Annotated in this window: 161 protein-coding genes and 2 pseudogenes; 82 read left to right on the forward strand and 81 right to left on the reverse strand. The window is 66.2% G+C overall.

From position 1 onward, the window contains the following. Positions 1-212, forward strand: a 212-nt coding sequence (locus AC1DW9_RS19425; RefSeq protein ID WP_476855160.1) for an IS3 family transposase, incomplete at its 5' end; no start/stop codon positions are given. 226 nt (positions 213-438) lie between these two features. Then, entirely contained in the window at positions 439-900 is a 462-nt protein-coding gene (locus AC1DW9_RS19430; protein ID WP_441504739.1) for a translation initiation factor 2, read from the forward strand. Between the two features lie 35 nt (positions 901-935). Here the strand turns inward: AC1DW9_RS19430 and AC1DW9_RS19435 are convergent, their stop codons facing one another. From AC1DW9_RS19435 to AC1DW9_RS19460, 6 genes are all read right to left on the reverse strand, one after another. Further along, positions 936-1,514: a MerR family transcriptional regulator gene (locus tag AC1DW9_RS19435; protein WP_441488680.1), complete on the reverse strand. Its 579-nt coding sequence runs from the start codon at positions 1,512-1,514 to the stop codon at positions 936-938. Beyond that, a complete protein-coding gene (locus tag AC1DW9_RS19440) occupies positions 1,511-1,825 on the reverse strand; it encodes an integration host factor subunit alpha (protein WP_069876977.1) in 315 nt (104 codons plus the stop codon). Before AC1DW9_RS19440 ends, AC1DW9_RS19435 begins: the two co-directional genes overlap by 4 nt. Before the next feature lie 188 nt (positions 1,826-2,013). Beyond that, complete coding sequence (locus AC1DW9_RS19445; RefSeq protein WP_441504740.1) at positions 2,014-2,991, reverse strand: beta-ketoacyl-ACP synthase III; 978 nt, start codon at positions 2,989-2,991, stop codon at positions 2,014-2,016. Between the two features lie 11 nt (positions 2,992-3,002). Further along, a complete protein-coding gene (gene plsX / locus AC1DW9_RS19450; RefSeq protein WP_069876979.1) occupies positions 3,003-4,058 on the reverse strand; it encodes a phosphate acyltransferase PlsX in 1,056 nt (351 codons plus the stop codon). A 112-nt stretch (positions 4,059-4,170) separates the two neighbouring features. Then, the gene (locus AC1DW9_RS19455) at positions 4,171-4,731 is read right to left on the reverse strand and encodes a YceD family protein (RefSeq protein WP_441504741.1); all 561 of its coding nucleotides are present in this window, start codon (positions 4,729-4,731) and stop codon (positions 4,171-4,173) included. Further along, positions 4,724-5,269: a ubiquinol-cytochrome C chaperone family protein gene (locus AC1DW9_RS19460; protein WP_441504742.1), complete on the reverse strand. Its 546-nt coding sequence runs from the start codon at positions 5,267-5,269 to the stop codon at positions 4,724-4,726. Before AC1DW9_RS19460 ends, AC1DW9_RS19455 begins: the two co-directional genes overlap by 8 nt. Positions 5,270-5,393: 124 nt before the next feature. Here AC1DW9_RS19460 and AC1DW9_RS19465 point away from each other — a divergent pair, with 124 nt between their 5' ends. Next, positions 5,394-5,906 carry an outer membrane protein assembly factor BamE gene (locus AC1DW9_RS19465; RefSeq protein WP_441488685.1) on the forward strand — a complete coding sequence of 171 codons (513 nt, stop codon included), beginning with the start codon at positions 5,394-5,396 and terminating at the stop codon, positions 5,904-5,906. Positions 5,907-6,084: 178 nt separating this feature from the next. On the opposite strand, the pseudogene AC1DW9_RS19470 reads toward AC1DW9_RS19465, so the two are convergent. The 11 genes and pseudogenes from AC1DW9_RS19470 to glyA all read right to left on the reverse strand — a co-directional run. After that, positions 6,085-7,035, reverse strand: a pseudogene (locus AC1DW9_RS19470) (DMT family transporter); the annotation flags it as partial. Between the two features lie 226 nt (positions 7,036-7,261). Further along, entirely contained in the window at positions 7,262-9,418 is a 2,157-nt protein-coding gene (locus AC1DW9_RS19475) for a sodium-translocating pyrophosphatase (RefSeq protein WP_441504743.1), read from the reverse strand. A 251-nt stretch (positions 9,419-9,669) separates the two neighbouring features. Further along, positions 9,670-10,467, reverse strand: a complete 798-nt coding sequence (allE, locus tag AC1DW9_RS19480) for a (S)-ureidoglycine aminohydrolase (protein WP_441504744.1) — start codon at positions 10,465-10,467, stop codon at positions 9,670-9,672. 76 nt (positions 10,468-10,543) lie between these two features. Continuing rightward, positions 10,544-11,749, reverse strand: coding sequence for an MFS transporter (locus tag AC1DW9_RS19485; RefSeq protein ID WP_476776834.1), 1,206 nt, complete (start codon positions 11,747-11,749; stop codon positions 10,544-10,546). 46 nt (positions 11,750-11,795) lie between these two features. Continuing rightward, a complete protein-coding gene (gene thiL / locus AC1DW9_RS19490; protein WP_476855161.1) occupies positions 11,796-12,794 on the reverse strand; it encodes a thiamine-phosphate kinase in 999 nt (332 codons plus the stop codon). Positions 12,795-12,801: 7 nt separating this feature from the next. Further along, positions 12,802-13,269 carry a transcription antitermination factor NusB gene (nusB, locus tag AC1DW9_RS19495; RefSeq protein ID WP_441478347.1) on the reverse strand — a complete coding sequence of 156 codons (468 nt, stop codon included), beginning with the start codon at positions 13,267-13,269 and terminating at the stop codon, positions 12,802-12,804. Beyond that, a complete protein-coding gene (gene ribH / locus AC1DW9_RS19500; RefSeq protein ID WP_441504746.1) occupies positions 13,266-13,775 on the reverse strand; it encodes a 6,7-dimethyl-8-ribityllumazine synthase in 510 nt (169 codons plus the stop codon). Before ribH ends, nusB begins: the two co-directional genes overlap by 4 nt. 34 nt (positions 13,776-13,809) lie before the next feature. Beyond that, positions 13,810-14,457, reverse strand: coding sequence for a riboflavin synthase (locus tag AC1DW9_RS19505; protein WP_441504747.1), 648 nt, complete (start codon positions 14,455-14,457; stop codon positions 13,810-13,812). After that, complete coding sequence (gene ribD, locus AC1DW9_RS19510) at positions 14,457-15,587, reverse strand: bifunctional diaminohydroxyphosphoribosylaminopyrimidine deaminase/5-amino-6-(5-phosphoribosylamino)uracil reductase RibD (protein WP_476768162.1); 1,131 nt, start codon at positions 15,585-15,587, stop codon at positions 14,457-14,459. Before ribD ends, AC1DW9_RS19505 begins: the two co-directional genes overlap by 1 nt. Beyond that, positions 15,580-16,077, reverse strand: coding sequence for a transcriptional regulator NrdR (gene nrdR, locus AC1DW9_RS19515; RefSeq protein ID WP_441488694.1), 498 nt, complete (start codon positions 16,075-16,077; stop codon positions 15,580-15,582). Before nrdR ends, ribD begins: the two co-directional genes overlap by 8 nt. 39 nt (positions 16,078-16,116) lie before the next feature. Further along, on the reverse strand, positions 16,117-17,418 hold the full coding sequence (gene glyA, locus AC1DW9_RS19520; RefSeq protein WP_476855162.1) for a serine hydroxymethyltransferase: 1,302 nt from the start codon (positions 17,416-17,418) through the stop codon (positions 16,117-16,119). Positions 17,419-17,632: 214 nt separating this feature from the next. Between glyA and nhaA the strand changes: the two genes are divergently transcribed. Next, positions 17,633-18,841, forward strand: a complete 1,209-nt coding sequence (nhaA, locus tag AC1DW9_RS19525) for a Na+/H+ antiporter NhaA (protein WP_441504750.1) — start codon at positions 17,633-17,635, stop codon at positions 18,839-18,841. 32 nt (positions 18,842-18,873) lie between these two features. Here nhaA and AC1DW9_RS19530 read toward each other — a convergent pair whose 3' ends face one another. After that, a complete protein-coding gene (locus AC1DW9_RS19530; protein WP_441488697.1) occupies positions 18,874-19,533 on the reverse strand; it encodes a GntR family transcriptional regulator in 660 nt (219 codons plus the stop codon). Between the two features lie 175 nt (positions 19,534-19,708). Here AC1DW9_RS19530 and AC1DW9_RS19535 point away from each other — a divergent pair, with 175 nt between their 5' ends. Together AC1DW9_RS19535 and AC1DW9_RS19540 are read left to right on the forward strand one after the other, a co-directional pair. After that, positions 19,709-20,686 (forward strand): Bug family tripartite tricarboxylate transporter substrate binding protein, encoded by a 978-nt coding sequence (locus AC1DW9_RS19535; RefSeq protein ID WP_441504751.1) that lies wholly within the window; start codon positions 19,709-19,711, stop codon positions 20,684-20,686. A 72-nt stretch (positions 20,687-20,758) separates the two neighbouring features. After that, a complete protein-coding gene (locus AC1DW9_RS19540; RefSeq protein WP_476776836.1) occupies positions 20,759-21,868 on the forward strand; it encodes an isocitrate/isopropylmalate dehydrogenase family protein in 1,110 nt (369 codons plus the stop codon). A gap of 90 nt (positions 21,869-21,958) precedes the next feature. Here AC1DW9_RS19540 and AC1DW9_RS19545 read toward each other — a convergent pair whose 3' ends face one another. From AC1DW9_RS19545 to AC1DW9_RS19560, 4 genes are all read right to left on the reverse strand, one after another. Continuing rightward, on the reverse strand, positions 21,959-23,200 hold the full coding sequence (locus tag AC1DW9_RS19545; RefSeq protein ID WP_441488700.1) for a L,D-transpeptidase family protein: 1,242 nt from the start codon (positions 23,198-23,200) through the stop codon (positions 21,959-21,961). 318 nt (positions 23,201-23,518) lie between these two features. After that, a complete protein-coding gene (gene ldtR, locus AC1DW9_RS19550; RefSeq protein WP_441488701.1) occupies positions 23,519-24,031 on the reverse strand; it encodes a transcriptional regulator LdtR in 513 nt (170 codons plus the stop codon). Positions 24,032-24,340: 309 nt separating this feature from the next. Then, positions 24,341-24,799, reverse strand: coding sequence for a DUF6163 family protein (locus tag AC1DW9_RS19555; RefSeq protein ID WP_441488702.1), 459 nt, complete (start codon positions 24,797-24,799; stop codon positions 24,341-24,343). 3 nt (positions 24,800-24,802) lie between these two features. Then, complete coding sequence (locus AC1DW9_RS19560; protein WP_441504753.1) at positions 24,803-25,858, reverse strand: enoyl-CoA hydratase/isomerase family protein; 1,056 nt, start codon at positions 25,856-25,858, stop codon at positions 24,803-24,805. Between the two features lie 181 nt (positions 25,859-26,039). Between AC1DW9_RS19560 and hemB the strand changes: the two genes are divergently transcribed. The 8 genes from hemB to AC1DW9_RS19600 all read left to right on the forward strand — a co-directional run bounded on the left by hemB (position 26,040) and on the right by AC1DW9_RS19600 (position 33,555). Beyond that, positions 26,040-27,113 (forward strand): porphobilinogen synthase, encoded by a 1,074-nt coding sequence (gene hemB / locus AC1DW9_RS19565; RefSeq protein ID WP_441504754.1) that lies wholly within the window; start codon positions 26,040-26,042, stop codon positions 27,111-27,113. Positions 27,114-27,238: 125 nt separating this feature from the next. After that, complete coding sequence (locus AC1DW9_RS19570) at positions 27,239-28,570, forward strand: branched-chain amino acid ABC transporter permease (RefSeq protein ID WP_476776838.1); 1,332 nt, start codon at positions 27,239-27,241, stop codon at positions 28,568-28,570. A gap of 14 nt (positions 28,571-28,584) precedes the next feature. Further along, positions 28,585-29,829 (forward strand): threonine ammonia-lyase, encoded by a 1,245-nt coding sequence (locus AC1DW9_RS19575; protein ID WP_441504756.1) that lies wholly within the window; start codon positions 28,585-28,587, stop codon positions 29,827-29,829. Between the two features lie 69 nt (positions 29,830-29,898). Then, entirely contained in the window at positions 29,899-30,372 is a 474-nt protein-coding gene (locus AC1DW9_RS19580) for an RDD family protein (RefSeq protein ID WP_441488707.1), read from the forward strand. A 76-nt stretch (positions 30,373-30,448) separates the two neighbouring features. After that, the gene (locus AC1DW9_RS19585; RefSeq protein ID WP_441504757.1) at positions 30,449-31,204 is read left to right on the forward strand and encodes an arginyltransferase; all 756 of its coding nucleotides are present in this window, start codon (positions 30,449-30,451) and stop codon (positions 31,202-31,204) included. Between the two features lie 120 nt (positions 31,205-31,324). Beyond that, positions 31,325-31,975, forward strand: a complete 651-nt coding sequence (locus AC1DW9_RS19590) for an RraA family protein (protein ID WP_441488709.1) — start codon at positions 31,325-31,327, stop codon at positions 31,973-31,975. Positions 31,976-32,041: 66 nt separating this feature from the next. Continuing rightward, entirely contained in the window at positions 32,042-32,359 is a 318-nt protein-coding gene (locus AC1DW9_RS19595; protein ID WP_441488710.1) for a UxaA family hydrolase, read from the forward strand. Continuing rightward, the gene (locus AC1DW9_RS19600) at positions 32,356-33,555 is read left to right on the forward strand and encodes a UxaA family hydrolase (RefSeq protein ID WP_441488711.1); all 1,200 of its coding nucleotides are present in this window, start codon (positions 32,356-32,358) and stop codon (positions 33,553-33,555) included. Before AC1DW9_RS19595 ends, AC1DW9_RS19600 begins: the two co-directional genes overlap by 4 nt. Before the next feature lie 169 nt (positions 33,556-33,724). On the opposite strand, the gene AC1DW9_RS19605 is transcribed toward AC1DW9_RS19600, so the two are convergent. Beyond that, entirely contained in the window at positions 33,725-34,135 is a 411-nt protein-coding gene (locus AC1DW9_RS19605; protein ID WP_476776839.1) for a universal stress protein, read from the reverse strand. Between the two features lie 367 nt (positions 34,136-34,502). On the opposite strand from AC1DW9_RS19605, the gene AC1DW9_RS19610 reads away from it, so the two are divergent. The 5 genes from AC1DW9_RS19610 (at position 34,503) to AC1DW9_RS19630 (ending at position 38,551) form a co-directional block, all read left to right on the forward strand. Next, positions 34,503-34,718: a DUF2336 domain-containing protein gene (locus tag AC1DW9_RS19610; protein WP_441488843.1), complete on the forward strand. Its 216-nt coding sequence runs from the start codon at positions 34,503-34,505 to the stop codon at positions 34,716-34,718. Positions 34,719-34,788: 70 nt separating this feature from the next. Further along, a complete protein-coding gene (locus tag AC1DW9_RS19615; protein ID WP_476776840.1) occupies positions 34,789-35,172 on the forward strand; it encodes a hypothetical protein in 384 nt (127 codons plus the stop codon). A 33-nt stretch (positions 35,173-35,205) separates the two neighbouring features. Next, entirely contained in the window at positions 35,206-36,558 is a 1,353-nt protein-coding gene (locus tag AC1DW9_RS19620; protein WP_441488714.1) for a PepSY-associated TM helix domain-containing protein, read from the forward strand. A 191-nt stretch (positions 36,559-36,749) separates the two neighbouring features. Then, positions 36,750-37,742: a DUF2336 domain-containing protein gene (locus AC1DW9_RS19625; RefSeq protein WP_476776841.1), complete on the forward strand. Its 993-nt coding sequence runs from the start codon at positions 36,750-36,752 to the stop codon at positions 37,740-37,742. A 203-nt stretch (positions 37,743-37,945) separates the two neighbouring features. Next, positions 37,946-38,551 carry an outer membrane protein gene (locus AC1DW9_RS19630; protein ID WP_441488716.1) on the forward strand — a complete coding sequence of 202 codons (606 nt, stop codon included), beginning with the start codon at positions 37,946-37,948 and terminating at the stop codon, positions 38,549-38,551. A gap of 257 nt (positions 38,552-38,808) precedes the next feature. Here AC1DW9_RS19630 and parC read toward each other — a convergent pair whose 3' ends face one another. The 3 genes from parC to AC1DW9_RS19645 all read right to left on the reverse strand — a co-directional run bounded on the left by parC (position 38,809) and on the right by AC1DW9_RS19645 (position 42,411). Beyond that, positions 38,809-41,055 (reverse strand): DNA topoisomerase IV subunit A, encoded by a 2,247-nt coding sequence (parC, locus tag AC1DW9_RS19635; RefSeq protein ID WP_476776842.1) that lies wholly within the window; start codon positions 41,053-41,055, stop codon positions 38,809-38,811. Between the two features lie 122 nt (positions 41,056-41,177). Further along, a complete protein-coding gene (gene recO / locus AC1DW9_RS19640; protein ID WP_476776843.1) occupies positions 41,178-41,906 on the reverse strand; it encodes a DNA repair protein RecO in 729 nt (242 codons plus the stop codon). A gap of 124 nt (positions 41,907-42,030) precedes the next feature. Further along, complete coding sequence (locus AC1DW9_RS19645) at positions 42,031-42,411, reverse strand: tautomerase family protein (protein WP_441488719.1); 381 nt, start codon at positions 42,409-42,411, stop codon at positions 42,031-42,033. Between the two features lie 116 nt (positions 42,412-42,527). Between AC1DW9_RS19645 and AC1DW9_RS19650 the strand changes: the two genes are divergently transcribed. After that, complete coding sequence (locus AC1DW9_RS19650; RefSeq protein ID WP_476776844.1) at positions 42,528-43,427, forward strand: LysR family transcriptional regulator; 900 nt, start codon at positions 42,528-42,530, stop codon at positions 43,425-43,427. On the opposite strand, the gene era is transcribed toward AC1DW9_RS19650, so the two are convergent. The 3 genes from era to lepB are packed head-to-tail and all read right to left on the reverse strand — an operon-like array spanning position 43,391 to position 45,805. Continuing rightward, positions 43,391-44,302, reverse strand: a complete 912-nt coding sequence (era, locus tag AC1DW9_RS19655; protein WP_069877010.1) for a GTPase Era — start codon at positions 44,300-44,302, stop codon at positions 43,391-43,393. The genes AC1DW9_RS19650 and era overlap by 37 nt on opposite strands. Then, complete coding sequence (gene rnc / locus AC1DW9_RS19660; protein WP_441488721.1) at positions 44,295-45,026, reverse strand: ribonuclease III; 732 nt, start codon at positions 45,024-45,026, stop codon at positions 44,295-44,297. Before rnc ends, era begins: the two co-directional genes overlap by 8 nt. An 11-nt stretch (positions 45,027-45,037) precedes the next feature. Next, a complete protein-coding gene (gene lepB, locus AC1DW9_RS19665; protein WP_441488722.1) occupies positions 45,038-45,805 on the reverse strand; it encodes a signal peptidase I in 768 nt (255 codons plus the stop codon). Between the two features lie 335 nt (positions 45,806-46,140). Here lepB and aqpZ point away from each other — a divergent pair, with 335 nt between their 5' ends. Next, positions 46,141-46,839 carry an aquaporin Z gene (gene aqpZ / locus AC1DW9_RS19670; RefSeq protein WP_441488723.1) on the forward strand — a complete coding sequence of 233 codons (699 nt, stop codon included), beginning with the start codon at positions 46,141-46,143 and terminating at the stop codon, positions 46,837-46,839. Between the two features lie 203 nt (positions 46,840-47,042). Here aqpZ and AC1DW9_RS19675 read toward each other — a convergent pair whose 3' ends face one another. Genes AC1DW9_RS19675 through AC1DW9_RS19685 form a run of 3 tightly spaced genes read right to left on the reverse strand, consistent with a single transcriptional unit; the run spans position 47,043 to position 49,288 of the window. After that, positions 47,043-48,107, reverse strand: a complete 1,065-nt coding sequence (locus AC1DW9_RS19675; protein ID WP_441488724.1) for a DUF2332 domain-containing protein — start codon at positions 48,105-48,107, stop codon at positions 47,043-47,045. Positions 48,108-48,121: 14 nt separating this feature from the next. Next, on the reverse strand, positions 48,122-48,526 hold the full coding sequence (gene acpS / locus AC1DW9_RS19680) for a holo-ACP synthase (protein ID WP_113518170.1): 405 nt from the start codon (positions 48,524-48,526) through the stop codon (positions 48,122-48,124). A gap of 9 nt (positions 48,527-48,535) precedes the next feature. Next, complete coding sequence (locus AC1DW9_RS19685; protein WP_441478369.1) at positions 48,536-49,288, reverse strand: pyridoxine 5'-phosphate synthase; 753 nt, start codon at positions 49,286-49,288, stop codon at positions 48,536-48,538. A 193-nt stretch (positions 49,289-49,481) separates the two neighbouring features. On the opposite strand from AC1DW9_RS19685, the gene AC1DW9_RS19690 reads away from it, so the two are divergent. The 6 genes from AC1DW9_RS19690 (at position 49,482) to AC1DW9_RS19715 (ending at position 56,534) form a co-directional block, all read left to right on the forward strand. After that, the gene (locus AC1DW9_RS19690) at positions 49,482-51,233 is read left to right on the forward strand and encodes an ATP-binding protein (protein WP_476776845.1); all 1,752 of its coding nucleotides are present in this window, start codon (positions 49,482-49,484) and stop codon (positions 51,231-51,233) included. Positions 51,234-51,330: 97 nt separating this feature from the next. Then, complete coding sequence (gene rpoZ, locus AC1DW9_RS19695; RefSeq protein WP_069877018.1) at positions 51,331-51,723, forward strand: DNA-directed RNA polymerase subunit omega; 393 nt, start codon at positions 51,331-51,333, stop codon at positions 51,721-51,723. Positions 51,724-51,871: 148 nt separating this feature from the next. Beyond that, complete coding sequence (locus tag AC1DW9_RS19700; protein ID WP_476855166.1) at positions 51,872-54,079, forward strand: RelA/SpoT family protein; 2,208 nt, start codon at positions 51,872-51,874, stop codon at positions 54,077-54,079. A gap of 217 nt (positions 54,080-54,296) precedes the next feature. Continuing rightward, a complete protein-coding gene (pyrE, locus tag AC1DW9_RS19705) occupies positions 54,297-54,881 on the forward strand; it encodes an orotate phosphoribosyltransferase (protein WP_113518167.1) in 585 nt (194 codons plus the stop codon). A gap of 177 nt (positions 54,882-55,058) precedes the next feature. After that, complete coding sequence (locus AC1DW9_RS19710) at positions 55,059-55,679, forward strand: LabA-like NYN domain-containing protein (RefSeq protein ID WP_441488727.1); 621 nt, start codon at positions 55,059-55,061, stop codon at positions 55,677-55,679. 120 nt (positions 55,680-55,799) lie between these two features. Next, entirely contained in the window at positions 55,800-56,534 is a 735-nt protein-coding gene (locus AC1DW9_RS19715) for a superoxide dismutase (protein WP_476776846.1), read from the forward strand. Between the two features lie 95 nt (positions 56,535-56,629). On the opposite strand, the gene smpB is transcribed toward AC1DW9_RS19715, so the two are convergent. From smpB to dapA, 3 genes are read right to left on the reverse strand one after another with little or no spacing between them, the layout of a single operon-like run. Continuing rightward, positions 56,630-57,103, reverse strand: a complete 474-nt coding sequence (gene smpB, locus AC1DW9_RS19720; protein WP_441488729.1) for an SsrA-binding protein SmpB — start codon at positions 57,101-57,103, stop codon at positions 56,630-56,632. After that, complete coding sequence (locus AC1DW9_RS19725) at positions 57,100-57,417, reverse strand: FMN-binding negative transcriptional regulator (protein WP_476776847.1); 318 nt, start codon at positions 57,415-57,417, stop codon at positions 57,100-57,102. The genes smpB and AC1DW9_RS19725 overlap by 4 nt, the downstream gene beginning before the upstream one ends. Before the next feature lie 52 nt (positions 57,418-57,469). After that, a complete protein-coding gene (gene dapA, locus AC1DW9_RS19730; RefSeq protein ID WP_441488731.1) occupies positions 57,470-58,363 on the reverse strand; it encodes a 4-hydroxy-tetrahydrodipicolinate synthase in 894 nt (297 codons plus the stop codon). A 172-nt stretch (positions 58,364-58,535) separates the two neighbouring features. On the opposite strand from dapA, the gene AC1DW9_RS19735 reads away from it, so the two are divergent. Continuing rightward, the gene (locus AC1DW9_RS19735; RefSeq protein ID WP_476776849.1) at positions 58,536-60,617 is read left to right on the forward strand and encodes a transglycosylase SLT domain-containing protein; all 2,082 of its coding nucleotides are present in this window, start codon (positions 58,536-58,538) and stop codon (positions 60,615-60,617) included. Positions 60,618-60,751: 134 nt separating this feature from the next. Beyond that, on the forward strand, positions 60,752-61,645 hold the full coding sequence (locus AC1DW9_RS19740) for an alpha/beta fold hydrolase (RefSeq protein ID WP_441504775.1): 894 nt from the start codon (positions 60,752-60,754) through the stop codon (positions 61,643-61,645). A 60-nt stretch (positions 61,646-61,705) separates the two neighbouring features. Here the strand turns inward: AC1DW9_RS19740 and AC1DW9_RS19745 are convergent, their stop codons facing one another. The 6 genes from AC1DW9_RS19745 to AC1DW9_RS19770 form a co-directional block, all read right to left on the reverse strand. Then, positions 61,706-62,488, reverse strand: coding sequence for a hypothetical protein (locus tag AC1DW9_RS19745; RefSeq protein WP_476776850.1), 783 nt, complete (start codon positions 62,486-62,488; stop codon positions 61,706-61,708). A gap of 11 nt (positions 62,489-62,499) precedes the next feature. Then, a complete protein-coding gene (locus AC1DW9_RS19750; protein WP_476776851.1) occupies positions 62,500-64,845 on the reverse strand; it encodes an OmpA family protein in 2,346 nt (781 codons plus the stop codon). A 178-nt stretch (positions 64,846-65,023) separates the two neighbouring features. Next, positions 65,024-66,397, reverse strand: coding sequence for a porin (locus AC1DW9_RS19755; RefSeq protein WP_476855163.1), 1,374 nt, complete (start codon positions 66,395-66,397; stop codon positions 65,024-65,026). A 407-nt stretch (positions 66,398-66,804) separates the two neighbouring features. Continuing rightward, the gene (locus AC1DW9_RS19760) at positions 66,805-71,124 is read right to left on the reverse strand and encodes a translocation/assembly module TamB domain-containing protein (RefSeq protein WP_476776470.1); all 4,320 of its coding nucleotides are present in this window, start codon (positions 71,122-71,124) and stop codon (positions 66,805-66,807) included. Continuing rightward, on the reverse strand, positions 71,124-73,073 hold the full coding sequence (locus tag AC1DW9_RS19765) for an autotransporter assembly complex protein TamA (RefSeq protein ID WP_441504780.1): 1,950 nt from the start codon (positions 73,071-73,073) through the stop codon (positions 71,124-71,126). The genes AC1DW9_RS19760 and AC1DW9_RS19765 overlap by 1 nt, the downstream gene beginning before the upstream one ends. 252 nt (positions 73,074-73,325) lie before the next feature. Continuing rightward, positions 73,326-74,081, reverse strand: coding sequence for a fumarylacetoacetate hydrolase family protein (locus AC1DW9_RS19770; protein ID WP_441504781.1), 756 nt, complete (start codon positions 74,079-74,081; stop codon positions 73,326-73,328). 197 nt (positions 74,082-74,278) lie between these two features. Here AC1DW9_RS19770 and AC1DW9_RS19775 point away from each other — a divergent pair, with 197 nt between their 5' ends. Together AC1DW9_RS19775 and AC1DW9_RS19780 are read left to right on the forward strand one after the other, a co-directional pair. Continuing rightward, entirely contained in the window at positions 74,279-74,632 is a 354-nt protein-coding gene (locus tag AC1DW9_RS19775) for a VOC family protein (RefSeq protein ID WP_441504782.1), read from the forward strand. Between the two features lie 75 nt (positions 74,633-74,707). Continuing rightward, positions 74,708-74,842, forward strand: a complete 135-nt coding sequence (locus AC1DW9_RS19780) for a hypothetical protein (protein ID WP_441478378.1) — start codon at positions 74,708-74,710, stop codon at positions 74,840-74,842. A 47-nt stretch (positions 74,843-74,889) separates the two neighbouring features. Here the strand turns inward: AC1DW9_RS19780 and AC1DW9_RS19785 are convergent, their stop codons facing one another. From AC1DW9_RS19785 to AC1DW9_RS19805, 5 genes are all read right to left on the reverse strand, one after another. After that, on the reverse strand, positions 74,890-75,807 hold the full coding sequence (locus tag AC1DW9_RS19785; protein WP_441488741.1) for a dihydrodipicolinate synthase family protein: 918 nt from the start codon (positions 75,805-75,807) through the stop codon (positions 74,890-74,892). A 45-nt stretch (positions 75,808-75,852) separates the two neighbouring features. Further along, positions 75,853-77,364: a tripartite tricarboxylate transporter permease gene (locus AC1DW9_RS19790; RefSeq protein WP_441504783.1), complete on the reverse strand. Its 1,512-nt coding sequence runs from the start codon at positions 77,362-77,364 to the stop codon at positions 75,853-75,855. 30 nt (positions 77,365-77,394) lie between these two features. Then, positions 77,395-77,883, reverse strand: coding sequence for a tripartite tricarboxylate transporter TctB family protein (locus AC1DW9_RS19795; protein ID WP_441504784.1), 489 nt, complete (start codon positions 77,881-77,883; stop codon positions 77,395-77,397). A 137-nt stretch (positions 77,884-78,020) separates the two neighbouring features. Beyond that, positions 78,021-79,016, reverse strand: a complete 996-nt coding sequence (locus AC1DW9_RS19800) for a Bug family tripartite tricarboxylate transporter substrate binding protein (RefSeq protein WP_476776471.1) — start codon at positions 79,014-79,016, stop codon at positions 78,021-78,023. Positions 79,017-79,080: 64 nt separating this feature from the next. Further along, positions 79,081-80,109, reverse strand: a complete 1,029-nt coding sequence (locus AC1DW9_RS19805) for a 4-hydroxythreonine-4-phosphate dehydrogenase PdxA (RefSeq protein WP_441488745.1) — start codon at positions 80,107-80,109, stop codon at positions 79,081-79,083. A 180-nt stretch (positions 80,110-80,289) separates the two neighbouring features. Between AC1DW9_RS19805 and AC1DW9_RS19810 the strand changes: the two genes are divergently transcribed. From AC1DW9_RS19810 to AC1DW9_RS19820, 3 genes are all read left to right on the forward strand, one after another. Next, complete coding sequence (locus AC1DW9_RS19810; protein WP_441504785.1) at positions 80,290-81,708, forward strand: NAD(P)H-dependent oxidoreductase; 1,419 nt, start codon at positions 80,290-80,292, stop codon at positions 81,706-81,708. A 45-nt stretch (positions 81,709-81,753) separates the two neighbouring features. Further along, positions 81,754-82,440 (forward strand): GntR family transcriptional regulator, encoded by a 687-nt coding sequence (locus tag AC1DW9_RS19815; RefSeq protein ID WP_441504786.1) that lies wholly within the window; start codon positions 81,754-81,756, stop codon positions 82,438-82,440. Positions 82,441-82,513: 73 nt separating this feature from the next. Then, on the forward strand, positions 82,514-83,011 hold the full coding sequence (locus tag AC1DW9_RS19820; protein WP_441504787.1) for a DUF4142 domain-containing protein: 498 nt from the start codon (positions 82,514-82,516) through the stop codon (positions 83,009-83,011). A gap of 103 nt (positions 83,012-83,114) precedes the next feature. Here AC1DW9_RS19820 and AC1DW9_RS19825 read toward each other — a convergent pair whose 3' ends face one another. Together AC1DW9_RS19825 and AC1DW9_RS19830 are read right to left on the reverse strand one after the other, a co-directional pair. After that, the gene (locus AC1DW9_RS19825) at positions 83,115-83,648 is read right to left on the reverse strand and encodes a putative immunity protein (RefSeq protein WP_441504788.1); all 534 of its coding nucleotides are present in this window, start codon (positions 83,646-83,648) and stop codon (positions 83,115-83,117) included. Positions 83,649-83,720: 72 nt separating this feature from the next. Next, positions 83,721-84,173, reverse strand: coding sequence for a GNAT family N-acetyltransferase (locus AC1DW9_RS19830; protein ID WP_441504789.1), 453 nt, complete (start codon positions 84,171-84,173; stop codon positions 83,721-83,723). A 53-nt stretch (positions 84,174-84,226) separates the two neighbouring features. Between AC1DW9_RS19830 and AC1DW9_RS19835 the strand changes: the two are divergent. From AC1DW9_RS19835 to AC1DW9_RS19875, 9 genes and pseudogenes are all read left to right on the forward strand, one after another. Then, positions 84,227-85,151 (forward strand): annotated as a pseudogene (locus AC1DW9_RS19835) (LysR family transcriptional regulator). A gap of 101 nt (positions 85,152-85,252) precedes the next feature. Beyond that, positions 85,253-85,477: a hypothetical protein gene (locus AC1DW9_RS19840; RefSeq protein WP_441504791.1), complete on the forward strand. Its 225-nt coding sequence runs from the start codon at positions 85,253-85,255 to the stop codon at positions 85,475-85,477. A gap of 57 nt (positions 85,478-85,534) precedes the next feature. After that, complete coding sequence (locus tag AC1DW9_RS19845) at positions 85,535-86,671, forward strand: ABC transporter substrate-binding protein (RefSeq protein WP_441488753.1); 1,137 nt, start codon at positions 85,535-85,537, stop codon at positions 86,669-86,671. A gap of 185 nt (positions 86,672-86,856) precedes the next feature. Beyond that, entirely contained in the window at positions 86,857-87,735 is an 879-nt protein-coding gene (locus tag AC1DW9_RS19850) for a branched-chain amino acid ABC transporter permease (protein WP_441488754.1), read from the forward strand. Next, positions 87,732-88,790, forward strand: coding sequence for a branched-chain amino acid ABC transporter permease (locus AC1DW9_RS19855; RefSeq protein WP_441504792.1), 1,059 nt, complete (start codon positions 87,732-87,734; stop codon positions 88,788-88,790). Before AC1DW9_RS19850 ends, AC1DW9_RS19855 begins: the two co-directional genes overlap by 4 nt. Next, a complete protein-coding gene (locus tag AC1DW9_RS19860) occupies positions 88,787-89,530 on the forward strand; it encodes an ABC transporter ATP-binding protein (RefSeq protein ID WP_441488756.1) in 744 nt (247 codons plus the stop codon). The genes AC1DW9_RS19855 and AC1DW9_RS19860 overlap by 4 nt, the downstream gene beginning before the upstream one ends. Positions 89,531-89,542: 12 nt before the next feature. Then, a complete protein-coding gene (locus tag AC1DW9_RS19865) occupies positions 89,543-90,280 on the forward strand; it encodes an ABC transporter ATP-binding protein (RefSeq protein ID WP_476776472.1) in 738 nt (245 codons plus the stop codon). After that, the gene (locus AC1DW9_RS19870; protein ID WP_476776473.1) at positions 90,277-91,347 is read left to right on the forward strand and encodes a Gfo/Idh/MocA family protein; all 1,071 of its coding nucleotides are present in this window, start codon (positions 90,277-90,279) and stop codon (positions 91,345-91,347) included. The genes AC1DW9_RS19865 and AC1DW9_RS19870 overlap by 4 nt, the downstream gene beginning before the upstream one ends. Continuing rightward, a complete protein-coding gene (locus AC1DW9_RS19875) occupies positions 91,344-93,218 on the forward strand; it encodes a bifunctional sugar phosphate isomerase/epimerase/4-hydroxyphenylpyruvate dioxygenase family protein (protein WP_441504795.1) in 1,875 nt (624 codons plus the stop codon). The genes AC1DW9_RS19870 and AC1DW9_RS19875 overlap by 4 nt, the downstream gene beginning before the upstream one ends. Positions 93,219-93,325: 107 nt before the next feature. Here AC1DW9_RS19875 and AC1DW9_RS19880 read toward each other — a convergent pair whose 3' ends face one another. Next, positions 93,326-94,324, reverse strand: a complete 999-nt coding sequence (locus AC1DW9_RS19880; RefSeq protein ID WP_441504796.1) for an MBL fold metallo-hydrolase — start codon at positions 94,322-94,324, stop codon at positions 93,326-93,328. Between the two features lie 366 nt (positions 94,325-94,690). Here AC1DW9_RS19880 and AC1DW9_RS19885 point away from each other — a divergent pair, with 366 nt between their 5' ends. After that, positions 94,691-95,653 (forward strand): LysR family transcriptional regulator, encoded by a 963-nt coding sequence (locus AC1DW9_RS19885; protein ID WP_441504797.1) that lies wholly within the window; start codon positions 94,691-94,693, stop codon positions 95,651-95,653. 82 nt (positions 95,654-95,735) lie between these two features. Then, positions 95,736-96,860: a zinc-dependent alcohol dehydrogenase family protein gene (locus AC1DW9_RS19890; protein WP_441504798.1), complete on the forward strand. Its 1,125-nt coding sequence runs from the start codon at positions 95,736-95,738 to the stop codon at positions 96,858-96,860. 467 nt (positions 96,861-97,327) lie between these two features. Here AC1DW9_RS19890 and AC1DW9_RS19895 read toward each other — a convergent pair whose 3' ends face one another. The 6 genes from AC1DW9_RS19895 to AC1DW9_RS19920 all read right to left on the reverse strand — a co-directional run bounded on the left by AC1DW9_RS19895 (position 97,328) and on the right by AC1DW9_RS19920 (position 103,563). After that, positions 97,328-98,761 carry an aldehyde dehydrogenase family protein gene (locus tag AC1DW9_RS19895; protein WP_476776474.1) on the reverse strand — a complete coding sequence of 478 codons (1,434 nt, stop codon included), beginning with the start codon at positions 98,759-98,761 and terminating at the stop codon, positions 97,328-97,330. 17 nt (positions 98,762-98,778) lie between these two features. Next, positions 98,779-99,480: an ABC transporter ATP-binding protein gene (locus AC1DW9_RS19900; RefSeq protein WP_441504800.1), complete on the reverse strand. Its 702-nt coding sequence runs from the start codon at positions 99,478-99,480 to the stop codon at positions 98,779-98,781. A 2-nt stretch (positions 99,481-99,482) separates the two neighbouring features. Beyond that, positions 99,483-100,232: an ABC transporter ATP-binding protein gene (locus tag AC1DW9_RS19905; RefSeq protein ID WP_441488765.1), complete on the reverse strand. Its 750-nt coding sequence runs from the start codon at positions 100,230-100,232 to the stop codon at positions 99,483-99,485. After that, positions 100,229-101,170, reverse strand: coding sequence for a branched-chain amino acid ABC transporter permease (locus AC1DW9_RS19910; protein ID WP_113510798.1), 942 nt, complete (start codon positions 101,168-101,170; stop codon positions 100,229-100,231). Before AC1DW9_RS19910 ends, AC1DW9_RS19905 begins: the two co-directional genes overlap by 4 nt. Continuing rightward, complete coding sequence (locus AC1DW9_RS19915) at positions 101,170-102,075, reverse strand: branched-chain amino acid ABC transporter permease (RefSeq protein WP_441504802.1); 906 nt, start codon at positions 102,073-102,075, stop codon at positions 101,170-101,172. Before AC1DW9_RS19915 ends, AC1DW9_RS19910 begins: the two co-directional genes overlap by 1 nt. 186 nt (positions 102,076-102,261) lie before the next feature. Further along, complete coding sequence (locus AC1DW9_RS19920; RefSeq protein ID WP_476776475.1) at positions 102,262-103,563, reverse strand: ABC transporter substrate-binding protein; 1,302 nt, start codon at positions 103,561-103,563, stop codon at positions 102,262-102,264. Between the two features lie 248 nt (positions 103,564-103,811). Between AC1DW9_RS19920 and AC1DW9_RS19925 the strand changes: the two genes are divergently transcribed. Genes AC1DW9_RS19925 through AC1DW9_RS19935 form a run of 3 tightly spaced genes read left to right on the forward strand, consistent with a single transcriptional unit; the run spans position 103,812 to position 106,976 of the window. After that, positions 103,812-104,957, forward strand: a complete 1,146-nt coding sequence (locus AC1DW9_RS19925) for a CaiB/BaiF CoA transferase family protein (protein WP_441504804.1) — start codon at positions 103,812-103,814, stop codon at positions 104,955-104,957. Positions 104,958-104,968: 11 nt separating this feature from the next. After that, positions 104,969-106,123, forward strand: a complete 1,155-nt coding sequence (locus AC1DW9_RS19930) for an acyl-CoA dehydrogenase family protein (protein ID WP_441504805.1) — start codon at positions 104,969-104,971, stop codon at positions 106,121-106,123. A 1-nt stretch (position 106,124) separates the two neighbouring features. Then, a complete protein-coding gene (locus tag AC1DW9_RS19935; protein WP_476776476.1) occupies positions 106,125-106,976 on the forward strand; it encodes an HTD2 family dehydratase in 852 nt (283 codons plus the stop codon). Between the two features lie 3 nt (positions 106,977-106,979). On the opposite strand, the gene AC1DW9_RS19940 is transcribed toward AC1DW9_RS19935, so the two are convergent. Beyond that, positions 106,980-107,606, reverse strand: a complete 627-nt coding sequence (locus AC1DW9_RS19940; protein WP_476776477.1) for a glutathione S-transferase family protein — start codon at positions 107,604-107,606, stop codon at positions 106,980-106,982. 264 nt (positions 107,607-107,870) lie between these two features. On the opposite strand from AC1DW9_RS19940, the gene AC1DW9_RS19945 reads away from it, so the two are divergent. The 4 genes from AC1DW9_RS19945 to AC1DW9_RS19960 all read left to right on the forward strand — a co-directional run bounded on the left by AC1DW9_RS19945 (position 107,871) and on the right by AC1DW9_RS19960 (position 113,783). Further along, positions 107,871-109,823, forward strand: coding sequence for a bifunctional 2',3'-cyclic-nucleotide 2'-phosphodiesterase/3'-nucleotidase (locus tag AC1DW9_RS19945; protein WP_476776478.1), 1,953 nt, complete (start codon positions 107,871-107,873; stop codon positions 109,821-109,823). Between the two features lie 200 nt (positions 109,824-110,023). Beyond that, on the forward strand, positions 110,024-111,055 hold the full coding sequence (locus AC1DW9_RS19950) for an iron ABC transporter substrate-binding protein (protein ID WP_441504808.1): 1,032 nt from the start codon (positions 110,024-110,026) through the stop codon (positions 111,053-111,055). A gap of 56 nt (positions 111,056-111,111) precedes the next feature. Continuing rightward, complete coding sequence (locus AC1DW9_RS19955; protein WP_476776479.1) at positions 111,112-112,701, forward strand: ABC transporter permease; 1,590 nt, start codon at positions 111,112-111,114, stop codon at positions 112,699-112,701. Then, the gene (locus AC1DW9_RS19960; RefSeq protein ID WP_476776480.1) at positions 112,698-113,783 is read left to right on the forward strand and encodes an ABC transporter ATP-binding protein; all 1,086 of its coding nucleotides are present in this window, start codon (positions 112,698-112,700) and stop codon (positions 113,781-113,783) included. The genes AC1DW9_RS19955 and AC1DW9_RS19960 overlap by 4 nt, the downstream gene beginning before the upstream one ends. Before the next feature lie 83 nt (positions 113,784-113,866). Here the strand turns inward: AC1DW9_RS19960 and AC1DW9_RS19965 are convergent, their stop codons facing one another. Continuing rightward, entirely contained in the window at positions 113,867-115,543 is a 1,677-nt protein-coding gene (locus AC1DW9_RS19965) for an acyl-CoA dehydrogenase family protein (protein ID WP_476776481.1), read from the reverse strand. A 79-nt stretch (positions 115,544-115,622) separates the two neighbouring features. Further along, positions 115,623-116,507 carry a DMT family transporter gene (locus AC1DW9_RS19970; protein WP_441478411.1) on the reverse strand — a complete coding sequence of 295 codons (885 nt, stop codon included), beginning with the start codon at positions 116,505-116,507 and terminating at the stop codon, positions 115,623-115,625. Between the two features lie 204 nt (positions 116,508-116,711). On the opposite strand from AC1DW9_RS19970, the gene AC1DW9_RS19975 reads away from it, so the two are divergent. From AC1DW9_RS19975 to aac(6'), 3 genes are all read left to right on the forward strand, one after another. After that, a complete protein-coding gene (locus AC1DW9_RS19975) occupies positions 116,712-117,569 on the forward strand; it encodes a YihY/virulence factor BrkB family protein (protein ID WP_476776482.1) in 858 nt (285 codons plus the stop codon). Positions 117,570-117,619: 50 nt separating this feature from the next. Beyond that, positions 117,620-118,132, forward strand: a complete 513-nt coding sequence (locus AC1DW9_RS19980; RefSeq protein WP_476776483.1) for a GNAT family N-acetyltransferase — start codon at positions 117,620-117,622, stop codon at positions 118,130-118,132. 62 nt (positions 118,133-118,194) lie between these two features. After that, entirely contained in the window at positions 118,195-118,641 is a 447-nt protein-coding gene (gene aac(6') / locus AC1DW9_RS19985; RefSeq protein WP_476776511.1) for an aminoglycoside 6'-N-acetyltransferase, read from the forward strand. A 57-nt stretch (positions 118,642-118,698) separates the two neighbouring features. On the opposite strand, the gene AC1DW9_RS19990 is transcribed toward aac(6'), so the two are convergent. After that, entirely contained in the window at positions 118,699-119,628 is a 930-nt protein-coding gene (locus AC1DW9_RS19990; RefSeq protein ID WP_476776484.1) for an acetamidase/formamidase family protein, read from the reverse strand. A 232-nt stretch (positions 119,629-119,860) separates the two neighbouring features. Next, positions 119,861-121,135, reverse strand: a complete 1,275-nt coding sequence (ccrA, locus tag AC1DW9_RS19995; protein ID WP_441504814.1) for a crotonyl-CoA carboxylase/reductase — start codon at positions 121,133-121,135, stop codon at positions 119,861-119,863. Between the two features lie 381 nt (positions 121,136-121,516). Here ccrA and AC1DW9_RS20000 point away from each other — a divergent pair, with 381 nt between their 5' ends. Both AC1DW9_RS20000 and AC1DW9_RS20005 read left to right on the forward strand, forming a co-directional pair. Continuing rightward, positions 121,517-121,825: a hypothetical protein gene (locus AC1DW9_RS20000; protein WP_441504815.1), complete on the forward strand. Its 309-nt coding sequence runs from the start codon at positions 121,517-121,519 to the stop codon at positions 121,823-121,825. Between the two features lie 42 nt (positions 121,826-121,867). Then, complete coding sequence (locus AC1DW9_RS20005) at positions 121,868-122,239, forward strand: DUF4180 domain-containing protein (protein WP_441488782.1); 372 nt, start codon at positions 121,868-121,870, stop codon at positions 122,237-122,239. Between the two features lie 12 nt (positions 122,240-122,251). Here the strand turns inward: AC1DW9_RS20005 and ubiG are convergent, their stop codons facing one another. Then, entirely contained in the window at positions 122,252-123,007 is a 756-nt protein-coding gene (ubiG, locus tag AC1DW9_RS20010; RefSeq protein WP_476769602.1) for a bifunctional 2-polyprenyl-6-hydroxyphenol methylase/3-demethylubiquinol 3-O-methyltransferase UbiG, read from the reverse strand. A gap of 148 nt (positions 123,008-123,155) precedes the next feature. Between ubiG and AC1DW9_RS20015 the strand changes: the two genes are divergently transcribed. Next, entirely contained in the window at positions 123,156-124,394 is a 1,239-nt protein-coding gene (locus AC1DW9_RS20015) for an aspartate kinase (protein WP_441488784.1), read from the forward strand. A 77-nt stretch (positions 124,395-124,471) separates the two neighbouring features. Here AC1DW9_RS20015 and ftrA read toward each other — a convergent pair whose 3' ends face one another. Next, entirely contained in the window at positions 124,472-125,452 is a 981-nt protein-coding gene (ftrA, locus tag AC1DW9_RS20020; RefSeq protein ID WP_476776485.1) for a transcriptional regulator FtrA, read from the reverse strand. A gap of 134 nt (positions 125,453-125,586) precedes the next feature. Between ftrA and AC1DW9_RS20025 the strand changes: the two genes are divergently transcribed. Continuing rightward, positions 125,587-126,450, forward strand: coding sequence for a DMT family transporter (locus tag AC1DW9_RS20025; RefSeq protein WP_476832693.1), 864 nt, complete (start codon positions 125,587-125,589; stop codon positions 126,448-126,450). A 24-nt stretch (positions 126,451-126,474) separates the two neighbouring features. On the opposite strand, the gene gcvA is transcribed toward AC1DW9_RS20025, so the two are convergent. Beyond that, positions 126,475-127,377 (reverse strand): transcriptional regulator GcvA, encoded by a 903-nt coding sequence (gene gcvA / locus AC1DW9_RS20030; RefSeq protein ID WP_476776487.1) that lies wholly within the window; start codon positions 127,375-127,377, stop codon positions 126,475-126,477. Between the two features lie 169 nt (positions 127,378-127,546). On the opposite strand from gcvA, the gene AC1DW9_RS20035 reads away from it, so the two are divergent. The 5 genes from AC1DW9_RS20035 (at position 127,547) to AC1DW9_RS20055 (ending at position 133,424) form a co-directional block, all read left to right on the forward strand. Next, positions 127,547-128,950: an amidase gene (locus AC1DW9_RS20035; protein ID WP_476776488.1), complete on the forward strand. Its 1,404-nt coding sequence runs from the start codon at positions 127,547-127,549 to the stop codon at positions 128,948-128,950. Positions 128,951-128,961: 11 nt separating this feature from the next. Beyond that, a complete protein-coding gene (locus tag AC1DW9_RS20040) occupies positions 128,962-130,203 on the forward strand; it encodes an MFS transporter (RefSeq protein ID WP_476776489.1) in 1,242 nt (413 codons plus the stop codon). Positions 130,204-130,234: 31 nt separating this feature from the next. Then, a complete protein-coding gene (locus AC1DW9_RS20045) occupies positions 130,235-131,275 on the forward strand; it encodes a phosphotransferase family protein (RefSeq protein WP_441488790.1) in 1,041 nt (346 codons plus the stop codon). 12 nt (positions 131,276-131,287) lie between these two features. Then, positions 131,288-132,559 (forward strand): acyl-CoA dehydrogenase family protein, encoded by a 1,272-nt coding sequence (locus AC1DW9_RS20050; RefSeq protein ID WP_476855164.1) that lies wholly within the window; start codon positions 131,288-131,290, stop codon positions 132,557-132,559. A 127-nt stretch (positions 132,560-132,686) separates the two neighbouring features. Further along, positions 132,687-133,424, forward strand: a complete 738-nt coding sequence (locus AC1DW9_RS20055; RefSeq protein WP_476776491.1) for a 2OG-Fe(II) oxygenase — start codon at positions 132,687-132,689, stop codon at positions 133,422-133,424. 38 nt (positions 133,425-133,462) lie between these two features. Here the strand turns inward: AC1DW9_RS20055 and AC1DW9_RS20060 are convergent, their stop codons facing one another. From AC1DW9_RS20060 to AC1DW9_RS20070, 3 genes are all read right to left on the reverse strand, one after another. Beyond that, positions 133,463-134,143 carry a transglutaminase-like domain-containing protein gene (locus AC1DW9_RS20060; RefSeq protein WP_441504824.1) on the reverse strand — a complete coding sequence of 227 codons (681 nt, stop codon included), beginning with the start codon at positions 134,141-134,143 and terminating at the stop codon, positions 133,463-133,465. A gap of 114 nt (positions 134,144-134,257) precedes the next feature. Continuing rightward, positions 134,258-135,049, reverse strand: a complete 792-nt coding sequence (locus AC1DW9_RS20065) for an enoyl-CoA hydratase/isomerase family protein (protein ID WP_441504825.1) — start codon at positions 135,047-135,049, stop codon at positions 134,258-134,260. A gap of 160 nt (positions 135,050-135,209) precedes the next feature. After that, positions 135,210-136,409, reverse strand: a complete 1,200-nt coding sequence (locus AC1DW9_RS20070) for a pyridoxal-phosphate-dependent aminotransferase family protein (RefSeq protein WP_476776492.1) — start codon at positions 136,407-136,409, stop codon at positions 135,210-135,212. A gap of 159 nt (positions 136,410-136,568) precedes the next feature. On the opposite strand from AC1DW9_RS20070, the gene AC1DW9_RS20075 reads away from it, so the two are divergent. From AC1DW9_RS20075 to AC1DW9_RS20110, 8 genes are all read left to right on the forward strand, one after another. Next, positions 136,569-137,306 (forward strand): GntR family transcriptional regulator, encoded by a 738-nt coding sequence (locus AC1DW9_RS20075; protein WP_441504827.1) that lies wholly within the window; start codon positions 136,569-136,571, stop codon positions 137,304-137,306. A 164-nt stretch (positions 137,307-137,470) separates the two neighbouring features. Next, complete coding sequence (locus AC1DW9_RS20080; protein WP_441504828.1) at positions 137,471-138,454, forward strand: Bug family tripartite tricarboxylate transporter substrate binding protein; 984 nt, start codon at positions 137,471-137,473, stop codon at positions 138,452-138,454. Between the two features lie 164 nt (positions 138,455-138,618). Continuing rightward, complete coding sequence (locus tag AC1DW9_RS20085) at positions 138,619-139,116, forward strand: tripartite tricarboxylate transporter TctB family protein (RefSeq protein ID WP_441504829.1); 498 nt, start codon at positions 138,619-138,621, stop codon at positions 139,114-139,116. A gap of 10 nt (positions 139,117-139,126) precedes the next feature. Continuing rightward, on the forward strand, positions 139,127-140,656 hold the full coding sequence (locus tag AC1DW9_RS20090) for a tripartite tricarboxylate transporter permease (RefSeq protein WP_441488799.1): 1,530 nt from the start codon (positions 139,127-139,129) through the stop codon (positions 140,654-140,656). Positions 140,657-140,744: 88 nt separating this feature from the next. Beyond that, positions 140,745-143,666: an FAD-binding and (Fe-S)-binding domain-containing protein gene (locus AC1DW9_RS20095; protein ID WP_476776493.1), complete on the forward strand. Its 2,922-nt coding sequence runs from the start codon at positions 140,745-140,747 to the stop codon at positions 143,664-143,666. Positions 143,667-143,741: 75 nt separating this feature from the next. Then, positions 143,742-145,085: a YncE family protein gene (locus AC1DW9_RS20100; protein WP_441504831.1), complete on the forward strand. Its 1,344-nt coding sequence runs from the start codon at positions 143,742-143,744 to the stop codon at positions 145,083-145,085. 159 nt (positions 145,086-145,244) lie between these two features. Further along, positions 145,245-146,201 carry an AEC family transporter gene (locus AC1DW9_RS20105; RefSeq protein WP_441488802.1) on the forward strand — a complete coding sequence of 319 codons (957 nt, stop codon included), beginning with the start codon at positions 145,245-145,247 and terminating at the stop codon, positions 146,199-146,201. Positions 146,202-146,326: 125 nt separating this feature from the next. Beyond that, the gene (locus tag AC1DW9_RS20110) at positions 146,327-147,421 is read left to right on the forward strand and encodes an NADH:flavin oxidoreductase/NADH oxidase (RefSeq protein WP_441488803.1); all 1,095 of its coding nucleotides are present in this window, start codon (positions 146,327-146,329) and stop codon (positions 147,419-147,421) included. A 22-nt stretch (positions 147,422-147,443) separates the two neighbouring features. Here AC1DW9_RS20110 and AC1DW9_RS20115 read toward each other — a convergent pair whose 3' ends face one another. Together AC1DW9_RS20115 and AC1DW9_RS20120 are read right to left on the reverse strand one after the other, a co-directional pair. Continuing rightward, on the reverse strand, positions 147,444-148,601 hold the full coding sequence (locus AC1DW9_RS20115) for a winged helix-turn-helix domain-containing protein (protein WP_476776494.1): 1,158 nt from the start codon (positions 148,599-148,601) through the stop codon (positions 147,444-147,446). Positions 148,602-148,646: 45 nt separating this feature from the next. Beyond that, positions 148,647-149,360 (reverse strand): spermidine synthase, encoded by a 714-nt coding sequence (locus AC1DW9_RS20120; RefSeq protein WP_441488805.1) that lies wholly within the window; start codon positions 149,358-149,360, stop codon positions 148,647-148,649. A 215-nt stretch (positions 149,361-149,575) separates the two neighbouring features. Between AC1DW9_RS20120 and AC1DW9_RS20125 the strand changes: the two genes are divergently transcribed. Further along, positions 149,576-151,456 carry a TRAP transporter large permease gene (locus AC1DW9_RS20125; protein ID WP_441504833.1) on the forward strand — a complete coding sequence of 627 codons (1,881 nt, stop codon included), beginning with the start codon at positions 149,576-149,578 and terminating at the stop codon, positions 151,454-151,456. A gap of 37 nt (positions 151,457-151,493) precedes the next feature. Here AC1DW9_RS20125 and AC1DW9_RS20130 read toward each other — a convergent pair whose 3' ends face one another. Beyond that, complete coding sequence (locus AC1DW9_RS20130) at positions 151,494-152,483, reverse strand: LysR family transcriptional regulator (RefSeq protein WP_441504834.1); 990 nt, start codon at positions 152,481-152,483, stop codon at positions 151,494-151,496. 97 nt (positions 152,484-152,580) lie between these two features. Between AC1DW9_RS20130 and argH the strand changes: the two genes are divergently transcribed. The 4 genes from argH to AC1DW9_RS20150 are packed head-to-tail and all read left to right on the forward strand — an operon-like array spanning position 152,581 to position 156,514. Continuing rightward, positions 152,581-153,996, forward strand: a complete 1,416-nt coding sequence (argH, locus tag AC1DW9_RS20135; RefSeq protein WP_476776495.1) for an argininosuccinate lyase — start codon at positions 152,581-152,583, stop codon at positions 153,994-153,996. Then, on the forward strand, positions 153,993-154,886 hold the full coding sequence (locus AC1DW9_RS20140) for an amino acid ABC transporter permease (protein ID WP_441504835.1): 894 nt from the start codon (positions 153,993-153,995) through the stop codon (positions 154,884-154,886). The genes argH and AC1DW9_RS20140 overlap by 4 nt, the downstream gene beginning before the upstream one ends. Continuing rightward, entirely contained in the window at positions 154,883-155,662 is a 780-nt protein-coding gene (locus tag AC1DW9_RS20145; protein WP_441504836.1) for an amino acid ABC transporter ATP-binding protein, read from the forward strand. Before AC1DW9_RS20140 ends, AC1DW9_RS20145 begins: the two co-directional genes overlap by 4 nt. A 21-nt stretch (positions 155,663-155,683) precedes the next feature. Beyond that, positions 155,684-156,514 carry an ABC transporter substrate-binding protein gene (locus AC1DW9_RS20150; protein WP_476776496.1) on the forward strand — a complete coding sequence of 277 codons (831 nt, stop codon included), beginning with the start codon at positions 155,684-155,686 and terminating at the stop codon, positions 156,512-156,514. 110 nt (positions 156,515-156,624) lie between these two features. Here AC1DW9_RS20150 and AC1DW9_RS20155 read toward each other — a convergent pair whose 3' ends face one another. Further along, the gene (locus tag AC1DW9_RS20155) at positions 156,625-157,182 is read right to left on the reverse strand and encodes a peptidylprolyl isomerase (protein WP_476776497.1); all 558 of its coding nucleotides are present in this window, start codon (positions 157,180-157,182) and stop codon (positions 156,625-156,627) included. 392 nt (positions 157,183-157,574) lie between these two features. Here AC1DW9_RS20155 and gspG point away from each other — a divergent pair, with 392 nt between their 5' ends. From gspG to AC1DW9_RS20175, 4 genes are read left to right on the forward strand one after another with little or no spacing between them, the layout of a single operon-like run. Next, complete coding sequence (gene gspG, locus AC1DW9_RS20160; RefSeq protein WP_476776498.1) at positions 157,575-158,234, forward strand: type II secretion system major pseudopilin GspG; 660 nt, start codon at positions 157,575-157,577, stop codon at positions 158,232-158,234. Beyond that, positions 158,231-159,328, forward strand: coding sequence for a PilN domain-containing protein (locus tag AC1DW9_RS20165; protein WP_476776499.1), 1,098 nt, complete (start codon positions 158,231-158,233; stop codon positions 159,326-159,328). Before gspG ends, AC1DW9_RS20165 begins: the two co-directional genes overlap by 4 nt. Position 159,329: 1 nt before the next feature. Then, the gene (gspM, locus tag AC1DW9_RS20170) at positions 159,330-159,890 is read left to right on the forward strand and encodes a type II secretion system protein GspM (protein ID WP_476776500.1); all 561 of its coding nucleotides are present in this window, start codon (positions 159,330-159,332) and stop codon (positions 159,888-159,890) included. Further along, a complete protein-coding gene (locus AC1DW9_RS20175; protein WP_476776501.1) occupies positions 159,875-160,426 on the forward strand; it encodes a hypothetical protein in 552 nt (183 codons plus the stop codon). Before gspM ends, AC1DW9_RS20175 begins: the two co-directional genes overlap by 16 nt. 56 nt (positions 160,427-160,482) lie before the next feature. Here the strand turns inward: AC1DW9_RS20175 and AC1DW9_RS20180 are convergent, their stop codons facing one another. The 10 genes from AC1DW9_RS20180 to gspD all read right to left on the reverse strand — a co-directional run bounded on the left by AC1DW9_RS20180 (position 160,483) and on the right by gspD (position 172,616). Further along, positions 160,483-161,004: a prepilin peptidase gene (locus AC1DW9_RS20180; protein WP_476776502.1), complete on the reverse strand. Its 522-nt coding sequence runs from the start codon at positions 161,002-161,004 to the stop codon at positions 160,483-160,485. 27 nt (positions 161,005-161,031) lie between these two features. Further along, positions 161,032-161,898 carry a hypothetical protein gene (locus tag AC1DW9_RS20185; RefSeq protein ID WP_476776503.1) on the reverse strand — a complete coding sequence of 289 codons (867 nt, stop codon included), beginning with the start codon at positions 161,896-161,898 and terminating at the stop codon, positions 161,032-161,034. Between the two features lie 192 nt (positions 161,899-162,090). Further along, complete coding sequence (locus AC1DW9_RS20190) at positions 162,091-163,062, reverse strand: SCO family protein (protein ID WP_476776504.1); 972 nt, start codon at positions 163,060-163,062, stop codon at positions 162,091-162,093. 67 nt (positions 163,063-163,129) lie between these two features. After that, positions 163,130-165,532 (reverse strand): multicopper oxidase domain-containing protein, encoded by a 2,403-nt coding sequence (locus tag AC1DW9_RS20195; RefSeq protein ID WP_476776505.1) that lies wholly within the window; start codon positions 165,530-165,532, stop codon positions 163,130-163,132. A gap of 291 nt (positions 165,533-165,823) precedes the next feature. Continuing rightward, positions 165,824-166,402 carry a hypothetical protein gene (locus AC1DW9_RS20200; protein WP_476776506.1) on the reverse strand — a complete coding sequence of 193 codons (579 nt, stop codon included), beginning with the start codon at positions 166,400-166,402 and terminating at the stop codon, positions 165,824-165,826. A gap of 50 nt (positions 166,403-166,452) precedes the next feature. Next, entirely contained in the window at positions 166,453-166,884 is a 432-nt protein-coding gene (locus tag AC1DW9_RS20205) for a prepilin-type N-terminal cleavage/methylation domain-containing protein (RefSeq protein WP_476776507.1), read from the reverse strand. After that, complete coding sequence (locus AC1DW9_RS20210) at positions 166,865-167,323, reverse strand: GspH/FimT family pseudopilin (RefSeq protein WP_476776508.1); 459 nt, start codon at positions 167,321-167,323, stop codon at positions 166,865-166,867. Before AC1DW9_RS20210 ends, AC1DW9_RS20205 begins: the two co-directional genes overlap by 20 nt. Next, a complete protein-coding gene (locus AC1DW9_RS20215; protein ID WP_441488823.1) occupies positions 167,320-168,540 on the reverse strand; it encodes a type II secretion system F family protein in 1,221 nt (406 codons plus the stop codon). Before AC1DW9_RS20215 ends, AC1DW9_RS20210 begins: the two co-directional genes overlap by 4 nt. Further along, positions 168,537-170,291 (reverse strand): GspE/PulE family protein, encoded by a 1,755-nt coding sequence (locus AC1DW9_RS20220; RefSeq protein ID WP_476776509.1) that lies wholly within the window; start codon positions 170,289-170,291, stop codon positions 168,537-168,539. The genes AC1DW9_RS20215 and AC1DW9_RS20220 overlap by 4 nt, the downstream gene beginning before the upstream one ends. 51 nt (positions 170,292-170,342) lie before the next feature. After that, on the reverse strand, positions 170,343-172,616 hold the full coding sequence (gene gspD / locus AC1DW9_RS20225) for a type II secretion system secretin GspD (RefSeq protein WP_441504846.1): 2,274 nt from the start codon (positions 172,614-172,616) through the stop codon (positions 170,343-170,345). A gap of 697 nt (positions 172,617-173,313) precedes the next feature. Here gspD and AC1DW9_RS20230 point away from each other — a divergent pair. Further along, the gene (locus AC1DW9_RS20230; protein ID WP_476776510.1) at positions 173,314-174,006 is read left to right on the forward strand and encodes a LuxR C-terminal-related transcriptional regulator; all 693 of its coding nucleotides are present in this window, start codon (positions 173,314-173,316) and stop codon (positions 174,004-174,006) included. 99 nt (positions 174,007-174,105) lie between these two features. On the opposite strand, the gene AC1DW9_RS20235 is transcribed toward AC1DW9_RS20230, so the two are convergent. Beyond that, the coding region (locus AC1DW9_RS20235; RefSeq protein ID WP_476855165.1) for a beta-barrel domain-containing protein at positions 174,106-174,453 on the reverse strand (348 nt) is incomplete at its 5' end.

Here is a 174,453-nt window from a genome sequence, read left to right on the forward strand (position 1 = left end):
TCAAGGAAGCGACCGTCAAGCGCTTCCACTATGACGATCATCGCCAGTTCGAGGCGCACCTCACAGACTTCGTTGTCGCCTACAATTTCGGCCGCCGGCTGAAGACCCTTAGGGGGCTCACACCCTACGAGTTCATCTGCAAATGCTGGACTTCAGAGCCAGAACGATTCAGGCTCGATCCAATCCATCAAATGCCGGGACTGAACAACTAGGCCGCGCCTCTGCCGGTTGGGAAGGAGCGCGCCACCGCTGACCTCTGCATGGCTCTCATGGCCAGCTCCTTCGCGGGAGCCCGACCGACATACCCCTACGTTAGTCTTGTGCATAAGGCTCGTGCCGCCCCCAGGAGTTCCGCCTGCGGCATGGCGCCCCGTTCGGGCGCTGACTACGGGCATTGCACCGGCATTGCCGGTGGGGGCAACAAGGGGCCAAGCAAAGATGAATCTGGGGAAATGGGTGGGCTTGATTGCGGTCGCCGCGGCGTTGGGCGGCTGCGCCACCGTCACACGGGGTACGACAAGCCAGGTTACGATCGACAGCATTCCGCCGGGCGCAGACGCACGCACCTCGACCGGGCATAGCTGCCCATCGACGCCCTGCACGATCGAGGTCAGCCGCAAGTCGGAGTTCACGGTCAGCTACAGCAAGCGCGGCTTCCACGACGCCCAGATTCCGGTCGCGACCCGGGTCGCCGGGGCCGGGGCCGCCGGTTTCGCTGGAAACGTCATCGTCGGAGGCATCGTCGGAATGGGCGTCGACGCCGCGACGGGCTCGACGCTGGAGCACTATCCCAATCCCGTCGTCGCCACGCTGGTGCCGACCTCGAGGATCGAAAGCCGCACGCGCAGCTCGCGCTTCAGCCGCCGCCTGCGCGCGGCACGGGCCACGCCGGTTTCCTGATCTCTGGGAAGACAGCCAATCGCGATGCGGGCCTCTCAGCCCGCGTCGCCGCCGAGCTCCGGCTGCAGCACGCCGCGCAGGACGCGCTGGCATTCCGTCATTTCGACGAGCGCGGCTCTCAGCAGGACAAGATCCTCGCCGAACTCGGCCCGGTGATCGGGCTCCTCCGGCTGCGCCGGCTCCATATCGAGCTGCCAGGGCAATTCATCGTCGGAGCCTTCCGGTGCGTTCGCCGGCGCGGGCCGACGCGGCGCCGGCACGGGTGCGGCAACCGCGGCGGGAGCCTGCCCGCCGATCGGCCCGCCCCGGCCAATGGCCTGGACATGGCGCGGCCCCTGATCCTTCAGGATCCGCTGCAAGCCCTTGATGGTATAGCCCTCGCCGTAAAGCAGCCGGCGAATGCCCTTCAGGAGGGCGACATCGTCCGGCCGGTAATAGCGCCGGCCGCCACCGCGCTTGAGTGGCTTGATCTGGGTAAAGCGCGTTTCCCAGAAACGCAGGACATGCTGGGGGATGTCGAGGTCGTCTGCGACCTCGCTGATTGTCCGGAAGGCATCTGGGCTCTTGGTGTCCAATTCGGCCTCTACGTTGCCGGTGTGGAACTCCAGACTCACTCCTCGTCGCCCTCGCCCGCCTGCCCGTTGATGCGCGCCTTCATCACATTCGAAGGCTTGAACACCATCACGCGACGCGGCTCGATGGGGACCTCAACGCCCGTTTTCGGATTACGCCCGATTCGCTCGCCTTTGTCTCGCACGACGAACGAGCCAAAGGACGATAATTTCACATTCTCGCCGCGCGCGACCGCATCGCAGATCTCGTCGAGCACCGCTTCGACAAGTTTCGACGACTCTGTCCGCGACAGACCGATCTTCTGATACACAGCCTCGCACAAATCGGCGCGAGTGACCGTTTGCCCCGCCATTCATAGCCTCCAAGGCGTTCATGGGCCGGTGACCTCGTCACCAGCCTTGCGCCATTACGGACGCCGGACGCTATGCGTCCCGGACGGTCCGGTCAATCCTCGAGCGCCGTTTAGTAGCGCCCTCGGTCGAAATGGCAAAAAAAGGGAAGAGAAACTGTCCTAAGTGCCAGCGTTCTCAGCTGAAATGCTCACCAGCGGATCAAGGCCGACCCCCAGGTGAAGCCGCCGCCCATCGCCTCGATCAGGACGAGCTGGCCGGGCTGGATTCGCCCGTCGTGATGGGCCTCCGCCAGAGCCAGCGGAATCGAGGCGGCCGAGGTGTTGCCGTGCCTGTCGACGGTCACCACGACGCGGTCATGCGCGATGCCGAGCTTGTCGGCGGTGGCATCGATGATGCGCCGGTTGGCCTGGTGCGGCACGAACCAGTCGATGTCGTTGCCGCTGAGCCCGGTCGCGGCGAAGGTGTGGCGGACGGTATCGGCGAGGTTCTGCACCGCATGGCGGAAGACCTCCTTGCCCTCCATGCGCAGGAAACCGACCGTCTTGGTCGAGCCTGCGCCGCCATCGACATAGAGCTTGTTCTTGTAGCGCCCGTCGGAGCGGATATGCGTTGTCAGGACACCGCGGTCGGCCAGCGTGCCCTCCCCCTGCTCCGCCTTGAGCACGACGGCACCGGCGCCATCGCCGAACAGGACGCAGGTGGTGCGGTCTTCCCAGTCGAGAATCCGGGAGAAGGTCTCGGCGCCGATCACGAGCGCGGCGCGGGCACTGCCCGTCTTGATGAAATTATCCGCGGTCGCGAGGCCGAAGACGAAGCCGGAGCAGACCGCCTGCAGGTCGAAGGCCGCGCCTTCGGTGATGCCCAGCGCCGCCTGGATCTGGGTCGCGGTTGCCGGAAAGGTATGGTCCGGCGTCGCGGTCGCGACGATGATCAGGTCGATCTCGGAGGCATCCATGCCGGCATCGGCCAGGGCCGCCTGCGCCGCCCTGAGGCCGACGACCGAGGTCGGCTCGTCATCGGCCGCAATATGGCGCTGGCGGATACCGGTGCGCTGGACGATCCACTCGTCGGTCGTGTCGACGCGCTCGGCAAGCTCGGCATTGGTGACGATGCGCTCCGGCAGATAGGAGCCGCATCCGCAAACCACAGATCGCAGAATGGACAAGTCAGAGATCCCTATTCGACGGCAGCGGCCTGAGGCGCCGTCTCCGGCTGCACCGAGGCAGCCACCATCTCGCGCAGCTTGGCCATCAGGTCATCGCGCGCCATCTCATAAGCCAGTTCGGTCGCGCTGGCGAAACCGATCGCGTCCGTCCCGCCATGGCTCTTGATGACGATGCCTTCGAGCCCGAGGAAGACGCCGCCATTGACCTTGCGCGGATCCATCTTGTCCTTCAACGCGGCAAATGCGCCACGTGCGAAGAGATAGCCGATCTTGGCCATCAGCGACCGGCTCATCGCGGCGCGCAGATACTCGCCGATCTGCCGGGCGGTGCCCTCGGCCGTCTTCAGGGCGATGTTGCCGGTGAAGCCCTCGGTCACCACGACGTCGACCGTGCCCTTGCCGAGGTCGTCGCCCTCGACGAAGCCGCGATAGTCGAGATGCGGCAGGTTGCCCTCGCGCAGGATGCGACCGGCCTCCTTGACGGCCTCGACGCCCTTGATCTCCTCGACTCCGACATTGAGCAGGCCGACGGTCGGCCGGTCGAGATCGAAGACGACGCGGGCCATGGCCGCGCCCATCACCGCGAGATCGACGAGATGGCGCGCATCGGCGCCGATCGTCGCGCCGACATCGAGCACCACGCTCTCGCCGCGCACCGTCGGCCAGAGCGCCGCGATCGCCGGGCGGTCGACCTGCGGCATCGACTTCAGGCAGAATTTCGACATCGCCATCAGCGCGCCGGTATTGCCGGCCGAGACCGTGACATCGGCCTCTCCGGTCTTGGTCGCGTCGATGGCACGCCACATCGAGGACTTGTAACGGCCATAGCGCAGGGCCTGGCTCGGCTTGTCGTCCATCTTCACCGACACTTCGGTGTGGTGGAAGGTCGTCACCGCCTTGAGCTTCGGGTGGGCCTCCAGAAGCGGCAGGACCTGGGCCTGATCGCCGAAGATGACGAAGCGCGCGTCGGGCCGCCGCTCGAGGGTCAGCGCCGCGCCTGGCACGACGACGGCAGGGCCATGGTCCCCGCCCATCGCATCGAGCGCGATTGTAACTGGTCGTTTCATTGGGTGCTGATTGTTCCCGAGGGGCTCGGCCGCTGTGGCGCAAAATAGGGCGGCGGCGGACAATAGCGACTTGGCGAGCCGCCGCAAGCCACTGCGCGTGCCGGTAAAGCCGTCATTCGCCGCGTTTCAGTTTGGCCAGGGCCGCAAAGGGCGATGCAAGCGCCGGGTCGTCGACCTGCGCTTCGAAATTCACTCCGGGCTTGCGCGGATAGGGATCGAGCCCGAGCGCCAGGAACTCGAGGGTGATCGCGCCAAGGTCGATCATGCCGTCGATGATCGGCTCCGGCGGGTCCTCCTCGTTGAGCATGACCTCGATGTCGATCTCGCCCTTCTTCTCGTCCTCCTCCTCGCGGCGGGCGGCGGCGAGAACCTCGGCCTCCGGCGCGAAATCGAGTTTCACGGGCAGCTTGATGCTGACCGGGAAGGCCTCGAGCGTGATGATGCAGGTCTGATGCAGCTGCGCCGCGATCTCGCCCTCCAGCTTCACGCGCTCGCCATTGCGGGCGAGTTCATAGCGCGCCTCGAGCGCTTCGATCGAAGGCAGGTCGAGCGCACGGGCGAGCCCGACGAGCGCAGAGCCCTCGGGCCTGACCACGATATGGGTGCCACGCGGCTTGATCGTCTCGACGCGGACGGGCTGGCTCAGCGGCAAGGCACGAGCGGAATCAGACACTGGGGGTACTTTCGTGAACCGGGAATGCAGGAAAGAGAGTCTCCTGCCCCAAAATTGCGTCAAGATCGAGCTGCGACAGACGTTCCAGCGCCTGGCCGACATAATCGGCCAGGGCTGTCGCCCCCTCGCCCGGGCTGACATTGCGGCGCAAGGCCTCGGCCAGCGCGCCCGGCTCAGGCGCAGCGAGCGCACTCTCATAGGCCTTGATGCGGCCGTAGAAGCTCTGCCCGATCTTCTTCATGCGCTTGGGCACGGCGATGTCGCTGATCCCGCCCTGGCGGAAGCCGAGCTCAAGATAGGCGAAGCAGGCATCGACGAAATCCTGCGCCAGATCGCTGGCCGGCGCCGGAAGTTCGCGCAGGCGCCGCAGAATCAGGAAGGCATGCAGCGTCAGCGATTCGAAGCGCCCTTCGAACGTGTCGGGGATGCCGCCGCCGATATAAAGACCGGGCTGGCGCGACGCGTCAGCCACGCGGGCCAGCAGCGCCTCGACCGGCGCGAGCCTTTTTGCGCGTTTTCCGAACAAGCCGAAGATCACCAGCGCATCTCCGCTCGCCGCCACTGCCTTGCCAAAGCCATTCTCGGGCGTTACGCCAACCTCTACCCGTTTGACAAGCGGCTTCGGATACCTCCTTGCCCACTCTGCTCCTGGATTCTCCCGCATGATCGACATGACCCGCCGCGCGGCCCTCTTCGGCCTTCTCGCGACCTCGTCACTCGCTCTAGCCGGATGCGGAGCAGATCGGGGCGGATTCGTCCTGCCGACATCGGCGGGGCTGAACGAACAATACACCCGCGGCTTCGTCATGGACGAGCGCCTGGTCGCGCAGATCAAGACCGGCATGGACGTGCAGCAGGTGCTGACCATACTGGGCACGCCCTCGACGACCTCGACCGTCGGGAACCGGACCTTCTACTATATCAGCCAGACGGTGCGCCGGCGCTTCCAGTTCCAGGAACCCAGCGTCATCGACCAGAAGGTGCTGGTGATCTATTTCAACAAGTCCTTCAAGGTCGAGCGCATCGCCCAGTACGGCCTCCAGGACGGCGTGATCTTCGACTTCATCAGCCGCACCACCGTCACCGGCGGCGAGGAGCAGAGCTTCCTGCGCAACCTCTTCCGCGGCGTCACCAAGTTCTCGCCGCTCGGCGGCCTGGGCGGGGCCAGCAACTGAGCCGACCCGACCGGAATGACCGAACACGAGAAACCCCTGCGGCCCACGCCGCAGGGGTTTTTCTTTGGGTTGCGGCATTCGCCAGAGCATCGGACCGAAAGGTGGAATCCGGTTTTCGGAAAAATCCGATGCTTGACCAAAGAGCTCGATCGCCGCTCCTGCGTCCGAATGGACGCACGGCGATCTGGGCCGGCTGCGCCAGCTTGCGCTCGGGCAGCGTCATCGCGATCACGCCCAGGATGACCAGGGTGAGCCCCACCCAGGCCGTCGGGCTCAGGCGCTCGCCGAGGAAGACGATGCCGATCGCGACGCCGACCGGCACGCGCAGATAGGACACCGCCGTGGTGCCGACGGGACCAAGCGTCCGGATCAGCCGGAAATAGATGGCGAAGGCGAGCGCGGTCGAGACCGCCGCCAGCGCCAGGAGCGCGATCAGCGAATCCTGCGAAGGGCTCAGCGTCCAGGGCCGGTCGACGACCAGCGCGACCGGCGTGAGCAGGGCTGCCCCGCAGATCAGCGAACCGGCGGCGGGGATGAGCGGATCGAAGCCGGTGAAGTTGCGGCCGAACAGGGCAGCGCAGGCATAGCAGACCGTGGCAAGTACGATGGCGATCTGCGCGGCCAGTTCGCTGCCGAACCCGCCCAGCGTCTGCATGCCGACCACCAGGGTGATGCCAGCAAGCCCGGCTGCGACGCCGAAGGCCTTGCGCAGGTCGACCTCCCGGCTCCGCGTCAGCGCCAGCGTGATCAGGAAGACGAAGACCGGGGTCGTCGCATTCAGGATCGCGGCAAGGCCGGCATCGACGCTGCGCTCGGCCCAGGCGATCAGGGTGAAGGGAACGGCGCTGTTCAGGCAGGCCTGGAACAGGAACTTGCGCCAGCTGTCGAGGTCGCGCGGCAGCCTCAGGCCGCAGCAGCGGATGACCGCCAACAGGATCACGCCTGCGATCAGGGTACGCCCGGCAATCAGGGTCAGCGGCGGAATCGTCTCCACGCCGATCTTGATGAAGATGTAGGAGCCGCCCCAGAGGGTGGCGAGCAGGACCAGCAGGGCAAGCTCGACGGCGTGCCCGGACTCGACCTCCCCGGACTTGACCTCGGCGGGTGCAGCAGCGGCCTGGATCGTCATGATGGCTCTCCTTCTGTTGGAGAGACCATGCCATCGCGGGCCGCCCGGAGCTTGCAGGAACGCTACGGTCCCGGCCGTAGCTTCAGATCCTGATTCAAGTGGTCGCCATCCTGATTCAAGACGGGCCGCCAAGCCGTTGCAACATCAAGGGAAAGCCCTTGAGCGATCAAAGAAGAACCCCGCGGATTGCTCCGCGGGGCAGTGTCTCCGTGCCGTGCCGACCGGCTCAGGAATGCGCCAGGATCGCCAGCAGCAGCAGCGCGATGATGTTGGTGATCTTGATCGCGGGGTTCACCGCCGGGCCGGCGGTATCCTTGTAGGGGTCGCCGACGGTGTCGCCGGTCACCGAGGCCTTGTGCGCCTCGGAGCCCTTCATGTGGCGCACGCCGTCCTTGTCGACGAAGCCGTCCTCGAAGCTCTTCTTGGCGTTGTCCCAGGCGCCGCCGCCCGAGGTCATCGAGATGGCGACGAAGATGCCGGTGACGATGACGCCCATCAGCATGGCACCGACCGAGGCGAAGGCCTGGTTGCGGCCGGCAATGGCGTTGATGGCGAAGAAGGTGACGATCGGCGCAAGGACCGGCAGCAGCGAGGGCACGATCATCTCCTTGATCGCGGCCTTGGTCAGCATGTCGACGGCGCGGCCGTAATCCGGCCTGTCCGTACCCAGCATGATGCCGGGCTTCTCCTTGAACTGGCGACGCACCTCCTCGACGACGGAGCCGGCGGCGCGGCCGACCGCGGTCATGCCCATGCCGCCGAAGAGGAAGGGGATGAGGCCGCCGAGCAGCAGGCCGACGACGACGAAGGGGTTGGACAGGCTGAAATCGACCGTGACGCCCTTGAAGTACTGGAAGCTGGTCGAGCCCGCCTTGTTGGCCTCGGCGATGAAGAAGTTCAGGTCCGAGGTGTAGGCTGCAAACAGCACCAGGGCGCCGAGACCGGCGGAGCCGATCGCATAGCCCTTGGTGACGGCCTTGGTGGTGTTGCCGACCGCATCGAGCGCATCGGTGGAGTGGCGCACCTCCTTGGGCAGGCCCGCCATCTCGGCGATGCCGCCGGCATTGTCGGTGACCGGGCCGAAGGCATCGAGCGCGACGACGACGCCGGCCAGCGCCAGCATGGCCGTGGTGGCGATTGCGATGCCGAACAGGCCGGCCAGCGTGTAGGAGACGATGATGCCGGCGATGATCACGATGGTCGGCGCCGCGGTCGATTCCAGCGAGACCGCGAGGCCCTGGATGACGTTGGTGCCATGGCCGGTGACCGAGGCCTGGGCGATCGAGACCACCGGGCGCTTGCCGGTGCCGGTGTAGTATTCGGTGATGACGACGATGAAGAGCGTCACCGCGAGGCCGACCAGCGCGCAGCCGAACAGGTTGGCGGAGGTGAAGCTGACGCCCTGCCCCGTCGTGAACGCGGTGGAGAAGCTGCCGAACATCAGCCAGTTGACGATGGCGATCGCGCCGACCGACAGCACGCCGGCGGCGATGAAGCCCTTGTAGAGCGCGCCCATGATCGACTGGTTGGCGCCGAGCTTGACGAAGAAGGTGCCGATGATCGAGGTTACGATGCAGGCCGCCCCGATCGCCATCGGATAGAGCATCATCGTGCCGAGCACCGGCTGGCCGGCGAAGAAGATCGCCGAGAGCACCATGGTGGCAACCAGCGTCACGGCATAGGTCTCGAACAGGTCGGCGGCCATGCCGGCGCAGTCGCCGACRTTGTCACCGACATTGTCGGCGATGGTCGCGGGGTTGCGCGGATCATCCTCGGGAATGCCGGCTTCGACCTTGCCGACGAGATCGGCGCCAACATCCGCGCCCTTGGTGAAGATACCGCCGCCGAGGCGGGCGAAAATCGAGATCAGCGAGGCACCGAAGCCCAGCGCCACGAGCGAGTCGATGACGGTGCGGCTCGATGGGGAGAAGCCGAGGAACGAGGTCAGGACGCCGTAATAGACGGCGACGCCGAGCAGGGCGAGGCCGGCGACCAGCATGCCGGTGACCGCGCCCGCCTTGAAGGCGACATCGAGCCCGTCACCGAGCGACTTCATCGCCGCCTGCGCGGTGCGGACATTGGCACGGACCGAGACGTTCATGCCGATGAAGCCGGCCGCGCCGGAGAGGACGGCGCCGATCAGGAAGCCGATGCCGACCCATTGGCCGAGCAGATAGGTCAGGACCACGAAAAGCACCGCGCCGACCATGGCAATCGTAACGTATTGACGCTTCAGATAGGCCTGCGCGCCCTCGGCAACCGCGCCGGAGATTTCCTGCATGCGCTGGTTGCCGGCGTCGCGCTTCATGACATCGCCATAGGCCCAGATGCCGTAGGCTATCGATAGCGCACTCAAAACTATGATGATGAGCAAGGCTGACATTCGGGATTCCTGACCTCGAGCTTCCGTCCAACGGGGCTTCAGACCCCGAATTCATTCGGTTTCTTGGGTCCGGAGACGAAGAATACGGGTCGAGGGAATCGCGCCCGCGTCGCGCATCGCCAGTACCGGCCAACTTTCTGCCAAGCTTTCGACAGAATCGCAAACGCGGAGGCTGACAATTTTACGCAGATGTCAGGGCGAGCCGGCCCGCTTCGAGGCGCGGCCGGCCGTTCGGGAGGTCTATGCGGGCGTCAGAGCGCCACATCCCGGTTGACGTTCTTGTAAAGCAGATAGGCCGCATCGGCAAAGCCGGTCGGGTAGAATTGCTGCGGGCAGTAGCCGCCCATCCAGATGAAATCGCCGGCCCAGATCTCGTGCCATTCGGTGCCGAGGAAATAGAGCCCCTGCCCTTCCAGCATATAGAGCCCGTGCTCCATGACATGGGTCTCGACATCGGGGAAATGCGCGCCGGGCTTGAACCACATCAGGTTCATCTCGAAATCGAAGCGCATGTCGCCCCAGGGCAGCAGGAACTGGAAGCCGCGCCCTTCCGCCCCGGTATGGTTGGTGACCGGGATCTCGTCGCGATGCGACAGGATCGGCTCGGGCGCTGGCAGGCCGATCGCCTCGAAGCGCTTGCGCAGCCCGAGCACGCGCAAGGGCTCGAAACCGGTATTGCTCAGCGTGAAGGCGGTGCCAGGCGGGACATAGGCGAAGTGGCCCGGCCGCAGGTCAAGCGCCGGAGCATCCGCCATGACGAACCGGCCCTGGCCGGAGAGCACATAATAGAAATGCTGGATGCCCTCCTCGCGAAAGGCCTCGGGCGTGCCGCCGCCGGGTGCGATCTCGAGCAGGTACTGCGCGAACTGGGCGCCCAGCACCGGCGCAGCCAGGATCCGCACGATCGTCCCGCTGAAATGCGGCAGCCGGCTGATCAGCACGCCTTCGGGCGGCATGAACGCATAGTTCGGCCGCACCACACCGCGATTATGGCCAATGGCGCCGGGCGGAAACCGGCCTGTCGTGACGGGCAACTGGTGCGGGCGCATCGTATCTCCTGCCGGGTCCTGGGGGATGAAGCTTGTTCTGCGGAGCCTTGCGACCGGCCACGCGCCGGGCCGGCCCTCAGGCCAGCTGGACGCGCTTCTGCGTGGCCTGCCAGGCGACCAGCGCCAGCGCGACGGCCACCGGCGGGAAGACCAGCCAGTTGACGCTCTGCCAGCCGCCGGTGTTCAGCAGCCCGCCAGCCGAGAAGGAGGCGATCGCGACCGAGCCGAAGACGAGGAAGTCGTTGGCGGCCTGGACCTTGACGCGCTCCTCCGGGCGATAGCAGTCGGTGACCAGCGCCGTCGCACCGATGAAGCCGAAATTCCAGCCGATGCCGAGCAGGACCAGCGCGATCCAGAAATGCGCGACGCTGAGCCCGTTCAGGCCGACGACGGCGGCGCAGGCCAGCAGCAACAGGCCGGACGCCGTGACCTTCTCCTTGCCGAAGCGGGCGATCAGCCGGCCGGTGAAGAAGCTCGGCCCGAACATCGAGAGCACGTGCCACTGAATGCCGAGCGCAGCATCGCCGATGCTGTGGCCGCAGCCGACCATGGCCAGCGGCGCAGCCGTCATCACGAAGCTCATCAGGCCATAGGAGACCAGTGCAGCCGTGACCGAGGCGATGAATTTGGGCTGGCGCATGATCTCGGAAAGCGGCCGGCCGCCGCTCGAACGCACGGCCGCAACCGGCGGGGCGCGCAGCATCATGACGACGCCGATCGCCAGCAGCGCGAGCAGCCCCTGCGCCATGAAGCTGGCGGCGAAGGGCGCGTCCGGCGTCAGGTCGCGGGTCCAGTAGACCGATTGCGGGCCGATGACGCCCGCGGCAAGCCCGCCGATCATGACCCAGGAGATGGCGCGCGGCTTGAAGCTCTCGCTCGCAGTGTCAGCCGCCGCGAAGCGGTAGCTCTGCACGAAGGCGCCATAGAGGCCGCACATGAAGGTGCCGAGGCAGAACAGCCAGAAGATCCGGCTCCCCGTGCCGGCGGCGGCGATGCTGGAGGCGATGACGCCGGTCAGCGCCCCGATGAGATAGCCGTTGCGGCGGCCGAGCCGGCGCATCAGCATCGCGGCGGGGATGACGCCGCAAGCGATGCCGAGCTGCATCAGGCTGACCGGTACGGTCGCGAAGGTCTTGTCGGTGACGAGCTGCGAGCCGACGATGCCGCCGAGCGAGACCACGATCGCCGGGTTCGCGCCGCCGAACGCCTGGGCGCAGGCGAGGACGAGGGCATTGCGCTTCGCCAGGGCATCGCCCTCGGCCACGGAAACATGCTGGTTCATCGCTGGGGCCGTCGTTCACATACCGGGCGGCCTGAGCGAGCGGCCCTCAGAAATGGGCGAAGGAGCCTTGCGCGAAGCTGCGCGCCCTGCCCCGTTCGAGATAACGCACCACGCCCAGCTCGGACGTGACCCGGCCGATGCAGGCGAGTCCAAGCCCCGTCGCCTCGGCCGCAGCAGCCATAGCAGGAAATTCCCTTTCTGAGGCCGTGCAGAGAATTTCGTAGTCGTCTCCGCCGGTCCAGGCCAGTTCCGCCAGAGCGGGGTCAGCCATGATCGCGGCGCGGGCCGGGGCCGAGAGCGGAACGGTATCGAGATCGATCTCGGCCCCGATACCGGACGCCGCAACCAGCTTGGCGAGGTCGCCGACGAGCCCGTCCGAGACATCCATGGCGGACGAGGCATGATCCTGCAGGGCAGCCGCCAGCGCCAGGCGCGGGCGCGGATGCAGGTAGYGGTCGGCGAGATAGGCGCGATCGGGCTCGCTAAGTCCGGCGACCCAGTCCGGCTTGGCCGGCGCATGGACCTTGAGGCCGAGCGCGCCGTCGCCGATCGTGCCGGAGACGAGGACAAGATCGCCTGGCTTGGCGCCCGAGCGCAGCACCATGCGCCCGGCCGGAACGCTGCCGAAGGCAGTGATCGAGAGCGTCAGCGGCCCCGGCGTCGAAACGGTATCGCCGCCGACGAGCGGACAGGCGCTCTCGGCCGCGATCTCCCCCAGCCCCTGGGCGAAGCCCGCGAGCCAGGGCTCGGTCCAGCCCTTGGGCAGGACCAGCGAGAGCACGAAGCCCAAGGGAGATGCCCCCTTGGCCGCCAGGTCCGACAGGTTGACCGCGAGCGCCTTGCGGGCGATCGAGGCTGGCGGATCGTCGGGCAGGAAATGCACGCCTGCGACCAGCGCATCCGTCGTGACCACAAGCTCGAAGCCGCGCGCCGGGCGCAGCAACCCGGCATCGTCGCGCAGGCCAAGGCCGCCCGCACCGGCGATCGGCGCGAAATAGCGCGCAATCAGTTCGAACTCGCCGGGTCGTTGGGGAGCGCCGGCCATCAGCGCGTCAGGCGGCCGGCGTGTCGAATTCGTCGGCGCGGAAGTCGCGGGCCATCTTGTCGAGCACGGCGTTGATCATGCCGATCTCCTCGCCTTCGTAGAAGGCACGGGCGACCGCGACATATTCGGAGATCACGGCGCGCGCCGGCACATCCTTGCGGAAGGCGAGTTCATAGGCGCCGCCGCGCAGGATGGCGCGCACCACGGCTTCGACGCGCTTGAGCGGCCAGCCCGCGGCGAGAACGTCATCGACCGAGCGGTCGATCAGGCGCTGTTCGCGGACGACGCCGCCGAGCAGGTCCCGGAAGAAGGCGATCTCAGCCTTGGGAAGCTCGATATCCTCGACCTCCTTGCCGATCCAGAACGCCTCGAACTCGGCCATCGCCTCGATGACGCCGCGTCCGCCGATCTCCATCTCATAGAGCGCCTGCACGACGGAGAGCCGTGCACCGCGACGCAGTTCCGCGCGGCTCATGAGGATTTGTCCGCGAGCGAGCGCTTGTAACGCAGGACGGCGAGCGCCGCTTCCGCCGCGCCGCCGCCCTTGTCCATGTCGGCACGATTGGCGCGGGCCCAGGCCTGGGCATCGTTCTCGACGGTCAGGATGCCGTTGCCGAGCGGCATGGCATAGGCCACCGAGACATCCATCAGCGCGCGCGAGCTTTCGCCGGCGACGATGTCGTAATGGCCGGTCTCGCCACGGATGACGGTGCCGAGCGCGACAACCGCCTCATAGGGGTCGATTGCCTCGTCGGCGGCCCGCAGGCCGATGACGATCGCGGTCGGGATTTCGAGCGCGCCGGGCACGGTCACGACGTCGACGCGGCACTCGGCCTTGTCGAGCACCGCGAGCGCGCCTTCGAGCAGCTCGTCAGCCAGCTTGTCATAGAAGCGCGCCTCGACGACGAGCACGCGTGCGCCGTCCAGGGGAGCGGCGGGAGTTGCGGCCTTATCGGCCGAGATCTGCCGGGGTCCGGCCATCGTTCTTATCCTTGTTGGATTTCAAGTCGGCTGGTTACCCCCCCGGGCTCGCCTCCGCAAGCCGCGCGGCATACCGCGCCATCAGATCGACCTCGACATGAATGCGGTCCCCCTGCTTGCGCTCGCCCCAGGTGGTGACGCTGAAGGAGTGCGGAATCAGCAGGACGGTGAAGACATCGTCCTCGACGCTGTTGACCGTGAGCGAGGTGCCATCGAGGCAAATCGAGCCCTTGGTCGCGATGAAACGCGGCAAACCCTGCGGCGCGCGGATATGGAAGCGCGCGGTTGCGCCCCAGGGCTCGTCGGGATCGGCCGCGATCGGCTCGATCTTCAGGATCGTGCCGACGCCGTCGACATGACCGGTCACCAGATGGCCGCCCAGCTCGTCGCCCATTTTCAGCGAGCGTTCGAGATTGACCTTCGTGCCCGCCTCCCACTCCCCGGCGAGGGTCTTGGACAAGGTCTCGGCAGCGGCCTCGACCTGGAAGATGCAGCCCCCCTCGCCATCTTCGCGGGGCTTCAGAGCCGTCACCGTCAGGCAGATGCCGGCGCAGCAGATCGATGCGCCGATCTCGATTCCCGCGGCCTCGTACGGGCTCGCAATCGCAAGCCGCTTCAGGCTCGGCCCCTTGTTCTGGGCCTCCACGATCGTGCCAATGGCGGTGACGATGCCGGTGAACATCAGGCAATCCTCTCATAACGCTCGAAACGGTCGTGGCCGATCAGGCCACTCTCCGCAAGCCGGTACAGATCGGGGTCGGCCAGCAATCCGGCAAGGGCCGGACGGACGGCGACGATTCCGGGCGAACCCAGCATACGCGGCGAGGTCGAAACGATGACCTCATCAGTCAGGCCCGCCAAAGCCAGTTTCTCGCCGATCGTCGGGCCGCCTTCGGAAAAGACCCGGTTGATGCCGCGCGCGCCGAGCAAATGCAGGGCCTCGCGGAGATCGAGATGACCGTCCGGTCCGGCTGAGACGCGCATGACCTCGACACCTGCCGCGACCAGCTCGGCCTCGTTCGCAACAGGGGCCGTTTCCGCCGCGATCACCCAGACCGGAACCTCGCCTGCCGACTGCACGAGCCGGGAGCCCGGCGGCAGCCGCAGATGCGAATCGAGGATGACCCTGATCGGCGAGCGATGCGCCATTCCCGGCAGGCGGACCGTCAGCATCGGATTATCGGCGAGCACCGAACCGACGCCGAGCATGATCGCGTCGTGATGCGCCCGCTGGAGATGGACCCAGCCATTCGCAGCCTGGCAGGACACCGCGATGGGGCCGCCTGCCGCGCTGCCCGCATAGCCGTCGGCCGTGCGCGCCACCTTGAAGGTCACCATCGGCCGCCCCTCGGTGATGCGCAGGACATAGCCGCGATGGGTGTGCCTGGCCTCGTCTTCGAGAACGCCGGTGGTGACGCTGATGCCAGCGCTGCGCAACAGCGCGAAGCCGAGCCCGCGAAAGCGCGGATTCGGATCGGCCATCGCCACCACGACCCGCTTCACGCCGGCCCGAATGGTGCGCTCGACGCAAGGCGTCGCGGCGCGGATGGTGCGGTGGGAGCAGGGTTCGAGCGTGACATAGAGCGTGCCGCCCGTCGCGGCAGCGCCTGCCCGGTCGAAGGCATGGGCCTCGCCATGGGGCCGGCCACCGATCTGGGTGTGGCCGCGTGCGATCACGACGGGGCCGTCCGGCATGTCCTGCGTGATCAGCGCGCCGACGCTAGGGTTCGTGCCGGTGGTGCCCAGCCCGCGCGCGCCATAGGCGAGGGTCTGCTGCATGAAGGCGCGGTCGAGCGCGCTCTGCTCAGTCATCGCCACGAATGGGCGGAACCACGCCGGCAGCCTCGATCTCGTCGCCGCTGAGCTGGCCGAGTAGCTCCTCGAAATCGCGGGCCTCGCGGAAATTCTTGTAGACCGATGCGAAGCGGACATAGGCGACATCGTCGAGGGATTTCAGCCCCTCCATCACCAGTTCGCCGATGGTGGAGCTCGAAACCTCGCCCTCGCCCGAACTCTCGAGCTGGCGGACGATGCCGTTGACCATGCGCTCGACGCGCTCCGGCGCGACCGGGCGCTTGCGCAAGGCGACCTCGATCGAGGTCTGCAGCTTGTCGCGGTCGAAGAGTGTGCGCCGGCCGGAGCGCTTCACCACGGTGAGCTCGCGCAGCTGCACGCGCTCGAAGGTGGTGAAGCGGCCGCCGCAGTCAGGGCAGACGCGGCGGCGGCGAATCGAGGCGTGATCGTCGGTGGGACGCGAGTCCTTCACCTGGGTCTCGAGGGAGCCGCAATAGGGACAGCGCATCGCGGCTCTTCTCCTTCAGGCGACGGGGTCGCCTTGTCTTCAATAGATCGGGAAACGTGCCGTCAGCTCGTGGGCCTTGGCCTTCACCGCCTGCTCGACGGCGTCATTGGCTTCCTCGCCATGCGCGGCGAGCCCGTCCAGCACCTCGGCGATCAGCTCGCCGACACGCTGGAACTCGGCGACGCCGAAGCCGCGCGAGGTCGCAGCCGGCGTGCCCAGGCGGATGCCGGAGGTGACCATCGGCTTCTCCGGATCGAAGGGAATGCCGTTCTTGTTGCAGGTGATATGGGCGCGACCAAGCGCTGCTTCCGCAGCCTTTCCGGTAATCTTCTTGGAGCGCAGGTCGACCAGCATGAGGTGGTTGTCGGTACCGCCGGTGACGAGGTCGAAGCCCTTGGTCTTCAGCGTCTCGGCCAGCGCCTTGGCGTTCTCGACGACGGCGCGGGCGTAGATCTTGAACTCCGGCTGCAGCGCCTCGTGGAACGAGACCGCCTTGGCGGCGATGACRTGCATCAGGGGGCCGCCCTGGAKGCCGGGGAAGATCGCCGAGTTGATCTTCTTCGCCAGCGCCTCGTCATTGGTCAGGATCATGCCGCCGCGCGGACCGCGCAGGGTCTTGTGCGTGGTGGTGGTGACGACATGGGCGTGCGGGAACGGCGAGGGATGCGCGCCGCCCGCCACCAGGCCGGCGAAATGCGCGATGTCGACCATGAAATAGGCGCCGACCTTGTCGGCGATCTCGCGGAAGCGGGCGAAATCCCAATGACGGGCATAGGCCGAGCCACCGGCGACGATGACCTTGGGCTTGTGCTCGACGGCGAGGCGCTCCATCGCATCATAATCGATGGTCTGGTCGACGACGCAGACGCCGTAGGGCACGACCTTGAACCACTTGCCGGACTGGTTGACCGGGGCGCCATGGGTGAGATGGCCGCCGGCAGCGAGATCGAGGCCCATGAAGGTGTCGCCGGGCTGCATCAGCGCCATGAACACGGCCTGATTGGCCTGGCTGCCGGAATTCGGCTGGACATTGGCGAACTGGCAGTCGAACAGGCGGCAGGCGCGCTCGATCGCCAGCTTCTCGGCGATATCGACGAACTGGCAGCCGCCGTAATAGCGGCGGCCCGGATAGCCTTCCGCGTATTTGTTGGTCATCACCGAGCCCTGCGCCTCGAGCACGGCGCGCGACACGATGTTCTCCGAGGCGATCAGCTCGATCTCGTCGCGCTGGCGACCGAGCTCGAGACCGATGGCACGCGAGATCTCCGGATCGGAATCGGCGAGCGAAGCGCCGAAGAATGAGTTCGAGAGATGCTTCTCGGCAGCGGCGTCACGACTCATGGGATGCTCCATCGGCGCTTCGGATTGCCGCAGGGGCCGGCAAGGGCCATGCGGCAGCCACGCAGTTCTGGCTGTTGCGGAATCTCGCGGCCGAGCCCGCTATCGCGCGCTCCGTAGCACGGTGGGGGCCGCCATTCCAAGGGCCGATGCGGGGTGACATGAGCGCGCGCCGCCTGCACAAAGGGCGGCGACAGCAGCCAGCAAGGAATTGAACGTGACGCAAGACATCGCCGGGAATGCTCCACCTGCCAGGCGCTCGCCATTGAAGGCCCTGCTGGCGAGCGAAGCGGCCGGCGGTCTCCTGCTCATGGGCGTGGCTGCGATAGCCCTGCTGATCGCCAATTCGCCGGCCGCGCCCGCCTATTTCAAGCTGCTCGGCAGCTATGTCGGCGGCCTCAGCGTGCTGCACTGGGTCAATGACGGGCTGATGGCGATCTTCTTCCTGCTCGTCGGGCTGGAGATCAAACGCGAATTCATCGAGGGGCAGCTCTCGACCTGGTCGCGACGCGCCCTGCCCGGCATTGCGGCGCTCGGCGGCATGATCGCGCCCGCCCTGATCTATCTTGCGCTGACGCGCGGAGACCCGGTCGCGATGCGCGGCTGGGCGATCCCGGCGGCAACCGATATCGCCTTCGCGCTCGGCGTGCTCGCCCTGCTCGGGCCCCGCGTGCCGGTCTCGCTCAAGGTCTTCCTGACCGCGCTCGCGATTCTCGACGATCTCGGCGCCGTCCTGATCATCGCCTTGTTCTATACCAGCGAGATCTCGCTGCCGATGCTCGGCATGGCGGGCTTGTGCCTTGCCGTCCTGATCGTTCTCAACCGGACGAACGTGACGCGAATCTGGCTCTATCTCGCCATCGGCGCGTTGCTCTGGTTCTTCCAGCTGAAATCGGGCGTGCACGCGACGCTGGCGGGCGTCATCCTGGCGCTGACGATCCCGATCGGCGACGGCAGCGGCAGCGACGAGCCCGAGCATTCCCCACTGCACATGCTCGAGCACAAGCTGCATCCCTGGGTGTCCTTCGTGATCGTGCCGATCTTCGGCTTCGCCAATGCAGGCGTGTCCTTTGCAGGCATGTCGCCGTCGAGCCTGCTCGCGCCGATTCCGCTCGGCATCGCGCTTGGCCTGTTCATCGGCAAGCAGATCGGCGTCTTCGGCTTCGCCTGGGTGGCGGTGAAGAGCGGACTCGGCACCATGCCGGCCAAGGCGAATTACCTGCAGCTCTACGGCGTCGCACTGCTTTGCGGCATCGGCTTCACGATGAGCCTGTTCATCGGAGCGCTGGCCTTCCCGGAAAATCCCGAACTCGGCGACGCCACCAAGATCGGCGTGCTGATGGGCTCGCTGCTCTCGGCGCTGGCTGGAGCGCTCGTGCTGAAGCTGGCTTCGGCAGGCCCGACCGGCGGCAAGCGCGGAGCCTGAACAGCGCTCCCCCAACTCCGGGGGGAGCGGCCCTAATCGCCGGTCACCAGCCGCCTCAGCCGTTCGCGCTGGGCCGAGCGGATATGGCTGCGCGCGGCTGCATCAGCTGCAACCGGGTCACGGCGCTCGACAGCCACGACCAGGGCCTCGTGTTCGGCATGGGCCTGCGCGGCGCGGACGGGGTCAAGCAGGGTCGAAGGGCCGAGCAGCGCGCGGGCGTCACGCAAAGCGTTCAGGGTCTTGAGCAGATAGCGATTATGCGCTGCGCCGTAGAGCGCGGAATGGAAGCGCTCGTTGTGGCGCGCCAGATCCTGCGGCTGCGCGAGCAACCCGGCCTCCAGCGTATGGAGATCGCGCAGCGCCTCGATTTCGACCTCTGCGGCATGGCGCGCGGCGAAGGCAGCCGCCGTGCCCTCGAGCACCTCGCGCATCGCATAGAGTTCCGACACCGCCTGATGATCGAGCGAGGCGACGACGAGACTGCGCGATTCGCGCGTGAAGAAGCCCTCCGCCTCGAGCCGGCGCACCGCCTCGCGCAGCGGCGTGCGGCTCATCTGCATATGCTTCGCCAGATCCTCCTCGCGCAGCCTGGCTCCGGGACGAAGCTCCCCACTGGCGATCGCGTCGCGCAAGCGCGCATAGGCCTGGCCTGCCAGCGAGGGCGCGGGCTGCATGTCGGCAAAATCACCCAAGACCATCTCCTCGCTTCGTCCGGCGCGCGCTCCGCCGGTCACGCGTGATCGCGTGAGCCAGCGCCGAAATCAACGCTTGCCTCGTATCAATTCATCTCAGTATAATTCGGTATACCGAAATTGAGAAACCGTCGGCGAGAGACCGACGGGCAACGATCGACGGGAGGAATTGACGATGCGGAGAGTTGCGGGACTGCGGCTGGGCGCGATGCTCGGAGCGATGCTGGGCATGTTCGGCGCCGCCCAGGCCCAGGACTGGCCGAGCCGGCCGATCACCATGGTGGTGCCCTATGCCGCGGGCGGCGGCACGGACGTGATCGCACGGGCCGTGGCCGAGAAGCTGCAGTCGCGCCTCGGCGTCGGCGTCGTGGTCGAGAACCGCGCCGGCGCGGGCGGCAATCTCGGCACGACGGCCGCGGCGCAGGCGCCGGCCGATGGCTATACCGTGCTGATCAGCAATATCGGCCCGATGGCCGTGAACCCGAGCCTGTTCAAGAATCTCAAATACGATCCGGCCGAGGTGCTCGAGCCCGTCACCCTGATCGCCAAGGCGCCGCTGCTCCTGCTGGTGCATCCGTCGGTCAAGGCCAACTCGGTCGCGGAGCTGATCGCGCTCTCGAAGGCGCAGCCGGAAGGCCTGACCTACGGCACGGCCGGCCACGGCTCGGCCAACCATATCGCGACCGCGCTGTTCGAGCTGATGGCGCAGACAAACCTGAAACATGCCGCCTATCGCGGCGCCGGCCCCGCCCTCAACGACCTGATCGGCGGCCATATCCCGATGATGTTCGCGACCCTGCCCTCGGCGATCGGCCATGTGCATGGCGGCACCTTGCGGGCGCTGGCCGTCACCACCGCGGAGCGCGCCCCTGCCCTGCCCACGGTGCCGACGCTCACTGAGGCCGGGGTGCCCGGCTACGAGGCCAGCGGCTGGTATGGCGTCTTCGTCCGCAAGGGCACGCCGCAGCCGATCATCGACCGGCTGCGCAGCGAGGTCGCGACCATCATCAACCTGCCCGAAGTGCGCCGGAACCTCGAACTGGAAGGCGCGCAGCCGATCGGCAACACGCCGCAGGAGTTCACGGCCTTCGTCAAGGCGGAGCGTGAGAAATGGGCGAAGGTAGTCGCGCAAGCGAACATCAAGGTCGAATAATCCCTGCTGCCCGGCCCGCGCGGCGGCGCGCCGGCCGGGCAGCTCCATCCCTGTTCCGGACGCAGCCCTGCAATGACCGATACATCACCGAAAAACGCCCCCTTGCAGCTTCTCGTCCTGGACGGAGACGGCATCGGCCCCGAGATCAGCGCCGCCACGATTCGCGTGCTCGACGAGGCCAGCCAGCTGTTCGGCTTCGCGCTCAGCTATGAGCATGCCGAGATCGGCTTTGCCGCGCTCGGCACGGTCGGCTCGACCTTCCCGGAGAGCGTCTTCGAGGCCGCGCGTCGGGCCGATGGCGTCATTCTGGGGCCCGTATCCCATAATGACTACCCGCCGGCCGAGAAGGGCGGACTCAATCCCTCCGGCCAGCTGCGCAAGCGGCTCGACCTCTACGCCAATATCCGCCCTGCCCGTTCGCGCGAGGGTTTTGAGCCGCGCTGCGGCAAGCCGCTCGACCTCGTCGTGGTGCGCGAGAACACCGAGGGCTTCTATTCCGACCGCTCGATGCATCTCGGTCCCGGCGAGATGATGCCGACGCCGGACCTGGCTCTCTCCTTCCGAAAGGTGACGCGACAGGCCTCGCTGCGCATCGCCGAGAGCGCCTTTGCCCTTGCCCGCCAGCGCCGGCGCAAGGTCACGGCCGTGCACAAGGCGAATGTGCTGCGGATCTCCGACGGGCTGTTCCTGGAATGCGTGCGTTCGGTCGCCGAACGCTATCCCGACGTCGCCTATGAGGAGAAGATCATCGACGCGATGGCGGCGCTGCTTGTCCGCGATGCCGGGGTGTTCGACGTCATCGTGACGACCAACATGTTCGGCGACATCCTCTCCGACCAGGCCTCGGAGATTTCGGGCAGCCTCGGGCTGGCCGCGTCGCTCAATGCGGGGCAGGACCATGCGGTGGCCCAGGCGCAGCATGGCTCGGCTCCCGACATCGCCGGCCGCGACCTCGCCAATCCCTGTTCGCTGATCGGCTCGGCCGCGATGCTGCTGAACTGGCTGGGGGAGCGCAGGCAGGACCCGGCGCTGCTGCGTGCCGGCCAGGCGATCGAGGCTGCGCTCGACCGCACGATCCGCCTGCCGGAGCAGCGCACGCGCGACCTCGGCGGAACGCTCGGGACCAGGGCCTTCACCGAGCGCGTCGTCGCCGTGCTGCGGGAAGTCGCGACGGCGGCCTGAGAGCAGCGCCCGACCACAGCCCATTGGACGCCAAATGAAAACGGCCCGCCAGAACCGGCGGGCCGTTTCAGGATGAGAGAGCGCTTGCTCTCAGATGTTCTGGTCTTCCTGCAGCGCCGCAACCGGCGCCGGGCCCAGGCCATCCTTGTTGTAGATGTCGTCGCGGAACTGCACGCCGCCATCGGGCGTCGCCCAGGCGGTGATATAGACCCAGTAGCACGGCACGGGATTGCTGATCCGGGCGTTGATGCGCTCGCCGGACTGGATCACCTCGTCGATCTTGGCGCGATCCCAGCCGGGCGTCTCCTTGAGCAGCCAGGCGATATAGTCGCGCACGTTCTGGACGCGGATGCAGCCCGAGGAGACGAAACGGAAATCGTCGCCGAAAATGCCCTTGGCCGGCGTGTCATGCATGTAGACGCCGTGCGGGCTCGGGATATTGATGCGCACGAAGCCAAGCGAATTGAACTCGCCGCCGGGATCCTGGCGGAAGGTGTAGCGGGTGGCCTCGTCCGAATTCCAGTTGACGCGATCGGGCGCGATCTCGCCGGCAGGGCCGATGATGCGGATCTTGTTCTCGGTGAGGTAGTTCGGCTCCTTGCGCATCTTCGGGATCAGATCCTTGCGGATGATCGAAGCCGGCACGGTCCAGGTCGGGTTGAAATTGACCTCGGGGATCTTGGTCTGCAGCAGCGGCGACTGCCGGTCGGCCTTGCCGACGCCGGCCGCATGGCGGGTCGCGACATGGCCATTCTCGACCGTCTCGACCGAGGCCGCCGGGATATTGGCGACGACATAGCGGTTGCCGAGATTGCCCGACCAGGAGCGCAGGCGCACCACATTGGTCTCGAGCTGGCGGATACGCCGCTCGATCGGCACGTTCAGGGCGGTCAGGGTGGCGCGATTGATGGCGCCGGTCGTCGAGAGCCCGACGCGCGACTGGAAGCGGCGCACTCCGGCTTCGACATAGGAGTCATAGATATTGCTGGTGCCGGCAGCAGAATCGAGATCGCCGGTGATGATCAGGCGCTGGCGCAGCGCGACCACGCCGGGGCCGCGCGAGCCGACGCCAAGCTTGTCAGTCAGCTGGATCGGGGTCCAGCCGCCGCGGGCGGCAAGGTCGCGATAGGCGACGATCGCTTGCTCCGTCGCCTGCAGCGTCTCGGAAGACAAGGTCGGGGTCGAGGACCGGGCAACAGCATTGCGAGCGCCTGAATCATAGCTCTGGCGCCACTCCGCCTGCTGAGCCCAGGCTGGCGCGGTCGCGGCCGTTGCTGCACCCGAAAGCAGTGCCAGCACGGTTTCGCGGCGGGTCAGGCTGAAATTCGACATCGTATCCCTCTTCCCTCGTCCTCAAGGAGCAAGACCGCGCCTTAGCGCCGCAAACAACAAGACCGGCTCCGCCATGGACGGCGGCCCGGTTGCGAGCGACGATCCAATACCACAGTTAACGTCTCGTGATGAGCGCGGCGTTTTTAGGGCATTGGCGACGAAGGGGAAGCAGGGAATGCAGCATGGGCGCCCTGCGTCGCGAAACTGCAACAGCAGCAGACCCGAGCAATAGCGGCCCGAAAGACTCCCGCAGCGAGGGCGGGAGTTTGCAAGTTCAGGTCAGGTCAGCGCCGATTGTCTGGCGGTTCAGGCCAGAAATCAGAGCTTGTAGCGGATCTGGTCGGTCCAGAAGCGCTCGAGACGCAGCAGCGCGTTGTTCATGCGCTCGAAGTCATCGGCCGCGATGCCACCGATCTGCTCGACCGTCTGGACATGCTTGTCGTAGACGCCCTTCACGAGATTGTGCACCTCGTGGCCCTTCTCGGTCAGGCTGATGCGGACCGAGCGGCGGTCGATGCGCGACCGGGCATGGTGCAGGTAGCCGAGCTCGACCAGCTTCTTGACGTTGTAGGACACGTTCGAGCCGAGATAGTAACCGCGCGTCCGGAGCTCGCTGGCGCTGAGCTCGGCATCGCCGATATTGTAGAGCAACAGCGCCTGGACGCTGTTGACGTCGTCACGGTTGCGGCGCTCGAATTCATCCTTGATGACATCGAGCAGGCGGCGATGCAGCCGCTCAACCAGGGTGAGGGACTCAAGGTAAAGGGGCTTCACCTTGAGTTGAACTTCTTCCGACTTCACAGGAGCCAAAGTCTTTACGCTCGTTGTCATGGTATATCCCGCCTGTTGCATGCCGGCCAGGATTTATCTCCCGGTCCGCTTCTGAAAACACCATAGGCCGGACCGATGAAAACGAGTTTAAATATCAGGATGAATCGGAGATTTACCCCTTTGGGTGAATCGTAAGTGAAGCCAGAAACGCTTAAGCTAAAGCGTTTGTTACCATGACTCGACGCAATCGACGCGCTTTCGGGCCAAACGGGGCTCTCCGCGCCAGGGCCCGGGGGCCCGCCTGAACAGCGCCATTGCCGGGGGCCCGGGCCGCGTGTCGCGCGCACGGCAAGCCCGCACCGGCCGGTCTCAGGTCTCCTCGTTTTCCGCCGCCCAGGTGGCCAGGAAATAGGCGGCCATCAACCCGACATAGGTCGCGATCAGATAGGGCGTCACCGGCAGCAGCCGCGGGAAGAAGAAGCCGAGCAGCAACTGGCTGACCGCGGCCAGGAGCCAGAGCACCCCGCCCCAGGTGCTGGTCAGCCAGAGCCCGACCGCGGCGACGAGATCGATCACCGCGAAATAGACCGTGATCGCCTGATAGCTCAGCAGCTGCGACTCGAACGGCGTCTGCCCCTCCATGCCGATGCCGAAGATCACGGCCCAGGCCATCAGCCCCTTGGCCATCCAGGCGAGCGACAGCAGGCGGAGCAGCCAGACCAGCACGCGCCGCCAGCGGGTCAGCTTGCTCTTCTTCTCCTCGAGGCCGGCCGAGCCGATGACGCGCTGCCCGCGCAGGGGCTCGGCATCTCCCCTCCCCATTCCCATCGCTCAATGCTCCAGGACGAGTTCGTTCGCGCCAAGCGAAGCGAAGTAGTGCGCGATCGCCTGCGGATCGACCTCATCGAGCGTGGCCGGCTGCCAGCGCGGGGCATGATCCTTGTCGATCACAACCGCCCGCACGCCTTCATAGAAGTCATGGCCCTCGGCAATGCGCGAGACGATGCGGTACTCGGTGCGCATCGCCTCGGCGAAATCGAGCCCCGCCCCGCGGCGCATCTGCTCGAAGGCGATGGCAATGCTGGTCGGGGATTTGACGGCAAGCGTCTGCAGGGTCTTGCCGGCGAAGGCATCGCCAGATTCGGCCTTCAGCTTCAACCGCGCCCTGATGCCGTCCAGTTCGGAGGCGCCAAAGCATTCGGTGATGGTCGCGCGCTCGGCAGCGAGCTTTTGCGGGCCGGGATCCTGGGTGTATCCGGCCAGGATCTCGTCGATGGCGCCGCGGCCGGTCAGGGCATCGGCGAGTTCCGCCATCCGGCTGCTCGGTACGGGATGGGTCGCAAGACCCAGCGCCAGGGCGTCCGCGGCCCCGACACGGTCGCCCGTCAGGGCGAGATAGATGCCGGCTGCGCCTTCCAGGCGCGGCAGTGCATAGGTCGCGCCGACATCCGGGAAGAAGCCGATGCCGACCTCGGGCATGGCGAAGAGGTAGCGGTCGCCGGCGATGCGATGGCTGCCATGGAGCGAAATGCCGACGCCGCCGCCCATGACGATGCCGTCGATCAGCGCGATATAGGGCTTGGGATAGTGCTTGATACGGTGATTGAGGATGTATTCCTCGCCCCAGAAGGCGAGCATCTCGCCCTGACGGCCGGCTCGGCCGAGATCATGCAGCGAACGGATGTCGCCGCCCGCGCAAAAGGCCTTCTCGCCAGCGCCCATCACCACGATGCGCGTCACCTGCGGGTCATGCTCCCAGGCATCGAGCGCGCGTGCCAGTTCGCGGACCATGACCAGGCTCAGCGCATTCAGCGCCTTGGGACGGTTGAGGATGACGACACCCGCCGCGCCCCGGATTTCGCAAATGATCTCTGGTTCCTGCGACATGCCGTGCTGATCCCTGATAACAGGGTCCGGTTCTGGGCCGGGGCTCGGGCGCTTGTCAACGCGCGGCGCTGCGTTGCCCTGAGCGCATGGTTGCGACCATCCACCTCTATTTTGGAACGGTTCCGATGTGCTAAGCATCCGGCAAAGGACAAGCCAACGCGCCCAGGCGGCGGAGGATTTTATGGCATCTCGGGTTGTAAGGCCGTTTCCGGCGCCCGTCGCGCGGCAGGATGATCTGCCGGCCACTGCTCTGCGCAGCAAGGATTCGCTCGACCTGACCCGCCGGATGCGGCGCAACCGCAAGGCCGAATGGTCGCGCCGGCTGGTGCGCGAGGCGGTCCTGACCACGAACGACCTGATCTGGCCGATCTTCCTGGTGGATTCGAGCGAGGCCCGCTCCGCTGTCGAGTGGATGCCGGGCGTCGACCGGCTGAATATCGAGGAGGCGGTGCGCCAGAGCGCCCATGCCGCCAGCCTCGGCATTCCGGCGATCGCGCCCTTTCCCTATGTCGAGAAGTCGTTGCGCGACGCGACGGCGTCCGAAGCGCTGAACACGCGCAACCTGATGTGCCGCGCCGTGCGCGCCATCAAGGCCGAGGTGCCCCAGATCGGCATCATCTGCGACGCCGCGCTCGATCCCTACACCTCGCATGGGCACGACGGCGTCATGGCGGGCGAGCGCGTCCTGAACGATGCGAGCGTGCGTATCCTGACACAGCAGGCGCTGGCGCTGGCCGATGCGGGCGCCGATGTCATCGCCCCCTCCGACATGATGGACGGCCGCGTCGGCGCCATCCGGGTCGAACTCGACGAGGCCGGCTTCGAGGACGTCCAGATCATGGCCTATGCGGCAAAATACGCATCGGCCTTCTACGGTCCGTTCCGCGATGCGATCGGTACCAATGCGACGCTGATCGGCGACAAGCGCACCTATCAGATGGACCCCGCCAATTCGGACGAGGCCATTGCAGAGGTGGCGCTCGATCTCGAAGAGGGCGCCGACATGGTGATGATCAAGCCCGGCATGCCCTATCTCGACGTGATCGCCCGCGTGAAGGACCATTTCCGGGTGCCGACCTTCGCCTATCAGGTATCCGGCGAGTACGCGATGATCCAGGCCGCCGCCCTGAATGGCTGGATCGATGGCGACAAGGCCATGATGGAGAGCCTGATCGCGTTCAAGCGCGCCGGCGCCGACGGGGTGCTGAGCTATTTCGCGCCGCGCGTCGCCGAGAAGCTGAAGGTTTGCGGCTGAAAGCGGCTGGCTGAAATGCGTGCGCCTCGGAGCGCACCGCCTCACGTCACGGGAGACCGGCAAAGCGCTGAATTGCGCGACGCATCGAGTATCAACGCGTCGCAACTGGCGCTAGCCTCCGCGCAATGCGCGCGCTCCTCCCGATTCTCATTGCCTTGCTGCTGACCGGCTGCAGCGAACGCTTCGATACGGACCAGACGCGGCTTTGCCGCCAGGCGATCCCGGCGCTCAACGCGCCGGACGCGCGGATCACCATCGACCGCGCGACCAATGGCCCGCGCGCCAATACCTTGCGCATCCTCTACCATGTCGAGACCGGCGGCGGCCCGGCGCGCCAGCGCATGATCGATTGCCTCTTCGCCGGCGAGGGCGCGGGTCTGCAGCGCGGCGCGTTGCTCGGTGTCGCGGTCGACGGACGGCCGATGAACGATGCCAGCTTCTACCTGCTCCGGCGCTTCTACCTCGAGAACCGCGAGGAACCGCCGGTCGATCCGGGCTCGGCCCGCATCGACGGCCTGCCGCAGCTCCCGCCCGGCCTCGCCTATGCCCTGCAGCAGGGCTTGAGCGCCCTGCCCTCGGCCGCGATCTACGCACTGCTCGCCTCGGCCTATGCGCTGATCTATGGCCTGACCGGGCGCATCATCCTGAGCTTTGGCGAATTCGCCGCGCTCGGCGCGCTCTCAGCCGTGATCGGCGTGGCGCTGTTCATCTCGACGGCGATCTCGACGCCGGTCTCGGGGCTGCTGGTCGCCTTCGTCGTGGCCATGCTGGTCGCGGCCTTTCACGGCTTCGCCATGGGGCGGTTCGTGCTGCGCCATCTCGAGCGCGCCAGCGGCCAGCAGATGCTGATCGCGACGATCGGGCTCGCGATTGCGCTGTCTGAATATCTGCGGCTGGCGCAGGGGCCCGATCTGCGCTGGCTGCCGCCGGTCTACAACGAGCCCTGGCCGCTGGCCCGCTCCGGCAGCTTCATCGTCACCGCAACCCCGGTCGGACTGGCGCTTGCGGCCGGCGGCCTCAGTGCCGCGCTCGGGCTCGTGCTGCTGATCCGCTATTCCGCCTTCGGCCGGGCCTGGCGCGCGGTCTCGGACGATTCCGGCACCGCGGCGCTTTTCGGCGTCAACGCGCGTGCCGTGCATGACCGGGCGCTGATCCTCGCCTGCGCGGCCTGCGGCGCGGCCGGCGTCATCGTCACCGCGATCTATGGCGGCATGGGCTTTGCCGGCGGCTTCACGCTCGGGCTGAAGGCGCTCGTCGCCGCGATCCTGGGCGGCATCGGCTCGGTCGCCGGCGCCTGCCTTGGCGGCCTCAGCATTGCGCTCTTCGAGGTCATATGGTCATCAACCATGCCTATCGAACAGCGCGACATCGCCGTCTATAGCTTGCTCGCCGTGGTGCTGATCCTGCGCCCCGGCGGTTTCTTCGGCGAGGGCGCGATTGCGCCTCGTCAGGTCTGAACGGAACTCCACGCATGAGCGAGCCTTTCTCGATCACTCCCGCCGATATCGAAGCGGCCGCACAGCGTATCGAGGGGCATGTGCTGCGCACGCCGCTGGTGCCGGCGCCGCGCCTGTCCGAGCTCACCGGCGCGACCGTGCTGGTCAAGCACGAGAACATGCAGGCGACGGCCTCCTTCAAGGAGCGCGGCGCGGTCAACAAGCTGCTTGGCCTGACGGAAGCCGAGAGGGCCCGCGGCGTCATCGCCATGTCCGCCGGCAACCATGCACAGGCCGTCGCCTATCACGCGCGCCGCTTCGGCATTCCGGCGACCATCGTGATGCCGGAGACGACGCCGCTGGTGAAGGTCGAGAACACAAGGGCCCATGGCGCCCGCGTCGTGCTCTATGGCGAAACGCTCTACGAATCGGCCGTGCGCGCCCGCGAGCTGGCGCAGGCCGAGACCCTGGTCTTCGTGCATCCCTATGACGATGCCGCCGTGATGGCGGGCCAGGGCACGATCGCGCGCGAAATGCTGGCCGATGCGCCCGATCTCGACGTGCTGATCATCCCGCTCGGCGGCGGCGGGCTGATGGCCGGCAACGCGATTGCGGCCAAGGCCCTGAAGCCGGAGATCGAGCTGATCGGCGTCGAGGCCGAGCTCTATCCCTCCTTCTACAACGCCGTGAATGCCGAGGACCGGCCGATCGGTGGCGCGACCCTGGCCGAAGGCATCGCAGTGAAGACGGTCGGCGAACTGACCTTGCCGATCGTCTCCAGCCTGGTCTCCGATATCGTCCTTGTCGGCGAGGACCTGATCGAGCGCGCGGTCAATGCCTATGCCAGCCTGCAGCATTCGCTGGCCGAGGGCGCCGGCGCCGCGGGGCTCGCCGCAATGCTGAAGGAGCCGGAGCGCTATCGCGGCAAAAAGGTCGGCCTCGTGCTCTGCGGCGGCAATATCGACACGAGGCTGCTCGCCGCGATCATGGTGCGCGAGCTGGAGCGCGAGGACCGCATCGCCGCCTTCCGCCTCACCGCCAGCGACCGGCCGGGCCTGCTCGGCAAGGTCGCGAGCCTGCTCGGCGACCACGGCGCCAACATCCTCGAGGTCAGCCATGGCAGGCTCTTCCTCGACGTGCCGGCCAAGGGCGTGACGCTCGACGTCACCGTCGAGACGCGCGGCGAGAGCCATACGCGCGCCATCGAGGAGGCGCTGCGGGCCAATGGCTTCCAGCCGCGCCGTATCTTTCCGCGTGGCCTTGCGGAACAAGACCGCTGATCAAACATTATGGCGGCGGAGCGCACCACCACCGGATGCGCCCCCCGGAACAAAGGATCTCGACCTTCGATGAGCGAACGCAGCTATCAGCAACCCGCGATCACGCCGATCGAGCAGCGCCCGCTGCAGAATGTCAGCGGCGTGCTGGGGTCGCGCCTGTTCGCCTGGATCGGCGACATCATCGCCCTGTTCATTCTGGGCTGGCTCGTGGTCGCGCTCCTGATCTTCCTCGGCCTCGTCACCTTCGGCGCGACCTGGCTGCTCCTGCCGATCGCGACGGTGGCGACTGCGCTCGGCTATGCGGCGCTGACCATCGGCGGCCGGAAACAGGCGACCTGGGGCATGCGCATGGCGGGCCTCAGGGTCGAGACCGTCAATGGCGGCCGTCCCGACGGGCTCGCAGCCGCCGTCCACGCCCTGCTGTTCTATGTCGCGGCAGGCACGGTCGCGCTCTGGGTGCTCGATATTCTCTGCGGTTTGGTGCGCGATGACCGCAGGCTCGGCCACGACATCCTGACGGGACTGGTCGTCGTTCGCGCCTGATCGTCATCGCAACTCTTGTTGCCGGCTGCGCTGCTGCTACACTCGTGGTTCAGGTCGTTTCCGGAGCGATACGAACGTGACGCGCCCGTTGCGGGATGCCCCGCAATTCTATCTGACGTCACCGACCTCCTGCCCGTATCTGCCCGGGCGGGAGGAACGCAAGGTGTTCACCCACCTTGTCGGCGGGCGAGCGCGCGACCTCAACGACGTGCTCTCGCAAGGCGGCTTCCGGCGCTCGCAGAGCATCGCCTATCGGCCCGCCTGCGAGACCTGCCGCTCCTGCGTCTCCGTCCGCGTCTGCGTCGACGACTTCCGGCCGTCGCGCGGTTTCCGGCGCGTGCTCGCGCGCAATTGCGACCTGATCGGCGAGGAGCTGCCGCCGGAGCCGCGCTCCGAGCACTACTCGCTGTTCCGCAGCTATCTCGACGAACGCCATCCCGATGGCGGCATGGCCTCGATGTCGGCCCTCGATTTCGCGATGATGATCGAGGACACGCATGTCGAGACCAACCTGATCGAGTACCGCCGGCGCGGCCCCGATAGCGGCTTCACCGGGCGCGGCGTCGGCGATCTTTTTGCCATGGCCCTGACCGACCGCCTGAATGACGGGCTTTCCATGGTCTATTCCGTGTTCGACCCGATGCTGGAGCAGCGCTCGCTCGGCACCTTCATGGTGCTCGACCATATCGAGCGGGCCCGCAAGCTCGGCCTGCCCTATGTCTATCTCGGCTATTGGGTCGATGGCTCGCCCAAGATGGCCTACAAGGCCCGCTTCCTGCCGCAGGAGCGCCTCTCGCCCCAGGGCTGGGAACGGGTCGACTCGAACACCTAAACCGTTTGAAACGCATCGTCGAGGCGCGAAAAACGCGCTTGCGGCCCCTGCTCCCGGCCGGCACCTTGGCCGCAATGGCAGCGCGTCCCGGCGCGACGAAGCCCTGATACGGAGGAAGCCTTGAGCGATCAACTGACCGAGCGGCTGGAACGCTGCTATACCGGCATCATCCACGATGTCATGCGCGCGATGGGGCTGAAGGAGTTCACGCTCCCGTCCGATCTGAGGCCCCTCCTGCCCGGCCAGAAGCTCGCCGGCCCGGCCTTCACCGTCGAGGGCAAGACCGATCCGGATTTCGACGCGCATGAGACCCTGCTCGGCTGGACCGGCCTGCTCTCGCGCGCCAAGCCCGGCCATGTCTGGGTCTGCCAGCCCAATACCGACGAGGTCGCGCTGATGGGCGAGCTTTCGGCCGAGACGCTCAAGAACAAGGGCGTGCGCGGCTGCGTCATCGACGGCCTGTCGCGCGATACCGAGTTCATGGTCGACATGGGCTTCCAGGCCTATTTCCGCGCCTATACGCCACGCGACATCGTCGGATTCTGGATGCCGAAGACGATCGACGAGCCGATCAAGATCGGCTCGGTCTGGATCCGGCCCGGCGACTACATCCTCGGCGACCGCGACGGCATCGTGCGCATTCCCGTCGAAGTGATCGAGGAGGTGCTCGAGAAGGCGGAGACGGCGATCTCGGCCGAGAACAAGGTCCGCACCGCGATCCTCGCCGGCACGGACCCGCAGGAAGCCTATCTCCAGTTCGGCAAGTTCTGATCGCTTGCGGCCTGCCTGCCCGGTCGCGCGGACTGACGCGGCCGGCTCCTCCAAGGAGTTAAGCCCATGGCTCAGCACGATCCCCGGCTCATCCTGCTCGATCCGCGCGACAACGTCTTTGTCGCGCGGATGCGGCTCGCCGCCGGCGAGACCGTGGAAACCGGCGCGGGCCCGGCCGTGCTCGACCGTGATATCGCGCTCGCCCACAAGGTCGCGCGAAAGCCGATCGTCACCGGCGAAAAAATCCTGAAATACGGGGCGCCGATCGGCGTGGCGACCGAAGCGATCGCGCCCGGCCAGCATGTCCATGTTCAGAACATGAAGAGCGACTACACCCCGACCTATCATCTCGAAGACGAGCGCAAGGCGGGAGCCGTCCCATGAACGACATGCGCGGCTATCTCCGGTCCGACGGGCGCAAGGGCATCCGCAACACAATCGCCGTCGCCTATCTCGTCGAATGCGCGCATCACGTCGCGCGCGAGATCGCCCTGCCCTGGCGCGAGAACGGCGTCCATGTCATCGGCTTTCCCGGCTGCTATCCCAATGGCTATGCCGAGAAGATGATGGAGCGGCTCTGCACCCACCCCAATGTCGGGGCCGTGCTGCTGATCTCGCTCGGCTGCGAGAGCTTCAACAAATATGCGCTCGAGCGGGTCGTGCGCGCCTCGGGCCGGCCGGTGAAGACCATCATCATCCAGGGCACCGGCGGCACGCGCAGCTCGATCAAGGAGGGCCGCGCCTGGGTCGAGGCCGAGCGTGCGCGTCTCGACGAGCAGGAGACCGTGCCGATGGCGCTCAGTGAGCTCGTCGTCGGCACCGTCTGCGGCGGCTCTGACGGCACCTCGGGCATCACCGGAAACCCTGCGGCCGGCCGCGCCTTCGACCTGCTGATTTCGGAGGGCGCCGCCTGCATCTTCGAGGAAACCGGCGAGCTGATCGGCTGCGAACACATCATGGCGGCGCGCGCCGTGACACCGGAACTCGGCGAGGAACTGGAGAAATCGGTCGCCAAGGCGGCCCGCTACTACGCGACGCTCGGCTATGGCTCCTTCGCCGCCGGCAATGCCGAGGGCGGATTGTCGACGATCGAGGAGAAGTCGATGGGCGCCTATGCCAAATCGGGGGCATCGCCGATCTCGGGCCTGATCAAGCCCGGCGACATCCCGCCCCATGGCGGGCTCTATCTGCTCGATGTCGTGCCCGATGGCGAGGTGCGCTTCGGCTTCCCGAACATCAACGACAATGCCGAGATCGCGGAGCTGATCGCCTGCGGCGCCCATTGCGTGCTCTTCGTCACGGGCCGCGGCTCGGTCGTCGGCTCGGCGATCTCGCCGGTGGTCAAGATCTGCGCGAATCCGGAAACCTATCGCCGGATGGCGGACGACATGGATGTCGATGCCGGGCGGATCCTCGAGGGCCGCGCCGGGCTCGACGAGGTCGGCCGCGAGATCCGCGACCTCGTCATCTCCTTGGCCAAGGGCGGGAGCACCAAATCGGAGGAGCTCGGCCACCAGGAGTTCATCCTGACCTATAAGAGCTTCGAACCGCTCGGGCCGGCCTGCCTGCCGGCGGCGTGACGAGGGAGCGTGGGCGGTTCGTGCCCGATGGGGCGCCATGGCACTGCCTAAGCTGCCGGCAGGGTTTAAACCGCTGATATAGTGTATGATTCTCAGCGTATACTGTTACACATCGACCCCGAAAGAGCTCCAAAACCGCCGGAAACGGGGCAACGTCAGGGAGGATCGACTACCGGATCACCAGAACAGGGATAGTCGTACTTGCCAGCACCTCCAACGTCTGGCTCCCGAGCACGACCCTCTGCACGCCACGCCGGGCATGAGTAGACATCACGACGAGATCACAGCCGTTGAGCTTGGCCAATCGCACGATTGCCGCAGCTGGAGAAACATCGGTCTCGTGTTCCAGATTTACCGTGACGCCCTGTTCGGAAGCGCTTTGCTCAATGGAGGCTATGCGTTCCTTCATGAACGCATCAATCTGCTGGCGGGCTGCGTGCGAGATCTCCGGCCGCAGAGGTTCTGAAACGGTCAGAACCGTGACTTTAGCTCCGAGCGGTTTGGCGAGCGCCAAGCCATGTTCAAGACCCTTGCGAGCAAGTTCGGAGTCGTCTGTGGCGATCAGAATGTGTTTGTACATTTGCCCTCTCCGGCAGGGATTGCGCCGGCATACTGGATGACATTGATCGGTAGGCAAGCGCTTCCCGACTGAACCATTGAGCGAGCCAGCGCGCATACTGATCGTCAACAGCTGTCTCTGGCCAAAGGCCGCTGGATAGCGGGGTCCCGGGCCGGCATGCATCCGCAGCATGCCGCACCGTCGGTCGCACCGAAGAAAATTCTTCCTTATCCGGAAAAATCCGCGACGGACTTGAGACTTGAGCCCTTGAAGGCGCATTAGGCGAGATCGCGCTGCGTTCGCTGCCGCATCTCGAGGACGAGGCGCGCAAGGCCTATGCCGGCCATGCCGCTGCGGTGCCCCGCCTCGGGCTGAAGCTCCCTCGGGGCTGACCGACACCGACCTCGCCACGATCCCAGTGAGCCCGTCGCAGCACCATCTCGCGGCGATCGCCGAGCGCACCCGTCTCTCGGAAAGCGTCACCGACATTCTCGTCCAGCGCGGCGACCGCACGGTGCTGCACATGGTCAGCGCCCATGAAGGCGCGCATTGCTCCGGCAAGAGCTTCGAACCGCTCGGCCCCGCCTGCCTGCCGGCGGCGTGACCACGGGGCGCAGGCGCTTCATTCCCTTGGGTTATTGACCGCCGGCCTGCCGCGCCGTAGCGCTGCAGGCATGGGCGCGACGGCGACAGGGGCGAGATGGGGGCGCGGCATCGTTGCCGTGCTCTGCGCCTATGCGCTGTTTCTCAACGCGGTCCTGATGTCGATCGGCGCGGGGCTCTCGGCCGCTCCCTCGCCCTTTCCGCGGCATGTCCTTTGTGCCCCCGGCGGATCGTCCGAACCGACGGCGCCCGCGAGCCCGGAGCAATCCAAGACCTGCTGCGCGCTCGGTTGCCTTGCGGGTAGCAGTGGCGCCCCTCCTGTCGCTGCCGCGGCGCTGCCGCTCCGCCGCAGCATCAGTGTCGCAAGAGACGTCACCTACCCGCCCGCACCGCGCATCGATTCCGGCCGCAGCGTCTACCCGCTTGGAGCGCGCGCGCCGCCTGCCCTGGCCTGAAACCAGACTTCCCCTTCAGGACAGGACACTCTCATGACCATCGTTTCATCGACGCAGGCAGCGCCTGCGCGCGCGGATACACGCGCCGCCTCCCTCTACCGCGCCGTCTGGCGCTGGCATTTCTATGCCGGGCTGTTGACGCTGCCCTTCCTCATCCTGCTCGCGGTCACCGGCGGGCTCTATCTCTTCCGAACCGAGATCGACGGCCTGGTTCATCGCGATCTCAAGCGGGTGGAGATGCGATCGACCGCCCCCGCCCCTGCGACAACACTGGTCGCCAACGCGCTTGCGGCCTTTCCCGGCAAGGCCGTGAAATTTGTACCCGCGGCAACAGCATCGTCAGCCGCGGAAGTCACCGTCCGGGACGCCACTGGCGCGCGCAAGGTCGTGCATGTCGCCCCCTATGACGGGCGTGTGCTTGGCGAGATTCCCGACAAGGGCACGGTGATGTGGGTCGTGCGACAGATCCACAGCCTCGCCTATTTCGGGCCGGTCGCGAATGGCGTGATCGAGATCGCCGGCGGCTGGTCGATCCTGCTGGTCGGGACCGGGCTCTATCTGTGGTGGCCGCGCGGCCGCAAGGGCGGCGTGGTCTCGCTGCGTGGCGATGCCGGCAAGCGCGTCTTCTGGCGCGACCTGCATGCCGTCACCGGCGCCTTCGCCGGCGTCTTCATCGTCTTCCTGGCGATCACCGGCATGCCCTGGTCCGTGCTCTGGGGCGACCAGGTCAATCGCTGGGCCAACGGGCATAATTTCGGCTATCCGGCCGGCATCCGCGTCAACCTGCCGATGTCGGATGAGCATCTGCACCATGCCGGGCCGACCTCATGGTCGCTGGAACAGGCGCGCGTGCCGAAATCGATCGCGACGGCGGCAGCGCCGATCAGCCTCGACACGGCCGTGGCGAGGTTCGACGCGCTTGGCCTGGCGCGCGGCTACGCCATCAACCTGCCGGCCGGTCCCAACGGCGTCTTCACCGGTTCTGTCTACCCAAACGACCTGTCGCAGCAGCGCGTCATCCATCTCGACCAGTATAGCGGCGCGCCACTGCTCGACATGTCCTTCGCGGATTACGGCCCGCTCGGGAAATGGCTGGAATGGGGCATCAACGTCCATATGGGTCAGGAATTCGGCCTGGCGAACCAGCTCTTCATGCTGGCCGTCTGCCTCGCGATCATCCTGCTTTCGGTCTCGGCCGGGGTGATGTGGTGGAAGCGGCGTCCGGCCGGGTCGCTCGGCGTGCCGCCCCTGCCGCCCGAGCGCCGGACGCTCTACGGCGTCTTCGCCATCCTGGCGGTCGGCGGGCTGGTCTTTCCGCTCGTCGGCGCGTCGCTGATCGTCATGCTGGTGGTCGACCGCTGCCTCTGGCCGAGGACCGCGCGATAGCGGCATCGCGGGCCGGCATGCATTCGCGGCGTGCCGGCCCGTTGAACACGCAGAAGAAAATCCTCGCTTCCCGCGAAAATCCGCGACGGATTTAAGACTAAATCAAACCGGACCGGCGCAGGTTGCGGATACTTGCCTGACGCGTATCTGGGGGGCCAATGCTGAGTTCTTTGACACGGATGCCCTCCGAGATGTCCTCGGAGGCACGCCGGCAGCTGCTCAATGCCGTCACGGACCTTTTTCTGCTCGACCAGGATCCGACCGAGCCCTCCAAGGCGCATTACGGCGAGATCGCACTGCGCTCGCTGCCGCATCTCGAGGACGAGGCGCGCAAGGCCTATGCCGGCCATGTCGCGGCGGTGCCGAGCCTGCCGCATGAGGTGGCGGTCACGCTTGCCGGCGACGCCGATTCCGAGGTCGCACGCCTCGTGCTGAAGCTCTCCCCGGTGCTGACCGACACCGACCTCGCTGCAATCGCGGTGAGCCAGTCGCAGCACCATCTCGCGGCGATTGCCGAACGCGCCCGCCTCTCGGAAAGCGTTACCGACATTCTCGTCCAGCGCGGCGACCGCACTGTGCTGCACACGGTCAGCGCCAATGAAGGCGCGCATTTCTCCGACAAGGGTTTTGACACGCTGCTGGAACGCGGCGGCAAGGATGCTGAGATCGGTGGCGCGCTGGCCAGGCGTTCCGACCTGACACCGAACCGGGCCAGCCGCGTCCTGGAGATCGTCGAGGGGCTCAGCGGCGGCTCCGGGCTGTGGTCCAAGCCCGCCGACGAGGCCGCGACGCTTGCCCGCCGTGCACGCCAGCAGCGGCTGGAGGTGAAGCTCCTGCTCGCCGATCTCGGCGCAGGCAAGCGCGAGCTCGACGAGATCGTGAGCATGCTGGCCGAGGAGGACCGGGCCTATCACCTTGCCGAGGTGATCGCGCAGGCCTCGGGCATCACCAACGAGCAGGCGCTTCGCGTCCTGCTGCAGCGCGATGACAGCGGCATCGCCGTGACCTGCCGCTCGCTGAATCTCGGCATTGCGGCCTTCAAATCCGTGCTGGAACTGCGCTCGCGGCGGCTGCTCTTCGGCGCGCGCGATGCCGAGGGCGACCTGAAGAACTATGCCGGCCTCGACATCGCCACCGCCGAGCGGACGCTGCGTTTCCTCAAGCTGAAGACGAAGATCGGCTGAAGCATCGGCCCGAAAGTGGATTGCGGTTTTCGGGGCAAAGCCGATGCAAAGATAGAAGGCTGCATCATCGGACCGGATACGATATCCGGTCCGACGATCCAGGGACGAGCGGCCTGGGGGCCGCTTCCGCCACAAATCCGCGACATTCACGCGACCTTCTGCTAGGCTTACGCATAGGGGTTTGCCGAGAGGATGCCTTCGACGTGAGACTACCGATCCTTTCCGGCGCGCTCTGCGCGCTTGCGCTCAGCTCTGGTGCCTCACAGGCGCAAGCCTATCTGCCCTTCACGGGCTTTGCCGCCGTGCCGTCCTTCGCCTGGTCGGAGCCGACGCTGGCGCCCGGCGGTGTCAAGTGGGAAGGCTCCTATGCCCGCATCTCCACGGGCTTCCAGGTGACCAGCGCCAAGGGACTGGGCACGTCGGCCGGCCCGACGATCGGGCTCGAAGGCGGCAAGATGTGGCGCGATGGCGACTTCCTCTACGGCGTCATCGGCGCACTCGAATACGCCCCTGCGATCGGCGGCTACGGCACGCCGAGCTTCAACACGGCGGCCTGGACGCGCGATGTCGTCGGCGCCTTCCAGCTCAAGGCCGGCGTGTTCGCAACCGAGAACGTGCTGCTCTACACCAAGGTCGGGCTCGCTGCCGGCAACGAGACCTGGCGCTATGGCGCGACGCCCTTCAGTTCGCCGTTCAACCGCAGCGAGATCGCGGTCAGGCCGGAGGCCCGTGCCGGAGTCGAATGGGCGGTGACCAACAACCTGACGCTCGGCCTCGAGGTCGGCGTGGTCGGCCAGGCGATCAGATAGGTCCCTCCTCCCGGCGCCCTGGCCGGGACTGCCCGCCTGGCTGAGAGATTGATTCACAGACCTGAGAAACTGATTCAACGCCCTGCCGCGTTGATTCAAGGCGCCTGGTCAACAGGTTGATAAAACGTTACTTTTTACAGCCGTGAAACACGGACAAGAGCGCAGGCGAACGCGCGCCTTTGCATGGCCTCGTCTGCATTTGCCGCCGCAGCCAAACGGGCAGATGCCCGGGCATCAAGCCCGGGCAAGGCACAGCTTCAGCCGCCGAACCTGTTGTTCTTCGGAAAGCCCTTGGGCGGCAGGCGGCCCGATTCCGCACGGTGGCCGAGCCACTCGAGCAACTCGGCCGCCCCGACCGTCCAGGTCCGGTTCGAGGTGTCGAGCCAGGTCAGGCCCTCGGCCAGCTTGAAGGTCTTGGCGTCGGAGACGCCGCCATCCTTGTAGCGCTGCAGGCGCACGCCCTTGCCGCGCCCCATCTCCGCGACCTCGGAGAGCGGGAAGCAGAGCAGCTTGCGGTTCTCGCCGATGATCGCGACATGGTCGCCCTCCGCCGGAACGGCGAGCAGCGCCTTGACCGGCTCGGTGACGTTGAGCACCTGGCGACCCTTGCGGGTATTGGCCACGACATCGTCGCTGGGGGCGACGAAGCCGCGCCCATCCGTCGTCACCATCAGGAGCTTGAGGCCCGGCCGGTAGGGGAAGGCGGAGACGATGTCGGCCGTCTCCTCCAGCTCGATCATCAGGCGGATGGGATCGCCGAAGCCGCGGCCGCCCGGCAGCTTGGAAGCCTCCAGCGTGAAGACCTTGCCGTTCGAAGCCAGCACCAGGAGCTTCGCCGTGGTCTCGGTGTGGAAGCCGAGCTGCAGCGCGTCATCACCCTTGAAGGACAGCGTCGAGAGGTCCTGGACATGGCCTTTCAGCGCCCTGATCCAGCCCTTCTTGGAGACGACGACCGTGATCGGCTCGCGCTCGACCATGGCCTGCGTCAGGTCGATATCGGTCGTCTCCGGCATATCCGCGAAATCGGTGCGGCGCTTGCCGATCGCGGTTTCCGGGCCGAAGAGCTTCTTCACCTCGCGGATGTCCCAGGAGATGGTCTTCCACTGCGTCGCCTCGGAGGCGAGCAGCCCCTCGATCTGGCCCTTCTCGGTGGTCAGTTCGTCGAGCTCGGTCTTGAGCTGCATCTCCTCGAGCTTGCGCAGGGCGCGCAGGCGCGTGTCGAGGATCGCATTGGCCTGGACCTCGCTGAGCTCGAAATAGCGCATCAGCTCGATCTTCGGCTCGTCCTCCTCGCGGATGATCTTGATGACGCGGTCGAGGTCGAGATAGACGATCAGCAGGCCGCGCAGGATCTCGAGCCGCTTCTCGATCTGGCCGAGGCGGAAGCGCGAGCGGCGCAGCAGCACCTCGCGGCGATGGTCGAGCCAGGCGCGCAGGGCCTCGTTGAGGCCGAGCACCCGCGGCACCAGCCCGCCGGTCAGCACGTTCATGTTCATCGAAATGCGCGATTCGAGCTCGGTGAGCTTGAACAGCGATTCCATCATCAGATTGGCGTCGACGGCGCGGCTGCGCGGCTCGATGACGACGCGGATGTCCTCGGCCGACTCGTCGCGCAGATCCCCGACGAGCGGCAGCTTCCGATCGTTCAGGAGCTCGGCGATCTTCTCGATCAGCCGGCCCTTCGAGACCATGTAGGGGATCTCGGTGACGACAGCGAGCCAGGTGCCACGGCCCTGGTCCTCGACATGCCAGCGCGCCCGGGTGCGGAAGGCGCCGCGCCCGGTGCGATAGGTCTCGGCCATCGAGGCCCGGGTCTCGACGATGATGCCGCCGGTCGGGAAATCCGGCCCGGGCACGAAGGTCATGAGCTGCTCGGAGGAGGTCTCCGGATGCTGGATCAGATAGAGCGCGGCATCGCAGAGTTCGGCGGCGTTGTGCGGCGGGATCGAGGTCGCCATACCGACCGCGATGCCCTGCGAGCCATTGGCCAGCAGGTTGGGGAACGCCGCCGGCAGGACGATCGGCTCCTCGTCCTCGCCATTATAGGTCTCGCGGAAATCGACCGCGTCCTCCTCGATCCCGTCGAGCAGGAGGCGCGCGACCTCGGTCATGCGCGCTTCGGTATAGCGGTAGGCAGCGGCGTTATCGCCGTCGATATTGCCAAAGTTGCCCTGGCCGTCGACGAGCGGGTAACGCTGGGCGAAATCCTGCGCGAGGCGCACCAGCGCGTCATAGACCGACTGGTCGCCATGCGGGTGGAACTTACCGATGACATCGCCGACGATGCGGGCGCATTTCTTGTGCACCTGGCCGGGGTCGAGGCGCAGCAGCCGCATCGCATGCAGGATGCGGCGATGGACGGGCTTAAGGCCGTCACGCGCATCCGGCAGGGCACGGTGCATGATGGTGGACAGCGCATAGGCGAGATAGCGCTCTTCGAGCGCCGATTTCAGATCGATGCGCTCGGTCTCGTCCTCCGGTGGCGGCTCGACCGGCTTTCCCATGTGTCACTCAACCTCGATCTACGTTGCAGCCGCCGGGAAACGCCGGCCGCGAATCACTTCCTATGACGATGCCGGCCCGATGCAAGCCGCGCAAAGCGTCATACCCGCAAACGCGCCAGAAATCAGTGAATTCGTGCGACCAGCTCCAGCAGCCGCGCGCGCTCCGGCGACTCGAGCAATCCGCGCGGCTCAAGCAGATGGCGGCGCAGGAAGAAGCCGGTCAGGGCAAAGCCCGCCGCGATATCGGCGGCCGAGGGTTGCCGCCCGCCCTGCCCTTCGCTGAGGAAGCGCGGCAGTGCCAGCAGACGATCCTGATAGGGCTCGGCCACCGTGCGGCTGACCGCCTTGCCCGATTTCGGCGAGACATGGGTGAGGTCGTCGGGCGAGCCGGTGACGGCGCAGCGCGTCAGATCAAGCCCGAAGCCGAGTTCGGCCAGCATCGCGACCTCGAACCGTACGACAAGGGCCGGCGCCAGGGTCAGCTCGTCGAGATGTTCGATCAGCACCGCCAGCCCCTCATGCAGGGCCGGATGCGGATCGCGCTCCGGCAGCAGCCGCAGCAGGGCGGAGATCACCCCCAGCCCATAGAGGGCGACGGGCGCCGCCATCAGTCGCGCCGCATGCGAGGTGATGAGCTCGACCTTGTATTCGCCGAGATGCTCGTCGAGCCTGGCCCGCCAGGTCAGTGAGACCGCATTGCCGGGCTGCAGCACCGGCTGCGCCCGGGCCGAGCGCCCTCCGCGCACGAGCCCGAGATGGCGGCCATGCAGACGCGTCAGCACCTCCAGGATCACGGCATTCTCGCCGTGCTGCCGGACGCCGATGATGGTGCCGTCGTCGCTCCACTCCATGACAAGGAGTTAGGCGGCGCATCCGGCCGGGTCAATTTCCGCAGGCGTCCCCTCCCGACAGCTCGCGTCAGCGGCGCCGGTCCGGGATGTGGAGAAGGCGGCAGCTGAGATGCGGCAGCCAACCTCAGACATACTGCGCGATGCCGCCGCCGAAGGACCAGTTCTCGCGCGCGGTCTCGATCAGGTTGATGAAGACGTCGTCGGGCCTCAGTCCCGGCTCCCGGCGCAGGTTCTCGGCGATCTTGGCAAACAGCGCCTTCTTCTGGGTGACGCCGCGGCTGTTGTTGCAGGTGATCTGGATGATGACGAGCCCCGCGCTGCGCTCGAAGCCGAAATAGCGGGCGTTGAAGATGAACTCGTCGGGGTCGTGCTGGTGGATCACGGCGAAGAGATCGTCCTCCGGCACCTCGAAGGTCTCGCGCATCGCCCGATAGACGCCGTCGACGATGGCGGCAGGCTCGGAGGCGGGACGGCCGCGCCTCATGGAAATGCGGATCAGGGGCATGGTGGATCTCCGGTTCGCGCGAGGGCGTTCGCCTCGCTGTCCAGGGCAAGCTAGCGCTCTCCGAACCATCGTTGTAGTGTATTATTGTAGATATCAATCATATGGATTATTGATTTATGATCGTCGCCACCCTCGATATCGATGCGGTCGCCGCCTTTCTCGGTGCGGCCGATCTGCGAAGCTTCACGCGCGCCGCCGAGGCGCTGGGCACGACCCAGTCGTTGGTCAGCACCCGGGTCAAGCGGCTCGAGGAGGTTCTCGGCCGGGCCCTCCTCCAGCGCCACCCACGTCTCGTCAGGCTCACCGCCGAGGGCGAGCGTTTCGTACCGGCGGCGCGCGAGCTGCTCGCCGCGCATGAACGGGCGCGTGCGGCCTTCACCGAGGTACCGGAACGTATCTCTGTCGGGATCAGCGAGCAGGCGGTCGGTGCCGATGCGCCGGCCTTGCTGGCGCGTCTGTTCGGCCATGACCCGACGCTGGTGATCAGCCTGCGGATCGAACGCTCCAGCCTGCTCGAGACGGCCTTCGAACGCGGCGAGCTCGATGTCGCCGTGATGCTGCGGATCGGACAGGGGCGAACGGGCGAGGTGCTGCGCTGCGACGCCTTTGGCTGGTTCGCCGCGCCAACGCTGACGCGCGATCCATCGCGGCCGCTGCCGCTCGTCAGCCTGATGACGGAATGCGCGCTCAGGCGTCACGCCATCGAGGCCGTTAGCGGCGCCGGGCTCAGCTGGCGGGAGGCCTTTGTCGGCGGCGGCATGGCCGCGGTGCTGGCCGCCGTGCAGGGCGGCCTCGGCGTCACGCCGCTCGCCGCACGCATCGCGCCTGCCGGCGCGGTCGATGTCGGCGAGGACTGGGGCCTGCCAGTGCTCGGCTCATCCGAGGTCGTGCTGCGCAGCAATGTCGCGACGCCGCGCGCCAACGCCTTCGTCAGGGAGCTGGCGGCGGCGTTTCGCGGGCCGGCTCAGCCCTTGTCGGCTCAGCCCTTGGGGAATTCCAGCCCCATCTCGCGATAGCGCTCCGGATCGTCGCTCCAGTTCTCGCGAACCTTGACGAAGAGGAAGAGATGGACCTTGGCCTCGGCCGCCTCGGCGATCTCGACGCGGGCCTTCTGGCCAATCGCCTTGATGGTCTGGCCGCCCTCGCCAAGCACGATCTTCCGCTGGCCCTCGCGCTCGACATAGATCGTCTGCTCGATGCGCACCGAGCCATCGGGCCGCTGCTGCCATTGTTCGGTCTCGACGGTCGAGCGATAGGGCAATTCGTCGTGCAGGCGCTCGAAGATCTTCTCCCGCGTGATCTCGGCGGCGAGGAAGCGCAGCGGCGCATCCGAGATCTGGTCCTCCGGGTAGAGCCAGGGGCCGAGCGGCAGGCGCGTCTCGAGCCAGTCGAGAATGTCCTTGACGCCATAACCGGTCAGCGCCGCGACCATGAACGTGGTCTCGAACTTGCCCCGCTCGTTCAGCTGCGTCGTGATGGCGAGCAGCTTCTCCTTCTCGATCGTGTCGATCTTGTTGAGGACCAGGAACTTGGGCTGCTTCAGCTCGGCGAGCTTTTCGAGCAGCCTCGTGTTCTCCTCATTGTCGAAGCGCTCGACATCGATCAGCACGCCGATCAGGTCGGCATCGGTCGCGCCGCCCCAAGCGCTCGTCACCATGGCGCGGTCGAGCCGGCGCTTGGGTGCGAAGATGCCGGGCGTGTCGACGAAGATGACCTGCGCCGCGCCGGCGAGCGCGATGCCGCGCACCTGGGTCCGCGTCGTCTGCACCTTGCGCGAGACGATCGAGATCTTGGCGCCGACGAGCTTGTTCAGCAGCGTCGACTTACCGGCATTGGGCGCGCCGATCAGCGCAACGAAGCCGCAGCGTGTGGGCTTGTCGGCCTCAGCCATTGTCATCTCCCATGGTTTCGTTCCAGAGCCCCTCGCGGCGCAGGAACGCCTCGGCAGCAGCTTGTTCGGCGAGGCGCTTGGAGCGCCCTTCGGCTTCGGCGTCGATCAATCCCGCGATCCGGGCCGCAACACGGAAGAGCGGGGCATGGTCCGGGCCCGAGCGGCCGCGCTCGGTATAGGTCGGCGTCTGGTAGCCCTTGCCCTGCGCCCATTCCTGCAACGCGGTCTTCGCATCGCGCAACGGGCGCACCGGCTTCAGCAGGCGCTCGCCAAAAGCGCGCTCGACCAGTCCTCTTGCTGCAGCATAACCGCCATCGATGAAGACCGCACCGATGATCGACTCGCAGGCATCGGCCAGGATCGCCTTGTTCTTGCGGGCGCCGCCCAGGATCTCGCCGTCGCCGAGCTTCAGGTAGCTGCCGAGATCCCAGCCCAGCGCGACTTCGGCGCAGGTCTCCTTGCGCACGAGATCGGCCAGGCGGCGCGACATGTCGCCCTCCTCGGCCTGCGGATAGCGCTCGAAGAGCATGTCGGCGACGCTCAATCCCAGGACGCGATCGCCCAGGAACTCGAGCCGCTGATAGCTGCCGAGCCGCGAGCTCTCGGCGCTCATATGGGTCAGGGCGGTTTCAAGCAGGGCGCGATTGGCGAAGACATGGCCAAGCTTCGCCTCGAGCCGAGCGAGGTCGGGCGTCTTACGCCCGCTGTCCCCCGGCTTCGTCACTTGCGGCTTCGTCACTTGATCGTGCTGAACAGGCGGTTCCAGCGCACGGTCCAGGGCCATTCCCAGACACGCCAGGCGGAGGCGCCGTCGTCGATGGAGAAGAAGATGATCTCGGCGCGGCCGACGAAGTTCTCGAAAGGCACGTAGCCGACGCTGCGGTCGCGCGAATCCAGCGAGTTGTCGCGGTTGTCGCCCATCATGAAGAAATGGCCTTCGGGCACGCGGAAGACCGGCGTGTTGTCGAAGGTGCCGGTGTCGCCCTCGCGCTCGATGATGTTGTGGCTGACGCCCTCGGGCAGCGTCTCGCGATACTGGATGACCTTGGTGCTGCGGCCCCAGTTGTCGGTGGTTTCGAAGTCGGCGATGCGCTCGCGCTTCACCGGCTGGTTGTTGATGTGGAGGATGCCGTCGATCATCTGGACGCGGTCGCCCGGCAGGCCGATGACGCGCTTGATGTAATCGGTGGAATTGTCGCTCGGCAGCTTGAAGACGGCGATGTCGCCGCGCTTCGGCTCGGCAGCCCAGACCCGCCCCTTGAACAGCGGCGGGCTGAACGGGATCGAGTGCTTGGAATAGCCGTAGGTGTATTTGGAGACGAAGAGATAGTCGCCGATCAGCAATGTCGGGATCAGCGAGCCCGACGGAATGTTGAAGGGCTGGAACAACAGCGTCCGGATGACAAGCGCGATGAGAAGCGCCTGGACGACGACCTTGATCGTCTCAAGGATGCCGCCCTCGTCCTTGGCCGTCTTGCTCTTGATTTCGGCGTCGTTGGCCACCCGGGGCGCTCCTTCATCAGTTCCGAGGCGCGGCATAGCGGAATGTACGGCCGGGGACAACGCGATATCCTCGCACAAGATGGCGCGAACAGGGCCGCCCGGCATCGCAACGCAACATTGGTTCTGTCATCGCGAATTTCCCCGGCTGCCCGCAGGTCCGGACCTGCCGCAATTGAGGCGACGCAATCGCGCCGCCCCGACATTGCCCCAGGCCAAGCAGCAGCCGGCGAAGATCGACCCCTGCCGCAGGTGAAGGGCGGCCCCGCAGTAGCGTAATTGACGCATTCCGAGCCCAGGTTCACTGATAGCTGGTCACAACCTCTGGGGGAATCAGTATGAGCTCGAAGAAATATGCGGCTGAAGCCATCGGCACATTCTGGCTAACCTTCGCCGGCTGCGGCAGCGCGGTCATCGCTGCAGGTTTCCCGCAGGTCGGTATCGGGCTGCTCGGCGTCTCACTTGCGTTCGGCCTGACGGTCGTCACCATGGCCTATGCCATCGGCCATATTTCGGGTTGCCATCTCAATCCGGCGGTCACCGTCGGGCTCGCGGCCGGCGGGCGTTTCCCCACCGGACAGGTCCTCCCCTATATCGTCGCGCAGGTGATCGGTGCGATCGCCGGCGCCTTCATTCTCTACATGATCGCCAAGGGCGCGCCTGGCTTCGATCTCGCCAAGGGCTTTGCCTCGAACGGCTATGGCGAACATTCGCCGGGCCAGTACAGCCTGTTCTCAGGCTTCCTGATGGAAGTCGTCATGACGATGATGTTCATCTTCATCATCATGGGCGCGACCCATGGCAAGGCGCCGGCAGGCTTCGCACCGCTCGCCATCGGGCTCGGCCTCGCTCTCATCCACCTGGTCAGCATTCCCGTGACGAATACTTCGGTCAATCCGGCGCGCAGCACCGGCCCTGCCCTGTTCGTCGGCGGCTGGGCGCTGCAGCAGCTCTGGCTGTTCTGGGTCGCTCCGCTGATCGGCGGCGCTCTTGGCGGCGTGCTCTATCGCTGGCTGAAGTCCGACACGGCCGAATAGCCGTCAAGATGGCGCCGGCTCGGTCCGGCGCCTCGCTTCCTATGGCTCGAACGGGTCGGGTGCGCGCAGCTCCGGCCCGTTTTGCGTTGTCGATCTAGACGGACAGGAAACCGCGTCCGGTCCGATGATCTAACCCTTTGTGTTTGCATCGGCTTTGTCCCGAAAACCGCAATCCACTTTTCGGGCCGACGCTCTAACCCGCCTCAGTGCCACTCGACCCAGCGGCCGTGATAATCGGCGCGCCCGAGTTCACGCTCCACTGCCCCCGGCCATTGCGTCAGGGCGACCGCGGCATGGCCAGGCTTGCCGTCCGGCTCCATGCGCAGCCAGGCCAGCGGGCGCTCGGCGGTCGCGGCAGCGCCCGCCGCAGCCATGGCCGCAACGATGCGCTGCTTGGTCGGCTCGGGCAGATATTGCCACATGATCGTGTGCATCAGCATGCGGGCGCTGCCCGGCGCGGCCGCCTCGGCCAGCCGCGCCTCGACCCAGGCGGCAGCATCGGCTCGCTCAACGCGCCACGAGGCAGCAGACGCCGCATCGAAGGCTGCTTCGGTCGTGTGCAGGCGGTCGGCCTGATCCGGCCAGATATAGGAGAGGACGCGGGCGCGATCGGCCGGTTGCGATGGGTCGAGCGGATTGAGGTCGCAGGCACGCCGCGCCGCAACGCGAAGCGCGGCATCGAGCGGAGGCAGCCTGCCGCGCCATTCGCTGCGGATGGTGACCGGCGCATCGTCGCGCCCCCAGCTGGCGGCACCAAATGCGTAGCGATAACGCTCGAAACCGAGATTGAGCCCGGCGCTCGCGCCGATCTCGATCAGATCAAGCGGCAAGCCGGTATCGCGGGCAACGATCAAGGCGCCCCCGAGCAGCACGGCGCAGCGCTTCACCTCATTAGTCTGCGGGGCGCTGTCGAGATAGGCGGCAAGATCCGCATCATGGGCGTCGATGGCTGCGGCAAGGCCGCTCCACAATGCGTCCGCGCGGGCAAGAGCCGGCGGGTAGAGCGCCTGCAATGACGGCATCGTTCCGGAGCGCGCCAAGGCGTTGAAGGCACCGGCTGCCCGCAAGGGCAGCGCGTCGGCAACGGGGTCGCCCGGCCAGCCAAGCGCGCGCCGGCCAAAACCACTGGTTTGATCGAGCCGCTCCGCCATCACCTCGCAGAACAGGGCCGTGAAGGGGGATCCAAGCCTGCGGCAGGCCTCGACCTGCCCTCTGAAGCTCGCGCGGGCACGCTCCTCGCGTTCCGCGTCGCCGACACCACCAGACATGCCCGTACTCCCTGTCAGGGAAGAAGCGGTCGCGCCTCGATCACGACGAAAGCCTGCGCCATTGGCGGATCATCGGTCAGCGAGACATGGACGAAGGCTTCATGCCCTGGCGGCAGCATCGCTGCGAGGCGCTCGGCGGCGCCGCCGGTCAACCGCATCGTCGGCTGGCCGCCGGGCAGGTTCACCACCTCCATATCGCGCCAGAACACGCCGCGACTCAGACCGGTGCCGAGCGCCTTGGAGCAGGCCTCCTTGGCGGCGAAGCGGCGGGCATAGGAGGCCGCCCGGGTGGCGCGGCGGTCCGACTTGGCCCGCTCGCCCTCGGTAAAGATGCGATGGGTGAAGCGCTCGCCGAACCGCTCCAGCGATTGCTCGATGCGGCGGATATCGCAGAGGTCGGAGCCGATGCCGAGGATCATGCAGCCGGTCTACTTGGCCGCGCGCCCTTCGTCCATGGCTGCACGCATCTGCACGATCGCCTGCTCCAAGCCGATGAAGAGCGCCTCGCCGACCAGGAAGTGGCCAATATTGAACTCGACGAAATCGGGAACGACCGCCAATTCGCGCGCGGTGTCGTAATCGAGCCCATGGCCAGCATGAACTTCGAGTCCAAGCGAGGCCGCAAGCGCAGCCCCTTCGGCAAGACGGCGGAACTCGGCATCGGCCTTGTCCCGCTTGCCGTCGATGACGGCATGGCACCAGGTTCCGGTATGCAGCTCGACCACCGGAGCGCCGAGCTTGGCCGCCATCCTGATCGGAGCAGCATCCGGCTCGATGAAGAGCGACACCCTGGAGCCCGCCGCGTTGAGCTGCGCGATCGCTGGCGCCAAAGCACGCTCCTGCCCGACGACATCGAGCCCGCCTTCGGTCGTGCGCTCCTCACGCTTCTCGGGCACGAGGCAGGCCGCATGCGGCTTCAGGCGCTCAGCCAGCGCGATCATCTCCGCCGTGGCTGCCATCTCGAAATTCAGGGGCACGGTGAGTTCGGCCATCAGCCGCTCGATGTCGGCATCGCGGATGTGGCGCCGGTCTTCGCGCAGATGCGCCGTGATGCCGTCGGCTCCGGCCTCGACAGCAAGATGCGCGGCGCGGATCGGATCGGGCAGGGCTCCGCCACGCGCATTGCGCACCGTAGCAACGTGATCGATGTTCACGCCCAGTCGCAACCGGCCATTTGTCATCACAAGTCCCCTCGCCCGTTGCCAGCGTGCATACCGCCTGGCCCGGTCCGGCTCAAGGCACGGAAATTGATCGGCAGGACCACGTTCGCTGATGGATATCGCGAGAGCTTTCCCGGGCTTCTTCGCGATTTGCTAACCGCGCCGGCAAGCTCCCGCAGTCTGGAAACCAATCTTAAGCGCGCACGCTCCTTTCATGCCTGACCCAGATCAGATCGAGGGACCCAGGGCCGTGCAGATTTCCGTCAATCAGGGCCAGTTCGAAAACGATATCATTCCGGACCGTCGCACCGCCGGCCAGGTGGCCGACCGGTCGATCGGCCGCGTTCTGTCATGCAATGGCGCGCGTGCGACGATCGGCACCATCATGCCACGCGCCGGCACGGCAACGCCGGAGGCCTGGACGATCGGGCGGATGATCTCGATCAATCTCGGCCGCAACCGGATCGTCGGCATGGTCTATGAGATCAAGGCCGTCAGGGAATTCTGGGACGAACAGGCCGACAATCCCGTCCATATCGAAGTGGAATTGCTCGGCGAGGTGCTGGAAGCCGAGGGCGGACGCACCTATTTCCAGACCGGCATCACCACCTATCCGCCGGTCGGCGCGATCGCGCACCGTATCCGGGCTCATGATCTTGCCCTGGTGCATGACCTCGGCGCCAGGGCCGGCGTCGCCATCGGACACCTGACGCAGGATGCCGCCATTCTGGCGACCGTCTGCATCGACGATCTGCTGTCGCGCCATTTCGCGCTGGTCGGCACGACCGGTGTCGGCAAGTCCAGCGCCGTCTCGCTGCTGCTGCGCAAGGCGATTGCCGAAAAGCCGCATCTGCGGGTGCTGATCCTCGATCCGCACAACGAATACGCCCACGCCTTTCCCGACAAGGCCGTGGTCACCGATGCGCAAAGCCTCGACCTGCCCTTCTGGATGTTCCGCCTCGAAGAATTTGCCGATGTCGTCTTTCGCGGCCGTCCCGATCTCGACGAGATCGACATCCTGCGCGAGGTCATCGCCGCGGCCCGCGCCCGCTATCGCAAGCCCGCAGCCCAGGATTTCGCACGCGACCTCGGCGCCTCGCTGCTGAAGCGGCCGCTCGATCCGACGGCGCGGCGGTCGGCGGCCGGGGGCGCAGCCTCCAGCGGCGACGCCCCCCTGCCCTACAGGATGGTCGACGCGCTCGCCGTCCTGGACGAGTTGATGGGGCTCCATGAGATCCGTTATCCGCGTGCCGCGCTGCGATCGCTGAAGGTCCGTCTCGAAGCCCTCTATGGCGACCCGAGCTACCAGTTCATGTTCGCACGCGCGAACATGGTCGAAGGCATGGGCCAGGTGATCGGCCAGATCTTCCGGATTCCGCAGCATGGCCGGCCGATCTGCGTGTTCCAGCTCGCCGGGCTGCCGGCCGATGTCGTCAACGCCGTCGCATCCGTGCTGGCGCGCATCGCCTTCGATCTCGCCATGTTCAGCCATGGCGGCTACGAGGTGCTGCTGCTCTGCGAGGAAGCCCATCGCTATGTGCCGGCGGATCAGTCGCTCGGCTTCGCACCGACCCGGCAAGCCATCGCCCGCATCGCCAAGGAAGGCCGCAAGTACGGCGCCTATCTCGGCGTCGTGACCCAGCGCCCGGGCGAGCTCGATCCCACGATCCTGTCGCAATGCTCGACCATTTTTGCGATGCGGCTCGCCAATGACCGCGACCAGCAGATCATCCGCTCGGCCATTGCCGACGCCTCGGCGAGCACAATCGGCTTCCTCTCGGCCATCGGCAATCGCGAGGCGATCGCCTTCGGCGAGGGCGTGGCGACGCCGATGCGCATGCGCTTTGCCGAGCTTGCGCCGCATGAGCTGCCGGCGATGGCGGGGGGATCGATCCTCGACGGCCTGGCCCATCGTGAGCCCAGGCTCGACGAGCTGGTCAGCCGGATGCAGGGCGAGAGCTGGTAAGCGCGCGCAGCAAAATCTTGCATCCGCCCGGCTTTGCCTGTATGGCCGGCTCACATCAATCTTTCCCTGCATCGCCAAGATCAGAAGGAGCCGTTCAATGGCTCGCGTTACCGTTGAGGACTGCATCGACAAGGTCGAGAACCGCTTCGAGCTGGTTCTGCTGGCCAGCCACCGCGCCCGCATGATCGCTTCGGGCACGCAGATTCTGGTTCCCCGCGACAACGACAAGAACCCCGTCGTGGCGCTGCGCGAAATCGCCGAAGAGAAGCTCACTCCCGAAGATTTGAAGGAAGAGCTGATCCACTCGCTACAGAAGCATGTCGAGGTCGACGAGCCTGAGGCCGAGACCGTGCCGCTCCTGACCAGCGGCCCGTCCAGCGCAGCGACGCCCGATTCGGAAGTCCAGTTCGATCGCATGAGCGAGGAAGATCTACTGCGCGGCCTCGACGGCCTCGTGCCGCCGACCGAGAGCGCCGACGACGAAGACTGATCAAAGCGTTCACCAGTCTACGCTAAAGCCCGGCATTGCCGGGCTTTTTCATGCCTACCCTGCATAGAATCGCCTTGCCCCGCCGGAACGCCGTGCCGATATTGAACCTTTGCAATTCTTGGCAGGCGTTACAGGGGCCCGCATGGGCATGATGCGGCAATACGAGCTCGTTGACCGGGTCAGGAGCTATAATCCGAATACCGACGAAGACCTGCTCAACCGAGCGTATGTCTATGCCATGCGCGCGCATGGCACACAGAAGCGCGCCTCGGGCGACCCCTTCTTCGCGCATCCCCTCGAAGTCGCGGCGATCCTGACCGATCTCAAGCTGGACGATGCGACGATCGTCGCCGCCGTCCTGCACGACACCGTCGAGGATACGGCAGCCACTCTCGAAGAGATCGAGAGCATGTTCGGGCCGGATATCCGCCGGCTCGTCGACGGCCTGACCAAGATCAAGAAACTCGACCTCGTCTCGAAGAAGGCGGCCCAGGGCGAGAATTTCCGCAAGCTGCTGCTGGCCATCGCCGAAGATGTCCGGGTGCTCCTGGTCAAGCTCGCCGACCGGCTGCACAACATGCGCACCCTGCATTTCGTCCCGCCCGAGAAGCGGCTGCGCGTCGCCGAGGAGACGGCCGAGATCTATGCCCCGCTCGCCGGGCGGATGGGCATGCAGGAACTGCGCGAGGAGCTGGAAGAACTGGCCTTCCGCCATATCAAGCCGGAAGCCCACTCCACCATCACCAAGCGCCTGGAAGAGGTGACCGAGCGCGAAGGCTCCGTGATCAGCGCGATCGAGATCGATCTCAAGGAGAAGCTGGCCGCGCGCGGCATCCAGGCGGAGGTCGCCGGACGACGCAAGCGCCCCTACTCGATCTGGCGCAAGATGGAGCGCAAGTCGGTCTCCTTCGAGCAGCTTTCGGATATTTTCGGCTTCCGGGTCATCGTCGACCAGCTGGAGGATTGCTACCGCGTGCTCGGGATCGTCCACACGACCTGGCCGATGGTTCCGGGGCGCTACAAGGACTACATCTCGACGCCAAAGCAGAACGACTATCGCTCGATCCACACCACGGTGGTCGGCCCGGGCCATAGCCGCGTCGAACTGCAGATCCGCACAGACAAGATGGACCGCATCGCCGAGTACGGCATCGCGGCCCATGCCCATTACAAGGACGGACGGACCACCGAGCTCTCCGGTGCGGCCGATGAAAGCCGGGCCTATCAGTGGCTGCGGCGCACCGTCGACCTGCTCGCAGAGGGCGACAATCCGGAAGAGTTCCTGGAGCACACCAAGCTCGAACTCTTCCACGACCAGGTCTTCTGCTTCACGCCCAAGGGCCGGCTGATCGCCCTGCCGCGCGGGGCGACCCCGATCGACTTCGCCTATGCGGTCCATACCGATGTCGGCAACACCGCGGTCGGTGCCAAGATCAATGGCCGCATCGCGCCGCTGCTCACCGAGCTGCAGAATGGCGACGAGGYCGAGATCACCCGCGCCGACGGGCAGGTGCCCCCCGCGGCCTGGGAATCGCTCGTCGTCACCGGCAAGGCGCGCGCCGCGATCCGAAGGGCGACGCGCGCGGCCGTGCGCAAGCAATATGCCGGCCTTGGCCGCCAGATCCTCGAACGCGCCTTCATGCGCGCCGAGCGTGTCTTCACCGACGAAAAGCTCAAAGCGGCGCTCAAGCGGCTGGCCCGCACCGCCGTCGACGACGTGTTCGCCGCTGTCGGGCGCGGCGAGATGTTCTCGGGCGACGTCGTCAAGGCGGTCTATCCCGATCTCGAGCCGGAGAAGCGGTCCACGCCCGAAGCCCGTGGCGAAAGCAACGGCAAGGGCTGGTTCGAGCTGCGCAAGGGCGACAATCTCAAGTTCAAGCTGCCCGGCGAGACGCCGGGCGACAATGCCATCCCGATCCGCGGCCTCGGCGGCGATCTGCCGGTGCGCTTCGCGCCGAATGGCGGTGCCGTGCCGGGCGATCGCATCGTCGGAATCCTGACGCCTGGCGAAGGCGTGACGATCTATCCGATCCAGTCGCCTTCGCTGGCGGCCTTCGACAACGAGCCCGATCGCTGGCTCGACGTGCGCTGGGACCTCGACGACAAGACGCCCCAGCGCTTTCCGGCGCGCATCGCCCTCAACTCGATCAACGAGCCCGGCTCGCTGGCGCAGATCACCACCACCATCGCCGAGCATGACGGCAATATCGATGCGGTGACGATGGTGCGGCCGACGCCGGACTTCACCGATGTCACCATCGATCTCACGGTCTGGGACCTGAAACATCTCAGCGCCATCATCAGCGAGCTGCGGGAGAAACGGGTGATCAGCCGGATCGAGCGCGTGGTCGGCTAAAGCATCGGCCCGAAAAACGGATTGCGGCTTTCGGGCAAGCCCATGCAATCGGAGGCGGTCAGATCATCGGACCGGATACGATATTCCGGCCGATGCGCTGGCGGCCTTCCACAGCTCCGCTCGGGCCCACGCTTGAAACGCAGGCCATTCCGGCGCAAAAGCACTCGCCTGTGCCCGTCGCAGGCAATGGGATCAACTCCATCTGCGAGGCGCACCGATGACCGACGACGAGGTCCTGGCCGAATTCCGCGATGCCGGCGCATTGCTTGAAGGTCATTTCATCCTGTCTTCCGGCCTGCGTAGCCCGGTCTTCCTGCAGAAGATGTTCATCTTCCAGGACCCGGTCCGCACCGAGCGGCTCTGCAAGGCGCTTGCCGCCAAGATCGAAGCCACATTCGGAAAGGTCGACTATGTCGTCTCGCCCGCGGTCGGCGGCATCGTGCCGGGCTACGAGACAGCACGGCACCTCAAGGCCAAGGCGGTGTTCGTCGAACGCGAGGACGGACAGTTCAAGCTGCGCCGCGGCTTCGCCATCCCCGCCGGTGCGCGCGTGGTGATGGTCGAGGACATCGTCACCACCGGCCTCTCCTCGCGCGAATGCCTGGCCTCGATCGCTGGTGAACCTGGCCAGATTCTCGGCGCCGCTTGCCTGGTCGACCGTTCCGCCGGCAAGGCCGATCTCGGCGTCAGACTGGTCAGCCTCGTCGCTCTCGATATCCCGGCTTATGCTCCTGACGCGCTGCCGCCCGAGCTCGCCGCCATCCCGGCGGTCAAGCCCGGCAGCCGGGGGCTCGCCAGCTGAAGGGCCCTGCGGGGCTCAAGGAAACTGACCAGCCTGAGCAAGCGCACTTGCAAGACTCCAGCAAGTGGCCACATAATTAGTGCTTGGCTGATCAGAATTCGCCGATCTTTCGACATTGCCTGACCGCTATCCTTTCGATCTGACGTATTTGATTCGATTTTTACTGGAGTCGTTCCCATGGCGGAGCCGCGCATCGCGCTTTTTATCGATGGGGCAAACCTCTATGCCACATCGAAGCAGCTTGGCTTCGACATGGATTACCGTCGCCTGTTGAAGGAATTCCAGGCACGAGGCAACCTCATCCGGGCCTTTTACTTCACTACGTTGGTCGAAAGCGAAGAGTACTCGTCGATCAGACCACTGGTCGACTGGCTCGACTATAACGGCTACCGGGTCATCACCAAGGCGGCCAAAGAATTCACCGATGCGACCGGTCGCCGCCGGGTCAAAGGCAATATGGACATCGAGCTCGCCATTGAAATGCTCGAACTAGCGCCGCATCTTGACCAGATCTACTTGTTCTCGGGCGATGGTGACTTTCGCCCACTGGTTGAAGCCGTGCAACGCAAGGGTGTAAAGGTCTCGGTGGTCTCGACCATCACGACCAATCCCCCCATGGTTTCAGATGAGTTGCGCCGCCAATGCGACGAGTTCCTCGACCTTTCGCATCTCATGGCGAAAATCGGGCGCGACCCCTCGGAGCGCGCGCCGCGCAGTGGCGCTGCGGGCACGCCCGGCCATCCCGGACTGGAACGCCGTTATGGCATCCGCCAGGGCGACGAACCGGTCGAAGGCTGATTTCGGCACGCCACTGACGTGTGGTCAGGGGCTGTGATACGACCGTTGGAGCGAGGCCCCAGGCCGCCATGTGATTCGGCCGGGCCGGCTATGGCAACAACGGGACTGGGAGGCCTCATCATGCATCGCCGTCATTTTCTCGCCGGGCTCGCGGGGAGCTCCACGGGCGTTTTCGTCATCGCCAAGCCCGCCCTCGTCCTGGCGCAGGCTACGCCTGCTCCCGCCGCACCGGCGGCTGCACCCGCCTTCACGTTGCCGCCGCTCGGCTATGCCTATGAGGCGCTGGAGCCCAATATCGACGCCGCCACCATGCGCATCCATCACACCGCCCATCATCAGGCCTATGTGAACAACGCCAACGCGCTGGCCAATCAATGGGCGGACCTGAGGACGACGCCAATCGAGACCGTGCTGGCCGATCTCAGCGCGGTTCCCGAGAACGTTCGCACCGGCGTCCGCAACAATGTGGGCGGCCACTGGAACCATACGTTCTTCTGGGAACTGATGACGCCGGGCGGCGCGGAGCAGCCCTCACCCGAACTCAAGAGCGCGGTCGAGGCCTCGCTCGGTTCGGTGAGCGATATGGCGACCAAGCTCAACGCCGCCGCCCTGGGCCGCTTCGGCTCCGGCTGGGCCTGGCTGGTCGTCGGCAAGGACAAGAAGCTCGCGATCGTCAGCACCGCCAATCAGGACACCCCGCTCGAACTCGGCGCCAAGGCGGTCGTCGGTGTCGATGTCTGGGAACACGCCTATTATCTCAAGCACCAGAGCCGCCGCGCCGACTATCTGGCGGCGTGGTGGAAGACGGTGAACTGGGACAAGGCCAACGCCAATTTCAAGAAGGCGATGATCTAACCTTCTGTTTTTGGATGGACGCCCTGAGAAGGAAAAAGGGCCGCTCGCGCGGCCCTTTTTCCGTGACGATCGCCCTTTCGGAAAGCCCTGTCGGTTCAGCCGCCGGTTTTCATGATCCGCGCCTTGTCGCGGTTCCAGTCGCGGGTCTTTTCGGTCTCGCGCTTGTCATGCAGCTTCTTGCCGCGGCCAAGCCCGAGTTCGACCTTCGCGCGGCCCTTGTCGTTGAAATAGACCTTGAGCGGGATCACCGTGAAGCCGTCGCGCTGGATCGCGCCCATCAGCTTGTTGATCTGACGACGATGCAGCAGCAGCTTCCGCGGCCGGCGGACATCATGGTTGAAGCGGTTGGCTTCGAGATATTCCGGGATATGGGCGTTGAACAGATAGAGTTCGGTCCCCATCGGCCCGGCATAGCTCTCCCCGATCGTCGCCTTGCCACCGCGCAGGGACTTGATCTCCGTGCCCTGCAACGCGATGCCGGCCTCGAGCGTCTCGATGATCTCGTAATTGTAACGCGCCTTGCGGTTATCGGCCGCGAGGCGATAGCGCTCGGGATCAGGCTTGCTCATGCCGGGTGACCAAATCCATAGGTCTTCACGAGACCCGCCATGGCCTGCGACACCGTTTCGGAGTCAGCACTCAGGCCGTTGAGAACTCCCAGCCTGTCGGCGTCCTGCCGGTTCTGGCTGAGTTTGAACTTGCCGATGATCGAGGCGATCTCGATTTCGATGCCGACAATGCCGCGGGCCTGCGCCGCAATGAACGGCTCGGGGTCGGCGAGAAGGCCGTCGGCGCCGGCCGCCACTATGGCGAGCGGATACGCGCGAATGACGCCGTGCAACGCGTCCCGGTCTTCAACCTTGAAATGGCTCGGTTCGTACATCAGCGGCTCCGGGGCGGTTCGCCGAGCACCCCGGGCGAACGCAACTCTCTATCTAGGCATTCAACAGCCCGGCGTGAACCATGGCCTCGCGGATAACCTTGCCGGTCGGGGGCGTCACCGGCATCAGCGGCAGGCGAACCTCCTCCTCGATCCGGCCGAGCAGCTTGAGCCCATGCTTGGCGCCGGCAAGGCCCGGCTCCTTGAACACCGCGTCGTGCAGCGGCACGAGCCGGTCCTGGACCTTCAGCGCACCAGCGAAATCGCCCTTGAGCGCGGCCACCATCAATTCGGAGCAGAGGCGCGGCGCAACATTGGCGACAACCGAGATGCAGCCATGGCCGCCGGCCGCCATATAGGCCAGCGCCGTCATGTCCTCGCCCGAGAGCTGGATGAACTCCGGCCCCATGGCGTGGCGCTGCTGCGAGACGCGGGCGAGATTGGCGGTCGCGTCCTTGACGCCCGCGATGTTCTTCAGCTCGTAGAGCCGCGCCATGGTCTCGACCGACATGTCGACCACCGAGCGCGGCGGGATGTTGTAGATGATGATCGGGATGCCGACCGCGTCGTTCACCGCCTTGAAGTGCTGGTACATGCCCTCCTGGGTCGGCTTGTTGTAATAGGGCGTGACCACCAGCAGCGCCGGCGCACCGGCCTTCTCGGCATGGATCGCGAGGTCGATCGCCTCGGCCGTGTTGTTCGAGCCGGCTCCGGCGATGACGGGAACGCGACCCTTTACCGCATCGAGGCAGATCTCGATGACCCGCTTGTGCTCGTCATGGCTGAGCGTCGGGCTCTCGCCGGTGGTGCCCACGGGCACGAAGCCATGGCTGCCGCTTTCAATCTGCCAGGCGATCAGCGCGCGCAGGCCATCCTCGTCGATCCTGCCGCCCTTGAACGGGGTCACCAAGGCTGTGAGCGAGCCGGTGATAGGCGCATGCTTGGTCATGATCGAGCCGTCCTAAGAACAAAATCCGTGTGTAGCGGGCGACAGACATACCGCCTCCCACCGCATGCGCAAAGGCGAAAGCCCGTCAAAAATCGCTTGCACGTTAGTTAACGGTCCATCAAGACCCTTCGCCGACCATCGAAGTCCAAGCGCCATCCCGGGGAAATCCACCATGGTACGGCTGCCTGCCTCTCGACGGCTCCTTTCATGGGCCGTGCCTGCACTCCTTGTGACTGCGAGTGCCCAAGCGACCAACGACGCCGACCACGTCCTGCAGAAGGACCGTGTTGCGGCCATTGCCGATCCTGCGACGACGGCGACGCTCCTGCGCTCGCCCGACGAGCAGTTGCGCGCCGACGCGCCAGCCGATCAGGGCGCTCTCAAGACTGCGGTCGAGGCCTATCGCCGTGGTGCGGTGACCGAGGGCGATGCCCTCGCCTCGGCCTTCGACGACCGCGCGACGCGCGCCATGCTCGAATGGGCCGCGATCCGCTTCGGTGGCAGCACGGTGGGCTTTGCCCGCATCAACGCCTTTCTCGAGACCTATCCGAACTATCCGGCAACGACATTGTTCCGCCGCCGCGCCGAGGCCGCGCTGATTGCCGAGAAGAAGAGCGTGGCCGTGATCCGGGCCTTCTTCCATGCGCAGCGCCCGATCAGCCCGGTCGGCCGCGTGGCGCTGGCCATGGCCCTGAAAGCTGACGGCAAGCCCGACGATGCGATGGCGCTGATCCGCGAGACCTGGCGGCGCGACCATCTCGGCGCGCCGCTGGAAGCGATCGTCCTGAACAGCTTCGGCGACCGGCTCACAGTGACCGACCATCGCCTGCGCACGGAACGCTATCTCTTTGAGGAGAACAATGCGGCGGCGCTGCGCAATGCCGCGCGCGTCTCCACCGATTATGTCCTGCTCGCCAAGGCGCGGCTCGCCAGCGCGCAGTCCAAGGGCACGATCGCGCCCGCACTGATAGCGGCCGTGCCGGCGTCGCTCCGCAACGATCTCTCCTTCACCTTTCTGCAGGTGCAGCAGGCCCGGCGCGCCAACAAGGCCGGCGAAGCCGCGCAGATTCTCGCCAAGGTGCCGCGCGACCCGGCCCTGCTCGGCGATGGCGACGAATGGTGGACGGAGCGGCGCCTGATCGCGCGCAAGCTTCTCGACGAGGGCGATGCCGCCAAGGCCTATGAGGTCGCAGCCGGTCATGGCGCCGAAGGCGCCGCCGAGCGCATCGACGCGGAATGGCACGCAGGCTGGATCGCGCTGCGGTTTCGGGATCAGCCCGGCCTGGCTCTCGCCCATTTCGACGAGGCAGCCAAATGGGCGGAAACGCCGGTCTCGGTCGCGCGCGTTGCCTATTGGCAAGGCCGCGCGGCCGAAGCGATCGGGCTGAACGAGCGCGCCCAGGAAGCCTATGAGCGCGCGGCGGCTCATTCCGTCGCCTATTACGGTCAGCTTGCCCGGGCCAAGCTCGGCCTGCCGGACCTGCCGATCCGCACGACGGAATCGGCGGCGCTCGAACATTTGCCCGGTCATCAGGGTGTGCGCCTCCTCTACCAGATCGGCGCGCGCGATCTTGCAGCCACCATGCTGGTCGATCTGTCGCAGCGCCTGCATACGACGACCGCGCTGGAAGCCGTGGCCGCGATCGCCAGCCGTGAAGGCGATGTCAGGACCCTGCTGACGATCGGCAAGACCGCCCTGCAGCGCGGCTTCCCGCTCGACACCGCCGCGTTCCCCACCTCCGGCGTGCCGGACTTCCCGGTGCTGGGCGACCCGATGGAGCGGGCGATCGTCCACGCCATCGCCCGGCAGGAAAGCGCCTTCGATCCCAATGCGGTCTCGCATGCCGGCGCACGCGGGCTGATGCAGATGATGCCGGCGACAGCCCGGGAAACGGCACGGCGCGCCAATATGCCGTTCGACCTTCCGCGGCTCGGCAGCGATGCGCTTTATTCGGCGCAGATGGGCGCCGCCCATCTCAACGACCTGATCCGGGAATGGCGCGGCTCCTATATCCTGAGCTTCGCGGCCTATAATGCCGGCTCCGGCAATGTGAAGCGCTGGATCGACGCCTATGGCGACCCTCGCAAGAGCGACGTCGATGCCGTCGACTGGGTCGAACGCATCTCGATCTACGAGACCCGCAACTACGTCCAGCGTGTGATGGAGAACCTGCAGGTCTACCGGCAGAGGCTGAACCAGCGTACCGCCTATCTGATCGATTACGACCTGAAGCGGACCTGGACGCGGGATTAGGCGGGATCTCCGGCCCTTCACGGCCGGAGCCCCCCTCGCCTGCTCCGTTCCGGCGGATTTTCTTGACTGGGACCAGTGCCCATTTCGCCTGAAGATGCTTTAGTCCAGCCTCTTGCAGCGCCGCCGGAGGGCGAATGGATTCTGATAGCGGTTTCCGCTCCTTCTTTATCAGTGCCCGCGACGGCCTGAAGCTCCACGCCCGCGATTACGGTCCCCTTGCCTCGCACGCCCTGCCGGTGGTCTGCCTGCCGGGGCTGGCGCGAACGGCTGCCGACTTCCACGAACTGGCGATGGCGCTGGCAGGGGACGAGGCCAAACCACGGCGCGTCCTGGCGCTCGATTACCGCGGGCGCGGGCGCTCCGCCTATGACAGGAACTGGGCCAATTACGATATTCGGGTCGAGCTCGACGACATGATGCAGCTGCTCACGGCGGCCGGCATCGAGGCCGCCGTGTTCGTCGGAACCTCGCGCGGCGGCCTGCTGACGATGGCGCTGGCGGCGGCGCGCCCGGCCATGATCAAGGGCGTCGTCCTGAACGATGTCGGCCCGGTAATCGATGCGCGCGGATTGCTGCGGATCCGCGGCTATGTCGGCAAGCTGCCGAGCCCGCGCAGCTTTGTCGAAGGCGCCGAAATCCTCAAGCGCCTGTCTGACCAGCAATTCCCGGCTTTCGGCGAACGGGAATGGGAGATAATGGCGCGTCGGACCTGGACCGAGCGCGATGGACATCTCGTCACCGATTACGACCCTAATCTGATGAAGATCCTGGAGGAACTCGACCTCGAGGCGCCGCTGCCCGTGCTCTGGACCTATTTCGCCGGGCTGAACGCCGTGCCGATTCTGGCGATCCGTGGCGCCAATTCCGATCTTCTCTCGGAGGAGACGCTGCGCGAGATGGGGGAGCGCCATCCCGATTGCGAGATCTTCGTCGCACCGGGACAGGGCCATGCGCCCCTGCTCGGATCGAAGGACATGGTGCGGCGCATCGGCAAGCTGATCGGCAAGGCGGAGAAGCGCGCCGCCTGAGTCTTGGGCCGGCCCACCCCCCGGCGGTCGCAACACGCCGGGCTCACTGAAATCGAGGATTTACCGCCGCTTGCCGTCGGCTCCGTCTTCGGGGACGCCGGCGACATTGCCCTGCCCCTGCGTACCATCGTCACGCGAGGCCTCGACCTCACCGGCGCGGGCCCGTGTCGAAAACGCGGTCTCGATGCCGGCTGCGAGCGAATGCGCCTGGGCGACCCAGTCCTCACGCTCGATCCGGCCGGGAAAGGCGAGATAATGGCCGACCCACTCGATGTTCTCGGGGGTCCAGGCGGCGATCTGCTCGAAATGCCAGATCCCGAGGCTGTGCAGCCTGCCTTCGTTCTGCTGGCCGATGCCCTTGATCAGTTTGAGATCGTCGGCCTTCCCGCTGCGCGCCGCGACAAGGCCGGACGGCCGCCTGCCGGAGATCAGGTCCTCGCCCTCGACCTTGTCCAGCAGCGGGGCCGATTGCACCAAGACCGGCTTCAACGCAGCGACAGCAGGCCCGGCCGGGGTCTCAGGGATCGAACCGGCATTGGCGCCGGCTATGGCGAGAACTGAATCGCGGTGAGCGAAGATCGTGCGGACAAAGCAGGCGAGACAACAGCCCGCCAGATAGGCCGCGACATAAAGGAGCGCGGTCTCCAGCCAGAGCGCGGCAACACCATTCACCACCTGCAGCCAGGTGAGCGCGGCGACCACGGCCCAGACGCCCACGAGCAGGGTGATCGGACTGGTCCAGAAACGGACCTTCCCTCCTGTGCAGGTGATCCAGCCCATGGCTAGGCCGATGCCGAAGGCCGCGAGCAGGAACCATGCGAACTGGGTGGCCAGGTAGAGCATGCCAGCGATCCCTACTTCTCGACCGTGAACTGGACGCGACGGTTCATGGCCTTCGCCTCCGGCTCGTCATGGGGAACGAGCGGTCGCTGCGCGCCAAAGCCCTTCGGCTCGAGCCGGGCAGCGCTGATGCCGCGTATGACCAACTCATCAAGCACGCGCCGAGCGCGCCGGTTCGAAAGATCGACATTGTCGAACCCGCGCCGCTCGCCATCGAGATTGGCATGCCCCTCGACCGTGACGCGCACATCCGGGCATTGCTTGAGGATCGCGGATGCTTCCGCCATGGCCCGTTCCGTGGTCGCATCGAGCACGACCACAGCTGTGCCCTGGCCGAACAGCACGGACTGGCGCTTGGTCAAGGCATCGAGGTCGTTCTGGCAGGTGTTGGGCGGTTCCGTGACGCAACCCGTCTGGCGCAAGCCGATCTCCGCCTGGCCTGAAAAGCCGGCAGGCAGCCCGCTCGCGGCGCTGGTCTCGACCTCGCCCTTGATCAGCTCGCGGCAGGTCAACCCCTGCAGCTCGACCTTGCCATCGACCAGGCGCGCGGTGCCGAGATCCAGCCTGAGCAGATCGGTCACGGCGACGCGAGCTGCGCCGCCGAAACCGGCAGGCGCTCCGGGCACGATGCGCGTCTCGTCCACGATCTTGCCCTGCAAGGGTGAGCCGTCCAGCAACGCCAGAAGCGCCGAGCGCGTCTGCTCATCAGGCAAATAGCCGGACAGGCCGACGCCCGAGCGATCCGCCGAAATCGTCAGACCGAAGGGGCGCAGGCCAAGGCCCGCCAGATCCGGCGCGCCCGTGAGGCCTCCCGGCAAAGGCTGCTGCCGGAGCGCGGCCTCGATTTCGCGCCAGGCCCCTTCGTCGGCAACGGCCCCCGAGAGCGAAGCCTGCGTGCCCTCGATGGAAACCACGCCGTTGCTCATCCTGCCGAGCAGATCCAGCAGGAAGCTGGTCGCCGTGCCGAAATCCGGAGCTTCACGCAGCTTCGGTTCACCCGTCATGCGATCAGCGATGCGACCCGCATCCGCCCCGCGGTCGGCCGATTGCAGCACGCCCTGTCTCGCCGCCTCGTCGGGAACGAGGCCGCTCAGCACGACGCCCTGCTCGGTCTTCTCCGCCCGCCATTGCAGCGGAACCGTGCGCTCGGGCACAGCGCGTACCGGGATGGGCGCCTTCGCCTCACCGGCACTGGCGTGGGAGCTGCCGGGCGATGGCACCTCACCGCGCTGAGGCGCAGGAGGTGTTGCAGGCTCCGAAGGCGCAGGAGGTTCGGCCGGAACAAAGAGCGGTGGAATCTCCGGCAGGGCTGGCATAGGAGGGGCCGCCGGCGGGCAGATGATGTTGGCCTGCGCAACCGAATCCGGCCCGTCCGTCTGCGCGATCAGCAGTTGCAAGGCCTGGCAGGATTCGAAATCCTCGGGCCCGTCGCCGGACAGCCTGTAGCTGCCGGCATCGAGCTCGGCCTTGCCGCGGCGGAGCCGGGCAAGATCGCCAATGGCGCGCGTGACCTTGACCAGGAAAGCGCCCGGCTCGCCAAGGGCCGGCTTGCTTTGATCGTCGATCCGAGTGGGCTCGGGAAAGCTGCGCCGCAGGGCCGCGGAAATCTGCTGCCTCGCCTCATCCGACGGGTAGAAGCCGGTGACGCTCAGCCCGCCATCCGCGCTCTTCTCCACAGACCAGCGATAAGGCGCGATCGTCGGCGGCTCGAGGCTGCACTCGACTGCGGTGAACCCACCCTGCCCCAGGGATGCAGTGCGCTCGCGCAACGCAAGGAAGCGCTCCGGCGTCGTCGCCTTGCCCTCGATGCAGAAGCGCGTGTCGTCCAGCGCCACCTTGCCGCTCGAGAGTCCGGCCAGCTCACCGAGCATTTTCTGCGTTACGGCGGCAAAACCGGCAGGCGCGCCAAAAGCGAGCATCTGGCGATCGTCGACGCGCAATCCCGGGACGGCCGCACTCGCCGCGGCAATGTTGGCGGTTGCCGTCGCCTCATCGGGAACGAAGCCGCTCAGCGTCACCGCATCGCGCTCGCGCGTCGCCGACCAGCTATAGGGTTTCTGCGCGACGACCTGGGACAGGCCCCCGAGCGCCCGGCGTATGCCGAATTCGCCGCGCAACTGCACCATGGCCTTGGCAGCGCCATCGGCCGAGAGCGCCTCGCCCACGATCAGCACATCGCGTCCGGCAACGAGCGCCATGACCGGCCTTGCGCCGGGCGCCTCGCCGGCGACCTGCGTCGCCACCGCGATGGCACGGCGACTGACATCGTCCTGAATCGCATCATCCAGATAGAGGTTGCTGGCGCTCCAGAGCAGCGCCAGCGGCACGAGCCCCCATAACCAGTTTGCCGGCTGCGCCATTCCCGCTCCCCGCGTCGGCACAGACTTGTCAGGCCCTTACCGATCACCGTCCCCAGGGCGCCAAGTCAGGACGGTTCGCCCGCCCCTGTCAAGTGAGTGAACAGGCCTAACCCTCGATATCCAAACGAAAAAAGCCCCGGGTTTCCCCGGGGCTTTCCGACTAGGATCGGAGAACCGATCAGAAGTCGCGCTGGATGCGCAGACGGCCGGTGAGGGCGTCGTCCGACTTGATCAGCAGGTTGTTGTTGCGAACGCCGAAGTTGTTGACCTGACCGATGCGGTTCTTCAGCTCAACCTTGGAGTAGAGAACTTCCACGCCGATATCCAGGCCCGAAACTGGGGTCCAGACGAGGTTGGTGCCGATGATGAACTCCTTCGGGTCAAGCTTGACCGGACCGCTCTGGAGCGTGCCGAGGCCGTTCTGGACCGCAGCGCCCATGTCGAGCTCGGAGTACGAACCATAGACTTCCGAACGGATGGTCGGGGTCCAGTAGTGCTTCAGGCCAGCAGTGATGGCGAAGCCCTTGGTCAGCTTCGAGCGACCGGTGGTCTGGTCGATGACGATGTCCGCAGCGGCGAGCGAGCCGAGGCGGCCGTAGCCATAGGTGCCGCCGTAGCCGAGGTAGGAGCCCATGCCCTCAGCGTAAGCTGCCTGCAACCACAGGACGTCGCCAGCGGCGAGCATCGGCAGGTTGAACTTCAGACCGCCCTGGATGGCCCAAGCGGTCTCGTCGCCGCCACGGATGATCGTGGTGTTGCCRATRGYRCCARSCGSGAAGCTGGCAACGTTACGCTGACCGATGGCACCCGACAGCTGAGCSGAGCCCCAGCCCTGGGTCACGTTCAACGCACCGACGAGGTCCGGATACTSGCTGCCCTCGAGGRYCRSAGCAGCGYYGTTGAAGRSRASSGCGYTGCGRRCGAYCGCRTTRCGGCCGGCCAGGCGRTCTTCGAGCGAGATCGTGGCCGAGAAGCCCGAGCCGAAGGTCGCGGTGTAGGCCAACAGGTTCGGGCTGTTGTCCGAGCCGCGGAGCGAGCTGAAGCCGAGGTCGTTGGCGTAGAAGTCGAAGAACGACTGCGCGCGACCAGCGGTGATCGGTCCGAACTGRATGAAGCCCTTRTCGAGGCTGATGCCAGTCGTGTTGCTGTTGGCGCCAGCMRSGCCGTTGGCGRMGATCGCGCCGCCGTTCAGCGCGCCGTAGCCGTACGGGCCGGTCGAAACCGTGACGTCATAACGGATGAAGGTGCGCAGGGTGCCGTAAGCGGTGGCGGTGCGCAGGTCGATGTTCAGACGACCACGAGCGCGGGTGCCGTACGAGTCCTGCAGGTCGCCCCAACGCTCGCCGAAGGTGTACTCAGCGCGGAGACGGCCGCCGATGCGCAGGCAGCTATCGGTGCCGGGGATGTAGAAGAAGCCGCTGCCATAGGCGGTGCAGACGCGAACGTATTCGACCGGAGCGGCCTTCCGCGAGGGAAGATCGGCGGCCTGAGCCCCGGCRACCGCGGCGAAGCCGGCGGCAGAACCGAGGAGGAGGCTCTTAACGAGCTTCATTGGTAACCTCCAAAAGAGTTTCGAGACCCTCGGGCTTCGGCGTGTTCTTGACGATCGGCCCCAGGAGACCAAACCGGCGAACCCGCCTATCCCGGTCTTTCGCCCACGTCCCTGAACCATTCAGAGGCGAAGACGAAAAACAGCGACCGGGAACGTCCCGACGCACCTTCACCATACGAATGCCGGGTGGCCGATCAACCGAGATCACGCCGCCGCGAGGTCCGAGGGGGTGCTTTGAAACCCGGTGTTGCAGGCGCGCCACGCTTTGAGGGTCGAAATTTACCCGCCGTTAACCGCGCGCGCCGGCTGGGCATGTCCTGCAGGCAAAAGGCGGCAGAATCACGGCCTGTTCGAATCGGGATGGGCGACTCAAGCCACAGCCATCCGGAACGGCGCGCTGGCGCCAGTCAGTATTCCCACTCGGCGCCGACGCCGACGGCAGCGCTGCCATCCGCGCCGGTTTCGGCCTGGATGCGAAGCCGCTTCGTTACATCGATGCCGATCGAGACGCCGCTATCCTCGGGCTTGGCGCCGGCCTTGATTCCGATCGAGACGTTGTCGCCGATATAGCGGGAGACACCGACGGTGGGTCCGCCGGCACCCATCTGGATGTCGAGATTGTCGACGCCGAGCGACTTGCGCAGCTTCTCGAAGGCATCGTCGCCACCGGTCCCCGCGAATTGCGCGGCCGTCTGCGCCAGCTGAAGGGCCTGGAAGGGCGAGAGCGAGCCGGAGGCACGGGCAAAGAGCAGACGCGACAGCACCTCGTCCTGCGGCAGCTCGGGCTGAGAGGTGAAGGCGAAGGCGGGCTGGTCCGCCGGCCCGGTGACGAGGATTCGCGCGGTCACGTCCGAGGCGCGGGTCTCGGCGACGAAATCGAGCTCCGGAATCACGCCACCCGTGAAGGTCAGGCGGCCGCGACTGAAATCGAGCCGCTGGCTCGCGACCGACAAGCGGCCGCGCCTGAGATCGAAGCCGCCATCGAGCACGGGGGCCGAAAGCGTGCCGCCGACGCGCAACTCGCCGCCAAGCTCAGCGTCGATCCCGCGTCCACGGATGAAGACGCGGTTCGGCGCAGAGATGGTGACGGCGAGTGCGGCATCGAAGGCAGGCGCCGCGCGTCCGCCTTTGCCGGCGCTGCGCGCCGCCTTGCGTTGCGCGGCAATCCGCACCGCCGCAGCGCCCTTCGCATTGACGTGACGAATTCCGTCGACGGGACGCAAGGAAGCCGGCAACCGATCCGGCACCGCGACGTCAAGCGAGATGATATCGACATGCCCATCGACGCGCGGGCGCTGCGCCAGGGGACCGCCGATCGCGAGATTGAGGTCGGCGACCGATGTCACGATGCCGTTCGAGACAAGCTGGGCACGGCGTCCCTCGATTTTGATCTCTCCCGGGAAACCGGCGGCGGGGTCGACGCGGACCTGGCCTGACGCCGACAACGTGCCGCCATTGGCCGCGCGGGCAACCGCGCGTTCAATCCGCAGATTGTCGCCATTGGCAGCAATGCGCGCCTCGATCCCGGTCAACCGCACGCCCTGGAGAGCGTCGGTGAAACTGCCATTGGCGAGGGTCGCAACGCCGTTCAGTTCGGGCGCTGCCGCCGTGCCACCGGCCCGCAGGTCGAGCGTCACTGTGCCGGTCAGCCGCTGCCCCTGCGCCGCGAGCAGCGCATTGGCGAGAGCAGCGTCGAGCTTGCCCTGAATGGTGAGAGCGAGCGCGCCGCTTGCGCTCAGGGGCGCCGTGCCGCGAACCGCGAGATTCGCGCCGCGGCCGGCCGTCAGCGTCGCTTCGACGCTGGTCTGCCGGCCGGAGAATTGACCGTTGCCGCTGATCTCGACCGGAGGCAGGCCGGCGCTCCGGGTTTCGGGAGTCACCAGCCGCGCGATCCGGATCTGCCAGGGACCGGCGAGATCATCCGGCTTGCCGGACATCTGCGCCTCGGCGTTCAAGGTGCCGGACAGATCGAGCTTCGGGGCCACCAGCTTGACCGCCGAAAGCGGGATGTCCTTCGCATTCACGCGCAGATCGAGCGTCTCGCCCGCCCGGCCATCAAGGCTGAGCCGGCCGGCGTCGATGGCGAGCACCAGCTTCGAGATCTCGACACCGCCAGTGGGGAAACTCAGCGAAGCGGGGTTAGCCAGCGTGATGCGTTTGCCCTCGCGCCGGGCATCGAAGGAGGCGATGTCGAGCCGCAGCGGATCGCCGGGAACAAGCTGGCCAGCGCCATTGAGCGTGAAGCCCCGGGCATTGGCGCTGAGGGTGAAGGCGCTCGCATCCGGCCCGCCCTTCGAATCGAAGCGGATCGCGTTGATCGCCTCGCCAGAGATCACCGCGCGATCGATGGCGATCGCAGCGTCGATCGCCGGGCGGCCATGGAGATCCGTGGCACCGACGCTGGCATCGAGCTTGTCGAGCGAAACCCCGGCGGCATTGATGCGCGTGCCCTTGGCTTTCAGGTCCAGGTTCTGCCGCCCCTCGACAAGAGCGAGCGTGAGGTCCGCATCGAGCTGTCCGCCGAGCCTGGTGAGGGCCAGAGCCGAGAGATCGTCGAGATTGCGCGCGGCGAGCGTCAGCCGACCGGCTGCGCGCCTGGCCTGGTCGAGCGTAACCGCGCCGGTCAGCTTCACCGAGCCGATGGCGAGATCGAGCTTCGACAGGTCCCAGGCATCATCGGGCAGGCGTGCAAATTGCAGCGTGCCGGTCGCGGGCTTGCCCTCGATCTCACCCGCGAGCGTCGCCCGCGTCTCGAGCGCGCCCTGCAGGTCGCGGATCACGGCATCGATCGACAGCCGCGGGATCGGACGACCGAGCGCGCTCGCATTCGTCACCGCGATCCGTGCCGAGGCATCGAGCTTGTCCTGCGGTCCGGTCAGTTGTGCCGTGACCTCGCCCTTGCCGGAGAGGCGTGGATCGGCCCGCTTCAGGTCAGGCAGGGTGATGGCAGCCCGCAGATCCGAGCGCTCGCGGCCGATGCCGCCATCGGCCGTGAGGGCGACATGCTGCCCGGCGAGACGAAGACCACTGACATTCACGCCGCCGTCAGCGAGTGTCCCGACGCGCCCGGCCAGCGTCAGATTGCCGGCGAGCAGCCGGTCGAGCGCCGCCTCCCCGGTCCCGATCTGATCGCCACGGCCATCGAGGCTCGCGGAATAGATGTTCTGGCGCGGCACCGCATCGAGATCGGCGCCGAGCTGTGCCTTGCCTGAAAGCTTGCGGCCGGCAAGCCCGCTGAGGCGCGAGAGATCGGGCAGGACTGCGCGAGCCTGCCCCAGGATGCGGGCCTTGCCGAGCTGCCCCTTGTAGTCGAGTTCCACGCCGGACATCGCGAGCCGCAACGTCTCGAAATCGGCACTCCCCTCGCCCCGCCCTGTCCCGCGCAGCGTGAAGACGATGCGGTCGCCGACGACGCGGGCGAACCTGGGATCGGCTAGCGCCACGCCCGTCGCCTCGCCGTCCGAGACTAGCGCGATGCGCGTGTCGGCATTGCCGATCGATCCGTTCGGCGTCGCGGTGAACTGCGCCACGAGCTTGCCAAGACGACCGGTCGGCAGGCGCAGATCCTGAGCGTCGAGCGAGGCGACGACGCGCGGCCCGTTCACCGGGCCATTGACGGTGGCATCCAGGGCGAGCTTGCCGATCTCGGTGCCGGCGGCAACAGTGCGGCCATTGGCATTGGGCACGGCTGCGGCCGTGACGCGAATATCGAGATTCTTGTCGGCCCCGTAGCGGCCGACGACATCGAGGCGCGCCAGCGCCGAAACGAGCGCGATGTTGCGCAGGTCGACGGCACCGTCATCGACGAAGCCGACCGTGCCGTCGAGACGGGTCGAGCCGGCAAAGACCGGTGCGGCCGGCGCCGGCATCAGCCCTTCGATACGGGCATCGAGGGCCAGGGCCAGGTCACGGCCAGTACCGACGCGCGAGAGATTGGCCGAGCCCTGCGCCCCAATGGTCGGGCCGGCCGTGAAGGTCAGGGTCGAGCGGAAGGCGTCGAGCGGGCCATCGCCATTGAGGTCGAGCTTGACCGGCGGCTGGTCCGGGAGATTGGCGACACGCGCGATCAGGCCGCCCTGCGGCTCGTCGACCTTGGCGGCGATCTGCAGGCGCGTAGTCTGCGGCACGAAACCGAGCCTGAGCGTGAACTCGCCCGGCGCGTCGAGCCGGCGCGCCTCGAGACGCAGCGAAAGCCCCTCGGATGGAGCGCCGAGCGATGCTGCGCCGGTCGCACCCAACCGGGCCGGCACGCCGACGATCGGGGCGCCCAGCGACAACTCGCCCAGCTGGAAGGCGGTGATGTTCACCTTGACCGGCAGCTCCGGAAGGAGCGGCTGGTCGCTGGTCGGCGCTGCGGCCGGATCGGCAATCGGCTTGCGCAAGATCTCGAGCTTGCCGATCTCGAGCCGGTCGACCTCGAGCCTGCCGAGCAGCAGGGCCGTGCGGGTCCAGATCAGCCGTACGCGGTCGACCCTCAGCCAGGCGCCGTCGCGATCGGAGAGAACCACATCACGGATCGTCGCGTCGGAGGACAGCGCGCCATCGACCGCCCCAATCGAGACCTGGCTGTTCGGTGTCGACAGGGCGCGCGAGATCAGGTCGGCCAGAACCCCGCGATCATTCTGCGCGTTCTGAGCGAAACCGCCGAAGCGGGCCGAGACGACCAGCCCCACCACCAGCAGCAGGGCCAGAAGCGCCAGGCGCGAAAGGGTGAGCCGGTTGCCCATCAGAAGGCCTGCCCGATGCTGATATAGACCGCGACCGGCTTGTCGCCCTTGCGCGGATTGAGCGGCGCAGCGACGTCGAAGCGGATCGGGCCGATCGGCGTATAATAGCGCAACCCGAGACCAGCCGACATCCGCAGCGTCTGATTGAAGGCCGGGAAACTCTCTTCGAAGGCCGTGCCGACATCGAAGAACGGCACGATGCCGATGGTGTTGGTGATCTTGATCCGCGCCTCGACCGAGGCTTCGAACAGGCTGCGTCCGCCGATCAGCTGGTTGTAGGGGCCAAGCGGTGACAGCGTGCGATAGGCGTAGCCGCGCACCGAACCGCCACCGCCGGCATAGAAGCGCCGCGTCGACGGGATCTCGTCGAGCGCTGCGCCGGCCACGGAGCCGAAGCCGATGCGCCCAGCCAGCACATAACGGGCCTCCTCATCGAGCGCGTAATAGCCGGAGATCGCGCCCTTGGTCTGGACGATGCCGACCGTCGATCCCATGAAGGTCGGATATGCCGCCACGGAGGCGGTGAGGCGGACACCGCGCGTCGGATCGAGCAGGCTGTCGGTCGTGTCGTATCGGACAGAAAGCGGGATTCCGACAAGGGTGTAGGTGATCTGACCCAGCACATCGCTGGTCTGGCCGCGCTCGACCTCCAGGCCGGCCTGGACCGAGAAGGTGTCGCTGAAACGCCGGCGAATGCTGCTGGTGACATTGGCGTAGCGGGCGGTATAGCCGCCATAGCGATTGGTGCCGACGCGCTCGCGCGTCGCGACGCCGTCGACCAGCAGGTCGTAACGGGTTCCGTTCAGCGCCGGCTTCATGAAGCTGAACGCAAAGCGCCCGCCAAGGTCGGACTGCTCGAAATCGCCAAATCTCTGGATCGTGGTGCCGTTGATCCGCGGTGCGAGAAAGAGATCGCCCTCGAGCCTGAGCCGCTCGGCACCGCCGAGCAGATTGCGGTGCTCCCAATAGGTCCTGACCGCCGGACCATCGATGGTGGAAAAGCGGCTGGAAAAGCCGATCAGCCGCTTCGGCCGCTCCGTGATGTCGACAAAGATCGGCAGGTTGCCATTGGCGTCGAGCCGGTCGGCCTCGCGGATACGGGCGGAGCCGATGGCCGGAATTGAGGTGATCGATTTGCGCGTGTCGGCCAGCGCCTTGGGCGAATAGGGGTCGCCCGGCTCCAGATAGATGAAGGAGCGAACGACATGCGGCGGGACATCGACCGTGCCCTCGATCCCGACATCGCCGAAACCGGCGACCGGCCCGGGCTCGACGACATAGGTCACATCCATGATCTTCGCCGCATGATCGACGACCGGGCGTAGCGCGACCACCCTGGCGAGCGGGCGCGACTGGTTGCGCAGGTGATCGACCAGAGATGACTGCGCCGAACGCAAGGCGGCCGAAGTCGCGGGGTCGCCCGATTTCAGGCGCGCGACCTTGTGGGGATCGGCAATGGCACCGCCCCCGCCCTTGCCCTGCTCGACGACCTCGACATTGCGCAGGCTGAAGAGCGGGCCGGTCACAACCCGCACGGTGACCGGCGCCGGGGCCCGGTTGCGATAGGCTTCAAGCGCGCGCACCAGCGCCGGGCCGGGCTCGTTGCCGAGGCGCAGACCGTTACCGTCGACCGCGATCGTCACATCCGCATTGAAATAGCCCTGCGACCAGAGGGCATCGATCAGCGGGTTGAGATCGGCGACCATGCGCCGGGCCAGGGTCTCGCCATCGGGCGGCGCATCCTGCCTGAGCCGGTAAAGCAGCGAGGCGTCGCGCAGCGTCAGCGTCAGGGCCTTGGCATCGGTGGCCCCGCTGACGTCGAACTCGAGCTGATAGGGCAGCGTCGTGCTGCTGACCGCAGGCGGCTTATCCGAGGAGCCGAACAAGCCGAATATGTCGAGCGAGGAGAGGTCGAAAGCCTCGGCGGGTACCGGCTGGATGGCAAGCATAGCGGCGAAAGCGTAACCGCCTCCGCCTGCAACCCCGCGCACCCTACGCCGCAAACCCCGCATCATTCCTCCAACGCAACACTATCAAGACCAATAGAATGAGATGATTTTGTGGTCATGCCTCGTCATGACCACAATTCTGCTCGTCAAAGCTGTCCGTGGCACGCCTGCAGCCCGCGATAATTGCCTCGGGCCGCGCGGCGAAAGCGGGCTCGATTGCAAGCTGCCTCGTCCTGCCCGGCGGTCCCGACGTCAGGCGAGCGCGAAAGAAATCGCGGCCAGCGGATCGAGCCTGACGATGACCGGGCCGAGATTGGGCGCCAGAACGCCGCCGCAAAGGCTGCCGGTGGTGATGATCTGGCCGGCCACGAGGCCGCCAAGCGCACTCTCGGTCTCACGATTGGCCCAGGCCAGCACCGGGGTCAGCGGGTCGCCATTGGCGTGGTGAGCAGGCTTGTCATAGAGCACGTCGCCGTCGAGTTCGACCGTGCAGGTGAGATCGGCGATCTCGTCGAAGACCTCGAAGGGAACGTCCTGGCCGATCAGATAGCCGCCATGGCCCATCGCATCGGCCAACCAGAGCGGGAATGGAACATGGGTCCAGTCGGCGATACGGCTTTCGATGATCTCGATGCCGACGAAGGCGCTGTGGCAATGCTCCAGAAGTTCGGCCCGGCTATAGGGTTTGCCAGGACGGCGCGGCATGTCGCGCCCGAGTCGGATCGCGAGCTCGACCTCGAGCCGCAGCTCGGCTCCGGGCACCGAGCGATAGGTATCGCCAGGCTTCAGGAACGGCCCGGGCATCAGTCCGACGAGCCCGCGCCCATCCGTGATCGAGACCTTCCAGCCGAGATGCGCATAGCCCATGTCGCTGCTGACATCGGCCTGCACGGCCAGAGCCGCTTCGAGATCGGCCGGAACGGGAAGCGTCTCGATGTCGACGAGGCTGCGGCTGCGGCGCGCCCGGACGAAGGCTTCACGCAAGGAGGTTTCGGTCGTCGTCGGCATGCGTCTCGCCCCTATCAGTCTGAGCCTGTGGATGTGCATGGTGCACAGGAGGCCCGGTGATTGCCAAGCTGCTACAGCAGCACGGCGCCCTTGAACAAGATGCGCCTCAGCAGCGCCCCTGATCCTTCACCTCCTGCCGGATCATGACCGGAGGCTGCTCCATCAGATCAGACGAACATGAATCGAAGGAGAACGTCATGAGCCCATCGTCCAATGACCGGCGCATCGACTATGTCGAGTTCGTCGTTTCCGATCTCGGCCGGGCGCGCGCCTTCTACGAGAAGGCCTTCGGCTGGACGATGACCGATTACGGGCCGGAATATTGCGCCTTCACTGACGGCCGTCTCGAAGGCGGGTTCACCACCCAGGGCACGCCGCAACCGGGCGGCCCACTGATCATCCTCTATGCCGATGATCTTCCCGCGTCACAGGCGCAGGTCGAAGCCGCAGGCGGACGCATCGTCAAGCCGGCCTTCGATTTCCCCGGCGGGCGGCGTTTTCACTTCGCCGATCCCGACGGCTACGAGCTCGCGGTCTGGACGAAGGCATAGGCGCCTTCGTCCAAAATCCCGGGCAAGACGCCGCGTTTCATGCTAGGGTTGCTCCTGCATATGTGGAGGCAACCCATGCGTGCCATCGAGCAGTTGCTGTCGGCCTATATCACCTGGCTGTCCCGGGCGTTCCAGGTGACGCCGGAATTCATCACGAGAGACCGTCGCGGCAACCTGCCGCCGCCGTCCGGCGGCATCGGGTCCTATTGACCCGACGCTGATCCTCTCCCGGCGGGCGCCAGCCGCGGCGCGCCGCCTCATTTCCCCCAGCGCAGCGCCAGCGGGTCGAGTTCGCGCGCCAACTCGATCAGGCCCTCGCGGGTCTTCGGGTGCAGCGGGGTCAGCGGGTGGCGGACGGCTTCGCTCCTGATCACGCCGCCCTCCTTCATCACCGCCTTGGCCGAGCGCAGGCCGCATTGGCGGTTCTCGTAATTGATGATCGGCAGCACGTCGCGATAGAGCGCCGCCGCCGTCTTGCGATCGCCCGAGGCATGCGCGGTCAGGATCGGCTTGATCAGGTCGGGGATCATGGCACTGGTCATCGTGCCGGTCGCGCCGGCATCGAGATCGGCCATCAGCGTGATCGCCTCCTCGCCATCGAACGGGCCGACGACGGCCTCGCCGCCCGCCTCGATCAGGGCCCGCAGCTTGTTCGCCGTGCCGGGAACCTCGATCTTGAAATAGCGGACGAGCGGGACCTCCTTCGCCAGCCGCACCATGAAGGGAACCGTCATGGTGACGCCGGAGAGCGGCGCGTCCTGCAGGATGACCGGAAGGCCGCAGGCATCGGTGACATGCTTGAAATGCTCGATCATGCCCTGCTCGTCGGCCTTGAGCAGCGCGCCGTGATAGGGCGGCATCATCATCAGCATCTTCGCGCCGGCATCCGCCGCGGCCTTGGCGCGCTGCGCCGCGATCCGGGTCGAGAAATGCGAGGTCGTGACGATCACCGGCACGCGGCCGGCGACCTGCTCGATCGAGAGGCGCATGACCTGGTCGCGCTCCTCGTCGGTGAGCAGGAACTGCTCGGAGAAATTGGCCAGGATACAGATACCGTCGACGCCCTGATCGACCATCAGGTCCATGACACGCCTGTTGCCCTCGATGTCGAGGTCGCCGTTGTCGTGGAAGATCGTCGGAGCGATCGGCAGAATGCCCTTATAGGGTTCGGTCATGGTCGGACTCTGTTTTCGCGGAGATACGGAGGATCGAGGCAACGGTCAGGCCGGGCGCGTGGCGCGGCCGCCCTTGAGACGACGCAGGCCTGAGCCGAGCAGCGGCATGACCAGGAGCAGGACACCGATCGACATCAGGGTCGAGACCAGCGGGTTCGACCAGAAGATCGAGAGCGACCCTTGCGAGAAGATCATCGATTGCCGGAAGGCATCCTCGGCCTTGTCGCCGATGACCATGGCGAGCACCAGCGGCGCGATCGGATAATCGAGCTTCTTGAAGAGGTAGCCGACGATCCCGAAGATCAGCGCCAGCCAGATGTCGAATTCCTTGCTGGCAACGGTGAAGGCACCGATGAAGCAGATGATCACGATCAGCGGCCCGACGATCGAGAACGGGATGCGCAGGATCGAGGCGAAGAGCGGCACGGTCGCCAGCACGACGATGACCGCGACGACATTGCCGAGATACATCGAGGCGATCAGGCCCCAGACGAAATCCGGGCGCTCGACGAAGAGCATCGGGCCGGGATTGAGCCCCCAGATCATCAAGCCGCCCATCATCACGGCGGCCGTCGCCGAGCCGGGAATGCCAAGCGCGAGCATTGGCAGCATCGCGGCCGAACCGGCCGCGTGGTCGGCGGTCTCGGGCGCGATCACGCCCTCGGGCTCGCCCTTGCCGAACTTCTCGGGATTGCGCGAGGAGCGCTTGGCCATGGCATAGCTCATGAAGGAGGCCGCGGTCGGGCCTCCAGGCGTGATCCCCATCCAGATGCCGATGACGCTGGAGCGCAGCAGCGCCAGCCAGTAGCGCGGCAGCTTGGCTGCGGTCTTCAGAACGTCGGTCATCCTGACCTTGGCGTGGACACCGTCGAACTTCAGCCCCTCCTCCATGGTCAGCAGCAATTCGCCGATGCCGAACAGCCCGATGACCGCGATGAGGAAGCTGACGCCGGCGAGCAGCACGTCGAGATCATAGGTCAACCGGACGCTGCCGGAGACCGAGTCCATACCGACCGAGGCGAGCGCAAAGCCGACACCCATCGAGACGATGGCCTTCAAGGGGGTGGCGCCACCAAGGCCGATGAAGCTCGCAAAGGTCATGAAATAGACCGCGAAATACTCGGGCGAGGAGAATTTCAGCGCGAATTTGGCAACCCAGCCGGAGAGCAGCGTGATCAGGATGACGCCCGCCATCGCGCCGAAGCCGGCGGAGAGGAACGCGAAGGACAAGGCTTCGGTCGCCCTGCCCTGCTTGGCCATCGGGTGACCGTCGAATGTGGTTGCGACGGAGGACGGTTCGCCCGGGATGTTGAACAGGATCGAGGTGGTCGAGCCACCGAAAAGCGCGCCCCAGTAGAGCGAGGTCAGCAGGATGATCGCGGAGACCGGATCCATCGAGAAGGTCAGCGGCAGCATCAGCGACACGCCGTTAGGCGCGCCGAGGCCGGGCAGGACACCAACCAGTATGCCGAGCAGGACGCCCGCCATCATCAGCAGGATGTGGTGAGTGGTGAGCGCGACCGAGAAGCCGTGCATCAGGGAGGCGACATTATCCATGAGGCGGCACCGATCCGGAAAGGGAGATGATCACAGGCCGAGGAAAGACTCGAGCGGCCCCTTGAGCAGGCCGATCTGGAAGAACTTTTCGAGCGCGAGATAGAACAGCACGGCCGTCACGAAGGCGGTGCCGAGCGAGGCGAACCAGCTGTAGCGACCCTGGAAGCGCATGGTGAAGACGAGATAGAGAATGGTCGCGACATACATGCCGAGCGTGACGCTCAGCACGGCGAAGGCCAGCATCGGCAGGAAGAAGGCGGCAACGCGCTTGCCCTGCTCGCGATCGAGAAAGACGTCCTGCAGATTGCCGCTTCCGGTAAAGCGCTTGCTCAGCGTCAGCACCAAGGTGCCGAGGCTCGCGGCGGCAACAAGCAGACCGGTATAGAAGGGGAAGGCGCCCGGCTGTGGCCCGGACGAATCCCAGCCGACGCCGAAGTCCAGTGCACCATAGACGATGCCGAGCCCGAAGATCATCGTGACCACGGCCATGGCGGATTCAGCCCAGAAGCGGGTGATCATCGCAGCCTCCTCCAGCGAACGGCTTCAGGCCGTCTCTTCACATTCAACGCGCCTGTCCCGGTCCTGTCGAAGGCGCCGGGTCAGGAAACGACCTGCCGCCGGCCGGCCCGTGGGCCGGCCGGCGGCAGGGAACCGTCTTACTTGACGACCCAGCCTTCGGCTTCGAAGGTCTTCTTGTTCGCGGCTTCGTCCTTGGCGACGAAATCGGCGAATTCCTTGCCCTTCATGAAGCGGCCGGTCTGCGAGGTGCGGGTGATGAATTCCTGCCACTCCGGCGTCTTGCTGACCTTTTCCATGATGTCGGCGTAGTAAGCGACCGCATCGGCGGGAACTTCGGCCGGCAGCCAGACGGTGCGCGGCATCTGGAATGTCTCGAGCGGGAGGCCAGCCTCCTTGCAGGTCGGGATATCGCCCCAGCCCTTGCCCTCGAAGACCGCCTCGCCCTTGGCGAGACGCACCGGGCTGAACACGCAGAGCGGCTTCACCTGGCCGGCCTTCCACTGGCCGATATTCTCGTTGGGGTTGTTGACGTTGGAGTCGATGTGACCACCGGCGAGCTGCACGGCGGCTGCGCTGCCGCCCTGGAACGGCACGTAGATCCACTTCACGCCAGCGGCTTCCTGGATCATCGAGGTCAGCGTCTGGTCGGTGTCCTTCGACTGGCTGCCGCCCATCTTGAGCGAGCCGGGCTTGGCCTTGACCGCATCGATATAGCTCTTGGCATCGGCATAGGGAGCCTGGCCGTTGACCCAGAGGATGAACTCGTCCAGCGCCAGCGCCGAGACCGGCGTCAGATCCGAGAGCTTGTAGCCGAGCTTGGCGACGTAAGGCAGCAGATAGGCGTTATTGGTGCCGAAGATGACGCGATGGGGGTCGCCCTTGCCGGCGCGGCCATGGAGGTAGCCTTCAGCGCCGCTGCCGCCACCCTTGTTCACCACCACGATCGGCTGGTCGAAGAGCTTGTGCTTGGTGATGATCGACTGGATGACGCGGGCAAAATTGTCGGTGCCGCCGCCGGCGCCCGAGGTGACCACGAATTCCACCGGCTTGGTGGGCTGCCAGGCCTGCGCGGCGGTTGCACCGGCCAGGCTGAACGCGACCGCAATACCAACCGCAATGCTCGTCTTTTTCATTCGTTTCTCCCTTCGTGATTAGATGCCGGGCGGCTCATGAAACGGCTGCCCGGCCGCGGTGAACTCAAGCCGCCTTGCGTGCGGCCCTTCCTTCATTCGCCATCTTGATGGCGAGGCTGAGCGCCGCACGGGTCGCGCCGAGATTGGCGATGCCCTTGCCTGCGATCTCATAGGCGGTGCCGTGCGCCGGCGTGCAGATCGGGAACGGGAAGCCGCCGATCAGCGTGACGCCACGGTCGAAGCCGATCAGCTTCATCGCGATCTGGCCCTGGTCGTGATACATCGTCAGCACGGCATCGAAATCACCGTTCCTGGCGCGCAGGAAGACGGTGTCGGAGGGGAAAGGCCCCTCGACGGTGAAGCCCCGGGCCTTGGCCTGCTTCACGGCAGGCTCGATCGTCTCGATCTCGTCACGGCCGAAATTGCCGCCATCGCCGGCATGCGGATTGATGCCGGCCACGGCAATGCGCGGCGGGTTGAAGCCGGCAGCGCGCAGATTGCCGTCGGCCAGCGTCAGCGCCTTGAGGATGCGCTCCTGGCTGATCGCAGCCGCGACCTCGGACAGCGGGATATGCGAGGTGACACGGGCGTTCCACAGCCCGTCGAGAATGTTGAACTCGCTGGCATCGCCCTCATAGCCGATGGCATCGCGCACGAAGCGGATCTCGTCGTCATAGCCCGGATAGGCGAAGCGCATCGCAGCCTTGTTGAAGGGCGTGAAGAACACGGCATCGGCCTTGCCTTCCCCAGCGAAGCGGAGCGCCCGACGGAAATTATCGGTCGCCGCCTGGCCGCCGGCGAGCGTCGCCTTGCCACGCTCGAGGGCGGCCGGATCGTGATTGGCGAGATCGATGAAGACCGGCTTCGCCGACTGTGCCGGAATCTCTTCGCCCTCGCGAATGACCAGCACGTCCGGATCGACCTTGGCGTCCGCAGCGCCGAGATCGAGCAGGCGCTTGTCGCCGAAGACGACATAGCGGGCAGACGAGCGCAGATCGGGCTCGAGCAGGATGCGCGCCAGCAATTCGGGGCTGATGCCGGACGGATCCCCCATCGCGACGGCTATCGTCGGCAGTGATCCGTTTGCGCGCATGTCCATCGCTCTCATTCTCCCACATGGCCGGATGTGATCAGGGCCAGACTTGGCCATCGACCTAGCATAGCCCTCTAAACGCTACAAGTATGCTGTATGCAGCATATCCATCTTGCTATAGGCTGAGCGCAAAGTGGCGGCCGGTTCAGAGTCGCGACGCGGCGCCCGGAGGATCTGCCCATGAACTTTCATTCGCTCTACAGCGGCATCAAGACCCCGATCGAGACCTGTCTGGTCGGCAGCGGCGGCTTCGGCCAGAGCTTCCTGGGCCAGGCAAGGCGGATCAGGCTGGTCAATGCGCGCATCGCGGTGGACATGACACCTGAGGGCGCAGCCCGTGCCATGGCGGCCGCCGGCATCCCCGCCTCCGAAATCGTCGCCTGCGAAACACCGGCGGAAGCCAAGGCGGCCTGGGAGGCCGGTCGCCATATTGCCGCCGGGCGTCTGGAGACCGTCATCGACCTGCCCTTCCACCTGCTGATCGAGGCGACCGGCAGCCCGGAAGCCGCAACCCGCCACAGCCTGGCGGCGATCGAGGCCGGGCGCCATGTCGCGCTCGTTTCCAAGGAAGCAGACAGCGTCGTCGGCCCCGGTCTCGCCCGCATGGCGCAGGACAAGGGCGTCGTCGTCACGCCGGTGGACGGCGACCAGCCGAGCCTGCTGATTGCCCTCGTCACCTGGGCCGAGGTGCTCGGGCTGGAGATCATCGCCGCCGGCAAGTCGAGCGAATATGATTTCGTTCTCGATGCCGCGACCGGTGCGGTGACCTGCAACGGGGTGACGCATTCGCTCCCTAAGTTGCGCGAGCATTGGCTGCCCGGTTCGCGTTCGACCGTCCGCAATGCCGCCGAGCGTGCCCGCATCCTGGGCAGCGCCTTCCCGCTCAGGGCCGTTCCTGATCTCTGCGAAATGACGCTTGTCGCCAATGCGACCGGGCTTGGCCCCGATACGCCCGGCTTCCATGCCCCGCCGGCCCGCATTCCCGAAATCGCCGACCTCTTCGCCGAACGCCGCCAGGGTGGCCTGAGCGCCGGCACACGCCGCGTCGATGTCTTCCATCATCTCCGTCTGGCGGAGGAAGCGAGCTTCGCCGGCGGCGTCTTCATCGTCGTGCGCTGCGAGGACGATGCCACCTGGGACATGCTTGCCGGCAAGGGCCATGTGGTCAGCCGCACTGCCAAGACCGCGATGCTTTACCTGCCGCGACACCTGCTCGGCATCGAGGCCGCGACCAGCATTCTCGATGCGGCCGGGCTCGGCCGGTCCGGCTATGGCGAGGATTATCGTCCGCGCTGGGACCTGGTTGCCGTTGCGGAGCGGGACCTGCCGGCCGGCACCGTGCTCACCATGGGCGGCCATCACCACAGCATCGACAGCGTCGGCGCCGAAATGCGTCCGGCCGCGGCGCTCGCCGATGACCGCCCTGCCCCGTTCTACCTGGTTGCCAACCGCAAGCTGGTTCGCCCCGTGGCGGCCGGAGCCGCGATCAAACTCGGCGATGTCGAGATCGATCAGGGCTCGGCCCTCCTCCAGACCCGGCGCAGGCAGGACGAGATCTTCGCCGAAAGCCCGGTGGAGCGCGCAGCTGCGGCGCGTTGACAGGCTGACGACCCCATGCCGTAACGATGAAAACGAGGGACGGCGATGACAAACGAAGCCGACATCACCCGGGCCGCGCCGGATATCTATCCGCGCATCACCCGGCGCACCTTGCATGACGAGGTCCTGGAGCGCCTGCGCGACATGATCATCGAAGGCCGGCTCGCGCCTGGCCAGCGGATCAACGAAGGGCAGGTCGGCGCCCAGCTCGGCGTCTCGCGCACTCCACTGCGCGAGGCGATCAAGACGCTGGCAAGCGAAGGTCTGGTCGAGATCCTGCCCGCCAAGGGCGCGATCGTGCGCCGCTTCACCGACAAGGATCTCGCCCAGATCCTGCAGGTGCTGAAGACGCTCGAGCAACTCGGAGGCCGGATGGCCTGTCAGCTGGCCAGCGACGAGACGATCGAGGCGATCCACGCACTGCACAGGCAGATGCTGGAGCTATATGAGACCAAGAACCGGCTCGAATATTTCAAGCTCAACCAGGCGATCCACAGCGCCATCGTGGCCGCTTCCGGCAATGCCGTGCTGATGGAGATGCACGAGACCCTGCAGGCGCGGATCAAACGGCTGCGCTTCATCGGCAATGAGGGCCCGGTGAAATGGGCCGGGGCCGTGGCGGAGCATGAGGAGATGATCGTCGCGCTGAAGAAGCGCGACGCGGACGCACTGGCGGACGTCATCGGCCGGCACATGGACTCGACACGGCTGCGTGTCAGCGACGTCCTCTAACCCCGATATCCGGAACCTCGGCGCGGATTGCAGGTTATCCCTCATTGGGGGGCCGCACAGCTGCGAGGAATTGATGAGAGCAGTCCTGCTTGCCCTGGTGGCACTGGCGTTTTGCGTTTCCCGTGCTCCTGCACAGGAAGCGCTCCAGGCCGATGAATTCGTCAGACGAGCCGCAGTCTCGAACATGATGGCCGTCGAGCTCGGCACGCTCGCCTTGCAGAAGAGTTCCTCGCCCGAGATCAAGGCCTTTGCGCATCAGGCCGTGAACGACCGCACGATCGCAGGCACCGGCTTGCGCCAGATCGTGGCGAAGCGCTCTGGCATCGCCCTGCCGGAACGGCCCGACCAGGCGCATCAGGACATCCTGCGCGAGCTCGGCGACAAGCAGGGGCCTGAGTTCGACCGCGCCTATGTCGGCGCGCAGAAGCAAGCCCAGGACGAGGCGATGGCGCTGTTTTCCGGCTACGCCCAGGCTGGCACGGATACCGAACTGAAGGGTTTTGCCAGCAAGACCTTGCCGCTCCTGCAAACCCAGGCCGAACTGACCCGAAAACTGCCGGGCGCAGACTGAAGCGCGCTCCCCGGCACGGCGTCGTCTCGAGCGCCCCGGCCCGGGTTCCGACCCCTGAAGACCGGGGTGCGACCCTTGCGCGAATTCGCAGAAGAGCCGGCCACTAGCCCCGAAGGCCGGTGTCGAGCTCACGGAGGAAATCTCCCATGCGGCTTCGACCGGCAGGCACGTTGGGCATGCGCCGCAAGACGTCGCGAACGGCCGGAGGCGCGTGTTTCAGAGCCCAGCGAAGCTGCTCTTCGCCGACGGTCTCGTCATCTCCCGCTGCGATTTCCAGGGCCTGTGCCTGATGAGCCGCTGCGCCGAGGATGTGCCTGACCTGGTGCGGAGTGGCCTTGGGGTGCAGATACGCGGCCGCGGCCGCGAGACTGGCGGCTCGGGCGGCATCAGTGGCGGCAGGATCCTGCGCCTCGCGAGCGGCGGCATGCGCCGCCCAGGCCTGCGAGCGTAACAGAGCGGTCCGCCTGCCTCCATGCCCGAACGCCTCCGCACCCTCGATCGCGTCTCGCGGACGATGATCGGCAGGGTATCTGGATTCGAAAAGCGGCAGCGCCTGCCTGGCACAGCTTGCGGCATAGAGCGCGATCGCGCGCAGTTCGTCCTCGCCGAGTTGCATCGCGGTCTCGTCGTCAGCCATCGTCGTCCCTGGCGAGGCACCGAAAGCCCGATTGCGGTGCCAGAGCGATAGCGCGAGTGACAGGCCCCAAGCCTAGAGCACGCAGGCATACATGACGAAGACGCCGCCCGATCCGAACGGCCGTTCGTAAAGCGCGCGCGCCGGCTCGTTGTCCAGCTCGGTTCCGACCCAGACCTCCTCGCAACCGAGTTCGCGGCCCCAGGCGAACATGTCGTCAAGCATCCGCCGCGCCAACCCCTGGCGCTGCAGCGCGGGGGCAACGGCGACCTCATCGATATAGAGTTCCGTCTTCTTGTCGGGATGGCGATGGATCACGGCAGCGACCTGCGCCACCACCACGTCCTGGCGAAGCCCGACAAGCATGAGATGGCCCGGCGAGGCGAGATAAGCGCTGAGCCTTGCCGGATCGACCGGCTCGTCGAAGACATCCTCGTCGACGCGGTCGAACAGGGCCATGTCCGCCGCGGTTACCCGCCTGATCTCGACTTCCACGATCTGCTCCCGTCCGGCCCGCTTGACAGTCATCCGGCCCTCGCCTCCGCTTGTCGCAAAACTGGATGGGGAAGGATACGCCGGTCATGCTGACCCTCCGCCAGATCGAGGTGATCCGCGCCATCATGATCACCGGCACGATTGCCGGGGCGGCCAAGCTGCTCAGCGTCTCGGCGCCGGGCATCAGCCGAGCGTACGCTGCGGCTGAAACTGTTCGAGCGCCGGCATGGGCGCTACATTCCAACCCCTGAGGCCAACGACATCTTCGAGCAGATCAACGGGGTCTACAAGAAGGTCGACGACCTGCATTACACGCTCGCCCGCATCGAGCGCGGCGGCGAGATCGAGCTCAAGCTCGGCTCCGTGCCGAGCATCTGCCATGTCATGGTGCCTCGTGCGATCGAGCGGCTGCGGCGCAAGCATCCGGACCTGCGCATCGACATCAACATCCTGAAGATCGAGGAGGCGCTCGACTATCTCCTGCTCGGCAAGGGCGAGATCGCGGCGATGAGCTACAAGCTCGACCATCCCGGTATCGATTTCGTCCCCCTGGCGGTGGGCGAACTGCTCTGCATCGTCCCCGACAGCCATGAGCTTGCCGGCCGCGCCTGCCTGTCGGCGCGCGAGATCGTGCAGCACGAACTGATCGGCATCGATCCCAACGATCCCTATGGCCGGGTCATGAGCGAGATCTTCAGCCGGCAGGGCCTGGCCTATGACATGCGGATCAAGGCCCGCTTCGGCACCACGGTCTGCTCGCTCGTGCGGGCCGGGCTCGGCATCGCCATCATCGACCAGTTCACCGTCGCGCATGGCTCGATGCAGGGCATCACCGCGATCCCGATCGAGGAGCCGACCCGCTTCCAGACCTATGTTGCGATCAAGAACGACAAGGCGCCCTCGCTCTATGCCGAAACCTTCGTCACCCTGCTGCGCGAGGAGATGAACGCGGTGGTCTCATCCCGCCTGCGCGCCCCAGTCAAGGCGGTGGAAAAGATAACATCAGGTTAGGTAATGCGATTGAATTGGTTATCGCGTTACTAGCCTAAATCGGTTTATCTGACGTATGGCAACGCCTGCGACCATGACGGGCGAGCCAAGAGGGATCGGACATGCCGGCAATCGCCGTCGCCAACAGGACCACGCGTGTGCTGCTCGGCTCGCCGATCGCGCATTCTGTGTCACTGGCGATGCACGCGGCGGCCGCACGGGCCGCCCGTTTCGAAGCGCGGTGCCACCTGATCGAGATCATCGGCGCAGAGCCTTCGGATAACGCGAAGGCCGAGGCCTTCGACAGGGTCATGGCGGCGCGCGCGACGATCGATCGCGCTGCCTGAGCGACGCCCCGGCGAGACCGGGCGGAGACAAGAAACCGGACAACTGGAGGAAACATCATGACATTCAAATGGATCATCGCCGCGGCCCTCGGCGCAGGGCTCGCGACGCCGGCGCTGGCGCAGGACAAGGTCAAGCTCGTCGACGTCGTCGAGCTCTCGGGTGCGGGCGCGACCGCCGGCACCAACTGGAAGAACGGCATCGATCTCGCCGTCGCCGACATCAATGCCAAGGGCGGCATCCTCGGCAAGCAGATCGAGATCGTCCATTACGACACGCAGACCAACCCGGGGAACACCCGCGCCGCGGTGCAGCGCGCCATCGACGAGGGCACCTATGCCGTGCTCGGCCCGGTCTTCTCCGGCCCGATCGGCGCCTCGATGCAGATTTCCCAGCGTGCAGAGATCGCCCAGTTCGTCGGCGGCGAGGCTGCCGGCCTGACCAAGCAGGGCAACCAGTACCTGTTCCGCACCTCGCTCAGCCAGGCGGCGGCGATGCCGAAGATCGCGAACTATCTGAAGAACACGGTCAAGGCGGGTTCGGTCGCCGTCGTCTGGGTCAATAACGACTTCGGCAAGGGCGGGCGCGACGCCATCCTGCCCGAACTCGAGAAGGCCGGCATCAAGGTGGCGGCCGATGTCGCGACCGAACAGGGCCAGGCCGATTTCGCCGCCGACGCCATCAAGATCAAGAACTCGAATGCCGACGCCATCTTCGTCTATCTCAACGAGGAAGAGAGCGCCCGCTTCCTGCGCGCCGCCAAGCAGCAGGGCATCAGCAAGCCAATGGTCGGCGAGACGACGCTGCTCGGCGCCAAGGTCATCGAGCTCGCGGGCGACGCTGCCAACGGCGTCAAGGGCCATGTCGGCCTCTCGATCGACGCGCCGATCCCGGCCTTCCAGGAATTCGGCAAGAAGTACCAGGCCAAGTACAACTATGCCTCCGACCATAACGGCCTGAAGGGCTACATGGCCGTCTACATGATCAAGTGGGCGACCGAGAAGCAGAACAAGTTCGACAAGAAGGGCCTCGCCGATACGCTGCGCGGCGCGACGATCAAGCCTTCGGACGAGCCGGGAATCCTGATGGAAACCACCATCGAGAGCAATGGCGACCTCGACCGCGAGAGCTTCCTCGCCGAGGTGATCAACGGCAAGCAGGTGATCAACGCGACCCTGCCCAAGATCAAGCCGTAAGACCCAGCCTCACGACGACGACACCTCGTCACGTCATCCCGGGCGACCGCACGGACGCCCGGGATCCAGAAGCGGACGCAACGCGCCGGAACTGGCTTGCGGCTCCATGCGGCCTGCGGCCGCCAGCGCCGGGGGGACGACGGCAGGTCGGAACACAGGCAGCGCCAACAGGACAAGGACGCGCCATGGCTGAATTCATCGCCTATCTCATCGCCGGCATCGCCACCGGCGCGATCTACGCGCTGGCCGCGATCGGCTTCACGCTGGTCTGGCAGACCTCTCAGACGATCAATTTCGCCCAGGGCGAGTTCGTCATGCTGCCGGCGGTGCTGGTCCTGCTCGCCATCAAGCTGTTCGGCGCGCCGATCTGGTTGGGCGCACTGATCGGCATCGCCGCCTTCATCCTGATCTTCGGCGTCGGGTTCAAGGTCGCGGTGGTCGATCCGATGATCCGGCACGGCGTCCTGCCGCTTGCCATCGCCACGATGGCGCTCTCGATCATCATGAAGGAAGGCGCCAAGGACGGCTTCTCGGCGGAGGCACAGAACTTCCCCTCGTTCGTGCCGACCCAGACGATCTCGGTCTTCGGCGCCTCGATCTCGCTGCAGCATGTCGCCATCATCGTCGTTGCATTCGCGGTGATCGGCCTGCTGCAATGGTTCGTCGGCGGCACGCGGCTTGGCCGACAGATGCAGGCCACGGCCCAGAACCCGACCGTCGCGCGCATTCTCGGCATCCCGGTCGAGCGCATGGTCCTGCTGACCTTCGTGATCAACGCCGCGCTCGCCGTCGTCGCCTCGGTGCTGATCTCACCGATCTATCTGGCAAAATTCTCGAACGGCGAGGTCATCGGCCTGTTCGCCTTCATCGCCGCCATCGTCGGAGGCTTCAACCAGGTGCGCGGCGCGCTGGTCGGCGGACTCGTGGTCGGCATCGTCGACAGCATGGCGGCGGCCTATATCTCATCCTCCTATCGCCTGGCCGTGCCGCTCGTTCTTCTCGTCGTCATCATCCTGCTCAAGCCGGAAGGCCTGATGGGCCGCAAAGAGGAGCGCCGCGTATGACCGCGCCCGCGACCGAGGCAAGCCTGCCGCAGCAGCGCGGCCGCCTTTCAAGAGTGCCGTCCCTTGCCGCCTTCGCCGACGGCACCCTGATCACGCTGATGCTCGGCGCCGTCATCCTCTGGTTCGCCCCGGCCGGCATGGGCCGCTATGGTACCTATGTGCTCTCGCTCTGGCTGGTGATGAGCATTGCCGTGATGGGCCTCAACCTGACGCTCGGCTATGCCGGCCTGAAGTCTTTGGCACAGGCCGCCTTCATGGGGCTCGGCGCCTATGCGACGGCGCTGCTGACCACCAAGGCCGGGCTGAACTGGTACGCCTCCTTTGCGATCTCGGGCCTGCTGACCTTCGCGGTCGGGCTAGTGCTCGGTTTCCCGGCGCTGCGGGTCAAGGCGCATTACCTCGCCTTCGTCACGCTCGCCTTCTCCACGCTGATCTGGCTGATCCTGCGCAACGAGCAATGGCTGACCGGCGGCGTCTTCGGGCTCTCGAACATCCCGCGCCCCAGCTTTTTCGGGCTCAAGCTCGACGGCGCGCTCGCCTTCCACCGTTTCGTCGTCATCGTCACCCTGATCCTGGCGATCGCGCTATGGTGGATGATCCGCTCGCCCTGGGGCCGCGCCTTCACGGCGCTGCGCGAGAACCCGATCCGGGCCGCCAGCCTCGGCATCGACACGCGCATGTACACGCTGCTCGCCTTCGCCATCGGCTCGGCCTATGCCGGCTTTGCCGGCGCGCTCTACGCTCCGCTGGTCGAATTCATCGACCCCTCGCCCTTCTCGCTGTCGCAGAGCTTCTTCTTGCTGCTGATGGTGGTCGCGGGCGGCGCCGGCTACCTGCTCGGCCCGTTCATCGGCGCGCTGCTCGGCGTGGTGCTGCCGGAATGGCTGCGCGTCGTCGGGTCGCTCTACCTGATCATCTTCGCGACCATCGTCATGCTGCTGCTGATCGCCTGCCCGCAGGGCGTGAGCGGCCTGCTCGAACGCGGCTGGGCGAAGCTCACCGGCAAGGGCAAGATCGGCAAGAGCGTGGCCGCCAACACCGGAGGCCGCTCATGAGCCCGGTCCTCGAAGTCTCGAACATCCACAAGGCCTTCGGCGGCATCAAGGCGGTGAACGGTGTCTCCTTCTCCGTCAAGGAGGGCGAGATCCTCGGCATCATCGGGCCGAATGGCTGCGGCAAGTCGACCCTGTTCAACTGCATCCTGGGCCAGCTCGACCCGACCGAGGGCACGGTGAAACTCGACGGCAAGGAGGTCACCGGCATGCGCCCCTCCGACCTCAACCGCCTCGGCGTCAGCCGCACATTCCAACTGCTCCAGGTCTTCCCCGAGCTCTCGGTGCGCGAGAACCTGATCCTCGCCGGCCAGGAACATGAGGGCACGATGCTCACGCGCTTCTTCGGGCGGCGCGATGCCGGGCTGACGGAGAAGGCCGACCGGATGATCGGTTTCTTCAAACTCGGCCATCTCGTCGACGCCAAGGCGGGCGGGCTCTCCTATGGCCAGCAGAAGCTGCTCGATGCCGCGATGGCCTTCATGGCGGGGCCCCGCCTCGTGTTGCTCGACGAGCCGGCAGGCGGCGTCAATCTGACCATGCTCGGCGACCTGAAGGAACGCCTGCGCGCCATCAATGCCGAGCAGGGCGCGACTTTCGTGGTGATCGAGCACAACATGGACTTCGTCATGTCGCTTTGCACCCGCGTGCTCGTGCTGGCGGAAGGCAAGGTCCTGGCCGAGGGAACGCCTGCCGAAGTCAGGGCCAATCCACAGGTCATCGAAGCCTATCTCGGCCATTGAGGAGCGACTGGAATGGACGCCCATATCCTCGAACTCGACGGCGTGGTCGGCGGCTATGGCGCCATGACCATCCTGAACGGCACGAGCTTCAAGGCCCGGCGCGCCGCCATCACCACGGTGATCGGCCCCAACGGCGCCGGCAAGTCGACCGTCTTCAAGGCGATCTTCGGCCTGCTCAAGGTCCGCGAGGGCCATATCCGGCTGGACGGCACCGAGATCACCCACTGGAACCAGCGCAAGCTCCTGGAGGCCGGCATCTGCTACGTGCCGCAGGGACGCAACATCTTCCCCGAGCTCTCCGTGCGCCATAATATCGAGCTCGGCGCAGTCGCGGCGGGCTCGCACATCACCGATATGCCCAAGCGCCTCGAAGCCGCGCTCGATCGCTTTCCGGCGCTGCGCCCCAAGGCCGACCAGCAGGCGTCCACCCTCTCGGGCGGCGAGCAGAAGCAGCTCGAGATCGTGCGCGGATTGCTGCTCGACCCCAAGCTCGTGCTGATCGACGAGCCCTCGATCGGGCTGTCGCCGATGATGGTGCAGGAGACTTTCGGCATCCTGCAGGACCTGCGCACGCGCGGTGTCACCATCCTGATGGTCGAGCAGAATGCCCGCTCGGCGCTGGAGATCTCCGATGAGGGGCTTGTGCTGGAGCTGGGCCAGACCAGGATGCAGGGACCGGCTGCCGATATCCTCGCCGATCCGCGCGTCGGCCAGCTTTTCCTCGGCGGCGCAATGACGGAGGCCGCATGAGCAAACCTCTCCAGATCGCGCTCGTCGGCGCCGGCCTGATCGGCCGCGCCCATCTCCTGCGCATCGAGGCCTCGCCGGATTGCGCACTGGCCGCCATCTGCGACCCGACCGAGGCGGCAAAGGCCATCGCGGCCGAGCGGAATCTGCGCTGGTTCCCGTCGCAGCAGGAGATGCTGGCAGCGATGAAGCCGGACGGCGCCATCATCGCGACGCCCAATGCGCTGCATGTCCCGGGCGCGATCGACTGCCTCGAGGCCGGCGTGCCGGTGCTGGTCGAGAAGCCGCTCGCCGAGAGCGTCGCTGCGGCGCAACAGCTCGTCGATGCCCAGGCGCGCACGGGCGTCGCCGTGCTTGCCGGCCATCACCGCCGCCACAACCCGATCGTCAAGGCGGCGCGAAGGATCGTCGGCGAAGGCGGCATCGGCCGACTGGTCGCGGTCAATGCGCTGTTCCTGATCAAGAAGCCGGACGACTATTTCGACGTCGCCTGGCGGCGCGAGCCGGGCGGCGGGCCAGTGCTGATCAACCTGATCCACGATATCGACAATCTCCGCTTCATCTGCGGCGAGATCGACAGCGTGCAGGCCATCACCTCCAACGCGACACGCGGCTTTGCCGTCGAGGACAGCGCCGCCCTGATCTTCCGCTTCAGCAATGGTGCACTCGGGACCGCGACCGTCTCGGACGTAACGCCCTCGCCCTGGAGCTGGGAGCTCAGTTCGGGCGAGAACAAGGCCTATCCGCAGCGCGAGGGCCATTGTTACCTGATCGCCGGCAGCGAAGGCTCGCTGGCCTTGCCGAAGCTCGATTTCTGGCACTACGGGGACAAGGCCGGCTGGTGGGAGCCGCTCCAGCACGAGAGCCGTGGCGTCGAGCCTGTCGAACCGCTGGCCGAACAACTCAGGCACTTCTGCGCCGTCATCCGCGGCAGCGAAGCGCCGCTGACCGGCGCAGCCGATGCCGCCCGCACGCTGGCGGTCGTCGAGGCCGTTGCAGAGGCAGCCCGAACCGGGGCAACCGTCAAGCCCGCTCCGCTGCGGGTCTTGTCCGGGACAGGTGCAGCATGAAACCGACCTCGATCGCCACCGTCTCGCTCAGCGGCGATCTTGCCGAGAAGCTGCAAGCCATCGCCGGCGCCGGGTTCGATGCGGTTGAGGTCTTCGAGAATGACTTCCTGACCTTCGACGGCAGCCCGCGCGATGTCGGCCGGATGATCGCCGATCTCGGCCTGGGCATCGCCGCCTTCCAGCCCTTCCGCGATTTCGAGGGCATGCCGGAGCCGCAGCGCGCCCGCGCCTTCGCCCGGGCCGAGCGCAAATTCGCGATCATGAACGAGCTCGGCGCCGAGCTGATGCTGATCTGCTCCAATGTCTCGCCGCCGGCCGAGGCCGGCATCGACCGTGCAGCGGCCGATCTGCGAGAGCTCGGAGCCCTGGCGGAGAAACATGGCGTCAAGGTCGGGTTCGAGGCGCTGGCCTGGGGCCGGCATATCAACGACTACCGCGACGCCTGGGAGATCGTGCGCCGGGCCGACCATCCGCGCATCGGCCTGATCCTCGACTCGTTCCACACGCTTGCGCGGCGCTCGCCCCTGGGGCCGATCACGACGATCCCCGGAGACCGCATCTTCCTCGTCCAGCTCGCCGATGCGCCCGCGCTGGACATGGATGTGCTGAGCTGGAGCCGGCATTTCCGCTGCTTCCCCGGACAGGGCGATCTGCCGGTGGCGAATTTCGTCAGGGCCGTCGAGGCGACGGGCTATTCCGGGCCGCTCTCACTCGAGGTCTTCAACGACCAGTTTCGCGCCGGCTCGGCCCGGCGGCTCGCGACCGACGGCGTGCGCTCGCTGATCCAGCTCGCCGACCAGGTCGCGCCGGAGCTGCCACCGCGCGCGCCCTGCCTTGCCGTCGAGTTCATCGAGTTCGCGCTCGACGAGGAGACGGCCCACAGCCTGGCGGAACTCTTCACCGCGCTCGGCTTCCGGCAGACCGGGCACCATGTCAGCAAAGCGGTAACGCGCTGGAGCCAGGGCGGCATCAATCTCGTGCTCAACACCGAGAAGGACGGCTTTGCCCAGTCGCATGCGATCATGCACGGGCCCGGCGTCTGTGCGATCGGCCTGCGGGTGGCGGATGTGGCGCAGGCCATGGCGCGGGCGAAGCAGCTCAAAATCGCAGCCTTCGAGCAGCCGATCGCGCCGGGCGAGATGCATATTCCGGCGATCCGTGGAGTCGGCGGCGCGCTGATCTACTTCACCGAGCCCAAGGGCGAGCTCGGCCATGTCTGGGAGAAGGAGTTCATCGCAACGGTAGATGAGCGCGCGCCCTCACCTGCCCTCCTGGACAGCGTCGACCATATCTCGCAGTCGATGGACTACGAGGAGATGCTGTCCTGGCTGCTGTTCTATACCTCGCTCTTCGAACTGGAGCGCATCCAGCAAACCGATGTCGCGGATCCCGCCGGACTGGTCGCGAGCCGGCCGATCATCAGCAGAGACGGTGCCGTCCGCTTCGTGCTCAACGGTTCGCAGGCGACACGGACGCTCTCCTCGCGCTTCGTCTCCGAGCATTTCGGCTCTGGCGTGCAACATATCGCCTTCAGCGCACCCGACATCTTTGCCGCCGTCACGGCGATGCGCGCGGCAGGGCTGTCCTTCCTCGACATCCCCGCGAACTATTACGACGACCTGGAGGCCCGGCACGGACTGGAGCCCGACGTCATCGACCGGCTGCGCGAGCACCACATCCTCTACGACCGCGACGGCGAGGCCGAGTTCCTGCAGGTCTACAGTCACGTCTTCGCCCAGCGCTTCTTCTTCGAGATCGTCGAGCGTCGCGGCGGCTATTCCGGTTTTGGCGCGGTCAATGCACCGATGCGCCTTGCCGCCCAGGCCCGCGAGGCACGCCCGGTGACGGTACCCCGCCCCCTGCGAGACTGAAAGGCCCGGCAAGGGAAGGCCGGAGCCTGCGCGAAGGCCGAAGCATTCGTGCAGACCCCGGCCCCGGTGAGGCGCCGCAGGGGGAGGAGCACCGCAGCGCAGCTCACTCACCCACGCAGCATGTCCATAGGTGCGGCAAAATAACGGTAGCCATCGCCCGCCTTGGCCAGATTACCGAAACCCGGCCAGGCAAAGTGATAGGACATTACGGGTGTCTTGTTGGCCGCCAGCATGCCGAGCAGCTTCACGCGCGACTGTGCGGCCTGTTTGGGGTCGCTGTCATAGGCGAATTCCATCAGCGGCTTCTCGAGCAGCAGCACCGCGTGGTGGGTCAGATCGCCAAGGAATGCGAAGGTCTTTCCGCCCGAGGACACCATGAAGATGTGATGGCCGGCGGTGTGGCCCGGCGCCGCGATCGCCTGGATGCCCGGCAGGAATTCCTGACCATCCCGGAAGAAGACGATGCGGTCGCGCACCGGCAGAAGATTGGCGCGCGCGTGTTCGACGAAGGCCTTGAGAGGCGAGCCGAGCTTGCTTTCATCCGTCCAGAAATCGAAATCGATCTGGCTGATATAGATCTGCGCATTGGGGAAATTGGCCTTGCCGTCCGCCGTGCAGATGCCGCCGATATGGTCGATATGGGCATGGCTGCAGACGATGGCGTCGATATCCCCGGGCTTGATGCCGGCCTCCTGCAGGCTCTTCTGCAGGCGCCCGGTCGTCGGGCCGAAGGCCTTCGAAAAGCCCATGCCGGTGTCGAACATCACCAGCCGATCGCCAAAATTCACCACCGGAACGTTCTGCTCGAGGACGACATTGTCCTTCGGCAGGAAGTTCGTCTCCAGCATCCTGTAGACCTCGTCCTTGGCGACGCCGACGAAATTCGTGCCGGGGTCCCCGAGCGGCAGCGGCCCGTCGGAGATGACCGTCACCTCGGAAGGGCCGAGCATGAAGCGGTAGAAATAGGGCGCCTGATTGTTGGAGAGCGGCGCCTTGGCGAAGGACATGGCGCCGATCGGCATGGTCGCCCCCGCCGCAAGCGCGACAGCGCCGCTGAGGAAGCCGCGACGGCTGGCACGGCTCGGCAAGATCAGATCCCTGGACATGGCATTCCTCCTGAACGTGACCATCCGGCGTCTTGCGCCGGTTGCTGCTGCTGGGCGTTTCGGATGAGGCGCTCCTTGAAGAGGGCCTCCCGTCCTCACGCCACCTGCGAGGATGCACGTGCCGTTGCGTGACGGCCAATAAGCCTTCGCTCTGGCGCGCATAACCGAAAGCTTGGGCGCCCCCCGGCAAGAGTGTTTCAGGGAGCGCGCGACACGACGCTGATTTCACGTCGTTTCGCTGCGCCCCGCAGCGCGTTGCCGTTCAGCCGTTGCATCGCCGTGCCGGGGGTCTCTGGCCTTCGCACGCCGCGGACGCTACCACCATGCGGCGATCATTCATGGGCCGCCGGGAGAGATGAAGCCGCGATGGATCTGCGCCAGCTCCGCTATTTCACCGCGATCGTCGAACAGGGCTCGTTCTCGAAGGCTGCAACCAAGCTGCGCGTCGCCCAGCCGGCGCTCAGCCAGCATCTGCGCCATATGGAGGATGAGCTCGGCGTGCCGCTCCTGCATCGCGGCACGCGCGGCGTCATCCCGACCGAAGCAGGCGAGCGCCTGCTCGCGCGGGCCCGCTCCATCCTCGCCGAATTCGCCGAACTGCGCGACTCCGTGCGCGGCGTATCGGCCGCGCCCGGCGGCGAGGTCCGCATCGGCCTGCCAGGCACCGTCAGCGAACAGTTCAGCGTGCCGCTGATCGAGGCGGCGCGGGACCGCTACCCCGCGGTGCGCATCCGTATCGCCGAGGCGATGAGCGGCTTCGTGCTCGACTGGCTCCGCCGCGGCGAGGTCGACCTCGCGGTGATCTACTCGACCTCCGACCCCAAGGGCCTCGGCATCCACCATGTCCTGACCGAGGAGCTCTGCCTGTTCGGAGCGCCTTCGCTGAATGCTGTCGCGGCGCCGGCCGGGGGCACCGTCAGCCTGACCGAGGCGGCCAAACTCGATCTGATCCTGCCGGGCCAGGGGCACGGGTTGCGCGACCAGATCGACGAGGCCGCGCTTGGCGTCCACGCCGCCATCAACCCGGCGATCGAGATCGAATCCTACTCGCAGATCAAGCGGCTGGCGGAGCGTGGGCTGGGCTACGGCATCCTGCCCCGCATGGCCGTCAGCGCGCAGGCCAGGGCCGGCATCTTCCAGACCTGGCGGATCGACCGGCCCGCACTCCATCGTAAGGTCTATCTCGCCTACTCGACCGAGCGCCCGATGCCGGCTGCGGCGCGCGCCATCGGCCAGCTTTCCTGGGAGATCCTGCGCGGGCTGGTGGCCGACGAAACCTGGACGGCGACGCTCGGTGAGGACGGTGATCGCCCGGCCTTATACGGCTGATCGCGATTTCCTCTTTGACAGGGCTCGCATCGCGCCCGACCTTCGGCCGGCCATAGAACTCAGCCTGCCCAAGGAAACGCCCGTGAAGATCCGCGCCGCCGTCCTGAATGCCAGCCCAGTCGCCGCGCCCTATGCGCGTTCCAGGCCGCTTGCGATCGAAGAGGTCGAGCTTGCGCCGCCCGGCCCGGGCGAGGTCCTGGTCCGCGTGCGGGCCACCGGGCTCTGCCATTCCGACCTCTCGGTGATCGACGGCAACCGGCCCCGTCCGGTGCCGATGGTGCTCGGCCATGAGGCGGCCGGCGAGGTCGTCGAGCCCGGCCCCGGCGTGAACGACCTCAAGAAGGGCGACCGCGTCATCATGGTCTTCGTCCCCTCCTGCGGCCATTGCGCGCCGTGCAGCGAGGGTCGCCCTGCCCTGTGCGAGCCCGGCAACGCGGCCAATGGCGCAGGCGAGCTGCTCGGCGGCGGGCGCAGGCTCTCGGCCCATGGCCGGGCGGTGAACCACCATGTCGGCGTCTCGGCCTTTGCCGAGCATGCGGTGATCTCGCGCTACTCGCTGGTGAAGATCGAGGCCGATATCCCGCACGAGATCGCGGCGCTGTTCGGTTGCGCGGTGCTGACCGGGGTTGGCGCCGCGGTGAACACGGCAAAGGTCCGCGCCGGCGAGAGCGTCGCCGTCGTCGGCCTCGGCGGCGTCGGGCTGAGCGCGCTGCTCGGCGCTGTCGCCTGCGGCGCCGCCCGCGTGATCGCGGTCGATCTCTCCGAGGACAAGCTCCGGATCGCCCGCGAGTTGGGCGCTACCGACACCTTCAATGCCGGCGATCCCGGCGTCGTCGAGGCGATCCGCGCGGCGACCAAAGGCGGCGTCGACCACGGTCTGGAGATGGCAGGCTCGGTCAAGGCACTCGAGCTCGCCTATCAGATCACCAGGCGCGGCGGCACGACGACCACGGCCGGCCTTGCCAACCCGGCGCACACGCTCGCGCTCGCTCCGGTCAAGCTGGTCGGCGAGGAGCGGACCCTGAAGGGCTCCTATGTCGGGAGCTGCATCCCCGGCCGCGACATCCCGCGCTTCATCGACCTCTACCTGCGCGGCAAGCTGCCGGTCGACAAGCTGCTGACCAGCACGAGCGGGCTCGACGAGATCAACGAGGGTTTTGACGCGCTGGCCGAAGGCCGCACGATCCGCCATGTGATCCTGATGTAGGCATCCGCCTCGAGGCTCATGCCTTGGAGGGCGTCGGCGCGCGCCGCGCCAGCGCAGCCGCAAGCGTGGCCGCGAGCATCAAGGCGGCAGCGACCACTGCCAGCGCCGCGAACCCGGCATGATCGTAGAGCGGCCCGCGTGGTTGGCGAGCCCCAGGCGAAGGCGATGCCGAACAGGCCGTAGCGCATGCTCGATGCCGCCACCATCGCAAGATAGATGGCAGCGACCGAGGCGGGATTCGGCGCGATCTGCCCCCTCTCCCCTTGCGGGAGAGGGTTGGGGTGAGGGGTCGCGCGACGTTGGAAGGTTTGAGGCTTGCGGGGCGATAACCGGCAAGGGCACCGCGCCCCCTCATCCGGCCCTTCGGGCCACCTCCTCCCGCAAGGGGAGAAGGTGGGGCGCAATTCCCTCCCGATAACTATCGGAGAGGGTTTTCGGCGAGGTTCCGGCGCTTCACCGTGAAAGAGTCAGCCGTGCTTGTGGACGATCGTCTTGGTCACCGCGAACTCTTCCAGCGCCATGAAGCCCTTCTCGCGGCCATGACCGCTCTTGCCGGTGCCGCCGAAGGGCAGCTCGATGCCGCCGCCGGCGCCATAGCCATTGATGAAGACCTGGCCGGCGCGGACGCCCTTCGCCACGCGCTGCTGACGCCCGCCATTGCCGGTCCAGATGCCGGCCACGAGTCCATAGGCGGTCGAATTGGCAAGCCGGATGGCGTCGCTCTCGTCCTCGAACGGGAACGCCGAGAGCACCGGCCCGAAGACCTCCTCCTGCTCCAGCCGGTTGCCCCGGGGCACCGGGCCGAACAGGGTCGGCGTGACGTAGAAGCCGCCATTCGGCACGCCCTGCGCGATCTGCCCTTCGGCGAGGACCGGGATGCCCTGCTCGCGGGCCTGGTCAATGAAGCTCTGCACCCGGCCCTGCTGCCTGGCGTTGATCACCGGCCCGCAATCGAGATCCATCTCCGGCGTTCCGGCCCGCAGCGTGGAGAACTGCCTGGCGACGGCGCCGACGAAGGCGTCATAGACGTTTTTCTGGACCAGCACGCGGCTGCCGGCGGAGCAGGTCTGCCCGGTATTCTGCACGATGGCCTTGCAGACGATCGGAACCGCCGCGTCGAAATCGGCATCGTCGAAGACGATCTGCGGGGATTTGCCGCCGAGTTCCAGCGTGCAGCCGATCAGGTTCTCGGCGCAGGCCTTCTGCACCATCTTGCCGACCTCGGGCGAGCCGGTGAACGACATGAAGCCGATGCCGGGATGGGCCGAGAGCGCAGCGCCCGCCTCATGGCCGCGCCCGGTGACGATATTGATCGCGCCATCGGGAAAGCCGACTTCGGAAGCCAGGACGGCCAGCCTGAGCGCCGTCTGGCAGGCCTCCTCCGCGGGTTTGAGCACCACCGCATTGCCCATGGCGAGCGACGCCGTCAGCGAGCGGCCGAACATCTGCGCCGGATAGTTCCAGGGCAGGATATGGCCGGTGACGCCGTGCGGCTCGTGCACGACGCTGACGCTGTAGCCGTTCATGAAGGGGATGCCATGGCCATGCACCTTGTCCGCCGCGCCGCCATAGAATTCGAAATAGCGCGCCGTCGCCTCGATATCGGCCCTGGCCTGCGCCATCGGCTTGCCGGTATCCTGCGCCTCGATCCTGGCCAGTTCGTCGAAATGGTCCTGCACCTTGAGCGCAAGCTTCGCAATCAGCCGGCCCCGCTCTGCGGCCGTCAGCTTGCCCCAGGCGCCCTCATAGGCGGCTTGAGCCGCCTTCACCGCATCGTCGATATCCTCGGCCGTGCCGCAGGCGATGCGGGTGAATTCCTCGCCGGTCGCGGGCGCAAGGACCGCCATGGTTTCGCCGGTCCGGCCGTCGACATGGCGGCCATTGATGAAATGCTGCGTCATAGGGTGTCCTTCCGAAGTCAATGCAGGCCTGCGGCTTCCAGCGAACTCGCCGCCAGACCGCCGGCAATCTCGGTCACCTCGCCGCGCTCGATCGCATAGCTGCGCTCGGCGAAGGTCCGGAGCAGGCTGGGATTGGATTCGGTGATGAGCAAGGCGATGTCGGGATGGCTGTCGCGCAGGGCGCGCAAGGCAGCCGCATAACGATTGGCGAGCACGGGGGCGAGCCCCTGGAACGGCTCATCCAGCAGAATGATGCGCGTGCCGACCATCAGTGCGCGCGCCAGCGCAGCCATCTTGCCCTGCCCGCCGGAGAGGCCGGCGGCCGGCCGGTGGCGCAGATCGGCGAGTTCCGGCAGCACCTGGTAGACGCCTTCCAGGCGCCTGGCGATCTCGGCCTCGCGCACCCTCATCACCTCGGCCGGCAGGCGGATATTCTCCTGGATGGTGAATGTCGAGAACAGGCGGCGGTCTTCCGGGGCGTAGCCGATGCCAAGGCGCGGGCGCTCATGCGGCTTGACCTGCAGCAACGGCCTGCCGTCGAAGGAGATCTCCCCGGCAGTCACCTTCAAGAAGCCCATGATGGCACGCAGCAGGCTGGTCTTGCCCGCGCCATTGCGGCCGATCAGCGCCACCGTCGCGCCCTCGGCCAGGGACAGATCGACCTTGCGCAGCACCTGCACGCCCTCGATCTCGGCAGTCAGGCCCTTGATCTCCAGCATGATCAGACTCCCACGCCGATGACGGTCTCGCGGACCTCGGGATGGTTCAGGATCTCGTCGGGCGTGCCCTCATGGGCAATGCGCCCGCCGGCCCAGACGGCGACGCGGCTGGCGTAGCGCGCGACCACATCCATGTCGTGCTCGACGAAGATGGCGGTGGTGGCGCGGGCATCGAGCGCGCGGGTGAGCGTATCCATCACCTGGAACTTCTCGTGGCTGGAGACGCCGCTGGTCGGCTCGTCCATGAAGATCAGCTTCGGTTCGAGCGCGAGCGCGACCGCGATGTCGATGAGCTTGCGCATGCCCTCCGGCAGCTCGCGCACGATGCGGCGGCCGGCCTCCTTCAACCCGACGATGTCGAGCAGCGCCCACATCTCCTCGGTCTTCGGATGACGGTCGAGCCTGAGGAAGGGCGACCATGTCCCCTCCCGGGCGCTGAGCGCCAGCAAGAGGTTCTCGATCACCGTGTTCTCGAGGAAGAGCTGCGGGATCTGGAAGGAACGACCGACGCCGAGCCGGGTGATGGCGCGCGGCGAGAGCGCCGTGATGTCGCTTCCCGCGAAGAACACCCACCCCGCCTGCGGCTTGAGATAGCCGGTGCAGAGATTGATGAAGGTGGTCTTGCCGGCGCCGTTGGGTCCGATGATCGCGATGCGTTCATTGGCGTGGACCTTGAGGCTCGCGCCATTCGCGGCCTGCACGCCGCCGAAGCGCAGCTCGAGGTCCCGGGCTTCGAGGATGAGTGCGCTCATTGGCCCGTCCCCGCCGGCTTGCGGCCCGTCATCAGGCCATAGAGCCCGTTCGGCGCGAAGAAGATGATGACGAGAAGCATCACGCCGAGCACCGCATGCCAGGTCTCGGGCGCGTAGACCGCCGCATAGCCCCGGATGATCTGGAACATCAACGCCCCGAGGAAGGGGCCGACGACGCCGCCTACCCCGCCCAGGATGGCGATGAAGACGAACTCGCCCGAACGGACCCAATAGGCCAGTTCCGGCGTGACATGGCCGGAGACGAGCGCGATGACCGCCCCGCCGAGGCCGGCCAGCAGGCCCGACAGCACATAGGCGCCGAAGAGCACCTTGCGGCTGGAGACGCCGAGATATTCGAGCCGCGTCTCGTTCGACTTGATCGCCTCCAACGCCTTGCCGCCGGGCGAAAGGAGATAGCGCGCGACGCCGAGCGCTGCGAGAACCGCCAGGCCCAGCGTGATGTAGAAGATCCAGAGCTCGAACTCGGCGCGCTCGAGGCTGATGCCGGCGAGCGTGGGGCGCGGGACGCGCTTGCCGTCGGCACCGCCCGTGATCGAGAACAGCTTCTCCAGCAGCGAGAAGAACACCATCGAGATGGCAAGGTTCAGCATGCCGAAGAAGATCGCCCGGTAGCGCACGACGAAGAGCCCGACCAGGGCCGCAAGCAGCCCGGAGGCCGCGGTTGCGACCGGCACGAGGATCAGCACCTCATGGCCGAAGCGGGCCGCCGCCATGAAGGCCACGACATAGGCGCTGAAGGCGAAATAGAGCCCATGGCCGAAGGAGACCTGCCCGGCCCGCAGCAGCACGAGGATGCCGAGCGCCGCCAACCCCTCGCACAGCGCGACGGTCAGGATGACCGTCGACCAGGGCGAGAGCAGCGGGAAGATGATGAGCGCAGCGAGCAGGCCCGCGCCGATGATGAGCTGGCGGGCCATCACACCTTCCTCGTCTGTACGGTGGTGAACAGGCCCTCGGGCTTGATCAGCAGCACCGCGACCATGATCAGATAGGGGATCAGCACATCGAATTCTGGCGCGAAATAGACGGCGACCGAGCGGCCGAGCCCGATCAGCAGGGCCGCGACCGCCGCGCCCTCGATGCGGCCGAGCCCGGCGGTGGCCGCGACCGCGAAGGAGAGCACGATCATGCCCGAGCCGATGCCGGGGGTGAGCGAGGTCGTGGCCGAGGAGAGCGCGCCGCCAAGCGCGGCAAGCGAGGCCCCGATGATGAAGGTGATCAGGTAGACCCGCGTCGCGTCGATCCCCATCGCGGTTGCCGCTTCGCGATCCTGCGTCACGGCCACGATGGCACGGCCGAAGGCGGTGCGGCGCAGGAAGAGGCGCAAGCCCACCAGCACGAGAAGCGCCACGACCGGGATCAGGATGAGCTGGTACTGGGTGTAGAAGATGCCAAAGACCTCAATGGTGCCGAGCCAGTTCATCGGCGCATTGGCGAAATAGGGCTGCACCCCGAAGACGACCTTCTGCGCATCCTCGAGGATCATGAAGACGGCGAAGGTGACGAGGAGCTGCAGCACCTCCTCCTTGCCGTAGATCCGCCGCAGCAGCAGGGTCTCGACCAGCCCGCCGACGACGACGCCAACCAGCACGGCTGCGACGATGAAGAAGGGAAAGGCCAGCCAGACCGGCAAGCCCCTGCCTGTCATCGCCAGCACGCCGGCGGCCGCGACATAGGCGCCGATCGCATAGAAGCTGCCATGTGCCACGTTGAGCACGCCGAGCACGCCGAAGATCAGCGACAGCCCGACCGCGACCAGGAAGATCAGCGAGCCATAGGCGAGGCCGTCGAGCGCCGCGAGAAGGAGCATTTCAGGAGGCATGAACTGGCTTTTCGTCCTTGCGCCACAGGGTTGAAGCGTCATCCCGGCTGCGGCGAAGCGCCAAGGCCGGCATCCATCGCGGGGTCAGTGATCGACGATGGTTCCGGCCCGCCCGGAGTGACGGCAGCAGTTTGGAAGGGGTGAACGGGCTGATCCGGCTTGAACCGGGACAGCCCGCCATCCACCTCATTTCGCGTAGTCGAAGGTCTCGATCGACTTATCCCTCACCAGATCCGGCTTGACCTTGGCGAACCATTCCAGCGACTTCTCGCCGAGCGGCGTCGTCACCAGCTTGCCGGGATAGAGCGCCATCTTGTCGTAGACGGCGAAGGGATAGTCCGGCACGCGCTTGGTGGTGCCGAGCAACTGGTCCTCGAGCCCCTGATGGTCCGAACGGATCGAGATCGTCCCGGTCAGGCTCTTGAACTCGAGCCCTTCGAAGGCCGCGATCACCTGCTCCTTGCTCGGCCATTTTGCGCCCGCGGCCTGGCCTGCCTTCTCATAGGCCTTGGCGAGCCCGATCACGGCCTGCGCCATGTGGAAGGTCGGATAGATCGGGTAGACACCGGTCTTGTCCTTGTACTTCTTCACGAAGGACAGCATCTCCGGCGAGTTCTTGTGCTTGGGGTGCAGCCAGTAATGGTCGCCGCGCCCGCCGATGATCACGCCCTCGGGCAGGACATTGCCGAGGCGCTCCAGCGAGCTCTCCGCGAGCGGCAGCACGAAGGTCGACTGCTTGAGCAGGCCCCGCGCCGCCGCCTGCTGGACGAAGGTGTCGAGATCGCCGCCCCAGGAGGTCGAGAGCACGACATCGGGCCGCAGGGCGGAGAGGCGCGTGATCTCGGTCGAGAAGTCGGGAGCCCCGAATTTCGGGAAGAGTTCGGCAGCGACCTTCACATCGGGCTTCAGCGCCTTCAGCCCGGCCTGGAACAGGGCCCAGGATTCGCGCCCCCAGGCATAGTCCTGGTTGACCACCGCAATCGTCTTGAAGTCCGGCTTGACCTTCATCAGGTAGAGCAGGGTCGACATCATCTCGGCGCCGGCATGAGCCTGCGTGCGCACCGAGTACTTCCACTTGCCCTCCTCGAAGATGGTCTGCGTGCCGCAATCCCACATCACGTTGACGACCTTGAGGTCCTCCGCAACGGGAGCGATCGCATTGCAACTGCCACTCGAAATCGCGCCGAACATCACCTGCGCGCCCTGTTCCTGCACGACGCGGCGGTATTCCGAGAGCAGCTGGTTCGTGCCGGCGCCCTCGTCGACATAGACCGGCTTCACCGGCACGCCGAGAACGCCGCCGTTGGCGTTGAGCTCCTCGATCAAGAGATCGGCCGCGTTCTTGCCCGGCACACCGAAGACGGAGGCCGGGCCGGAGAGGAAGGTCGCGATGCCGACCACGAGCTCCTTCGGCTTGTCCTGCGCCAGCGCCGGCGCGCCCAGCATCGCAGCAGCGGCAAGCGCCGCCGCCCATTTCATCCTCACCATGGTGCATCTCCCTCATTGCACTGGGGCGCGCTCTTGCGGCGGCGCGTCTCCCGGGGCCGAAAGGGGCGCATAGGCGAAAGAGGCCGACAAGAAGAATAAAGCGATGAAGGCCATAGCGATTTTCTATAGTCCGTCCGCCGGACGCGCTCGGTTCGCCGCGCTATGGATGCCATCGCAAAACTCTATTTGACTTGCGTGGCTCGAAAGGTCCGTTTCGCCCGCAGGACAAGACCAACTGGCTCAACGTGATGACGAATGCTCTCGAAGGAATCCTGGTCGTGGCGCTGGAACAGGCCGTCGCCGTGCCGGTAGCGACCTGCCGGCTGGCCGATGCCGGCGCGCGCGTCATCAAGCTCGAACGGGCGGAGGGCGACTTCTCGCGCGGCTATGACGACTACGCCAATGGCCTGTCCTCCTATTTCGTCTGGATCAACCGGGGCAAGGAATCCTGTCGCGTCGACCTGAAGCAGCCCGACGACCTCGCCATGGTCGAGGCGATGCTGGCGAAAGCCGATGTCTTCATCCAGAATCTCGCGCCTGGCGCGACCGGCCGCCTCGGCATCGGCAGCGCCGAGCTGCGCAAGCGCCATCCGCGCCTGATCACCTGCGATGTCTCGGGCTATGCGCCAGGCACGCCGCATTACACGCGCAAGGCCTATGACCTGCTGATCCAGGCGGAAGCTGGCTTGTCCTCGATCACCGGCAATGAAAGCTCCGGGCCGACGCGGATCGGCGTTTCCATCGCCGATATCGCCACCGGAAACGCCGCCTATGCCGCAATCCTCGAAGCCCTGCTCCGGCGTGCCCGCACAGGCGAAGGCTCGCAGATCGCGCTCTCGCTGTTCGACACCATCGCCGACCTGATGAACGTGCCCTATCTGACCCGGCGCTATGGCGGGATCGAGCCGCCCCGCCTCGGCCTCGCCCATCCCTCGATCGCACCCTATGGCGTCTTTGAACTCGCCGATGGCAACGTGCTTCTGGCCGTGCAGAGCGAGCGCGAATGGCAGGTCCTGGCGCGCGAGGTGCTTCGCGACGAGGCCCTGGCCGACGACCCGCGCTTCGCCAGCAATGTGCTGCGCGTCCGGGAACGGGCCGCCCTCGACGCCGCGATCCAGGCGATCCTGATCGCAAGGCCCTTTGCGGCTGTCACCGCCGCGCTCGACCGAGCCGGGATCGCCTATGGCACGGTATCGAGCGTCGGCGACCTGATCACCCACCCGGCCGCAACGACGCTGACGGTCGAGACACCGGCGGGCCCGATCGAGGTCCTGGCGCCTCCCGCCATCGTCGATGGCAAACGGGCGGAGATGCGGCGCGTGCCGGAACTCGGCGAGCATGAAGCCAGCTTGCGGGCCGAGTTCGCCGCGACAGCCGCCGCCCGTTCAGCCTGAGACAAGCAGCCATGCAAGACCTCGATCACGCCGAGATCCGCGACGCCGTCGCAAAACTCTGTGCCGACTTCCCCGGGGAGTACTGGCGCAAGCTCGACCGCGAGATGGCCTATCCCGCCGATTTCGTCAGCGCGCTGACCGAAAGCGGTTTCCTCTCGGCGCTGATCCCGGAGGAATATGGCGGGGCCGGCCTGCCGCTTTCGGCCGCGACCGTGATCATGGAGGAAATCCAGCGACAGGGATGCAATGGCGGCGCCTGCCACGCCCAGATGTACATCATGGGCACGCTGCTCCGGCATGGCTCGGCCGAGCAGAAGCAAAGCTACCTCCCCAGGATCGCGTCCGGCGCCTTGCGGCTACAGGCCTTTGGCGTCACCGAGCCGACGAGCGGCACCGACACCACCTCACTGCGCACCTTCGCCCGGCGCGAGGGCGACCAATATGTCGTCAACGGGCAGAAGATCTGGACGAGCCGGGCCGCGCAGTCCGACCTGATGCTGCTTCTGGCCCGCACGACGCCACGCGAGCAGGTCGCCAAGCGCACCGAGGGGCTCTCGGTCTTCATCCTCGACATGCAAGAGGCGCTGAAAGCCGGCCTCTCTATCCGGCCCATCCGGACGATGATGAACCATGCCACCACAGAGGTGTTCTTCGACAATGTCCGCGTGCCTGCCGAGAACCTGATCGGTGAGGAGGGCAAGGGCTTTCGCTACATCCTGTCCGGCATGAATGCCGAGCGCATCCTGATCGCCGCCGAATGCGTCGGCGATGCGAAGTGGTTCATCGAGAAAGCCTCGGCCTATGCCAGGGAACGGCAGGTCTTCGGCCGGCCGATCGGCCAGAACCAGGGTGTCCAGTTCCCGATCGCGAAAGCCTACGCCAACATGCGCGCCGCCGAGCTGATGGTGCGCGAGGCAGTGCGGCTCTACGAGCAGGGCAAGGATTGCGGGGCCGAAGCCAATATGGCGAAGATGCTGGCGGCCGACGCGTCGTTCGAGGCGGCCAATGCCTGCGTGCAGACGCATGGCGGCTTCGGCTTTGCCGAGGAATACGACATCGAGCGCAAGTTCAGGGAGACACGGCTCTACCAGGTCGCGCCGATCTCGACGAACCTGATCCTGTCCTATCTCGCCGAACATGTGTTGGGCATGCCGAGGTCCTACTGAGATGAGCATCGATCTTGACGCCCTCAAGCGCTGGACCGGCAGGACCGAAGAAGCCGCCGACCTGGTCACGCCGCGCCTGGTGCGGAGCTTCGAGGCGACCTTCGCGCCGCATCTGGCGCCCTATGCCGAGGGTGAGGCGCCCCTTGCCCTGCACTGGTGCCTGGCTCCGCCGATCGCCCCGATGGGCGCGATCGGGATTGACGGCCATGCCGCCAAGGGCGAATTCCTGCCGCCTGTGCCGCTCCCGCGCCGGATGTGGGCTGGCGGAACGATCGAGACGCTTGCGCCGCTGCAGACGGGCGACGAGGTCACGCGCCGCTCGGTGATCGGCGACATCTCCTACAAGCAGGGTCGCACGGGGCCGCTCTGCTTCGTCGCCGTCGACCACGAGCTTATTACGCCACGCGGCGTCGCGCTTCGCGAGCGCCACAACATCGTCTACCGCGAAGCCGCAAAGCCGGGCGCGCCCGCCTCCCCTGCGCCGGCACCGGAGGACCCGCGACCGGCCGATCTGGTCTGGCAGGTCGCGAGTTCACCGGTCTTCCTGTTCCGCTACTCCGCGATCACCTTCAACAGCCATCGCATCCATTACGACTATCCCTATGTGACGGGTGAGGAAGGCTATGACGGCCTCGTCGTACATGGGCCGATCCAGGCGACGCTGCTGCTCAACATCATCGCGACGCTGTCGGGCGGCGAACCGATCAGGCTGGATTACCGCGGCGTCGCGCCACTGATCGCAGGCGATGACTTCCTGGTGAAGGCCAAGCGCCTGCCCGATGGCGGCATCGCAGCCTGGACCGAGGGCTCCGATGGCCGCGTGCGGATGGAAGGCGTCAGCCGCGCTGCGTAGCGGTCAGGCCGGAGGAATGAAGGGCTGCGCGATCGCCTGAAAGACCGGCAGCGCTTCCAGCCTTGCGGCCTCGTCGGCAAGTGTCGGGTAGTCGCTGGGCGAGGCCATACCGGGATGGGCCTCCATCAGGAAGCGCCAGGCCACCGCAAGCGCGATATCGGCGTGCCCGACACGCCCGGCGAACGCACCGCTTGCACTGTGCTGGCTGCGCTCTGTCTCCAGGACGGTCAGCGTCGCGAGGATCTGGCCGCGGCAGCGCTCGGCCCAGACCTGCGACACCTCCCGATGCAGCTTCATCTCGTAGAACAGGCTGACGGCCTTCTCGGCGAAGCCCATCGCCAGCCCGGCCGTGCGCACCGCCCGGTGCCGGGCCGGTTCCGTGACCGGGAACAGACGGCGTTCGGCGGCGACGAGACCGTCGAGATAGTCGAGCATCCCGTGGCTTTCGACCAGCACGAGACCGTCATCCAGCACGAGCGTCGGCACGCGCGTCAGCGGGTTGTAGGGCCGGATCTTCTCGGCATCGCCGAAGACCGACCATGGCCGATGCTCGAAGGGCAGTTCGTACAGCCTCAATGCGATGCCGACGCGCCTCACGAAGGGTGAATCATACTGGCCGATCAGGATCATGCGCGCCTCCTGTCGAAGCCTGCCATCGGCCGACGCGTTCAGGCAAGCAAGGCGGGAGAGCTGCAAGCAGCCCCTCATCTTTGGCGTGCCATACGACCGGCACGATGCTCGCCCAAGCTGCGTTTGGACGAAATCATCCAAACGCAGGAAACGCGGTCGACTCTAATAGTTTAGAGCATGCTTTATGCGAATAACCGTTGCCAGTTTTTCGCAGCATGCTCTAGCCTCGCGACATTCAGAACAGATATCCAGAGGCTGGGTCCGATGTTACGCGCAACCGAATTCAGCCGCCGTGAAACCCTGAAGGCCGGAGCAGCCATGGCCGCCGCAGCGACGCTGCCTTCTGGCCTCGCTGCGCAGAGCCCCGTGAAGCTCAAGCTGCGCGTGCTGGAGACCACCGATCTCCATGTCAATGTCGTGCCCTACGACTATTTTCGTGACGCCGCCGACGACACGGTCGGCCTCGCCAAGACGGCGAGCCTGATCAAGCTGGCGCAGGCGGAGGCCAGGAACAGCATCCTGTTCGACAATGGCGACTTCCTGCAGGGCTCTTCGCTCGGGGACTTCATCGCCTACAAGAAGGGGCTGAAGCCCGGCGAGACGCACCCGATGCTCGCTGCCATGAACGCCCTGCCCTATGCCTGCGGTACGCTCGGCAACCACGAGTTCAATTACGGCCTCCCGTTCCTCGAGAACGGCCTCGCCAAGGCGGAATTCCCGCTGGTCTGCGCCAATGTCACGCGCCCCGAAGGCACACCGCTGATCGACCCCTGGATCATGCTCGACCAGAGCTTCGAGGACGAGGCCGGCCAGAAGCAGCTGCTCAAGATCGGCGTGATCGGCTTCGTGCCGCCGCAGATCATGCAATGGGACAAGGGCAATCTCGACGGCAAGCTGGTGGCAACCGACATCGTCGATGCCGCCCGCAAGCACCTGCCCGACCTGCTCAGGGCCGGACCCGACCTGGTCGTCGCGCTCTGTCATTCCGGCATCGCAGGCGGCGTTCGCAAGGGCATGGAGGAGAATGCGGCGCTGCATCTCGCTAGGCTCGACGGCATCGACGTGATCCTGACCGGTCACCAGCATCTGGTCTTCCCCGGCGGCAAGGCCTTTGACGGCATCGAGGGCGTCGACAACAAGCTGGGCTCGCTCCATGGCAAGCCGGCCTGCCAGCCCGGCTTCTGGGGGTCGCATCTCGGACTGATCGATCTCGAACTGGAAAAGCGCGACGGGCGCTGGACGGTTGCCGCCTTCAAGGTCGAGCCGCGCCCGATCTTCGAGCGCACGCCGGACCGCAAGATCGTATCGAAGGCGGCGACCGAACAATCCGTGTTCGCAACCGTGAAGGCCGATCACGAGGCGACGCTGATCTATATGCGCGAGCCGGTCGGCTCCACCGCGAGCCCGATCAACAGCTATTTCGCGCTGGTCGCGGACGATCCGTCGGTCCAGATCGTGGCCGAGGCACAGACGGCCTATGTGATGGGCCTGATGGCGCAGACGCAGTGGAAGGCGCTGCCCGTGCTCTCTGCGGCCGCACCCTTCAAGTCCGGTGGGCGCGCCGGACCGAGCTTCTATACCGATATCCCGGCCGGCCCGATCGCGATCAAGAACGTCGCCGATATCTACCTGTACCCGAACTCTGTGCAGGTGGTGAAGATCACCGGCGCCGAGGTGCGCGAGTGGCTGGAGCGCTCGGCCGGCATCTTCAACCGCATCGACCCGGCCAAGACCGAGGAGCAGCCGCTGATCGACCCGGGCTTCCCCCCCTTCAATTTCGATGTGATCGACGGCGTGACCTACCGGATCGATGTGACGCAGCCCTCACGCTATGACGGCAATGGCGCGCTTGTCGCGCGCGACGCTCACCGCATCGTCGACCTCGCCTATGCCGGCAAGCCGATCGACGACCAGGCCGAGTTCATCATCGCGACCAATAACTACCGCGCCTCGGGCGGCGGGAACTTTCCCGGCACCAGGACGACCGTGGTGCTGGAGGCGCCCGATCTCAACCGCGACGTGATCGTACGCTACATCATCGAGAAGAAAACGATCGAACCCAAGGCCGATGGCAACTGGTCGCTAGTAGCACTTCCGGCCGGCGTGAACGTCACCTTCCTGACTTCGCCAGCCGCGGCAGGAAAACTGCCAGCTGATTTGAAGGCGCGACCGGCTGGCGATGGTGGTGACGGATTCGTGAAGTACCGTCTTCTGTAAGACAACCTTACGACATCACGCACAGCAAACAGTCGTTAATACACAGAGTAAGCTGTCGGCAAATTACCTTACCTTTCCAAACCTCAGTTTAGATAAATTCTAATAACTGTCATCTTCGTTGACAGCGATATTTTTGATGCCAATACGTATTCGCACGACATCAACTGTCGCGCCGATAGATTTCAACCCAGAGACACGCCATGGCTTTCTCCTTCCGACATCTGGCGTCCGCCCTGATGGCGGGCATCCTCTCGTCCGGGGTTTCGAGCTTTGCGCTCGCCCAGGCGGCGCCGGCCCCCAGCCCCGAGGGAATCGTCGTCTACAACGCCCAGCATGAGAGCCTGACGCGCGCCTGGTCGGACGCCTTCACCAAGGAAACCGGGATCAAGGTGACGCTCCGCAAGGGCAGCGATACCGAGCTCGGCAACCAGATCGTCCAGGAAGGCGCGGCCTCCCCGGCCGATGTCTTCATCACCGAGAACTCGCCCGCGATGGTGCTGGTCGACAATGCCGGCCTGTTCGCCCCGCTCTCGCCCGCCACGCTCGACCTCGTCCCCGACGCGCTGCGTCCGGCCAATGGAAAATGGCTCGGCGTTGCGGCCCGCTCGACCGTCTTCGCCTATGACAAGACGAAGCTGAGCGAGGACAAGCTGCCGAAGTCGATCATGGATCTGGCCTCACCGGCCTGGAAGGATCGCTGGGGCGCCTCGCCGTCCGGCGCCGATTTCCAGGCAATCGTGGGTGCGATGCTCGTCCTCAAGGGCGAGGCGGAGACCGCGACCTGGCTCAAGGCGATGAAGGCGGGCTCCAAGCCCTATCGCGGTAACAGCGTCGCGATGAAGGCGGTGAATACGGGCGAAGTCGAAGGCGCCGTGATCTACCACTATTACTTCTTCGGCGATCAGGCGAAGACCGCCGAGAACAGCGGCAATGTCGCGCTGCATTATTTCCGGCACCAGGATCCAGGCGCCTTCGTCAGCGTCTCCGGCGCCGGCGTGTTGGCCTCGAGCAAGCACAAGCCGGAGGCCGAGGCCTTCGTGAAATGGGTCGCCGGCAAGGGTGGCCAGGACATCCTGAGGACCGGGGATTCCTTCGAGTATGCCGTCGCCAAGGGCGCGGAATCCAACCCCAAGCTCGTGCCCCTGCCGCAGCTCGAAGCGCCGAAGGTCGAACCGTCCAAGCTTGACAGCAAGGCGGTCACCGAACTCATGACCAAGGCCGGGCTGCTCTGACAGCCCCTCTGCCGGGCAGCGAGCCGCCATCGCTGCCCGTGCAAATCGAGAATCTTATGAGCACGGTATCCGAGCCCGCTGTCAGCACGTCGCTGCAGAGACACCCAGCCCTGCGGCCGCTGCACGGGCGCCTGAACGAGGCGGTGACGGTTGCAGCCGCGCTTGTCGCCCTGCTCTGCCTGGCACCGCTCGCGTTCCTGATCGCGATCACCATCCAGACCGGCGCGGACACGGTCATCGCGCTGGTTTTCCGCGCGCGCGTCGGCGAACTCCTGCTGAACACGCTGCTGCTCGAGCTCTGCGTCGTCCCGGCCGCGGCTGCGCTCGGCATCCTGCTCGCCTGGCTCACCGAGAGGACGACGATCCCCGGGGCACGCGCCTGGTCATGGCTTGCCGTCGCGCCCCTGGCGGTACCGGCCTTCGTCCAGGGCTATGCCTGGGCGAGCTTTGCCCCCCACCTCCATGGCCTGCCCGGCGCGACCCTGATCTCCGTACTGGCCTATACGCCCTTCATCTATTTGCCCGTGGTAGCGCAGCTCCGCCGGCTCGACCCGGCGCTGGAAGAGATTGCGACCTCCCTCGGACGCTCGCCCCGCCAGGTCTTCACCCAGGTCGTGCTGCCGCAGCTGCGCCTCCCGGTTTCCGGCGGAGCACTTCTGATCGGCCTGCACCTGCTGGCCGAATACGGGCTGTTCGCGATGATCCGCTTCGACACCTTCGCAACGGCGATCATCGACCAGTTCCAGTCGAGCTATAACGGTCCGGCAGCCAACATGCTGGCCGGCGTGCTGGTGCTGTGCTGTCTCGGCCTGCTGGTGCTCGACCGAGCATTGCGCGGCCGTGAACGTCAGGCCCGCGTCGGCAGTGGGGCGCCGCGTACGGCTCCCCGGCTGAAGCCCGGCCGAATCTGGACGCTGCCGTGCCTCGGCCTGCTTCTCACCTATGCACTGCTCTCGCTCGGCGTCCCCAGCCTGACGCTCGGACGCTGGCTCGTTCTCGGCGGAGCGGACGCCTGGCGGATCTCCGATCTCGTCGGCGCCTTCGGCACGACCGTCTTCTATGCCGTGGCCGGCGCCGCCCTCACGAGTGCTGCCGCTATCCCGATCGCCTGGCTGTGCGTGCGGCGGCCGGGGCTCTGGCAACGGCGGCTCGAAGCCTGCCATGTCTATGTCGGCTCGCTGCCGGGCATCGTCGTCGCGCTCGCGCTGGTCACGATCACCGTCCGCGTGGCGCTGCCCTTGTACCAGAGCTGGTTCATGCTGCTCGTCGCCTATGCGCTGATCTTCCTGCCGCGCGCGCTGATCGGTCTGCGCGGCAGCCTCGCGCAGGTGCCGGTCGAGCTCGAATGGGCAGCCTCGGCGCTCGGGCGGCCGCCCTTGCTGGCGGTGCTGCAGGTCACGCTGCGCCTGGCCGCGCCCGGGCTTGGCGCGGCGATGGCGCTGGTCGGACTTGGCATCACCACGGAGTTGACCGCCACGCTCCTGCTCTCGCCCAATGGGACGCGGACGCTGGCGACGGAGTTCTGGTCGCTGACCGGCGAGATCGACTATGTCGCGGCGACGCCCTATGCGGTCCTGATGATCATCCTCTCCATCCCGATGGCCGTGATGCTGCACCGGCAGTCGCGAAAGGCGAACGGCCTGTGAGCGTCCTGACCGTTTCCGGCCTGAGCAAGCAGTACGGCGCGACGCTTGCCCTCGACGATATCAGCTTCTCGGTCGCGCCCGGCATACGGGCCGCGATCGTCGGCCCCTCGGGATCGGGCAAGACGACCCTGCTGCGCATCATCGCGGGCTTCGAGACGGCCGCTGCGGGCACCGTGACCATCGGCAACGAGATCATCGTCGATGGCGGGCTTGGCGTCCCCGCGCATCTGCGCGGGATCGGCGTCGTGACGCAGGACGGCTCCCTGTTCCCGCATCTCAGCATCGCCGAGAATATCGGCTTTGGGCTGACGCGGAACCAGACCGACCGGGATGCCCGGATTGCAGAGCTGATGGACATTGTCGAACTGCCGCGCAGCATGGCTGAGAGGCGCCCCCACCAGTTGTCCGGCGGCCAGCAGCAGCGCGTCGCCCTCGCCCGTGCGCTCGCCCGGCGGCCGCGGCTGATGCTTCTGGACGAGCCCTTCTCCGCCCTCGATACCGGGCTGCGCGAGACCATGCGCCGCAAGGTGGCCGACGTGCTGCGAGAATTCGCGGTGACCGCGATCCTCGTCACGCATGACCAGGGCGAAGCGCTCGGCTTCGCCGACCAGCTCGTCGTTCTGAAGGAGGGCCGGCTGGTCCAGGCCGGGCCGCCGCGGCTGCTCTACATGCAACCCCGCAACCCCGCGATCGCTCGTTTCCTCGGCGACGCGATCCTGCTGCAGGCGGAGCTGGCCGATGGCGCGGCGCGCTGCGCACTCGGGCAGATTGCGATCACCGACCCAACCCGGCGCGGCCCGGCAACGATCCTGCTGCGCCCCGAACAGCTTCGCCTGCGGCCATCGGCCGCCTCAGAGCTCGCTGGCGGCACCGGAGGGCGGATCGTCGAGGTCGAGTTCGGCGGCGCCAGCAGCCTCGTCACGATCGCGCTCGATGCGGATACGGACACCCTGCTGCAGTTGCGCTCATCCGACCTGTCCCCGCCGGAGCCGGGAACGCATGTGGCGATCGAGGTCTCCGGCGCGGCCTACCCGTTCGATGGCGCGACCGCCCTGGAGCCTGCCGGGAAGGCGAAGCGCTAACGCATCGACCCGAAAAGTGGATTGCGGTTTTCGGAAAAGCCGATGCAAACACAGCCGGCTTCCTCCGGCGGGTCCGGGGGCTGTCAGCCCTCGACCAGCCGCCGTGCGATCACCTGCGCCTGAATCTCCGCCGCACCCTCAAAAATGTTCAGGATGCGGGCGTCGCAGAGGACGCGGCTGATCGGGTATTCCAGCGCAAAACCATTGCCGCCATGGATCTGCAGCGCGTTATCGGCGGCGGCCCAGGCAACCCGGGCGCCGAGCAGCTTGGCCATGCCGGCCTCGAGGTCGCAGCGGCGCTCGGCATCCTTCTCGCGAGCGGCGAAATAGGTGAGCTGGCGGGCGATCAGGATTTCAGCCGCCATCATCGCGAGCTTGTCGGCGACGCGCGGGAAGGCGATCAGCGGCTTGCCGAACTGGATGCGCTCCTGCGCAAAGCGCAGCCCCAGATCGAAAGCCGATTGCGCCACGCCGATGGCGCGCGCCGCCGTCTGGATTCGGGCCGCCTCGAAGGTCTGCATGAGCTGCTTGAAGCCCTGGCCTTCGACGCCACCGAGCAGGTTCCCGGCCTTGACCTCGAAACCGTCGAAGGCGAGCTCGTATTCCTTCATCCCGCGATAGCCGAGCACCTCGATCTCGCCGCCGGTCAGTCCGGCAACCGGGAACGGGTCTTCGTCCGTGCCGCGCGGCTTTTCGGCAATCAGCATGGAGAGGCCGCGATAACCCGGTGCGTCCGGATCGGTGCGGACAAGCAGCGTCATGATATCGGCGCGAACGGGATGGGTGATCCAGGTCTTGTTGCCATGGACCTTGAAGACATCGCCATCCCGCACCGCCTTGGTGCGCAGCGAAGCGAGGTCCGAGCCGGTATTGGGCTCGGTGAAGACGGCCGTCGGCAAGGTCTCGCCCGCGGCGATCTTCGGCAGCCAATGCGCCTTCTGCTCCGGCGTGCCGCCACAGAGAATGAGCTCGGCCGCGATTTCGGAGCGGGTGCCGAGCGAGCCGACGCCGATATAGCCGCGCGAAAGCTCCTCCGAGACGACGCACATCGAGACCTTGCTGAGGCCCATGCCGCCGAATTCCTCGGGAATGGTCAGGCCGAAGACGCCGAGCTCGGCCATTTTCTCGACGACCGGCATCGGGATGTAGTGGTTCTCCAGATGCCATTCGTGCGCATGCGGCGTCACCTCCGCCTCGCAGAAGCGGCGCATCTCGGAGCGGATCGCTTCCAGGGTCTCGTCGAGGCCGGGATCGCCGACACTGGCGAGCCCCTGCGACTGGCTGAACAAGGCGACGAGGCGCGCGCGGTTTTCCGGCGTGTTGCCCTCGGAGATCAGGGTTTCCGCCGCTTCGCCACGCGCGGCGGCGATCGACTTCTGGCCAAGGCCGAGCGCCGGGAGCCTGACGATCTCGCCCTGGCTCATCGGGATGCCGCCAAAGATCTGGGCTGCATATTCACCGGCGCCGACGCGCAGCGCGTAATCCTCGGTGGCGCCGTAGCGGTCCTCCACCTGCAGGCGCTCGCCATAGGCCTTCAGCTCTCGCAACGCCATGACATAGGTCGCGAGCCAGGACAGGCCATGCGCCGCGTGCTGCTCGGCTTCGAGCCTCGAAGACGAGATCTTGCCGTCGACCAGCACCTTCTGGCGTACCGCAGCGATCGCCTGGTCGAGCAGCGTCTCGAAGCCTGGCAGCGCGGCACCGATCAGCTCGACGGCGGAGCCAGGGGCCTCGGAGTGGCGGGCGACGTTGGCGCTCATGATCTCTCTCCCTTTGTTGCGACGCAGCATAGGAGAGAACCTGGCGAATCCGAAATCCACCTTTCGGCTGGGGGCCAGACTATTTTCGACTGGCCAGCACGACGCCGAGCACCGCCACAGCCATGCCGACGAGCTGGAGCGGCGTCAGCGTCTCCCCGAAGAGCAACCAGGCCTCGACCGCGACGGCCGGCGGCACGAGATAGAGGAAGGTCGCGGTGCGCGAGACTTCGCCACGCCGGATCAGCCAGAGATAGAGCCCGATTCCACCGAGCGAGAGCGCCAGGACCGACCAGGCCAGCACCAGGGCCATGGTCAGGTTCCACTCGATCCGCATCGGTTCGAGCGCATAGGCGACGGGCAGCGTGACGAGGAAGGCCGCGGTGTACTGCCAGGCGGTCACGGTCCGCAGATCGCCGGTGACGATGCGCTTCTTCTGATAGAAGGAGCCGAAGGTCACGGCGAACATCGCGACGATATTGACGCCGACCGGCAGCAGGATGCCGGCGAGCGCCTGCGGATCGACGCCGACCAGCTTCGGCTCGAGCACCAGGGCGATGCCGAGGAAACCGCAGAGAATCCCGGCCCAGCGCACCGGCGAGATGCGTTCGCCGACCAGAAGGGGGGAAAACAGCGCAGTCAGCACGGGCTGAAGGCCGGCAATCAGGCCGGAAACTCCGGCCGGCAGGCCATGGCGCACCGCCCACCAGACGCCGCCGAGATAAACGGCATGCAGCAGGATACCGGTGACGATGCAGTCGATGATCGCGCGGCGGCCCTTCGGCCAGGGGGCACCGACGGCGAGCGCCAGGCCGATGAGCAGCAGGCCGGCACAGGCATAGCGGACGGCCAGGAAGGTCAGCGGGTCGGCATAGCGCGCGGAATAGCCGGCAACGATCCAGCCGCTCGACCAGAGAAGCGTGAAGACGAGCGGGATGACGCGCAGGAACAGGGGCGATTCGAGCATGGGCACCGGCTTTCGCTGATCGCCCTGATAATCCCGGAGCAAGCGCTTGTCGCCGTCCGACGACGCCGGGACGGCATGTCCGGGGGAGGGAACGAATGCGTCATGCCGGGCCAGCGAGGGGCCGCGGGTGGATCGGGCACAGAGCCTGGATGACGGCGGGGCGGGTTGAGGTCACAATCAGCGCCCGCTCGCCCGAGTCTCCGCATGTCGCTGCTGTCCGTCCCCTCCCTCGCGTTCGAGCGTTTCCTCGCCCATGATTCCTGGGCGATCGCGAGYCATATCGCGCTCTCCGTGCTGATGTCGCTCTTCCCCTTCCTGATCCTGGTGACCGCGCTCGGCGGCGTCTTCGGCACGCAGAATGCGGCCGATGAGGCAACCGCGCTGCTGCTCGAGGCCTGGCCCAAGGAGATCGCCATCCCGATCGCACGCGAGGTGCGCTCGGTGCTGACGGCGGTCCGCAGCGACGCGCTGACCTTTGGCGCGCTGCTGGCGCTGTATTTCTCGTCGTCCGGCGTCGAGGCGCTGCGCATCGGCCTCAACCGTGCCTACGAGGCCTATGAATGGCGGGCCTGGTGGCACACACGGCTGGAATCGATCCTCTACGTGATCGGCGGCGCCGTGTTCATGCTCTCCTTCGCGTTTCTCGTGGTGCTCGGGCCGCTGGTCCTGCGCTGGCTGATCGGCTTCGCGCCCTGGCTGGCGCCACTCTCCATCCTGCTCAGCTTCCTGCGCGTCGCTGGCGCGACCATGCTGATCGTGCTGGCGCTGATCGTCGCACACAGCACGCTGCCGGCCCGCGCCCCGCATATCCGGACGCTCTGGCCCGGCATTCTCGTCACCCTCGCCTTCTGGCTCGTCGGCGGCCTCGGCTTCGGCTGGTATCTCGACGGCTTTGCAGGTGCCTATGTCACGACCTATGCCGGCCTTGCGACGGCGATGATCGCGCTCGTCTTCCTGTACTGGCTCGCCGCGATCTTCCTCTATGGCGCGGAGTTGAACGCTGCCTTCGCGATCGCGCGGGCGCCAAGGGCCGACCCCGGCGAAGCGATCGCGGGGCTCTAGGGCGTTCTCCTGCGTTGACGCCGAGTCGTGCTGCTGCTTTCTGACCCGCCATGATCGAGACACCACGCCTGCTCCTGCGCCCTCACGCGCTGGAGGATTTCGAACCCTGGTACGCGATGTTTTCGGACCGGGACCTGTTCCGGTTCATTGCCGTGCCGCAATTGTCGCGGGAGGATGGCTGGAGCCGGCTGCTGCGCTATGCCGGCCATTGGTCGCTGCTCGGCTACGGCATGTTCGCCGTCTTCGACAAGGCAAGCGGCGAACTGGTCGGCGATGTCGGCCTCGCCGATTTCCACCGCGGCCTGGGCGAGCGCTTCGACGGATTCCCGGAAGCCTCCTGGATCATGGCGCGCTCGACGCATGGACGGGGCCTGGCTGCGGAGGCGGTCGCCGCGAGCCATGACTGGCTTGCCCGCACGCACGCCCCTGCCCGCACCGTCTGCATCATCACCCCCGAAAACGTCGCCTCGCTGCGCCTGGCGGACAAGTTCGGATACCGGCCCTTCGGAAGCACCACCTACAAGGGCGGTCCCTACACCATGCTGGAACGCCTGGCGTCGTGACCGGCGGGCGCGACCGCATTGTTGCCGATCCAACTGGCAAGAGGGACGCGGCTGGTCCGATGCTGATCGAAACCTGCACGGATGAGATGCTGGAGGACTGGGTCAGGCTGCGCCTGGCGCTGTGGCCGGATTCGACAGCGCAGGAGCATCGCGACGAAGCCGCAGGCATTCTCGCAAGCCCGAACGATACGGCGTTCATCGCGCGGGACGATGCTGGCCTGGCCATCGGCCTTGCCGAGGCCGCCCTGCGGCACGACTACGTCAATGGCTGCGAAACCTCGCCCGTCGGCTTCCTCGAAGGAATCTATGTCGCGCCCGGCCGGCGGCTCCACGGCGTCGCCCGGACACTTTGCGCAGCCGTCGAGACCTGGGCAAAGGGCCATGGCTGCGTCGAACTCGCCTCGGACACCGATCTGTCCAATGCCGTCTCGCAGCAGACRCATGAGGCGCTCGGTTTCGAGGAAACCGAGCGGGTGGTGTTCTATCGCAAGCCGCTACAGGCCGGCTGAGCTCTTGCCCGACCGTTATTGCCCTGGACTGCCAGCCGGGCGACGCCTCGCCAGGGATTACTTGCCGAGCAGCGACATCGCTCTGGTGATGTCGTTCTTCTCCAGCCGGCAGGCCACGCAATAAGCGGGGTTGAAGATGTTGGCGACGTCGTAACGGACCAACTGGCCGAGCAGATGACTCGCCTCGACGGTATCGACACCGAGGTCGTCGACGATCCAGCGGAGCATCTCGGTCGTCGCGAACTGGAGCGGCTGGTCGAGCGGGCGGCCGCTGGCCAGGGTCATGATCTCGGTCGCGGTCTCGCAACGCGGCCACCGGCCCGGCGCATTCTTGCGCAGATGCAGGGTGAACGCGATCTCGAAACTGGTCTCGATGCCGGTGCCGACGATCTCGCCATCACCCTGGCAGGCATGGCCATCCCCCAGGAAGAACAGCCCGCCCGCCTCGGAAACCGGGAAAGCGATGCTCGCGCCCGGCCCGAAGCGGCGATAGTCCATATTGCCGCCATAGGAGCCGCTGGTCGCAGTCGAGATCGCCTGGCCGCCGGCCGGAGCCACGCCGAAACAACCGATCATCGGTGCCAGCGGAAAGCTCCAGCCCGAGATGCGCTCCGAGGCGCCGATCAGCCTGACTGTGCCCTTCTCGGCGTCGATGGCCCATTCGAAGCGCTCGCTCTTCGGCAGCTCGGCCACCGTGCGCGGATCGACCACCTGTTGCGAGAGTGGCGAATAGGTCCAGCCGGTCTTGCGGTTCGGCGTCATCCTGTCGATCGTCACGATCAGCGCATCGCCCGGCTCTGCTCCCGCAACGGCGAACGGACCGGTCATCGGGTTGCCGCGCGGGGCCCGCTGAACGCCCTCATGGTCGATGCCGGCGGCATCGAGTGTCGTCGTCACGATCGTGTCGCCGCTGGCGACCGTGAGGACCGGGGGCAGCGTGGCCATGACATTGGAATAGGAATGCGGGACGAAACGATGAAGCGCCATAAATCTCACCTGCCAGTCTTGCGGGCGCTTCAGGGAGCAAGGGTCAGCCGTCGCGAAGCGTCCCGGCCGAATCCGTTGTGGATCTGGCCTTGCGTCACCGTAGTCGAAACATTTGTTGGCGCGCTAGCCGGCCGGGGACATGCGCGCGACGCATCCCGGCCTGGACGGGGCGCTTCCCGCGGATCAGGCTGGTGAGGCGGTCCTGACAGAGCCTTCGCCGGCCGCGCGCGGCTCAGCCGCCAAGCGCCTCCGCGACATCGTCAAAATTCCGCAGGCCGGTGCGCGGGGCATAGACCAGCACGGCCATGTTGCCGGGAGCATGCTCGTTCTTCCACATCTTGTGGTGGGCGAGCGGGATCTTCTCCCAGGGAAAGACCTCGGACATGCAGGGGTCGACGCGCCGGTCGAGCACGAACTGGTTGGCGGCGCTCGCCTGCTTGAGATGGGCGAAATGCGAGCCCTGCACGCGCTTCTGCCGCATCCAGACATAACGGGCGTCGAAGGTGATGTTGAAGCCCGAGGTGCCGGCGCAGAAGACGACCATCCCGCCGCGCTTGGCGACGAGGCAGGAGACCGGGAAGGTCGCCTCGCCGGGATGTTCGAAGACGATATCGACATCCTTCTTGCCGGTGATGTCCCAGATCGCCTTGCCGAACTTGCGAGCCTCCTTGGTCCATTCGGTATATTCGGGCGAATTGACCTTGGGCATCTGGCCCCAGCAATTGAACTCCTTGCGATTGATCACGCCTTTGGCGCCGAGGCCGAGCACGTAGTCGCGCTTGCTCTCGTCCGAAATCACGCCGATCGCGTTGGCGCCCGAAGCCGCGCACAGCTGCACACCGAAGACGCCGAGCCCGCCCGACGCCCCCCAGATGAGCACGTTGTCGCCCGGCTTGATCGTATGCGGGGCGTGCCCGAAGAGCATGCGGTAGGCGGTCGCCAGGGTCAGCGTGTAGCAAGCCGACTCTTCCCAGGAGAGGTGCTTCGGCTTCTGCATCAGCTGGCGTGACTGCACCCGGCAGAACTGGGCGAAGGAGCCGTCCGGCGTCTCGTAGCCCCAGATGCGCTGGGAGGACGAGAACATCGGGTCGCCGCCATTGCACTCCTCGTCGTCGCCATCGTCCTGGTTGCAATGGACGATGACTTCGTCGCCGACCTTCCAGCGCTTCACCTTGGAACCAACGGCCCAGACGATGCCGGACGCATCGGAGCCGGCGATATGAAGCGATCCCTTGTGGACGTCGAAGGGCGAAATCGGCTGGCCGAGCCCGGCCCAGATGCCGTTATAGTTGACGCCGCCAGCCATCACGAGCAGCAGCACCTCCTCCTCGCCGATCGCCCAGGTCGGCACGACCTCGACCTGGAAGCTCTCCTGCGGCGGGCCATGGCGCTCGCGCCGGATGGTCCAGGCATACATGGTGGCGGGGACATGCCCGAGCGGCGGCAGCTCGTTCAGTTCGTAGAGATCCTTCAGCGGGCGGTGCGGAACAGGCTGCGGCTTGGACATGGCTCTCTCCCCTTGGTCTTCCTCGCCGCCTTGCGCCGCGAAAGGGCGGCCGACGGAGTTGAGGTGATCATGCGGCTCGATGCTGCGCTGCGCTATCCTCCTAAGGAATTATGTCGCACTGCAAAAAACAAGTCCGAATCCCGGCTTATGTTCCGATGGAACGCGAAGATCGTGCCTGAGAAGATTGCGCATCTCCGCCCAGGGCTCGTCGGGCGGCGGCCGATACGCTGCAGCCGAAGATCAGCTCCCCTTGCCTCATGTCCTTCGCTGTGAATTTTGAAACGATCTGCAGACGTTTTTTAACCTCACCAGCACGAGCCTGCATGACCAGCGGCCCAGCCGTGCTAATTTCAGCCCGCAAATACTTTGGAGCGATCGACCATGCGTCTATTGCTGCTACTGCTCGGCCTTCCTGACCTTCCACTGCCGGAATTCCTGGTCTTCCTTGGCTTCGCTGCCGGCTGCGCGCTGCTGCTGGGCTGGATTGCCGACGGCATCCTTGGGGAGCACGGCTTCGGCATCATTCCCAATGCCATCGTCCTCGTCGGCGGCGCCATTGTCGGCGCGATCCTGTGGCGAAGGCTCGGCTATGTGATCATTGCGAACCGGCAAATGGCCACCGCCATTGCCGCCACCACAGCCGGGATTCTGGCGCTCGTGGCGGGCGGGGTCGCCAAGCGGGTGATCTGAGGTCGCTTGCTTTCCTGCCGCATGGTCAAGACAATCGCCGGCATGGACAGTTCCCTCGAGATTCGCGGCAGGCGCGTGCTGCTATGCGCCGAAGACGGCCCGTTGCTCGCCAGCGAGCGCGACATCGGCGATTTCCTGGGTTCGGCCTGGGCCGAAGATGCAGATTTGGTCGTGATCCCGGTCGCGCGCCTGAGCGACGATTTCTTCAAGCTCAGCACGCGTCTCGCCGGCGAAGTCGCCCAGAAATTCGTCAATTACCGGATGCAGCTCGCGATCATCGGCGACCTCTCGCGCTGGAGCGCCGAGAGCAAGGCGCTACGCGATTTCGTTCGCGAGGCAAACCAGGGCCAGGCCCTGTGGTTCCTGGACGACCTGAACGCCCTGGAAGAGCGACTGGCCCCAGCCGAGCGCTGACGGGACCGGCCGCTAGACCGGCCGCGCCGCTGCGAGCATATAGTTCACATCCATGTCGCGCGACGCCGACCAGCGATCGGTGAAGGGGTTGTAGGCCACCCCGGTGCTTTCGCCGAGCTCCAGCCCATTGCGCGCGATTGCAGCCTCGAGTTCCGCCGGCGTGACGAATTTCTCCCAGTCATGCGTGCCGCGGGGCAGCCAGCGCAGGACATATTCGGCACCGACGATCGCCAGCGCATAGGATTTCAGCGTGCGGTTGAGCGTCGCCATCACCAAGAGGCCGCCGGGCTTCACCGCCGCGCAGCAGGCGCCGACGAAGGCCTCGACATCCGCGACATGCTCGACCACCTCCATGGCGAGCACGATGTCGAAGCGCCGCCCCTCGGCGACGAGGCTCTCGATCGTCGTCTCGCGATAGTCGATCGCAAGCCCGCTGCGTTCGGCATGGGCTCGGGCGACCGCGATATTGGTCGGAGCCGGATCGAGCCCCGTGACCTCGGCGCCGAGCCGCGCCAGGGGCTCCGACAGCACGCCGCCGCCGCAGCCGATATCGACCAGCGCCAGCCCCTCCAGCGATCGCAGCGATTTCGGATCGCGCCCGAAGCGTTCGCAGGCGAGATCCTTTACGAAACCGAGCCGCACCGGATTGAACTTGTGCAGCACGGCCATGGGACCCTTCGGGTCCCACCAGGTCCTGGCCATGGCATCGAAGCGCGCAACCTCGGCAGCATCGATCGTCGAGCCGGTTTGAGACGCTGCGGATGCCATGCGTAATTCCCCCTTTGTGCCAATCGGGCGCGGACCGCATTGACACTTGCGGTGCTGCCCGTCATCTACACCCGCCCTTCGCCCGGCGCGAGGGGGACCTTTCGTCCCGGCACGTCGCCGGGCGTTTCTAGAGAGCCCTTGGACCGCTATGGCCCGTCTGGTGATGAAATTCGGCGGGACCTCCGTCGCCACTGTCGAGCGTATCAAGAATGCCGCCCGCCACGTCAAACGCGAGTTCGACGCCGGCAACCAGGTCGCAGTCGTCGTCTCCGCCATGTCGGGCAAGACCAACGAACTCGTGGCCTGGTGCAAGGAAGCGGCACCGCTTTACGATCACGCGGAATATGACGCCGTGGTCGCATCCGGCGAGCAGGTCACCTCCGGCCTGATGGCAATCGTGCTCCAGTCCATGGGCCTGCCGGCGCGCTCCTGGCAGGGCTGGCAGATCCCGCTCTTCGGCTCGGACGCCCATGGCTCCGCCCGCATCGAGGGCGTCGACGGCGCCGGCATCCTCGCCGGCTTCGACCGCAATCGCGAGATCGCGGTCTGCTCCGGCTTCCAGGGCATGCACGCAACGACGAAACGCATCGTTACGCTCGGGCGCGGCGGCTCCGACACCAGCGCGGTCGCGCTTGCCGCCGGCCTCAAGGCCGATCGCTGCGACATCTACACCGATGTCGACGGCGTCTATACCACCGACCCGCGCGTCGTGCCGAAGGCCCGGCGCATGGACAAGGTCTCCTTCGAGGAGATGCTGGAAATGGCCTCGCTCGGCTCGAAGGTGCTGCAAGTGCGCTCGGTCGAGATCGCCATGGTCCAGCGCGTACCGACCTATGTGCGCTCCTCCTTCGACGACCCCGACAATCCCAATCCAGGCACCCTCATCTGCGACGAGGACGACATCGTGGAACAGCAGATCGTCACCGGCATCGCGTTTTCGCGCGACGAAGCCCAGATCACGCTCCGGCGTGTCGCCGACAAGCCGGGCGTGGCCGCGGCCATCTTCGGTCCGCTCGCTGATGCGAACATCAATGTCGACATGATCATCCAGGTCGTCTCGGACGACCAGGCGACCACCGACATCACCTTCACCGTCCCGACCGCCGATTACGAGCGCGCCAAGACGCTGCTCGAGAGCCGCCACGACAGCATCGCCTACCAGAGCCTGCAGGGCGCCACCGACGTGGTGAAGATCTCGGCCATCGGCGTCGGCATGCGCAGCCATGCCGGTGTAGCGGCCCGCGCCTTCCACGCGCTCGCCGAGAAGGGCATCAACATCCGCGCGATCACGACCTCCGAGATCAAGTTCTCGGTGCTGATCGACGCCGCCTATACCGAGCTCGCCGTGCGGACGCTGCACTCGCTCTATGGGCTGGATGCGGCCTGATCCTCAGCGCGTCACGACCGCGCGCAGCACAGCGCGCGGTTTGGAGCCCAGCTGATGCAACACGCGGCCGAAGCCGCCTAGCCGCGCGAGAACTGCAGCCGATGGGCGGTTGGCGTGGTGCGCAGACGCTGCCGGAAATGGTGGCGCAACGCCGCCGCGGAACCGAGCCCGGCGCGATAGGCGACCTCGTCGACCCCGAGCGTGGTCGTCTCCAGCAGATCGCAGGCATGGGCGACACGCTCGTTGAGGATCCACTCGCCCGGCGCGCTGCCAGTGGCCTCTGTGAAACGCCGGAAGAACGTGCGCTGGCTCATGCCGGCCCGGTCGCTGAGCCGCTGCAAGGTCAGGTCCTCGGCCAGCGACGAACGCATCCAGTCGAGCAATGGCGACAGGCGCGACCCGGTCTGCGGCGGTAGCGGGCGACGGACGAACTGTGCCTGGCCGCCGCTGCGATGCGGCGGCACGACCATGCTGCGCGCCACCAGGTTCGCAGCCTCGGGCCCATGGTCGCGGCGGACGATATGCAGGCAAAGGTCGATGCCGGCCGCGCTGCCGGCCGAGGTCAGGATGTCGCCCTCGTCGACATAGAGCACATCGGGCTCGAGGCGCACCGCGGGGTAGCGCTTCGCAAAATCAGCACCGTACTGCCAATGGGTCGTCGCCCTGCGCCCGGCCAACAGGTCGGCAGCCGCCAGCACATAGGCTCCGCCGCAGATCGAGACGACGCGGCTGCCGCCGCGATGCGCCGCGCGAAGCGCGCCCGCCAGCGGCTCCGGCACCGGCTCGACCAGGCCGCGCCAGCCGGGAACGATGATGGTGCCCGCCCCCTGCAGCAGGTCGAGCCCGCCATCAGCCTCGACCGCAAGGCTGCCATGGGCGCGCAAACGCCCGGCCTCGCCGGCGGCGGTGCGGAATTCGTACCAGTTTTCCGGCAGCCCGGGCCGGCGCGAGCCGAACACCTCGGCGACAATGCCGTATTCGAAGGTGCAGAGCCGGTCATAGGCAACCGCGACGACGCGGTGCGGGGCCTGCGGAGATGCCTTTATGCGCTTTGGCATGATTTTTACGATAGTCGTCTATCTCGCCACTTACCAGCACCGCTTTGGGCGCGCATGGTCCGGCCCGTGATCGCGAGGTGCCGGGCATGGTGATGCGAGTCGAGATGGTCAGGGACAAGCGGAGCAGCCGAACGATGTTGCTGGCGGTCGGCCTCGTGCTGTCCTCCAGCCTGCTCTATGTCCTGGGCTACTCCCTGTCGAAGACCCTGGTCTCCTCCTACGGATTGAGCGCGCTGCAGGTGACCTTCCTGCGCTGTCTTCTGGTCCTGGCGGGAAGCCTCGTCCTGCTGGCCCGGCCAAGGAGCGGCGTCACGCGGGCGCGGTTGCTGCACCCGCCGCGCGCATGGGAACAGCGCGCCGCGGCTGCCGCGCTGGTCGCCTCGAACGTGCTGGCGATCGTCGCCTATAGCCTCATGCCGGTCACGGCAGCCTCGGCGCTTGGATTCACGGCGCCGCTTTTGCTCACTGCACTGGGCGGGCTCTTGCTCGGCGAGCGCGTCTCGCTCGGACGTTGGCTCGGTGCTGCGAGCGGCTTTGCCGGCATGCTGCTGATCGTCAGGCCGAGCGAAGGCGGAGCCTGGCCAGGTATCCTCGCCTCGATTGGCGCGGCCGCCAGCTACGCGCTGTATCAGATCCTGGTGCGCCGGCTGCGCGATGTCGCGAACAGCCTCGATACCGCCATGCAGGTCGCGGTTGTCGGTTTCGCGCTGCTCGCGGCAACGATGCTCTGGTTCTGGCATCAGGTCAGCGCGGAGGCCTTCGCCCTCGTTCTGCTCTTCACGGTGATCCAGACGGCCGCCCTCGCCTGTATCGCTGGCGCGCTCCGGCGCGGCGAAGCCTCCGGACTCGCACCCTGGCAATTCTCCGGCCTGCTCTGGGCGATGCTGATCGACACCCTCCTATTCACGACCCTGCCTTCCCCCGTCTCGCTCCTCGGCGGCGGCCTGATCATCGCGGGAGGCTTGCTGGCACAGGGCAGGGAACGGAGGACGGCCTGAGGCGGCGATCAGCTACCAGCCCAGCTACGCCGCCTGCCTATAGGCGGCGGCGACCTCCCGCATCCAGGCGCAGAACGCGGCAACCCTGGGCCGCACCCGGCCTGTATCGGGGAAGACGAGAAAATAGGCGAAATCCTCGAGCAGCGCGACATTCGCGAGCTGGACGAGCCGCCCCTCCGCGATGTCGGTTTCGATCATCGCCGCCGGCAGCAATCCTGCGCCCTGACCGGAAAGCACCGCTTTCAGCATCAGGCCTGAATCGTCGAAGGACGGCCCGCGCGGCGCACTGAATTCCTCGATGCCCTGCGCCTGGAACCAGCGCTGCCAGGCCTTGCGCTCGCTGTCATGGACCTGCGGCCAGCGCGCCAGGCAAGCCGCATCCTGCGGCCTGCCGAGGGATGCGAGCAGGGCCGGAGCCGCGACGGGAACGACCTCGACCGCAACCAGAAGCTCGCTGCGCAATCCCGGATAACGGCCGAAGCCATGCCGGACCGCGACATCGACCCCGTCGCGGACGAAATCGACCAGAGCAGTACCGGTCACGACCCGCAGATCGATATCGGGATGGGCGTCGTGGAACTGCTTGAGGCGTGGCACCAGCCAGGCGCTCGCGAAGAATGGCGTCGTGCTGATCGTCAGCGGGCCCGTGCCGGGATCGGCGACAATGCGCCTTGATGCCTCGGCGATCTGCCGGAAGGCGTTGCGCACCGGCGGCATCAGGCTCTGCCCGGCGGGCGTGAGGGCCATGCCGCGATTGATCCTCCGGAAGAGCTGCGTGCCGAAATGAAGCTCCAGGGCCTTGAGCATCTGGCTGACCGCGCCCGGCGTCACGCAGAGCTCATCGGCGGCCTCCTTCACGGAGAGATGCCGAGCCGTGGCCTCGAAGGCGCGCAGAGCATTCAGCGGTGGCAGCCGATCGGTTTTCATTTAGTTTTTCTAACTTATTTTCGCAGAATTGCTAGTTTGCCCCTAGCCCGATCATTCGTCAAATTAGCTACAACTGATCACTTCATTGCAGCGGATCGCTCGCTCCCTTGAAGTGACCAGCAAGAGAAAAACTCAATCATTAATTTATCCATTCAAGCCGGAGCCATGCATGCCCAGCCTCCCCGACGCGACGCATTACCTCTCATTGTCGGAGCTCGCGGCGCGCATCCAGACGCGCGACATCTCGCCCGTGGCAGTGACGCGGTCGCAGCTCGAGCGCATCGAACGCCTGGACACGGAGCTTCACAGCTTTGCCGGCGTGATGGCCAATACCGCGCTGGTCGAGGCAGAGGCCGCGGAGGCAGAGATCGCGGCCGGGCGCTATCGCGGCCCGCTGCATGGCGTGCCGATTGCCGTGAAGGACCTGTTCTGGACGCGAGGCTTTCCGACGGCCGGCGGGATGCGGATCCACAAGCAGCACAGGCCGCGGGAGGACGCCACCGTGGTGCGCCGCCTGCGGGAGGCGGGAGCCGTAGTGCTGGGCAAGCTGCAGATGACGGAGGGGGCTTATTCCGACCACCACCCCATGGTGACGCCGCCCCGTAACCCCTGGAATGCCGCGTACTGGACCGGAATCTCGTCGAGCGGCTCGGCTGCGGCGACGGCGGCCGGCCTGTGCTACGGCTCGCTCGGTTCCGATACCGGAGGGTCGATCCGCTGGCCCTGCGCTGCCACCGGCCTGACCGGGCTGAAGCCGAGTTGGGGCCGCGTCAGCCGTCACGGCACATTCGAGCTGGCAGCGACGCTGGACCATGTCGGGCCGATGGCGCGCGACACCAGGGACGTCGCCGCGATCCTGCACGTCATCGCCGGCGCCGATCCAGCCGATCCGACCGCGCTCGGCGCGCCGGTTCCCGACTACCGCGCAGCGACCCGGCAAGGCGTCGGCGGCGTGCGGATCGGCCTCGATCCAGCCTGGAACAGCGAAGGGGTCGATGCGACGACGCAAATGGCTCTGAACGAGGCCATCGCAACCTATCGCGCGCTCGGAGCCGAGATCGTCGAGGTCCGCTTTCCGGATGTGAAGCAGATCGTCGCCGATTGGGCACCGAACTGCGCAGTGGAAGCCGCCATCGCCCATGAAGCGACCTACCCCGCGTGCAAGGACGAATACGGCCCGGTTCTCGCCTCGGTCATCGAGACGGGCCGCGCGCTGTCGGGCCTCGACTATCAGCGCCTCCTGCTGCGACGCATGGCCTTTCGTGGACGCATCGCCGCCCTGTTCGGCACGATCGATCTGCTGCTGACCCCGGTTCAGCCTTTCGCGCCGCTGACGCTCGCGACGATCAGTACATTGGGAGAGCAGCCCGGGCTGATCGCCGACCTGCAGCGCTATACCTGCCCCTTCAACATGACCGGCAACCCGACGCTCACATTGCCCGGCGGCTTCTGCGAGGGAATGCCTATCGGGCTCCAGCTCGTTGCAGCGCAACTGGGGGAGGCCATGCTGATCCGTGCCGGCACAGCCTTCCAGGCAGAGACCACATGGCACCGCCAGCACCCAACCCTTTGAGGAGCCTTGCGATGAGCACCAATCCGGCGCGTCCCGCCTCCCCGATCTTCCATGGCTGGCTTGTGGTCGCGGCGGCGTTTGCGGTCACCTTCGTCGGTTTCGGCAGCGCCTATACCTTCAGCGCCTTCGTCGAATCCCTGCAGGCGGATTTTTCCGCCTCCCGCGCTTCGGTTTCCCTGGTCTTCTCCCTCGCCGGCTTTCTCTATTTCGGCTTCGGACTGATCAGCGGCCCGCTTGCGGACCGCTGGGGAGCCCGTAGGCTTGTCTTCCTCGGCATGCTCCTCACCGGGCTTGGCATGGCCGCGGCGGGAGCGGCGCGGAGCCTGACCGAGATCTACCTGGCCTATGGCCTTGGCGTCGGGCTCGGCATCGGCTGCTCCTATGTTCCAGCGCTGGGCGCGGTGCAGCGCTGGTTCGTCAAGCGCCGCGGCTTCGCATCGGGTCTCGCGGTCACCGGCATCGGTGTCGGCACGCTCGTGATGCCGCCGCTCGCCTCGCTCCTGATCGAGCAGATCGGCTGGCGGAATGCCTATTTCACGCTTGGCGGGCTCGCGGCGATCATTGGTGCAGCGATGGCGCTCCTGATCGAAAGCGATCCGCGCCAACGCGGGCTGCTGCCGGACGGGGACGCCCTGCCCCCAGGCGGCATCACGGCACAGGCGACCGGCATGTCGATTCGCGAGGCGGTGTGGTCGCGGCCCTTCATCAGGCTCTACGCAGCCTGCCTGATCGGCTCGTTCGGGGCCTTCGTCCCCTTCGTCCACCTCGTGCCCTACGCGCTGGATCGCGGCGTCCCGCAGGGTCGGGCCGTCCTGCTGCTCGCGCTGATCGGTGTCGGCAGCACGGCCGGCCGCTTCTGCCTCGGGAATCTGGCGGACCGGATCGGCCGCCACCGCGCCCTCCTCGTCATGTTCCTGGGCATGGCCGGCGCTCTGGGCATCTGGTGGCTCTCGAGCGGATTCGCGATGCTGGCCGTCTTCGCCCTGCTCTATGGCGTCTTCTATGGCGGCTGGGTCGCCGTGCTGCCGGCGGTCGTCATGGACAATTTCGGCGGGCGCAATGTCAGCGGGATCATCGGCATTCTCTATACGAGCGTCGCGTTTGGAACCCTGATCGGACCGACGGCCGCAGGGCTCATCTTCGACCTGAACCAGAGCTATGCGATCGCGATCCTCGCCAGCGCCGGCGCCAACCTCCTCGCGGCTCTCATCGTGGCGCGCTCCGCAAGCCCCCCACGCTCCCTGCCGCGTTGACCTCGCCTCCTGCCGCCCCGATGATGCCGGCATGTCCGCCGGCCCCGCCTCCGCCGCCCCCGAATTCGATCCTGCCCGGCTCGAAGCCTTCCTGCGCTCCGCCCTGCCCGGGCGGGCGGCCGGCGCGATGGCGCTGGAGCGGATCAGCGGCGGGCAGTCGAACCCGACCTTCTTCCTCTCCTTTCCCGAAGCCGGCACGCGGCTGGTCATGCGCAAGAAGCCGCCGGGCCCGCTGCTGCCCTCGGCCCATGCGGTCGACCGCGAATACCGCATCCTCAAGGCGCTCGCGGGTTCGCAGGTGCCGGTGCCGCCGGTGCTGCTGTTCCACGCGGAAGACGATATCGTCGGCACGCCCTTCTATCTGATGGAGCGGCTCGACGGCCGTGTCTTCCATGACGCGGCGCTGCCGGGCGTGGTGCCGGCCGAGCGTCGGCAGATGTATTTCGCCATGGCCGAGACCCTGGCAGCGCTGCATCGCTTCGACTGGCAGGCGGCTGGGCTCGCCGATTACGGCAAGCCGGGAAACTATTATGCCCGACAGCTCGCGCGCTGGGGCCGGCAATGGCGCGAGACCAGGACCCGCGAGATCCCCGAGATCGATCGGCTGATCGATTGGCTGACCGCCCATCTCGATGAAAGCGCGGAGACGACCATCGTCCACGGCGATTTCCGGCTGGGCAATCTGATGTTTCACCCGGTCGAGCCGCGCGTCGTCGCCGTGCTCGACTGGGAGCTCTCGACGCTCGGTCATCCGCTCTCGGACGCCGCCTTTTCCTGCCTGCCCTGGCATTCCGGCCCCGCCATGTATCAGGGCATCATGGGCCTCGACCGCGAGGCGCTCGGCATCCCGACGCAAGCCGAATACCTCTCCCGCTATTGCGCAGCGGCCGGGCGCAAGGACGGGCCGGGACGCTTCCATCTCGCCTTCTCGCTCTTCCGCTTCGCCGTCATTCTCGACGGCATCGCGGCGCGCGCCAGGGCCGGCAATGCCGCGGCGGAGAATGCGGTCGCGGTCGGCGGGATGGCGGAGAGCTTCGCGCGGCAGGCCGCAACCATCATCGACCAGAGTTGAACGGGGATCACCATGGATTTCGCCTATTCCGCCAGGGTCGAAGAGCTCCGCTCACGGCTGCAGGCCTTCATGGATGCCCATGTGCAGCCGGCCGACGCCATATGGAAACATGAGGTCGAGGCCGGGCGCTATCCGCTGGCACTGATCGACGGGCTGAAGGAGAAGGCGAAATCCGAGGGCCTGTGGAACCTGTTCCTGCCGGCGCTGAAGCCCGACGAGCCCGGCACACGGCTGAGCAATCTCGAATACGCCCCCCTGGCGGAGATCATGGGCCGGATCTTCTGGTCATCGGAGGTGTTCAACTGCAACGCCCCGGACACCGGCAACATGGAAATCCTGCACATGTTCGCGACGCCGGCGCAGCGCGAACGCTTTCTCGTGCCGCTGATGAAGGGCGAGATCCGCTCCTGCGTCGGCATCACCGAGCCCGGCGTCGCCTCCTCCGATCCGACCAATCTGCAGACCACGATCACCCGCGACGGCGATGACTATGTCATCAACGGCCGGAAATGGTGGACCACCGGCGCCCTGCATCCAAACGTCAAGTTCTGCATCGTCATGGGCCTCTCGGACACGCGCCCGGAGGCCGACCCGCACAAGCGCCATTCCATGGTGATCGTGCCGATGGATACGCCGGGCGTGAGCGTGATGCGCAACCTGCCGCTGCTCAACCACCATTCGCCCGAAGGCCATACCGAAACGGATTTCGACACTGTCCGCGTGCCGGCCGCCAACATGCTCGGGGAGGAAGGCGCGGGCTTTGCGCTGGCGCAGGCGCGGCTCGGGCCSGGCCGCATCCACCACTGCATGCGCWCGATCGGCCAATGCGAGGTCGCGCTCGAACTGATGGTCGAGCGCGCGCTGCAGCGGAAGGCCTTTGGCCGGCATCTCTCAGACTATGCCAATGTCCAGGACTGGATTGCCGAAGGGCGCATGGAAATCGACCAGGCGCGGTTGCTCTGCCTGCGCGCCGCCTGGATGATGGACAAGCACGGCAACAAGGCCGCGCGCACCGAGGTCTCCGCGATCAAGGTCGTGGCGACGCGGCTCCAGACCAAGATCGCCGACCGGGCCATTCAGGTCTTTGGCGCCGCCGGTCTCTCCAATGATACGCCGCTCGCCTTCATCTATAGCTGGGGCCGGGCGCTGCGCTTCATCGACGGGCCGGACGAGGTGCATCTGCGCACGGTCGCCCGTGCCGAGATCAAGAAGCGGCAGGCGAGCAATCGCAGCACGATGGCCGAGCAGGGCATAAAGATGCCCTATCTCAAGCCCGCGGGTTAAGGCACCGGCCCGGACCGGGACGTGGTCCGGATATCCAGCAGGCCGCGCAGAAACCGGGTGGAAGCCGGTGCCCGAGGCATGGGAGCCTTCCTCGACACGCACATGCCAGTCGAAGAAGGCCCCCGCCATGCCAGCCGCAGCAAAATTGCCCGAACCTCCATCCCTCGCGGCGCGCGTCGACGCGCTGCACTGGCGCCGGATCGAGGCCGAACTCGACTCCCATGGCGTCGGCCTGACCGGGCCCTTGCTCAGCCCGGCGGAATGCCGCGCGCTGGCTGCGCTCTATGCCGACGAGAGCCGTTTCCGCAGCCGCATCGTCATGGCGCGGCACGGCTTTGGCAGTGGCGAGTACCAGTATTTCGCCCATCCGCTGCCGGAGATGCTGGCGGCCCTGCGGCCGGCCATCTATGAGCGCCTCGCCCCCGTGGCGAACCGCTGGAACGAGACGCTCGGGATCGCGCAGCGTTATCCCGACGCGCTCGGCGCCTTCCTGACCCTGTGCCACGAGGCCGGACAGACCCGGCCGACCCCGCTGCTGCTGAAATACGGCGCCGGCGACTATAACTGCCTGCATCAGGACCTTTACGGCGACCTGTTCTTCCCGTTCCAGATGGTGATCCTGCTCTCGCAGCCGGGCGCCGATTTCACCGGCGGGGAGTTCACCCTGGTCGAGCAGCGTCCGCGCATGCAATCACGGCCCGAGGTCGTGCCGCTGGCACAGGGAGAGGCCGCTATCTTCGCCGTGCAGCACAGGCCGATGCGGGGCTCCCGCGGCACCTACCGCGTCAATCTCCGCCACGGCGTCAGCCGGGTGCGCTCGGGCGAGCGCTACACCACCGGGCTGATCTTTCACGACGCGCGCTGAGTCTTACGCACTCGCCCAGGGGACAGCGCGTTTCGCGTTCAGCCCGGCGCCGAGGGCCGCGCCTCCTGCTCCATGCTGCTGCCGCGCAATCCACCGGGAACGCAAAGCTTCGGATAGAGCCGCGACATCTCGCGGATCAGGAACTTCACCGGCACATCGAAGAAGCTGCCGTGCTGGGCGACATAGTCCATAAAACTGCGGCCCTGCCCATCGAAGCTCTGCAGCAGCGCATCGCTCTTGCCGTCGAAGCCGAGCGTCGCAACGCCGAGCCTGTCGCAGAGGCGCGCGTTGAAGGTCGGAGAAGCCTTCAGCCAGCGCCCGTCGAGGAAAACCTCGGTATAGCCGTGATAGGCGAAGACATTGGTGCCGACGGCCTCCAGCAGGCGCGGCGTGGCGAGATGGTTCTTGACGTCGGCGAGCCCGATGCGAGCGGGAATGCCGATGGCCCGGCAATAGGCTGCATAGAGCGCAGCCTTGCCGACGCAGTAGCCGATGCCGGCCGCCAGCACGGAGCTGGCGCGATAGGTCTCGGGGTTGAGATAGTCGCCATAGGGGTCATAGCGGATGCCGTCGCGCACCGCCTGATAGAGGATGCCGGCCTGCCCGGCAGGGTCGCTGATGCCCGAAGTCAGCAGGCGCGCCTCGGCGATCACCATCGGATGGTCGCTGTCGACGAACTCAGCGGGGCTCGTGAAGAGAACGTGGTGGGAATCCTGCATTGCCAATCCTCTCAAGCATCGGCGGGAAAGTGGTTTGCGGCCTTCGGACAAAGCCGATGCAAATACTAAAAGGGCGAGATCGTCGGACCGGACCCGATATCCGGCCCCGGTGATCTACTGGCCCGTGAACCGGGTTGGCCGCTTCTCCAGGAAAGCCGAGACACCCTCGCTGAAATCCGCGGTCCGGGTCGAGGCGTGGAAGGCGTCGCGCTCGGCGTCGAGCTGGGCGCTCAACGTGTTGCTCAGCGAAGCGCCGAGCAGCGCCTTGATGCGGCCATAGGCCTGGGTCGGCCCGGCAGCCAGTTTGCGCGCCAGCGCCATGGCTTCGGCATCGAGACACTCGGCCGGCACGGTGCGATTGATCAGGCCGAGCCGCAACGCCTCGCCCGCATCGATCGTCTCGGCGAGCAGCGCCAGCTCCTTTGCCTTCTTCATGCCGACGATGCGCGGCAGATGATAGGTCCCGGACCCGTCCGGCGTCGCACCGATCCGGGCATAGGCCAGCGTGAATTTCGCATTCTCCGCGGCGATCGCCAGATCGCAGGCAAGCGCCAGGCTGAATCCGGCTCCGGCCACCGCGCCATGCAGGCAGGCGATCGAAGGCTGCGGCAATTCATCGAGCCTTTTCAGCCCGGCATGCAGCGGCGTGATGATCGCCTCGATCGCGGTCTCGGGGTCGCCACCAGCGGTGAATTGCGAGACGTCGCCACCGGCGCAGAAGCCCCTGCCCGCGCCCTTCAGCAGGATGGCGCGGACATCCCGGCGCGCCGCGATCTCCTCGATTCGGGCCAGGAAAGTTTCCGCCATGGCCGCATCAAAGGCGTTCAGCACGTCGGGACGATTCAGCGTCAGCACTGCGACACCGGCCTCGACGGTCAACAGAATGGAACTGGAGGGATCGGTCATCGGCGGATTCCGGAGCTGCGATTGCCCCGGTTCTACCATGGGCATTTCGGCCTGCGGCACTCCGAATCCTGCGCCACGGACGCGCAGAAATGCTCGCAAGGCGAGCGCGAAGCCCCGGGAGCTCTCTCGGTTCAGAGGGCCCCCGGGACTTCTCCCCTCGTCAGGCGACCGCAACCTTCGGTGTATTGGCTTCCTCGCGGCTTTCGAGCGCGGCCATTGCGGCCTGCACGCCGCCGCTGCGATGCGGCACGCCGGCTGCCGCCAGCCCCATCTCCACGCCGGACAGCGCGCCAAGCAGGGTCAGTTCGTTGCATTCGCCGAGATGGCCGATCCGGAAGACCTTGCCGGCCACCTTGCCGAGGCCGGAGCCGAGCGAGATGTTGAACTTCTCGAGCGCCACCTTGCGGTAATGGTCGGCGTCGTGGCTCGGCGGCATCAGCACGGCGGTCAGCACCGGCGAATATTCCGCGGGGTTCTCGCAGAGGATGTCGAGGCCCCAGGCCTTCACCGCGGCCCGCGTCGCCGCGGCAAGGCGCTCATGGCGGGCGAAGACCGCGTCCAGCCCCTCCTCATGCAGCATCCTGACTGCTTCGCGCAGGCCATAGAGCAGGCTCGTCGCCGGCGTGTAGGGGAAAAAGCCGTTGGCGTTGATCTTGACCATCTCCTGCCAGTCCCAATAGGAGCGCGGCATTGTGTTCGCCCGGGAGGCGGCCATCGCCTTTTCCGAGATCGCGTTGAAGCTGAGGCCCGGCGGCAGCATCAGGCCTTTCTGCGAGCCGGAAACCGTGACGTCGACCTGCCATTCGTCGTGCCGGTAGTCGACCGAGGCGAGCGAGGAGATGGTGTCGACCATGAAGAGCGCCGGGTGGCCGGCCTTGTCGATCGCCTTGCGGATCTCGGCGATCCGGCTGGTCGAGCCGGTCGAGGTCTCGTTATGGACGACCATCACCGCCTTGATCTTGCGGCCGCGGTCCTCGGCCAGCTTTGCCTCGATCGCGGCCGGGTCGGCGCCGCGACGCCAGTCGCCCGGAATGAAATCGACCTCGATGCCGAAGCGGCCGGCGATCTGGCGCCAGAGGGTGGCGAAATGGCCGGTCTCGGCCATCAGCACGGTGTCGCCCGGAGAGAGCGTATTGACGATCGCCGCTTCCCAGGCACCGGTCCCGGAGGACGGATAGATCACCACCGGCTGGCTGGTCTTGAAGACCGACTTGGCACCGTCGAGCACCTCGCGCCCGAGCTTCGCGAACTCGGCGCTGCGGTGATCGATCACCGGCATGTCCATGGCCCGCAGGACCCGGTCAGGGACCGGGCTCGGGCCGGGAATCTGGAGGAAATGGCGACCCTGCTGCGATGCCATGGCGATAACTCCCTATTCGGACGTGGCGGCGCTTCCGGCTCGCCGCTCGTGATCGCCGATGTTTTGCATTCATTTTTGTCTTTGGCAACACCGCTCGCGCGTGCAATATTATGCTGGCCGATCTCGACACGGGGCCGCCCACTCGCGTAGCAAACCAGCATGACGACTATCGCGCTCGACACTGAGACGACCGAAAGCCCGTCGCTGCGACGCGAGGACGGCACCGGCCAGACATCGCTGCACGGCGAACTCCTGGCCGCGCTGCGCGACTATATCGTCGAGGGCAATCTCGCCGATGGCGCACGCGTGCCCGAACGCCTGCTCTGCGACCGGTTCGGCATCTCGCGCACGCCGCTGCGCGAGGCGCTCAAGGTCCTGGCCGCGGAAGGGCTGATCGACCTCCTGCCCAATCGCGGCGCACGCGTGCGCGCCCTGAGCGCCGATGATCTGCGCGAATTGTTCGACGTGATGGGCGGGCTCGAAGCCCTGGCGGGGCGGCTGGCCTGCGAACGCATCAGCGACGAAGAAATCGCCGAAATCGAGCAATCTCATCACGAGATGTACCGTTTCTACCTGCGGCGCGACATGCACGGCTATTTCCAGTGCAACCAGGACATCCACCGCATGATCGTCGCGGCCGCCGGCAATGCGACGCTCAGCGCGACCTATAACAGCATTGCCGGCCGCATCCGGCGCGTACGCTATTCCGCCAATCTCGACAAGGAGCGCGACCGCTGGGGCGAGGCGATGCGCGAGCACGAGGCGATCCTCGATGCCCTGCGCCGACGCGCCGGCAGCGAGCTCAGCGACATCATGTTCCTGCATCTGCGCAACAAGCGAAAAGCCGCGCAGCATCAGAGCGCCGCGCAGGCGGACGACGAGAACAGCCTTGCCTGAGTCCAACCCCAGCCTGAGACCTCCCCGGCATTGATACGGGACGGCGGCCGGGCAGTGTCGTCGTCAATTCGGCCATCATCATTTTTCAGATTGAATGCAAAATTTTTTGATTCTAGGCTCTCGCCACGGCGCCGACAGAGCGCGTTGCAGGGAGGTTGGAAGAGATGAAGCAGCATTGGCTTGCCGCTGGCGCGGCGCTCGTAGCAGTTACGACCCCCGCCCTCGCCTGGGAGCCGACCAAGGCCATCGAAATCGTCGTGCCTTTTTCGGCCGGCGGCGCCTCCGACCAGATGGCGCGGACGATGCAGGGCATCATCCAGAAGAATAACCTGACCTCGCAGCCGATCATCGTCGTCAACAAGCCGGCCGCCGGCGGCGCCGAGGGCATGCTCGACATCCAGAAGGCGGCGGGCGACCCGCACAAGCTGATCACCACGTCGAGCGGCATCTTCATGACGCCGATGGCGACCAAGCTGCCGCTGAACTGGACCGAATACACGCCGATCGCGATGATGGCGCAGGATTCCTTCGTGCTCTGGGTCAACGCCAAGGCGCCCTACCAGACCGCCGGCGACTTCATGACAGCGGCCAAGGCCGCCTCGCCCCCGCTCAAGATCGGCGGCACCTCGTCGAAGCGCGAGGACAACCTGATCGTCTTCGGCATGGAGAAGGCCGGCGGCGTCAAGTTCGCCTATATCCCGCACACCAGCGGGGGCCAGGCCTCGACCCAGCTTTCCGGCAATCACATCGACGCCAGCACGAACAACCCGGCCGAGGACGTCGCCAACTGGCGCGGCGGGGCGACACGGCCGATCTGCGTCTTCTCCGAACAGAAGATGACCTACTCGACGCCGGTCGCCGACGGAAAATCCTGGGCCGATATCCCGACCTGCGCCTCGCAGGGACTGAACGTCACCTATCAGATGCTGCGAGGCATGTTCATGCCCGGCAAGGTCACCAAGGAGCAGCAGGCTTTCTACGTGAACCTGTTCAAGAAGGTCTCCGAGACGCCGGAATGGAAGGACTACCTCGCCCGCAGCGCGCTGGTTCCGGACTATCGCGACGGCGAGGCGTTCGTGACCTTCCTCAAGGCCGATGAGGAGAAGCACGCCAAGCTGATGGGCGAAGCCGGCTTCACGGCGAAGTAGCCCTTGCATGATCGGACCGGAAACATATCCGATCCGATCATGCAGCCTTCTACGTTTGCATCGGCTTTTCCGAAAACCGCGCCCACTTTTCGGGCCGATGCCTGAGCCCGACCGGCCCGCCGTCACGGCGGGCCTCAACCCTCTGCCGACGTCCGGAGATGTCGATGTCCGCTCATCCTGAAGGCGAAGCGCCGCGCGGCCTCTCGCGCCGCCCCGTCGAACTTGGCACGGCCGCGATCCTGATCGGCCTCGCCTTCGTCGTGCTCTGGGATTCCTATGGCCGCGGGGCCGGCTGGGACAATGGCCCGCAGAACGGCTTCTTCCCCGCCCGCGTCGGCTGGCTGTTCCTGGCCGCCTCGCTGTTCATCCTGGTGCAGTCCTTTCGCACAGAGAACAGCGTCTTCGTCACCTTCGAGCAGCTCGGGCAGGTCTCGCGCGTGCTCGGCCCGCTCGTTCTCTTCGTCGCGCTGATCCAGCCGCTCGGGCTCTATGTCGCCGCGAGCGTCTTCATCCTCGTCTTCATGGCCGTCGTCGCGACCTCGCGCTGGTGGAGCATCGTGCTGACGGCCGTCCTCGTGCCGATCGTCTGTTTCTGGATCTTCGAACAGCAGTTCCGCGTGCCCCTGCCCAAGGGTCCGCTCGAAGCCATGCTCGGCTATTGAGGTTGCGCTGATGGAAGACCTCTCCTCGCTGATCGCCGGCTTCCAGGTCGCGCTCTCCTGGCACAATGTCGGTTTCATGGTGATCGGCGTGGTGCTCGGCATCATTGTCGGCGTGCTGCCGGGCCTCGGCGGTCCGAACGGGGTCGCGATCCTGCTGCCGCTGACCTTCGGCATGGACCCGACCTCGGCGATCATCCTGCTTTCCTCGATCTACTGGGGGGCGTTGTTCGGCGGCGCGATCACTTCGATCCTGTTCAATATTCCCGGAGAGGCCTGGTCGGTCGCGACCACCTTCGACGGCTATCCGATGGCGGTGCAGGGCAAGGCGGCCGAGGCACTGACGGCCGCCTTCACGGCCTCGTTCATCGGGGCGCTGTCCGGCGTCATCCTGATTACCTTCGTCGCCCCCCTGGTCGCCTCCTTCGCGCTGCGCTTCGGGCCCGCCGAGTTCTTCGCCGTCTTCCTGCTGACCTTCTGCTCCTTCATCGGCATGGGCCGGGAAAACCGGGCAAAGATCCTGGCCTCGCTCTGCATCGGCTTCTTGCTGGCGGCAGTCGGGCTCGACTCGATCTCGGGCGATCTGCGCATGACCTTCGGCTCGACCGAGCTGATGCGCGGCTTCGACTTCCTTATCGTCGTAATCGGCCTGTTCGGCGTCAGCGAGATCCTGCTCACCGTCGAGGAGGGACTGGTCTTCAAGGGCAAGCAGGCGACGATCGATCTCAAGGTCGTGCTGCGGACCTGGGCCGGGCTGCCGCGCTACTGGGCGACGCTCGTCCGCTCCAGCCTCGTCGGCATGTGGATGGGCGTGACGCCCGGCGGCGCGATCGCCGCCTCCTTCATGGGCTATGGCCTCGCCAAGCGCTTCTCGCGGCGCGGCGCCAATTTCGGCAAGGGCGAGATCGAGGGCGTGCTTGCGCCGGAGACCGCGGCGCATGCCGCCGGCACCAGCGCCTTGCTGCCGATGCTGGCGCTCGGCATCCCGGGCTCGGCCACGGCGGCCGTGCTGCTCGGCGGCCTGCTGGTCTGGGGGCTTCAGCCCGGGCCGATGCTCTTCGTCGAGCAGAAGGACTTCGTCTGGGGGCTGATCGCCTCGATGTATCTCGGCAACCTCGCCGGCCTGATCATCGTGCTGGCGACCGTGCCGCTTTTCGCCGCGATCATGCGCATCCCCTTCTCCTTCGTCGCGCCGGTGATCCTGATCGTCTGCGCTATCGGCGCCTATACGATCTCCAACTCGATCTTCGACATCTGGCTGATGCTGATCTTCGGCATCATCGGCTATGTCTTCAAGAAGCTCGACTACCCGCTGGCGCCGCTGGTGCTGGCGCTGGTCCTGGGCGACCGGGCCGAGGACGCTTTCCGGCAGGCCCTGCTCGGCTCGGGCGGCAGTCTCGGGGTCTTCTTCGCCAACGGGCTCGTCACGACACTGGTTGCGCTCGCGATGATCCTGCTCTTCTGGGGGCCGGTGTCGGACCTGATCGGGGCGGTGCGGCGCAGAAGCGGCCGGGCCGGAAAGGCGGCAGAAGCCGCCGAGTGAGAATGCGTTCGGACGCGAACGCGGGTCGTCCCGGCCAAATTGAAACGCAGAGCCGGGTCGAGATGAACTGGAATGGATACGTGACGCGATGACCCATGCTGCCCCCCTCGCCAAACAGGGCTCGCGCAATCTCGGGCTCGAACGGCGCCTCGCCCAGGCGCTCGAAGGCGAGGTCCGCTTCGACGCATTCACGCGCGGGCGTTATGCCACCGACGCCTCGATCTACCAGATCATCCCGCAGGGCATCGCCTTTCCGAAGAGCGAGACCGACATTGCGGCCGCGCTCCAGATCGCGGCCGAGCACGGCGTTCCGGTGATCGCGCGCGGCGGCGGCACGTCGCAAAACGGCCAGCCGATCGGCGATGCGCTGATCCTCGACATGAGCCGGCATTTTAACGCGATCCGCGACTATGACCCGGCCTCGCGCACGGTCTCGGTCGCGCCCGGCATCGTGCTGGAGCAGCTCAACAGCCATGTGAAGAAGGACGGCCTGTTCTTCCCGGTCGAGCCCTCGACCGCGAGCCGCTGCACCATTGGCGGCATGGCCGGCAACAACTCCTCCGGCGCGCGCTCGCTGCGCTACGGCAAGATGGTCGACAATGTCATTGCCCTGCGGGCGCAGTTCCATGACGGCGAGGCCTTTGCGCTGGGCGAGAACCCGGTCGGCGACAATGCCTCGGTCAGGACGCGGGACCTGATGACGCGGATGCTGTCCCTGGCGGACGGGCACCGCGACGAGATCGAGCGCATCTTCCCGAAGGTGCAGCGCCGGGTCGGCGGCTACAATCTCGACGAGCTGCTCCCGGCCCGGCCGAACCTGTCGCATCTGCTGGTCGGCTCGGAAGGCACGCTCGCGATCACCACGGAGGCGACGCTCAGGCTCTCGCCCCTGCCGACCCACCGCGTCATGGGCGTCTGCCATTTCCCGGATTTTCGTGCGGCGATGGAGACGACGCAGCATATCGTGGCGCTGGGTCCGGTCGCGGTCGAGCTCGTCGACAACAATGTGCTGGTGCTCGGTGCCGATATCCCCCTCTTCGTGCGAACGCTCGCCGACATCACCAGGGGCCAGCCGAACTGCCTGCTGCTGGTCGAATTCGCCGGCGACGATCTCGCGGCGCTGAAGTACGACCTGAAGCGGCTCGACCAGTGCATGGCCGATCACGGCTTTGCCGACGCGGTCGTCGAGGTCGTCGAACCGGCACGGCAGAAGCCGGTCTGGGAGGTGCGCGAGGCCTGCCTCAATATCATGATGTCGATGAAGGGCGACGGGAAGCCGGTCTCCTTCATCGAGGACTGCGCCGTCCCGCTCGAACATCTCGCCGACTATACCGACGCGGTGACCGAGCTCTTTACCCGTCACGGCACGCGCGGAACCTGGTACGCCCATGCCTCGGTCGGCTGCCTGCACGTCCGCCCGATCCTGAACATGAAGGACGAGGCCGGGGTCAAGGCGATGCGCGGCATCGCCGAGGCCGCCTGCGACCTCGTGCGCCAGTTCAAGGGCTCCTATTCCGGCGAGCATGGCGACGGCATTTCCCGCTCGGAATTCGTCGAACCGATGTTCGGCGGCCCGCTGACGCGCGCCTTCGAGGCGGTGAAGGACGGGTTCGACCCGGAGAACCGGCTGAATCCCGGCAAGATCGTGCGGCCGCTCAAGATGGACGATCGCAGCCTGATGCGGTTTCCGCCGGGCCATGCGACGCCCATCCCGGCCGCAACCGCACTCGATTGGTCCGATTGGGGCGGGCTCGGCGGCGCCGTCGAGATGTGCAACAACAATGGCACCTGCCGGAAACTCTCCGGCGGCACGATGTGCCCGTCCTATCGCGCCACCAGGGACGAGACCCATCTGACGCGCGGGCGCGCCAACAGCCTGCGCCTCGCGATCTCCGGGCAGCTCGGCCCCGACGCCTTCACCTCGCCTGAGATGAAGGAGACGCTCGATCTCTGCGTCTCCTGCAAGGGCTGCAAGCGCGACTGCCCGACCGGCGTCGACATGGCCCGGATGAAGATCGAGTTCCTCCACCATTATCACCAGCGCCATGGCTTGCCCCTGAAGGAACGGCTGATCGCCTGGCTGCCGCGCTATGCGCCCTATGCCGCGAAACTGGCGCCGCTGATGAACCTGCGCGATCGCATCCCTGCTCTGGCCAAACTGAGCGAGCGCTGGCTCGGCTTCAGCGCGCGCCGCTCGCTGCCGGTCTGGCGCAAGCCCTGGGTGCAGGCCGGCAACCCGGCAACGCCTGGCGATGTGAAGGGCGACGGCCGCGACATCGTGCTCTTCGGCGATACGTTCAACCGCTACTACGAGCGCGAGAATATGGAGGCGGCTGAGCGCGTGCTCGCGGCCGGCGGCTATCGCATCCACAAGGTCGAACCGGCTGACGGCGGCAGGCCGCTCTGCTGCGGACGGACCTTCCTCTCGGCCGGATTGGTCGACGAGGCGCGCATCGAGGCCAAGCGCACGCTCGATGCACTCTCGCCCTATATTGCCGGGGGCGCCCGCATCGTCGGGCTCGAACCGTCCTGCCTGCTGACCTTCCGCGACGAGTTTGGCGCGATCCTGCCCAAGGAGCAGGTTGAACCCGCGGCCAGCGCGGCTTTCCTGCTCGAAGAGCTGCTCGCGGCCGATATCAAGGCGGGGACGACCACGTTGCCGCTGAAGGACCAGGCGGGCCGCGTCGCCCATCTGCACGGGCATTGCCACCAGAAGGCGTTCGCGGCGATGGGCGCCGTCGAGGCGACGCTCCGCGCGATTCCGGGTCTCGACGTCAAGCCGATCGAGTCGAGCTGCTGCGGCATGTCGGGTGCCTTCGGCTACGGCGCGGACACCATGGATGTCTCGCTCGCCATGGCCGAGCTCTCGCTGCTGCCGGCAGTGCGCAAGGCAGGCGCGCAGGACCTCGTCGTTGCCGATGGCACGAGTTGCCGCCACCAGATCCACGATGGTGCAGGCCGAGAGGCGCTGCATGTCGCCCGCGTGCTCGACATGGCGTTGGAGGGCTGACGCGAAAAGCCGGAGCGGCAGCAGGCATCCCAACCAAGGACCCGGACAAACGGGTGAGCCGAAGGAGGACGGACGATGCTAAGGACGATGCTTCTGACTGGCGTCACGGCGCTGATCGCTGCCGGAGGAATACAGGCCGCCATGGCAAAGGACTATTTCCTCGCAAGCGGGCGCTGGGACAATGTCGTCCTGGTGATCGACCTCGAAAGGGCGATCGATCCGGCCAATGACGGCACGCCGAAAGCGGTGGTGAACCGCATCCGCGTCACGCCCGATATCGACGCGACCGGGACCGGCAAGGCCGACACAATCTCCAGCGGCCAGCCGATCACCATCACCATCGCGCCGGATTACCGGCGCGCCTATGTGGTCAATCATTCCGGCCGCACCAGGCCCGACGATGCCGCCGCCTTCCAGCACGGCCATGCCGGCACCGTCACCATCGTCGATCTCAAGAAGGCGCTCGATCCGGCGAGCAACGGCACGCTTGCGGCCGTCGAGGGTTATATCGAGACGGAAGGCTTTGGGCCGACCGGCTTCGCGATCGCTCCTGACGGCCGGCATGCCGCGCTCGCCCATGCCGAACAGAAGGGCGACGAGGATGGCGGCCGCCATATCAGCATCGTCGACCTCGCCAGCAACAAGGTCATTCGTCGGGTCGAGCAGGCTTTCGGCAAGCCCGGCTTCCCATGCCCTCCCGATCCCGTGCCGCACCGCGCGCCCGACCCGAAATTCGGCTGTTTCCCTGACACCAACGGCGTGACGATCAGTCCGCTCGGTGGGGGCACGATCTTCGGCGCCAATGGCGGAACGGACGATATCTCGGTGATCAGCCTGCAAAAGGCGATTGCGGGTGAAGTCGGAGCGGAGATCGCGCGCATTCCCGTGCAGGCGGGCGGCTTCGGTATCTCGACCAGCCCGGACGGCAAGCTTGTGGCGCATGCCTCGCGCGAGAACGCGCAGACCGACAGGCCCGGCAATACCGTCTCGATCATCGATGTCGAGAAGGCGCTGTCGGACCCTGCCAAGGCCGAGGTCGCCCGCGTGCTGGTCGGCACCGACGACAAGTCCGTGCCGACACGCCCCTTCGTGGCGGCGTTCCTGCCGGACGGCAAGCGCATCCTGTCGACGCATTTCCGCTCGAACAATATCGACATCATCGATGTCGCCAAGGCCATCGCCGGGCAGCCGGCAACGATCAAGAGGGTCGAGTTGAAGACGCCCGGCGGCGAGCCCTCCCGCCCGCGCGGCATCGCGATCACCCCCGACGGAAAATATGCCGCGATCACCGGAGCGCCCAAGGGCAAGTCGAATTCCAGCGTGGTCTGGATCGTCGATCTCGCGAGCTACGAGGTGAAGGGCCGCGTCACCGAGATCGGCAATGAGAGCTACATGATCGGCGCCTTCCAGGCGAACTGATCACGACGGGGCCTGCGTTGGCGGCGGGCGGTCAGGCATCGGGCCGCATGGCCAATGCCAAGTCCCGGCTGGTAGAGAGCAGGACAACGCGCGTCATTCCGGTGCCGGGACAGGCACGGCCGGGACGACGCGCGGGTTCTCCAGCCGTCAGCGCAATCGATGCTTCAATTCCTTGCCACCAGCACGCCGTTCTTCGCGGTGATCGCGCTCGGCGCATTGGTTTCCGGCCGCACGCTGTTCGGCCCCGATTCCGTCAGGGTGCTCAACACCTTCGCCTTCATGATCGCGACGCCGGCAATGGTGCTGCGCGTGATGTCGCGGCAGCCGATCGCCGAGCTCTGGAACACGACCTTCTTCGTGGCGCTGGCAGCAATCGGCGTGACGATCATGGCGCTTGGCATCCTCATCGGCACGCGGTTGCGCGCCCTGCCCTTCCCCAATGCGGTCTCGCGCGGGCAGAGCCTCGTCGGCGGCAATTTCGCCTTTCTCGGCATTCCCCTGATGCTGGCCTTCCTCGGCGAGCGCGCCGCAGCGCCGATCGCGATCGGCCTGATCTGCGACACGGCGCTGGTCGTGCCCCTGTCGATCGGGCTGATCGAGGCCGGGCGCGGCGCCGGTTCGGCACCCGCCATTGCCGGCCGGCTCATTCGCGGCACGATCCTCAACCCCTTCATGCTGTCGATCGCAGGCGGCCTCGCGCTCTCGGTCAGCGGGGTCGCGATCCCGGAACCGGTCGACCGCTTCCTCTCCTTCCTCGGAAATGCGGCTGCGCCGGTCGGCGTCTTCGCGCTCGGCCTCGCGGCGCGACAATGGAGCGGTGGCGGCAGCAAGCTCCCGGCCCTCGGGATTGCACCACTGGTCGTCGGCAAGCTCGTGCTGCACCCGCTGGTGACCTGGATCGTGCTTGCCGTCGTGCTCAAGCTTGACGCGTTCTGGGTCACGGCCGGCGTGCTCTATTCGGCCCTCCCCATCGCGGCGAATGTCTTCGTCATCTCCGAGCGCTTCGAGACCGATAGCCGGCCAATCGCGGCTGCGATCGTGCTCTCCACGGCCCTGGCGGCGCTGACCTTCCCCGTCGCGATCTGGCTGGTCTCGGCTGCCACGGGAGCGCCGTAGCGCTCTCTTCGCAACTGCAACCGTGCCCTTGCGCTGTTGCCTGTAGTCAGCGGCTTGGCGAGACGGCTAGAAACAGCCGGTCGGCGGGTCCGTCCGCGCGGCGCGATGGAACCGCCGGAGGCATCATGACCAGCCAGCTCTTCACCCCGTACAAGCTCGGCGGCCTCGAACTCGCCAACCGCATCGTGATCGCGCCGATGTGCCAGTATTCGGCCGAGGATGGCCGGGCGACCGACTGGCATACGATCCATCTCGGCCATCTCGCCCTGTCCGGCGCCGCGCTGATGTTCATCGAGGCGACGGCCGTCGAGCCGGAGGGCCGGATCAGCCCGCTGGACCTCGGCCTCTGGTCGGACGAGACGGAAGCGGCCCTGGCCAGGACGCTGGCGGCGGTCCGTGCGTATTCCGACATGCCGATCGGCATCCAGCTCGGCCATGCCGGGCGCAAGGCCTCGGTGGCCGCGCCCTGGACAGGCGGCGGCCAGCTCGGGCTCGACCAAGGCGGCTGGCAGACGCTTGCCCCGTCCGCCATCCCGTTTGGCGATCATCCCCGGGCGCCGCTCGCGCTCGATCTCGCAGGCATCGCCCGCATCCGCGAGAACTTCGCCGCATCGGCCAAGCGCGCCGTGCGGCTGGGCTTGCAGGCGATCGAGCTGCACGCCGCCCACGGCTATCTCCTGCACCAGTTCCTCTCGCCGCTCTCGAACCAGCGCGGGGATGAGTATGGCGGCTCGCTCGAGAACCGCATGCGCCTGCCGCTCGAAGTCTATGATGCCGTGCGGGCCGTGGTCCCTGCGGAGATCCCGGTCGGCTTCCGCGTCTCCGGCACCGACTGGGTCCCGGGCGGCTGGGACGTCGAACAGACCGTCGCTTTCGCAAGGGCGGTCGAGGCGCGCGGCGGCAGCTTCATGCATGTCTCCAGCGGCGGGCTCTCGGCCAAGCAGGCGATCCCGCTTGGGCCGAATTACCAGGTCCCCTTCGCCCGGGCCGTGAAGCAGGCGACCAATCTGCCGAGCATCGCCGTCGGGTTGATCACCGAGCCGGATCAGGCCGAAGCGATCGTCGGCACCGGCGATGCCGATCTCGTCGCGCTGGCGCGCGGCATCCTCTACGATCCGCGGTGGCCCTGGCACGCCGCCGCCCATCTCGGTGCCAGCGTCAAGGCGCCCAACCAGTATCTGCGCTCCCAGCCGCGGCAGTTCCGCAATCTCTTCGGCTGAACGCAAGCCTGAGCCAGCTGGATCAGGTCTCCAGCTGGAAGCGCTCGAACCGGTGCAACGCGTCCTCGATGGCCGCCTTGTGCCGCTCGGGAGAGCCTTTGCCGACCCAGTTCCATTGCTGGACGAGAAGCGTCCCGTTCGCGCGATCGGCCTTGAGGTCGATCGCCGCGACGATCTCGTCGCCGACCAGAACCGGCAGGGCGAAATATCCCATCGCCCGCTTCTCCTTCGGCACATAGGCCTCGAACAGGTGATCGTAGCCGAAGAAAAGCTTCAGCCGATTGCGCTGGATGATCAGCGGATCGAAGGGCGAAAGGATATGGACCAGCTCGGCATCCGGTGCCGGCGTCGGTTCGAGCATGGCGGGTTGCGCCCAATGCTCCTGCTTTCCCGCCCCTTCGATCGTGACAGGCACGAGCGTTCTGCGGCGTAGCCTCGTCTCGATCAACTCGCGGATCGCGGGCTTGCGCGGCGCGTCGAGATGGCAGACCGAGTCGAGGCTGACGATGCCCTGCGATCGCAAGGCCCGGTCGAGGAGATAGTCGAGAACCTGTTTCTCGGTCGCCGGGCGTGGGGCGCGCTCCCAGCCAAAATGCCGCTCCGGAAGCTCGTAGCTCTTCAGCATGCCGGCGCGCTCGCAGATCGTCAGCGCACCGCTGAAGAAGGCGAGCTGCAGGGCGCGTTTCGAGGGCTTGCGGCTCGCCCAGGCATGATCCTTCTCGATGAGCACATCATCGTCGATGTCTCGGATCGAGAGCGCGCCATCGCGCCGAACGCGGCCCATGACCTTGCGCAGGTCCTCGTTCGTCACCGTATTGAACCAGCTCGGAGGGTTTTCGCGCCGCCGCTTCATCTCCGGCAGGAAGAAGCGCAGATCCTGGGTCGGGACATAGGCCAGCGCGTGCGTCCAGTATTCGAAGACGCTCTTGTCGATGCTCTGGGCCTGGCGCAGATGCGCGCGCTGATAGTCCGGAATGCGCGTCCACAGGATGTGATGATGGCAGCGTTCGACCACGTTGATCGTGTCGATCTGCACATAGCCGAGATGGTCCACCGCCGCCGGCGTGGCTTCGGAGCCGTCGCCAAAGGGAGCGAGCGTATCGAGCCGCTGGGCGCGTAGCCAGATCCGGCGGGCCTGCGACGGGCTGATCGAGAGGGGTTTTGGCGGACGTCTCGGCATGTCGGATCTATAGCGACGCTGCGCGCGCCCTCCTGTCAGGAGCGATCATGAACCGGCCCGCCGCGCGCGCTCGGACTGGGCGGCACCCGGACCGGTCGCGAGCCAGATCACGTGCCTTGCGCCCCCGCGCTTGCCGTTGGCGCGCGTCTTCACCTCCTCGACGGCATAGCCGCTCTTGCGCAGGCGCTGGGTGAAGCCATGATCGGGACCGGACGACCAGACGGCGAGGACGCCGCCAGGACGCAGGGCTGCGCGTGCGACGGCGAGGCCCGCCATGTCGTAGAGATCGTCATTCGCCCGGCGCGTCAGCCCCTCCGGGCCGTTGTCGACATCGAGCAGGATCGCATCGAACGCCGCGGGAGCGGCGCCGATCGTCCGTGCGACATCCTCCTCGCGGATGGTGACACGGGGATCGGCGAGGCAATCGCCGAAGACCTGAGCCATCGGACCGCGGGCCCAGGCGACGACGGCCGGCACGAGCTCCGAGACCACGATCTGCGCGCCTTGCCCGAACGCCGCCAGCGCCGCGCGCAGGGTAAAGCCCATGCCGAGCCCGCCGATCAGGATGCGGGGCTCCGGCCGGCCGGCAAGACGCGCCGCGACCAGCGTTGCCAGTGCCTCCTCCGAGCCGCTGAGGCGGCTGTTCATCAGCTCGATCGCGCCCAGCATGATCGAGAACTCCGCACCGCGCTGCTTGAGGCGGATTTCGCCGCCGCCACCCGGCATCGTCGCGGTATCGATCTGGATCCAGGGAATCACGGGTTCACTCGGCTTCTGGGGCGGCAGGGTTTCTGGGGTAGCAGCCGCCCGCAACAGCATAGCAGCGCCGGCTGCGCAATTCCCGCTCCGTGGATTCGCCAGTTTCAGGCCGGACTCCAGCGAATACCCGTTGCCCGGGAAGCGGCTGCCATCGCGCTCGCCTGATGCCACGCGCACGCCTATAAGGCACGAAAACAACGACTGGAAGAAACGTCATGGAGCTTCAGGCCGCAGCGTCGCAAGCGCCTGCCATCCGGCCCTCCAGCGGCCTCGGCCGCGCTGTCGGCCTCGTCGACCGCAGCGTCGGCGGGCTGGTCGAACTGGTCGTGGCCGTGCTCGTCGTCATCGAGATCGGCCTGCTCGGCGCCGGCGTCACGGCGCGCTACGTCTTCCATGCACCGCTGGTCTGGTCGGACGAACTGGCCTCGATCCTGTTCCTCTGGCTCTCCATGCTGGGCGCGGTGGTTGCGCTCCGGCGCGGCGAGCATATGCGCATGACCGGCCTGGTCAGCCGTGTCGGCCCGCAGACGCGGGCCTGCCTCGAGGCGCTGGCGATCACCGCCGGCATTGCCTTCCTGCTGCTGCTCCTGCCGCATGCGCTCGAGTATGCCGAGGAGGAGGCGTTCATCGTCACTCCGGCGCTCGAAATCACCAATGCCTGGCGCGCAGCCGCAATCCCGGCCGGTATCGGCCTGATGCTGGTCGTCGCCTTCTGCCGGATGCTGCGCCTGCCTTCGTTCAAGCCGGCCCTGATCGCGATTGCCCTGACGGCCGCCCTCCTGCTGCTGTTCTGGCTTGCCGGCCCCGTCCTGAAGCCGCTCGGCAAACTCAACCTGGTGATCTTCTTCGTCGGCGTCGTCGCGCTGAACGTCTTCTCCGGCGTGCCGATCGCCTTCTCCTTTGCGCTGGCGACCTTCGGCTATCTCGCGCTGACGACTTCGACCCCCCTGATCGTCATGGTCGGACGGCTCGATGAGGGCATGAGCCACATCATGCTGCTCGCCGTGCCGCTCTTCATCTTCCTTGGCGCGCTGATCGAGATGACCGGCATGGCGCGTGCCATGATCGAGTTCCTGGCCGGGCTGCTCGGCCATGTCCGCGGCGGCCTGTCCTATGTGCTGATCGGCGCGATGTATCTGGTCTCCGGCATCTCGGGCTCGAAGATCGCCGATATGGCCGCGATCGCGCCGGTGCTCTTCCCCGAAATGAAGGCGCGCGGCGCGGCGCCGGGCGATCTCGTCGCCCTGCTCTCGGCGACCGGCGCGCAGACCGAGACGATCCCGCCCTCGATCGTGCTGATCACCATCGGCTCGGTCACCGGCGTCTCGATTGCGGCCCTGTTCACCGGCGGCCTGCTGCCGGCAATGGTGCTCGGCGTCGCACTCTGCTGCGTCGTCAGATGGCGCTATCGCCACGAGGATCTCGGCCATGTCGTGCGCCAGTCGCGCCGGCAGATCGGCAAGCTCGCGCTGATCGCGCTGCCCGCCATCGCCCTGCCCTTCGTCATCCGCGCCGCGGTTGTCGAGGGCGTCGCCACGGCGACCGAAGTCTCGACCATCGGCATCGCCTATTCCGTGCTCGCCGGCCTGCTGCTCTACCGCCAGTTCGATTGGCGGCGCCTGCCGAAGATGCTGGTCGATACCGCCTCGCTGACCGGCGCGATCATCTTCATCATCGGCTGCGCCACCGCCATGGCCTGGGGCCTGACGCAATCGGGTTTCTCGCAGGATCTCGCCCGCATGATGTCTGCGATTCCCGGCGGCACCTGGGGCTTCCTGGCGATCTCCATCCTCGCCTTCGTCATCCTCGGCAGCGTGCTCGAAGGCATCCCCGCTGTCGTGCTGTTTGGCCCCCTGCTTTTCCCGATCGCCAAGCAGGTCGGGGTGCACGAGGTCCATTACGCGATGGTGGTGGTGCTCGCGATGGGCATCGGCCTTTTCGCCCCGCCCTTCGGCGTCGGCTATTACGGCGCCTGCGCGATCAGCAAGGTCAACCCGGACGAGGGCCTGAAATATATCGGAGCCTATATGCTCGCCCTGCTCATCGGCCTCGTGATCGTCGCCGCTGTGCCGTGGATCTCGACGGGCTTCCTGTAGCGCTGATCCTGCAGGCCATCGGGGACGGAAGCGCGGCTCAGGACGCGCTGCTGCGTCTTGCCTGCCGGGGCACCGGAGCAGTGCTGGCGGCGACGGCCGACGCATCATTGGCCTCCTTGGCCAGCGTCGCCGCCTCGAAGATCGCCGCCTCCTCGCGCAGCCAGGCGACGAGCGCCTCGAAGCCCGGCCTGTGCTCGGTGTTGGGGCTGAAGGTGAGCCAGCAGCCGGTTGCGCTCTCGAAGCCGAGACCGAGCGGGTTGATCAGGGCGCCCGAAGCCAGTTCCTCCGCCACATAGCAGCGTGGCGCCAGCGCGACGCCGAGCCCCGCCATCGCCGCGCGGATGATCACCGAATAGTAGCCGTAGCGCACGGTATGCGCGGGAACCGCGCCCCGCAGGCCATGCGTCTCGGTGAATTCGGCCCAGAAGGTCGGCATCTGGAAATGCTGAAGCAGGGTCATCTTCTGGATATCGGCCGGACGCTGGAAGCCGCCCATCCGCTCGACCAGCGAGGGGGCGGCCACGAGCGCGACCTGTCGTCCGAAGAGATAATGTGACTCGCGCCCCGGCAGTGGCCCGCTCTGGTGGCCGATGTCGATATCGGGCTCCTCCGTCTCCTCCTCGCTGACGAAATTGGTGAACTGCACGTCAATCTCGGGATGGGCCTGGGCGAAGACCGGAAAGCGCTCCATCAGCCAGCGTTCCCCGGCGATGGCGATCATGTGGAGGCGGATCGGCCGCCCCTGGGCGGCGCGTTCGCTCAGGCGCCGCGCGCCGCGTTCCATCTGCTCGATCGCAGCCTCGGCATAGGGGTTATAGATGGAGCCCGCTTCCGTCAGCTTCAGCCCCTGCGGCGTGCGCTCGAACAGCGTCGTCCCCAGATGCTCCTCGAGCGCCTGGATCTGCTTGGAGACGGCGCTCTGCGTCAGATTGACCGTGACGGCCGCCTTCGCGGTCGAGCCAAGCCGCGCAACCGCGAGGAAAACCCTGAGTCCGGTCGTCGATGGCGGGAGGCGATTGCCGGCCACAATAGCTATTCCTTTTTGGACTACCCTTCGGAGATCGTTTCGTTTGCTGGCTGACGGGTCAAGGGGCAGTCTTTGCAAAAGACCAAAGGGGAGAGCGATGAACCAGACGACACGCCTGTGGGGTGGCCGCTTCCGCAAGCAGCCGGATCCGCGGCTGATGCGGCTTTCGAGCGCCGCCAGCGCCCATGCCCGTCTCGCCCCCCAGGATATCGCCGGCGGCAAGGCCCATGCAGCGGAATTGCTGCGCGCCGGACTGCTCACGGCCGCCGAAATGGAGGCGATCATTGCCGCCCTCGAAGCCATCTCGCAGGAGGTCCAGGCCGGGACCCTGAGCCCGAGCGCCGATGACGAGGATGTCCACACTTTCGTCGAGCGCGTCCTGATCGCCCGGATCGGCGACGCCGGGGCCAAGCTCCGCGCCGGCCGCTCGCGCAACGACCAGGCGGCCAACAACCTGAAACTCTATCTGCGCGAGCAGGTTCGCCTGATCGGCGCCATGCTGGTGGAACTGCTGGACGCCATCGCGGCCCAGTCGGACACCCACGCCGCCTCGGTCTGCCCGGGCTTCACGCATCTGCAGAGCGCCCAGCCCGTGACATTCGGCCATTGGCTGATGGCGCATGGCCAGGTTCTCGCCCGCGACGCCTCGCGCCTCCAGGATTGGGAGCGCCGTTCCGGCCAGTCGCCGCTCGGCGCGGCGGCGCTTGCCGGCTCGGCGATCGCGTTGACGCCCGAACTCAGCGCCAAGGCACTGGGCTATGACGCGCCCTGCGAAAACTCGGTCGATGCCGTCGGTGCGCGCGACCATGTCGCGGAATTCCTGTTCGTCGCCGCCATGCTCGCGACCAATCTCTCGCGACTGACCGAAGAGGTCACGCTCTGGACCTCGCGCCAGTTCGGCTGGGTCACGCTCGACGACGCCTTCGCCACGGGCTCGTCGATCATGCCGCAGAAGAAGAACCCGGATATCGCCGAGATTTCGCGCGGCCGGGCGGCGCGGCTGACCGGCGACCTCGTCACCATGCTCGGCGCGCTCAAGGGCCTGCCGCTCGCCTATAATCGCGACCTCGCGGAGGACAAGCGCGCCGCGTTCGATGCCGTCGACGTGCTGGGCGAAGTGCTGCCGGCCTTCGCCGGACTGATCGCCAGCATGGAAGCGCATCCGCAGGTGATGCGGGCGCAGGCCGGCACCGGCTTCGCGCTGGCGACGGAGGTCGCCGACTATCTCGCGCGCAAGGGCGTGCCCTTTGCCGAAGCTCACGAGATCACCGGGACGTTGGTCCGCTACTGCGAGGAAATGGGGCGCGAGCTCGAACAACTCGAGCCGATCGAGCTCCGCGCCATTGATCCGCGCCTCGGTGAGGATGTAAGGGCCTGTCTCACCCTTGATGCCGCGGTGGCCGCCCGCAGCGGTTTTGGCGGCACCGCGCCAGCGCGCGTCGCCGAGCAGATTAGCCGGTTCCGCAGCTGGCTCGCGGATTTTGACGTTTGGACCCGCGGAGCGCAGCGATGACCAGCGCAGTCGGAATTGGAATAGGGCGAGACCTTGCCGGGATCGCCGGGCTGAAGCTCGTACCGCGCCGCTATTACGGGCGCTGGGTCGCTGCCGCGCTGATCATTCTGGTGTTGGCCTGGGTGATGAAGGCTTTCGCCGAAGGCCAGATCGACTGGAAGGTCGTCGGGCAGTTCTTCACCGCGCCCGCAATCCTGAGCGGGCTCGTCAACACCATCATCATGACAGTCTGCGCCATGGCGCTCGGCATCGCGCTCGGCGTCATCTTCGCCATCATGTACATGTCGCCGAACCCGGTGCTGCGCGGCGTCGCGCTGTTCTACATCTGGTTCTTCCGCGGCACGCCGCTGCTGCTGCAGCTCCTGCTCTGGTTCAACCTCGCGCTGGTCTTCCCGACGATCGGCATCCCCGGCCTGGTCGAGTGGCGCACCATCGACATCATTGGCCCCTTCATGGCGACGCTGCTCGGGCTCGGCATGAACCAGGGCGCCTACACCGCCGAAGTGGTGCGTGGCGGCATTCTCTCCGTCGATGTCGGGCAAACCGAGGCCGCCAAGTCGATCGGCATGACACGACTGACGACGCTGAGGCGGATCGTGCTGCCGCAGGCGATGCGCGTCATCATCCCGCCGGTCGGCAACGAGGTGATCAGCATGGTCAAACTGACCTCGATCGCCAGCGTGATCCAGTTCTCCGAGATCCTGCGCAATGCGCAGACGATCTACTATGCCAATGCCCGCGTCATCGAGCTCCTGATCGTCGCCGCCGGCTGGTACCTGATCGTCGTCACGCTGCTGCAGATCGGCCAGTTCTTCCTGGAGCGCTACTTCTCCAAGGGGCGCGGCGACCGCCGTGCCAAGCCGCAGATCGTCGAGGAGGCCGGAGCATGAACGCCTCCCCTGCAAATGCGATCGTCGCCGCCGCCAACGTCACCAAGCGCTTCGGCGACCTGCGCGCGCTGAACAATGTCTCGCTGACCATTGCGCCTGGCACGGTGCAATGCATCATCGGGCCGTCGGGCTCCGGCAAGAGCACCCTGCTGCGCTGCATCAACCAGCTCGAGAAAATCGACCAGGGCGCGATCTGGGTCGATGGCCAGTTGATCGGCTTTCGCATCAAGGGCGATGAGCTGCATGAACTGAGCGACGCCGAGATCGCGCGCCAGCGCCTCTCGACCGGCATGGTCTTCCAGCGCTTCAACCTGTTCAACCACATGACGGTGCTCGAGAACATCATCGAGGGCCCGGTCACGGTGCTGAGGCGCCCACGCCAGGAAGCGATCGCCGAAGCCGAGAAGCTGCTCGCCCGCGTCGGCCTCTCCGAAAAGCGCAACGCCTACCCGATCGAGCTCTCCGGCGGCCAGCAGCAGCGCATCGCGATCGCCCGGGCGCTGGCGATGAAGCCGAAGCTGATGCTGTTCGACGAGCCGACCTCGGCGCTCGACCCCGAGCTCGTCGGCGAAGTGCTCGCCGTGATGCGCGATCTCGCGGCCAGCGGCATGACGATGATCGTCGTCACGCATGAGCTCGGCTTCGCCCGCGAGGTCGCAACCGACGTCGTCTTCATGGACAAGGGCGAGATCGTCGAGCGCGGCCCGCCCAATGCCGTTCTGGTGGCGCCGCAACAGGCCCGCACGCGCGACTTCATCGCCGCCGTTCTGAAATAATCGGTCAAAAAGGAGAACCCGATGCTTCGTTTCACCCTGGCAGCGACGCTGCTCGCCGCCACCGCGCTGTCCGCCCAGGCCCAGGCCCTGCCGGAGCGCATCAAGACCGCCGGCAAGATCATCATCGCGACCCAGCCGAACTATGCGCCGATCGTCTACAAGGACCCGGCCACCAACACGATGACCGGCTTCGACTACGACCTCGGCGAGGCCATCGCCAAGGAACTCGGCGTCAAGGCCGAGTGGCAGGAGACCGCCTTCGCCCAGATGCTGCCGTCGCTGCATACCGGCCGCGTCGACATGGTCATGGCCGGCATGAGCGACCTGCCGGCCCGTCGCGAGACTGCCGACTTCATCGACTACATGGTCTCGGGCGCCCAGTTCTACACCGTCACCGCGCTTGCCGGCTCGATCAAGACGCCTGAGGACCTCTGCGGCAAAAGCGTCGGCGCCAGCCGCTCGACCAACTGGCCCCGCCAGATCGGCGAGTGGAGCGAGGCCAATTGCGTCGCCAAGGGCAAGCCCGCGATCAACGTCGTCGGCACCGAGGGTTCGGTCGATGCGCGCACGCAGCTCAAGACGCAGCGCCTGCAGGGCGGCGTCCAGGGCAGCGAGACCATGAGCCACAACCAGAAGCTCGAGCCCAACACTTATGTCCCGCTCGGCACGCCCTTCACCCGTTCGCTGACCGGCATCCCCTTCCCGAAGACTGCCGAGGGCACGCAACTGCGCGATGCGGTCAAGGGTGCGCTCGATCGCCTCCAGGCGAACGGCACCTATGACGCGCTGATCGCCAAATACGGCCTGCCCAGCAATGTGCTGAAGCCGATCGTGATGAACCAGGGCGAGTAAGCCCCATCAGCCCTTGTCCGAGGCCTGCATGGTCAGGTCGGACAACAGTCCACGATCGCCCCGCGAACCCAGTTCGCGGGGCGATCTGCTTTGATGGCAGCATGCCGCGTTCAGGACTGTATCCGGCGCCGTGCGCGCAGGATCCGGATCGGCGTCTCCAGATATTCGACCGGCTCGGCCCGCGCGAAAATCCGCTGAATCGTGTCGCGCCCTGCGATCACCTTGCCGAAGGCCGCAAAGCCCGCCCTGTCCGGGTTGCGGCCGCCGCCTTCATCCAGTTCCGGCTGGTCGCCGATGCAGATGAAGAAGCCGTGGCCGCCGGTGCCGGGCGCGAGCCGCGCCAGCGAGAGCGTGCCATCGAGATGGCGCAGCCCGGTCACCGAGGTCGGCTCATGCGGCACGGGCGGAAAGGGTGGCTCGCGCTCGTCGGCGGGCGCCGGCCAGCCCCATTGGATGACCTCGATCTTGTGTACCGTCGCTGGCGGCTGGTTGGCCAGCGTCACGATCCGATAGACCGAGGCATTGTCGAGGAGCCCGCCATCGACATAGGCGAGGAAATTCCGGGTGGTCAGGGGCGCGCGCGCCACGTCGATGGCGAGAAGGAACGCCCCCTCCGGCGTCTCGACCTCGACCTGTACGGGCGCGTCATCGAACATCTGACCTGCCATGGCTCTCTGCCCTGCTGAAATCCCGTCGAGCTGCGTAGGCGCGGCCAGACGACTCGATCCGGGCGCCAGTATCGCGCAGAGGCCTGTCCGCCGGAACCATTGGTCCCGCCGGGTTGGGCGAGCGCTTCATCCGACGTTTCTAGGGTGGCCACGAGGCGAGCTCGTCAGACCAAGGTCCGTTCCAAACCGCTGGCGAGGAGGGATATAATGGAGGACCACGGAAGGGAGCGCTCAACGTGATACGGCGCCTGTTCCTCAAGCATCGAACAGCCTCCGCCGGGCCTGGTCCCGGTGCATCGAGGCGTTTCCCCGGCCCGTGCGCCAGGTTGATCGTCGTGGCGGCGTCCCCGCCATAGACGTCCTCGGACCTGGCTTCGACTGCGGGGAATGGCATGACCAAGATGACAGACAGCATGCGTGCCACCATGCTCGCCAACGCAGCGAAGCTGCGGCCTGGCTGGCGACCGGAAACGCAATCGGCAAGCATGCCGGCGGCGGTTCAGCTTGCGGGACGCGAGGATCAGCAGGAACCGCATCGCCTCAAGCCCCCGACATCGACAGGCCTGCCGCACCGGTCATCGCGTGGCATGGTCGCGGCAACCCGCCATCAGCACAAGGGACGGAGCCAGGCCGGCTTCACCCTCGTCGAAGTGCTCGTCGTCCTCAGCATCATCGGCCTGGTCGTCGGCCTGATCGGCCCGCGTGTCGTGGGCTATCTCACCGATGCCAAGGTCTCGACCGCGCGTATCCAGGCGACGACGCTCTCGAACGCGGTGGAATTGTTCTTCATCGACAACGGCCGCTACCCGCTGGAACAGGAGGGTCTCCAGGCTCTGGTCGCCGCACCGTCGAATCTGCGAACCTGGAACGGCCCCTATCTCAAGGGCTCGACTGTTCCGCGCGACCCGTGGGGCAGGCCCTATGGCTATGCCGTGCAGAATGATGGGCGCGGTTTCGCGATCACCATTGCCGGCAATGACCGGCCGGGCGGAGGCGAGGACAGCCTGGCGCAAAGGCAGCTTTCCGCGACACGCGGGAACGTGACCCGATGACCGGCTCCCGTCGACTGAGCTCAGGGATCGCCTCCCTCGCGGAGTTCTGGGCCAAGGAGCTACGGGCCTCTCTTCCCGATACGCTCCGCAGATGGGCCGCGCCCGACCGCTTCCTGCGGCTCGTCATCGTCCCTGCCGAGGAGCATGTCACCATCACGCTCTTTGCGCCGGATGGCCGGGAGCTGTTTGCCGAGCGCGCGAACTGGGCGCAGTACAGCCGCAGCGTGCTCAACCGCTGCAAGGAGCAGGCGGCCTCCTTCGCACCCAGCAGCCGAATCCGGCTCGTGCTCTCGGCTCCTCAGGCCATCGCCCAGTCGCTCGTCATCCCGCGGCGCGCCCAGACGCGGGCCGAAGGCATCGTTCGGGAGCACATCGCGCGGAAAACACCGCTCAAGCCCGAGGACATCTTTGTCGGCTATGATCTGAGGGGAGCAGCCGCCGGCAAGCTCGAACTGCGCTATCTTCTGCTTCCCCGCGCGGTGCTCGATCAGATGCTGGCGCGCCTTGCCGTCGCTCCCTCCGAGATCGCGACGCTGGAGGGGCCCGTCTTCGAAGGCCTGCCCCCGGTATCCGTCCCATTTGCGCAGAAGCCACACACACCCTCCCCCTGGTTCAAGCGGATCGCCATCGCGCTCGTGCTGCTCACGGTGCTCGGCGCAGTAACCGGGTATCTCGTCCTCGCCTGGCGGCAGGCCCAGCTCCTGAAGAGCATGGAAGCGGAGATTGCCGAGATCTCGGGACCCGCCCAGCAGTCGACGGAAAGCCTCAGATCCGTCTTTGGGCTCGCCGACGACGTCTCGCGGCTGACAGCGCAGCGGAGCATACCTGGCATCGTCCAGGTCTGGGACGAGATGTCCCGCATCCTTCCCGATTCAACCTTCCTGACGGAACTCGAGATCACCGGCGCCAATCTGCGCGCGACCGGCTATTCCGATGCGGCTCCGGCCCTGATCAAACTGCTGGAGGAATCGCCGATCCTGCACAATGCGGCCCTTTCCGGGCCACTGGTCTTCGACCGCGCCACAGGCAAGGAGAACTTCTCGCTCCGCGCCACCCTGCGCAAGGCCCGTCTCCCAACCGAGGAGGGCAAATGAAATGTGGCGTCAGATCAAGAGCTGGACCCGTTTCACCGCCTTCATCGCCGCGAACGGATTGATCCTGGCGGGGATCTACCTGTTCGTGATCGACCCCGCGCTCCAGATCCTGAGGGACCAGGAAACCCAGATCACGCAGAACGCCGTCATGATCGAGCATCTCGGTTCGGCTGTCGCGCGCAGGCAGTCGCTGTCCGCGCTGCGCCCGGAGGATGTCGACGGGGCCAGGCGGCGCTTTCTCCAGGGTGACACCGAGAGCCTTTCGACCGCCGACCTGCTGACCCGGCTCCGCGAGGCCGCCGATCAGCACGCCGTGAGCTTCAATTCGGTGACGACCTTGCCGGCGCGCAACTGGTCCGGACATCGCATGATCGGAGCGAGGGTCGAGTTCACCGCAGCGACGCCGCGCGTGGCCGAGGTTCTGTCGAGCCTCGAGGACGGTCCCTCGTTTCTCTTCATCCGGAACGCGAAACTGACGGCGCCGGGCGAGGCGGAGGCCAGCGACAACAAACTGGGCGTCACGATCGAGATCTATGGGGTGACGCGATGGTCAAAGGGCTGAGCATCGGCGGGGCTGGCCTCGCCAAGGCTGCAGGCTTCGCAGGACTCGCCGCAATGGCGGCCGTCGCCGTGAATTTCGCCTGGCGAAGCCTGGCGGATCCGATCGAGCCTCCGCCCGCTTCGGCGGTGACGAAGGCCGCATCAATCACGAGCGACGCCCTCGCTCCGCCGGCGGAAACGCCGCGCTATCAGCCCGACATGGTGAATGCGAGGCCGCTGTTCTCCTCCAGCAGGCGGCCACCGGCAAGCTTCGTCGCCAGGGCTCCCATGCCCGAGCCGGTCGCGAGCCCGGTCTTTGAGCCACCACCGAGCTATCTGATCGGTGGCGTCGTCGTCTCCTCGGGCTTGAGCAAGGCGCTGCTGCGCCGACAGCTGCGCGAAGCCGGGCGATGGTTCGCCCTGGGCGAAGCGACCGATGAGGGCTGGGTCGTCGCATCGATCAATCCGGAGATGGTGACGCTGGCCCGTGGAGCACGGCAGGTGACGCTGCCGCTCCATGCCCGCGCGCAGGGCCAGTCGGCCACGATGACGCGTTGAGCGCTCAGATGGACCGACCTTGCCGAAAACCGCAATCCACTTTTCGGGCCGATGCTTTAGCCGCCGTGCAACCGCCATAACCAGGCATCGATGATCTCGACCATCGACGCACCGGTCAGGATTGCGAAGCCGGTGACAGACACGACACCTACCGCCAGGAACGGGCCGAATGGCATTGGCTGCCGGGCGTCGAAGCCGGAATCGACGAGGCGGCGCGCCAGCAGGTAGAGCAAGGCCGAGAGCGAAGCCAGGACGAGCGCGAAGGCAAGACCTTCCATGCCGGTCCAGGCTCCTGCGGCAGCCGCGAACTTGACGTCGCCGAGCCCGAGACCGTCATAGCCACGATAGGCCCGAAAGGCCCGTTGCACGAGCCAGAGACCGCCACCTCCGAGCACTGCCCCGGCGAGCGCCGAGACCGGACCGGTGACGCCGAGGAGGAAAGATGCCGCGATACCGGATACGAAGATCGCCAGGTTCACCGGATCGGGAATGATCATCTGCCGGAGATCCACCGCGGCTGCGTAGCAGGTCAGCCCGACGAGAATCGCCAGCGCTGCAAGGTGAGCGAGATCCGGCATCCCCCGGCCCCCTTTACGGATGGTGCGTCAGCATGGCGGCATTCGCCCACCAGTGCCTGCGTCCGAACGCGGCGCCCCTTCGCGCCATTCGCGAATACGATAGCCCGTCGGCAGGTCCTGCGAGATCTCCACGACGGCGTCGCGCGCAAAGCGCACGCCGGAACCGGTCAACGCCTCGCTCCCGATCAGGAAGGCCCTGCCTGCTGTTTCAGAGACGTAGAGGGCCGGCAAGTCCCGACGGGCCACCTCACGCGACAAGGCGGCGCCCCCCGGCGCCAGGGCCACGAGCAAATGCAGCGGTGCGACGGTGGGGTCGAACCCCGTGCTCCCGGAATTGACGGTGATCAAAGGCAGGAGGGCCCGGAACAGATCGCGGCTCATACCGGGGATCTGATCGAGCTCGACCACGGATTTCAGCGCCCGCACCGAGGATGAGCTCCCGGATGCCGCGCTGGCCGCGTCCTCCGTGAGCTCGCGCAACCCCCGGATGTTCCGTACGATCAGGGCTGCCGCCTCGCCGTTCGCGCTCACGCCGCGGATGAGCGCATCGACCAGTTCCAGGTTGCCCGTGTTGAGATCGACCTTGCCGCCTTCGTCCGCGACGGAGATCGCCAACGTCCAGCCATTCTCCAAACTGCAGCCCACAGGCGTCCCGTCAGCACCGAAGCGGCCACTGCGAGCCTTCCCCTGCGAGGTGCCGGAGAGAAGATCGAGGATCGCGATCTTGATGCCGATATTCGCCATGGCCTCGGCGCGGGCATGCTGCGACAGGCTCGCGGCCTCGATGGCGCGATAGCGCGCCGCCACGATGTAGGTCATGAACAGCAGGCCAAGGATCCCGGTCGCCCAGATCACGACGAGCAGCGCAAAACCGCTGTCGCTGCGGCTTTCCACGCAGTCCGCTGGCCTCGGGCTTCCCGCAGGCCGGCTATGGAGATAGCAGCCCGGCCGTGCTCTCATCATCTGCCGCCCGAATCCAAGGCAAGGACCAGGGACTGTGGCGCTGCCCTCGGGAAATGTCATTCCCAAAGCGAGAATGGTGGTTGCGGGCCATCGGCAGGCAACCACCGGCACGCAGGATGCAGGTCAGTGACGATGCCCCGCAGGGGGGGCCTTCTTGTTCGACGCAGAGACATAGGACATGGCGTCGACATAGGCGATCAGATCCGCCGCATCATTCTTCGACAGTCCCAGCGTCGGCATGCGGATCTTGTAGGCTCCCGCCAGCTCGAGCGCGATCGAGTCCTTCTTCGCCCGCATCTGGTCAGGCTCCATCAGGTAGCTCACGATCCAGTCGCGATCCCGCCGCGCAGTGAGCGCTTGGAGATCGGGGCCGACGCGCTTGCCGCTGCCGATGGTATGGCATGCGGCGCAGGCCTTGATGAACAGGGCTTGGCCAGGCAATCCCGTCGAGGTCGCCGCAATGGGACGCTCGCCGCGCGCGGCAACACCATCTGTTGCGACGGTCTCGGCTTTCCCCATCTGGTTGCGCCAATCTGGATCCATAGACTTGATCGTCATGGCGAGCGTGTTGAGGTCGCTGAAGGCCGAATCCTTCGCCCACTCGCCGGTCACGTCGTTGCCCAGCATGATATCGCTGCGATGTTCGAACACCTTGCGGCTCCGCTCGCCAAGCTTGTGCCGGAGCACGGTGATGTCCGCGGCATTGCCGGTGAGGAAGACCCATCCTGGTCCGGTCTGGAACACCTCCGCATAATTCTTGAGCTTGTCGGGGGTGTCGACTTCCGGCTCGATGCTGATCGAGACGAAGAAGATGCGGCTGCCCACGAGATCGCCGAGCTTGTCCTTCACCTGCGCAAGGCGCGCCGTCATCACAGGGCAGATGTCTCGACAGGTCGTGTAGATGAAGCTGACGACGACGATCTTGTCCTTGATCACGTCATCGTAGAATCGCAGCGTCTTGCCGTCCTGCGTGATGACGGGGACGTTGGGCAGGTACCCTGGCCCCCAGGGCGAGCCACCAGGGGCCGCGATGCTGCCGCCGACACTTCCAAACAGTGCGAGAATGGCGCTGATCGCAAAAAGTCGTCTGAGCATGAACGGCCCCTTTAGTAACGAATGCGGTCTCGAATTCGGCCCACCTTCTCGGGGCGCAGACGCCCGCTCAGGTCTTGGAAGCGACTTTCACCACCCTGGGATCGCCCTCAGGCAGAATTTCGGGCTGCTTCCAGACGACGCCATTGGGTGTCGGGATAGGCGTCATCGTCGGCACATATTGCGGCTGCCCCTTGTAGTTGGGGTCGCCTGGCGGCGGGGTGAGCAGCTGGTAGCGCAACAGCATCGCGAAATCCTCGTGAACCGTGTTGTGGCAATGGTTCACATAGGCGCCGCCGAATTCGCCGAAGCGCACCTGGAATTTCACCCTCCCCGAAGGACGCAGGCGCCAGACATCCTTGCGTACCAACCGCTCCGTATCTGGAATGGAGAGGTTTCCACGGTCCATGGTGACCCCCTCCTCGAAATGGAGGTGGATGGGATGGTCCCACCCCCCGCCACCATTGACGAGCGTCCAGTGCTCAACCTCGCCCGGCTTAGGGATCAGGACCGAGATACGATTGGCGTTGAGCGAGTGCGCCGACTGGCCGTTGACCTTGATACTCCAGGGGAAGGCCTTGGTGTCTCCGCAATCGGGTGTGCACTGCCCGTCCGCCCCGAGTGAATCGCCATCCCCCGACCTGCCGAACTCGATCACCCGCTCGCGAACGGGCGCGACAATCGGAACCTGGGTGGTCAGGGTCTTGACCCCGGTTCTCCACTCGGGATCGGCAAAGTTGGCGCTGCGATCCTTGTCGATCGGATTATTGGCGTTGTAGACCTTGCCGGGGTTGTCGACGCTCTGGACTTGGCTGACGACCCTGAATTCGAGGATCGGACCGACGCAGGGGTCGTCATCCCTGCCCTTGAAGGCCTTATCCATGGAGACGGCGCCCTTGGGCTTGCGCCCGTCGGTCTGCTCCAGCAGATTCACCAGAAAGACGCTGTCGCCCGGCGCAAAGGCCGAGAAATCGACAACGATGTCGTAGCGCTCCGCAACGCCCTGCTCGTCCAGTTCGGTGAGCAGAATCGGGTTGACCACCAGGTTGCCGTCATTGGCGATGAAGTAGAACGGCACCTTCGTGCCTTGCGAGAACCGCGCGCTTTTGTTCACGCCCAGAGCGAGCTTGATGAAGCGCGACATGGACGCATTCAAGAAGCGGAAGCGGTAGCGCCGCGGCAGCACCTCGAAATGCGGATAATAGGTGCCGTTGACGCAGAGCATGTCGCCAAGGAAGCCGTCGGTGTCGAAGATGTCGAACCGACACTGGCCATCGGCGTCGAAGGCCGGGTTCGAAATGACCATGTTGACGTCGAAGTCGAGATTGCCCCATTTCAGCTGCGTGCCGCTCGGCAATCGAAGATTGATGCCGTCGTCGAGATCCTCCCGCCCGCGGTCGGGCCCGCTGTAGAAATTGCAGACCGCGAACATGCCCTTGTGGACGTTCTCGGCGGTGAAGAAGAAGCGGTGATCGTGGAACCAGAGGCTGCCCTGGATTTCCCGGAAATCTCCGGGAACGGGGACGAGACCATCGCCGTCGTCGGGGCCGGAGCATTTGCGCACATAGTCGCGGTCGCCCGTCGGCCAGAGGCTCGGCATGTCGCGCCGGGCCATGGTTATTCCCCAGTGATAGTCATAGAAAGTCCCGGGGAAGTGGAAGGCGTTGCAGGCGCCATCGCTCTCGGCGCCATTATGCGCGTTGTGGAAATGGATCGAGACCTCGTTCCGGCCAAAGCCGCCATTGGCCGCCCGGTCGACCGGGAGATCATTGTACATCCGGGTGAGGACCGGTTCGCCATAGCGCGCCTTGATCAGGATCGGCATGCCGAGACCGTTGCGTGTGCCGGCCATATTGCCCGCCTGTCCTGGCTGCCGAGGGCCAAAGCTCCACATCGCGTTCGGGTTCTGGTCAGGCATGCCATCGCAGAACTTGTTGCCCACTCGAGCCTGCCCTAGCGACAGCAGATAGCCCTGCTTCGGATAGAGTTCCTCCCAGCGCTGATGGGCGAAGAACTCGCCTGGCGGACGCCCTTCCATGGGTCCGACTCCGGTCACCGGATTGCGGTAGGCAGCGCCACGGGAATTGCTGAAATCGGTGTGATACGAGAAATTCTTGGCAGGCGGCTCCTGGCCTCCTGAGGCGAACTGCCAGGCGGCATCGCCATTGGGCATACGCAGAAGCGGCACAGGCTTCTGGACTTCGGGCCGCCGCATGGCGTCGTGATACCTGACCGCGCCAAAGGTGGGGCTGCGTGGCGCCCCGGTCGGGACCTGGGCATAGGCACTCTTGGCGAAGGGACTGAGCCCGTTTTTCGCTACCAGCAACCCGCCGGCGGTGAAAAAGCCCCAGCGCAGCAGGTCGCGTTTGGTGATTTCGCCCAGCGAGAGGGCTTTGACGATCTCGAGCCGGTTCTCGAGGGCTCGCTGAGCTTCTCTCAACCGGATGCCAGTGGTTTCGCGTGGAAGATACACGACCGCCTCCCCCGAGCTGAAAACGTGCAAAATATCGCAGGAATTCTAGTTTTCAGGAGGAAGCAACTGAAGGGGCGAAGGTCGGTCCGCGCATGGAACCAAAGTCCGTGACCTTGGTCGTAATACCCTCTTCTCTCGCGTGAATGCTATCACAGCGAGACGGTTCTACAGAACCGTCAGATTGCCAAACAGCCTATGACGAAGAATAACATCAAAAATATAAAAAAAATCCATCCACCAGACCCGATCCTCGCAGCAAGTAGTTTCGACAATAATACAGATACAATTCTATCAATCTGTAAAAATAGGAAAATTTAGCTCAAAATCCTCAAATCTATGCTCGACGATAACCCTGACACGTAGACTGACGAGACGCGGCAGCCGCTCGGAATTTCTCCATTCATCATGCCAACGCCCGGGGGCGCCCTCTTCCCGCGAGCCGAAATAGCTGAATGTTGCCGAAGCCACGCCCCGTGCAAGGACCTCTCCCGTGTTCTGGGCCGACAACGCGGCGGCACCAATCGACATGAGCGATGAGCCGAAGACCAGGGCGCCGGCGCCCTGGGCATCTGCGTTCTCACTCGCAATCGTGATCGCAAGTATTCCCCCTGGCTGTGCGTCTCCGTTGCTCAAGGTGACGAAAGACACCCTGTCGGCGAGACCTTCGAACATCACCAGCGGCCGCTCCGTCGCACGCGGTTGAATGAGCGGCAGCGCGCCGGCCAGCCAGCCGGAGATTGCGGCAGCGCCGACCGCGATCTCGGCGCCGCGGTCGCGCAGACGCCCCGCCTCGGCGATCCTGCTCGCAAAACCCAGCGTCAGGGCAAAAAGCCCGAGCGTCAGGGAGAGCAGGATCAGCCCGACCAGCACCTCGAGAAGGATGAAGCCACCGGTCCGCGCTCCGGAATGGGTCCCCACGGTCATGGTCCGGACCTCGGCGCGACCTCGAGGGACGACAAGGTCACCGAGCGGGTGCCGTTGCTGGCGGGATCGGAGACTGTAACATCGACCCAGAGGCTCTCGACCTGCCGGTTCTCGCCCAGCTTGACCGAGCCGTAGCTGCGCACAACTGCGCGCCATTCATAGCCATTGTCGAATCTCGCGGCCGTCGTTCCCGGCCTGAGGGGGAAGTCCTGCCCGGCAGATGCCAGCTTGCTCCTGGCCAGCAGCGTCGCAAAGGTCAGGAAGCTGGCCTGGCGGTCGCCGCGCATCGCGACGGCAAAGGCTGTCAGGAGCGAGGCCAGGACTACGACCAGGATCGCAAAAGCGACAAGGAACTCGAGCAGCGTATAGCCGGCCTGGGCACGGTCATTCACGCCGCGCTGCGTGCCGCTATTGATCGAGCGTGACATGGCCGGTGGCCCAGCTGACCCGAACGCGCGCGCCGACCTGGCTCAGTTGCAAGTGGATGTCGCCACCGGTCGAACGCCCGCTCGGCAGGAAGCGGATACCGCCGACGCTGGAGGAGCGGCGCTCGGCCTCGGCCAGCGCCATGTCGATGCTGGTACGGGGCGCCATCTGCGTTTCCCCGATCACGGGCGAGGCGTAGATACGCCTGTCCGCATCAATCAGGAAGAGCATGTCCCGGCTCTGCGCCATGGCGGCAGCGCGGGTGACCCGAAGTGCGGCCGCCAGACGGGTCGCGTCAGCCGTCACCTGTGCCTGCGACGGTGTGCGTCTCAGCAAGGGCGCAGCCATGGTCACGGCAAGGCTCAGGATGGCGAGGCAGATCAGCACCTCGATGAGCGTGAAGCCTGCGTTGGCGGGTATGGCGCGTGCTGTGCGGGTCATCGTAATGCCAATTCATTGATCGAGAGGACCGCTCCCATCACCGAGAAGATGATGACCGCGATCATGCCCGCAACGAAAATCGTGATGACCGGGGTCAGCGCCGCGAGCGCGCGGGAGGTCCGGACCTGTTCCTGGCGCTCGAGGATCACGGCAGCGCGCAGCAGCATGTCCTGCAAACGGCCGCTTTCTTCGCCGACCGTGATCATCTGCTGAGCAACAGAGGGCAGCGCCTCGGCTGCCGAGACCGCCTCTCCGATGCTGACGCCTGCCCGAACATCCGTGACGGCCCGGTCAAGCCGCTCGCGCGTATGCTGGTTCCTGACCAGGGGACAGGAGGCCTGCAGCGCCTGCAGCGGCGGGACACCGGCCTTGACCAGGGTCGCAAGCGTGCGCATGAAGCGCCCCGCCTCGCGGAGTTCCGCAATGCGCCCGATGACGGGGAGAGACAGGTAGAGCCTGTCCAGCTTGATCCGAAGCGCAGTACTCCGCCGGGCCGCGAGAATGCCCAACCCACCGATGACCAGTATCGCGGCGGCAAGGCCCAGGATCCACGCTCCATTCTGCCGAACCGCTTCCATGGCCGCCAGGACCGTGGGTAGCGGCATGCCGTTCTCCAGGAAGAGCGGCGTCACCGCTGGGACCAGCAATCCCAGAACGATCGAGATCGACACCGCGGCAAGGCAGACCAGGAGGGCCGGATAAGCCATGGCGGAGCGAATCCGGCTCCTGATCTCGACCCGCCGGTCAAGCAGTTCGGCCAGTTCCTGCATGGCGCCGCCGAGATCGGCGCCGACGTCGCCCGCCTGAACGATGCGGATGTATTCGGGCCGGAAGCGGCCCGGCATTCCCTCCATGATCTCCGCAAGCATCGAGCCCTGCTGAACCCCTTCCATCAACTGAAGCGCGAGGGCCCGCATCCGCGGCTCTTCCGTGGTCGTCGAGGCGATGCGCAAGACGGTGTCGAGCGGCAGGCCGGCCTGCAGGAGCACAGCAAGATCGCGAGCCAGGCGCGCGAGTTGCGCATCGTTGACCCGCCGCGAGCCGCGCTCCAGGCTGATCTCGCGAAACAGGAAATCCCCTCCCCCCGAGGCCCGAACCTCGTAGGGGGTGACACCGCGAGCGCGAATGATGTCTCGGGCCTCGTCGGTGGACGCGGCTTCGACATCATCCTCGATGAGGTTTCCCGCCCCATCGAAGGCCTCGAAGTGGAACCTCATGGCTGCTCCACCGTCAGCGCGGTCGTCACGCGCAGCACTTCCTCGACCGTCGTCAGCCCCCGCCAGGCCTTGGCGACGCCGTCCTCATACATCGATCCTCCGCCAGCCCTGCGCGCCATGCGCTCGATCTCGATCGCGGGCAGGCGCTGCAGGATCGCCCGCTGCACGCTATCGTCGACGACCAGCAGCTCCGCGATCGACAGCTGGCCGCGGAACCCGCTGAAGCCGCATTTCTCGCAGCCATGGGGCCGCAGCAGTTTCGCGGGGCCGAGTTGGCGAAGTGCCGGAACCGTTTCAGTCAGTTGCTCCGCGATCTCGTGCGCGACCTCGTGCGGCTCTGCGCAGGAGATGCACAAGCGTCGCACCAGCCGCTGGGCCATGATCCCGCGCAAGGTCGAGCCGAGCAGGAAGTGCTCGATCCCCATGTCGATCAGGCGCGTCACCGTCTCGGCGGCGCTGTTGGTGTGCAAGGTCGAGAACACGAGATGGCCGGTCAGCGACGCCTGCACGGCGATCCGGGCGGTCTCCGTGTCACGGATCTCGCCGATCATGATCATGTTGGGGTGATGCCGCAGGATAGCCCGCAGGCAGGCCGGGAAATCGAGGTTGATGGTCTGCTGGACCTGCACCTGGCTGATGCCCGCGAGCTGATATTCGATCGGGTCCTCGACGGTGAAGATCTTCACCGTCGGGCGATTGACGTGTTTCAGCATGGTGTAGAGCGTCGTCGTCTTGCCGCTGCCGGTCGGCCCCGTGAGGAGGATGATCCCGTTCGGCTGCTCCATGACCTTGTGCAGCACCGCGATCTGTGCCGGCTCGAAGCCGAGGCTCGAAAAGTCGAGTTTGACCCGGCTGCGGTCGAGCACGCGCATCGTGACCGTCTCACCGTCGATGGTGGGGATGGTGGCGACGCGGAAATCGATATCATTGCCGCGGATCGCGAGCTTGATGCGCCCGTCCTGCGGCAGGCGGCGCTCGGCAATGTCGAGCCTCGCCAGGATCTTGATGCGCGAGATGACGGCGGCCCGCAGCCGCGCGGGCACCTCTTCGGTGACGCGCAGCATCCCGTCGATCCGGTACCGGACGGAGAGCCCGTTCCCGATCGGTTCGACATAGATATCCGAGGCGCGGGCATCGACCGCAGCGGAAATGATCTGGTTGACAAGGCGGATCACCGGCGCCTCGCTGGCGCTGTCTCGCAACCGCTGCAGGTCGTGTTCGCTGGGATCCTCGCCCGCGTGAACAGGTGTCGCCAGCGCTTCGGCAGCGCTCATCTCGCCATAGAGTACCGCTGCGAGCCGCTCGAACTCGGCAAGCGTGATGACTTCGTGGCGGATCGCGTGGTCGACGACGAAGCGCACCGAATCCAGCGGCATCTGGTCTAGCGGATCGACGACGGCGAGCGTCAGCGTACCCGCCTCCAGCCGGATCGGCAGAATCCGGTTCTGGATCACGAAGGAGGGCGGCAGTTTCTCGGTGAGAAGCGGCTGCAGGCTCTCGTCACCAGGCGCGTAGAGCGGGAGCCCGAGATAGCGTGCGAGGCTGAGCGCGAGATCCGCTTCGGACATGATGCCGAGTTTGGCCAGAACGAGGTCGAAGCGATCTCCGGCGGTCGCCGCGGCGCGTTGAGCGCGGCCTATCGATGTCGCATCCAGAAGGCCCTGCGACAGCAGGAAGGCTCCGAATTTCTCCGAAAACGATCGGCTATGCGGATCGTTTTCTGCCAGTGCGGTTCGAGCGTGCTCGGTCATGCTCCCTCCATCGGAAGCCCAGTGCCGGAGATCGCCCTGATGATCTCCGTATCATCGTAGCACGCGCTTGGCGTTCTGGATCACGACGCGGCCGGGATCGCGCGTCGGGGCAAAGGCCTCGACCTTGCGCCGGTATTCGTCGGTGACCGCCTTCGCCTCGTTCAGGTCCCGCACGACACGCGGCGTCAGCATGATGACGAGTTCGGTCTTCTCGACCTGATCCCGCTTGTCCTTGAACGCATTGCCGAGCAGCGGGATGTCGCCAAGGACCGGAACCTGCGTCGCCACCCGCGATGTCCTGTCCTGGATCAGGCCGCCCAGCGTGATGCCCTCGCCATCATTGACGACAACGGTGGTGCGCACCCGCCGGCGCCCGAATGTGGGCGAGTCGATGCCGGAGGTGGTTGTTCTTTGCACGGTCGAGACCTCCTGCTCGATATCGAGCAGGACGCGGCCCGATTCATTGATCCGCGGGGTTATGTTGAGGATCACGCCCGTGTCCTTGTAGGAGACCGAGTTCACGACCGGAGCGCCGGGCGTCAGCACGCTCACCGCAGACTGGGTCGTGATCGGCACCTGATCGCCGATCTGCAGGGTCGCGGTCTTCTTGTCGACGACCATGAGACTCGGCGAAGCGAGAACGTTGACCCGCCCGACCTCGGCGAGCGCATTGATCGTGACGTTGGCCTGGGCTGCCCTGAAAACGTAGGAGAAGCCCGGGAACGCTGCGCTGATGGCCCCGTCGATCGCGTTGGTGAAGGTTCCCGTCTGATTGCCGCGCTGGTTCTGCAAGAACCAGCGGACGCCGAATTTGAGGTCGTCGTTCAGCGTCACCTCGGCGATCGTCGCCTCGATCAGGACCTGATTGGGAACGATGTCGAGATTGGCGATGACCCGGGCCACCCGCTTGAAGTCTTCCTGGGAGGCGAGGATGAGAAGCGCATTCTGCGCCGGGTCGGCCACGACCTTGATCCGCGGCTCGCCGCCCGGCCCACCCGCTCCGAACCCCGTCGCGGCCGTTTCGGAGGCAGCGCCATTCTCCTGGCCTCCCGTGGCCAGGGTCGCACCGCCGATGGGCAGGCCCGAGAACATGTCGAAGCTGCGGCGTGCTGCGCCGCCCCCGAAAGCGCCTGCGAATCGGTCACCGCCCGAGCCGCCACCCGAGAATCCCGTGGCCTGGGCCAGCTGGCCCGGCACGCCCGCGGCATCCGGCTCGGAGCTGCGCACCCTCTGCCCGCCGCGTCTGCCTGCATCTCCGCCGCCTGTAACCTCATTGGCGAAGATCGAATTCAGGACCTCCACGAGTTCCTTGGCCTGCCGGTTGCGGAGCACGTAGCTGTGGATTTCCCGCTGTGGCCCGGCGGCCTGATCGTCGAGGCGGCGAACCCATTGCTGGGCCTCACGCAGATATTGCGGCTGCCTCGCTATGATCAGGATGGACTTGAGCTTCGCGTTCGGCACCAGTTGGACCATGCCGCTCATCGCGCCTTCGGCATTCGATGAGAAGATGCGGTTGACCCCATCGACAATGGCATCGGGTTCTCCGCCTCGCACTGGGACGAGCGCGAACGACATACCCTTCATGGCGTTGACGTCGAAGACTGAAATGGCCTCCTCGATGGAGTTCATTTCCTGGGCCGTGCCCGAGATCAGCAGCGCATTGCGGGATGTGTCGACCCGCACCACTCCGCCGAACGACACGATCGGCTCGAGGATGCGCTTCATTTCCGTCGCCGCGATGTACCTCATCGGCACCACCTTGACCGAGTTCCCGATCTGTTGGCCGCCGCTATCCGATCCGCCGAGTCTCGCCCCCATCGCCGCTTGATCGGCCGTCACCACCCGATAGATGTTGCCGTTCTGAACGATCGCGGCGCCGACGGTCCGCAGGGACGCCTCGAAGAGTTCAGCGATGCCGGCACTGTCGACCGGCCTCGTCGTCTGAATCGTGATCCGGCCCTCGATCTTCGGATCGACGGTGAAGCTGGTCTTGAAGATATCACCCAACACGGCCTTCGCGCCTTCGGTCACCGAGGCATCGACGAGATTGAGTGTATAAGTCTGCCCCCCGGACGCCCGCGGAAGAGCGCTCGGCATCCGCGACTGGTCGGGATTGCCGGTGAACTCTCCCCCCGAAAAGACCTTGGCGGCCTGCGCCGGCCCGGCGCCACTCGGGTCCGGCAGGCTCGCATAGGGTCCGAAGGGGCGCCTTTTGCCGTCATCGTCGACCGAACGCGTCGAGTGAGTGGCGTTGACCTGCTTCTCGAAGGAGACGATTCCGGATTCCTGGCAGGCGCTCAACAGCAGCGCCCCAAGCAGAGCCAACGCAATGCATCTGGGGCTTTTAGAGAGGGGCGGCTTCCTGCCATCTACGGATGTACGAGCCATGTCCCGCCAACTACTGATAATGAGGTAGGCAACGCTTTGCTGGTACGCCTCGCGAGTTTGGCGAACGATTCGTTCGATTCCAATTAAATTCGATCGGGCGTGATCTTATTCCTTGGATAATAAGCGTCTGCGCAACAGTGCCCCCGAGCCGTATTCATGGGCTCTTCGGCCGATTTCCCTGCAGGCAACGCACGCCAAGCACGCGAAGACAAATATGAGACAGTAACCGGGAATCCGCAGTAGAAGAGATGACCGGACGAAACCTCGGCTCGCCGACGCATTGGCAACTCCGACGGCCGGACTGGACTGCAGCCGCGACGGCAGGCTTGCATCGGCTTCTGCAGGATGAAACGTCGCTTCGTGGGGCCTCTGCCACGTGGTACTCTGCAGGCTGGTCATGCAGATGGGCGCGTGCAGGGCCAGATTGCGGAGCAAACTCCTTGAGAGACCGCCCTTCGCCGCCAATCCTCCCAACAACAAGACGGCGTGAAATTCAGCTCCGCGCTTCGATCATTCGAACGATCATGCGCAGAGACGCCCATTCATTCGCCCCCCAAAATCCAGACAAAATTCTCAACACTCAAATATTCATAGACACAAAAATTGATTTCTCCGCAGCCTCAGGGGAACATCAATGGCCGAATACAGAATATCCATCATAGACAACCACCCTCTTCTCCTGGAGGGCATGGCTGCGCTCGTCCGGCGCAAACCCGGCCTGACATTGAGCGCGATGGGCTCCACTGTCGGGCACATCCGCTCCATCGCCACCGATCACCGCCCCGATGCGATGATCCTCGACTTCAATATGCCCGGAGACGCCTTCCGCGCGCTTCTGGAAGTTCTCTCGGGCTGGCCAGCAATGAAGGTCCTGGTCTTCACCGCCTCGAGCGATACCAATCTCGCCATCGCGCTTCTTGATGCGGGTGTCAGCGGCTTCGTGCTGAAATCAAGCTCGACGGATGAACTCTGTACGGCGATCGATGCAATACGCCGCGACGAGGTGTTCATTTCCCCCTCATTCGCAGCCCGGATCATCGGCGCCCTGAAACACAAGCCCGCCAACACGCGACCGACGCCCATGCCGAACTTCAGTGCCCGGGAACATCAGATCGTCAGGCTGCTTTCCAGCGGCAAGCGAAACAGGGAGATCGCAAGCGCCCTGTCGCTGAGCGAAAGGACCGTGAAGGGCTACATGACGCTGCTGATGCAAAAGCTCCGCGCCCGCAATCGCCTGGAGGCCGTCATTGCCGTGCAAGGTCTCAGCCAAGCAGCTACACTGCGTGGCGATATCGAGAATGACACCCTGTCAGGGCCGTTCGGTTAGAAGCAGGCTTGGCAAGGCGCCTTGCCCTGATGGGATCGTGGCCACGGGCCACGCCTGTCTGAAGCATTGCCACGCCCCTCCCCTCGTGTCGGCTCCGTTTCACCTCTCCTTGAAGATCCTGTTGGCGTGGTCTGCGAAGGGTTTCGTCAGGAACGAGAGCGCGGTGCGTTCCTCGGTGGTGATGAAGACCTCGACCGGCATTCCGGGCTGGAGCTTGCGGTCGCCGAGGGCGGCGACGAGATCGCCGTCGATCTGGATCTCGCCGGTGTAGAAATTGGCGCCGGTGGTGGGGTCGCGGGTGGTCGCCGGGGAGAGATGGCTGACGGTGCCCGGCAGTTCCGGGGTCGAATTCTTGGCGAAGGCGGAGAAGCGCAGGCGGGCGGGCTGGCCCGGCCTGACCTGGTCGATATCCGTCGGCGCGATCCTGACCTCGACGGTGAGCTTGGC

The organism is Allobosea sp. P4_E12, assembly GCF_056401655.1.

Excerpts from the sequence above, each read along its gene's own strand:
- AC1DW9_RS19430 (WP_441504739.1), top strand. The coding sequence starts at position 439 with ATGAATCTGGGGAAATGGGTGGGCTTGATTGCGGTCGCCGCGGCGTTG.
- AC1DW9_RS19440 (WP_069876977.1), bottom strand. The coding sequence starts at position 1,825 with ATGGCGGGGCAAACGGTCACTCGCGCCGATTTGTGCGAGGCTGTGTAT.
- plsX (WP_069876979.1), bottom strand. The coding sequence starts at position 4,058 with ATGAAACGACCAGTTACAATCGCGCTCGATGCGATGGGCGGGGACCAT.
- AC1DW9_RS19465 (WP_441488685.1), top strand. The coding sequence starts at position 5,394 with ATGATCGACATGACCCGCCGCGCGGCCCTCTTCGGCCTTCTCGCGACC.
- allE (WP_441504744.1), bottom strand. The coding sequence starts at position 10,467 with ATGCGCCCGCACCAGTTGCCCGTCACGACAGGCCGGTTTCCGCCCGGC.
- AC1DW9_RS19485 (WP_476776834.1), bottom strand. The coding sequence starts at position 11,749 with ATGAACCAGCATGTTTCCGTGGCCGAGGGCGATGCCCTGGCGAAGCGC.
- nusB (WP_441478347.1), bottom strand. The coding sequence starts at position 13,269 with ATGAGCCGCGCGGAACTGCGTCGCGGTGCACGGCTCTCCGTCGTGCAG.
- ribH (WP_441504746.1), bottom strand. The coding sequence starts at position 13,775 with ATGGCCGGACCCCGGCAGATCTCGGCCGATAAGGCCGCAACTCCCGCC.
- AC1DW9_RS19505 (WP_441504747.1), bottom strand. The coding sequence starts at position 14,457 with ATGTTCACCGGCATCGTCACCGCCATTGGCACGATCGTGGAGGCCCAG.
- ribD (WP_476768162.1), bottom strand. The coding sequence starts at position 15,587 with ATGACTGAGCAGAGCGCGCTCGACCGCGCCTTCATGCAGCAGACCCTC.
- nrdR (WP_441488694.1), bottom strand. The coding sequence starts at position 16,077 with ATGCGCTGTCCCTATTGCGGCTCCCTCGAGACCCAGGTGAAGGACTCG.
- AC1DW9_RS19535 (WP_441504751.1), top strand. The coding sequence starts at position 19,709 with ATGCGGAGAGTTGCGGGACTGCGGCTGGGCGCGATGCTCGGAGCGATG.
- AC1DW9_RS19540 (WP_476776836.1), top strand. The coding sequence starts at position 20,759 with ATGACCGATACATCACCGAAAAACGCCCCCTTGCAGCTTCTCGTCCTG.
- AC1DW9_RS19545 (WP_441488700.1), bottom strand. The coding sequence starts at position 23,200 with ATGTCGAATTTCAGCCTGACCCGCCGCGAAACCGTGCTGGCACTGCTT.
- ldtR (WP_441488701.1), bottom strand. The coding sequence starts at position 24,031 with ATGACAACGAGCGTAAAGACTTTGGCTCCTGTGAAGTCGGAAGAAGTT.
- AC1DW9_RS19555 (WP_441488702.1), bottom strand. The coding sequence starts at position 24,799 with ATGGGAATGGGGAGGGGAGATGCCGAGCCCCTGCGCGGGCAGCGCGTC.
- AC1DW9_RS19560 (WP_441504753.1), bottom strand. The coding sequence starts at position 25,858 with ATGTCGCAGGAACCAGAGATCATTTGCGAAATCCGGGGCGCGGCGGGT.
- hemB (WP_441504754.1), top strand. The coding sequence starts at position 26,040 with ATGGCATCTCGGGTTGTAAGGCCGTTTCCGGCGCCCGTCGCGCGGCAG.
- AC1DW9_RS19570 (WP_476776838.1), top strand. The coding sequence starts at position 27,239 with ATGCGCGCGCTCCTCCCGATTCTCATTGCCTTGCTGCTGACCGGCTGC.
- AC1DW9_RS19575 (WP_441504756.1), top strand. The coding sequence starts at position 28,585 with ATGAGCGAGCCTTTCTCGATCACTCCCGCCGATATCGAAGCGGCCGCA.
- AC1DW9_RS19580 (WP_441488707.1), top strand. The coding sequence starts at position 29,899 with ATGAGCGAACGCAGCTATCAGCAACCCGCGATCACGCCGATCGAGCAG.
- AC1DW9_RS19595 (WP_441488710.1), top strand. The coding sequence starts at position 32,042 with ATGGCTCAGCACGATCCCCGGCTCATCCTGCTCGATCCGCGCGACAAC.
- AC1DW9_RS19600 (WP_441488711.1), top strand. The coding sequence starts at position 32,356 with ATGAACGACATGCGCGGCTATCTCCGGTCCGACGGGCGCAAGGGCATC.
- AC1DW9_RS19605 (WP_476776839.1), bottom strand. The coding sequence starts at position 34,135 with ATGTACAAACACATTCTGATCGCCACAGACGACTCCGAACTTGCTCGC.
- AC1DW9_RS19615 (WP_476776840.1), top strand. The coding sequence starts at position 34,789 with ATGGGCGCGACGGCGACAGGGGCGAGATGGGGGCGCGGCATCGTTGCC.
- AC1DW9_RS19620 (WP_441488714.1), top strand. The coding sequence starts at position 35,206 with ATGACCATCGTTTCATCGACGCAGGCAGCGCCTGCGCGCGCGGATACA.
- AC1DW9_RS19625 (WP_476776841.1), top strand. The coding sequence starts at position 36,750 with ATGTCCTCGGAGGCACGCCGGCAGCTGCTCAATGCCGTCACGGACCTT.
- parC (WP_476776842.1), bottom strand. The coding sequence starts at position 41,055 with ATGGGAAAGCCGGTCGAGCCGCCACCGGAGGACGAGACCGAGCGCATC.
- recO (WP_476776843.1), bottom strand. The coding sequence starts at position 41,906 with ATGGAGTGGAGCGACGACGGCACCATCATCGGCGTCCGGCAGCACGGC.
- AC1DW9_RS19645 (WP_441488719.1), bottom strand. The coding sequence starts at position 42,411 with ATGCCCCTGATCCGCATTTCCATGAGGCGCGGCCGTCCCGCCTCCGAG.
- AC1DW9_RS19650 (WP_476776844.1), top strand. The coding sequence starts at position 42,528 with ATGATCGTCGCCACCCTCGATATCGATGCGGTCGCCGCCTTTCTCGGT.
- era (WP_069877010.1), bottom strand. The coding sequence starts at position 44,302 with ATGGCTGAGGCCGACAAGCCCACACGCTGCGGCTTCGTTGCGCTGATC.
- aqpZ (WP_441488723.1), top strand. The coding sequence starts at position 46,141 with ATGAGCTCGAAGAAATATGCGGCTGAAGCCATCGGCACATTCTGGCTA.
- AC1DW9_RS19675 (WP_441488724.1), bottom strand. The coding sequence starts at position 48,107 with ATGTCTGGTGGTGTCGGCGACGCGGAACGCGAGGAGCGTGCCCGCGCG.
- acpS (WP_113518170.1), bottom strand. The coding sequence starts at position 48,526 with ATGATCCTCGGCATCGGCTCCGACCTCTGCGATATCCGCCGCATCGAG.
- AC1DW9_RS19685 (WP_441478369.1), bottom strand. The coding sequence starts at position 49,288 with ATGACAAATGGCCGGTTGCGACTGGGCGTGAACATCGATCACGTTGCT.
- AC1DW9_RS19690 (WP_476776845.1), top strand. The coding sequence starts at position 49,482 with ATGCCTGACCCAGATCAGATCGAGGGACCCAGGGCCGTGCAGATTTCC.
- rpoZ (WP_069877018.1), top strand. The coding sequence starts at position 51,331 with ATGGCTCGCGTTACCGTTGAGGACTGCATCGACAAGGTCGAGAACCGC.
- pyrE (WP_113518167.1), top strand. The coding sequence starts at position 54,297 with ATGACCGACGACGAGGTCCTGGCCGAATTCCGCGATGCCGGCGCATTG.
- AC1DW9_RS19710 (WP_441488727.1), top strand. The coding sequence starts at position 55,059 with ATGGCGGAGCCGCGCATCGCGCTTTTTATCGATGGGGCAAACCTCTAT.
- AC1DW9_RS19715 (WP_476776846.1), top strand. The coding sequence starts at position 55,800 with ATGCATCGCCGTCATTTTCTCGCCGGGCTCGCGGGGAGCTCCACGGGC.
- smpB (WP_441488729.1), bottom strand. The coding sequence starts at position 57,103 with ATGAGCAAGCCTGATCCCGAGCGCTATCGCCTCGCGGCCGATAACCGC.
- AC1DW9_RS19725 (WP_476776847.1), bottom strand. The coding sequence starts at position 57,417 with ATGTACGAACCGAGCCATTTCAAGGTTGAAGACCGGGACGCGTTGCAC.
- dapA (WP_441488731.1), bottom strand. The coding sequence starts at position 58,363 with ATGACCAAGCATGCGCCTATCACCGGCTCGCTCACAGCCTTGGTGACC.
- AC1DW9_RS19735 (WP_476776849.1), top strand. The coding sequence starts at position 58,536 with ATGGTACGGCTGCCTGCCTCTCGACGGCTCCTTTCATGGGCCGTGCCT.
- AC1DW9_RS19740 (WP_441504775.1), top strand. The coding sequence starts at position 60,752 with ATGGATTCTGATAGCGGTTTCCGCTCCTTCTTTATCAGTGCCCGCGAC.
- AC1DW9_RS19745 (WP_476776850.1), bottom strand. The coding sequence starts at position 62,488 with ATGCTCTACCTGGCCACCCAGTTCGCATGGTTCCTGCTCGCGGCCTTC.
- AC1DW9_RS19750 (WP_476776851.1), bottom strand. The coding sequence starts at position 64,845 with ATGGCGCAGCCGGCAAACTGGTTATGGGGGCTCGTGCCGCTGGCGCTG.
- AC1DW9_RS19760 (WP_476776470.1), bottom strand. The coding sequence starts at position 71,124 with ATGGGCAACCGGCTCACCCTTTCGCGCCTGGCGCTTCTGGCCCTGCTG.
- AC1DW9_RS19765 (WP_441504780.1), bottom strand. The coding sequence starts at position 73,073 with ATGCTTGCCATCCAGCCGGTACCCGCCGAGGCTTTCGACCTCTCCTCG.
- AC1DW9_RS19770 (WP_441504781.1), bottom strand. The coding sequence starts at position 74,081 with ATGCCGACGACGACCGAAACCTCCTTGCGTGAAGCCTTCGTCCGGGCG.
- AC1DW9_RS19775 (WP_441504782.1), top strand. The coding sequence starts at position 74,279 with ATGAGCCCATCGTCCAATGACCGGCGCATCGACTATGTCGAGTTCGTC.
- AC1DW9_RS19780 (WP_441478378.1), top strand. The coding sequence starts at position 74,708 with ATGCGTGCCATCGAGCAGTTGCTGTCGGCCTATATCACCTGGCTGTCC.
- AC1DW9_RS19785 (WP_441488741.1), bottom strand. The coding sequence starts at position 75,807 with ATGACCGAACCCTATAAGGGCATTCTGCCGATCGCTCCGACGATCTTC.
- AC1DW9_RS19790 (WP_441504783.1), bottom strand. The coding sequence starts at position 77,364 with ATGGATAATGTCGCCTCCCTGATGCACGGCTTCTCGGTCGCGCTCACC.
- AC1DW9_RS19795 (WP_441504784.1), bottom strand. The coding sequence starts at position 77,883 with ATGATCACCCGCTTCTGGGCTGAATCCGCCATGGCCGTGGTCACGATG.
- AC1DW9_RS19800 (WP_476776471.1), bottom strand. The coding sequence starts at position 79,016 with ATGAAAAAGACGAGCATTGCGGTTGGTATTGCGGTCGCGTTCAGCCTG.
- AC1DW9_RS19805 (WP_441488745.1), bottom strand. The coding sequence starts at position 80,109 with ATGCGCGCAAACGGATCACTGCCGACGATAGCCGTCGCGATGGGGGAT.
- AC1DW9_RS19810 (WP_441504785.1), top strand. The coding sequence starts at position 80,290 with ATGAACTTTCATTCGCTCTACAGCGGCATCAAGACCCCGATCGAGACC.
- AC1DW9_RS19815 (WP_441504786.1), top strand. The coding sequence starts at position 81,754 with ATGACAAACGAAGCCGACATCACCCGGGCCGCGCCGGATATCTATCCG.
- AC1DW9_RS19820 (WP_441504787.1), top strand. The coding sequence starts at position 82,514 with ATGAGAGCAGTCCTGCTTGCCCTGGTGGCACTGGCGTTTTGCGTTTCC.
- AC1DW9_RS19825 (WP_441504788.1), bottom strand. The coding sequence starts at position 83,648 with ATGGCTGACGACGAGACCGCGATGCAACTCGGCGAGGACGAACTGCGC.
- AC1DW9_RS19830 (WP_441504789.1), bottom strand. The coding sequence starts at position 84,173 with ATGACTGTCAAGCGGGCCGGACGGGAGCAGATCGTGGAAGTCGAGATC.
- AC1DW9_RS19840 (WP_441504791.1), top strand. The coding sequence starts at position 85,253 with ATGCCGGCAATCGCCGTCGCCAACAGGACCACGCGTGTGCTGCTCGGC.
- AC1DW9_RS19845 (WP_441488753.1), top strand. The coding sequence starts at position 85,535 with ATGACATTCAAATGGATCATCGCCGCGGCCCTCGGCGCAGGGCTCGCG.
- AC1DW9_RS19850 (WP_441488754.1), top strand. The coding sequence starts at position 86,857 with ATGGCTGAATTCATCGCCTATCTCATCGCCGGCATCGCCACCGGCGCG.
- AC1DW9_RS19855 (WP_441504792.1), top strand. The coding sequence starts at position 87,732 with ATGACCGCGCCCGCGACCGAGGCAAGCCTGCCGCAGCAGCGCGGCCGC.
- AC1DW9_RS19860 (WP_441488756.1), top strand. The coding sequence starts at position 88,787 with ATGAGCCCGGTCCTCGAAGTCTCGAACATCCACAAGGCCTTCGGCGGC.
- AC1DW9_RS19865 (WP_476776472.1), top strand. The coding sequence starts at position 89,543 with ATGGACGCCCATATCCTCGAACTCGACGGCGTGGTCGGCGGCTATGGC.
- AC1DW9_RS19870 (WP_476776473.1), top strand. The coding sequence starts at position 90,277 with ATGAGCAAACCTCTCCAGATCGCGCTCGTCGGCGCCGGCCTGATCGGC.
- AC1DW9_RS19875 (WP_441504795.1), top strand. The coding sequence starts at position 91,344 with ATGAAACCGACCTCGATCGCCACCGTCTCGCTCAGCGGCGATCTTGCC.
- AC1DW9_RS19880 (WP_441504796.1), bottom strand. The coding sequence starts at position 94,324 with ATGTCCAGGGATCTGATCTTGCCGAGCCGTGCCAGCCGTCGCGGCTTC.
- AC1DW9_RS19885 (WP_441504797.1), top strand. The coding sequence starts at position 94,691 with ATGGATCTGCGCCAGCTCCGCTATTTCACCGCGATCGTCGAACAGGGC.
- AC1DW9_RS19895 (WP_476776474.1), bottom strand. The coding sequence starts at position 98,761 with ATGACGCAGCATTTCATCAATGGCCGCCATGTCGACGGCCGGACCGGC.
- AC1DW9_RS19900 (WP_441504800.1), bottom strand. The coding sequence starts at position 99,480 with ATGCTGGAGATCAAGGGCCTGACTGCCGAGATCGAGGGCGTGCAGGTG.
- AC1DW9_RS19905 (WP_441488765.1), bottom strand. The coding sequence starts at position 100,232 with ATGAGCGCACTCATCCTCGAAGCCCGGGACCTCGAGCTGCGCTTCGGC.
- AC1DW9_RS19910 (WP_113510798.1), bottom strand. The coding sequence starts at position 101,170 with ATGGCCCGCCAGCTCATCATCGGCGCGGGCCTGCTCGCTGCGCTCATC.
- AC1DW9_RS19915 (WP_441504802.1), bottom strand. The coding sequence starts at position 102,075 with ATGCCTCCTGAAATGCTCCTTCTCGCGGCGCTCGACGGCCTCGCCTAT.
- AC1DW9_RS19920 (WP_476776475.1), bottom strand. The coding sequence starts at position 103,563 with ATGGTGAGGATGAAATGGGCGGCGGCGCTTGCCGCTGCTGCGATGCTG.
- AC1DW9_RS19925 (WP_441504804.1), top strand. The coding sequence starts at position 103,812 with ATGACGAATGCTCTCGAAGGAATCCTGGTCGTGGCGCTGGAACAGGCC.
- AC1DW9_RS19930 (WP_441504805.1), top strand. The coding sequence starts at position 104,969 with ATGCAAGACCTCGATCACGCCGAGATCCGCGACGCCGTCGCAAAACTC.
- AC1DW9_RS19935 (WP_476776476.1), top strand. The coding sequence starts at position 106,125 with ATGAGCATCGATCTTGACGCCCTCAAGCGCTGGACCGGCAGGACCGAA.
- AC1DW9_RS19940 (WP_476776477.1), bottom strand. The coding sequence starts at position 107,606 with ATGATCCTGATCGGCCAGTATGATTCACCCTTCGTGAGGCGCGTCGGC.
- AC1DW9_RS19945 (WP_476776478.1), top strand. The coding sequence starts at position 107,871 with ATGTTACGCGCAACCGAATTCAGCCGCCGTGAAACCCTGAAGGCCGGA.
- AC1DW9_RS19950 (WP_441504808.1), top strand. The coding sequence starts at position 110,024 with ATGGCTTTCTCCTTCCGACATCTGGCGTCCGCCCTGATGGCGGGCATC.
- AC1DW9_RS19955 (WP_476776479.1), top strand. The coding sequence starts at position 111,112 with ATGAGCACGGTATCCGAGCCCGCTGTCAGCACGTCGCTGCAGAGACAC.
- AC1DW9_RS19965 (WP_476776481.1), bottom strand. The coding sequence starts at position 115,543 with ATGAGCGCCAACGTCGCCCGCCACTCCGAGGCCCCTGGCTCCGCCGTC.
- AC1DW9_RS19970 (WP_441478411.1), bottom strand. The coding sequence starts at position 116,507 with ATGCTCGAATCGCCCCTGTTCCTGCGCGTCATCCCGCTCGTCTTCACG.
- AC1DW9_RS19980 (WP_476776483.1), top strand. The coding sequence starts at position 117,620 with ATGATCGAGACACCACGCCTGCTCCTGCGCCCTCACGCGCTGGAGGAT.
- AC1DW9_RS19990 (WP_476776484.1), bottom strand. The coding sequence starts at position 119,628 with ATGGCGCTTCATCGTTTCGTCCCGCATTCCTATTCCAATGTCATGGCC.
- ccrA (WP_441504814.1), bottom strand. The coding sequence starts at position 121,135 with ATGTCCAAGCCGCAGCCTGTTCCGCACCGCCCGCTGAAGGATCTCTAC.
- AC1DW9_RS20000 (WP_441504815.1), top strand. The coding sequence starts at position 121,517 with ATGCGTCTATTGCTGCTACTGCTCGGCCTTCCTGACCTTCCACTGCCG.
- AC1DW9_RS20005 (WP_441488782.1), top strand. The coding sequence starts at position 121,868 with ATGGACAGTTCCCTCGAGATTCGCGGCAGGCGCGTGCTGCTATGCGCC.
- ubiG (WP_476769602.1), bottom strand. The coding sequence starts at position 123,007 with ATGGCATCCGCAGCGTCTCAAACCGGCTCGACGATCGATGCTGCCGAG.
- AC1DW9_RS20015 (WP_441488784.1), top strand. The coding sequence starts at position 123,156 with ATGGCCCGTCTGGTGATGAAATTCGGCGGGACCTCCGTCGCCACTGTC.
- ftrA (WP_476776485.1), bottom strand. The coding sequence starts at position 125,452 with ATGCCAAAGCGCATAAAGGCATCTCCGCAGGCCCCGCACCGCGTCGTC.
- AC1DW9_RS20025 (WP_476832693.1), top strand. The coding sequence starts at position 125,587 with ATGTTGCTGGCGGTCGGCCTCGTGCTGTCCTCCAGCCTGCTCTATGTC.
- gcvA (WP_476776487.1), bottom strand. The coding sequence starts at position 127,377 with ATGAAAACCGATCGGCTGCCACCGCTGAATGCTCTGCGCGCCTTCGAG.
- AC1DW9_RS20035 (WP_476776488.1), top strand. The coding sequence starts at position 127,547 with ATGCCCAGCCTCCCCGACGCGACGCATTACCTCTCATTGTCGGAGCTC.
- AC1DW9_RS20040 (WP_476776489.1), top strand. The coding sequence starts at position 128,962 with ATGAGCACCAATCCGGCGCGTCCCGCCTCCCCGATCTTCCATGGCTGG.
- AC1DW9_RS20045 (WP_441488790.1), top strand. The coding sequence starts at position 130,235 with ATGTCCGCCGGCCCCGCCTCCGCCGCCCCCGAATTCGATCCTGCCCGG.
- AC1DW9_RS20055 (WP_476776491.1), top strand. The coding sequence starts at position 132,687 with ATGCCAGCCGCAGCAAAATTGCCCGAACCTCCATCCCTCGCGGCGCGC.
- AC1DW9_RS20060 (WP_441504824.1), bottom strand. The coding sequence starts at position 134,143 with ATGCAGGATTCCCACCACGTTCTCTTCACGAGCCCCGCTGAGTTCGTC.
- AC1DW9_RS20065 (WP_441504825.1), bottom strand. The coding sequence starts at position 135,049 with ATGACCGATCCCTCCAGTTCCATTCTGTTGACCGTCGAGGCCGGTGTC.
- AC1DW9_RS20070 (WP_476776492.1), bottom strand. The coding sequence starts at position 136,409 with ATGGCATCGCAGCAGGGTCGCCATTTCCTCCAGATTCCCGGCCCGAGC.
- AC1DW9_RS20075 (WP_441504827.1), top strand. The coding sequence starts at position 136,569 with ATGACGACTATCGCGCTCGACACTGAGACGACCGAAAGCCCGTCGCTG.
- AC1DW9_RS20080 (WP_441504828.1), top strand. The coding sequence starts at position 137,471 with ATGAAGCAGCATTGGCTTGCCGCTGGCGCGGCGCTCGTAGCAGTTACG.
- AC1DW9_RS20085 (WP_441504829.1), top strand. The coding sequence starts at position 138,619 with ATGTCCGCTCATCCTGAAGGCGAAGCGCCGCGCGGCCTCTCGCGCCGC.
- AC1DW9_RS20090 (WP_441488799.1), top strand. The coding sequence starts at position 139,127 with ATGGAAGACCTCTCCTCGCTGATCGCCGGCTTCCAGGTCGCGCTCTCC.
- AC1DW9_RS20095 (WP_476776493.1), top strand. The coding sequence starts at position 140,745 with ATGACCCATGCTGCCCCCCTCGCCAAACAGGGCTCGCGCAATCTCGGG.
- AC1DW9_RS20100 (WP_441504831.1), top strand. The coding sequence starts at position 143,742 with ATGCTAAGGACGATGCTTCTGACTGGCGTCACGGCGCTGATCGCTGCC.
- AC1DW9_RS20105 (WP_441488802.1), top strand. The coding sequence starts at position 145,245 with ATGCTTCAATTCCTTGCCACCAGCACGCCGTTCTTCGCGGTGATCGCG.
- AC1DW9_RS20110 (WP_441488803.1), top strand. The coding sequence starts at position 146,327 with ATGACCAGCCAGCTCTTCACCCCGTACAAGCTCGGCGGCCTCGAACTC.
- AC1DW9_RS20115 (WP_476776494.1), bottom strand. The coding sequence starts at position 148,601 with ATGCCGAGACGTCCGCCAAAACCCCTCTCGATCAGCCCGTCGCAGGCC.
- AC1DW9_RS20125 (WP_441504833.1), top strand. The coding sequence starts at position 149,576 with ATGGAGCTTCAGGCCGCAGCGTCGCAAGCGCCTGCCATCCGGCCCTCC.
- argH (WP_476776495.1), top strand. The coding sequence starts at position 152,581 with ATGAACCAGACGACACGCCTGTGGGGTGGCCGCTTCCGCAAGCAGCCG.
- AC1DW9_RS20140 (WP_441504835.1), top strand. The coding sequence starts at position 153,993 with ATGACCAGCGCAGTCGGAATTGGAATAGGGCGAGACCTTGCCGGGATC.
- AC1DW9_RS20145 (WP_441504836.1), top strand. The coding sequence starts at position 154,883 with ATGAACGCCTCCCCTGCAAATGCGATCGTCGCCGCCGCCAACGTCACC.
- AC1DW9_RS20150 (WP_476776496.1), top strand. The coding sequence starts at position 155,684 with ATGCTTCGTTTCACCCTGGCAGCGACGCTGCTCGCCGCCACCGCGCTG.
- AC1DW9_RS20155 (WP_476776497.1), bottom strand. The coding sequence starts at position 157,182 with ATGGCAGGTCAGATGTTCGATGACGCGCCCGTACAGGTCGAGGTCGAG.
- gspG (WP_476776498.1), top strand. The coding sequence starts at position 157,575 with ATGACCAAGATGACAGACAGCATGCGTGCCACCATGCTCGCCAACGCA.
- AC1DW9_RS20165 (WP_476776499.1), top strand. The coding sequence starts at position 158,231 with ATGACCGGCTCCCGTCGACTGAGCTCAGGGATCGCCTCCCTCGCGGAG.
- gspM (WP_476776500.1), top strand. The coding sequence starts at position 159,330 with ATGTGGCGTCAGATCAAGAGCTGGACCCGTTTCACCGCCTTCATCGCC.
- AC1DW9_RS20175 (WP_476776501.1), top strand. The coding sequence starts at position 159,875 with ATGGTCAAAGGGCTGAGCATCGGCGGGGCTGGCCTCGCCAAGGCTGCA.
- AC1DW9_RS20180 (WP_476776502.1), bottom strand. The coding sequence starts at position 161,004 with ATGCCGGATCTCGCTCACCTTGCAGCGCTGGCGATTCTCGTCGGGCTG.
- AC1DW9_RS20190 (WP_476776504.1), bottom strand. The coding sequence starts at position 163,062 with ATGCTCAGACGACTTTTTGCGATCAGCGCCATTCTCGCACTGTTTGGA.
- AC1DW9_RS20205 (WP_476776507.1), bottom strand. The coding sequence starts at position 166,884 with ATGTCACGCTCGATCAATAGCGGCACGCAGCGCGGCGTGAATGACCGT.
- AC1DW9_RS20210 (WP_476776508.1), bottom strand. The coding sequence starts at position 167,323 with ATGACCCGCACAGCACGCGCCATACCCGCCAACGCAGGCTTCACGCTC.
- AC1DW9_RS20215 (WP_441488823.1), bottom strand. The coding sequence starts at position 168,540 with ATGAGGTTCCACTTCGAGGCCTTCGATGGGGCGGGAAACCTCATCGAG.
- AC1DW9_RS20220 (WP_476776509.1), bottom strand. The coding sequence starts at position 170,291 with ATGACCGAGCACGCTCGAACCGCACTGGCAGAAAACGATCCGCATAGC.
- AC1DW9_RS20230 (WP_476776510.1), top strand. The coding sequence starts at position 173,314 with ATGGCCGAATACAGAATATCCATCATAGACAACCACCCTCTTCTCCTG.